This is a genomic window from Gordonia crocea (genome assembly GCF_009932435.1).
Lineage (GTDB): Bacteria > Actinomycetota > Actinomycetes > Mycobacteriales > Mycobacteriaceae > Gordonia > Gordonia crocea.
Map to the genome: position 1 here is coordinate 1 of NZ_BJOU01000017.1, position 225,560 is coordinate 225,560.

Here is a 225,560-nt window from a genome sequence, read left to right on the forward strand (position 1 = left end):
TCTCGTCGTCGTCGACACCCTCGTCAGCACCGTCGACATCCGCGGCCTCGACGTCGTCGGTGCTGTCGGTGCCGTCGGTTTCCAGGGTGTCCTCGACGTTGAGGGTCTCGTCCACCTCGTCGACGCCGTCCTGCGCGTCATCCCGATCACCCATGGAATCCTCCCGGTCCGTGTGGCTGGTTCCAAGCGGCCGGCGGCCATCCCGCGGGCCGGTGGGCGGCGGCCCGGAACTGTGTCATCTCTCGGCAATAGGTGTCGGACTCGCGGCGCATCAGCAGGATCAACGCACCACCGGCACAACCCGCGGCGATGATCTCGGGCACCTGCGTCCAGGTCCGGGATCCGGCAAACGCGAACGCCGCCCCCAGCAGCACCCAGGCACTCAAGCCGCATAGCAGCACCCGGGCCCAGGTGTATCCGGCCCGGACGAAGTACAGGGCGGTCAGCGCGATCGCGGCGCCGACCACGACGGACATGATCAGCGAGGTGACGATGAGCGCCGGGTTGGTCAGCATCTCGGCGAACTCGCGCGTCGACTCGTTGGCGTCCTTCGGCAGCTCGGCCAGCCGTTTGTCCATCGCGTCCTTGACCAACCCGTAGCTGCCCACCTGCACCACGGTCATCGCCACAATCACCACCAGCCACAACTCGGTGGCGATGGCGATCGGCGACGGCAGCGCCGGTCGCGCCGGCGGCTCGGCCACCGGGCCGGGTGCGGGGAAGGTCATGGTGTCAGGCTACTTACCGTCGGGTCAGCGCAGCCACTCGGCGACCTCGGCGGCCCAGTAGGTCAGCACGATCGACGCGCCGGCCCGTCGGATCGACGTCAGCGACTCGAGGATCGCGCCCCGACGGTCGATCCACCCGCGCTGGGCAGCGGCGCTGATCATGGAGTATTCGCCGCTCACCTGGTAGGCGGCCACCGGCACGGTCGAGTTCGCGGCGACGTCTGTCAGGACGTCGAGGTAGCCCATGGCGGGCTTGACCATCACCAGGTCGGCCCCCTCCGCGAGGTCCAGCTCCAACTCCCGCATCGCCTCGGCGCGGTTGGCCGGGTCCTGCTGGTAGGTTCGGCGGTCCCCCTCCAACGAGGAATCGACCGCGTCGCGGAACGGCCCGTAGAACGCCGACGCGTACTTGGCGGTGTAGGCCAACAGCGCGGTGTCGGGGTACCCGGCGCTATCGAGCGCGGCGCGGATGGCGGCGATCTGCCCGTCCATCATCCCGCTCGGTCCGAGGACGTGCGCCCCGGCGCGCGCTTGCGCGACGGCCATCGCCGCGTAGCGCGACAGTGTCGCGTCGTTGTCGACCCGACCCTGGTCGTCGACGACGCCGCAGTGGCCGTGGTCGGTGAACTCGTCGAGGCAGGTATCGGCCATCAGGACCGTGTCGTCGCCGAGGTCGGCGCGCACCGCGGCCAACGCGCGGTTGAGCACCCCGTCGGCGCTATCGGCACCCGACCCGATGTCGTCCTTGTCTTCGGCCCTGGGCACCCCGAACAGCATCAGCCCGCCGACGCCGGCGGCCACCGCCGCCTGTGCCGCCTGCCGCAGCGAATCCATCGTGTGCTGCACCACGCCGGGCATCGAGTCGATCGGCTTGGGCTCGGTCAGCCCGTCGGCGACGAACATCGGCAACACCAGGTGCCGCGGTTCGACGTCGGTCTGCGCGACGAGGCGCCGGATGGCCGACGTGGAGCGCAACCGACGCGGCCGCACCCAGGGGGCGGAACTGCTGTCCGGAGGAGTCACACCGTCGAGTCTAGGGTCGAACGTCGAATCGGGGGTCGTCGGTCGTCTGTTAGCGATTGTGCTCGGATTCCGAGCACAACCGCTCAGGGATCACGCCGCCCGCCGCAGGACCATCAGGATCTGCTCGACAACCATCTGAGGGCGCTCGACGATGTCGCCGTAGGTCCGGCCACCCAGCCGGACAGACCCGCCTGGCGAAAGATCCGGGCGACGATCCGCTCGGCCTCGGAGCGTGTCCCCTCGCCGAGCAGCTTCAGCCACGATCCGACTTGTCGCGCACCGTGGGGTACCGCGCATGTGCTCGCAGCAACCCGTCGACGGTGGTGAACCGGCGCAGCAGAACCGCGTCGAGCGCCTTGAGGCCGATCTCTTCGGCCGCATCGAGAGCCGTCAGGGCCGGCGAGGTCACCCGCAGGTGGCGATGGATCGAGACGTCCTCCGCGCAGAGGCGGCGGTGCCGGACGAGCGAGGTCGAGGTCCGTCGACGGTGATCACCGACCGCCGACGTGAAAACAACCTGCCTGTGCGGCTCATCGGCAACAAAACCGAGCCACCAGGCGGCAGCGGCCCCACCCAAGACCGCGGTAGGACCCACCGCGGCGACCGCCAGTCGTGCCTGTGCCCGCGCCGAACGGGGATGACCGGCCGCGAGATACACCCCGCGGGTCACACCCCGCCACCGCCCGGAGTCGACCCGGCGCGAAATGGCCGCACTGCTCATACCCAGGCCAAGAGCCTGCTGGCGGCTGATCACCCCGTCGTGCCGGATGAGGAATTCATCGAGATCCATTCCCCTTAGACGCAGCGGGCTAGGTACCGGGTTCCCCGCTATCATTCCGTTTGCTGTTGTGCTCGGATTCCGAGCACAACAGCAAACCGATGAGGCTAGGACCGCGAGCGGCGCGACTTCTTGCGCGGCGGGGGCAGCGCGCCCTCGGCCCGCAAACGGGCGGCGTGGGCGGCCAGCGCCTCGACCAGGTCGGGGATAGACGCGGTCTCCGGCCGGACGTCGACCCGCAGGCCGAACTCGATCGCCGTCTCGGCGGTCTTCGGGCCGATGCAGGCGACGATGGTCCGGGCGTGCGGCTTGCCCGCGATCCCGACGAGGTTGCGCACCGTGGAACTCGACGTGAAGCACACCGCGTCGAATCCGCCGGTCTTGATCATCTCGCGGGTCTCGGCGGGCGGCGGGGCCGCGCGCACCGTGCGGTACGCGGTGACGTCGTCGATCTCCCAACCGCGTTCGCGCAGGCCCTCGGCGAGGGTCTCGGTGGCGATGTCGGCCCGCGGCAGCAGGACCCGGTTGACCGGGTCGAACACCTCGTCGTATGGCGGGAAGTCCTCGAGCAGGCCCAGCGACGACTGCTCCCCGGAGGGGACCAACTCCGGCTCGATGCCGAATGTGCGGACCTTGTCGGCCGTGGCCTCCCCGACGCAGGCGATCTTCACGCCCGAGAACGCGCGGGCGTCCAAGCCGAACTCGGCGAACTTCTCCCACACCGCGCGCACCGAATTGGTGGAGGTGAACACCACCCACTGGTAGCGGCCATCCACCAGGCCCTTGACGGCCCGCTCCATCTGGGCGGGCGAGCGCGGCGGCTCGACGGCGATGGTCGGCACCTCCTTGGGGATGGCGCCGTGCCCGACGAGGCGCTCGCTCATGTCGGCGGCCTGCTCCTTGGTGCGCGGCACCAGGACGGTCCAGCCGTACAGCGCCCGCGACTCCCACCAGGACAGCTTGCCGCGCTGAGCGACGACCTTGCCGATGGTGAGCAGCAGCGGACCGGCGAGTTCGCCGCCCTTCTCCGCCGCGGTCTCCAGGGTGGCCTCGATGGTCCGCTGGGCGCAGGTGGTGCCGTTGATGGTGATGGCAATCGGGGTGGTGGCCGCGAGCCCGTGGGCGATCAGCGAGGCCGCCACCTGGGCGAGGTGGCTGGCCGTGCCGTGCAGGACCAGCGGCGCCGGCGCGGCGGCCAGGCCGGCCCAGTCGACGTCGCCGCGCATGTCGGCGACGGTGTAGCCCGAGCCCAGCGGCATCCCCGCGTAGCTGGGGACGACCGCGGCGGCGGGCAGGCCCGGCAAGACTTCGAACTGCACGACGGTGCGCGCGACGGCGGTCACCTCGGCCAGCACCGCATTGGAGGTCAGCGGATCGCCGGCGACGACGCGAACCACGTCGACCCCGGTCTTCGCGGTGGTCACGAGGGTCTTGGCGACGTCGGCGGGATCACCGAGCGCCGGGTGCACGTCGACCGGGTCCTCGACCGCCTCGTCGACGGTCTCCGCCTCGACGGCTTCGGACTCCGCGGCCTTCGCGCGGCGCGGCGTCGGCGCGGCCTCGGCCCGGTGCACGGCCCCGATCAGCGACACCACCCCGGACGGCACGTCGGGATCGATGAATGCGACTGTCGCATTGGTCAACACGCTGCGCGCTCGGATAGTCAACAGGTCGGGGTCACCGGGACCGGCGCCCACGAAAAGGATCCGACCCGGGGTGGCCTTCTTCGTCCGGCTCATCACTCGCACTCTCCTACCCCCGCAGGGGTGGTAGTCAGTCAGCTAGGCCAGAAGCGATGCGGCTCCCGACTCCAGCATTTCCGCGGCAAGTGCGCGCCCCACCTGCGCCGCCTGCTCGATCGGTCCGACCGCCGAACTGCGGATCACATCGGATCCGTCGACAGCCGCAACCGCCGCGCGAAGCGACAGCTCGAGGAAGATCCGACCGTCGTCGTCGAGTGACTCGACGACCTCCGCGTAGGCCCCTACCGGCGCGGTGCAACCGGCCTCCAAGGCCGCCAGCACTGCGCGCTCGGCATCGACCGCCGCACGAGAGGACGGATCGTCCAAAGTGGCGAGCGTACTCACCAGCTGGGCATCGTCGGCGCGGCATTCGACGGCCAGGGCACCCTGGGCCGGTGCCGGTAGCAGCACCACCGGGTCGAACGCTTCGGCAATGACCTCGGTCCTGCCGATGCGGGCCAACCCGGCCCGGGCGACCACGACTGCGTCGAGTTCACCGTTGGCGACTTTGCCCAACCGAGAATCAAGGTTGCCTCTTAGGGGGCGAATTTCCAAACCGAGACCCAATGCTCTAAGCTGCGCGACCCGACGGGGAGCCGACGTACCCACCGTGGCACCGACGGGAAGGGCGCCGAGAACCCGGTTTCCGTTGCTGACCAGGGCATCTCTGGCATCCTCGCGCGGCGGAACGGCCGCGATCACCAGGTCCGGTTCGGGCGCGGTCGGCAAATCCTTGTAGGAGTGGACCGCGACGTCGATTTCGTCGTTGCGCAACGCGACGCGCAGTTCGGTGGTGAACACGCCGACGCCGATCTCGGTCACCGGGGCCGCCGACTTGTCGCCCTGGGTCTTGATGATGACCAGTTCGGCGGGGTGTCCGGCGTCGGTCAGCGCCTGCGCCACGTGGCCGGCCTGCGTGGTCGCCAGCAGCGACCCGCGGGTCCCGATGCGCAGTACCGGCGGCGTCACCGGGCCCCGCCCGAGGCGTCGCGCACGACCGGGTCGGGCAGGCGCAGCGCATCGGCGTCGGGGACCGCCACCGACTCGGCCGCACCCGGGCGCAACTCGAACAGCTCGCGCAATGCCTCCGCGTACTGGTCACCGTGAGCGGTGGCGGCGAGTTGCTTGACCCGGACGGTCGGGGCGTGCAGCAGTTTGTCGACGACCCGGCGGACGGTCTTGGCGACCTCGTCGCGCTCGGCGTCGGTCATCGACGGCAGACGCGACTCCAGCCGCATGACCTCCGCCTCGACCACCTCGTTGGCGCGCTGGCGCAACGCGGTCACCGTCGGGGTCACCTCGGCGCGTCGCTGGGCGGCCAGGTAGTCGGCCAACTCGGCGGCGACGATGCCCCGCGCGCCGACCAGGTCGGCCTCGGCGGCCTGTGTCTGGGAGTCGCCGCGCAGCCCCTCGATGTCGATCAGCTCGACACCGGGCAGCCGACCCGCGGCCGGGTCGACGTTGCGCGGCAGGCCCAGGTCGCAGATCACCAGCGGTGTCGTCGCGGTGCGCGCGGCGAGCGCATGGTGGACCTCGGCGACGCTGACCACCGATCCGGTCGAGCCCGAACAGGTCATCATGACGTCGGCGTTGGCCATGGCGGTGGACAACTCGTCGAGGCCCACACCGGTGGCGGTGACGCCCGCATGGTTGGCGCTGACGTTGTCGGCCAGGCGCTGGGCCTTCTCGACGCTGCGGTTGACGATGGTGATCTGCCCGACGCCCTCACGGGCGAGGTGGGCCGCCGACAGGCCGCCCATCGCGCCGGCACCCAGGACCACGCCGTGGCGGGCCTCGGTGCCCGACGCCGCCAGGACGCTGCGCGCGCGGTGCAGGGCCACCGACACCACAGAGGCGCCGGCCCGGTCGATTCCCGTCTCGGTGTGCACCCGCTTGCCGACCCGCAGCGCCTGCTGTGCCAGCTCGTGCAGCACCCGGCCAGCCGTCCGGTGCGCGTCGGCACTGGCGTAAGCCCCACGGATCTGGCCGAGGATCTGCTGCTCGCCGACGACGAGGGAGTCCAGCCCGGCCGCGACGGTGAACAGGTGCTCGGCGGCGGCCTCGGAGTAGCGCACGTAGGCGTGCGCGGTCATCTGGTTGATGGTCATCCCGGAGTGGTCGCCGAGGACGTTGCCGACGGCCTCGAGTGCCGGGTGGAAGGCCTCGACGACGGCGTAGATCTCGATGCGGTTGCAGGTCGACACGACCATCGCCTCCGACACCGTCGGCGAGGCGAGCAACCGGTCGACGATCTTGGGCCGGTCGTGCTCAGAAATCGCCAACCGCTCCAGCACGCGCACGGGCGCGCTGCGGTGCGATACCCCGAATAGCAGGACACTCACAACGAGATCACCTTTTCCCCGCCGCCGCGAACGACAACAACTGTAATTCCAAGGCTAGGTCAATCTGGCGGATCGAGACGCCTTCTTGCGCCGTTAGGGACACCGGCGTGACATTGAGAATCTGCTGGACACCGGCCTTGGCGAAGGCGTCGCAGACGTCCTGGGCGAGATCGTCACGGGTCGCGATGACCCCGATGTCGAACGGTTCGCCGTCGTCGCCCGTCCCGCCGATCTCGTGCAGCGGGGCGATCACCGGACCGTCCGCGGACAGCCGCGCGCCGAGGAGGCCGGGGTCGTCGTCGAACAGTGCGCCGAGGCTGAACCGCGGGTCGCGACCGGTGTGTGCGAGCAGCGCCCGACCGAGCGAACCAACGCCAGCCAGGGCCACGACCTGCGCACTGTCGCTGTTCAGCGCCATGGCGACGGTCGCGATCAACTTGTGCACCTGGTACCCGACACCCCGCACGCCGTGACCGCCGACGTAGGACAGGTCCTTGCGCAGCAACAGCGGATTGACCCCCGCGGCCGCGGCCAGTTCGGCGCTGGAGATGACAGTGACGCCGGTGGCTGCGCGCTCGCGCAAGGCGGTCAGGTAGGTCGCCAAGCGGGCGACCGACGGGCCAGGAATCCTGGCCGCCGGCCTTCTCGCAGACAGCGAAGTCATTGTTCCAGGGTATCTGGCACCGGTTCGCAGACCCGAGCCAGGTACCCGGGCCCGGTCACCGGCGCAGGCGGCTACGGTGCCAGATCGGCACGCAGGCGCGGCTCGTCGACGGTCCAGTAGCTGTGCTCTTCCCCGTCGAGCAGCACCACGGGCAACCGGTCGCCGTATTCGCCCCGCAACGCCGGATCGCCGGCTGCGGCCCGTTCGTCAACGTCGACCTCGTCGAATCCCTCGCCGAGTTCCCCGCAGATCCGACCGAGATCGGTGCGGGCCGTTCCGCACGCGGCGCACCCGGCGCGGGTCAGCAACACGATTCGCATCTGGACCTCCTCCACACGCCCAGTCTGCCACCGCCCACATCAACGCGACTGCGCTCCTATTGGGCCCGCTCACTGCCGCTCCCGGCGCCCGGCCGCTAATCTTGACCTTGCCAGCCACAGCGAGCACCGGAGTGAGCCAACGTGAGTGACGAGCCCAATGGGACGCAGGGCGATTTCCCCATCCGCGACCGGGACCTGACGCCCGAGTCCGATCCTGCCTACGACCCTGACTCCGACCCCGATTTCGAGCCGGACCCCCACGCCGACGAACCGGACCCCGACGCGGTGCACACCGACCACGACGAGGACACCGGCGGGGACGCCGACGACGAGCACACCGACGGGGGCACCGCCGACGGGGACGAACCCGATGAGGCCGAAATCGACCGGCGGGTCCGCGACTGGGTGTCCACCGCCAGCGGCCGGTTCCGCCAAACCGCCGCGGAACTGCGGCAGAACCTCGCCGGCGAGGCCGCCGCCAAAGCCGCCCTCGAATCCCTCGCCGCGCGGGCCGAGACCCGGCCCGACGGCGCCGACCTGACCGCGGCCGCCTTCTTCGACGTCGACAACACCCTCGTCCAAGGCGCCTCCATCGTGCACTTCGCGCGCGGCCTGGCCGCGCACAAGTACTTCTCCTACGGCGACATCGCCACCGCCATGTGGTCGCAGATCAAGTTCCGCATCACCGGCAAGGAGAATGCCGACGACGTCGCCGAGGGCCGCGACAAGGCCCTCTCCTTCATCGCCGGCCGCCCCACCGCCGAACTGGTCGCCCTGGGCGAGGAGATCTACGACGAGTACATCGCCGACAAGATCTGGCCCGGCACCCGCGCCCTCACCCAGCGCCACCTCGACGCCGGGCAGCAGGTCTGGCTGGTGACGGCGACCCCGGTGGAACTCGCGCAGACCATCGCCACCCGACTCGGTCTGACCGGCGCCCTGGGCACCGTCGCCGAGAGCGAAGACGGGATCTTCACCGGGCGCCTCGTCGGCGACGTGTTGCACGGCCTGGGCAAGGCCCACGCGGTCCGTTCGCTGGCGATCCGGGAGGGCCTCAACCTGCAGCGGTGTACCGCGTACTCCGACTCGCACAACGACGTGCCGATGCTGTCACTGGTCGGCACCGCCGTCGCGATCAACCCCGACTCCGACCTGAAGGAGATCGCCAAGGTGCGCGGCTGGGAGAGCTACGACTTCCGGACTGCGCGCAAGGCCGCCAAATACGGGGTGCCCACGGCCATTGCCCTCGGCGCGGTGGGCGGCGGTGCCGCGGCAGCGCTGCGGCGCGGTCGCCGGCACTGAGAAACGGCGGCACTGAGAAACGGCGGCACTGGGAACCGGCGGCACTGGGAAACCGCTGGTTAATACCGACTCGGGCGCTAGCCCAGGTAGACGCCGCCACGACGACTGAGCATCCGGAACAGCGTCTGCTGGATCTCTTCGCGGACGTGGTCGGTCAGGTCGAACACCACCAGCGGGTCGTCGGCGGCGTTCTCGTCGTACGAGTCGGTGGCGATCGGCTTGCCGAAGTGGATGTGCCACTTCGACGGAAGCGGAATCGCGCCGAGCGGACCCAGCCAGGGGAACAGCGGGGTCACCGGGAAGTACGGGAGACCGAGAACCTTGGCCACCGGCTTGAGGTCGCCGAGCATCGGGTAGATCTCCTCGGAGCCGACGATCGACACCGGGATGATCGGGGCGCCGGTGCGGATCGCGGTCGTCACGAAGCCGCCGCGCCCGAAACGCTGCAGCTTGTAGCGGTCCTTGTAGAGCTTGCCGATGCCCTTGTAGCCCTCCGGCCACACCGCGGTCAGTTCGCCGGCGCGCAGCAGGTACTCCGCGTCGCTCGAGCAGGCCAGGGTTGCACCGATGCGACGGGCCACCTCGCCCAGGACCGGCGAGTCGAAGGCCATGTCGGCGGCCAGCAGCCGCAGGTAGCGCCCCGACGGGTGGTTGTCGTGGACCGCGATCGACGTCATCAGGGCATCGATGGGAATGGTGCCGGCGTGGTTGGCGACCAGCAGTGCGCCGCCCGTCTCGGGCAGGTTCTCCGCGCCGGTGACCTCGACGCGGAACCACTTGTCGTAAACCGGGCGGATGGCCGGGAACCAGACGTTCTCGGTGAAGTGCCGGTCGAACCCGAAATCGTCGACCTCGTACTCGCCGGCCAACCGCTCGCGGAGGTACCCGGCGGTGCCGGTGAGGGCGTCGGCGACGCCCTCGCGCAGACCGTTCAACGAGAGCAGCGGACTGGGCCGCGACGGGCCCACATGCTCAACCCCCAGCGCCTCGTTGTGGATCCGGGCGTCATCGCTGATCGGGGTGACCGCCGCGGGCCGTCGGCCAAAGCCGTCGGTGTTCGGGTGGCCCTCGGCCGGTTGCGGGCGGCGGGCGGTGCCACTCGAGGCGGAGTCCCCGCCGAGCGACGAGTAGAGCTGGATCACCTTCGCCGTGCGCGGATCTGGTGAGCGACGTCCGGACATGGAATCACCCCCAGGTGCGTGATAGGTCGAGATAGGCGGGCGGCGTCCTTGCCCCGCTACAAGCTTACGGGTTGGCGCCGCGACATGCGCATGGTGTTGGTCACCGCCGTCGGCCGCAGCGATGCGTCAGAGGAGTTGGTGGGCCGCAGAGACGACCCGCTGCTCCAGCTCTCGCCAGCGCTGCGGGCTGATCACCATGTCGGAGGCCCCGCGCTCGATGAAGTCGTCAAGGGTTTGACTCGTGGTGAACCGCGGCTCGAATCCCAGCGCGGTGTGCATCCGGGTGTTGTCCAACACGCGTCCATAGGTCAGGAAATCCATTTGGCTCGACCGCAGCCGGGCCGAGCGCACGTCGGAGAAGACACCGCTGATCGGGGTGACCAAACCGCCCGGCACCGGAAGCTCGATACGGCCCGCCCGGCGGATCGCCTGGGTCAGGGTGAGCACCCCGTCGGCGGCGATGTTGAACGTGCCCGGCCGCGGCGTGAGCGTCAGGTGCTCGAGTGCGCCCAGCGCGTCTTCCTCGTGAAGGAACTGCATCCGCGGCTGGAAGCCGATCACCGTCGGCACCACCGGTGCCGACAGGTAGGCGCCCATCCGGGTCTGGATCCGTGGGCCCAGTATCGCCTGATAGCGCGCGATGGTGACGTCGATGTCGGGGCGCCGCCGCGACAATCCCCGGGCGTAACCCTCGATGTCGAGCAGATCGCGGCCGTAGCCGCTGCGCGGTTCGCTGCGGGCCCGGTCGCCTTCGCGGAAGTACGCGGGGTCCTTGCTGCTCGCACCGTAGACCATCGCCGTCGAGCGCAGGACGAGCCGTTTGACCGAGGGGCTGCGCTGGCATGCGGCGCACACCTGCATTGCGCCGACAACGTTGAACTCCTTGATCGCCGCCGAATGCGGCGAGAGGTCCATCACCGACGTCGCCGCATGGACGACCGTGTCCACCTCGTAGGCGGCGATCGTCTTGGCGATCGTCGGCCGGCGGATGTCGAGACGAAGGAATTCCGCGCGCCCCATGCGGCGCAACAGGACCTTGCTCGGGACGCGCGAGTCGACCGCCAGGACCTTCTCGATGTCCGGGTTGGCGGCCAGCCGGGCCACCAGGTATCCGCCGAGGAATGTCGACGCGCCCGTGACGAGCACGACGCGCGGCGGGACCGCCTCGGCACTCGAATCCTGCACCATGGCGATTCCCCTTACTCAGACGGTCCCGGTGACCGGAAGACTACTTGCCGAGTTTGCGACGCTGCACCCGAGTGCGGCGCAGCAGCTTGCGGTGCTTCTTCTTCGACATGCGCTTACGGCGCTTCTTGATGACAGAACCCATGAGGGATTTTTCCTAACGTTGCTCGTTGCACCGGGCCGAGTGACGACCACAGCGGGAACGAGGTCACTTTACCGGTCGGGTCGCTACCGCCGGAAATCGCGTTCCCCGCGGTGGCCTCGATCTCATGACAAAGCCCCGGCCGAACCAGCCGGCCGGGGATCTGACCCACGGTGGGACCAGGCGTCAACCGCCTAGCCGACGTCGAAGTACGACGTCTCCAGGTAGTCGTGCACAGCCTTGGCGTGGACGCGGAACGAACGGCCGACGCGCACGGCCGGGAGCTCGCCGTTGTGGACCAGGCGGTAAACGGTCATCTTGGAAACGCGCATCAGCGCGGCCACTTCGGCCACGGTGAGGAATTGCGAACCGGCCGCATTTCCACCGTTGCGGTCACCAGAGGTGTCTGCAGGTGCCATTGATACTCATACCTCTCACAGCACGAGCCGTGGCCGTTGGCTTCCCCTCCGACGGACATCTGACACGCACGTGCTGATGGCAGCTTAGCGTGGCTGATGTGAAAATAGCGACGGGAGTTGCTCACAAGTACTGAAATGTTGCCGTAGCGTGCCCTCACACGGCGAGTCACCTGGGCATTCGCCCAGCTGGCTGCTATAAGGTCAGCCCCGGCCGTCGCCACCGTTACCCGGCGAACCCTCAAGCTCTGATCGACGGCTGAGCTGGCTGCTGCGCGCCGCGGCGGCCGCGGTCGCGGCATACATCGCCGGACGGATCCCGGCCCGCTCCAATTCGATGATCGCCGCGGCGGTGGTGCCCCCCGGGGACGTCACCGCGGCCCGCAGGTCGGTGGAGGTCATCCCGGATTCGGTGAGCATCGCGCCCGCACCGCGGATCGTCTGCCGGGCCAACGCGGCGGCCTGCGCCCGCGTCAGACCGAGGGAGACGCCCGCATCGATCATGGACTCGGCCAGCAGGAACACATACGCCGGCCCAGAACCGGAGATCGCCGTGACGGCATCCATCAGGTTCTCCGGGACCACCATGACCTTGCCGACCGCGCCCAAGAGTGCGCTGACCGTCTGGACCTGTTCCTCGGTGGCATAACGGCCGGCCGACATCGCACTCATCGCCTCGTTGACCAACAGCGGCGTATTCGACATCACGCGGATGACCGGCGACCCGGCCGGCAGCGCGTTCTCATACTTCGCCGCGGGCAACCCGGCGACCAGGGTGACGGTCACGCGCTCGACGTCGTTGTTGTCGTCGACCTTGCCCAATTCGGCCAGGACGCCGTCGACCGCATCCGGTTTCACCGCGATGACGACGATCTGAGCGTTCTCGACGGCGGTGGCGATGTCGGTGACGAGAACCTTGTACTCCTGCGCGATCTCCTCGGCCCGTTCCGACGAGGCCTCCACGACGACCAGGTCGCGCGCGGGCTTCCCGGACGACAGCAGCCCGGCAACCAGGGCCTCACCGATCTTGCCCCCACCGATGATCGCTACCCGCTCCGACATTGGTTCTCCGTTTCTCCGACTGCTCTGGGACGCCGGGGTCACCCGGCGGCTGGACCGTTGACCGGCTTGGCCGGGATCAGCGCCAGCTGCCGCGACTGTCCGACGACGACGCCGGTCGAGTCAACCACAGTGTGGTCGGACTCGAACATCCCCCGCCCCACCTCGATGCTGGAATTGGCGAACCGCAACCAGGCACCCGGGTCCCCGGACGGTATCCGCCGCAGGTAGGTCGACAGCGTCACCGTCGGCGCCCACCCGAAAATGCCCAGGTTCATCACCACCGGCGGCGAGATGTCGCACACCAGCGTGACGAACGGCAGGTCGGCCACCCCGGATTTGGGACGTACCCAACCGCGGATGACCGGCTCCCCCTGCTCACCGCGGGAGGCGGGGAAGGAGGCCGGGTCGAGCGCGAGGTCGAGGACCGGGGACATGTGGATGATCTCGGTCATCGGGGAACCGTCGAGGAAGAACGCGTCGGCCGGCGGCTCCGGCGGCAGGTCGCGCGCCTCGGTCGGCCGGGACCGGTGCGGCTCACCGTGGTCGAGTATCCCGAACACGACGGTCGAGGTGATCACCGTCCGCGCGTCCTGGACGACGTCGACGTCGACCACCGAGACGGTGCGGCCGCGCTTGACCAGACGGGCGCGCAGCTCGATCGCACCGGGGTTGGGGGCGTTGAGGTAGGTGCTGGTGATCGCGACCGGCACCGGGCTCTGGCCGTCGGCGCGCACCAGCGCCGGCGCCTCCGAGCCGGTCCACTCCAGGAAGGCCGCGTGCGCCGCGTTCACCGCGAGCATCTGCGCGCTGCCGCCGTGCACCTTCGGGCCGATGGTGTAGATCGGGTCGATCTGAGCGGTGTAGACGATCTGGTCGTCGTCGCGGTCGATCACCGCCAGGGCGAGGATCTCGTGGAGCCCCTTCACGGCCGGATCCCCCTTCCGGCCCAGGGGCCGTCGTCGGCCGGCTCGGGCCGGCGCAAATGGGTACGGGCGAAGTCGAGCGCGCGGGCGAGCATCGTGGCGCGCTCGGTCTTGTCCCGGGCGCTGCTGGTCGTGATCTCGAGGACGACCGCCCCGTCGAAGTCACTCGCGGCAATCCGCCGGCAGATCTCGCCGCACGGCTGGCTGCCGTCGCCGGGGATCAGGTGCTCGTCGTGGGCCGCCCCGTCCCCGTCGGTGAGGTGCAGGTGGCGCATCCCCGACGCCATCCGCTCGAACAGCGCCACGGCGTCCATCCCGGCGGTGGCGGTGTGCGACAGGTCCAGCGTGTAGTTGGCGTACCCGTCGTCGGTCGGGTCGATCGACTTGCCGAAGGCCGACGCGGCCAACCCGGCCCCGCCGCCGCGGGCCCGCAGTCGTTTCACCGACCGCTCCCCCGCCCCGAACAGGCGGTCCGCGCGCAGCGGGAACATGTTCTCCACCGCGACGGCGATCCCGCTGTCGGATTCGAGTTCGCCGACCAGGTCGTCGAAGGCCGCCACGTAGGCGCGCTGCCAGCGGAACGGCGGATGCACGACCACCGTCGGCGCACCCAGCGCCTCGGCCGCCTCGACCGACCGGGCCAGCTTCACCACCGGATCACGGCCCCAGACACGCTGCGAGATGACCAGGCACGGGGCGTGGATCGACAACACCGGCATTTGGTAGGCGTGCGACAGCGCTTCGATGCGGCCGATGTCCTGACTGACCGGGTCGCCCCACACCATCACCTCGACGCCGTCGTAACCGAGATCGGCGGCATAGGCGAAGGCGGCCTCGATGTTCTGCGGGTAGACCGATGCGGTCGAGAGCCCGACCGGGACCTCCTCCAGGATCACGAGGTGGCCAGCAGGATCAACGGTCCGATGGTGATGAGCAGGCCAACCCCCAGCGCGAGCAACGTGGTCGGCAGGTCGTGCCGACGGCGCACGAGGTGGACCAGGGTCACGATGCCGAAGATCACGACCGCCGACAGGATCAGCGCGAAGACGGGGTTCCAGCGCCACAACTCCACAAAGCCCCAGAAACCGGCGGCACCCACCACCAGTCCGACGATGACCTGCCCGATGATGATCAGCCACTGCGTGGTCGGCGAGTGCTTGGCGGCCAACGGCGCCTCGTCGACGATCGCGGTGTCGGAGGCCTCGACCGCGCGCCGGGCACGCCGGCCCCGGGTCGGGGACGCCTCGGCCGCGCGGCGTTCGGCCCGACGGGTGGCCGACGGCACGATCGCCGGGCCGTCCTCCTCCGGGGCCGTCCGGCGCGTGCGCGCAGTATCTCCCTGCGGCGCGGCGAACCGTCCGGTGAGCGGGTCGACGAGCGGCTTGCCGACCACCGGGATCTCGACCTCGTAGAGGTCGTCGGGTTCCACCGGCGCCAACGTCGTGGTCTCCTCCAGCGACCCCTGGCCGGCAGCCGAATCGACGGCGAAGGCCGCCGTCTCGTCGACGGCGGCAGGTTCGGGACCGGTGGGTTCGGGACCGGTGGGCGCGGGAACGACGGGTTGGGGGGCGGGCGGCGCCGGCGCGACCGGCGGGATGGTCGTCGTCTCGATGACCGTTTCGGCTGCGGCCTCGGCGGCCCCGGCCGGCTCGGCGTCCGAGGGTCCGGCCGGACGGGTCGCCCGGCGCGCGGAGTTCGCCCGGGTCCGCGCACCCTTGTCGTCGGCGCCCTTGCGGCGGCCGAAGAGTCCGCGCTTGCGCTTCTTGGGCTCCTCGTCGGCGCCGATGACGTCGTCGAAGTTGCGGTACGACTCGAAGTCGACGTCGTCGTCGCTGCGGAGGAAGGAGCCGGTGGTCGGGGCGTCGGGGTCGGCGGCCGGTTCGGCATCGACGGCCGGTTCCTCGACGACCGGCTCTGCCGCCGGGGTGTCGGTCACCGGCGGGATGATCCCGGTGACGCGATTGGCCTCTTCGTCGGTGGGCTCGGCCGGACGGTAGGACGGCATGCCGCTGGCGGTGCGGGACCCGGCGAACGGGTCCCGGGTCACCCGGCTGGCCACCGGGTTGGCCGACCGCGGAAACGAGACGCGGGGGATCTCGCCGGTCTCGGCGGCGGCCGCAGCGTCCTTGCGCTGGCGCGCCAACAGCTCCGACACCGGGATCGGCCGGGACTCCGGTTCATCCTTCGCCATGGGCTATGTCCTCACTGTTTGTCGTCTTCGGGCCGTTGCTCCGAGTCCCCGGTATCCAGGCTCGGGAGCTGCCCGTCGAACTCGTCGGCGTCCAGGCGGCGCAGAATCACTCCCTCCCGCAGCGCCCACGGACAGATATCCAGTGTATCGAGATTGAGCGCGCGCATCGCCGCCTCGGCAACCAGGGCGCCCGCCACCAGCTGGCCCGCCCGCTCCGAGTTAACCCCTTCCAGGTCTGCCCGGTCGGCCCGGGTCATCCGCGAGATGAACGCGATCAGCTGCCGCAACCCGCTCGCCGTGAGCTGCCGTTTGACCCGCAGACCCGCACCCGACGGGGCCGCGCCGGTGAGCCGCGCCAGGCTGCGGAACGTCTTCGACGAACCCACCGCCAGATCCGGCTTGCCGGGCGCGCACAATTCGGCGGCCACGGGTTTGAGTTCCGCGTCGAGCCAATCGCGGAGCACGTTGATCCGACGTCGGTCCGGCGGGTCCCCGGGCAGCCAGTCGCGCGTGAGCCGGCCGGCGCCCAGCGGTACCGACAACGCCACGTCGGGCTCCTCGTCGACGCCGTTGGACATCTCCAACGAGCCGCCGCCGATGTCGAGGGCCATGATCCGCCCGGCGCTCCAGCCGTACCACCGGCGCACCGCCAGCGAGGTCAACCGGGCCTCGTCACGGCCGGACAGCACGCCGATCTGCACCCCGGTCTTGGACAGCACCGCGTCGAGTACCTCGTCGGTGTTGGTGGCGTCGCGCACCGCCGACGTCGCAAACGCCATGACCTGCTCGCAGCCGGAGGTCCGGGCGATCCGGGTGAACTCGTCGATCGACTCCACCAATGCGCTCGCCGCGTCGTCGGCGAGCCGGCCGTCGGGTTCGATCCGTTCAGCCAGGCGCAGCACCGACTTGGTCGAGCTCATCGGGGCGGGGTGGCCGCCGCGGTGGGCATCGACCACCAACAGGTGCACCGTATTGCTCCCGATATCCAAGACTCCCAATCGCACGTTTACCCACGCTAGCGGGTTGACGCGGTGCGCACCGACTCGCCACGCCCACCGCGACCGTGCGGGCGGGACTAGGTTGGAGCCGTGCAGCCCGAAGTCAGCCTCGATTTTCCGCGCGAATGGTACGAATTCGCCGACCCCGCCGACCCCGCCCACTGGGTCCGGGCGGACTTGACGTGGCTGTGCTCGCACTGGACCTGCGTATTCGGCACGCCGGCCTGCCCGGGGATCGTCGAGGGCCGACCCGACGACGGGTGCTGCACCCACGGCGCCTACCTCTCCGACGCCGACGACCGGCAGCGGTTGGCCACCGGGGTGTCCCTGTTGGGGCCCGGCGACTGGCAGTTCGCCGACATCGGCGGCGGCGCGGACCCGTTGGGGCCGGACGGGTACCTCGTCGAAGTCGACGAGGACGACACGGACGAGGGGGACACCGACGATGAGGGCGACGGCGCACCGTCGCTGAAGACGCGGGTGCACGAGGGCGCCTGCGTGTTCCTCAACCGTCCGGGGTTCCCCGGCGGCGCCGGCTGCGCCCTGCACGGAATGGCATTGCGCAGGGGAATCGAACCGCTCGAGGTCAAACCCGACGTGTGTTGGCAGCTGCCGGTCCGGCGCACCCAGGAGTGGGAGGAGCGCCCGGACGGCACCGAGATCCTCGTCGACACCATCACCGAATTCGACCGTCGGAGTTGGGGCGAGGGCGGGCACGATCTGCAGTGGTACTGCTCCGGATCGCCCGACGCCCACGTCGGCGCCAAACAGGTGTGGGAGTCCTACGGCCCCGAGTTGACCGAGTTGATCGGCGCCGCCGCCTACGCCGAGCTGGCCGCGGTGTGCCGACGGCGGGCCGGCCTGGGCCTGATCGCCGTCCACCCGGCCACCGCTGCCGCGGGATCCCGCCGCGACACCGACGTCAAGTACGAGATCCTGTAGTTCCCGCTCCCCCGCCGCGGTCCCGCGCCTCCGGCCGGGGGCGCGCGATCAGGATGCGGGAGCGGGAGTCCGGCCAGACTTCGCGGCCACGGCCGACCCCTGGCCCGCGGCACAGGTCGTAACCGTGCCATCGGGTGCGATCTCGTCGACGGTCACCGTCGCGACCGCCCGGCGCCCGGCGTGGGCGGTGACTTCCGCGGTCGCCCGCAGCACCCCGGCCCGGGCCGCCGCGAGATAGGTCACCGTCAACCCGCCGGTGAGGATGTCGGTGCCCAGTACCGACCCGCAGGCAAAGGTCAGCGTGTTGTCGACCAGATAGGCCAGCACCCCACCGTGGACGAGGCCGACCTGTTGGCGGTGGCGGTCGCCGATCTCCACCTCCAGGACTGCCACCCCTGCGTCGAACCGGGTGATCGCGGCACCGATCAGGTCGTTGAACGCCTGCGCCGCCAACACCTCCTCGGCGACCGCAACCGAAAACGCCGGCGCACCCCGGGAGTTGATCATCCGCGCCTCCAGACTTTTAGAGTATTTACTCTAAATCTAGTAGAGCATAAACTCCACTTCGTGGGAAGACCCGCCAAACACAGCACCGACGACTTTCTCGATGCCGCCGTCGCGATCTATTCGCACCTGGGGGCCCGTGCGGTCACCCTCGGTGCGGTCGCGAAATCTGTTGGTGCCGCTAACGGTTCGATCTATCACCGCTTCCCCGACCGGCCCGCACTGTTGCGGGCGATGTGGGAGCGCACGGCAGCGCGATTCCAGTCGGGCTACCGCGAGAATTTGGGCGAACCCACGATCACCGCCGCAATCGAGTCGGCGACATGGGTCGTGCACTGGTGTCGCGACCATCTCGACGAGGCACGGGTACTCCTCGCCGGCGCCCGCACGTTCGGCGCCGATGGGGCCACCTCGGGCGCGACGGGCGGCTCGGATTCACGCCTGCACGCCGACATCCGCCAGATCGTCGACACCCTGGCGCCGATGACCGCCGCGGGCCCCGACCAGATCGCCTTCGCGCTGTTCGACCTACCGATCGCCGTCGTGATCCGCCCGCTGCACGAGGGGCGGGCCCCCGGCGCCCGGGAGGCCGAGCTCGTGCGCGATCTCGTCACCGTGATCCTCCGGCCACGGCCCTGAGGCGCCGGCGGTTCAGGCCTCGAGTTTGTAGCCCAGGCCGCGGACGGTCAGCAGATGGGTCGGCGACGAAGGGTCGGGCTCGATCTTCGAGCGCAGGCGCTTCACGTGGACGTCGAGCGTCTTGGTGTCGCCGACGTAGTCCGCGCCCCACACCCGGTCGATCAACTGGCCGCGGGTCAGCACGCGACCGGCGTTGCGCAACAGGAACTCGAGCAGGTCGAATTCTTTGAGCGGCAACGTGATCTCCGTGCCGTTGACCGTCACGGTGTGGCGGTCGACGTCCATCCGGACCGGACCCGCCTCGAGCAGGCCGTCGACGAACTCGTCGTCGAGCGCGGCGTCCGCGCCGCGGCGCAGGACCGCGCGGATCCGCGCGATGAGCTCACGGGCCGAGTACGGCTTGGTGACGTAATCGTCGGCGCCGAGCTCGAGCCCGACCACCTTGTCGATCTCGCTGTCGCGGGCGGTCACCATGATCACCGGCACCGACGAGCGGGCCCGCAGAGCCTTGCACACCTCGGTGCCCGACATCCCGGGCAACATCAGGTCGAGCAGCACGATGTCCGGACCGACTTGGTCGAAGGCGGTCAGCGCCGCGGCGCCGTCGTTGATGACGCTCGCCTCGAAGCCTTCCTTGCGCAGCAGGAACGCGAGCGGGTCGGCCAGCGATTCTTCGTCTTCAACGATGAGAACGTGGGTCACGAGATTTCCTCTTCCGTCCGATCGGACTGGGCGTGTTGGGGCTGTGGATCGAGGTCGGCGAATACCTGGGGAATCGACAGGGTGAACGTGGAACCGGTACCCGGCCGACTCCACAGCGCGATGGAACCGGAGTGGTTCGCCGCGATGTGCTTGACGATCGCCAGGCCCAGGCCCGTGCCACCGGTCAACCGGGACCGGGCCTTGTCGACGCGGAAGAACCGTTCGAAGACCCGCTCTTGGTCGGCGGGGGCGATGCCGATTCCGCGGTCGGTGACCCCGATCGACACCATCGGGACGCCCCCCTCGTCATCGGGCTCGACGACCCGTCGGCTCACCGACGCGGTGGTCCCCGCCGGGGAGTAGGCGATCGCATTCGACAGCAGATTGGTCAGCGCGGTCAGCAGCAGCGGACGGTCGCCGTAGACGAACAGACCACACCGCTCGTCGCCGACCAGGGTGATCCCCGCGGCCTCCGCGGGGACCGCCACCGCGGCGAGCGCCTCGTCGATCAAGCCGTCGACGTCCACCGGCTCGAACTCCGCGGTTTCCCCACCCTGCAACCGCGACAGGGCGATCAACTCGGTGACGAGATTGCCCATCCGCTTGCTCTCCGAGGCCACCCGGGAACCGAAGTGCCGCACCGAATCGGGGTCGCCGACCGATTCGAGAAGCGCTTCGGCCAGCAAGGCGATCGCCCCGACCGGTGTCTTGAGCTCATGACTGACGTTGGCCACGAAATCCCGGCGCGTCGCCTCGACACGGACGTTCTCGGTGTCGTCGTCGCCGTAGATCAAGATGAAGCGCAACCCGTTGAGTTCGACGTAGCGCGCCAGGCAGCGCACCGACAGCGTCGGATAAGCCGCACTGGTGCGAGCCGTGGCGAGGAAACCCGCGGTGGTCGGCGGCGGCACGAATTCGAACCGGTCATCCTCCCGGGTGCGCAGCACGTCGGCGACGTGTTCGGCGACCGACGGGTTGAGGACGTGCTCGGTCACCAGGCCCAACCGGACGGCGGCCTCGTTGTAGAGCGCCAGGTCGCCGCTCTCCTCGACGACGACGAAGCCGTGCTCGGATTGGCGGACCACCATCCGCAGGATGTCGCTGCGGTCCTGCGCGGTGAGCGAATCGGCGGGCGCGGGTGCGGCCGTCAGGACCGACAGCGGGGTGATGGGCTCGTCGAATCGGAAGACCGGCTGACCGAAGACGAGTCGACCGAGGACAAAGCCGCAGACGAGCGCAGAGGCGATCGCCGCGACGATCAAAGCAACGGTCACACCACAACCCTACGACGCCCGGGTAAGGAAAACCCAGCCAGACGGCCGAAATTTCACGACCGTTCACCGGCCGTTAAGGGGGTCGCTAACGCTGTTCGCGGACCAAATCGGCGTACTCGGGGTGCTTGCCCAAGTAGCTCTGGATGTAGCTGCACACGGGGACGATCTTGTTGCCGTTGGCCCGCGCGTCGTCCAGCACGGCCTTGGCCAGTTGCCCGGCGAAGCCGCGCCCGCTGAACTGCTCGCTGACCACGGTGTGGGTCAGCACCAGGGCACCCGGTTCGGTCACGTAGTCGATGTAGCCGACCGACTTTTCCACCCCGTCTTCCTCGATCAGCGCCTCATAGCGCTCGCGGGCGGGCTGGTGGTCGACGCGAAGCTCAGCCATGCCGCCCAGCCTAGCGTGCTGGCGGCACGGCCCGCCACGTTACTTCTGGCCCTGGGCGGCAACCGCCGCGGCGCCGGCGGCAGCGGCCTCCGGATCCAGGTAAACGCCCTTACCGGTCACGTTCCCGTCCGCGTCGAAGTCGTAGCGCAGCGGGTTGCCGGTGGGGATGTTCAGCTCGGCGATATCAGCGTCGGAGATTCCCTCGAGGTGCTTCACCAGCGCCCGCAGCGAGTTGCCGTGCGCGGCGATGAGCAGGGTCTTTCCCGCCCGCAGATCGGCGGCAATGGTCTCCTCGTAGTACGGGATGAGGCGGACGACGACATCCTTGAGGCACTCGGTCAGCGGCACCTGCGGCAGGTCGGCATAACGCGGGTCGCCGGTCTGGCTGTATTCGGAAGCCGGGTCGATCGGGGGCGGCGGGGTGTCGTAGCTGCGCCGCCAGGCCATGAACTGCTCGTCGCCGTACTTTTCCTTGGTCTGGGCCTTATTCAGGCCCTGCAGCGCGCCGTAGTGACGCTCGTTGAGCCGCCAGTCGCGCACGACCGGGATCCAGTGGCGGTCGGCGGTGTCCAAGGCGATCTGCGCGGTGGTGATCGCGCGGCGCAGCAGGGAGGTGTAGAGCACGTCGGGGAGCAGGTCGTGCTCGACGAGCAGTTCGCCGGCGCGGACTGCCTCGGCGCGGCCCTTGTCGGTGAGATCGACGTCGACCCAGCCGGTGAACTGGTTGGAAGCGTTCCACTGGCTCTCGCCGTGGCGCATCAGGATCAGGGTGCCGTTGCTCATGGCAGCAAGTTTGTCATAACGCCCCGGGTTCTCACACCGTGATCGGCGGCCCGGGGGATGAGGTCCCCGCGTCGCGCGCGGGGCCTCAGCCTTCCGGTTCTGCGGGGGCTGCGGGCTCGGCGTGGACCGGCCGGGCGGGACGGTACTGCTCGGGCAGCGGCTCCCCCGGCTCCGGCAGCGACTCCTTGTCGATGAGGTGCTCGAACGCCATCAGATTGTGCAGCGGTTCCCGGCGGGACACCCGCCACGCCCACTCGCGCCGGATGGAGGTGGCAAAGCCGAGCTCGAGCAGGACGTTGAAGTCGCCGTCGGCGGCCTCCAAGATCTGCCCGAGCACCCGGTCGAGCTCGTCGGCGGTCAAGGCGTCGGAGCTGATCCGCCCGACCAGGTAGATGTCGCCGATGTTGTCGACGGTGTAGGCCACGCCGTACAGCCGCCGGTTGCGCTGCAGCAGGTATTTGAAGACGCCCGCCAGATTCTCGTCGGGGTGGCGGCACACGAAGGCCTCCACCCGGGCGCCATGGCTGGTCGCGGTCAGCAGCACCGTCGTCTTGAGCTTCTTCTCGCCGGGGAGTTCGAGGATGACGTGTTCGCCGTCGGGGCCGCCCGACGACTTTCGGGTGTAGTCGACCTCGCGCTCGTCGAGGGCCTGGGTCAGCAACCCGAGGTTTTGCTCCGCACTCACAACCAGGCCTCCTGCCGGGATCGACGACGCCACCGCAGCCGACCGGTCCGCGCGTGCCGGTCGGACCGCTTGGCCTCGATCGCCGCCGAGTAGGACGCGAGCAACCCGTCGGCGGCCCGGTCCCAGGAGAACCGTTCCGCATGGCGGCGGGCGGCGGCCCCCATCGCGTCGAGGCGCTGCGGGTCGGCGAGCATCTTCTCCAGCGCGTTGCCCCAGTCGCTGATCCGGTGCCCGTCGACGAGGACACCGGTGAGCCCGTCGGCGACGGCGACGCCGAGACCGCCCACGTCGGCGGCCAAGACCGGCGTTCCGCAGGCCTGCGCTTCGACGGCGACGAGGCCGAAGCTCTCCGAGTAGCTCGGCACCCCGACGACGTCGGCGGCGCGGTAGACCTGCGCCAGCCGTTCGGCCGGCTGCGGCGGCAGGAAGGTGACACGATCGGCGACCCCCAACTCGACCGCCAGGTCGGCCAGGGCCGTCGGGTGTTCGCGCCCGGTGCCCGACGGGCCGCCGACGACGAGCAGGCGCAACGGGCGGCGGCCCTCGGCGCGCGCGGCATCGATGAGTGGTGCGGCGGCCCGCAGGAGGACGTCGGGCGCCTTGAGCGGTTGGATCCGCCCGACGAAGGCGACGACGGTCTCGTCGGCGTCGAGGCCGAGATCGGCGCGCGCGGCGGCGGCGTCGCCGGGGGTGAAACAGTCCAGGTCGGCCCCGGGCGCGACCACGTCGATGATCGAGGGATCGGCGTGGTACATCGACACCAGTTCGGCGGCCTCGGTCCCGGTGTTGGCCACCAGGCGGTCGGCCACGTCGACGACTTGCTGCTCACCGACGATGCGCAGGCGCGGCTCCTCGGTGTCACCGGTGGCCAGCGAGGCGTTCTTCACCGCGGCGAGGGTGTGTGCGGTGTGGACCAGCGGGACGCCCCACCGGTTCGCCGCCAGCCACCCGACCTGCCCGGAGAGCCAATAGTGGGAGTGGACGATGTCGTAGTAGCCGCTGGCATGGGCCGCCTCGGCACCCAGTACCCCGGCGGAGAAGCCGCACAGCTGGGCGGGCAGGTCGGTCTTGTCGAGGCCTTCGAACGGCCCCGCCTGCACGTGGCGGACCAGCACGCCGGGCGCGGCGCGCACCACCGGCTCGTCCGACGAGGAGGTGGCCCGGGTGAAGATCTCGACCTCGACGCCGCGCCGGGCCAGCCGCACGGCCGTCTGCCAGACGTACACGTTCATCCCGCCGGCATCACCGATTCCCGGTTGCGCCAGCGGCGAGGTGTGCACCGAGATCACCGCGATGCGGCGGGGCAGCACAGAAGGCATGCCCCCACCTTAGTCCCGCAGCGATTCGGCCTCGGCGCTCGTCGCGCGCCGGGTCCAGTAGAAGGCGGCGGCCACCGCGCTCGCAAAGACCAAGAGGTAGGCCGCGGACCCGGCCACGGCGCGCACCGCCTCCCACCCGTGGGCGTCCGGTGACCAGAAGACGCGGAACGTCCCGGCTCGCCACACCAGCCGACCCTCAAGGAAGACCTGGACCCGCCACGCCCCCGCGGCGACCGCGAAGGCTGCCGGGACCAACCACCACAACCAGGTGATCGGCCGGTCCCGGCGCACGGCGTCGGCGACGCGGACCACGGTGATCAGCAGCAACGGGAGGATCCAGACCCAGTGGTGGCCCCAGCTGAACGGCGACACCGCGCACGCGGTCAGGCCGGCCATCGTGATGGCGGCCATCTGTGCGCCGGCCCGATACAGCCGGGCCACGGCCATCAGGCCCACGACGGCCACACCGATCCCCAACGGCAGCCACAGCCAGCCGGGCGGATGCCAGAGCCCCAGCGCATCCATCCGGGCGAGGAGTCCGTGGATGGACTGGTTCGACGGTGCGTCCTCCTCCCCGATGTGGGCGGTGTTCCCGGCACCCGTCCAGTACCGCCAGGCCTGCCCGCGCAGGACCAGCAGGCCGATCAGGATGGTCGCGGCGAACACCGTCACCGCGGTGAGTGCGGCCCGAAACTGGCGGGTCACCACCAGATAGGCGACGAAGAAGATCGGGGTCAGCTTGATCCCAGCCGCGATTCCCACCCCGATGCCCCGCCACTTCCCCGTGGGCAGCGTCAGACAGCCGACGACGAACACCGCCAACACCAGGTTGATCTGACCGTTCCAGATCGTGGTGTGCACCGGCTCCAACAGCAGGCCGGCGAGCGACGCGGCGACGGCGGTCAGCCAGAAGCGCCGGTCGCGCTGAAATCCCATGGCGCGCAGGGTCAGGACGACCAGGAGGAACAGGCAGACGATGTTGACCGCCTGCACCAACCGGATGGCGTGGAGCGGACTGATCAGGGCGAGGGGCGCCATGACCACGGCGGCAAACGGCGGGTAGGTGAACCACCAATAGCGGTAGACAGGCCGGTCATAGAGCGGTAGCCCGTGGATCACGGCATTCGCGCCGCCCCGGTACACCTTCGTGTCGACGCCGTTGGTGAACAGGCCGTAGTGCCCGGCGACGGGGACCACCCACAGGTGCCAGACGAGGGCGCCGACGGCCGCGGCGCAGAACACGACGACCACGGACTTCGCGATAGTCGGCGCAGCGCTGCGCTGCAGGTCAAGCCCGGTCACGCGACGAGACTACGCCCAGTCGCGCGCAGAGCGGCTCATTCCACGCCAAGTGCGGCGCGGCGGGCGGAGGCGGCCTCGCGCCGCGCAAATCCGCGTTTCAAGTCGAAGTCCGACGAGCGCAAGCGGCGCTACGCCGAGCAGGTCATACGCCGAGCAGGTCAAACGTCAGGGCGAGCAGGCGCCCGCCGGCTGACCGTCCACCTCGACGGTCGCGCTCCATGAAGTACCCAACGCACTCGCATCGCCCGAGGGCACGAATACCGAGATCCTGTCGCCGTCGCGCACCGGCGGCGCGTCGATGTTGTTCTGCCGGCCGGTGTCGGTTCGGAACACATAGTTGGCGATCTGCTCGCCGCCGTCGAACTTGACGGCCCGCTGCACCTTGCCACTGGTCCACGAGAACACCACAGTTCCCGTCGTCGGGATCGAGCCTTTGTACGACCAGGCGACCGACTTGGCACCCGCACCACCTTGGGCGAAGTCACCCACCTCGACGCCGGTCAGCCCGAACGCCCCCGGCGCGATCGCGGTTTTCATGCCGCTGAGCGTAGATTACGCCGACCTGTTTTCTTGTTCCCGATTTCCACCACTCGAGGAGGTGCTCGCATGGTCACCGCACGCACTACCCGCTCCTTGACACTTTGCCTAATGTGTCTTATTTTCCCTACATGAGTCGCCTATTGTCTCGGGACGCCGGTTTTCGGCTGCGGTCGGGAGAGGACTGGCGCGACCCGTTCACGATGTACCGGGCGCTGCGCGACGACGATCCCGTGCACCGCGTCGACACCGGACCGGCCGGCGGCCGCGACCCCGGCGAGTATTGGGTACTCACCCGCCACGCCGACGTCTGGTCGGCGGCCAACGACGCCACCACCTTCTCCTCCGGCCAGGGGCTGACGGTCACCTACGGCGAGCTGGAGGCCATCGGCATGGCCGACAACCCGCCGCTGGTCATGCAGGACCCGCCGGTGCACACCCGATTCCGCAAGCTCGTGGCGCGCGGCTTCACCCCCAAACAGGTGGTCGACGTGGAGCCGCGCGTGCGCCGGTTCGTCGTCGAACGGCTCGACGAGATCGCCGACGCGCGCGACACCCCCACCGACATCGTCGCGGCACTGTTCAAACCGCTGCCGTCGATGGTGGTGGCCCACTACCTCGGCGTACCGGAATCGGACTGGCCGCGATTCGACGGGTGGACCCAGGCCATCGTCGGGGCGACCACCGGAAACACCGACGGCGCCGCCGATGCGGGAACCGCCACGGCAGAGATGCTCGGATACTTCGGCGAGCTGATCGACTACCGCCGCGACCACCCGGGCGACGACACCGTCTCGGCCCTGGTCGGCGCCGGCCTGGCCGACGATCCGCCCGGCCTCATGTCGATCCTCGCGTTCACGTTCACCATGGTCGCCGGCGGCAACGACACCACCACCGGCATGTTGGGCGGCAGCGTCGAACTGCTCGCGGCCCACCCCGACCAACGACGCCTCCTCGTCGAGGAACCTGGACGGATCCCCGCCGCAACCGAGGAACTCCTGCGGCTCACCTCGCCGGTCCAGGGCCTGGCGCGCACGACCACGACCGAGGTCGTCTACCCCGACACCCCGCGGGGCACCGTCGCCATCCCGGCCGGCCGGAAGGTACTCCTCTGCTACGGCTCGGCCAACCGCGATCCGCGCCGCTTCGGGCCCGACGCCGAAGAACTCGACGTCACCCGCGAGCCGCGCACCATCCTGACCTTCAGCCACGGCAACCACCATTGCCTGGGCGCGGCCGCGGCCCGGATGCAGGCCCGCGTCGCACTGACCGAGCTCCTCGGCCGGTTCCCCGCATTCACGGTTGACGCGGACGGCATCCGCTGGGCGGAGGGCAACTACGTCCGGCGCCCCGATGCCGTCCCCTTCCTTCCCGGCCCCGCCATCAGGACCACACCGTCATGACCGCACCGTCATGACCGTGCAGTGGCAGGAACAGCGGGCCGACGCGGTGGCGCAGCGGATCCTCGACGTGGCCGAAGACCTCTACGCCGCCCACGGGGTCGACGCGGTCACGATGCGGGCCCTCGCCGCGAAGGCGGGTTGCTCGCGCGCCACGCTGTACCGCTACTTCGCCAGCCGCGAGGCCGTCCAGGCCGCATTCGTCGACCGCTCGGCCGCCCGCATCGCCCGGGCGGTCGCGCGCGGCGTCACCGCCACCGAGCCGGCCGAGCAACTGGTGAGCGGTATCCGTTGCGCCCTCGCCCTGGTCCGCGACAACCCCGCATTCGCCAACTGGTTCCGCGCCGACGGCGTGGCCACCGCCGCCCAACTCGCCGTCGTCTCCCCCGTCGTCGAATCGCTGGCCCGGGGTTTCGTGGCGGAACTGGGCGAATCCGCGACCACATCGGCCGACGAGCGGGCGCGCTGGCTCGTCCGCGTGATGCTCTCGTTGCTGTCCTCCCCCGGTTCTTCCCCCGACGAGGAGTCGCGCATGCTGCACAGTTTCGTCGTACCGGTGATCGTCGGATAGGCACCTCCGGTTGCGCCGGACACCCGGTGTCGCGCTATGCTTTCGGAAACCGTTTTCATTAGCGGTTGTCGCCCTCAGCCCGCACCGAGTGAAACCGAGGCATCCGTGCGCCATCGCCTGATCATCGCCGCCGTCGCCGTGCTGACCGTTGTCGGCGCCACCAGCGCGTGCTCGACCGGCTCGGACACGACCACCCGACCCCTGGTCGTCACCTCCACCAACGTGTGGGGCTCGGTCGCCGAGGCGGTCGTCGGCGACCACGGCACCGTCAAGGCCCTCTACACCTCGGCCGATGGCGATCCGCACGACTTCACCCCGACGGCGGCCGACTCCGCGGCGGTGGGCGATGCCGACATCGTCCTGATCAACGGCGGCCACTACGACGAGTACCTCGCCGACGCCAAGAAGTCGTCCACCGCAACGGTGATCGACGTGGCCTCCCTGATCGGCATGCACGACGATGAGCACGAGCACGGGGACCACGGGGACCACCGCGGCCACAGGCACAGCGCCGACAGCGCCAACGAGCACGTCTTCTACGACCTCACCGCCGTCGGCAAGGCCGCCGCCGCCCTCGCCGACGCGCTGTCGCGCCAGGCACCCGAGCACGCTGCCGACTACCGTCGCAACGCCGCCGCCTTCGCCACGCAGCTCGACGGGTTGAAGGCCAAGGTCGGCGAGATCGCCGCGCGACACCGCGGCACCAAGGTGGCCCAGACCGAACCGCTGGCCGGCTACCTGATCTCGGCCGCCGGGCTCGTCGACGCCTCCCCGCCGGCATTCACCGCCGCGGTCGCCAACGGACAGACCCCGTCGGCCGCCGACCGCGCCAAGCTCGACGACCTGCTGACCTCGCGCACCGCCAAGGCCTTGCTTTACAACACCCAGGCCGCCGATTCGGTCACTCTCGCGGTGCGCGCCACGGCCGAGAAGTCCGGCGTGCCGGTGGTGACGCTGACCGAATCGCTGAGCGTCGGGGTCACCTCCTACATCCAGTGGCAGGGCGCGCAGATCGACGCACTGGCCCGGGCCCTCGAGAAGTGAGCGATACCCCCGGCGTCGTCGCCGAACTGACCGATGTCGAGCTCACCCTCGGCAATCGCCCACTGTGGCGCGGCCTGACGCTGTCCATCGAGCGCGGGGAGTTCATCGCGGTCCTGGGGCCCAACGGGTCGGGCAAGACCTCGCTGTTGCGCATGCTGCTCGGCCAACTCCCGGCGACCACCGGCTCGGTCGAAGTGGCCGGCAACGTCGGGTACGTGCCGCAGCAGCACGCCGACGACGCCGACCCCCTCGCTATTCGGGGCCGCGACCTCGTCGGCTTCGGCGTGGACGGCGCCTCGTGGGGCGTCGGGTGGCGCCATCACCGCACCCGGCGCGCCCTCGTCGACGCGGCCTTGGCGCAGGTCGACGCATCCGGGTTCGCCGACCGGCCCTTCGGCCTGCTGTCCGGCGGCGAACAGCAGCGCCTGCGCATCGCCCAGGCCCTCACCCGCGACCCCGACCTCCTGCTGTGCGACGAACCGCTGTCGAGCCTCGACCCCGGCAGCAGCCAGCGGATCCTGGAGCTACTCGACCAGCGCCGCCGCCTGGCCGGCACCGCCCTGGTCTTCGTCACCCACGAGATCAACCCGGTACTGCCGTACGTGGACCGGGTCCTCTACCTGGCGGGCGGTCGGTTCGTCGTCGGCACCCCCGCCGACGTGATGACCTCGGAGGTCCTCACCGCGCTGTACGGTTCGCGCGTCGACGTCGCACGCATCGGCGACCGGTTGGTGGTCCTCGGAACCGAAGACGGCCACCACTGCGCAGACGAGTCGGTGCTCGGTGGGTAGTTTCTTCGACCTGGCGACGACCGGGGACCTCCTCGGCCGCGACTTCGTCCAACAGGCGATCGTCGCTTTGGCCCTGCTCGGCCTGCTCGGCGGTCTGCTGTCCCCGCTCATCGTGACCCGTCAGATGTCGTTCGCCGTCCACGGCGTGAGCGAGCTGTCGGTCACCGGCGCCGCCGCCGCGCTGCTCGCCGGCATCAGCGTGAATGTCGGCGGCGTGATCGGCGCGGTCGTCGCGGCGCTGACCTTCGGAATCCTGGGCAACCGTGCGCGGGAACGGGATTCGGTGATCGGCGTGGTGATGGCCTTCGGCCTGGGCCTGGCGGTGCTGTTCCTGGCCCTCTACGGCAACGCGTCGAAGGGCTTCGCCATGCTCACCGGCCAGGTCGTGAGCGTCGGCCTGAGCGGACTGACCGCCATTGCGATCACCACCGTCGCGGTCATCGCGGTCCTCGCCGTCATCTACCGGCCGCTGCTGTTCGCCTCCGTCGACCCCCGGGTGGCGTTGGCCAACGGGGTGCCGACGAAGGCGTTGTCCATCGTCTTCGCGGTGCTGATGGGTCTCGCGTGCGCACAGGGCGTCCAGATCATCGGCGCCCTGCTGGTCATGTCCCTGCTCATCACCCCCGGCGCTGCCGCGATGCGGCTGTCGTCGAATCCGACGACGGTGACCCTGCTGGCCATCGCCTTCGCCGAACTCGCCGCCGTCGGCGGATTGATCCTCTCCCTCGCCCCCGGGCTGCCGGTGTCGGTCTTCGTCACGACCATCTCGTTTGTGATCTACCTGGTGTGCCGGTTCATCGGGCGCAGCCGCGAACGCACCCGGGCCTGAACCCGGACGGCGCAGCGGCCGCTAGGGCGTCCAGCCCGGATCCCGTCCGGTGAAGGCGATCAGCGCTTGCGTCGGGGTGGCATCCGGCGGTGTCGGCACTGCCGGACCGAAGACGCCGGGACGGCGCGACACCTCGTCCGGCACGTGCTCGAACATCCCGTTGATGAAGGCCACCGCCGCCGGCGGAATCGTCACCGCGGTGCCGGTCGCCGTCGCGAGGTCCCAGCCGTGCAGGTAGAGGTCGGCGGCCGGGAAGGACAGGCCGTCGCGGACGGTGCGCCGACCGACCGGGCTGTCCACCTCGCGGTCGAGGTCGATCCCGCCGGCCAGCGCCTCCCCCGCCTGTCCGGCGACCTGCACCCACCAGAAGGCGGGATCGCCGTCCACCGCGGCCGACGGCGGGCTGGACCGGTTCGGGTCCACCGGCTGGCCGGTCAGAATCTTCACCCCGATCGCCGTCGTCTCGCCGACGTGGCCGAGCACGTCGAGTGCGGTCCAGTCCGCACACGGCGACGGCCGCTGCCACGCGCCGTCGGGCACGGCCTGCACGATCGTCCCGAAGAAGTCGAGTCCGTCTCGATAGACGTTCACCACCGAATCGGTCATGGCACTACTTCCTTTCGTCGTCGGCGGCCAGCGGCCGCATGTGATCGAGAACCTGCGGCCACGTCTGCAAGCCCTCGGTACCGAAGTGGATGTGGATGCCGCCGAACGCGTCGACACCGCGGGCCGTGCGGTCGTCGATGATGTAGTCCCCGGCGAGCAGGTTCTTGTGGTGGCTCAAGATGAGCCGCTTGTAGGCGGGTGCACCCGGTCCGGCGCCGAGATGGCGCTGGACCCAGACCAGCTTGTCGGTCCACGCACTCGGGTTGCCCCACGGCGCGGTGGACAGGATGTAGGTGTCGAAGGACGCCGCCAACTCGGCGAACGCCGCCACGGCCCCGGGCATCGGATCCATCAGCGCGAAGATCCCGGGTACCTCGTCGAGGCGCCCCTCGTAGGCGGCGACGACCTCGTCGTCGAGGCGGGCGATACCGGAGGCGAAATCCACCAAGACGTTGTCCAGGTCGACGTAACAGATCTTCACGCGCCCAAGTATGGATCGACGGTCTGACATCGGGATCGGCTTCGCCGGACGGTTATTCCTCCGGTGCCCCCGGGTTACACCGGGCGGCGATCATTTGATCCTCGGAGACCACCGGCCGACCCGGCTCGAGATTCCACGACGGTTTGTCCGGCTGTACCGCGCGCGCCCACACCCAGTGGCAGTCGAACTGGGCCCGCATCCCCGGCGAGGTCGCCGAGTAGCGGCCATACCGCGCCGAGAGGGCCACCACCTCCCGCCACGCCTTGCCCTGCGCCGCGGGATCGGTCACGCGACGGCCCGCGACGGTCGGGTACACCTGCAGGCTCGGGCCGACAGCGGTCTGCGCCCACACCGTTCGGGCGATGTAGGGCGGGGGCAGGTAGACGACGGGTTCACTCGGCGACGGTTCACCGGTGCTCCCGTCGACGACGGCGGGGGCCGACGAGGCGGCGGGAGCGGGTGGGGACGCCTCCCCTCCGCAACCGGCGACGGCGAGCAGGGCGAGGGTCGCCCCCGCGAGCACCGCCCCGCGCAGCATCAGGCCGAGACCTGCCCGTCGGCGGCCCCGTGCGCAGCCATCCACGCCTCGCGTCGCTGCGGATACGGGTCGTTCACCATCCGGGAATGGACGTCGAAGACGAGGGTGTCGCGGTGGGCGGCGGAGTACGGCGTCCACTGCAGTTCGGGCCGCCCGGTACGCGCGAACGTGGTCCAGTGGCCCTGCATCACCCGGGTGATCTTGCCGGTGCTGCGCCAGTCGCCGAGCGCCAGACCCGCCCCGATCGCGGTTCGGTACGCCCCGAACACCGCGAACAACTCGGTCGCGTGGGTGGCCCGCATACCGCTGGCGCGCAGCACCAGGGTGTCGAAGTCGTAGCGGTAGACGTAGGTGGGGTTGCCCGCCGACGCATGTCCCTCGATGAACGGGATCGCCGCACCCCAGAACACCGAGTCGCCCAGCATGTGCACGCGGTCCCCGCCGCGCGGACCGGTCTGATACGCCTTCACCAGGGCGGCCCGGTGCGCGGGATCGTCGATGCCGACGAAGACCTCGTCGTCCTCGGGGAACGGGATCCCGTCCACGTCGACGCCGTCGGTCTCGGTGAAGAAGCCGCTCTTGGTGAACAGGTTGGCCTCGTCGCGGTTGGTCCCGATGATCAGCGGCACCTTGTGCGTCTTGCCGTCGAGGGCGGCCTGATTCGGGTCCTGCGGCAGGTAGTCGGTGCCGAAGGTCGGCCCGAAGGGCAGGAACTCGCCCAAGCCCGACCGCGCCGCGTACACGGTCAGCTTGCGACCGGCACGGTGCAGTTCCGCCGAACTCGCGTTGAGGAGGAGTTCGCGGGCGCGATCCGGCGGAATCGAGGGTCCGCCGCTTCCCGCGCGGTAGGCGTGGTTGTCGACCATCTTCACGAACTCGTCGGCGAAGTGCTCGGCGGCATCCTTGGCGATGTTGAGCCCGTTGGCCGGACTCTGTGCGATCGCCCGGTGGAACAGCCCCTCGGCTGCCGGGGTAGCCAGCAGTGCCGCCACCGCCGACCCGCCGGCACTCTCGCCGAAGACGGTGACGTTGTCCGGGTCGCCGCCGAATGCGGCGATGTTGCGCTGGACCCATTGCAGCCCGGCGACCATGTCGCGCAGCCCGAGGTTGTCGTCGAACCGACGGCCCTCGTGGGAATACTTCGAGAAGTCCATCAGGCCGAACGGCCCGAACCGGTACTGCAGGGTGACGACCACGACGTCGCCGGCCTTGGCCAGCAGGGACCCGTCGTAGAGCGGCGTGGCGGACGTACCCAACAGGTAGGCGCCGCCGTGGATGAACACCATCACCGGGCGCGGACGCGCGGAGATCCGGTCGGGTGAGAACACGTTGAGGGTCAGGCAGTCCTCGCTCATCGGCTGGAACCGGCCCGGTCCGACGGCGGTGTAGAGCTTGTCCTGGATCTCGGCGTACCCGTAGGCGCGGGCGGCACGCTTGCCCTGCCACGGGGTCACCGGCTCCGGGGCGAGGAACCTGCGCGGACCGATCGGCGGGGCGGCGAAGGGGATGCCCTTCCAGCTGATCGTCCCGGCCCGCGTGCGCTTCCCGCGCGACCCGGCCACCAAGCCCTCGGTGGTGGCGATCACGTCACTCATCGATGTCATAGTTGCCAGCGTAAACCTCCTATCATCGGAACCGTGCCCCAGACCATCGATCTGAACGCCGATCTCGGCGAAGGCGTCGGCGACGATGATGCGATGCTGACCATCGTGACCAGCGCGAACATCGCCTGCGGCTTCCACGCCGGGTCGCCCACCCTGCTCGCGCGCACGTGTGCGCAAGCCCACCGTCGCGGCGTCGCGATCGGGGCCCAGGTGTCCTACCCCGACCGGGAGGGATTCGGCCGCCGCTACATGGCGATGGACCCCGAAGACCTGCGCGCCGACATCGTCTACCAGATCGGCGCGCTGACCGCTCTGGCCTCGGCGACCGGCGCCCGGGTCACCTACGTCAAACCACACGGCGCGCTCTACAACACGGTCGTCGCCGACGAGGAACAAGCCGCCGCCGTCGTGGCCGCGGTCCGCTCCGTCGACCCCGGGCTCGCGGTCATGGGGCTGCCCCGGTCACTGGTGTTGGACCTGGCCCGCGACGCCGGCCTGCCGGTCATCACCGAAGCCTTTGCCGACCGCGGCTACCGCCCGGACGGAACCCTGGTGCCGCGCACCGAGGCCGGGGCGCTGCTCACCGATTCGGCTCAGATCGCGCGCCGCGTCGTCGACCTGGTCACCACCGGCACCCTCACCGCCGTCGACGGTTCGACGATCACCGTCGACGCGGAGTCGGTCTGCCTGCACGGCGACACCCCCGGAGCGGTCGAGCACGCGATGGCCACCCGGGCAGCGCTGCTCGGCGCCGGTGTCGACCTCTCTGCGATCGCACGCGGCTGACCCGTTCCCGCGGAGCGATTCTGGTCCTGCTCCCTCGGCCGAGGGAGCGGGACCAGAATGCGGGAGCGGGACCTAAGTCAGCCGATCAACCGCACTAGGTCTGACGGCGCTGGCGGGCGAAGTCTGCCAGGACCACGCCCGCTGCGACCGAGGCGTTGAGGCTCTCCACGTCCCCGGCCATCGGGATGGCGAGCACCGAGTCGCAGGTCTCGCGGACCAGGCGCGACAACCCCTTGCCCTCGGAGCCGACGACGATGACGGTCGGGCCGGTGCCGTCGTAGTCGTCGAGGCTGACCGCCCCCTCGGTGTCGAGGCCGACGATCTGCGCCCCGGTCTTCGCCCAGTCCTTGAGCGTGCGGGTGAGGTTCGGCGCCTGCGCGACGGGCAGCCGCGCCGCGGCACCGGCGCTCGTGCGCCACGCCACCGCGGTGACGCTCGCGCTGCGGCGCTGCGGGATCAGCACGCCGTGTCCGCCGAAGGCCGCCACCGACCGGATGACCGCGCCCAGGTTGCGCGGGTCGGTGATGTTGTCCAGCGCCACCAGCAGCGGCGGGTGGCCGGAGGCCTCGGCGTCGGCCATGAGGTCGTCGGGGTGGGCGTACTCGTAGGGCGGGACCTGCAGGGCGACGCCCTGGTGCAGGCCGTTGGCCGACATCCGGTCCAGCTCGTTCTTGGTCACCTCCAGGATGGAGATCCCGGCGGCGCCGGCCAGTCCGACCGCCTCGGTCACCCGCTCGTCGGCCTCGGGCCCGCGCAGCTTGACCCCGCTCGCCCCGGCCCCGGTACCCGTGACCAGATACAGCGCGGTGGCCGGCACCCCGGCGCGCAGACACTCGACGACGGGATTGCGGCCGAGCACATACTCCGCGGTGTCCTCGTCCCTGCGGCGCCGGGTGTTGGTCGACTTCTTCTCGGCGGCCTTGGCCCGCTTGTGCGCGGCGTGGTAGACCCGATCCTCGGCCTTGGGGGTGGCACCGCGCGCTTCCAGGCCGCGCCGGCGCTGTCCGCCGGACCCGACGACCTGCCCCTTCTTGGTGCCCGACTTGCGGACCGCGCCGCGGCGCTTGGAGTTGCCGGCCATCACGAACCTGCTTCCGATTGGGTTGGCTGCGCGGGCTGCGCTTCCCGAAGAGACCACTGTGCGCCGTCGGGGGTGTCGGTGACCTCGATGCCGGCCCGGGCGAGCCGGTCGCGCACCTCGTCGGCCACGGCCCAGTCCTTGTCCGCCCGGGCCTGCGCGCGCCGGTCGAGGTCGGCGCGCACCAGCACGTCCAGCGCGGTCATCGCCGTCGAGTCATCGCCGGCGTCGGCCCAATTCGGCGCCATCGGATCCACCCCGAGCACATCCATCATGGCGCGCACCGACTCCGCCACCGCGACGGAGGCATCGCCGTCGCCGTTCTCCAGCGCGGTGTTTCCCGACCGCACCGCGTTGTGGATGACCGCCAAGGCGGCCGGCACGCCCAGATCGTCGTCGAGGGCGGCGGCGAACTCGGCGTCGACCCGGCCCACCGCCACCGGCGCGACCCGCGAATCCACCCGGCGGACAAAGGATTCGATGCGGCGGTAGGCGGTGGCCGCCTCGTGCAGCGCACCGTCGGAGTACTCGAGCATCGATCGGTAGTGGGCGCTGCCGAGGTAGTAGCGCAACTCGACCGGCCGGACCTTGCTCAGCATCGCCGGGATCGCCACCACGTTGCCCAGCGATTTGCTCATCTTCTCGCCGCTCATGGTCACCCAGCCGTTGTGCAGCCAGTACCGGGCGAACCCGTCACCGGCACCATGGCTCTGGGCGATCTCGTTCTCGTGGTGCGGGAAGACCAAATCCATACCGCCGCAATGGATGTCGAACTCCGGGCCGAGCAGGCTCGTCGCCATCGCCGAGCACTCGAGGTGCCACCCGGGCCGGCCCGGTCCCCACGGGGTGTCCCAGGAGGGCTCGCCGGGTTTGGCCGCCTTCCACAGGGTGAAATCGCGGGCGTCGCGCTTGCCGGTGCCGGCGCTCTCGCCCTGGTGCACGTCGTCGAGCTTGTGCCCGGACAGGGCGCCGTACGACGGCAGGCTCAGCACGTCGAAGTAGACGTTCCCGTCTGCGACATAGGCGTGACCGCGGTCGATGAGCCGCTGCATGTAGCCGATCATCTGCAGTACGAAGCCGGTCGCCCGCGGCTCCGCCGACGGCGGCAGCACCCCGAGGGCGCGGTAGGCGTCGTCGAAGGCGCGCTCATGCGTGGCCGCCCATTCCCACCAGGGCCGGCCGGCCTCGTCGGCCTTGCGCAGGATCTTGTCGTCGATGTCGGTGACATTGCGGACGAAGAGCACGTCGTTGCCGGTGTAGGACAGCCACCGCCGCAACACGTCGAAGGCGATGCCGCTGCGGACATGGCCGATGTGGGGAACACCCTGGACCGTCGCGCCACACAGATAGATCGTCACCCGACCGTCGACGAGGGGGGCGAACTCGCGCACCTCGCGGGCGGCGGTGTCAAAGAGGCGGAGGGTCACGACGTGCCATCCTACCGGCCGGGGTGATCCCCGCGCGGCGCCTCGTCCACCAGCGCGGTGGCGACGGCGGCGATTCCCTCACCGCGACCGGTCAACCCGAGACCGTCGGTGGTCGTCGCCGACACCGACACCGGGGCGCGCAGCGCCCCCGACAGCACCTCGGACGCCTCGGCGCGCCGAGGCCCGATCCGCGGCCGGTTGCCCACCACCTGCACCGCCCCGTTGACGACGACGAGCCCGGCCTGGGCCACCAACTCGGCGACGTGCTCGAGCATCTGCACCCCCGAGACCCCGTCCCACTCGGGCCGGCCGGTGCCGAACACGCTGCCCAGGTCGCCGAGTCCGGCGGCCGAGAGCACCGCATCGCACAGGGCGTGGGCGCCGACGTCGCCGTCGGAGTGCCCTTCGCACCCGTCTTCGTCGGGGAAATGCAGCCCGACCATCCAGCACGGGGTGCCCGCAGCGATCCGGTGCACGTCGGTGCCGATTCCCACCCGCATGTCAGGCCCTTCCCTTGGCGAAGTCGCGTGCCAGCCGCAGATCCCACGGCGTCGTGATCTTGAAGGCGTCGGGGTCCCCGTCGACGACGAGGACCGGCAGGCCGGCCCGCTCGGCGAGGCCGGCATCGTCGGTGGCCGTGCCGGGCCCGTCCGAGTCCGGCGCGTAGGCGGCCACCAATGCATCGGCGTGAAACCCCTGCGGGGTCTGGATGGCGCGCAGCACCGCGCGGTCGACGGTTTCGTCGACCCGGTCCTGCGCGTCGACGCGTTTGAGGGTGTCGACGACGGGGAGGCCGGGAACCACGACCGGGTTACCGGCGCGCAGGGCGGCGACGACGCGGCGGAACACCGGGACGGGGGTGAATGGGCGGGCGGCGTCGTGGACCAGGACGAACTCCCCGGTCACGTGCTGCAATCCGGCCCGAACCGAGTCGGAGCGCTCCGCGCCGCCGGCCACCACCACGACCTCGCAGCCGACTCCGGCCAGCTCCTCACGGACCGGCCCGATCATCTCCGCGGGCACGACGACGACGATCCGGTCGAGTTCGAGGTCGTCAACCGCAAGGATCGACGCGACGGTGCGGGCCAGGATGCTGGCTCCCCCGACGTCGACGAAGGCCTTCGGCCGGTTCTCCCCGAGGCGGACCCCCGACCCGGCGGCCGGGATGATGACCGATGTCGTCAAGTGTGCAGCGGTGCTTCGTCAGGAAGCGGCGGCCAGCACCTCGTCGAGAATGCTTGCGGCCTTCTCGTCGTCGGTGTTCTGGGCCAGCGACAGCTCGTCGACCAGCACGCGGCGGGCGCGGGTGAGCATGCGCTTCTCGCCGGCCGACAGCCCGCGGTCCTGCTCGCGGCGCCACAGGTCGCGCACGATCTCGGCGACCTTGATGATGTCGCCGGAGATGAGCTTCTCCTGGTTGGCCTTGAAACGGCGGGCCCAGTTGGTGGGCTCCTCGGTGTGGGGTGCGCGCAACACCTGGAAGACCTGGTCGAGGCCCTCCTCGCCCACCACATCGCGGACTCCGACGTACTCCAACTTCGAAGAGGGGATCTGGACGGTCATATCACCGTCGGTGACCTTCAAAACGAGGTATTCGACCTGTTCACCCTTGATGGTGCGGGTAACGATGTCCTCGACCCTCGCGGCACCATGGTGGGGGTAGACAACGGTGTCGCCAACTTTGAAATTCATGAACTTAGCGCCCCTTTCAACTGAGGCAAGTCTAACACGGGCGGCTGACAGCCTTCTCACAACGGTGCAGGTCAAACGGGTGATTATCACCCTTTGTGCTGGCAGGGCGACTATTCGGCGACTACTACGCAGTGTGGTACGGCACACGCCGAGACCCGAATGTGGCCGACGCGCCCGCTGCGCCCGACCACGAATTTTCGGCCAATCTCCCCACCCCCGCGTACGGGATGCCACGGTGCCCACTACGCTGCGTAGTGAGGGTTCCCGGCCGCAACCGGCGAACACCATGAAGACCACAGCTGGAGGATTACGGTGTCACAGCTATCCCAGTCCGCGTTCGCCAAGTCCGCGCTCGCTGCCGCCATCGGCATCGGCGTCGTCGTCTCCGCAGCCGCATGCGGCTCGGGACAGGTCTCCCAGACCGCCACCCAGGCGCCCGCGATCAACGGGGCGACCGTCCGCGACGGCGCGTTGACCTTGAACGACGTCACGATCATCTTCCCGACCTCGACCGACGCCACGACGGCGTTCACCCAGGGCGGCCCCTTCCAGATCGGCTTCGTCGCCTCCAGCGAGGACACGGTCCACGACACGGAGCTGGTCTCCATCACCACCCCGCACGGCACCGTCACCCTCAAGGGCGACACCACAATCCCCGCGGGCCTGACGCTGCGCGCCGGGAAGCCGGCCGGAATGACCCCGGCCCAGGGTCAGAAGGTCCTCGAGGCCACCTTGACCGACACGCTCAAGGGCACCGAGCGCACCGTGTCGCCGGGCCTGACGGTCCCGCTGACCTTCACGTTCTCCACCGACGGCAAGATCAGCAAGGTCCTCGTCGACACCCCCGTCGACGCCGGCGCCCTGATGGAGCGCAAGGATCCCGATCCCGCCGACTCGGCCGAGGAAGGCCACCACTAAACCCGTATTCCCAGCCGCCCTCCGCGGTTCTCCGGCGGACATCGCCGAAGGCTGCCGGAGGGCGGTTCTCGCTACCCGACCGGGCAATCCGCCCGCGTCGACTTGATTCTGAAACAGAACTGTTTCACACTACCGTGACGCCGGTCTCGCCCCGGGCCTCGCGTCAGCCGTTCCACTCGAAAGCAGAGCCATGACTGAAAGCGGACCCTCCATGACCGCTATGCCCGTATTGTCCGACCCCAAGGCGCGTTTGCAGCACTCCCGGGTCGCCCGGTTGATCGTTGCGATCCTCGTGATGGTCCCCCTGGTGGTCTCCGCTATCTACATGTGGGTCCTGTGGGACCCGACGAAGACCGTCAAAGACATGCCGGTCGCGATCGTCAACCAGGACACCGGGTTCACCGACGACAGCGGCACCACCGAGGCCGGCGCAAAGGTCACCGACAACCTCGTGAAGTCCGGCGCGCTGAACTTCCAGCGGGTGGACAAGGCCAATGCCTACGAGGGGCTGCGCTCGGGCCGCTACTACTTCGTGCTCGACATCCCCGCGGACTTCAGCGAGAACCTGAAGACGATCACCAACCCGGGCACCGCCGCCTCGCTGATCACGGTGACCTTCAACGACAACAACACGTTGAAGGCCTCCCAGATCGGCGGCTCGGCGATGGAGAAGATCTACCAGAGCGTCCTCAAGGGCATCGCCGCGACGACCGTCGGCGGCCTCGTGGACGGCGTCCAGAAGCTGGGCGACGGCCTGCGCTCCGCCGCGGACGGCTCAGGCCAACTCGGTGACGGCACCGCGACGCTGAGCAACGGTGTCAGCAACGACCTCGCGCCGGGCGTGAAGAAGGCTCGTGAGGGCGCGGCCAAGCTCGACGAGGGCGCCGGCACCCTGGCGGCCGGCCTGGTCTCGCTGCAGCAGGGCACCGACAAGCTGGGTGACGGCGCCACGCAGGTGGCCGACGGTATCGAGCGCCTGACGACGATGGCCCAGGTGAACAACCTGCAGGCCGCCATCAAGCAGGCCCAGGCCCTCTCCCCGAACAACCCGCAGCTGGCCAAGGTGGCCGAACTCATCGACGGCCTCGCCCGTCTGAAGGCCGGTAGCCGCGAGATCGCCACCCAGCTGACCAGCCCGACCGCGCAGTACCGCAGCGGTGTCAACAAGCTCGTCGACGGCAGCGGTCGACTGCAGACCGGGGCCGCGCAGCTCAGCGCCGGCATGGTCGCGATCGACGAGGGCGTCGGCAAGGTCGCCGACGGTGCCCAGCGCCTCAACGACGGCGCCAACCGCCTCAACCAGGGCCTGTCCGACGGCGCGAAGAAGGCGCCCGATTTCGGCGACGAGCAGGCCCGCGCAACCCTCGCGCAGCTCATGGCCACCCCGGTGACCAAGGAGACCAAGCACCTCGCCCGCGCACAGTTCAGCGGTCCCGGCGGCGCGCCGACGATCCTGTTGATCGCGTCGATGCTGGTGCCGATCATGATTCTGCTGACCTTCCGCGGCCACCGTTTCGTCACCGACGACAAGACCCCGCGCTCCCTGCGCGCAACCGGCCGCCGCGCCGTCGCGGTCAGTGCCATCAGCCTCGGCGTGATGGTGCTCGTCGGAGTCCTCGCGTTCATCACCCGCGACCCGATGCCCGAACCGGCCAGCCTCACCAAGGTCATCGTCATCACCGCCGCCGCAACCTTGATGAACGCCGCGCTCGTATCGGTGTTGTACACATTGTTCGGCTACGTGGTGGGGACCCTGTCCTCGCTGGCCTGGCTCATGCTCCAGCTGTTCTCCTACGGCGGCATCTGGATGGTGGAAACCGTGCCGGCACCCTTCCAATGGCTGCATTGGATCTCTCCGCTGACCTATGTCCGCAACGGCTACATCGCCGCGTTCAACGGGGTGCCCGGATTCTGGTCCTCGCTGGTCACGCTGATCGTGATCGGGCTGGCCGGGCTCGCCCTGATCTTCGGCGCCGTCAAGTTCCAGCGCACCCGGTACGAGCGCATCGTCGGCCACGAACCGACGGCGCTGCCGGCCACCTGATCGCTGTCGAGTTCCGTCGGACGACCCGCCGCCCCACGCGGGGCCGGGTTGTCCGACGGCCGGTTTAGGCTGGCGTCGTGGCAGTCAAAACACGCGCCGTCTTCCGGTGCAGCGCCTGCGGGCACCAGCCGGCGAAGTGGGTGGGCCGCTGCCCCGAGTGCGGCGAGTGGGGCACGGTCGACGAGGCCGCGGCGTCGTCGGCACGAGCGCGCGGCACCGTCGGCGTCGCACCGACGAGCCCGGCCCAGCGCCTGACCGAGGTCGGTTCGGAGGCCGCCCGCGCCATTCCCAGCGGCATCGGGGAGTTCGACCGCGTGCTGGGCAGCGGAGTCGTCCCCGGATCGGTCATCCTGTTGGCCGGCGAACCCGGCGTCGGCAAGTCGACGCTGCTCCTCGAGGCCGCCAAGCACTGGGCCCGGGCCGGGCGCCGCGTCCTATACGTCACCGGCGAGGAATCGGCCGGACAGGTGCGGCTGCGCGCCGAACGGACCGACGCGGTCGACGAGAACGTCTTCCTCGCCGCGGAATCCGATCTGTCGACCGTGCTCGGCCACGTCGCCGAGGTCGACCCCACCCTGCTGATCGTCGACTCGGTGCAGACGATGGTCGCGGGCGACTCCGACGGCGTCCACGGCGGGGTGACGCAGATCCGCGCGGTCACCACCGCTTTGGTGTCGTTGGCCAAGAACAGCGGTGTGGCCGTGATCCTCGTCGGGCACGTCACCAAGGACGGGGCGGTCGCCGGTCCCCGGTCGCTGGAGCACCTCGTCGACGTCGTGCTGAGCTTCGAGGGGGACCGCCACTCGCCGCTGCGCATGATCCGCGGGGTCAAGAACCGCTTCGGCGCCGCCGACGAGGTGGGGTGTTTCGAACAGCGCGACAACGGGATCCACCAGGTCACCGACCCGTCGGGAATCTTCTGGCACGAGCGCCAGGGCGATGTCACCGGCTCGGCCGTGCTGGTCACGATGGACGGCAAACGAGCCCTCGTCGGCGAGGTGCAGGCCCTCGCCAACAGCAGTGAGATGGCCAACCCGCGCCGCGCCGTGTCCGGCCTGGACAGCGCCCGGGTGGCCATGGTGCTCGCGGTCTTGCAGGCGCGGTTGGGCATCACCTCGATCAGCAAGGCCGAGGTCTATACGTCGACGGTCGGTGGCATGAAGGTCACCGAACCGGCCGCCGACCTGGCCATCGCCATGGCGGTGGCCTCGGTGGTGAAGCGCAGACCGATCCCGTTCACCACCGTCGCCGTCGGCGAGGTGGGACTGGCCGGCGAAGTCCGCCCGGTCAGCGCGCTGACGCGCCGGGTCGCCGAGGCCAAACGCCTCGGCTTCCGCCACGCCGTGATCCCCGCCTCCGGCGCCGACCGCGAGGACCTCCCGGCCGGTATCCGCATCACGCGCGTCGCGAACCTCGCCGAAGCCCTGGACGCCTGCATGCCCGAGCGGGTGCCGTCGGACGAGTTCTAACGCGTCAGGGGCTGGAGTACGTCGCCCAGCGCTGGTGCTCGTCGGGGCGCTGCGAGTTCGCGACGTGTTGCGAGAAGTGCTGGCGCGGATCGATTCCGATGAACAGCGAATGACTGACCGCGACCGGTTCGTCGACGGCCGTGCCCGTTTCATCGACGATGTGGGCAACCGACCGCAGATACACCTTGCGGCGCTGGCGGCCGAGGACCTCGGCGGTGAACCGCAGCGTCGATCCAATCGGAATCGGCTTGGCGAAGTCGATCTCGAGGTGACCGGTCACCACCGGCAACCCGATCAACAACGACGTCGTACCCATGACCTCGTCGAAAGCGGCCGAGAGGATCCCGCCGTGGATCAGGCCGGGGCCGCCTTCCATCCACGGCACCACGGCCATGGTGGCCGTCGAGTCGACGCCCTCACCCGCGACGACCCGGACGTGCAGGCCGTTGGGCGCATCGTCGCCACAGCCGTAGCAAAGCGCGTGGTGGTAGCGCATCGGTTCGCCGGGAGCCGCGATGTCGGGATGGCGGCTCACCGCCTCCAGGTCGTCGGGTACTGCAAAACTGCTTCTCACAGCCCGATAGTCTAATTCCGACACCGTCTTCCACCTGCCGGAGCACCCCATGACCGCGTCCACCCCCCTCTCCGAGTTGACCCGCACCACGTTGGCCCGGGTCGCACCCGGCACCGGGCTGCGCGACGGCTTGGAACGGATCCTGCGCGGGCGCACCGGCGCACTCATCGTGCTGGGCCACGACGCCGACGTGGAGCGGATCTGCGACGGCGGGTTCCATCTCGACGTCGAGTTCGCGCCGACACGGCTGCGGGAACTGTCGAAGATGGACGGAGCGGTGGTCCTGTCCACCGATGGCACCCGGATCCTGCGGGCCAACGTCCAGCTGATGCCCGATCCCACCATCCCCACCGTCGAATCGGGCACCCGCCACCGCGCCGCGGAACGCACGGCGATCCAAACCGGCCACCCGGTCATTTCGGTGAGCGCCTCGATGTCGATCGTCAGCGCCTACGTCGACGGCAGCCGGCGGGTGGTCGAGAACCCCGACGCGATCCTCTCCCGCGCCAACGTCGCACTGGCCACGCTGGAGCGTTACCGGACGCGCCTGGACGAAGTCCTCGCCGCGCTGTCCCGCTCGGAGATCGAGGACGACGTGACGCTGCGCGAGGTGGCGAGTGCGGCCCAGCGCATGGAGATGGTGCGCCGCGTCGCCGACGAGATCGACCTCTACATCCTCGAACTGGGCACCAACGGCCGACAGGTGCGCCTGCAGCGCGAGGAACTGCTCAGCGACAACGATGCGGTGCGCGAACTGTTGGTCCGCGACTACTACGCGTCGCCCGAACCACCGACGGCCGCCGACCTGGAGTCGGCGTTGGCCTCGATCGCCAAACTCTCCGACGCGGACCTGCTCGACTTGTCGCTCATCGGCCGCGCCTTGGGCTACCCGACCACCGTCGAAGCCCTGGATATGGCGATGACGCCCCGCGGATACCGCATGCTCTCGCGGATCTCGCGGCTCCAGTTCGCCCATATCGAGCGCCTGGTGGCCAGTTTCGGCTCACTGCAGTCGCTGCTGGCGACCAGCGCCGCGGATCTGCAGGGCGTCGAGGGAATCGGCAGCATCTGGGCCCGCCACATCCGGGAGGGGCTGTCCCGACTGGCCGAGACGAGCCTCGACCGGTTCTAGCGCCCGACCGATTGTCTGCGGTTGGATTTCGCGGCTAGGGCTGCTGCGCCGGCGCGACGACGTTGAAGGTGATCGGCGCGGACTCGCGCTCGCCGATCTTGCCGATCGCGCGGTAGGCGCCGGGAGCCATCGGCTCGCGCGGCGTCTTGCACCCCGGGGTGCTGGTGGTACCCGACCAGGTGATCGTGTCCTTCTCCTGCTGACCGGGCACGAAGTTGACGTTGCGCACGGTCCGCAGCGGCGAGCAGTCGCGGGCCGACCACAGCGTACGGGTGCCGTCGAGCGAGCGCACGACGACGTTCTGCGCCGACTTGCCGATGTCGCGGGTGCACTCGGCCAAGCCGCCGTTGGTCACCGCGAGGGTGAACACGGGCTGGTCGCCGACCTTGTAGGTCGACTTGTCGGTGTAGAGCACCACCGACAGGCTCTGGTCGGTGCAGAGGTTCTGTGCGGGTACCGAGGTGGGCGCGGCTGCGTCGGTCGGCGCCACCGGTGCGGCCTGCTGGTTGTTCTGGTCGCCCTGCGGCGCCGGGCCGCCCTGGTTCTGCTGTCCCTGGTCGGGCTGGGCCTGGTTCTGCTGACCACCCTGGTTGCCCTGGTCGGCCGGGGGCTGCGGCTTCTTGGGCGGCGGCGCGGGGGTCGCCGAACTGGTGGCGGCCACCTTCTGACCGTCGTCGCTCTTGGAGGGCAGGGCCGAAATGATCAACATCAAGACCAGCCCGACGAACGCCACGGCACCGACGCCGGCAACAATGCGGCGGCGCCAGTAGATCTCTGGCGGCAATGGGCCCTGTGGTTCGATCACGCCTTCACGCTAACCGCCAGCGCCAATCGGACCGATGAGGCTACTCGGCGTGTCGCGATCCGGCAACGCAGGTCACATCCGTCGGCGTGTCACACTTCGACGGGTTCCCCGGGCTCATCGCCGACGTCGCCGATGACGCTGCGCAGCGCGACGCGCCCCTCCGCGAGGTGGTAGGTCAGGCCCACGATCGCCACCTCGCCGGCGTCGACCCGCCCCTTGATCAGGAGGCTGCGCTGCATCAGGAGACGCCCGGTTTCGACGACGTGCTCGGCCTCGAACTCGTCGAGCCGCGACTTGCCCTTCGACCGTGCGGACAGGATGCTCGGGCCCACCCGCTCGACGATGTCGCGGACGTAGCCGCCGGGGATGGTGAGGTCGTTGAGCGAGGCCACCGTCGAACCGACCGCACCGCACGAGTCGTGTCCGAGGATGGCGATCAGTGGCACGTTCAGCAGTTCGGTGGCGAATTCGAGCGACCCGAGGACCGAGGAGTCGATGATGTGGCCGGCGGTGCGCACGACGAACATGTCGCCGAGCCCCTGGTCGAAGATCATCTCCGCGGCCACCCGGGAGTCCGAACAGCCGAACAATACGGTCGCGGGCGCCTGCCCCTCGGCCAGGACGGCCCGACGGTCGATACCCTGGTTGGGATGATCCGGCTCCCCCGCAACGAAACGTATGTTTCCCGCTTTGAGCTCCGCCCAGGCTTGTGCGGGTGTGACTCGTTGTGAGGCTGTAGTCATGTTTGCGAGTATGCCACCGCACGCGGTGCTGTCCTGGTTCGACCGCCATGAGCGCGATTTACCCTGGCGCCGACCCGAGGCGAGCGCGTGGCATGTGCTGGTCAGCGAGTTCATGCTGCAGCAGACCCCGGTGGCCCGGGTTCTGACCCCGTGGACCGAGTGGGTGCGGCGCTGGCCGACACCGGCCGACATGGCCGCCGCGAGCGGTGCCGACGTGCTGCGCGCCTGGGGCAAACTGGGCTATCCGCGTCGGGCGCAGCGGCTGCACACCTGCGCGAAAACCATTGCCGCACAACATGACAACGTCGTGCCCGACAACGTCGAGACGCTGCTCGCGCTGCCCGGCGTCGGCGAGTACACCGCACGCGCGGTGGCCTGCTTCGCCTACGGCCGGGCGGTCCCCGTCGTCGACACCAACGTCCGCCGCGTCATCGCCCGGGCCTGCCATGGATTGGCCGACGCACCCGGACCGCGCCGCTCCGATCTCGACGACGCCCTGGCGATCGCGCCCCGGACCCCCGACGGCGGACTGGCACCCTCGGCACCCCGGTTCTCCGCGGCCGTCATGGAGCTCGGCGCGCTCGTCTGTACGGCCCGCAATCCGCGGTGCGACCACTGCCCGATCGCCGGCGACTGCGCCTGGAACGCCGCCGGCCGTCCCGCAGCTCCCGCGGTGGTCAAACGCACCCAGCGTTACGAGGGCACCGACCGGCAGGCGCGCGGGCGGCTGCTCGACGTCCTGCGCGAGCATCCTGATCCGGTGGACCGCAGCCGACTCGACGCGGCGTGGACCCGCGACCCCGGGCAGCGGTCCCGGGCGCTGGACTCGCTACTCGTCGACGGTCTCGTCGAGATCACCGACGACGGACTGTTCCGCCTCGGGGGCTGAGCGTTCGCCCAGGAACTCCTCGACCGCGTCGCGGAAGAAGGCGGGTGCGTCGTCGTGGATGAGGTGACCGGCACCCGGGGCGACGACGTGGCGGGCGTGGGGGTTGCGCCGCGCCATTTCGGCCATCTGACCGGGTGGGGTGACGGTGAACTCGGCCTCCAGCAGCAGCGTGGGCACGGCGACCGCCTCCCACTGCGCCCAATAGTCGCGGCGGCCCCATTCGTCGGCGATGACGGTGAAGACGTCGAGATCGCCGTGGAGCCGCCCGTCGTCGAAGGCCTCGTAGAAGTACCGACCGGCCACGTCGCCGAACATGCTTTGGGCGTGGGTGACCGAGGTGAAGCGGTCTGGCCACGTTTGGAACCACGGCGTCCAGTTTCGGGTGGTCTGGCCCCGGAAGTCCGGCGCCATGTCCTCGACGACGAGAGCGGAAACCAGGTCGGGCCGCGCCGCCGCGGTGCACCACGCGTGCAGACCGCCCATCGAGTGTCCGATCAGCACCGCGGGCCCGTCGCCGATCCGCTCGAGCACGTCGACGGTGTCGGCGACAAAACGTTCGGTCGCGGTGTCCGCCGGGCCGATCGTCGTGCCCGGCGCGATGGGCCCGGTATGCCACGCGGCGTCGACGGTGAAGACGTGCCCGCGCTCGCGCAGCCACGGGATCTGCCGCACCCAGGTGCGACCGCGTCCCATCAGCCCGTGCAGCAGCAGGATCGGCGGCCCGTCGCCGCCGTGATCGATGAGCGAGTCCGATCCGGTCACGCGTGTGACTGTATCCGGCACCGGGAGTATCGATCTGGGAGATTGGTCCCATGTCCCTGGCGGCCGCCAGTCGATAGGGTGGCCTCATGGCAGTAGTGAAGATCAACGCGATCAGCATCCCCGAAGGCGCCGGCCCCGAGCTGGAGAAGCGCTTCGCCAACCGGGCACACGCCGTCGACGGGTCGCCGGGGTTCCTCGGCTTCCAGTTGCTGCGCCCGACCAACGGCGAGGACCGCTACTTCGTCTACACCCAGTGGGAGACCGAAGAGGCCTACCAGAACTGGGCCAACAGCGATGCGCGCACGGCACACGCCGCCGAGCGCAAGGGCAACACGGTTGCCTCCGGCGCCAACCTCCTCGAGTTCGAGGTCGTCATCGACGCCAAGCCGACGTCGGGCGCCTGACGCACCGCCGGTCGTTGCAGCCGGTCCGCGACGCCTATGCGCTGCGGGCGGCCGAGTACACGCGGGTCTGCGGAACCCTCGCCGCCACCGATGCGCGCGACCGCGAGGTCATCGCACGGTGGGCCGATGAGATCGACGGTCCCATCGTCGACGTCGGATGCGGGCCCGGCCAGTGGACCGCGTTCCTCCATGACCGCGGGGCGAACGTCGTCGGCGTCGATCCGGTGCCCGAGTTCATCGCCCAGGCGCGCCGGGACTACCCGAGGGCGCGGTACGCGGTCGGCCACGCCGGGGCGCTCGACCTCTCGGCCGGCTCGGCGGCCGGAATCCTCGCCTGGTTCTCGCTGATCCACACCGAGCCCGACGCGCTCGCCGTCCAGTTGGACGATCTGGCCCGAGCGTTGCGGCCGGGTGGCCGCTTGTTGCTGGGTTACTTCTCCGGTCCCGCACTCATCCGGTTCGAGCACAAGGTCCACCCCGCCTGGTACTGGCCGACGGCCGATCTCTCCCGGTTGCTGAACGCCTCCGGGTTTTCCGTGTCGGCGGTTGCGACGCGGACCGATGCCGCCACCACTCGCACGGTCGGCACGCTGCACGCCGTGCGATCCGGCGACGAGCCCGCAGCCTGATCGCCACCGACCCTGGTCGCGAAGTAGAACGTGTTCTAGTATCAAGGGTGAACCAGATCACCCAACCCTGGAGCACTCATGACCGAGACCACGACCGCCCCTGACACGCTCATCGGCGGTGGGGATCAGCCCAACCTGTACATTGGCGGGAAGTGGGTCGCACCCCATTCCACCGCGCGCATCGACGTGATCTCCCCGGCCACCGGGGAGAAGGTCGGGTCCGCACCGGACGGCGACGCGACCGACGTCGACACCGCGGTCCGGGCCGCGCGCGCGGCCTTCGACTCCGGCGTGTGGCGCTCGAAGGCGCCCGCGGAACGCGCCGCCGTGCTGCGCCGTGCCGCCGAGCTCATCAACGAGCGCACGGCCGACATCACCGGCCTGGTCTCCGCCGAAATGGGTGCCTCCGTCACCGACATCGCGACGCTGCAACAACTCCCCGGCACCGGTGTGCTCAACGGCTACGCCGACGCGGCAGACGCCTACGAGTGGGAAGAGAAGCGCACCGGACTGTTCGGTGAGACCCTCGTCGTGCGCGAGCCGGTCGGCGTGGTCGGTGCGATCATCGCGTGGAACGTCCCGCTGTTCCTGATCTGCAACAAGCTCGGGCCCGCGCTCGCAGCCGGTTGTTCGGTGGTGCTCAAGCCGGCACCGGAGACCCCGCTCGACGCCAACCTGATGGCCGAGATCTTCACCGAGGCCGGCGTCCCGGAGGGCGTGTTGTCGGTGGTCACCGGTGGCCTCGAGGCCGGCCAGGCCCTCGTCGAACACCCCGACGTCGACAAGATCACCTTCACCGGATCCACCGCAGCCGGCCGCAAGATCGCCGCGCGCTGCGGCGAGCTGCTCAAGCGCTGCTCGCTGGAGTTGGGCGGGAAGTCCGCGGCCATCGTCCTCGACGACGTCGACCTTCCGTCGGCCGTCCACATGCTCGTCTTCTCCGGGCTGCTCAACAACGGCCAGGCCTGTGTCGCCCAGTCGCGGGTCCTGGTGCCCCGGTCCCGCCACGACGAGATCGTCGCGGCCATGGTCGAGACCGCCAAGACTTTCAATCCGGGCGTCCCGGGCAACCCGGAGGCGAACCTCGGGCCGATCATCACCGAGAACCAGCGCGCCAAGGTCGAGGGCTACATCGAGAAGGGCAAGGCCGAGGGTGCCACCGCGGTGCTCGACGGCGGCCGCCCCGAGGGACTGGACTCCGGCCACTTCGTAGCCCCGACGATCTTCACCGGCGTCACCAACGACATGACCATCGCCCGCGAAGAGATCTTCGGCCCGGTCCTGTCGGTGATCGCCTATGACACCGTCGACGAGGCCATCGCCATCGCGAATGACTCTGATTACGGCCTGGCCGGCTCGGTCTGGACGTCGGATATCGACCGCGGCGTCGAGATTGCCAAGCAGGTGCGCACCGGTACCTACGGGATCAACTGGTACGCCATCGACCCGGCGTCCCCGTTCGGCGGCTACAAGAACTCCGGCATCGGCCGCGAGAACGGCCGCGAGGGGCTCGAGTCCTACCTCGAGCACAAGTCCATCCTGATGCCGATGGGCTACTCGTCGCAGAGCTGACCGATCCGGGTGGGCCCAGTCGATGAATTCCTGGGCCCACTCGACAGGATTGAGGGCCCACTCGACGGGATTGAGGGCCCACTCGACAGGATCGAGGGCCCACTCGACGGAAAACAGGGCCCAGTCGGCGAATAGGGGTCAGTTGGGGGTCGGAGCGGGAGCCGGTGCAGGAGCCGGAGCCGGCGCGGGCTGATTGGCCTGCTTCTCGACGATCTTGCGCAACGAGTCATCGGTGAAGATCCCGATCGAGTTGATCTTCCACTCCCCGCCCTTGCGGACCATGGTGAACTGCACCCGGCTCGGATCGATCCGGACCTTCGGTTCGGACGCGCTGGTCACCGACTGGTTGAGGAACAGCAGCACCGTCGACGTCGAGCGGGTGTTGGTGACCACCCCGGCATCGGCGACGGTGAGCTTGGAGATGATGCGGTTGCTCTTGACGTTGTGCGACATCTTGAGCTCGGTGATCTGCTGGTCGAACTCCTTGGCCGCGCCCTCGATGACGAAGCCGCGCGCCCGCGCGATCTTCGCGTCGACCGTGGCCGGTTCGTAGCTGAACATGGTCTGGGCGTAATCCTTCGCCGCGGCCAGCGACGAGTCGCGTGCCGACTCGACCGAGGCCAGGCGGAAGTAGCGGAAGCCCAGGAACCCGGTCAACACGAGCAGTGCCGCCAGGATCGCGGCGAGCACCATCATCGCCGGAGTCAGCCGGCGGCCGTCGGACTTGTCAGTCGAATTCACTCAGTACACCCAATCGAACTTCGTCAGTTTGAGCACGCCGTTGATCCGGCGCATCTCCACCCGCCAGCGGAACACCTGCGACTCCACGTCGTTGGCGTTGTTACCGATGCGCTGGGTCCACCCCAGCACCATCAGCACCGTGCCGTGATCGGGCTCGGCCAGGGTCACGGCGCTGGAGAGCACCCGGCCCTGTGTCTGGATGCCGTGCTGCTCGATCTGCGTGATGATCTGCTGGGTGACCATCTGCAGGTTCTCGTAGGCGGTGCCGCTGGTCTTGTCCAGCAGTGTCTTGCGGATGTCGTCGACGTTGGTCTTGTTCAACGACGTGAGGTTCACCGTCACCTGCTCGGCGAAGGCCTGGTATTCCGCGCGCAGATCGTTGCGCCGCTCCACCCGGGCGCCGGCCACCGCGAACAACGCCGATGCGGCGATCAGGACCACGGCCAACAACGTCGCGGCCAACCACATCAGGGTGGTCCTCGGGTCGACCCGGTCGACGGTCACAAAGTCCGAGCGATTCTCGGGTCGCTTCGCGCCCGTGTCGTCGCGCTCAGGCTTCTGCGACCCGTCCGCCGAGTCTTCTGATGACCCAACAGCCGAGTCCCCCGTCGAGTCCCCGGACGGGGCGAACCGGGTCTTGGCCCGACGGCGCAGCGGAGCCACCCGAACGGGTTGCGCGGCGCGGCGCGTCGGAGTCCGGTCCGCGGTCGGCTGCTCGGCGAGGGACGTTGATTCCTCGCTCACCGAACCGTCGGATTCATCATCTGTTGCCATGTCGTCGCTTTTCCACGCGAATCCCTGCCGAGACCCGCGTTGTAGATCTTCCCGTCCGGACCGACGTAGTCGCCGGTCTTCGGGTCGTATGTCGTCGAATAGACCGCGGGCTGCTTCTCGTCCTTGCGGTACTGGGTCGGCCCCGCAGGAACCACGTTACCGGTGCGCCCGGGCGAGGTGTTGCTCGCCGGCGCCACCCCCGGGCCCCGGCCCGGACCCTGCCATTTGAGGCCGAACGGGAGTCCGTTGGGGAACGGCACGTTCTGCTTGGCCAGCGGCTTGTAGCCGGTGCGGCACTCCTCCGGCGTCGGCGCCCGCCGGCCCGGGAACTCCACACACGGGAAGTTACGGCTACCGCGCACCGCGAGGTTCTGGTCCTGGGGGACACGGCACAGCAGTCCCGGCGGCAGTTCGCGCGCGGTGGTCGCCGAACCCGGCCGCCACTGATCGAACGGCAGGAACCCGACGGTGCAGGTCCCCGGATCCTGGAACCCGAGGGCGAAGTCGGCATTGGCGCCGTAGCGCTCGACGTCGCCGGTGTTGACCGCGGTGATCAAGACGTCGAGCAGGCGCGGGTAAAGCACCAGGATCTGGCGCATGTTGGGGTGGTAGACGGCCATCGTCTTCGCGGTCGTGCCGATATTGGAGACGAACAGCGGCAACGACATCCGCATCGAATCGAAGAACTGCCCGGCATCGGAGGTCACCCCCGGCCCCTTGGCCAACACCCCGGTGATCTCCGGCTTGTTGGCCCGCAACTGATCGGTCACCCGGGTCAGGTTCGACGTCCACGCGCGGACCGAATCAGCGGTGGCGCTCTGCGTCGACAGAACGTCGTCGGCCTGGCGGACCAGCGCGATCATCGCGTCGGAGTTCTTGTAGGTGTCGTCGGCCAGCAGCGTCATCGAGTCCAGGAGCCGCTGCAGGTCCTCACCGGTGCCGTTGAACGCCTTGAACGCCTCGTCCATCACCGAGCGCAGTTTGGAATCGCCGATGTTGACCAGCAACCGGTCGGCCTGGTCGAGCATGGTCGAGATCTCGACCGGCACATCGGTACTCGCCACCGTGGCGTTGTTGCCGAGCTTGCTCGACGACGGGTTCTCCGGCGGGATGAATTCGACGAACTGCTCACCCACCGCCGACACCGACCGGATCGACGCCGCGGAATTGGCCGGGATCTTCGTCGACGAGTCGATGGTGAGTCGGGCCCGGACACCGTTGTCGGTCAGGGTCACCGAATCCACCTTGCCGACGTTCACGCCGCGGAAGCTGACGTTGGCATTCTGGTAGAGACCACCGGTCGAGGGCAGATCGAGGTTCACCCGGTACACGCCGAAGCCGAGCATCGCCGGCACCCGGATGTACAGCGCCGCCATGGCCACCATGGCGATGGTCGTCACCACGGCGAAGATGATCAGCTGGGTGCGGACGAAGTTGGTGATCTTCATCGCGGCCTCCGGGCGTGACTCGGCTTGCGGGGCTTCGGTTTCGGCGACGTCCCGTGCTGCATCGGCGATTGGAAGGGGTTGAGCCCGCGTCGGGCCGCGCCGGCCGGGCGTCCGGCCAACGCCTCCGGACCGAGGATCCGGCTGCCGAGCACCGACGGGAACAGCCCCTGGCCGAGGCGGGCGAAGGTGAGATCGAGGTTCAGGTCGGTGTTCACGTAGTCGCCGCGCACCACGTTGCTGATCGCCGACTCCGGGAACGGGAAGGTGAGCAACACGCCCAGTGACTTCACCAGCGAGGGGCCGGTGGACTGCAACTGGTCCAGCGTCGGGACGAGTGCCCGCACGGCCAGGCGAATGTCGTCGCTGTTGGCCCTGAGGATGTCGTCGGCGGTCGACGACAGGCGACCGATCGCACCGAGCGCGTCGACGAGCTGCTGCCGCTGACCGACGAGCATGTCGAGGATCTTCGGACTGTCGGCAAGGGCCTTCTCGATGGTCGGCGCCTGGGCGTTCATCGTGGCGGTCAGCCGGTCGAGCCCGTCGATCGCCGCGATGATGCTGCCGCGTTGCGAGTTGAGCGTTCCGACAAGCTGGTTGAGCCGCGGCACCAGCTTCGCGATGGTGTCCTGGCGGCCTTTGAAGGTCTTGTTGACCTCGCTGACGATGTCACCGAACTGGGAGAGCCCGCCGCCGTTGAGCACCACCGAGAGCGAACTGAGGACCTGCTCGGTCGTCGGGAAGGTGCAGGCCGAGAGTTGTTGGGCGACACTGACATCGGGGATCTCCTGGCCCGCCGTCGCCGTCGGCCGCAGGTTCTCCTGCTCCGGGCACTTGGCCAGCGGGATGGTGTCGCCGGCCTTCATCATCGTGTCGGTGGGTTTGTCGGGCTGCAGGACCTGCAGGTGCGACGAACCCAGGACGCTGGTCATCCCGACCATGACGTGGGAGCCGGCCGGGATCCGGGTGCCCTTGTCCAGGCGCATCTCGATCCGGGCGTTCCAGTCGTCGACGGTGATCGAACCGATCGACCCGACGGTCGCGTCGTCGAGCATGATCGGCGCGTTGGTCACCAAGCCGGCCGCGGTCGGCACGATCGCGCTGATCCGGTAGGCGCCGGAACCGGTGCCCGGCGCCCCCGGCACCGGCAGGGTGTTGGCCCCGCCGAAGCCGCACCCGACGAGCCCGGTGGCGACCACGGTCCCCACCGCCATCGCCGCCACCGCGCGGCGGCACGACGTGCCGGTCACCGTGTTATCCGCCGATCTGCGCATCGTCTCGCCCCTCGTCACCGTTCGGCCCCGTACGGCACCAGCATCGCGCCCAGCGGATTGGGCAGGTTGTTGGCCCGCCGCGTGTTCTCGTCGAGGTCGCGGATGCCCTGCTGGGCACGTTGCTTCACCGACTGGTTCTGGTACTTGATCTGGTGGGGCAGTGCGTTCTGCCCCTGCACCGGGTTGATCAGGAACGGCGGGTAGTTCATCACCAGCGACTTGAGCACCGGCGCCAGTACGTCGACGCACTTGTCGACCTCGGCCTGGCTCTGCCCGGGCCGGTTGTTGGCCTCCATCGTCCCGCACAGCAGGGTGATGAGGTTCGCCCCCATGCCGAGCCCGAAGATGCCGCCGAGCGAACCGGTCATCGGGTTGTAGATGTTGTAGAAGTTCGACAGCTGGGTCGGCGCCGAGTGCAGCAGGCCGCGCAGCTGGGAATCCTTCTCCCGCACCAGATTCGTGGCCTCGGCGACCTTGGCGAGCGATGAGTTGATCGCCGCACCGTTGGTGTCGAGGAACTTCTTGATGTCGACCATCGCCGAATCCAGCCCGTGCAGCGCGTCGTTGAGCGCAGCGGTATCCGACAGCACCGCCGAGACCGTCGCGATCCGCCCGTTGAACTGCATCAACTGCTCGTGGCTGGCCGAGAGCACCTCGGTCAGCTGCTGCAGGCTGCGGATCGTCGAGAACAGGTCGCCGCGACCGGCCGAGAGCGTCCCCATCACCTTCGACATCTGGCGGATCGAGCGGTTGATCGCGTCGCCGTTGCCGTCGAGGTTCTGTTCGGCGACCCCGATGACCCGGGTGGCCGAACTGCTGCCGGTGCTGTCCGGGCCGACCGCCTCGGTGAACCGGGTCAGCTGCTTCTTCAGGTCGTCCCACTCCATCGGCACCGCGGTCCGGTCCATCGGGATGTCGGCGCCGCCGACCAGCTTGGGACCGCCGGAGTACACCGGCGCCAGCTGCACGAACCGGCCGGAGACCAACGACTGCGCGACGATGAGGGCCTTGGCGTCGGCCGGCACCTCGGCCGAGCGGTCCAGCCGCAGCCGGACCTTGACCGAATCCGATTGCGGATCGATGCCGACGACCCGGCCGACGTTGACGCCGAGCACCCGCACCGGGTCGCCGACGAAGAGGCCGGTCACCGAGCGGAAGTAGGCGGTCACGGTATTGGTGGTGGCCTTCTGGAACCCGAAGTAGCCGACCACGACGACCAACAGCACGGCGAGGATCGCCAGCGCCGACAGCCACACACGTTTCGCGTAGGTCATCGGGTCACCTCCCCCGCCGCGAGGACGGATATCTGATCTTGGGCGCCGGGGACTTCGGCTTGTTCGGGTTGTATTCCGGCGCGATGCTGTAGCGGGTCGGGTCGAAGTTGCCGCCGGTGTACCAGAAGGCCTGGAAGATCTCCGGGTACTTGCGCTGCAGCGCCTTCATGAAGACCGCGGTGTAGTCGCCGAAGGTCGGGACGCCGACCAGCGACGAGAAGTACGGGCCCGAGGCCACCGCCTCGCCGAGGAGGTTCGCGTACGGGCCGAGCCGGTCGATCGCCTTGACCAGGTCGGCCTTCTTGTCGACGAGGATCTGCATGACCCGGTCGAGCTTGCCCAGCACGGGCGCGAGCTGGGCGTTGTTCTCGGCGATGAAACCTCGGATCTGGGTGGTGACGTCGCGGGCGCCGGTGATGATCTGCTCCAGCGCATTGGCCCGGTTCTGCAACTCGCCGAGCAGCGCGTTGGCGGAGAGCAACAGTCGGTTCACCTGGTCGCTGCGGTCGCCGACCACCGCGCTGACGCGGTTGGCCCGGCCCAGCAGCTCGCGCAGCGACTTGTCCCGATCGGCGATCGCGGTGGACAGCCGGGAGATCCCGTCGACGGCGGCGCGCACCGAGGCCGGCGTCGCGGAGAAGGTGCGCGACAACGTGTCCATCGCTGTGCGCAGCGCTGCCGTGTCGGTCTCTTCGATGGTGCCGGTCGCGTTGTCGAGGGCATCGGTCAGCGAGTAGGGCGCGACGGTGTTCTCGTTGGCGATCTCGCCACCGGGCTTGATCCGCCCCGGGCCGTGCGGGATGAGAGTGAGGTTGCGCCGGCCGAGCACCGTCTCGGTCTTGATCGCGGCCTGCGTGTCGACGCCGAGTTTGATCGAGTCAGCGAGCCGGAACCGGACCGCCGCCTTCGTGCCGTCGGCGGTGCGGGCCAGCCTGATGTTCTCGACACTGCCGACGTTGACGCCCGCCACCGACACCACGTCGCCGGGTACCAACCCGCCGGCGTCGTCGAAGAATGCGTCGTAGGTGCTCACCGGGGAGAGGAACGGCAGGCTGTTCATCTGCAGGGCGGTCAGCACCACCAACGCGGTCACCACGAAGCCGATGACGCCGGTCGCGGCGCGGCTGCGCTGCCCGCGGGCCGCGTCGCGCTCGACGTCGGCGGCGTTCGACCCGGCCCGGTGGGTATCGATGGGTTCGCTCACGGCTGGCACCTCCCGCCGGCCTTCTGGGTGTTGCCGAGCATGTCGATCGTCGGGATCACCAGCTGCGGGGTGCCCGGCGCACCGAAGATCAACCGCTGGCGGCAGATCCAGATCTGCAACCAGGCGCCGTAGCTGCCGAGGTTGGACAGTTTCTTGAAGTCCCCGGGCAGGCGCGACAGCAGCGGGCGGATGTAGGACTCGCCGCGCAGGATCTCCTCGGTGGTGCGGCCGAGGTTGCGGACCAGGTTCTGCAGTCCGGGCCGGGTATCGCCGAGCAGGCGGGCCATGTTGGTGGCGACCGAGGCCGTCGAGGTCAGCGACGACCCGATGATCTCCTTCTGGCCGGCCAACCCGCTCATTAGGATCTCGAGCCGGTCGATGCTGGTGATCAGTCCGGTCCGGTCGGCATCGAGCGTGCCCACCATCGAATTGAGGTTGTCGATCACCGAGCCGATCAGCCGGTCACGGTCGGCCAGGGCGTCGGTCAGCTGCGCCGTCATGGTCAGCAGGTGGTTCAGCGACGGACCCATCTGCTCGTCCTGGAACACGTGGATGAGGCTGGTGGACAACTCGTTGACCTGTCGGCCGTCGAGGGTGCGGAAGAGCGGTTTGAAGCCGCCGAGCAGCTTGTCCAGATCCAGCGCAGGCTCGGTCTGGGTGGTCGGCAACGTCGTCCCGGGCGACAGCGTCTGGCCGGGATCACCGGCCCCGCGCCGCAGTTCCAGGAAGCGGTCGCCGGTCAGGTTCTCGTACCGGATGATCGCCTGCACCGACTTGGGCAGCGGGTACTTGCGGTCGACGGTGAAACTCAGCTTCGCGACGTTGTCGTCGGTCAGGCCGATGTCGCGCACGGCGCCGACGTCGACCCCGGCGATCTTGACCTTCGCGCCCGACTTGATCGCCGAGGCACTGGTGAACAGGGCGGAGTAGGTGTTGGTCCGGTTGCCCTGGAACTTGCTGAACACCGCGACCAGGCCGATGAAGACCAACAGCATGGCGGTGGTGAAGGCCCCCAGTTTGATGGCGGTGGCGCGGAATTGACGTGCGCGATTATCCACGGGGCGGCGCTCCGAACAGCAGTTGGAAGACCTTGGTCGTGTTCAGTTTCGGCTGGGTGCGCGGCTGGTACGGCCGCGGCGCGTTGTCGATCACGAGGAAGTTCGCCTTGGTCTTGGTACGGGGGTTGGACAGACCGTTCTCACAGGTGGGCGGTGCCGCACCGCGGACCCACGGAAGGTCTTCGGGGTACTCGTACTGGTCCTTGCCGGGGAGCAACCCGGCGTTGAGCTTGAGCAACCCGTCGTTCAGGCCGAAGATCGGCGCGCCCATCTCGAGGCCGACCGCCGCGGTGCGGATGAAGCAGGCGATGCCGGGTGCGTTGTAGCCGAGCAGCGCCATCGACGGGTTCGAGTCGTTGAGCATCGCGATGATCTTGGCCTTCTGCGGCCCGATGATGCTCTGCCCGGTGTTGGCCATCCCGGTCGCGCTGACCAACAACGCGTCGAGATTCGTGCGGTTGTCCAGCAGCGTGTTGCCCAAGAAGACCGCATTGTCAACGGTGCGCATCATGTTCGGCATCGCACCGGCGTAGAGGTTCATCGTCGTGGCCGTCTCGCGCAGCAGCGAGGTGAGTTCGTCCAGGTGCGGATTCGTCTTGCCGAGCACCTTCGACAGGCTGTCGATCCCGCGGCCGATGGCGTCGCCGTTGTCGTCGAACGCGGTGCTGATCGCACCGATCGCGGCGTTGAGCTTGTCCGGCTGCAGCTGGGCCAGGACGTCCACCAGCCGCTGGTAGACGGTGTTCAGTTCGACGGTGACGTGGTCGGCGCCGATCGTGGCACCGGCCTTGAGGACGCCGGAGGCACCGTCGTCGGGAACGACGAGGGTCACCGCCTTGGCGCCGAAGATGGTGTTGGACTTGATATCCGCGCGAACGTTGCCGGGGATGTCGTGCAGCTTGTCGCCCGCGATCGCCAGGTCGAGGACCGCGTGGCCGTCCTTCGCGGTGATCGACCGCACGCGGCCGACCTCCACCCCGCGCAGCTTCACCTTGGCGTCGGGGTTCATGACCAGCCCGGCGCGCGGGGCGACGACCGTGACCGGCACGGTCGATTTGAACCAGCCGAGGAACTGTCCGGCCGCGCCGGCGACCACCAGTGTCAGCGCCCCGACCATGATGACCGCCGCGGTCCGGCGGACCGCAGTGCTGCGCTCTTCCCGTCGAATCATCGTCTATCCCGCCAGGTTGAACTTGCCGTCGGCGCCGTAGATGGCGAGCGAGGTGAGCAGGGTGATCACGACGACGACGACCAACGAGGTCCGGACCGCGTTGCCGACCGCGACGCCCACCCCGACCGGACCGCCCGAGGCGGTGTAGCCGTAGTAGGTGTGGATCATCATCACGGCGATGGCCATGCAGATCGCCTGCGCGAAGGACCAGAGGATGTCCGACGGGATCAGGAACGTGTTGAAGTAGTGGTCGTAGACGCCCGGTGACTGCCCATAGAGGAAGACCGTCGCCATCCGGCTGGCCAAGAAGGAGGCCAGCGACGCCAGCGCGTACAGCGGGATGATCGCGACCAGCCCGGCGATGATCCGCGTGGAGACCAGGTAGGGCACCGAGTGGATGGCCATCGTCTCGAGGGCGTCGATCTCCTCGCTGACCCGCATCGCGCCGAGTTGCGCGGTCGCACCCGCGCCGATCGTTGCGGCCAGGGCGATACCCGCGATGACCGGCACCGCGATGCGGACGTTGATGAAGGCCGAGAAGAAGCCGGTCAGCGCCTCGACGCCGATGTTGGACAGCGAGCTGTACCCCTGCACGGCGATGGTGCCGCCGGTGAACAGGGTGAGGAAGCCGACGACGACCACGGTGCCGCCGATCATCGCCAGCGCGCCGGTCCCCATGGAGATCTCGGCGATCAGGCGCAGCGTCTCCTTCTTGTAGTGGCGCAGCGCACGCGGGATCGACACGATGGCATCCCAGTAGAACAGCGCCTGGTCCCCGATGCGGGCCCACCCGTCGCCCGAGCGCTTGAGCGCGGCGCGGGTCCGGCGGAACTGGGTTGCGGGCTGTAGGGCCACGTCATCCTCCCGTCGCGGTGAGACCGACCGCCGTGACGACGATGTTGACGACGAACAGGGCCATGAACGAATAGACCACCGTCTCGTTGACCGCGTCGCCGACGCCCTTGGCGCCGCCGGAGACGTTCAGGCCCTGGTAGCAGGCGACGAGACCGGCGAACAGGCCGAAGAGGGCTGCCTTGACCATCGAGATCATCAGCTCGCCGAGACCGGTGAGCAGGGTCAGGTTGGCGAGAAAGGCACCCGGGTTGACGTCCTGCAGGTAAACCGAGAAGACGAACCCGCCACCGATGCCGATGGTGCAGACGAGGCTGTTCAGCAGCAGCGCGACCCCGGTCGAGGCGATCACGCGCGGCACCACGAGGCGGTGGATCGGGTTGATGCCGAGCACCTTCATCGCGTCGATCTCTTCGCGGATCGTGCGGGCGCCGAGGTCGGCGCAGATGGCCGTGGCGCCCGCGCCGGCGACGATCAGCACGGTGACGATCGGGCCGATCTGAGTGATGGTGCCCAGTGCCGCCCCGGCCCCCGACAGGTCCTGCGCGCCGATCTCGCGCAGCAGAATATTGAGGGTGAAGCTCACCAGGACGGTGAACGGGATGGCGACGAGCAGCGTCGGGACCATGGAGACGCGCGCAATCGCCCAGGAGCATTCCACGGTCTCGCGCCACTGAAACGGTCGGCGGAAGAGTTCACGGGAGGCCTCGGTCGTGAGCGCGAAGAAGTCACCGAACGCGGCGAATGGCGACGCGAGCTTTGTGAGCACCGTCACTCCTCCCCGTTGGCTTTCGCGAACTTATCATGCGTTGGAATTGATAGATGGTCAGTTGACCAAGGCGTTACTGGAAAAGCCGATCCCGGAGTCGCGCGCCGCGAAGTAGCTGGTCAACGCAGAATCAAGCTCCTCGTCACCCCATCCATCACCGTCGGCCCGGAATACCTGGGCGATCTCCGGTGCGGCCATCAGGGTGACCTGGGGGCCGTAGACGACGAAGAGTTGACCGTTCACCGAGGACGCCGACGGACCGGCCAGATAGGTCACCAGCTCGACGACGTGCTCCGGCGACAGCGGGTCGACGCCGTCGGTCGGAGCGTCACCGAACACGTCGGCGGTCATCGCCGTGCGGGCCCTCGGGCAGATCGCGTTGGCCGTCACACCATAGCGCCCCAGGGCGCGGGAGGCGGAGAGGGTCAGGGCGGTGATGCCGGCCTTGGCGGCGGCGTAGTTGGCCTGTCCGGGCGGACCCAGCAGTCCCGCCTCGGAGGAGGTGTTGATCAGACGGCCGTAGGTCGTGCCGTCGCCCGCCTTGGCCTCGGCCCGCCAGTGGGCGGCGGCATTGCGGTTGAGCAAGAAGTGACCGCGCAGGTGCACGCGCTGCACCAGGTCCCATTCCTCGTCAGTCATGTTGAACAGCATGGTGTCTCGGACGACACCGGCGTTGTTCACGACGATGTGCAGGCCGCCGAGATCCTCGGTGGCGGTGCGCATGATCTCGGTTGCCGTCGCCGACTCCGAGATGTCGCCCGCCACCGAGACGCCGCGGGAACCCGCGGCCGCGATCTCGTCGAGCACATCGCTGTCAGACAGGGCGGAGGCGAGGTCGTTGACGATGACCGTCGCACCGGCCCGGGCCAATCCGATGGCCTCGGCCCGGCCCAATCCGGCACCGGCACCGGTCACCACCGCGACGCGGCCGCGCAACGAATCACTCACACTTGTCCCCTTCGCCATGTCTGATTGCGGTCCAGCAGATCCGGACCAAAACTAGAACCTGTTTCAGGCACCATACAGGTTCGCCTCGGGGTGTGGGCTGACACCCCGGAAAAAGATCACCCCGTTTATTCGTGCAGGCTCAGCGCCGACTTGGGGCAGCTGGCCACGACCTGGCGCATCTCCTCGGCGCGGTCCTCGGGAACATCTTCTTGCAGGATGACCAGGTAATCGTCATCGTCGAGCTCGAAGACATCCGGTGCCATCCCCACGCAGATCGCGTTGGATTCACACAGGTCGAAGTCGCAGGTGACTTTCATCGACCAACTCCTCTCCTCGGGGGCCGCCTCGGTTGACGAACCCGCTTCGTACAGGTTAGAACGTGTTACAGAATCAAGCGAGCAAACCCCTCAAGGAAAGCTGGACCGCCATGCGCATCGCCTATTCCGAATCGCAGGAGGCGCTCCGCCGAGAACTGCGCGCCTACTTCGACAAATTGATGACCCCGGAGCGCCGCGCAGCGCTCAGCTCGTCGTCGGGCGAACTGGGCGAGGGGGATGCCTACCGCGACGTCGTCCGCCAGATGGGGGCCGACGGGTGGCTCGCGCTCGGATGGCCGGAGGCCTACGGCGGCGCCAACCGGTCGATGATGGACCAGCTGATCTTCACCGACGAGGCCGCGATCGCCGGGGCTCCCGTCCCGTTTCTGACCATCAACTCGGTCGCCCCGACGATCATGGCCTTCGGCACCGACGAGCAGAAGCAGTTCTTCCTGCCCAAGATCGCCTCGGGCGAGCTGCACTTCTCGATCGGCTACTCCGAACCCGGCGCCGGCACCGACCTCGCATCGCTGCGCACGACCGCCGTCGAGGACGGCGACGAGTTCGTCATCAACGGCCAGAAGATGTGGACCAGCCTCATCCCCTACGCCGACTACGTGTGGCTGGCCTGCCGCACCGACCCGACGGCCTCGAAGCACAAGGGCATCTCGATGCTGATCGTGCCGACCACCGCCGAGGGCTTCTCCTATACGACAGTGCACACGATGGCCGGGGTGGACACCTCGGCCACCTACTACCAAGACGTCCGCGTGCCGACCTCGTCGCTGGTCGGCGAGCGCGGCGGGGGCTGGCCGCTGGTGACCAACCAGCTCAACAACGAGCGGGTGGCGCTGTGCAGCGCCGCCCCCATCCAGAACGCGCTGCGCGAGACCACCCGCTGGGCCCAGGAGACCAAGACGCCCACCGGCGACCGCGTCATCGACGCCCCGTGGGTGCGCGCCAACCTGGCCCGGGTGCACGCCGGGGTCGAGTTCCTCAAACTCATCAACTGGAAGATCGCCTCGCAGGCCGGTTCCGGCGAGGCGCCCAGCCCCGCCGACGCGTCCGCCACCAAGGTCTACGGCACCGAGTTCGCCACCGACGCCTACCGCCTGCTCATGCAGGTCGTCGGCCCGGCGGCCACCCTGCGCCAGGGCTCGACCGGGGCACACCTGTTGGGCCGCCTGGAACGGTTCCAGCGCTCGTCGCTGATCCTCACCTTCGGCGGCGGCACCAACGAGATCCAGCGCGACATCATCGCCATGCTCGCCCTCGGCCAGCCGCACCAGCGGCGATAGGAGACCATCGTGGACTTCACCACCGACGAGACGACCGGCGAACTCCTCGCCCTCGTCCGCGACATCACCGCCAAGCTCTCCACCACGGAACGCGTCGCCGAACTCGAGGCGCAGGGCGCCCCGCTCGACGCCGCGCTCTGGCGGGAGTTGGGCAATGCCGGGCTGATCGGCCTCGAACTGCCCGAGGGCCTCGCCGACGTGGGCGGCGGCCGCACCACCGTCGACACGGTGACCGTCGCGACCCAACTCGGCCGCGCCCTGGGCGTCGTGCCCTACGCCAGCACCGCCATCGCCGTGCTGCCCACGTTGGCACAGTGGTCGGCGCCGGCCCGCGACGGCTGGGTGGCCCGCGTGGCCGCCGGCGAGGCGGTCATCGCCGTCGCCGTCGACGAGGACGCCGTATACGACCCCTACTCCCCCGCGCTGCGACTCGGCGCCGGCGAGCCGGCCACATCGACACCGGCCGACGGGGTGCTGAATGGGACGAAGGTGAACGTGGCCTTCGCCACCGCCGCCGACGCCCTGCTGGTGACCGCCGACGGGTCCGGCGGCCCGGTCGCGGCCCTGGTCGCCGCCGATGCGCCCGGGCTGAGCGTCATCCCGACCCCGTCGACCGGCCTGCTCCCCACCGCGCAGGTGGACTTCACCGACGTCGCCGTACCCGCCGAGAACATCGTCGCGGCCGGGACCGGCGCGGTCGCGGCCCTGGTCGACCGGCTCACCCTGGCGGCCTGCGCCGAACAGTGCGGGATCCTCGACGAGGCGTTGCGCCTCACCGCCGCCTACGCCGCCGACCGCGAGCAGTTCGACCGCAAGATCGGGTCCTTCCAAGCGGTGGCCCAGCGCCTCGCCGACGGCTACATCGACGTCCAGGGACTGGTGCTGACCACCACCCAGGCGGCGTGGCAGCTGGCCGAGGGCCTCGACGCCGCCTCCGCCATCGACACCGCCAAGTTCTGGGCCGGACAGGCCGGGCACCGCGTCGCCCACACCGCGGTCCACGTGCACGGCGGCGTCGGCCTGGACACCTCGCACCCGACGCACCGGTACTTCTTGCGCGCCAAGCACAACGAGTTCGCCCTCGCGGCGGAACCGGCCGTGCTGGCCCGCCTCGGCGACCGCCTCGCCGGCGAACCCGCCTGAGCACCACCGCGATTCGTCCGATGTCCACGGTCACCGATGCGCGCTCGCTGTCCGAGCTGTTGGCACCGCTGACCGCGGTGACCGACCGGGGGTTGCGCTGTGGCGACGCGCAGGTGAGCTGGCGCGACCACCTGCGCCGGGCGGCGCGGCTGGCCGCGGCGATCGACGAGCAGCTCGACCCGGCCCGCCCGCCGCACGTCGGGGTGGCCGCCGCCAACTCGATCTCCTACTGCGAGGCGCTCGCGGCCGCGGCCCTCGGCGGATTCGTCGTCGTCGGGTTGAACACGACGCGCCGCGGCGAGGCCCTGCGCCGCGACGCGGAGAAGGCCGACTGCCAGTTCGTCCTCGTCGACGGCAGCACCGCGGGGTTGATCGCCGACGCCGGGCTCGCCGTGGCGACCTACGACCTCGACGGCCGCGAATGGGCCGAGCGCCTCGCGCGCCATCGGCTGCCCGCCGAAGCCGTCGTCGTGCCGCGCAGCCCCGACCAACAGCTCATGCTGATCTTCACCTCGGGTACCACCGGCGAACCGAAAGCGGTGCGGTGCAGCCACCGCAAGTTCGCGGCCCCGGCGGTGATGTTGGCGCAACGTTTCGGGTTGGGCCCCACCGACGTCGTCTATCTGTCGATGCCGCTGTTCCACTCCAACGCGACGATCGCCGGCTGGGCGGTCGCCCTGGCGGCCGGCGCCTCGATCGCGCTGCGCCCGTCGTTCTCCGCGCGCGGGTTCATCGACGACCTGCACCGCTACCGGGTGACCTACGCGAACTATGTCGGCACCCCGCTGCACTACGTACTGGCGGTCCCGCCGGATCCGCGCGACGCCCAGGTGGCGCTGCGGATCATGTACGGCAACGAGGCGACTGCGGCCGACCGCGCCGCATTCGCCGAGCGGTTCGGCGCCACCGTGGTCGACGGGTTCGGCTCCACCGAGGGGGGAGTCTCCATCTCCCGGACGCCGGACACCCCTGCCGACGCACTGGGTCCGTTGATTGCGCCGGTCGCCGTCGTCGACCCGAAGTCGTTGGCGCCCATGCCAGTCGGCGAGGTCGGCGAGATCGTGAACACGTCCGGCCCCGGCTTGTTCGACGGCTACTACCACGACGACGAGGCCACGGTGCAGCGGATCCGCGGTGGGATGTACCGCACCGGCGATCTCGGTTGGGTGGGCGAGGACGGCTATGTGCGATTCGCCGGCCGCCTGGGCGACTGGGCCCGCGTCGACGGGGAGAACATCGGCACGGCGCCGATCGAGGCCATCTTGCTGCGCCACCCGGCGATCCGCCGGGCGGCGGTCTACGGGGTGCCGGTGGAGATCGGCGACGAACTGTGGGCGGCCCTCGTGGCCCCCGGCCTGACGGCGCAGGAGTTCTCCGATTTCCTTGCCGCACAACCAGACCTGGGCCCCAAGCAGTGGCCGTCACAGGTCCGGATCGTCGACGCGTTGCCGCAGACGGCCACGTTCAAGACGGTGCGCGCGGCGCTGCGCGACGCCGGTTTCGGGCCCGACTGGTCCCGGTGCGCCGATGACGGCCGCTACCGCCCCTCTCCGCCGACTGGGCCCTAATCCCCGCCGACTGGGCCCTAATCCCCGCCGACTGGGCCCTACTTCCCGTCGACTGGGCCCTACTTCCCGTCGACTGGGCCCTCGCCGGTGCGCCACCGGGCAATCCGCGCCTCATGCTCGGGGTCGAGATGGGCCAGCGGTTGCATCGCCGCGGCCATACCGAGCACCGACTCCAGCGAACCCGCCTGCGACTCCTGCAGCAACCGCTTGGCCATCCGCAGCGCCTCCCCGGGGTTCTTCGCGATCCGCTCGGCGAGCCGGTCGGCCTCGGCGAGCAGCGTCTCATGCCCCACGACCTTGCTGACCAACCCCCAGGACAGTGCGGTTGCGGCATCGATCCGGTCGCCGGTGAACGTCATCTCCGCGGCGCGTTCCCAACCGATCGCCCGCGGCAGGAACCAGGTGCCGCCATCCCCCGGGATCAGGCCCAACGAGACGAAACTCTCCGCGAAAGTCGCCCTCTCCGAAGCGATTCGGATATATCGCACATCATCGCCAGATCGAGCCCGGCGCCGATCGCGGCTCCGTTCACCGCCGCGATGATCGGCACCTCGAGGCGTCGCAGGGCCCGTGGGATGCGCTGGATTCCGGCGACGTAGGCGCGCCGCTTGGCCCGCTCGTCGACGCCGAACATGCCCTGCCGGTCGGCCATCTCCTTGACGTTGCCGCCGGCGGAGAAGATCTTGCCCTCACCGGTGAGGATCACCGCCCGCACGCGCGTGTCCGCGTTGGCCTCGTCGACCGCGCGCTCGAGTGCCTCGATGACGTCGAGCCCGGTGATCGCATTCCCCACGTCCGGACGGTTGATCGTCCAGATCTGGATGTGATCGGCCGTCGCAATCTTCAGCGGGGTGGTCATGGCGCCTACTCGGCCGCCAGATCCACCGGCCGGGGCAGCGTGTAGGTCACCCCGGTCATCACCTCGGACTGCTCCCAGAGGCGACGCCACAAACCCTGGTCCTGCGACAGCTTCGACGACGGCGCCGAGCGCACCGGTCCGCGCGACTGGCCGATCCCGCCCGTCGGACCCCAGTACTTGTGCGGATCGGCGTCGGGTTCGGTCGCCCCGAAGAGGATCGACTCGACGGCCCGGCTCGGCTTGTGGCCCCACACCGACGCGAAGGTCTTGCCGACGAGGTCGACCGGCGTCTCGGTCTTGGTGAACAGATCGGTGCCCGACACCCCGGGATGCACGGCATAGGAGCGCAGCGGCGAGCCGACCTCGTCGAGGCGGCGCTGCAACTCCCGCGCGAACATGAGGTTGGCCAGCTTCGCCTGCGCGTAGGCCAGGTTGCGCTGGTACCGGCGGTGCTCGTAATTGAGGTCGTCGATCCACAGCTTCGGGGTCTGCCGGTGCGCGATGCTCGCGACGGTGACCACCCGGTCGCCGATCTTGTCCAGCAGGAGCCCGGTCAACGCGAAGTGGCCGAGGTGGTTGACGCCGAACTGCATCTCAAAACCGTCGGCGGTCCGCTTCAGCGGCAGGTTCATCAGCCCCGCGTTGTTGATCAACACGTCGAGTTCGCCCACCCGCGCGGCGAAGTCCCGCACCGACGCGAGATTGGCCAGGTCGAGCGGCTTGACCCGCACGTCACCGGAAATGCCTTCGGCGATCAACTCGGCCTTCGCGGTGTCGCGACAGGCCATCACGACGGTGGCGCCGCGCTCGGCGAGGACACGGGTGGCCATCTCCCCCAAACCACCGTTCGCCCCGGTAATCACGACGGTCCGTCCCGTCTGATCCCCGATCTGTTCAATCGACCAAGCCATGGTCATCCCCTTTCGTAGTGCGCCGGCGGAGGTTTCCGCGGCGACCCATAGGGGTTCATTCGACCACAAAGACGAGGCCGACGGGGCTATTGCTGACCGGGCGTTACAGCGTGGCGTTCATCCGCGCGACAGCGGCTTCGTACCCCTCCACCAGGTCGGCGACCAGCTCGGCGACCGGCGTGATGGCGTTCATCCGCCCGACGATCTGACCGGCCGGCATCGCGATGACCTCGGGGTCGTCGGACGACGAGATGCGCGCGTGCGCCTCACCGACGAGCAGGTTCTGCAACGGCATCGGCAGCGGCTCCGGCGCATTGGGGGCATCCCAGGCGTCGGTCCACTTGGTCTTGAGCAGCCGGGCGGGCTTGCCGGAGTAGATGCGCCGGCGCACGGTGTCCCGCGAGGTCGCCTTGAGCAGCGCCTCCTGCACCGTCGACGGACCGTCTCCCGACGCGCCGAGCTTGTATTCCGCCGCGGTCAACCAGTAGGTGCCCATCCAGACACCTTGGGCGCCAAGGGCGATCGCGGCCGCGATCTGGCGACCGTCGCCGACGCCGCCGGCGGCGAGTACCGGCGCGGTGTCGCCCATCGCATCGACGATCTCGGGCCACAGCACCATGGAGGTCACCTCGCCGGTGTGCCCACCGCCCTCGTATCCCTGCGCAATGACGATGTCGACGCCGGCCTGCACGTGGTGCTGGGCATGTTCTTTGGCCCCGGCCAGGGCCGCGACGGCCACACCGTTGCGGTGGGCAAGGTCGATCACGTCGTCGGGCGGGGAGCCCAGCGCGTTGGCGATCAGTTTGATCTGTCCGTACTTGCGGGCGTGCTCCATGGCCACGTCGACGTGGCTGCGGGCGACCGAATGCAGCCAACCGAGCACCCCGGTGTTGACGCGGCTGCCGTCGGGCAGCGGCGGGACGCCGAGGTCGTCGAGGACACGCTCGACGAAGGCCCGGTGCTCCGGCGGGATCATCGCGTCGAGGTCGACCTTGGATCCCTCGGTCGGGATCTTGGCGGGCATCACGACGTCGACGCCGAAGGGCTTGCCCTCGGTGAGCTCGTGCATGCGCTCGAGCACGGCGTCGAGTTCCTCGGCCTCGTTGAAGCGCACACAGCCGAGGACGCCGAGACCGCCGGCGCGACTGATGGCGGCGGCGACATCCTCACTCGGGGTGAACCCGAAGATCGGGTACTCGATGCCGAACCGCTCGCTGAGCTGGGTTTTCATACTGTTTCCTGACGTCGTGGAAGATCGGGGGCTATTCGGTCTCGTCGGCGGGCGCGGCCTCGGTGACCGACACCGCCCACCGGTAGTCGGGCTTGCCGGCGGGGGAACGCTTGAGTTCGTCGACGAACCACACCGCACGGGGCACCTTGTACCCGGCCAGCTCGGCCCGGGCGGCGGCGCCGAGCTCGGCCAACGGCGGTCGGGCTCCGTCGCGGGCCTGCACGACGGCGGCCACCCGCTGGCCGAACCGCTCGTCGGGGATGCCGACGACGGAGACGTCGAAGACGTCCGGATGGGCCTTGAGCGCGGCCTCGACCTCTTCGGGGAAAACCTTCTCGCCGCCGGTGTTGATCGACACCGAGCCGCGGCCGAGCATGGTGATCGTGCCGTCGGCCTCCAACGTGGCGAAGTCGCCGGGCAGCGAGTAACGCACACCGCCGTAGGTGACGAAGGTCTTCGCCGACTTCTCCGGATCGTTGTGATAGCGCAGCGGTACGTGTCCCGAGCGGGCCAGCACGCCCACTTCCCCGCTGCCCGCAGTGACCGGCGTCCCATCCTCGCGCAGCACGTGGGTCTCGGGATCGGCCTTGACCTGGGGCGCGCCGACATGGCTCTCGCCCTTCACCGCGACGCTCATCCCGCCGAAACCGGTCTCTGACGAGCCGATGGCGTCGACGACGACGGTGTTGGGGAAGGCCGCGACGTACCGGTCTTTGATCGTCGGGGAGAACAAGGCCGCCGACGAGGCCACCGAAACGAGGGTGGACGTGTCGAATTCGCCGTTCTCGTAGGCCTCGATCATCGGCCGCCCCATCGCATCACCGGTGATGAAGACGACGTTGACGCCGTGGCGCTCGACGATCCGCCAGGCCTCCTGCGCATCGAAGTCGGGGTACACGACGGCCTTGCCGCCGGCGAACAGCGACTGGAAGATGGCCCATTGCGACCCGCCGTGGATGAAGGGCGGGATCGGGAAGCGGACGAGCTGACCGCCTTCGGCACCCAGCTTGGCCAGTTGCCACTCGTCGGAGACGGGTTCGCCGGAGTACCAGTCGATGCCGCCGCCGAGGACGCGCCACACGTCTTCCTGCCGCCACACGACGCCCTTGGGCTTCCCGGTGGTGCCGCCGGTGTAGAGCATGTAGAGGTCGTCGTCGGTGCGCAGCGAGAAGTCCCGCTCCGGCGACGCCTGCTGCAGGGCCGCCTCGTAGTCGAGGACTGCCACACCGTCCACCTGGGCGGGGGCGTCCCCGCCGTCCCCGCCATCCCCGGCGTCGCCGACGACGATCCGGTGGGTGATCGCGGTGTCCCAATTCTGCAACGTGTTGCACACCCGGTCGTCGTAGCGGCCCTCATGGATGAGCACCTTCATCCCGGAGTCGGTGAAGATGTGGGAGAGCTCGGCCTCGACGTAGCGGTAGTTCACGTTGGCCATCACCGCCCGCGCCTTGAAGATGGCGAGCATCGACTCGACCGCTTCGATCGTGTTTCTGCTGTACAAACCAACCGAGTCGCCGGGCTCGACACCGGCGTCGATGAGTGCGTGCGCGAGCCGGTTAGCCCGCTCCTCGAGCTCGGCGTACGTCCGCGAACGCCCTCCGGATTCGAGGGCAACGCGTTCGGGAACGAGGTCGACGGCATGCTCGAAGAGATCGGCAATGGTAAAGGCCATGCCTAGAAACTAGAACGTGTTACCGTTTTCGGCAAGCACTTGCTCAGACCGCCTGCTGGAGGAACCATGACCACCGCCGAATACCGTGAACCGGAGTGCCTCGTCGAGAAGCGCGGCCACGTCCTGATCGTGACCATGAACCGGCCGCAGGCGCGCAACGCCCTGTCCACCGAGATGATGGCCATCATGGAACAGGCCTGGAACACCGTTGACGATGACCCGGAGATCCGCGTCGCGATCCTAACCGGAGCCGGCGGGTACTTCTGCGCCGGCGCCGACCTCAAGGCGATGAACAAACAGGCCCCGGGCGACCGGTTCTCCAACGAGAGCGGCTGGGACCTCACCAAGATGCCCGCGCTACTCAAGGGGCGCCGACTGACCAAGCCGCTCATCGCCGCGGTCGAGGGTCCGGCGATCGCCGGCGGTACCGAGATCCTGCAGGGCACCGATATCCGCGTCGCCGCCGAGAGCGCCAAGTTCGGGGTGTCCGAGGCGAAGTGGGGACTGTTCCCGCTCGGCGGCAGCGCGGTGCGCTTGGTCCGCCAGATCCCCTACACCGTCGCCTGCGACATCCTGCTGACCGGACGCCACATCAGCGCCGCGGAGGCCAAGGAGTACGGCTTGGTCGGCCACGTCGTTCCGGACGGCACCGCCCTGGACAAGGCGCTCGAACTCGCCGAGCAGATCGCCGCCAACGGCCCGCTGGCCGTCCAGGCGATCCTGAAGACCATCCGCGATTCCGAGGGGCTGCACGAGGAGGAGGCGTTCAAGATCGACGCTGTGCTCGGCAAGTCCGTCTTCCAGTCCGCCGACGCCAAGATCGGCCCCCGGGCCTTTGCCAACAAGGAGAGGCCGGTCTTCACCGGCGAGTAGGGTCTCAGACAACGGTCGGCGACGCCGCCCATCCGTCCGACCCTCCCGACGATGTCTTCGTAGCGCGCCGCGGGTACCCGAGCGTGCCAGACTGATGCTGCCCGCCAGGCGGCACCCGCCCCCGACGAGGTCACGATCGAGTTGGACCATTGACTTAGAACCTGTTCCGCCCGATCAACGCGGTTGATGAACTGTGCCTTGCCAATTAAACTTAGAACGTGTTCTAGTAGATGTTGTGAGTACACGTCCGACTACTGATCCCGTCGCGGAGGTACCCGCGCCCGCCACGGAGATCCTGTCCGCACCGCTGACAAACACCTTCGCCTACACCCGGTCGCTGGGCCCGGTGCTCTCCCCCTTCGCCCTCGCCCTGCGCGAGGGACGGATCCTCGGGTCGGCGAGCAGCGACGGGCGGGTCTTCGTCCCACCGGTCGAGTTCGACCCGGCCACCGGCAAGGCCACCACCGACCTGGTCGACGTGGCCACCGTCGGCACCGTGACGTCCTGGACGTGGCAGCCCGAGCCGGCCGCACCCCAGCCACTGGACCGGCCCTTCGCCTGGGCGCTGATCCGGCTCGACGGGGCCGACACCGCCCTGCTGCACGCCGTGGCCGTCGAGGACGCCGCCACGATGAGCACCGGGATGCGGGTGCATGCCGTGTGGCGGGCCGCCCGCACCGGGTTGATCACCGACATCAGCCACTTCGAACCGGGCGATGCCGCCGCGACGGCCCCGGCCAACACCGCCGAGTTGCCGACCGAGTCCAACGGTCGCGTCGTCGTGGCCACCCCGATAAGCACCCGGATCGAACACAGCGCCACCGAGGCCGAGTCGGTGTTCCTCGAGGGCATCGCCGGCGGCAAACTCATCGGCAACCGCATGGCCTCCGGCGTTGACGCGGGCCGGGTCTACTTCCCGCCGCGCGACGTGAGCCCCGCCGACGGCGCACCGCCCGCCGAGTTCGTCGACCTCCCCGACACCGGCATCGTGACGACCTTCTGCATCGTCAACGTTCCGTTCCAGGGACAGAAGATCAAGCCGCCCTATGTGGCCGCCTATGTACTCCTCGACGGCACCGACATCCCGTTCCTGCACCTGATCCTCGACTGCCCGGCCGACGAGGTCCGCATGGGGATGCGCGTGCAGGCGGTGTGGTTGCCGCGAGAGGAATGGCAGCACTCGATGGGCAACATCAGCCACTTCCGCCCGACCGGCGAGCCCGACGCGGACTACGCCAGCTACCAGGAGTACGTGTGATGACCCTGCCCAAGATCGCGATCGTCGGGTTCGCACACAGCCCGAACGTCGCCGCCACCCACGGCACCACCAACGGTGTCGAGATGCTGATCCCGTGCTTCGAGAAGCTCTACGCACAGTTGGGGATCACCCGCTCCGACATCGGCTTCTGGTGCAGCGGATCGTCGGATTACCTTGCCGGACGGGCCTTCTCGTTTATCTCGGCGATCGACGCGATCGGCGCGATGCCGCCGATCAACGAGTCGCACCTCGAGATGGACGCGGCGTGGGCCCTGTACGAGGCGTACGCGAAGATCGCCACCGGGGAGGTCGACACCGCACTCGCCTACGGCTTCGGCAAGGCCAGCGCCTCCGACGTCGACCTGACCCTGTCGATGCAGACCGACCCGTACACCGTCGCCCCGCTGTGGCCGCACGCGCGCTCACTCGGCGCCCTGCAGGCACGCGCCGGCCTGGATGCGGGGACGTGGACCGAGGCCGACATGGCCGCGGTCGCCGCCCGCACCAGCGGCGGATCGGTCGACGACCTGCTGGGCGCCGACTACGTCGCCGACCCGCTGCGAGCCCACGACATCGCCCCGTACACCGACGGGGCGGCGGCCGTTATCCTCGCCACCGAGGAGCGGGCCCGCGAACTCGTCGCCAACCCGGCCTTCATCACCGGGTGGGACCACCGGATCGATTCGCCGAACTTCGGCGCGCGTGACCTGACCGTCTCCCCGTCGACGAAGCTGGCCGGCGACACCGCCTTCGGCGACCGGGACCGGGCCGTCGACGTGGCCGAGATCCACGCCGTGTTCACGCATGAAGAGCTGATCGTCCGCCAGGCCCTGGGCCTGCCGGAATCGGTGCGGATCAACCCGTCCGGCGGGGCGATGGCCGGCAACTCGCTGTTCTCGGCCGGGCTGCAGCGCATCGGCTACGCCGCGCACGCGATCCTGGCCGGCGAGGCGTCCACCGCGCTCGCCCACGCCGCCGGCGGGCCGCTGCTGCAGCAGAACATGGTCGTCACGCTTTCCTCGGAGGGACAACACTGATGGCACACCGCAATCGCGCCGCCGTGCTCGGCACCGGCCAGACCAACTACGTCAGCAAACGACTCGACGTGACCATGGCCGGCATGTGCCGCGAGGCGATCGACGCGGCGCTGGCCGACGCGAACGTCACGATGGACGAGATCGACGCCATCATCATCGGCAAGGCGCCGGACCTGTTCGAGGGGACGATGATCCCCGAGTTCGCCATGGCCGAATCCCTTGGCGCCGTCGGCAAGCAGCTCCTGCGCGTGCACACCGCGGGCTCGGTCGGCGGTTCCACCGCCAACGTCGCCGCCTCGATGGTGTTCGGCGGCCTGCACAAGCGGGTCCTCGCCGTCGCGTGGGAGAAGCAGTCGGAGTCCAACGCCATGTGGGCGCTGTCGATCCCAGTGCCGTTCACCAAGCCGGTCGGCGCCGGCGCGGGCGGATTCTTCGCCCCGCACGTGCGCTCCTACATCCGCCGCTCCGGCGCCCCGTCACACATCGGCGCCATCGTCGCGGCGAAGGACCGGCGCAACGGTGCGCTCAACCCGTTGGCCCATCTGCACCAGCCCGACATGACCGTCGAGAAGATCATGGAGTCCCAGATGCTCTGGGACCCAATCCGATTCGACGAGACCTGCCCGTCGTCCGACGGCGCCTGCGCCGTGGTGATCGGCGCCGAGGAGGTCGCGGATTCGGCAGTGGCACAAGGCAATCCGGTTGCCTGGATCCACGCGACCGCGATGCGCACCGAACCGCTGAGCTTCGCCCACCGCAACGTGGTCAGCCCGCAGGCGGGCCGGGATGCCTCCGCGGCGCTGTGGCGCGCCGGAGGGATCACCAACCCGATCGAGGAGATCGACGCCGCCGAGATCTACGTGCCGTTCTCCTGGTTCGAGCCGATGTGGCTGGAGAACCTGGGGTTCGCCGCGGAGAACGAGGGCTGGAAACTGACCGAGGCCGGCGAGACCGAGATCGACGGCAAGATCCCGTTCAACGCCTCCGGCGGCGTGCTCTCGTCCAACCCGATCGGCGCGTCGGGCATGATCCGCTTCGCCGAGGCCGCAATCCAGGTGATGGGCAAGGGCGGTGCGCACCAGGTCAAGGATGCGCGCAAAGCCGTCGGCCACGCCTACGGCGGCGGCTCGCAGTACTTCTCGATGTGGCTCGTCGGCGCCGACAAGCCGGAGCACTAGCGCCGTTCCGGCAGGGCACAGGTCGCACCGTCGGACATGCCGGTGGGACGCACGCCCAGCGCCTGGTTCAACCGGGCGCGCTGGTTCTCCCAGGCGATCTCGGCGGCCAGTTCGGCGATTTGGCCCTTGGAGAAGTGGACGAGAAGCTGCTCGCGAATCTCGGTCAGGTCCTCCCCCACCGCCGGGGTGGCCGTGATGGCCTCGGCAAAGGAGAGCACCAGCTTCTCCAACCCCGTGTAGGCGTCGCTGTCGGCATACACGGGCAGGTCGCGGATCTGTTGCTCGGTGATGCCGCCGTGGCGGGCCAGCGCCGAACCGATGTCGAGGCAGAACTCGCAGCTGACCATGCCCGCCGCCTTCAACAGGGCCAGCTCTTTGTAGCGCGGGTCGATGCGGTTGGAGAACATCAGCGACACCTCGTAACCGCCGGTCGCCGCCAGGACCAGCGGTCGGCGGATCAGCCAGGCGTAGAGGTCGGCCCGGTTCCGCTTCGACTGCGAGAAGGCTCGCAGGTACCCCCACAGGCGGTGTAGTGCTCGCATGATCATCTCTCCCGGTTCGCTTGGCGTGGACACTTGGACTTCGACGGATTCCGACGAACTGTAACGGTGAACCGGCTCACAGTGCGGCCGCCATCTGGCGGTATCCCTCGTGCACACTCGGATAGGCCGGCGCCCATCCGGTCGCGCTGCGGAAGGCCGCGTTGCTGACCCGCAGCGAGCGGGTCAACGACGTCGTCCGATCCCCCAAGAGCCCCGCCAGCCGTCCCGGACCGCTCACCCAGGTCCGCGCGCCGATCGACGACTGGTAGGCGTCGCCCCGCCCGGACCGGAAGCCGAGATGGCGGCGGGCCAGCGCGAGGATCTCCTCGCTGTGGGCGGCCCCGACCCCGTAGAACAACCCGAATCGGAGCACGACGGCCTCGCCGCCCGACGCGGCGAAGCGACGGGCACTCGCCTCCGCGGCGTGGTTGCCACGGGCAATCGGATAGTGGTCGAGGGCGGCCGATTCGTCGATCCACTCCGCACCTCGATCGGCATAGATCATGGCGACCGACTCCTGGACCACCCGCGGTACCCCGGCGGCAAGGGCCGCGTCGACGACGGCCGCCGACCCCGCGGACCGGACCCGGTAACACTCGTCCCACGCCGAGGCGAAGACGAACCGCGCCGTCGGAGGCAGCGCCGACGCCAGGTTCACCACCGCATCCGCCCGGTCGACGGCCCGGGTCAGCGTTTCGGCGTCGAACAGCGACACCCGCACCGGCACGGCACCCGCCGCGGTCAGCGCGGCCGCCGATTCCTCGCTGCGCGCCAGGGCCCGGACCCGGTGCCCGGCCCCGACCAGTGCCGGTACCGCATGGCCGCCGATGGCCCCGGTCCCGCCGGTGACGAACACGTCCACCGCTAGTTCCTCACCGCTGCACCGCGGGGGCGGTTGGCCCACGCCACGGCGACCGGCACGGCCAGTGCGACGCCCAGCACCACGACGTTCACCACGTTCTCGGCTCCGCTGAGGAGTTCGGCCGGATTGAGCAGGTGGTAGCAGAAGTGCGGCAGGGCGAACGCCGACAACGACAGCCCGGCGACGAAGACGAGCGGACGCAGCCCCCACCCGGCGGCCACCGCGGCGAACACCCCGGTCGCCACGAATCCGGTACCGGTGTCGGAGGTGAGGTGGGCGTTGAACGGGGGCTCGGCCGCCACGAGCAGCGGCCCGAACCCCGGGAAATGGTCGAAGAAGTGCCTCGGCGCGAGTACCGCCCACAGCCCGACGACCAGTTGTGGCACCGCGACCAGTCCGAGTGCGACGCGCGCCCAGTCGGGCGCCCGCGCCGACATCCGCGCGGCCCTGTCATCCAGTGAAGTGTCCATACCCCTTCTTCGCGACGACACCGCCAACTGTCACGCCGAGGATCGGTTGCGCTTGCGCCCGCGCCGCCACACGACGAGGAAGGACACCAACAGCACCACCGCGGCCAGCCCCTCGGTCAGGTGCAGGGCCGCACCCCAGGCCCACACGTTCACCTCACGGGCACCGTGGACGCCGAGCGTGATACCGAGCGGTACCCCGGCCGCGACGGCCAGCACCACCCATTGGCGGTCGAGGGAGGCGATCAGCGCGACGAAGCCGACGGCGATCAAGGCGAAGGCGCCTTCGGTCGCGGCGTGCGGCACGAAGGGCTCGCCGATGTTCTCGGCGATGTACTCCCCGGCCACCAGCGCGCTCAACCCCTGGAGCATCAGCAGGACACCGAGGACGGCGGCGGCCACCCGCGGCCACCGCCAAGCCCGGGCCGGGTCCACCCGAGCAGGGCCGGTACGCATCCGGCGGCGCCGCGATGGCGCAGCGGAAACCCCGGCCGCATCGCCGGCCACCCGATCGGCGATCCGCTCGGTGACCGCTGCCGACGGCGCATCGGCGAAGGCGGTACTCAGCCAGGCCAGCGCCGGGTCGGTCCGGTCACCGGCCAGCGCATCGTCGATGGCCACGTCCAATGCATCGGCGGCCGCCTGTTCGGATACGGCGAAGTCCTCGTCCATCACGTCACCACCTCTCGCAGTTTCCCCACCGCCCGATACACCAGCATCCGAGCCGCTGGCGCGGAGATTCCCAGGGCCGCACCGATTTCCGGCGACGACAGCCGCGCACCGAACCGCAACGCCACCGCGTCGCGCTCCCGGTCGGTCAACACCGCCAGGTGGCGTCGCAGGTCGTCGGCCGCGAGAACCCGCAGCGCGGCAGTCTCCGGGCCGTCAGCGGTATCGGGTTCATCGGCGACACTCTCCACCGGCACCGTCTTGCCGTTGCGCCGCCACCAGTCCGCGACCCGGTGGCGGGCGATACCCGTCAACCAGGCACCCACCGATCCCGACGACGGGTCGTAGCGCTCCCACGACCGCATTGCCGCCACGAACACCTCGCTGACCACGTCCTCGGCGTCGGCGTCGGCGGGTACGCGAACACGCACGTAGCGCCACACCGGCGCCACGTGCTCGCGATAGATACCGTCGAAGCCACCGTCCATCCATCACCCCTTCGCGCCGGACGGCGAAACTGTAACGCGATTACCGCACCAACGATTGCGCGAACGCCCGGACACCTCAAGATCAGCCTCGTCGGGACGGCCCCGATGACGGTGTGTCAACGACCACCGCGATTCGCCATCGTTACCGGGACGCGGACGGCACCAGCAGTGACCCGGTCACCACGACTCCGTGTGCGGTCCGGCCGGCCACGATGCCCCAAGCCGCCAGCAGACCCAGGTACGCGACGACCGCGGCGCCGGTGAAAGCCAGGGCGCCGGTATGGGTGGCCAGCGCAGACAGGCCGGTCACGCAGGTCCCGACCGGGAAGGTGAACGACCACCAGGTCAACCCGAAGGGAAGCCGTCGGCGAGCGGCGCCCACCGTGAGTGTGGCGGCGATCGAGGCCCACAGCAGGGCGAAGCCGGCCACCGGCACACCGTAGAGAACGCCACCGACCGCCAGGGCGCGCGCATAGGCGGGGTCGACGGCACCGGCCACGCCGCCCAACTGGTTGGCTGCGGTAATCGATTGCCCGAGCGGGCCGAGGACGATCCAGAGGGTCGGCACCATCACCGCCGCCCCGACTCCCCGGTGCGCAAGCCGACCCCAGATGAGCGGGATGATGACCAGCGACGCGATCAGGCTCAAACCGAACATCGCGTAACACCCCCACAGCAGCGTCATCTGCCACTGCCCCGACGGCAGGTGTGGCACCAACAGGGCACCCGTGGCCGCGGACACCATTGGCGGCACCACCGGCATCAACCAGCCGCCGAACGCGGCATCGTCGTCGACCTCGATGCGGGTGAACAGCAGCACCGGTACCGCCACCGCCGTGCTCAAGCCGAGTACGGTCCCGACCGTCCAGAAAACGGCATTGACGGCCAGCGACGCGCGCTGTCCGATGATGTCGACCCCCACCAGCTGTGCGCCGGCTCCGACGGTGAGGAAGGCCATCGCCGGCGCGCCGTAGAAGTGCGTCATCACCGGATGACGGTGGTGGCTGCGCGCGACGGCGCGGTGCCGGACCCAATGGGCCCCGGTCGCCGCGGTGACCACCAGCAGGATTGCCGTCGCCAGGGCCCAGAAGCCCAGCGCCAGCACCCGTTGGCCGGGAAAGTGGACCGGGAGCATGACCGAGGCGACCGCCACGACACCGGTGCCCATGACCGAGGCGAACCAGTTGGGGGTGATGAATGCGACGGCCTGGGAGGCCGAGGCGACCTGGTGTGCCGGGAATCGGGTGCGGGGGCGGGTTTGCAACATGCTTCTACCGTGCGTGACCCGCCATGTCCCCGGTAGAGGTGATTGTTTGGCAACATACAAGGAGAACTTGTGACCCGTGGGAGGGTGACCGATGCCCCTGAGCGATCTGCCCGATCTGCGCGCGCTCTACGCGTTGCGCACGGTGGCCGAGGCCGGAAGCCTCAATGCAGCCGGTGAACAACTCGGTATCACCCAGCAGGCGGTGTCGTTGCGGATCCGCAGCCTCGAGACCTCAATCGGTGCCCGACTTCTCATCCGCTCGCCTCGCGGATGCTCCCTGACGCCGGCCGGGCAATTGGTCATCGGCTGGGCCGGGCAACTCCTCGGCGACGCCGAGCGATTCGCCGAATCGGTGGCCGCGCTGCGCAGCGGCCGCGATCGCGAGGTGCGGGTCGCCGCCAGCCTCACCATCGCCGAGCACCTGCTGCCGCAGGCGGTCGCCCACTGGCGGGCCGCTCAGGGCGACGCCGCTCCCGCCGTCACGCTGGTGGCGGCCAACAGCAGCGTCGTCGCCGATGAGGTCCGGCTGGGTCAGGCGGACCTCGGATTCGTCGAAGCACCCGCCGTACCCACAGACCTGGCCTCGCGGATGATCGCTCGCGACGAGATCGTCGTGGTCGTTCCACCGACACACCCGTGGGCCCGACGCGGCACGGTGACTCCCGCCGAACTCGCCGACACTCCCCTGGTCCTGCGCGAGGCGGGCAGCGGCACCCGACAGGCCTTCGACGACGCGCTCGCGGCGGCCGGCTTCACCGCCGCCGAACCCGCCCAGGTCCTGTCCACGACGCTCGGCATCCGCACCACCATCGCGGCGGGCTCGGCCCCCGGAGTGTTGAGCGCCCTGGCGGTACACGACGACCTGGTGGCCGGACGGCTCGTCCGCGTCGCCGTCGACGGTCTGCACCTCGTCCGGCCGCTGACCGCGGTCTGGGTCGGCGCGGAGCCGCCGCGAACCGCCCGTGGCCTACTCGACGCGGTGATCGCCGCAACCCGCCCCTGAGGACGCGATCAGACGTCGTCCTCGCCGACCGGACCGCCCTCGTCCTCCCAGGAGTCGATCATCTGCACGGCGGTCCGACTGAACTTGCGGCGCACGCCGACGCCGCCACGACGGTCCTCGGGGACGAACCGGGCCCCGTAGTGGACCAACGCGTCGGTCAGCGCCTGGATCTGCTTGGGCGAGAGGTTCTCCCCGCCCTTCTCGTACTTGCGGAGCGCCTTCTGGTCCAGACCAGCCTTTTTGGCAACGGTGCGCACCGACACCCGACAAAGGTGCCGGGCCGCACGCGCCAGGGCACCGTCCATCACGAACTTGATTGCAGCCATGCCCTCATCGTCGCACGATCAGGCGGGCCGGAGCGTCTGCATGGTCTTCTCGACCTCCCAGAACGCCCGCAAGGCGGCCAGCTTCCCGTCGGCGTCGGCACGGTAGGTGAAGACCCCGTGCGCCTCGGAGACGTGTCCGGCGATGTGGGTGACGATCTTGCCGATGTAGGCCACCTCGTTGCCGCAGATGACCTCCTCGTCGAAGACGAAGTCGATCTTCTCGGTGGTGCCGATCGTCTTGTCCCAGAACTCCGAGAGGGCCTGCTTCCCGCGGTGCCCCACGCCCTGCTCGTCGAACATCGACGGGCCGACCGGATCCTCGACGATCCCGTCGTCGGCGAAGTTGTCCAGCCACGCCTGCTTGTCGCGTGCCGTGACCGCCTCGCGGGACTTGCGCCCGACCACGACGCCGGGGGCGTTCTCCCGGTCGATGTTGAGGTAGGCGGGAGTGGAGTCCGACGCCGGCGCGCTCACTTGGCCGCCGTGCCGTAGTCGACCTGGAGCTCCTTGATGCCGTTGATCCACCCGTGGCGCAGGCGGCGCGGCGCGTCGAGCTTGGTGATGTCGGGAACGATGTCGGCCAGCGCGTTGAACATCAGGTTGATCTCCATGCGCGCCAGGTTGGCGCCGACGCAGAAGTGGGCACCGTTACCGCCGAAGCCGACGTGGGGGTTCGGGTCGCGCAGCACGTTGAAGGTGAACGGATCGTCGAAGACGTCCTCGTCGTAGTTGGCCGAGCCGTAGAACATGCCGACCCGGTCGCCCTCGGCGATCTTCACCCCGCGGATCTCGGTGTCGCGCACCGCGGTCCGCTGGAAGCTGTTGACCGGCGTGGCCCAACGGACGATCTCGTCGACGGCGGTGGCCGGGCGGTCCCGCTTGAAGATCTCCCACTGCTCGGGGTTGTCCAGGAAGGCGTTCATCCCGTGGCTGATCGCGTTACGGGTGGTCTCGTTACCCGCGACGGTCAGCAGGATGAAGAAGTAGCCGAACTCAATCTCGTCGAGCGAGTGCCCGTCGATATCGGCGTTGACCAGCGTGGAGACGATGTCCTCGGCCGGACACTTCCGGCGGGCGTCGGCCATGTTGTAGCCGTAGCCGAGGATCTCCGCTGACGCGACGTCGGGCGGGGTGGTGAACTCCGGGTCGTCGGCGTTCATCATCGAGTTCGACCAGTCGAACAGCTTCATCCGGTCTTCCTGCGGGACACCGAGGAGGTCGGCGATCGCCATCAGCGGCAGGTCGACCGCGACCTGGTGGACGAAGTCGCCATTGCCGGAGTCGGCCGCCTCCTGCACGATCTTGCGCGCCGCCGCGTCGAGCTTCTCCTCCAACCCGTGCACCGCGCGCGGGGTGAAGGCCTTCGACACGACCTTGCGCAGGCGGGTGTGCTCGGGCGGGTCGTGGTTGATCAGCAACGCCTTGGTGACTTCCAGGGCTTCCGCCGGCATGTCGTCCTCGAACCGCATGATGACGCCGTTGCGGTTGGTCGACCAGTCTTCGGAGTTCTTCGAGATGTCGCGGATGTCGGCGTGCTTGGACACCACCCAGTAGCCGGCGTCGTGGAAGCCGCCGCCCTTCCCGGGCTCCTGGGCGTTGAACCACACCGGCGCGGTCTTGCGCAGGCAGGCGAACTCCTCCAGCGGAATTCCCTCGACGAGAAGGTCGGGGTTGGTGAAGTCCCACCCCTTCTGATTCATGAACGGACACTGCGCCGCAGTGTCACCACCCTGGGAGACGGTGGCCTCATTCGCCTGGGTCACGTCAGTACCTCAATCCAGCCCTGTTCCCGGCCGGGCTGTGACCGACAGGAACGTGTTTCAATTCGGATAGCTCACACTCTGCCACACCGCATAGACAGCTAACAAGAACTTGTTCTAGTTTTGAGGGTGGAGATCACCGAACGGAAGTGAGAGCAACATGGGTGTGCCGGTAATCGTCGAAGCGGCGCGGACGCCGATCGGCAAGCGCAACGGCTGGTTGTCGGGTTTGCACGCCGCCGAGATCCTCGGCGCGGCGCAGCGCGGCGTGATCGAGCGCGCGGGAATCGACCCCGAGCTCGTCGAGCAGGTGATCGGCGGCTGCGTCATGCAGGTCGGCGAACAGGGCAACAACGTCACCCGCACCGCGTGGCTGCACGCCGGACTGCCGTGGCAGACCGGCGCGACCACCGTCGACTGCCAGTGCGGCTCGGCGCAGCAGGCCAATCACCTGATCGCCGGGCTGATCGCCACCGACACCATCGACGTCGGCGTGGCGTGCGGGATCGAGGCGATGAGCCATGTTCCACTCGGCGCCAACGTCGGCGAGAACGCCGGTCCGCGCCGACCCGAGTCGTGGGACATCGACATGCCCAACCAGTTCGACGCCGCCGAACGCATCGCCGACCGGCGCGGGATCACCCGCGCCGACCTCGACGCCTTCGGTCTCCGCAGCCAACAGCTCGCCAAGCAGGCCTGGGAAGAGGGGCGCTTCGACCGCGAGATCCTCACCGTGATCGCCCCCGAACGCACCAGGGAGGGCGAGTTCACCGGCGAGAAGCTCACCGTGAACCGCGACCAGGGTCTGCGCGAGACCACCGCCGAATCGCTGGCCGGCCTCAAGCCGGTCATCGAGGGCGGCCGCCACACGGCCGGCACGTCGTCGCAGATCTCCGACGGCGCCGCGGCGGTCCTGTTGATGGACGAGGCCAAGGCCAAGGCGCTCGGCCTCAAGCCGCGCGCCCGGCTGCGCGCCCAGGCACTGGTCGGCGCCGAGCCGTACTACCACCTCGACGGTCCGGTCCAGGCCACCGAGCGCGTCCTGGCCAAGGCCGGGATGAGCATCAACGACCTCGACCTGGTCGAGATCAACGAGGCCTTCGCCTCGGTGGTCTTGAGCTGGGCCAGCGTCCACAAGCCGGACATGGACAAGGTGAATGTCAACGGCGGCGCCATCGCCCTGGGCCACCCCGTCGGGTCGACCGGGTCGCGACTGATCACCACCGCCCTGCACGAGCTGGAACGTCGCGACGGGGAGACCGCGCTGGTCACCATGTGCGCCGGCGGGGCGCTGTCGACCGGCACCATCATCGAGCGGATCTGAGGCGGTCGCGGTGGACGCCGACAAGCGCCCGGCCCAGCTCGACTCGCCGGTGGTCGCCGCGATCATCAAACTCGGCTCCCGGCTGAACACCCGGCTGTACCGGGCCACCGGGGGCCGACTCGGCGGCACGTGGCGGGTGGGCGCGGCACTGCGCCGCCCCGCCCCGGTCGGCCTGTTGACGACGACCGGGCGGAAGACGGGACAACCGCGCACCGCGCCGCTGATCTACCTGCGCGACGAGGAGCGGTTCATCGTCGTCGCCTCACAGGGCGGGCTGCCCAAGCATCCGGCGTGGTATCTGAACCTGCAGGCCGATCCCGACGTCACCATTCAGATAGGCAGGCATACCCACGAGCTGCGGGCCCGCACCGCCGCACCGGACGAGCGCGCCCGGCTGTGGCCGCGGCTGGTGGACCTTTACGCCGATTTCGACACCTACGACGCCTGGACCGAGCGCGAGATCCCCGTAGTCATCTGCGAGCCGCGCGACTAACGCGAATCCGGGGGCTCGACGGCCATTCCGCGGATCGCCGCCCCGACCCACCGGTCGAGGAAGGCCGCGAGATCGGCGGCGTCGCGACCCCCGTCGTCGAGGACGAGTGACTGCAGTGTGCGCAGCGTGATGTCGGCGATGTCGGCGAGCTGCGCCTCGGCCAACCCCCAGGCATCCCAATCCACCGCCATCCGCGCCATCATCGACCGCGCGAACCCGCGGCCGACGTCCGAGGTGAATCCGCCGACGAGCGGCAGGCTCAACTGGTCGCCGCGCAGGACCAGGCCGACATAGGCGTCGTCGGCCAGCGCGGACATGACCGCCACCAGTCCGTGCACCACCGCGTCGTCGGGCCGGGTGTAGGGCGTCAGCACGACGGCCATCCGGTCGAGCAGCCCGCCGACCGCGCCCATCGCCGTTGCGGCCAGCAGGTCGCCGGTACTCGGGAAATAGCGGTAGACGGTTTGGCGGGTCACCCCGAGCTGACGGGCGACGTCGGCGAGATTGGTCGCCGCCCCCTTCTCGTCGATCACCCCGCGCGCCGCGGCCAGGATGCGCGCGACGGCTTCGTCGTCGTCGAGCGGGGGGTTCCCGCCCCAACCGTGTGTGCGCATGGCTGCACAGCCTACCGACCCGATGCCGGGACGTCGGTCCCGACAACAAAGCCGACGACCATACATCTATGCAATTGGTGTATGGTGTAGTGATCGCAGCCACATTTTGACCATGCGTGGAAGGACACCCATGACCGCAGCCGCAGAGACCTGTCCGATTGGCCGGGGCTTCGACTTCGCCGACCCGGACCTGCTCGAGAAACACGGGATGCCCGTCGCCGAGTTCGCGCAGCTCCGCAAGACCGCACCCGTGTGGTGGAACGACCAGCCGGCCCTGGCGCCGATCTTCGGCGACGAGGGATTCTGGGTGATCTCGAAGCACCGCGACATCCGCGACATCTCCAAGGACAGCGGGCTCTGGTCGACCAACGCCAAGGGCGCGATCATCCGCCTGCCCGAGTACATGGAGCCCGACCAGCTCGAGTTCACCAAGGCGCTGCTGATCAACCACGATCCGCCCGAGCACACCCGGCTGCGCAAGATCGTCTCGCGCATGTTCACCCCCAAGGCCGTGCACAACCTCGAGGACCAGCTCGCCGCGACCGCGCGATCGGTCGTCGAGGAGGCCGTCACGAAGGGGTCGGGCAACTTCGTCGACGACGTCGCAATCCACCTGCCGCTGCGCGCCATCATGGACCTGCTCGGTGTTCCCGAGCCCGACCGCGGCCGCATCCACCAGCTCGTCGACTCGATCATCAACAGCGACGATCCAGACCAGCCATTCGACCCGATCAGCGCCAACGCCGAACTGATGGCCTACGCCTACCAGATGGCCGAGGAGCGCCGGAAGAACCCGACCGACGACATCGTCACCACCCTGGTCCAGGCCGGCGAGGACGGCGAGGCGATGACCGAGATCGAATTCGGCTTCTTCGTCATCCTCCTCATCACCGCGGGCAACGAGACGACGCGCAACGCCACCAGCCACGGGATGAACGCCTTCTTCGACAATCCCGACCAGTGGGAGCTGTTCAAGGCGGAGCGGCCCACGACCACCGTCGACGAGGTGCTGCGGTGGGCCACCCCGGTCCACGCCTTCCAGCGCACCGCCACGGCGGACACCCAGCTCGGCGGCGTCGACATCGCCCAGGGCCAGCGGGTCGGCCTGTTCTACAGCTCGGCCAACTACGACGAAGAGGTCTTCGACGACCCGTTCTCGTTCACCATCACCCGAGACCCCAACCCGCACTTGGCCTTCGGCGGCAACGGCGCCCATTTCTGCATCGGCGCCAACCTGGCACGCATGGAGCTGAACCTCATCTTCAACGCCATCGCCGACGTCATGCCCGACATCAGCCGGGTCAGCGAGATCAAGCGCGTGCGGTCGGGGTGGCTCAACGGCGTGAAGGGGCTCGGCGTCGACTACGGCTGCCCGGTGGCCAAGGCCTGATCGGCGCTGGTGGTCCCGGCGGCCGGCCCGGCCCCGGGACTACCCTGGCCATCATGGGCGAACAACGGGAACGGATGCTGACCGGGCAGTTGTACCGGGACAGCGACCCCGAACTGGTCGCCGACCGCATCCGCGCCCAACGGCTGTGCGATGAGTTCAACCGAACCGGCCCCGACGAGACCGCGCGTCGTACCGCGCTGCTCGGCGATCTGCTCGGCCGGATCGGCGAGGGATCGTGGATCATGCCGCGCGTCCAGTTGCTCACCGCGCAGCACCCGATCGAGGACCACGAGGCCCGTCGCCAGCGGTGGGAATCCGCCGCGCCGATCCGCATCGGCGACAATGCGTGGTTCGGCGGCGGGGTGATCGTGTGCCCGGGTGTCACGATCGGCAGCAACACCGTCGTCGGCGCCGGCAGCGTCGTCACCCGCGACCTACCCGACCGCGTGCTCGCCGCGGGAAACCCGGCCCGGGTGATCCGCACCCTGTAGTCCCGCGGGTAGTCCCGCCGGCATCCACTGAATCGAGGGCCCATGACCGACCTCGCCGACCGCAGCGCCGTCGCGGCACTCCTCGACGACTTCTACCGACGCGCCTTTGCCGACGAACTACTCGGCCCGGTCTTCGTCGACATCGCGCACATGGACCTGGCCGAGCACATCCCCGCCATCACCGACTTCTGGTGCAAGACCGTCCTGCGCGAGGGCACCTATCGCCGCAACGTCCTCGTCCCCCACCGGGAACTGCAGGAACGCGCGCAGATGGGCGCCGCACACTTCCAGCGTTGGCTGCAGATCTGGCAGCAGACCGTCGACGACCGGCATTCCGGCCCCAACGCCGATCTGGCGAAACTCCAGGCGGCGCGGATCGCCTTCTCGATGTGCCGGACGGTGACGGGCGAGACGCCGACGGCGATCGGCCGACAACTCGCCGAGGCCGGGCACCCGCTGGGCACCCACCACCCGGGTTAGTCGACCCCGGGTTAGCCGACGCTGCGCGCGCTGCCCTCCCAGAACCGGGCCCGCAGCGCCTTCTTGTCCGGCTTGCCGAGTGCGGTCAGCGGCAGACTGTCGACGAACAGGACCTGCTTGGGCGACTGCACCGCCCCCTTGCGGTCCTTCACCGACTGCTTGATCTCAGCGGCGATCAGCTCGCGCGCCTCGTCGGTCTCCCCCTCGCCGGCCCGCAGGACGACGACGGCGGTGACGGCTTCGCCCCACTTGTCGTCGGGGGTTCCGACGACACCGACCTGGGCAACCGACTTGTGCTCGGCGACAACATCTTCCACCTCGCGCGGGAAGACGTTGAAGCCGCCGGAGACGATCATGTCCTTGGTGCGGTCGACGATGAACCAGAAGCCGTCGTCGTCCTCGCGCGCGACGTCGCCGGTGCGCAGCCAGCCGTCGGGGGTGAAGGTCTGCTCGGTCTGCTCGGGCAGCCCCAAGTATCCGCCGGACAGCAGCGGACCGGAGACGCAGATCTCGCCCGGCTCACCGCGAGGCACCTCGTTGCCCTCGGCGTCGAGCAGCGCGGTGCGCAGGAAGGCCGACGGCCGGCCGCAGCTGCCCAGGCGGGCCGCGTCGTGCTCGTCGCGGCGCAGGTAGCTGATCACCATCGGCGCCTCGGACTGGCCGTAGTACTGCGCGAAGATCGGCCCGAAGCGCTCGATGGCCTCGGCCAGGCGCACCGGGTTGATCGGTGAGGCGCCGTAGTAGACGGTCTGCAACGAGGAGAGGTCGCGGGTGTGGGAGTCGGGGTGGTCCATCAGCGCGTAGAGCATCGACGGCACCAGCATCGTCGCGGTGATCCGCTGCTCCTCGATCGTCTTGAGCACCAGCGCCGGATCGAAGGTGGGCAGCACGATCATCGTGCCGCCCTTGACCAGCGTCGGGGTGAAGAAGGCGGCTCCGGCGTGGGAGAGCGGGGTACACATCAGGAAGCGCGGCCGATCGGGCCACTCCCATTCGGCGAGCTGGATCTGGGTCATGGTCGACATGGCGCGCGCGGTACCGATGACGCCCTTCGGCTTGCCGGTGGTCCCGCCCGTGTAAGTGATCGACACGATGTGGTCGGGGGCGAGCCGCGCGGCGCGCAGCGGCTGCGGCGAGAAGCCGGCCGCGGTGGCGATGAGGTCGGTGCCCACCTCGGCGAGCTCGGGCGGAACCGGCCCCAGCGTCAGCACCCGGGTCAGTCCGGGCACCTTGTCCAGAAGCTCCACGGCGCGGTCGACGAACTTGGGCACCGGGTCGATGATGAGCGTCGAGACCCCGGCGTCGGTGAGCACGAAGGCGTGGTCGTCGGCCGATCCGAGCGGGTGCAGGGCGGTGCGGCGGTAACCTTGCGTCTGTCCGGCGCCGATGACGAGCAGGACCTCGGGTCGGTTGAGCGCGAGCAGACCCACGGCCGTGCCGGGGGCCGCTCCGAGCGCTTCGAAGGCCTGGACATAGGTACTGATCGCCCCGGCCATCTCGGCGCCGGTGAGCTCGACGTCGCCGAGTTGGAGGACCGGCCGGCCGGCATGGCGGTGCAGGGCGGCGACGAGGAAGTCGCCGAGATGGGTGTCGCCGCGGAGAAGATCGATATCCGTCATGCCCCAAGATTAGGACGTGTTCTAGTTCTTGGGAAGCCGGGCCCGTTAACAAGCACTTCACAAAGGATTTTTGGAGCGAACTAACGATGAAGAACGTGTTACATTCTTTGGCCTGGAAAACTACTCCTCAGTAGACCCACCAGTAACAAGTTTGCGGCGTTACCATCGGCGACATGACTGATCTGGACCAAACCACCGCCCGCCGTGACATCACCGACGCCCTGCTCACCGCCCTGGAACGGCGCCACGAAGTGCTCGACGCCATCGTCGACGCGGACAACCGCGCGGCAGCCGTGGAAGCAGTCGCCACCTTGCTCGGCAAGTCCCAGTTGGGCGCCGAGGCGGTTCTCGGCATGTCGCTGCAACAGCTCACCAAAGATCAGCGCCGGCGCAACCAGGCCGAACTCGACAACCTCAACTCGGCGTTGACGTTCACCCTCGCCGAGCGCCCCGCCTCGAGCGGGGACACCGTGGACCTGCGCCCGTTCTCCGCCGACGACGATGCCGACCTGTTCAAGATCCGCACCGACGAGCAGGGCAGCGCCGGAGACGGATCGGGCGCACCGGCGGGCGATATCGACTCCGAGATCGCCGCCGCGGCCCACCGCGTCGATGACGAAGAGGCGGTCTGGTTGGTCGCCACCGAACACGACGCCAAGATCGGCCTGGTCATGGGCGAGTTGCACGACGGCGAGGTCGACGTCCGGATCTGGATCCACCCCGACCGGCGCAAGCAGGGCTTCGGCATGGCCGCGCTGCGCAAGTCCCGCTCGGAGATGGCCGCGTACTTCCCCGGCGTTCCGATGGTCGTACGCGCCCCCGGCGCCTGACCTCGTTCCTCCCGCACAAATACGCACTTCCCGACGTGATTGCGTCGGGAAGTGCGTATTTGTGCGGGAGGAGGGTTTGGCTCAGCGGGCCCCGTAGGCCTTCACCGGCTCGGGCGAGTCGGCGATCAGTGCGGCGACCGCGGGCCCGACTTCGGCGGGCTCCCACCGCGACCCCTTGTCCTTCGACGCGGCGCGCTGCCAACCGTCGAGCACGGTGATCGTCCCGCCTTCGACCTCGAAGACCCGGCCGCTGACGTCGCACGCGGCCGAGCCCAGCCAGACCACGAGCGGGGAGATGTTGGCCGGATCCATCGCGTCGAAGGAACCGTCGGTCGGCGCGGCCATCTGCGCGGCCATCGCGTCGCCGGCGCCGAGGGTCATCGCGGTGCGCGCGGCCGGGGCGATCGCGTTGACCGCGATCCCATACCCGCCGAGTTCCGCGGCCGCCTGGATGGTCAGCTCGGCGATCCCGGCCTTCGCCGCGGCATAGTTGCCCTGCCCGACCGAACCGAAGATGCCCGCCCCCGACGAGGTGTTGATGACCCGCGCGGCCCGCTGCGCGCCGGCCTTCGACTGGGCCCGCCAGTACTCCGCCGCGTGGCGCAAGATGACGAAGTGTCCCTTGAGGTGCACGCGGACCACCGAGTCCCACTCGTCCTCGGAGAGCGACACCAACATGCGGTCGCGCACGAAGCCGGCGTTGTTGACCACCGTGTCGAGTCCGCCGAATTCGTCGACGGCCGTCTTCACCAGGTCGGCCCCGGCCGCCCAGTCGGCGACATCGGCACCGTTGGCGACGGCCTTGCCGCCGGCGGCGACGATCTCGTCGGCGACGGCCTGCGCGGCGTCGCGGGCGTAGTCGTTCACGACGACGCTGGCGCCGTCGGCGGCGAAGGCCAACGCGTGGGCGCGGCCGATCCCCTGTCCGGCTCCGGTGACGATGACGACGCGGTCGGTGCTCAACTGTTCAGACATGGTGCTCCTCAGTTTCGGGGATAAGCGGTTCAGAGATAGGACGATCGGTGATGACTAGACGCGGTTCTCGGCGTTGCCGGCGTCGAGGAAGGCCGGCTTCTCGCCGCCGCCGTGCACGGTCAGGGTCGAGCCGGTGATGTAGGCGGCCAGGGGAGAGAGCAGGAAGGCGACGGCGTTGCCGACGTCGACCGGGGCCGCCAGCCGCCCCATCGGGATGGTCTTGCCGACCGCGGCCACCCCGTCGGCATCGCCGTAGTGCAGGTGCGAGAGTTCGGTCTCGACCGGGCCGCAGACCACCGAGTTGAGCCGGACCGCCGGCGCCCATTCGACGGCGAGGCTGGCCGTGAGGTTGTCCAGCCCGGCTTTGGCCGCGCCATAGGCCGACGTGCCCGGCGAGGGTCGGTGTCCGCTCACGCTGGACACGTTGACGATCGCGCCGCCGCCGGGTTGGCCGGCCATCACCGCGTGTGCGGCCCGCGCGACGATCAGCGGCGCCATCAGGTTCAGTTCGACGATCTTGCGGGCGAAGTTGTCCGACGCGTCGGCGGCAAGGGCGAACGGCGAGCCGCCGGCGTTGTTGACCGCGCCGTCGAGCCGCCCGTGCCGTTCAACGATGGCCGCCATCATCGAGGCGACGGCATCGGAGTCCCGCACGTCGCAGGAGTGGAAGTCGAAGCCGTCGCCGTCGGTGGGCTCGGTGCGCCCGCAGATGACGGGCACCGCGCCGAGGGAGTCGAGGACCCGGACGATCCCGGCTCCGACTCCCCGCGCGCCGCCGGTCACCAGGACGACGCGGCCCCCGAGGCCGATATCGGCCGACGCGGGCTCGGACTGACGGTTTTCAGGCATGGGTGCTACCCTACCAAACAACCAAGCATTTGCTTGGTTCACTTTCTGCGACCACCCGCCGCAACGACGAGGAGCTTCTCGTGCCCATCACGACCACCCGCGGTGAACCGGGGACCGGCGACGCCGGCATCGTCACCGTCACCGTCGACTTCCCGCCGGTCAACGCACTGCCGAGCGCCGCCTGGTTCGAGCTGGCCGACACCATCCTTGCCGCGGGGGCCGACGAATCGACCCACGCGGTGATCCTGCGGGCCGAGGGGCGCGGCTTCAATGCGGGCGTCGACATCAAGGAGATGCAGGCCACCACCGGCTTCGACGCGCTGATCGCGGCGAACCAGGGTTGCGCGGCCGCCTTCTCCGCCGTCTACGACTGCGCCGTCCCGGTCATCGTGGCGGTGAACGGCTTCTGCGTCGGCGGGGGCATCGGCCTGGTCGGCAACGCCGACGTCATCGTGGCCTCCGACGACGCGGTCTTCGGCCTGCCCGAGGTGGACCGCGGCGCGCTCGGCGCCGCCACCCATCTTGCCCGCCTCATGCCCCAGCACATGATGCGGACGCTGTACTACACCGCGCAGAACGCGACCGCCCAACAGTTGCACCAGTTCGGCTCGGTGTACCGGGTGGTGCCGCGCGAGGAACTGCTCGACGCGGCGCTCGACGTCGCCCGCATGATCGCCACCAAGGACACCCGCGTCATCCGTCGCGCCAAGGCCGCGATCAACGGCATCGACCCGGTCGACGTGAAGAACAGCTACCTGCTCGAGCAGCGCTACACCTATGAACTGAACCTCGCCGGCGTCGCCGACGAACACCGCGACGCCTTCGTCGCCGAGGGCCAGAAGGGAACGAAGTAATGGCGACCGACAAGACGTCGACACTCGACGAGGTGATCGCCGAACTGTCCGACGGGATGACCATCGGCATCGGCGGCTGGGGATCGCGGCGCAAGCCGATGGCCCTGGTGCGGGCGCTGGCGCGCTCGTCGGTGACGGACCTGACCGTGGTCACCTACGGCGGCGCCGACCTCGGCCTGCTGTGCGAGGCCGGGAAGGTCACCAAGGCCTACTACGGGTTCGTGTCGCTGGACTCGGCCCCGTTCTACGACCCCTGGTTCGCCAAGGCGCGCACCACCGGCACGATCACCGCGCGCGAGATGGACGAGGGCATGGTCAAGTGCGGCCTCGAGGCCGCCGCGGCCCGGCTGCCGTTCCTGCCGATCCGCGCCGGCCTGGGCTCCGACGTCCCGGCCTTCTGGGAGGGCGAGCTCAAAACCGTCGTCTCCCCCTACCCCGAGGATTGGACCCGCTCGCACAGTTCCCGGCGTCCGGACCCCGACGGGCGCACCCAAACGCTGATCGCGATGCCCGCGCTGCGCCTCGACGCCGCCTTCGTGCACCTCGACCGGGCCGATGTCCACGGCAACGCGGCGTACACCGGGGTCGACCCGTACTTCGACGACCTCTACCTCGCCGCCGCCGACCGACGCTACCTCGAGACCGACGAGCTGGTCACCACCGAGGAACTCGTCGGCTCCGTGGAGCGCGAACGGCTGGTGGTCAACCGGATGAACGTCGACCGGGTCGTCCACACCCCCAACGGCGCGCACTTCACCTTCAGCGGCTCGTACGGGCGCGACGAGGCCTTCCAGCGGTTCTACGTCGAATCCGCCGGCGACGAGGCGACGTGGGCGGCCTTCAAGGCCCGCTTCCTCGACGTCGACGAACAGACCTACCAGGACGAGGTCGCCAAGTGGCAGGCCGAGCAGGAGGACAACCAATGAGCACCAACGACGCCGGGAACACCGTGAGCGGGTCGAATCAAACCGACGCCGGGAACACCGTGAGCGGGTCGAATCAAACCGACATCACCCGCGCCGAGTACTGCGTGACGTCCTGCGCGGACATCTTCACCGGGGCCGGCGAGATCATGGCCTCCCCGATGGCGCCGACGCCGCTGATCGGCGCCCGGTTGGCGCGCCTGACCACCGAACCCGACCTGCTCATCACCGACGGCGAGGCACTCATCCTCGCCGACACCCCGGCGATCGGGAAGACCGGGCCGATCGAGGGGTGGATGCCGTTCCGCAAGGTCTTCGACGTCGTCGCGTCGGGCCGTCGCCACGTCGTGATGGGCGCCAACCAGATCGACCGGTTCGGCAACCAGAACCTGTCCGCGTTCGGGCCGCTGCAGCACCCGACCCGTCAGATGTTCGGGGTGCGCGGCGCGCCGGGCAACACGATCAACCACCCGACGAGCTATTGGGTGGCCCGCCATTCGTCGCGGGTGTTCGTCGACCAGGTCGACATCGTGTCCGGCATCGGGTTCGACAAGATCGACCCGCAGAATCCGGCGTATGACCACCTGAACATCCACCGCATCGTCACCAACCTCGGCGTCTTCGACTTCGGCGGACCCGACCACACCATGCGCGCCCTGTCGCTGCACCCGGGGGTCGGCGCCGACGAGGTCGCCGAGAACACCTCCTTCGAGGTCGCCGGTCTAGCCGACGCCCCGACCACCGCGACCCCGACCGACGAACAGCTGCGGATCATCCGAGAGGTGCTGGACCCCAAGGGGGTTCGCAACCGCGAGGTGAAGTCGTGACCGCCCCCGCGCTGTCCACCCGGTTCACCGACCTGGTCGGGGTGAAGTACCCGATCGTGCAGACCGGGATGGGCTGGGTGTCTGGGCCGGCGCTGACGTCGTCGACCGCCAACGCCGGCGGACTGGGCATCCTCGCCTCGGCGACGATGACCTTTGCCGAGCTCGAGACGGCCATCGCCAGGACCAAAACACTCACCGACAAGCCGTTCGGCGTGAATTTGCGCGCCGACGCCACCGATGCCCCGGAGCGGATCGACCTGCTGATCCGCGAGGGCGTCAAGGTCGCCTCGTTCGCGCTGGCACCCAAGCCCGAGCTGATCGCCAAGCTCAAGGACCACGGCATCGTCGTGATCCCGTCGATCGGCGCGGCCAAGCATGCGGTGAAGGTCGCCTCGTGGGGTGCCGACGCGGTGATCGTCCAGGGCGGCGAGGGTGGCGGCCACACCGGCCCGGTCGCGACGACGCTGCTGCTGCCCTCGGTGATCGACGCGCTCTCCGGCGCCGGAAGCGCCGGCGAGCGGGCCGAATCATCACCGCCGGGCGGGCCGCCGTCGATCCCCGTCGTCGCGGCGGGCGGCTTCTTCGACGGCCGCGGCCTGGTGGCTGCCCTGGCCTACGGCGCCGAGGGCGTCGCGATGGGCACCCGGTTCCTACTGACCTCGGATTCCGCGGTGCCCGACTCGGTGAAACAGGAGTACCTGCAGCGCGGCCTGGGCGACACGGTGGTGTCGACGAAGGTCGACGGCATGCCGCACCGGGTGCTGCGCACACAGCTCGTCGAGGCGTTGGAGAGCGGCTCGGGAATCCGGGCGCTGGCCGCCGCGGCGCGCAACGCCAACGAGTTCAAGCAGATGACCGGGATGCGCTGGACGACGATGCTGCGCGACGGGCGCACCATGCGCAAGTCGGGCGAGCGGACCTGGCAGCAGGTGATCATGGCCGGCAACACCCCGATGCTGCTCAAGGCCGGTCTGGTCGAGGGCCGTACCGATGCCGGCGTCCTGGCCTCGGGACAGGTCGTCGGGATGATCGACGACCTGCCCTCGTGCGACGAGCTGATCCAATCGATCATGGTCCAGGCCCACGCGCGGATCGACGCCCTGAAGAATTTCAGTTAATCACTAGTAACTGAAGGGTGTGGCGGGGCATAATCGTCGCATGTCGAGCACGCCTGTCCAGCCGTTGTGGGTTCCCGACGCCGAGCGGATCGCCGCGGCCCGGATCACCGATTTCGCCCAGCTGGTCGGCCACGGTGCCGACGACTACCAGGCCCTGTGGGAATGGTCGGTGACCGACCTGCCCGGGTTCTACGGCGCACTCTGGGACTACTTCGGGCTCGACGGCGTGAGCGGGTACGACGAGGTGCTCGCCGACGCGTCGATGCCCGGCGCCCAGTGGTTCACCGGTGCCACCGTCAACTTCGGCGAATACCTGGTGAGCCGGGGCGAGCCCGACGACATCGCGGTGATAGCCACCGACGAGACCGGCGAAGCGCGGACCTGGACGCGTCAACGACTGCGCGACGAGGCCGGCGCGCTCGCCGCCACCCTGAAGGCCGCCGGGGTGGGCCGCGGCGACGTCGTCGTCGGGTACCTGCCGCACGTCCCGGAGACGATCGCCGCCTTCGCCGCCACCGCCTCGCTCGGCGCGATCTGGTCGTGTGTCGGCCAGGACTACGTGGCCGGCGCGGCGATCGACCGCTTCGCCCAGCTGTCACCGAAGGTGCTGCTCACCTCCACCGGCTACTACTTCAACGGGCGCAAGCACGACCGCCGCGAGGACATCGCCCGGCTGCGTGACGGCTTGCCCACGGTCACGACCACCGTCGTGCTGTCGCGCGCGGGGTTCGACGGCGACGGACTCGGGATGGCGTGGGCCGACGCGGTGGCGGCCCCGGCCGCCCTCGATCCGGTGCGCGTCCCGTTCGACCACCCGCTGTGGGTGCTGTTCTCCTCGGGCACCACCGGGGTGCCCAAGGGGCTGGTGCACGGGCACGGCGGGATCCTCGTCGAAATGCTGAAACAACTCGGGCTGCACTGGGACCTCGGTGCGCGGGACCGGCTGTTCTGGTACACCTCGCCGAGCTGGATGATGTGGAACGCCCAGATCGCCGCCCTCGCCGTCGGGGCCTCGGTGATCTGCTACGACGGGTCGCCGTCGTTTCCCGACCCGGCCGCGATGTGGGACCTCGTCGACCGGCACCAGGCGACCTTCTTCGGCACCAGTCCCGGCTACCTGCTGGCGAGTCAGACCGCCGGCGTCGTCCCGGTCAGCGGCAGCCGCACCCTGGCCCGACTGCGGTCGATGGGCTCGACCGGCTCACCCCTGTCCCCCGACGTCCACCGCTGGCAGGCGCAGCAGCTGCCCGACGTGCCGCTGTGGTCGCTGTCGGGCGGCACCGACGTCTGCTCGGCCTTCATCGCCGGCTCCCCGACGGTGCCGGTGTGGCCCGGCGAGTTGTCGGTGCGCTGCCTGGGGGCGGCGATCGAGGCGTGGGACCCCGACGGCACCTCGGTCCCCACCGGTCAGGTCGGCGAGCTGGTCATGACCGAGCCGCTGCCGAGCATGCCGGTGAAACTGTGGAACGACCCCGACGGGCAGCGCTACCACGACGCCTACTTCGAGATGTACGGCTCGGCATGGCGCCAGGGCGACTGGATCACGCTCACCGAGCGCGGCAGCGTGGTCATCCACGGCCGGTCCGATTCCACGCTCAACCGCCACGGCATCCGGATGGGCAGCGCCGACGTCTACGCGGCGGTCGACGCCGTCGACGGGATCGCCGAGTCTTTGGTGATCGGTGCCGAGCAGCCAGACGGCTCCTATTGGATGCCGCTGTTCGTCGTCGTGGAACACGGCGTGGAACTCGACGACGAGCTGGTCGCGCGCATCAAGTCGAGCATCCGCGAACGCGCCTCTGCCCGCCACGTCCCCGACGAGGTGATCGCGGTCCCCGGAATCCCGCACACCAAGACCGGAAAGAAGCTCGAGGTGCCGGTCAAACGGATCCTGCAGGGCGCCGACGCGGGATCGGTCGCCAACCCGGCGTCGGTGGACAACCCCGATCTCCTGGCCGTCTTCGCCGAACTCGCCGCGCTGCGACAGGGCTCGGGATCCTGACCATCGGCACTAGTCCTCGACAGCCTCATCCGGTTGGGCGGTGATCCCGGAGGTCGTCGACGCCAGAGCACTTTCATGCAGACAGGCCCCGAACCATCGGTAGAGCCATTCCTGGGCCATCTTCCGGTTTTCGCAGAACACGATCGGCACCGACGGGAAGCGGGCCTGCGCCTCGGCGACCGAATCCGCGACGCTGCTCGCGTTGACGTGCTCGAGCTTGAACAGCGCCGAATAACCGGAGTCCACGATGACCGCACCCCGCGGTTGGTTCGCGAGGTCGGCCATCAGGTAGGTCAGCTTGCCCGAGAGCAGGCTCGACGCCAGGTCCTCGACGCTCTTGCGCTCGGCCGCCGCCACCAGCTCGTCGTCGGCGAAAACGGCATAATCCCCGACGGGCAGCGCTCGTTTCACCGTCGTCGCCTGCTGCTCGGAGAACTTGTACGCATACCGTTCGCGGGTGTCGACGACGATGTCGGGGACCAGACCGTGAGCCCGCGCCTTCGGTACGGCGACGTTCGGGCGCGCTTGCTTGGCGACCTTGCGCGACTGCCAGAACACCATTTCCCGCCCGCGCGCCCGGGTGAGGACGAACTGCGAGCGGTTCTCCTTGCCGCGCTCCAGCACCAAGTCGATGGCGGCGCCCCGCTTACTCACCGACCGAATCGGCAAGGCCTCGACGATCTCGGCATCCTCGGGCCACTCGACGACCCGGTGGCAGTAGACCTTGGCCGTGCGCGGCCACGTCTCGCGCACCTTCAGCACCACGACCTCACCGCCGACCGGCAGGCGCAACAAGTACGGGAGGCTGGTCCCCTCCTCCGGGTTGCGCGCGATCAGAAACTCTTCGGCCACCTCGTCAGGGTAGCGGTGTTGCCGCCCGATTCGCGCCGGTCGCCACTTCCGGCAAGCCCGCCAAGGCGAACAATCCCCGATCGAAGAACGCGCCCACGTGCGCGACCTTGCCGGCGACGATCGACAACACATCGAGTTGGAACGGCAGCCAGACATCGGCGCCGTCCGCCCCGGCCGACCGCATGTACATCCCGGCGGCCGGCAGTCCGTTGCAGGTGGTCGGGATCATCACGATGTCGCCGGCGCACTGTGCCGGGCACTGCATCCGGGTGAGGTCGCCGATCTGTTCGGCCCCGACGTACCAGCCCGGGAACGGCGGCATCTCCCACACGGCCTCGTCGGCCAGCAGCGCGACCACCCCGTCGATGTCGTGCCGTTCGAAGGCCGAGCAGAAGTCCTCCCACACGCGCTGCTCGTCGGCGGAGAGCTCGGCGGCCCGCCGCCCCTCCGGAATCGCACCGTCGCCCAGCGTCTTGCGCGCCCGGGACAACGCGCTGTTGGCCGCCGGGACGGTCATGTCGAGCAGGTCGGCCGTCTCGGCGGCGGAGAAGGCGAGGATATCGCGCAAGATCAGGGCGGCGCGCTGCCGCGGCGGCAACTCCTGCATGGCGGCCACCATTGCGAGGCTCACGCTTTCGCGGCGCTCGGCGACGACGGCCGGGTCGCCGAGCCGAGCATGCGGTAGCAATGCGCGAGCAGCTCGGCCCGCATCGCCGCGGTCGCCGATTCGAAAACCTGCTCGTCGTCCGTCACCTCACGCCCCTTGCTGCTGCTTCATGAACTCCTCGGGCCCGACTTCGACAGCCGCCGGGTCCATCCACATGATGCCCCACGCGTGGCCGTCGAGGTCCTCGAAATCCCGGCCGTACATGAATCGGTGGTCGTCGGTCCGACCGTCCTTCGCCCCCAGGGCGACCGCCTTGTCGACGATGGCGTCGACCTCGTCACGACTACCGGCGCTGAGGTTGATGAGGACTTCGCTGGCGGTCGTGGCGTCGACGATGGTCTAGTCGGTGAAGGTCGAGTAGAACTCCTTCTGCATGAGCATCGAGACGATGGTGTCGCCGAGGACGAGGGCGGCGGCGTTGCCGTCGCTGAAGCGGTCGTCGAAGTGGTAGCCCAGTGCGGTGAAGAAGTCGCGCGAGCGCTGCAGATCGGCGACGGGCAGGTTCACAAAGATCATGTCGTGCATCGGTCTTCCTTTCGGTTGCGGCGCCGCGTGTCGATGCCGTCATAGAGGTAGACCACCGGGGTCGCCGAAACTGATCGGTCCGCAACCAACGAGCATCGAGATCCCCTGTTGTGGCGTGGCTCACATTGACCTGGTAGACTGAACACCAGTTCGACTGATAGTCGATTCCGGCAGTTCAGGGGAGGTGGATCCGATGACCGACACGACCCCGGTGTTACCGGATTCGCCGGTGGAGTTGCTCGCGTTGATCGAGGCCGCCCAACACCGACTGACCACCGCGGTCTGGGCCGCCGAAACCGAGGACGACCTGCTGGCCGCGGCCCGCACCCTCGAACGCAGCCGCTGCCGCAGCGAAGCCATCGACGCCCAACTGTTCACCGAAATCAACGACCGCTGCGCCTACGCCCGCGACGGATTCACCCGCCCCCTGATGTGGCTGGCCAAAGGACTGCGCCTGGGCCGCACCGAAGCCAAGAAACGCTACCGCCGCGCCGAAACCATCAGCCGGCTGACCGCCATCACCGGCGAAACCCTGCCCCCGAAATACCCCACCACCGCCGGCCACCTCGCCGACGGACACATCAGCGGCGCCCACGTCGACGAAATCCGCGACGTCATGACCCGCCTGCCCTGGAAACTGTCCCCCGAACTGGTCGAGCGCGCCGAAACCGAACTCGCCGACCTCGCCCGCACCCTGACCCCCTGGGAGCTCCGCCGAGCCGGCATCACCCTGCTGGAATACCTCGACCCCGACGGCACCCTGGCCGACGACCGCGACCGCCGCAACCAACGCCGCCTGTCCCTGAGCCCACAAAACCGCATCCATATGTCAGCCCTGACCGCCGATCTCACCCCCAGCGCCCGTGCCAAACTCGACCTCATCCTGGCCAGCTGGGCCGCCCCCGGCATGAACAACCCCGACGACACCGACCACGACCGCCTCACCGGCGCAGTCACCACCATCGATCCCAGCGACCCCACCCAAGCCGACCGCCTCACCGCCGCCCGCCACCGCGACCACCGCACCCCCACCCAACGCAACCACGACGCCCTCGAAGCCATGTGCGACTTCATCGCCGGCCACCACGGCCTGGGCACCCCCAACAGAATCCCCGGCCAACTCGTCATCACCGCCACCATCGCCGACCTCAAAGCCGGCTGCGGACAAGCCCTCACCACCACCGGCACCCTCATCCCCGTCGCCGACCTCGTCGACCTCGCCGCCCGCCTCGACCCCTCCCTCATCGTTTTCGCCGACCACACCCGCGAAATCCTCTACCACGGCCGTGCCAAGCGATCAGCCACCTTCAACCATCGCCTCGCCCTCTTCGCCCGTGACCGCGGCGACACCCACCCCGACTCCGACACCCCCTTTATCCACACCCAGGCCCACCACCTGCCCGACTGGGCCGACGGCGGCCAAACCGACATCGACAAACTCACCGCCACCAGCGGACCCAACAACCGCGCCGTCGGCACCAAACCCCGCCAATGGGAAACCACCTACCAAACCAGCGACCCCCACCCCGGACGCGTCGCCTGGCGACTGCGCAACCACAACGGACCACCCGGGCGACCCCGCATCAACCACACCCACCACCCCGACGACCTCGCCCGCACCATCATCCGCAACATCCGCGCCATCGGCGGCAAAGGCTCCAAACACGCCGACCCACCCCACCCACCCGCCTCACGAATCGAGAACCGACTCTGCAACCGGCTGGGCTACACCGAGTTGTAGCCAGGTACCGAAGTAGGCTCGGACCCGTGGATCTGCGCCGCTACCCCGACGTCGAAGGCCCCGGCCTGGTCGCGGTCGACGCGGCCGACCGGCTGATACTCGACGAGACCGCCGTGCTCATCGACGACCTTGCTGTTCGCCGCGACGAGGTGGTGGTGATCGACGACTCCTACGGCGCCCTCACCCTGGGTCTGCTCGACCCGGTCCCCGGCACCGCCACGATTCGCGTCCACCAGGACCTCGTCACCGGCGAGCAGGCGTTGGCGGCCAATGCCGACCGCCTCGGGTTCGCCGGATTCGAATCCGTGTCGCTCTCGCCCGAGCTGGTCACCGGCGCGCGGCTGGTCGTCATGCGGCTGCCGCGCTCGCTGGACCGACTCGCCGAAGTCGCCGCGATGATCGCCGCCCATGCCGCACCCGACGCCGTGGTGGTGGGCGGTGGCCGGATCAAGCACATGACCCCGCGGATGAACGACGTGTTGCGCGAGGTATTCGACCGCGTCGACGTCAGCCACGCCCGACAGAAGTCACGCGTCCTGTTCGCCCGGGGACCGCAACGCGACGCCGCTGCCGGACGTGTCCGGTCGTGGCCGCGGACCGAGCAGCACCCCGACGTCGGGCTCGATGTCATCGCCCACGGCGGCGTCTTTGCCGGGACCGGGGTGGACATTGGAACGCGGTTGCTGTTGGCGCACCTTACCGAGGCCGGCGCCGACGCCACCCTGCGCACCGCCGTGGACCTCGGCTGCGGCAACGGCACCATCGCCGCGTGGTTGGCCCGGGCCCACCCGGACGCGCGCGTCCTCGCCACCGATCGGTCTGCCGCGGCCGTCGCCTCCGCGCAGGCCACCGCCGCGGCGAACGGGGTGGCCGACCGTGTCACGGTACGGCGGGTCGACGGTGCGGACGGCATCGCCGACGGGGCGGTGGACGTGGTGGTTTTGAACCCGCCGTTCCATTCCGACGCGGCGTTGGCGACCGGCATCGCCGAGCACCTCTTCGCCGAATCCGCCCGGGTCCTGCGCCCCGGTGGCGAGTTGTGGTGCGTGTGGAATTCGCACCTGCGCTATCGCGGCGCGTTGACCCGGATCGTCGGACCCACCCGCCAGATCGCACGCAATCCGAAGTTCACCGTCACCGCGTCGGTTCGCGCGTGAGCGCCCCGCGCATCACTGCCTCGGCCTGCGGGGGCGCGATCTCGACGGGCAGCAAGACCGCACCGCGCGGGCGCAGTTTGACGGCGAGGAAACCGTTGTCCAGCCGGTCCACCGACGCCACCCGGGAATAGCCGAGGACGACTTGGGCGCCGCCGTCGATGACCCGGAACGAGTCGGCAGCAAAGCCGGAGGCCCACTCGACGCCGGGAGCCGCGACGAGACGGTGGCGCCGCGCCGCCTGCCAATAGTTCAGCCCGACGATGATGACGACCAGTGCGGGAAAGGCCAGGAGCAGCCACCAACTCGCGGTCAGTGCCGCCGCGGCCACGATGACGGCCGCCTCCGCCACGAGGAAGATCCAGAATCCCCGGTTGCTGGTCAGCCAGTGCGATATCACCGCGCGGGTGAACCGGGCGGCGTCGCCGGGTTGGCAAACATACGAATACTGGATCGCCGGAACATCGGCGGGCACGGTCGTCACCGCACCAGCCTAGATCCGCTCAGGGAATCGACCCGTGTCCGGACGGGTTGTGGTTGTCGATGGATACCTCCCGCGATGAACTGCTGCCACTCCTCGCCGATCGCGTCAGCGCGTCGTCGTTCGACCCGGACCACGTCCTCGACCCGTCATCGCTGGATCTGCTGCTCCAAGCCGCGGGCACCGCGCCGTCGGCGGGCAACTCGCAACCGTGGTCGTTCATCGTCGGGCACCGGGGTGACTGGGTCCACGACCGGCTCGTCGACAGCCTCGCCGGGAGCACCCGCGCGTGGGCTCCGGCCGCGAGTGTCTTGATCGCCAACCTGGCGCAGGTCCACGTCGAGGACAGCGACCTCGAGTATTCGGAGTTCAGCCGCTACGACCTCGGCCAGGCCGTCGCCCATCTCACGGTCCAGGCCGCCGCCCTCGGATTGTCGGTGCACCAGTTCCGCGGATTCGACCGCTCCGCGGTGGCCGACGCTTTCGACGTCGCCCCACACTGGGAGGTCACCAGCATGGCCGCGGTCGGCGTCGCCTTCGGTGCCACGCCCCGCGTCGCACCCACCGGTCACGCGTCGTCGACGCCGGAGCGACGGAGCCTCACCGCAATCACCTGGGCGAGAGCAGCACCGGGATCGGCGGGGGCGTCGGGCGCGCCCGGCAGAACTCGACGAGCCGCCCCGACTCGGGGCCGGCCAACCGCATGAGTGCGGACAGGACGTGGAGCAGCCCCTCGGTCACCAGCTCCGGGTCCCCACTCGTCCGAACGATTTCGGCTGCCTCGGACTTGTCCCCATCGGCCAGCGCGGCCACCACCGCCACCGACTCCGACCATGCACCGTCCCTGGTCAAACGCATCGCTACCTCTTTCCCCGGCAGTGACCTGCCGATTGCATTTCCAGCGATGCTATTGACCTTGCGGCGCCGACGAATCGTCCAATGGTCACCGTCGAGAAGGGACCTTTGGGTACCCTAAGTCCCGATCTCCCGGGGCGTCAGCGCGGCAGAATACCGTCGAGGACGACGCTCAAGTACTGGTCGGCAATATCGTCGACCGACTTCGCGCCCCCGGGGCGGTACCAGCGCACGGCGACCCAGACGGTGTCGCGCAGGAAGCGGTAGACCAGTTCGACGTCGAGGTCGGACCGGAAGTCACCCTCGGCGACTCCGCGCCGCAGCACCGACTCCCAGAGTTCGCGGAACTCGGTGTTGCGTTCGTTGATGTAGCCGAACCGGTCCTGCCCGGCGAGGTGGCGGGCCTCGTTCTGATAGATCGCGACGGCGGTGTGGCGCGCGTCGATCGCCTCGAACGACGCGATCACCAACTGGCGCAGCGTGTCGGTCGCCGAGAGGCCGGCCGCGGCGATCTCCCGGTACCGCGCGAAAAGCGCGTCCAAGAAGCCGCGCAACAGCTCGTCGACCATCGTCTCTTTGGAATCGAAGTGGTGGTAGAGGCTGCCGGAGAGGATTCCCGCCGCGTCGGCGATGTCGCGCACCGTCGTCGAACGCAGGCCTCGATCGGCAAAGAGCTGCCCGGCGATGCCCAGCAACTCCTCGCGCCGCGTCGCGCCCGCTGTTGTGGACTTGGTTGCCACACACGTCTCCTCACATCTCGATCGCCTTTCACCCTAGCAATTGCTTGGTTGTTACGATCCGAAGAGAAATCACTTTACGAGGGGGAAATCACCGTGAACACCGTCAAGCGTCTGTTTGCCATCCTGGCCCTGTCCGCCGGCGTCGCCACCTTGCTGGTGGCCGCGCCGACCCCGGCCGCCGAAGCAGCCGGCCCGCCGTCGGCGCGCGTGTGCGCCCGGCTCGGTGGCGGTCCCTACGTCGGACCAATGACCATCACCAACCGCAACTTCTGGGACTTCGGTGCCAAGCGCACGCTGAACTCCTCGCCGCGCGGGTGCATGGTCTTCAAAGGCCTGCAGCCCCGCCGCGCCTACCGCGTCGTCGTCGACCGCGTGTTCTCCAGCTGCAACACGGGCACCCGCCCCGACGGCACCACCTACCGCTGGGGCAGCGAGGGCCACGAGGTCGGCGCGAGCCGGTGGCTCGTCACCAAGCGCACCGGCGTGACCGACCTCGGCACGTTCCGGGTGCGCCGCACCTGGATCGCCTGCTGACGATCCGCTAGCTCGCGACGGGAAGCGGCGGCAGGCTCGGCACCCGGGCCTGCCCGCGTCCCGCCGCACGGGTGACCATCGGCACCAGCCACAGGAAGACGCCCAAGTCGGCGACCACGGTCGAGGCCAGCCGGTTGTGGACGAACCCGACCGAGATGCCCGTGGTCTGGTCGGCCCATCCGAAGCATCCGCTATACCCGACGTGGCCGAAGCCCTTGGCGACCGGGATCGGCGCCCGGTGGAACCCGTGGTTCCACGACATCGGCAGGCCCAGCGCCCGGTCGAACCGCCGTCGACGGGGCCCCTCAAAGGAGGCCACGGTCGCCTCGGAGAGGAACTGCTGCCCGTCGAGGGTTCCGTCGGTCGCCAGCGGCGCGTAGATGCGGGCCATCGCCCGCGCCGAGGCGATGCCGTTCGCGGCGGGCATCTGCGCGTCGAAGATCTCCGGGTTCTGGGCCTTGAACAGCGTCGCACTGCCCGGCCCGACGTTGACCCCGCCCGCCAGGGCCCGCACCGGGTCCGGCAGACGGCCGATACCGGTGAGGACCGAATCGCGCAGCCCGGAACCGCCGACACGGAACGGGTCGACCAGTTCCGCCGGGGTCAGCCGGCTGTCTGCCGACGGGGCGCCCAGCGACAACTCGTCGATCCCGAGTGGGGCGGCCAACTCCGACTCCCACAACTCGCGCATCGACTTACCGGTCACCGCCCCGGCCAAGCCGCCGAGCAGCCAACCGAAGGTCAACGCGTGGTAGGCCGGCCGACCGAAGTAACGGTCGGGGTCGGCCGCCGCGAGGCGCGCCTGCATGAGGTCGTGGTCGAGCAACTCGTCGACGCCGTCGGCGATCCCGCGCAGTTGCGACAATCCGCCGCGGTGCAGCATCAGTTTGCGCACGGTGATGTCGCTGCCGCGGAACTCCGGCCAGTAGGTCGCGACCGGCTCGTCGTAGTCGATGAGGCCGCGGTCGGCCAAGCGGTGCACGACGATCGCCGACAGCCCCTTCGACGCCGAGTAGAGCAGCGACCCGGTCGACGGGGTCCACGGCCGTTTGCCGTCGCGGTCCTTGGTGCCGCCCCAGATGTCGACGACCGGCGTCCCGTTGTGGTAGACGCACAGGGCGCCACCACCGTTGAACCGGCTGTCGAGCAGCCGCCCGAACGCGGTCCGGACCCGGTCGAACCGCGGGTCGGAACTCCCGTACACGGCCATGCCGTTACCGCTTGGCGTTCTTGCGGATCGAGCCCTTCAGGAAGCGGCGGAACATCGACATCTGACTGTCGGTCAGCTTCACGTCGCGCGGGGTGAACGGCGCGCTCATCAGCTCGGCAAAGCTGATCGGCATCGTCGACACGGTCACCGCACGGGCGTGGCTGAAGGTCTCGAAGCCGAAGTGGCCGTGGTAGTTGCCCATGCCCGAGCGGCCGACGCCGCCGAACGGCAGGCCGTGTGAGAGTAGGTGCAGCGCGAAGTCGTTGCCACTGATGGACCCGCTGCGCGTGTTGTCGGCGACGCGGGCGAGGTTGGCGTTGTCCTTGCCGTACCAGTACAGCGTCAGCGGGTGTCCGGCCGAGTTGATCTTGTCGATCGCCTCCCCGAGATCCCGGTACGGGTAGACGGTCAGGACCGGGCCGAAGACCTCGTCCTCTTCGATCTTCATACCCGCCTTGACCCCCGTGAGCAGCGTCGGCGGGATCTTGCGCGCCTCGGCGTCGGGGAGTTGTTCACCCGCCGGCACGACCTGGCGCTTGGTGGCGCCGAGCTCGACGGCATCGTCGATCAGCCCGACGATGCGCTCGTAGTTCTTCTCGTTGATCGTCGAGGTGTACTGGCGGTTGGGCAGAATCGTCGGGAAGTTCTCGGTCCACCGCTCGATCACCTTGTCGGTGAACTCGCCGACCTTCGACTCGGGCACGAACACGTAGTCGGGGCACAGACACACCTGGCCGCCGTTGACCATGCGGGCGTCGGCGAGGAACTTCGCCGCGTCGGCGACGCTGGCGTCCGGATCGACGATCGCCGGGTTCTTACCGCCCAACTCGAGGGTGACCGGCACCAGGTTCTTGCCGGCTTCCGCGGCCACCGAGGCACCCACCTCGGGCGAGCCGGTGAAGAACATGTGGTCGACCTTGAGCTTGGCGAAGTCCGAGCCGCCGCCGTGCTTGGGCGTGATGATCGCCAGCTCTTCGATGGAGAAGTAGTCCGGCGCGTGCTTGGCGATGACCTCGGTGGTGCGCGCGGTGACCGACGACGGGCGCATCAGCACCCGGTTGCCGGCGGCGAAGGCCGAACCGGCGGGCACGACGGTCAGCTGCAGCGGGAAGTTCCAGGGCCCCATGATGCCGACGACGCCGAGCGGATCGTGGCGCAGCCGCTGCTTGTAACCGAGCAGCCCCTGCAGCTTGGCGACGTTGGTCTCCTTCATCCACTTCTCGACGCTGCGGCGCTGGTGGGTGAGGTCGATCATGCAGCCGGCCACGTCGGCGGCGATGGACAATTCGCGCGGGCGCGTGCCGAAGTCGGCGTCCAGGGCCTCACAGATCTCGTCGGAGTTGTCCAACAGCAGCGCCTGCAGCCGGTTGATGCGGTCGATGCGCGTCTTCGCATCGGGGATCCCGTCACGCACGAACGCGGCGCGCTGGATCTCCAGCAGCTCCTCCATGGTGTGGGTTTCGGAGGACACCTTGTCACCGGTGCGCACACCGGCTTCGGCAGGCTTGGTCATATGGAACTCCCTTTGGTGAGACAAATTAGGGGAACTATTCCAAAATCCTACCCTGTGCGTGGCGCCGATCACAGCCCCGGGGCGCTCGGCAACCCGGGGCCGCGGCGGGTCAGAGGCGTTCGATGATGGTGACGTTGGCCGTGCCGCCGCCCTCGCACATCGTCTGCAGGCCGTAGCGGCCACCGGTGCGCTCAAGCTCGTTGAGCAACGTCGCGAACAGCTTGGCCCCGGTCGCGCCGAGCGGGTGGCCCAGCGCGATGCCGCCGCCGTTGCGGTTGACCCGTTCCGGATCCGCCCCGGTCTCCTTGAGCCACGCCAGCACGACGGGGGCGAAAGCCTCGTTGATCTCGACGACGTCGATGTCGTCGATGCCCATCCCGGCTTTGCCCAGCGCATACTCGGTCGCCGGGATCGGCGCCGACAGCATCATCACCGGGTCATCGCCGCGCACCGACATGTGGTGGATGCGCGCCCGCGGGGTGAGGCCGTACTCGGCGAGGGCCTTCTCGGAGACGACGAGGGTGGCCGAGGCGCCGTCGCAGATCTGCGACGCCACCGCGGCGGTCAGCTCCGACCCCGGGGCCAGCACGTCCAGCGACGCCATCTTCTCCAGGGACGTCTCGCGCGGGCACTCGTCGACGATGCAGTCGCCCAGGGGGACGGTCTCGTTGTCGAACCGGCCGGCGGCGATCGCGGCACGGGCACGCTCATGCGATTGCAGCGCCCACTCCTCCATGTCGCGACGGCTGATGTCCCACTTCTTGGCCATCATGTCCGCGCCGACGAACTGGCTGATCTCGGTGTCGCCGAAGCGGTGGCGCCAGCCCTGCGATTCCGCGGTCGGGGTGGTGAAGCCGAATTCCTGCCCGGCGATCATCGCCTGGCTGATCGGGATGGCGCTCATGTTCTGCACGCCCCCGGCGAGCACCACGTCCTGGGTACCGCTCATGACCGCCTGCGCGGCGAAGTGGATGGCCTGCTGGCTCGACCCACACTGGCGGTCGACGGTGGTCCCGGGCACGGCCAGCGGCATGCCGGCGGTCAGCCAAGCGGTGCGCGCGATGTTCCCGGCCTGCGGGCCGATGGTGTCCACACAGCCGAAGACCACGTCGTCGACGACGTCGGGGTCAATACCCGTCCGCTCGACGATCGCCGAGATCACGTGGGCGCCGAGGTCGGCGGGATGGACCTTGGCCAGCGACCCGTTGCGTTTCCCGACGGGGGTGCGGATCGCGTCGACGATGTAGGCCTGCGGTGTGCTCATGGGGTGCTCCTCGGTTGGCGGTGAGGTGGGGTTCGGGTCAGGCGCGCTGGCTGGAGATCGAGACGATCTCTCCGGTCAGATAGGTGGTGTAGTCGCTGGCGAGCATCGCGATGGTGGCGGCGATCTCCCAGACCTCGGCGGCGCGGCCGAAGGCCTCGCGGGAGGCCAGTTCGTCGAGCAACTCGTCGCTGGTGACTTTCGCCAGGAACGGGTGGCGCGCGATCGACGGGGCGACGGCGTTGATGCGCACGCCGTAGTCGGCCGCCTCGACCGCCGAGCACCGGGTCAGGGCCATGACCCCGGCCTTGGCCGCGGCGTAGTGGGCCTGTCCGCGCTGGGCGCGCCACCCCAACACCGACGCGTTGTTGACGATGACGCCGGCGCCGGGGGTGTCGCGAAAGTAGCGCAACGCCGCACGGGTGGCCCGGAAACAGCTGTTCAGGGTGATGTCGAGGACTCGGTCCCACTGGTCGTCGGTCATGTCGGCGACCGGGGTCTCCCCACCCAAGCCGGCGTTGTTGACCAGCACGTCGATATGTCCGAGCTGCTGTGCCGCCGAGGCGATGAGGGCGTCGACCTGCTCGGTACTGGACACGTCGCAGACGAAGGAGGCGACGCGGCGGTCGGGGAACTCGCCGGACAGCGCGGTCACGGTTTCGCCGAGGCGGCGCTCGTGGAAGTCGGAGACCAACACGTCGGCGCCCTCGAGGAGGGCCCGACGGGCGGTGGCGAACCCGATCCCGGTGCCGGCCGCCGCGGTCACGACGACCTGCTTGCCGGCGAGCAGGTTGTGGCCGGGGACCTCGTCGGGCGGGGTGGCCAGCGGGGAGGTGGGACGGTCGGTCATGCGCGGGCCTCTCGGGGTAGGCCGAGCACGCGCTCGGCGATGATGTTGCGCTGCACCTCGTTCGAGCCGCCATAGATAGTGTCGGCGCGGGTGAAGAGGAAGAGTCGTTGCCACTCGTCAAGTTCGACGTGTTCGGGGTCGGCCACGTCGTTGGGCACCCCCTCCGACGTGCTGGCCGGCCCGACGAGGGATGGCGCCCCGACCACCTGCATGGCCAGTTCGCCGAGTCGGCGGTGCCAGTTGGCCCACAGCAGCTTGGCGACCGAGGCGTCGCCGGCGGTGGTGTCGAACCCGTGGGTGGTGCGCACCGCAGCGGTGCCCGACAGCGTGGCACCGAGGGTGCGCGCGGCGTGGGCGCGCATCACGGTCAGTTCGATCCGGGCCCGCTTGAGCGCGGCCGCGGTCTCCGGGTTGTCGATCGCGCCGTTGGCCTTGGCGACGGCGATCAGGTTGTCCAGTTCACGGGCGAATCCGACCTGCTGGCCGAGGGTGGACACCCCACGCTCGAACTGCAGCAGCCCCATCGCCACCGACCAGCCCTGGCCGGGTTCCCCGACGATGAGATCGGCGTCGGTGACGGCGTCGTCGAAGAACACCTCGTTGAATTCCGAGGTGCCGGTGAGCTGTTGGATCGGCCGGACCGTGATGCCCGGCTGGTCCAGCGGGACCAAGAGGAACGAGAGCCCGGCATGGCGCTGCGAGCCCGGCTCGGAGCGGGCGAGGACGAACACCCACTGCGAGTGGTGGGCCAGCGAGGTCCAGATCTTCTGGCCGTTGATCGTCCACCGGTCGCCGGCGAGGCGCGCCGAGGTCGACACCCCGGCCAGGTCGGAACCGGCCCCGGGCTCGGAGTAGCCCTGCGCCCACAGCTCGGTGACGTTGACGATGCCCGGCAGGAAGCGGTCCTTCTGCTCCGGTGTGCCGAATTCGATCAGCGTGGGTCCGAGGAGTTCCTCGCCGAGGTGGTTGACCCGAGCCGGGGCGTTGGCGCGGGCGTACTCGCGATGGAAGATGATGCGCTGGCTCATCGTCGCGCCGCGGCCCCCGTACCGCGACGGCCAGCCCAGGCAGGTCCAGCCCGCCGCGGCGAGGTGGCGGTCCCACTCCAGGCGCTGGGTGAAGAATTCGTGCTCGCTACCAGGGCCGCCGCGCCCGCGCAGCTGCGCAAACCGGCCCACCAGGTTCTCGTCGAGCCACGAGCGCACGGCGCGGGCGAAGACCTCGTCGGCGTCGGGGGTCGCGGCCGCCCATTCGCCGAGGTCGACGGCACGGTCGGCCAGGTTGATCGACGTCATGACCCCTAGCTTAACCTACCAAGCATTTGCTAGGTTTCTATGTATGACGGCGCCCGCAACAACCAGCCCGCAAGCCCTGCGTCAAGCCGCGGCAGCCTGGCCCGACCGGACCGCGATCGTCGACGAGCAGTGGACCGAACTCCTCGACCACGACGAGCCCATCACCCTGACCTGGAAGCAGTTGCTCGGCCAGGTGCGGGTCTTCGCCGCAGCTCTCGTCGAATCCGGCGTTGCCGCCGGTGACCGCGTGGCGGTGTGGGCGCCCAACAGCTACCACTGGCCGATCGCCGCCCTTGGCACGCATTACGCCGGCGCCGTGCTGGTCCCGCTCAACACCCGCTACACGATCAGCGAAGCCGCACAGATCATCGAGCGGGCCGACGCCGCCGTCGTCGTCACCGTCGAAGAGTTTGTCGGCACCAACCGACTCGCCGACCTCCTCGGCCACCCGGTGAGCCGGGGGCGCACCGTCGTCGGCATCGACCTCAACGGCTCGGGCGCCCTGCCGTCCCCGGCGGTGTCATGGACAGAGTTCCTGACCCGCGGCACCGACCTGGGACCCGCGGATGCGCGGGCCGACGCGGTCGCCGACTCCGACCTGTCCGACATCTTGTTCACCTCGGGAACCACCGGCGCCCCCAAGGGCGTGCTGGCCGAGCACCGCCACTCGTTGGCCGGCGCCCATGCCTGGGGTTCGAACGGCGGCCTCGGGCCCGACGACCGCTACCTGCAGGCCAACCCGTACTTCCACACCTTCGGCTACAAGGCCGGGATCCTGCCCAGCGTGCTGTTCGGGACCACCATGGTGCCGCTGGCCGTGTTCACCCCCGAGTCCGCGATGCGGATGATCGCCGAGCATCGGATCACCGCCTTCCCCGGCGCGCCGACGGTCTTCCAGACCATCCTCGACAGTCCGCAGCGCTCCGGCTACGACCTGTCGTCGCTGCGGCTCGTCGTCACCGGGGCCACGGTCGTGCCGGTCGTCCTGATCGAGCGACTGCAGTCCGACCTCGGCGTCGAGACGGTGTTGACCGCCTACGGGCAGACCGAGACTAGCGGGTTCATCACCACCTGCACCGCCGACGACGACGCGGTCACCATTGCGACGACCTGCGGGCGGCCGTATCCCGGTATGGCGATCCGACTCGACAACCCCGATGCGAACGGCGCCGGGGAGATCCTCACCCGCGGCGCGATGGTGATGCGCGGCTACCTCGACGACCCGGCCGCCACCGCCAAGGCCATCGACGACGACGGCTGGCTGCACACCGGGGACGTCGGCACCATCGACGACGACGGCAATCTGCAGATCACCGACCGGCTCAAGGACATGTACATCTGCGGCGGGTTCAACGTCTACCCCGCCGAGGTCGAGCAGGTCCTCGCCCGCGTCGACGGGGTTGCCGAGGCCGCGGTCATCGGGGTGCCCGACGAACGGCTCGGCGAGGTCGGCCGTGCGTTCGTCACCGCCCGGCCCGGCGCACAGCTCGACCCCGACGCCCTCATCGCCCAAGCGCGCGAAAGCCTGGCCAACTTCAAAGTGCCTCGCTCGGTCGTCGTGCTCGACGAGTTCCCGCGCAACGCCTCGGGCAAGATCCTCAAGCGCGAACTGTCCTAGCCCACGCCCGTCCCCGATTCGGCGGCGCCAGCGTTGAACGGAGACGCCCTCAGGCGCCGCACACCCCGGCCCGGCCGGCGTCGGGCCGGCACCAGTAGATGCCCGGCAGCCCCGGGTTGAACTCGAGGACGGTGTACCCCTGCACGGTGACCAGGCGGCCGAGCCAATGCTTGCCCGGCGCGACTCCGAAACCGGCCGTGTCGCCGTGCTGGGCCGTGCGTTTGACGAAGGAGAGGTCGACGCGCCCCTCGGCCGGACCCCACTTCGCGGTCCACTTCTCGACATTCGCGGCGCCCGACGCAAGCGAGACCGTGGCCGATCCGTTCTTGGCGAGGACGACTTGTCGGCCGTGACCGTCCCAGGATCCGAGGAATGCCGACGGGGGTGCCGCATCGGCCGTCCCCGCCCCGACGGCCGCCACCCCGACCGCGACGGCCGCCGCCATCAGCGCCGCACCCGCCCGGTACCCGTTGTGCTTCGCCACCGTTTCTCCCGTCACCATCGTTTTCCCTTCGCCACGGCGAGGGCTCCCCCTCACGTGCTCACGCCCGCGGGTCACTATATCCGCCGTCGGCCAACCCGGCCTCGACCTCGAACCGGTTCGGCCGGCCCGTCGCCGCGGCGACCATCTCGGCGCGCAGATATGCCACGGGGAACCGCGTCGGCCCCATCCGGGCCCACTGTCGGGCATGGATCTCCTCGTGGCACAGCAGCCGGTCCAACGGCAGAACGCCGGGACGGACGCGGGTCCCGTACTCGTAGACCGCGACGCCACCGCGGATGGCCAGCCGCAGCACCGCCGCGGGGTCGGCCCGGCGCCCGGCATTGAGCAGGAAGACATCGCCCCACGTCGTGCCGCCGCGGTGGCTGCCGAGCCGTGCCGCAGCGTTGCCCCCGGCCGCGATCAGCATTCCGTTGGGCGTGGTCGCCATCCGTACTCCGTTGGCCTCGGCGAGCCGGCGGAACCGGCCGTAGGACCACCGGTTGGCCTCCTGCCGGGCGGCGATGCGCCGCTCGTCGTCGGCATCCGGCCCAGCGTTGACCACGCGGGTCGCCCGGACCGCGCGCCGCACATCGTCGTCGCCCATTCCGCGGGGGACGAGATAGTACGACCGGCCGTCGGGGTCGAGGAACCTCGACAGGCCGCCGAGGGGGTCAGGCGCGTCCGTGGCGGCGCTCGTAGTCGAGGTGCTCGGCGGCATACTTCTTGCGCACGGCCTCGTCGGCCAGCGCTTCGTCGAAGCCGTGGCGTCGCAGGGTGGCCCGGCGGTAGTACTTGTCGAAGACGAACGTGAAGTACAGCGCGCCCAGCAGGATCGGCAGCGTGACGCTGACGGCCGTACCCCAGCCGACGCTGTTGTGGGTCAGCAGAAACGGCGAGAGGATCAGCACGACGGGGAACATGTAGCGCAGGACCACGCGGCGCGTCGCACCCGGGCCGGCGTTGTCCTCGCGGACCCAGTTCCGGTACTTCTCCGGCAACGGGCGCTTGCCATAGGTCCGACGCCCGTAGGCGTAAGGGATGAACTCCCAGAAGCTCGGCCGCGGTCGTTCCTTGTTGCTCACGGCATCCAGTCTAGGCTCACCCCATGGCACCCGATGCGCGCGACCCAGTCGTGCACGACCCAATTGCCCTGTTGGCCGAGACGGGCGCCACCGGAGCCGATGCGACAACCATCGTCACCCACGGCGCGGTGATCGTCCTCGACGGCGACCGGGCCTGGAAACTGAAGCGGCCGGTGGCCTACCGGTACATGGATTTCTCCACCGCCGATCGGCGCCGCCACGCCCTGCAGGAAGAGTTGCGCCTCAACCGCCGCACCGCGCCGCACCTGTACCGGGCCGTGCACGCGATCACCCGCGGCGCGGATGGCACCGCGATCCTGGACGGCCCCGGCGAGCCGGTGGATTGGGTTTTGGAGATGACCCGCTTCCCCGACGACGCCTTGCTGGCCCGCCACGCCGACCGCGGTCGGCTCGACGACTCGCTGATGACCGCACTGGCCGGACAAATAGTGTCGCTGCACCACGACGCCGAGGTGTCGGCCGACACCGCCGGCGCGGCCCGACTGCTCGACGTCGTGGTCGGGAACCGGGAGAGCATGGCCCGCTATCCCGAGATCCTCGACCCGGCCCGTGCCGACGAACTCACCGACCGGTTGACCACGCTCATCGAGGCCCGGTCGGCGCTGCTCGACGAGCGGGCGGCTGCCGGTCGCGTCCGCCACGGCCACGGCGACCTGCATCTGAACAACATCGCGTTGCTCGACGGGGTGCCGGTCCCGTTCGACTGCCTGGAGTTCGACCCGGAGTACGCGATTGCCGACGTCCTCTACGACCTCGCGTTCACCCTGATGGACCTGTGGGGACGCGGGATGCGCCACGAGGCCAACGTCCTGGCGAACGCCTACCTGGACGACTCCCCCGACGACGAGTCGGGCTTCGGGCTGCTACCGCTGATGGTGGCCGTGCGCGCGACGGTCCGGGCCCACGTGCTCGCGGCCGCCGGCGATGCCGGCGCGGCCCGCCGGTACCTGGAATTGGCCCTCACCGTCGTCGAACCGGCGCCGCCGCTGCTCGTCGCGATCGGCGGGGGGTCGGGGACCGGGAAGTCGACGCTCGCACGCAAACTCGGCGGGGATTGTGGCGCCGCCCCCGGCGCCCGGATCCTGCGTTCGGACGTCTTGCGCAAACGCCTCGCCGGGGTGTCGACGCTGACGCGGCTGCCGACAACGGCCTACTCGTCGTCCATGAGCGCCCTGGTCTACCGAGAATTGGAGCGGCTGGCCGGCCGCGATCTGGCCGACGGGATGAGCGTCATCGCCGACGCAGTGTTCGGCACGGCCGACGAGCAGGCCGCCATCCGTGCGCAGGCCCTCGCGGTCGGTGCGCAGTGGCGCGGGATCTGGCTGGCACTGCCGCTCGATCAGCGCATCGCCCGCATCGCCGGGCGGGGCCCCGACGCCTCCGACGCGACCGCCGATGTCGCCCGGGCCCAGGACCTGTCGATCGCGCCACCCGCAGACGGGTGGACGCACCTCGTCGCCGATGACGATGCCGTACGCGCGGCCACCGCACTGATTTGAGGGCCGACGTGGGACTACTGCATGAAGGTCCTCGCGCCCTACCTGGGCTGAGCACCGGCTGCGCTAATCGACGCGCGGCTTGACCAACGGGAACAGCACCGTCTCACGGATGCCGAGACCGGTCAGCGCCATCAGCAGGCGGTCGATGCCCATCCCCGTGCCGGCCGTCGGGGGCATGGCGTATTCCATGGCGGCGAGGAACTCCTCGTCCAGGACCATGGCCTCGTCGTCACCGGCCGCGGCGAGGCGGGCCTGGTCGACGAAGCGCTCCCGCTGGATGACCGGATCGACGAGCTCGGAATAGCCGGTGGCCAGTTCGAAACCGCGGACGTACAGATCCCACTTCTCCACGACGCCGGGAATGCTGCGGTGCGCCCGGACCAGCGGCGAGGTTTCCACCGGGAAGTCGCGGACGAACACCGGCTGGTCCAGCGTGGACCCGACGAGGTGCTCCCACAGTTCCTCGACGAGCTTCCCGTGGCCGTACCCCTTGTCCTTGGGGACCTCGAGGCCGACCTCATCGGCGATCGCCAGCAGTTCCTCGACGGTGGTCCCCTGCCCCGGCGCCTGGGGCACGATCTCCCGACCCAGGGCCTCCGAGAGCGACGGATACATCGACAGCGACGTCCACTCGCCGGACAGGTCGTAGGTGCTGCCGTCGGGCATCGTCGGGGTGAGGGTTCCCAGGGCGCGTTCGGCGACGGTCTGGACGAGGCTGCGGATCAGTTCGGCGGCGTCGTCGTAGGTGCCGTAAGCCTGGTAGGTCTCCAGCATCGCGAATTCGGGGCTGTGGGTGGAGTCGGCGCCCTCGTTGCGGAAGTTGCGGTTGACCTCGAAGACCCGGTCGATACCGCCGACGACGCAGCGCTTGAGGAACAGTTCCGGCGCGATGCGCAGGAAGAGGTCCATGTCGAAGGCGTTGGAGTGGGTGACGAACGGGCGAGCCGCGGCGCCGCCGTGCAACGTCTGCAGCATCGGGGTCTCGACTTCGAGGAAATCTCGGTCGCCCAGGAAGGCGCGCAGCTCGGCCATCACCTTGATGCGGGTGCGGGCGATCTCCCGGGCCTCGGGGCGGACGATGAGGTCGACGTAGCGCTGCCGGACGCGGGTCTCCTCGTTGAGGTCCTTGTGCGCGACGGGCAGCGGGCGCAGCGACTTGGAGGCGAGGCCCCAGTCGTCGGCCATCACCGAAAGCTCACCGGTGCGCGAAGAGATGATCTGGCCGTGCACGAAGACGATGTCGCCGAGGTCGACGTCGGCCTTCCAGCGGGCCAGCGATTCCTCGCCGACGCCGTTGAAGCTGACCATGACCTGCAGCTGGGTGCCGTCACCTTCCTGCAGCGTGGCGAAGCAGAGCTTGCCCTTGTTGCGCAGGAAGATCACCCGGCCGGCGACTCCGGCGTCGACGCCGGTCTCGGCCCCCGCCTCGAGGTCGGCGTACTCGTCGCGGATCTGCGCGAGGCTGTGGGTACGCGCAACCTCGACCGGGTAGGCCTCCCGACCCTCCGACAGGATCCGCTCACGCTTCTCCCGACGGATACGAAGCTGCTCGGGCAGGTCGTTCCCGGCACCATCGGCGTCGGTCGCAGTCGGATTCTTGGCATCACTCACGGGTCACAACTGTATCGGCTCGACCCGTTCGACGAGATCAAGGGCCCACTCGGCGGGAATGAGGGCCCACTCGGCGGGAATGAGGGCCCAGTCGGCGATTAGCGCTGGTGATCGGAGAGCATCGCGAAATCGTCGCCGGACAACCGGCCGTTGAGCTGGTTGCGCCGCAACGCCTCGTGACCGCCGGCGAGGAAGACCGCACCGGTGACCCCGCGCGCCCGCAGGTGCCAGGCGAGCCACTCGGCGTCGTCGCCGTCGTCGGAGATGAGCAGCCAGCGCGTGTCGGCACCCGCCGCGCGCAGCGACTCGGCGGTGCCCGGCGTGAGGCGCTCCAACGCGTCGAGCGGGTCGAGGGCCAGCGCGCCGTGGAGCGCACCGGAGGCACTGCGGCTCTCCTGGGTGCGGATGTCGACCGGGCGCAGGCCGGCCTGCACCGCGGCGTGGAACTGGCGGGCCGGCACCGACAGGCGGGTACCGGCGGCGGGAGCCTCGATGGGGGTGGCCGGCAGCGTGGTGGTGCCGTCGGCAGCGGGGGTGATCGCCACGGTGGTGACGCGATCGGTGATCAGACGGATAGCGGTGGTCATGACTGACCTTTCAGGGGGGATCGCTCTAGCCCTCTCGGGCGAGCAAAGCGGATGGTCGGGAAGCGGACTCCGGGCCGGCGCCACAGCAACACTCGTTGCTGATGAGGCAGCTCAGCCCTGACAACACTTCCGACAACGCTTGATCACGGGGTCCAGTGTGCCATGCCGCCCGCGGCCGCTCAACATTTGGGCCCACCCACGCGCGAAATGCGCCCGATTTCACCAGCGGTTCACCCGACTGTACGAGCCCATGGTTAAGGTGGACGGGGCATCGTGCTCTGCACGGCTGTTAAACCGAAACTGAAGGTGGTTTTTTGATGAGTGACACTCTCAACGTGGGTGACCGTCTCGGCACTGGCCAGTCGCTGACCTCGGCCAATGGCGCTTACAAGCTGACGCTGCAGGATGACGGCAACCTCGTGCTGGACGACGGCGGGATCGCCGTGTGGTCGACCAAGACCAACGGCAAGGGCGTCGTGCGCGCCACCGTCCAGGAGGATGGCAACTTCGTCTTGTACAACGGCTCCGATGAGGGCGTCTGGTCGACCAAGACCGAGGGCGCCGGCGCGCGCCTGGTGCTGCAGGACGACCGCAACGTGGTCCTGTACGTCGGCGACGACGGCAAGTGGAGCTCCAAGACCGTCACCGATACCCCGGTCGTCGCGGCTCCGGTCGTCAACGAGAAGCCGGCCCCGGAGAAGAAGACCTACACCGTCGTGTCGGGTGACACCCTGTGGGCCATCGCCGAGAAGTTCCTGGGCGACGGCAACCGTTACCCGGAGATCGCCAAGGCCAACGGCATCGCGAACCCGGATCTGATCAACGTGGGCCAGGTTCTCACCATCCCGTGAGTCCGACCCATCCCGTGAGTCTGGTTCTGCCGACTCGTTAGACGGCGACGAACCCCGTACCGACCGGTGCGGGGTTCGTTGTTATCCGGGGCCGTTCGCGGCTCTATCCGGGTCTATTTGCGCCCGGCCTTCACGCGCTCGTGAACGCGGCGCAGGCCGTCCAGGGTCAGGTGGGAGTGGTGGTCGGTGATGGTCTCGCACTCGCCGAGCATGAGCGGGGCCGCGTAACCGGTGGCGACCACCCGCACGTCGTCGCCGTCGAAGCCGTCCACCTCGTCGCGGATGCGGTCGACCAGCCCGTCGACCTGTCCGGCGAATCCGTAGAGGATGCCCGACTGCAGCGCCTCGACGGTGTTCTTCCCGACGACGCTGCGCGGCGGGCGCAGTTCCACGCGGCGCACGGTCACGGTGTGCTCGGACAGCGCGTCGACGGCCAGGTTCACCCCGGGAGCGATGGCGCCGCCGAGGAACTCCCCCTTGGCCGAGACGGCGTCGACGACGGTGGCGGTGCCGAAGGCCACCACGATGCAGGGCACCCCGGCGTAGTTGCCGCTGGCGGCGACGGCGTTGGCCACCCGGTCGGTGCCGACCTCCTTGGGGTTGTCCACCAGCAGCGGCACGCCGGTGCGGACACCGGGTTCCAGCAAGACGTGCGGGCCGGCTCCGAAGTACTTGTCGACCATGACCCGCAGTTCGCGCAGCAGCGACGGCACGGTCGAGAGTGCCGCCACCGACACCACCTGGTCCAGATCCGGGCCGAGCAGCCCGCGGATGAGCAGCTCCAGCTCGTCGGCGGTGAAGTGCGGGTCGGTGTGGATGCGCCAGTCCCGCACCAGGGTGGCGTGGTCGCCCGTGCCGGCGAACACCCCGAGGTGGATGTTGGTGTTGCCGACGGCGGCGGTGAGCAGCATCAGGCCAACGAGCCGACGAGGCCGTCGGTCGCGTCGGCGCGGTGCCGCGGATCCTTGAGGCCCGAGCCCGCCGGGACGTCGGCCGGATCGGCGCCCTCGGTGAGGACGCGGTTCTGCTCGTCGACGAAGACGACCGCCGGCGAGTAGTCGGCGAGCTCCTCGGGGCTCATCACGCCGTAGGCGATGATGATCACCAGGTCGCCGGGGTGGACCAGGTGCGCGGCGGCGCCGTTGATGCCGATGACGCCGCTGCCGCGCTCGCCGGCGATCACATAGGTCTCCAGGCGGTTGCCGTTGTTGATATCGACGATGCAGACCTGCTCGCCCTCGAGCAGGTCGGCGGCGTCGAGCAGGTCGGCGTCGATGGTGACCGAACCGACGTAGTGCAGGTCGGCCTGGGTCACGGTGACCCGGTGGATCTTGGACTTCATCATGGTGCGGAACATGTGAGCTCCTCTGTTGGGAAGGTCGGGGGCTGGTGGTCGTGTCGGTGGCGGGCGCTAGGGGTCTTCGCGGCTGATCCCGATCGCGACGCCGACGTTGTCGATCAACCGCGTCGAACCCAGTCGGGCGGCGACGAGCAGGCGTCCGTCACCGGTGTCGGGGGGCGGGCCGAGGTCGCGGCCGCGCAGTTCGAGATAGTCGACGACGAGTTCGGGGCACCCGTCGAGGACGGCCCGGGCCGCGTCCACGACCGCCTGCGGTCCGCGGGGGCCGGCATGCGACCCGGCGGTCAGCGCGGCCGACAGCGTGGTCGCGAGCTCGCGCTGGTGCTCGTCGAGGTAGCGGTTGCGCGAGGACATCGCCAACCCGTCCGCCTCGCGGACGGTCGGTACGCCGATGATGTCGACGCCCAGGTTCAGGTCGGTGACCATCTGCTGGATCAGCACCAGCTGCTGGTAGTCCTTCTCGCCGAAGTAGGCCGCGTTCGGACCGACGATGGACAGCAGCTTGGCCACCACGGTGAGCATCCCGGCGAAGTGGGTGGGCCGGGACTGGGCCTCGAGGATCTCCCCGGCCGGGCCGGGCTGCACCGTGGTGCGGCGCCCGCCTGGGTACATCTGCGCATCGGTGGGCGCGAACACCAGCTCGACCCCGGCGGCGCGCAGCTTGGCGCAGTCCTCGTCGAAAGTCCGCGGGTAGGCGTCGAGGTCCTCGTTTGCGCCGAACTGGAGGGGATTGACGTAGATCGACACCACGACGACGGCGTTGCCGGCCTTGCGCGCCTCGCGCACCAGCGTCAGGTGTCCCTCGTGCAGCGCACCCATGGTGGGCACCAGCACGACGCGGCGCCCGGTGCCGCGCAGGGCGGCGGTGACCCGACTCATCGTCGCGGGGTCGCGGTGGACGGTCAGTTCGCCGGGGGCGAAAGCAGGATCGGTCATGACGCCTCCCGCAGCAGTCGGGCCAACGCCGTGGACGGCGCGGCATGGGCGGCCGCCCGTCGGGCCTGGGCCAGGTAGGCCTCGGCAATGGTGGCGTCGGCAGCGGGGGCGGTCGTCCCCCAGTCGCGCAGGGCCCGCAGGTGGGCGGCCACCGCGTCGGCGTCACCCCGGGCCACCGGCCCGGTGAGCGCCGCCGGGCCGAGGTCGAGGACGTTGCCCAGCGCCGCGGTCACCAACGGGGCGAGCATCTCCTGCGCCGACCGCAGCGGGGGCTGCCCCGCGTCGGCGCCGGCCCGTTCGATCACCGAGCGCAGCACGGCGACCGCGTCGTTGACCAGTGCGACGAGGTGGTTGGCCCCGTGGGCGAGGGCGGCGTGGTACAGGGTGCGGTCGGCCTCGTCGATCTGGATCGGCTGGCCGCCGATCTCGTAGACGAGTGAGGCCCCGACGGTCTGACCGATCTCGTCGTCGGCGGTGACGGCGAAGTAGGCCGAACGCATCCGCTCGGTGTCCTCGGCGCGGCCGACGAAGGTCATTGCCGGGTGGATGGCCAGTCCCAGCGCGCCCTGCGCGGTCAGCGGCGCGAGGATCGCGGTGCCGTGGGCCCCGGCGACGTGCAGCACCATCGTGCCGGGGCGCACGCGCCCGCCCGCGGCCAGGTCGGCGACCACATCGGCGAGGGTGTCGTCGGGGACGGCGAGGATGAGCAATTCAGCACGGCCGGCGACGTCGTCGAGGTTGTCGAACACCTCGGAGTCGGGCAGCCGGTCGGCGGCGCGCGCACGGGAGGATTCCGACCGCGCCACGACGGCGCCGACGACGTGGCCGGCGGATTCGAGGGCTTGGGCCAGGGCGGTACCGACTCGCCCGGCGGAGATGAGGCCCACGGCGAGCCGAGCGGGTGCGGGCAATGACCCGCCCACGCCGAGCATCGGTGATTCAGTCACCGCAGATCCTCCAGTGTCGTTCCAGTCCCACCACCAACGGCGGGTACCAGACGGTTACCCGATCGAGGATAGTGCGGCGGACACGACGGGGCTATCCGGTGTGACCGGCTTCACCCGGGGAGGTTGGTGCCGGTTCCCGACCGGCCGCCGCGCAGCTGGCTGAGCAATTCCGCAGCCGAGATGCCCGAGCTGTGCTGACCCTCGGCACGACGGCGGCCGCCACCCTCGGATTCCTCATCAGCATCGGCGGGCGCGGTCGGGGTCACCCACGAATCCGTGGGGAACTCGCCGCCGCCCTGTTCGTCGCCCTGCTGACCATCGGTCGCGGCCTCGTCGCTCTCGACGGGCGGCTGTTCGTACGTCGGCTCGGCGTATGGCCCGCCGTAGGACTGCTCCGACGACGGGGCGACATAGGGCTCGTAGGCCGGCTGCTGCTCGACACCGGTGACCGTCTCGTAGGTCTGTTCCTCCGCGGCGTAGGCCTGTCCGGACGTCGGCGGGATCGTGTAGTGGTCGGCGTCGACCGGCACCGTGTAGGTCGCCGGCTCGCGGAACGGGCTGACATAGGGCTCGGCGTCATCCTCGACGACCGGGATGATCTCGGTCAGATCGTCGCGGCCGCCCTGCGGCGGGTAGTGCCGGCCATCGGCCGCCGGTGGCGCGGTGGACGCGAAATCGGTGGCCGCGAGCAGGCTGTCATCGGCGGCATAGTTCGAGATCGCCGACGACAGCTCGCGCAGCCGCTCGTTCGGCAGGGCGACGCGGTCGTCGGGCAGTTCCCGGCCCATCAGCGCCTCGAGGCTCGCCCGCAGCGCCGCGATCTGCTCTTGCAGCTCGCGCAGGTCGTGGTTGGCCTCCGCCGCCACCTCGCGCCGGATCTGGGCTTCGACGTCGGTCTCGTACTGGTGCCGGGCGGCGATTTCGCGCTCCAACTGCAGCTCGTACACCAAGCGCATGTCGCGGCTCTTCGCTTCGGCGGTCTCGGCCTGCCGGCGGTACCGGGCGATGCCGATGGCACCGAGTACCGCGGCCCACAGCGCGGCGATGACCGCGACCGAGGCCCGGACGGTGAGTTGGTCGCTCCAGATCATCATGATGCTCGCGACCAGCGCCAACACGATCAATAGACCCAAGAGCCACTGCCCCGACGCGGATCGTGGCGTGGTGCGTTTCTCGGCCGAACGCCTCGTGGAGGTCGTCATAGTCGTGAACTTACCCGTCTCTCGTCTGTTAACAGCTCAACCTACACCGGAGCGTCACATTCCTACCCGGACTGACCGTTCAGTATATCGAAGCGAATTTCCGGTGGTCAGGCTGTATCCGGGTTGGGTGCTTGACCGTCCTCGGCCGGATCCTCCGGCGCCTTACAGCTCTGCTCGAGCCACAGCGCGGCGATCACGAGCGCCACTCCCCCCAGAATCCCGACGATGGTACCGAGTTTGCTCGCGTTCGCGCTGGCCACATCCTGCAAGTGGTAGAGGTAGGCGGCGATGGCCCCCCAGGCCCCGGTGGCGACCGCCCCCAGGATCGCCGACGCCTTGGCCAGCGCCACCAGGCGCGCCACCGTCAGGGGGTGCAACTGCTCCTTCGCCTGACCGACTTCGTTGTCCGCGACGCGTCGGCGCACCGCGAATCCGGCGACCGCCTCGAGCGCGGCCAGGACCAGCAGGACCGCGCTGGTGTACCAGCGGATCGTCGGGAAATCGCCGAAGTTGTAGGCGATGAACACCCACGCCAGGACGGCGGCCCCGACGGCGACCATCACCAGGTCGCGCAGCTTGGTGGGTCCCAGACCGTTCGGGTTGTCCGGATCGGGCCGGCGCGGCTCGAGGTCCGACGGTCGGCTCATCGCACCGGCCCCCGGGCCCACGGCACCTCGGTGTCGAGGATGTCGATCCCGGCCCGCTCGTCGGGACCGAGGGCGGCGACGAGATCGGCGACAGCGGTCGACCCGTCGGGCCGGTCGAGCACCGCGGCGGGATCGGCGGCCAGCCACGGGATCAGGACGAATCCCCGCTCGTGGGCGCGCGGGTGCGGCAGGATCAGTTCCTCGGTCGCGCTGAACAGGGGATTCCCCTCGTCATCGCGCACGGCGACGACGTCCACGTCGAGGGTCCGCGGACCCCAGCGGACCTCGCGGCGCCGGTCCGCGGCCGCCTCCAACTCGGCGCCGCGACGCAACCACGACAACCCGTCGCGGTCGCCGGCGACGATCAAGGTGATGTTGTAGAAGTCGTCCTGCGCCACCGGGCCCCACGGCGGGGTGACGTACACCGGCGAGACGGCGAGAACCCGGTCCGATCCGGCCGAGAAGCCCTCGACCACGCCGGCCAGATGGCCCAGCCGGTCGCCCAGGTTCGACCCGGCCGACAGCACCGCGGTGCTCATCCGCGCCCCCGGACGAGCATCGTCTTGCGGGAGCGTCGGGTGACCACCGCGACGTCGTCGAACGTGAGCGGGATCGGCGCGGACGGCTTGTGGACGGTCACCTCGACCGCGTGCAGGCGGTCGTCGGCCATCACCGCCTCGGCGATGTCGGAGCCCAGTTTCTCGATCAGGTTGCAGGGCTCGCCGGACACGATGTCGTGGACCAGTTGGGCCAGGGCCCCGTAGTCGAGGGTGTCGGCGAGGTCGTCGGAGTCGGCGGCCACCGAGAGGTCCAGCCACACCGAGACATCGATGATGAAGTCCTGCCCGTCGCGGCGCTCGTGGTCGAAGACGCCGTGGTGGCCGCGGACCTTCAGGCCGCGCAACTCGATCCGATCAGCCATCGACCGCTCCTTCTTCCGTTGTCCAGGCCCGCGCCACCGCGACGGCATCCCGGCTCGCCGCCGCATCGTGGACGCGCAGCCCCCACACCCCGGCCGCGGCGGCCAGCGCCGACACCGCGGCCGTGGCCACCTCGCGCCCGGCGGGCGGGCGGTCGACTCCGTCGACGGCGAGCAATGACCCGAGGAACCGCTTGCGCGACGCCCCGACCAGCACCGGGAAGCCCAGCCCGACCAGGGTCGGCAAACCGCGCAACAGCGCCCAGTTGTGTGCGGCGCTCTTGGCGAAGCCCAGGCCGGGATCGAGGATCAACCGGTCCGGATCGACTCCCGCGGTCACCGCCGCGTCGACCTGGGCGAGCAACTCGCCGCTCACCTCGCCGACCACGTCGCGGTAGGCACCCGCCTGTCCGGCGCGATGGGTGAAGTCGTCCGGACCGTAAGGCCCGTCGCCGGCGCGGTCGGTCAGCGGGCGCCAGTGCATCAGGATCCACGGCAGATCCGCTTCGGCGACCACGGCGGCCATCTGGTCGTCGGCGCGGCCGCCCGAGACGTCGTTGACGTACGCCGCGCCGGCGTCGATCGCGGCGGCGGCCACCCCCGCGCGCATGGTGTCCACCGAGACGACGATCCCCTCCGCGGCCAATTCGCGGATGATCGGGACGACGCGCTCGATCTCCACCTGCTCGTCGACGCGGTGCGCGCCGGGCCGGGTGGACTCCCCGCCGACGTCGATGACGTCGGCCCCGTCGGCGTGCAACGCCCGCGCCTGGTCGAGCGCGGCGCCGGGATCCAGGAACCGGCCGCCGTCGGAGAAGGAATCGGCGGTCACGTTGACCACGCCCAGGATCTTCACGCCGCCCCGGTCCATCCGATCACCGGACGATCAGTTGCAGGGCCTCGCTGCGCGACACCGCGTTGGACTTGAAGATCCCGCGAACCGCCGACGTCGTGGTGCTCGAGCCCGGCTTGCGGATGCCCCGCATCGCCATGCACAGGTGCTCCGCCTCGATGACGACGATGACGCCGCGGGGGTCGAGCTTGTTCATCACCGCATCGGCGATCTGGCTGGTGAGGCGTTCCTGCACCTGCGGGCGCTTGGCGTAGAGGTCCACCACCCGCGCAAGCTTGGACAGACCGGTGACCCGGCCCGACTCGCCCGGGATGTAGCCCACGTGGGCGACGCCGTGGAAGGCGACCAGGTGGTGCTCGCAGGTCGAGTAGAGCGGGATGTCCTTGACGAGGACCAGTTCCTGGTGGTTCTCGTCGAAGGTCGTCTCCAGCACCTCGTCGGGGTCGGTGTAGAGCCCGGCGAATACCTCGTGGAAGGCGTTGGCCACCCGGGTGGGCGTGCGGATCAGTCCCTCGCGGTCGGGGTCCTCCCCGACGGCGATGAGCAGTTCGCGCACGGCCGCCTCGGCGCGCGCCTGGTCGAATCGGCCGGTCCCGGCGGCCCCCGCAATGGCCTCAGCGCTCATCGGAATCGGTGTCCTGACCGGGTTGGGCGGGGTTCGCGCCATTCGGCGGCTCCGGCACCGGCGGGTGGACCGGCGCCGGTGGTTGGACCGGCGGCTGGCCGTTCACGGGCACCCCTTGCGGGCGGCCCGGGTTGTGCGGCTGCGGCGGCCACCCCGGGGCCGACCAGCCGGCCGGGGCGCCATAGTCGCCACCGGGCGTCGGGGCGTACCCCGGCGCGGGGGCACCGGGCGGCGGCGGATAGCCCGCGGGCGGGTAACCGGCCGGCGGATAACCCGCGGGCGGATAACCGGCCGGCGGATAACCGGCGGGCGGGTAGCCGGCCGGCGGATAGGCCCCCGCCTGCGGGACACCGGCGTGCTGCGGTTGCGGGGCCGGGACGGGTTCGGGCTCCGGCGGCGGCCACGGCTCGCCGCGCTCGATGGCCAGTTCGCCCGGCGTCTTCACCGGCGGTTTGTCGCTGGGGGTCCGGCCGCCGAATTCGTCGAAGTCGGTGATCCGGTCGCGCTTGGTCACCCCGTCGAAGATCGCCTCGAGGTCCTTGCGCGTCAGCGTCTCCTTCTCCAGCAGTTCGCTGGCCAGGACGTCGAGGGTGTCGCGGTGCTCGCTGAGGATGGCCCACGCCTCGTTGTGGGCCGCCTCGATGAGTCGTCGCACCTCTTCGTCGATCCGCGCGGCGACTTCGTCGGAGTACTCGGCCTGGGCGCCCATCGAGCGTCCCATGAACGGGTCGCCCTGCTCCTGGCCGTAGCGCACCGCACCCAGCTTGGCGCTCATGCCGTATTCGGTGACCATGGCGCGCGCGATCTTGGTGGCCTGGTCGATGTCGGAGGAGGCCCCCGTCGTCGGCTCGCGGAACACCAGTTCCTCCGCGGCGCGACCGCCCATCGCCATGACCAGTCGGGCGATCATCTCCGACCGCGTCAACAGGTCCTTGTCCTGCTCGGGTACGGCCAGCGCGTGTCCGCCGGTGCGACCGCGGGCCAGGATGGTGACCTTGTAGATCGGGTCGAGGTCGGGCATCGCCCACGCGGCGAGGGTGTGGCCGCCCTCGTGGTAGGCGACGACCTTCTTCTCGTGCTCGCTGATGATGCGGCTCTTGCGTCGCGGCCCGCCGATGACGCGGTCGACCGCCTCCTCCAGGGTCGCCGCGGTGATCACGGTCTGGTTTTCCCGTGCGGTGAGCAGTGCGGCCTCGTTGATGACGTTGGCCAGGTCGGCGCCGGACATCCCGGGGGTGCGCTTGGCCAGCCCGGCCAGGTCCACGTCGGCGGCCAGCGGCTTGCCCTGGGCGTGCACCTTGAGGATGGCCTCGCGGCCCCGCATGTCGGGGTTGCTGACCGGGATCTGGCGGTCGAACCGGCCGGGGCGCAGCAGCGCCGGGTCGAGGATGTCGGGGCGGTTGGTCGCCGCAATCAAGATGATTCCGGATCGGTCGCCGAAGCCGTCCATCTCGACGAGCAACTGGTTGAGGGTCTGCTCGCGCTCGTCGTGGCCGCCGCCGAAGCCGGCGCCGCGCTGGCGGCCGACGGCGTCGATCTCGTCGACGAAGATGATGCAGGGACTGTTCTGCTTGGCCTGCTCGAACAGGTCGCGCACGCGGGAGGCGCCGACGCCGACGAACATCTCGACGAAGTCCGATCCGGAGATGGTGAAGAAGGGGACGCCGGCCTCGCCGGCCACGGCGCGGGCCAGCAGGGTCTTACCGGTGCCGGGCGGGCCGTAGAGCAGCACACCCTTGGGGATCTTCGCGCCCAGCGACTCATAGCGGGCCGGATTCTGCAGGAAGTCCTTGATCTCGTAGAGCTCCTCGACCGCCTCGTCGGCGCCGGCGACGTCGGCGAAGGTGGTCTTGGGCATGTCCTTGGTGATCTGCTTGGCGCGCGACCGGCCGAAGCCCATCACCCCGCCGCGCCCGCCGCCCTGCATGCGGTTCATCACGAAGAAGAAGAGGCCGAGCAGGATCACCAGTGGCAGGAGGAGCGCCAGCATCTGCATGAACGCCGAATCCTGGCGGACATTGGTCTGGTACGGCGCACCGGTCTGGCGGACCGACTCGAAGACGAAGTCGGCACCGCGCGCCGGATACTTCGCGGTGATCTTTTCCGACGTCTCCTTCTTCTTCTTGGGGTCGCCGACCTGGATCGGTTTCTTCAGTTCGATGCGCAACTGCTGTTCGCGGTCGTCGATCTGGATCGACTTCGCGTTCTTGACGTTGAGCTGGGTCAGCGCGACCGAGGTATCCACGGCCCGGTATTCGCGCGAGTTGTCCCGCATGAGACTCCAGCCCCACAGGCCAAGGAGGATCAGGACGAAGATCGCGACGTTGCGGAAGACAGTCTTACGGTTCATGCGTGCTACGGCGGCGCCGTAATGCGCCGCCAACGTCCTTCCATCGGAGATTTCCCACCAGGTTACCCGGACGTTCGCACCGCTGCCCGCACTGCGGCCGGGACCGCTGCGGCGGCGCGATCCTCAGCCCTGATAGACCGACGGCTTGAGCCGGCCGATGAACGGGAGGTCGCGGTACCGCTCGGCGTAGTCGAGGCCGTAGCCGACGACGAAGTCATTGGGGATGTCGAACCCGACGTCGGCGACGTCCAAGTCGGCGCGCACCGCATCCGGCTTGCGCAGCAGCGTGCACACGCTCAATGAGCGCGGCGAGCGCGTCGCCAGGTTCTTGAGCAGCCAGGACAGGGTGAGTCCCGAGTCGATGATGTCCTCGACGATCAGCACGTCGCGGTCGGCAATGTCGCGGTCGAGGTCCTTGAGGATCCGCACGACCCCTGACGAGGAGGTCGACGAGCCGTAGCTCGAGACCGCCATGAATTCCATCTGCGACGGGATGGGCAACGCCCGCGCGAAGTCGGTCATGAACATGATCGCGCCCTTGAGGACCCCGATGAGCACCAAGTCGTCAGGTGCGTCGCGGTACCGGGCGGCCACCGATTCGGCGAGTTCGGCAGTGCGCGCTTTGATCTGGTCCTCGGAGATCAGGACTGCTTCGATGTCGTCACCGTAGGGCTCGCTCACCGACATAGCTTGTCACGGATTCCTCGGCGGCCACCAGTCGACCGGCGCGCCCGCTTTCCTCACGGCGCCACCACGCTGCCCAGCCAGGTCGATAACGAGGGCACGGGTTGGTTCGCCGCGAACCTGCTCCGTTAACGGGGTTGGCGCGCCAGCCGGAGGTGGTCGTCGACCCGCTCGACGACCAGCCGCGAATCCTCATCGCCGCCCACCGCGACGGGGCCCTGCCCACGCCAGCGGGTGACCAGCGCGTCGACCGCGGCGACGACGGCGTGGTTCGGCCCACCGATCTCGCCCAGCCATCGGTGCAGCACCCGGGTTCGCAGCGCCTGCGGCGCGCGGGCCAGCGGTTCGACGACGAGTGCACCGGCCCGGGCACAGGCCACCGCCAGTTCGTCGGCCAGCTCGTCGAGAAGCTCGTTGTCGGCGGCCAGCAGGTCCGCGGTGCGCGCCAAGGCCGGTGCCACTCCCCCGCCGAGGACCTCCTCCAGCAGCGGGAGTACCTCGGCGCGCACCCGCACGCGGGTGAAGCGCGGGTCGTCGTTGTGCGGGTCGCGCGCGGGCGCCAACCCCCATTGCGCGCAGGCGGCGACGGTGTCGGCCCGGCGCAACCCCAGCAGCGGTCGGCCCCACGGCTCCCGCCAGGCCCGCATGCCCGACAGCGACGCCGGGCCCGAGCCCCGCGCCAGCCCCAGCAGGACCGTCTCGGCCTGGTCGTCGAGGGTGTGGCCCACCAGCACCGGGCGCCCGCTGCGCGCCGAGTCCAATGCCGCGTACCGCGCGGATCGGGCGGCCGCCTCCACCCCCCCGTCGTCGCCGACGACGACCGACACCACGGTCGCCCGCGCCCCCAGCGACTCGGCGGCCGCGGCCGCGTCGGCGGCCACGCGCGCGGACTGCGGCTGCAACCCGTGGTCGACGATGAGCGCCTCGACGGCGAGGTCGGACCGCACCGCGGCGGCGGTCAAGGCCAGCGAATCCGGGCCGCCGGACAGGGCGACGCACACTTCGCGTCCGGTCAGGTGGCTGCCCGCGAAGGCACGGACCGCGCCGAGGAGCGCGCCGGGTCCCCTCAGAGCACTCGGGCGATCCACCGGTCCGGCTCGTCGATCTCGTCGGGGCGGGGCAGCGTGTCCGGCGCCGTCCAGATGGTGTTGAACCGTTCCATGCCGACGGCGTCGACGACGTGGTCGGTGAAGGCCTTGCCGCGGATGTATTGAGCGAGTTTGGCGTCCATCCCGATCAGCGCCCGCATGACGCGTGCGATCGGGTTGCGCGGCGCGGTGCGCCGCGCGTCGAATCCGGCCCGGATCTGGGCCACCGTCGGTACGTGCGCGGGGCCGACGGCGTCCATGACGTGGTCGGCGTGGCCCTCGAGGAGCGTGCCCAGCATCATCAGGTTGGTGAAGGCGTCGTATTGCTCGGGGGACTGCAGCAGCTGCATCACGCCGAGTACCCCCGACTCGCGCGGCTTGTCGCTGCGCACCGCGGCCACCACCCGCGACACCAGTTCGGTGGTGGTCTCCTCGCCGGCCGCGGTCAACGTGGCCAGGTTGTCGACCATGTAGTCGCGCAGCCACGGATTGGCCGAGAACTGCACCCGGTGAGTGACCTCGTGCAGGCACACCCACAGGCGGAAGTCCGAGGGCACGACCTTGAGCTTGCGCTCCACCGCGACGATGTTGGGGGCGACCAGCAGCAGCACCCCGTCGTCGCCGGTGCTCGGATCCTCGGTGAACGGGTCGTACTGGCCCAGGATCGCCCCGGACAGGAAGGCCAACAGGCCGCCGGCCTGGAAGCCGCCCGCCTTGGCCGTGAGGGTGGCCATCAACCCGCCGTCATCGGCATCGCCGCCGGCGTCGAAGCCCGGGTCCTCGTCCACATCGGCGGCCGCGGCCGCGGCGGCGCCGGTCATCGACCGCATCGACTCGGCGGCGGCGCCGACCCACTCGCCGCGGTCGATCACCCGGGCGGCCGGGACCGCCAACCCGTCGGCCAGGCCGGTCACCTCACGCACCGGCGCCTCGGCGCGGGCCGAGGCCTCGGCGAGTTCGGCGTAGACCTGGTCACGCGTGTAGCGGGTCATCGCCGGGCCGCCGCGGGCCAGGCGGCGCCCGATCCCCGCGGCCACCTCCCAGTCGATCGCCGGGCCCGGGTCGCGGGGCGCGGCGGCGTCCGCGCCGGTCACCGGCACCCGCAATCGCGGATCTTGCCGACGACGGCGTCGAGCGCCGGCCGGGCCACGTCGGGGGCGGTGCCGTTGGACATCAGCGCGAAGGACAGCACCCGGCCGTCGACGGTCTGGACGATGCCGGTCAACGAGCTCACCCCGGTGAGGGTGCCCGTCTTGGCCCGGACCCATCCGGCGCCGGAGGTCTTGCGCGGGTTGAACCGATCGGTGAGGGTGCCGGTGCCGTTGGCCACCGGCAGCCCGTCGAGGAGCACCCGCAGCTGCGGGTAACGCGGCCCGGCGACCCCGGCCATCATGGCGTCGAGCACGCGGGCCGGCACCCGGTTGGCGTAGGACAGGCCCGACGCGTCGCGCAGGGTGACCCCCGTGGTGTCGAAACCCTTGTCGGCCAAGGTTTTCAGGACCGCGTCGGCGCCGCCGGCCAGGCTGCCCGGCCCACCGGCGGCCAACGACAGCTCGACCGAGAGGGTCTCGGCCAGCACGTTGTCGGAGAACCGCATCATGTCGTTGACCCGGGTGGCCAGGGTGGCCGATTTCACCGACGCCAGTACCTTCGCCCCCTCGGGAGCGACGGCCGTGGTGACCCCGCCCTTGAGTCCGAGCGCGGCAGCGAGGGCCTTGCCCGCGGCCAGCGCGGGGTCGGGCGTGCGCGGCGAGTACTCCTCGAGCGGCTCGAGCCGCCCTCCGTCGAGCATCAGCGATTTGATCGGTGCGATGTCGCCGCCGGCGATGTCGCGGCGGTCCCAGGTGCGGTCCATCGTCGGTCCGGTAAAGAGCGAGGTGTCCACGGCGACCGAGGTGGCCTTGACCCCGGCGGCGCGGAGTTGGGCGGCGAGGTCGGCGATGCGCGGCGCGTCGGTGTAGTAGGTGGGCGCCCCGGCCGGCTGGCCGGAGAGCGTCGGGTCGCCGCCCCCGCGCAGGATGATCTGCCCGTCGGCGCCGGCCAGCACCGTCGTCGTGAGGCGGCGGTCCTGCGGCATGCCGAGCAATGCGGCGACCGCGGTGAGGATCTTCGCGTTGGACGCCGGGATGAGTGGCTTGTCCGGGTTCTTCTCCCAGAGCACCGTGCCGGTGACCGGGTCGGAGACCTGACCGGTGAGCTCGCCGAGGTCCTTGTCGTTGGACACCTTCGCCAGGGCCATGGCCAGGCCGGAGGTCGACGGGGCGGGCGCCTGCGGGTTCACCGGGTGGATGGCCGGTGTCGGCGTGATGAGCTCCGGGCGGGCCGGCGTGCCGTCGGGGACCTTGTCACCGGCCATCAACGTCCGGCCGGCGACCACCCCGCCCCCGCCGAGCAGGGCGGCGACCAGCACCGCGACGACGGTCCAGCGCACCGCTGTCCCCCGTTTGCCCGAACCGCTCACCGTCACCTCCGCGCCATTCCCGGCGTCCGTTGCAGACCCGCTCAAGCTAAACAGTATCGTTGAACCGGCTTTGAGCCGACCAACGAGAGGAACAACCGTGGCCGTCGACGTCATCATCGAGATCCCCAAGGGGAGCCGCAACAAGTACGAGGTCGACCATGAGACCGGTCGTGTCTACCTCGACCGCTACCTGTACACGTCGATGGGCTACCCCGCCGACTACGGCTTCGTCGACCACACGCTCGGCGAGGACGGCGATCCGCTCGACGCGCTGGTCCTGCTCCCCGAGTCGGTCTTCCCGGGCTGCACCGTCAAGGCCCGCGTCGTCGGGATGTACACGATGACCGACGAGGCCGGCGGCGACGACAAGCTGCTCTGCGTCCCCGCCGACGACGTGCGCTGGGACCACATCCAGGACATCGGCGACGTCAGCGACTTCGAGACCAAGGCCATCGCCCACTTCTTCGAGCACTACAAGGACCTCGAGCCGGGCAAGGAAGTCCAGCCGGGCGGATGGGTCGGCCGCGAGCAGGCCCAGAAGGTGCTCGACGAGGCCGTCGAGCGGCTCAAGACCCAGGGTCACTAGCCCCGTCTGGGCTGGGCCCGGGATCGGTGGGCTCGGCATCTGAGGGCTCAGCATCTGAGGGCTCGGCATCTTCGGGATCGGGGAACGGCAGGTTGTTCCACGGTGAGACCGGCGAGTCCAACAGGGACCGCACCGCCCGGATCGACGGCACGAATGCCCGGCCCCACGTGTCCGGGTAGGTGACGATGCGCCCGGCATCCCAGCCCAGCGCATAATCCCGCCACGACGTGTAGTCGAGCGCGGCGCGCCGCGCGACGGCCACCGCCACGTTGGCGACGGTGAACGGCGTCCCCCACCCCGATCGCACGCCCCACCGGGCCACCGACACCGCGCGGGTGTAGTCGTAGGCGTCGCAATGCGCCACCTGCTCGTCGATGTCGAGCACATGGGCGGCCCGCATGATCGTCTCGGCGCGGTTCACCTCGTCGATGGCGGCGGTGATCGGCGCGACGAAACGCTGCTGCTCGGAATCGGCGAAGATCGTTTCGATCTCGGCGACCCAGGTGGCCTCGTCGACGACGCGCAGGCCGAGGCGGCGCCGCGCCCGGGTCCGCGCCCGCACCGCCCAATACGCCTCGCCGGCACCGTACTCACCGTCGACGAGGCGGTTGATCACGGCCAACCAGTGGTCCTCGTCGGTCACCCCCCACGTGTCGGTCAGCATGAGCCGGCATTCGGCGGCGTCCATCTGACCGCAATCCCACAGCGCGTTCCACGGGGTGCGGGAATTCATCAGCGTCAACGGGGCGCCCAGCGCAAGGCCTTGGGCGACGACGCCGTAGAGCGGACCCGAGGGGTCGACCGGGAGCACCGCGTCGCGGTAGTCGGCGGCACCGGCGGCGGCGATCTCCGCCGGTGAGTCCTGATAGTCCATCGGTCTACTCCGCCACCGATCCGCTCGGGTCGCTCAGCGGGAAGGGCAGCGCCCGCCACGGACTGTGGTCGACGGCGAGCAGCGTGGCCGCCGCGGCCCGCACATCGTCCCAGTCGATGGTGTGGTGCAGCAGGGTGCCGGCCACCGCGGACACCGCGAACTCGGTCCACGACGCGAAGATGCGCGCCGCACTGTCCCGGGCGGTGAGAATCATCTGCCGGGCCTCGGCGGCTTCGGCATAGCCGGCCTGCACCCCGCACCGGGCCAGCCGCACCGCCCAGCCGAAGGTGTATCCGGCGATGGTCTCGACACAGCCGTCGGGGGCGAGGAGTCCGCAGCCGCGCAGGTACTCGTCCACGGCGGTCACCTCGGCCAACCGGTGATGCGTGCCGTCGTAGGCATCCCCGCCGTAGTCGTGGTCGATGAGCCAGCGCCGCCACAGGTCGTCGAAGTCCTCGGCACGGTAGTCGCCGCTCGCGACGGCGGGGGCCCGGGCGACGAGCATCGCCTCGGCCTCGACGAACTCTTGCAGGCCGATCATCGAGGCGACGACGGCGAACCAGTCCTGCGCGCCGTGGATACCCCACACCTGCTCGAGGTCGATACGCACCGAGTAGGCGCTGGTGCCGGTCTCGCGCACGGCATTCCACGGCGTCGCGCCACCCGCGGCACCCAGCGCCCCCAACGCCAGTCCCTGGGCCAGCTCGCCGTACAGGGGACCGTCCGGGTCGACCGGGATCGTCGCGGTCGCATGCGCGGCCAACCCCCGCCGGTCGGCCCGGCTGCCCACCGCCTCGGCCGCCGAGTACCGCACCCAGCCGAGGTCTCCCCCGGCGCTGTCGCGACCGAAGGCCGCCGCCAGGTCGGCGGCGCTGAACGCATCGTCGGGGTCCGGCTCCCCCGTGCTCACGCGGGCTCTCCGGTCGGGAATTCCAAAGCCGTCCACGGGCCGGTCGGGTCGGCGAGCAGGGTGGCGACGGCGCCGGTGGCTTCGCGCCACACGTCGTCGCAGGGATAGCTGCCGTGCAGGCTGGACCGGGCGGCGGCGTAGCTCGCCCCGAACTGGGCCCAGTCGGCGAAGACGGCGCCCGCGTTGGCACGGGCGGCGTCGAGGATCTGCCCGACCATCGCACCGTCGGCGAAGCCGAGCCGGAATCCGCTCTGCGCCAGTGAGGTCGCGGTGGCGATATCGTAGGCCAGGTAGGTCCAGACCCGCGTGCCGGCGGGCAGCAGTCCGTCGTCGGTGAGCTGGCGCTCGATGTGGAAGGCCTTCACCGCGGCCCGGCACACCGCATCGATGTCGAGGTCCGGCCACTGATTGTCGGCCCCGGTGGCGGCAATGGCGGTGAGCCAGTCGTCGATGTCGAGGTACACGTCGGGACGCTCGTCGAGGACGTCCTCGCGCAGGTCGAGGGCCCTCTCCCCCGGGGTGGCATTGATGTGCCGGCCGCGCAGGTGGGCGTCGACCGCGTCGAGCCAGGTCTGCCGGGACAGGGGTTTCCCGGCCAGGATGAGGCGCAGCCGCTCGCGCTCGCCCGGGCCGAGGGTGAGCGGGCCGTCGTGTCCGGGTAGCTGCGGCGCATTCCAGTAGGTCCCGTGCCGCAGCGCCTCGGCCGCCCCGAGTGCCTGGGCCTGCGCCTGCGGCCCCGTCGTCGCCGCCCAGGCAGCGGTCGCGACCGTCGACGGCACCGCCGGTTGCCCTGACGTTGGTTCCTCCACCCCGGCGACGATACTTGGCGCCGGCGACGGGTATGTCGGTCAGATCACCGTGCCCGGGTATCGCGCCGTGGCGGGCGTCCCGGCTACGGTTGGACGCCGTGGGTCTGAAGAAGCCAACGTTCGTTTTGTCCGGTCGTCGTGGATCGGTGTCCGCCGTCGGGCAAGCCCGCGCCTATCCCAATCCGCGCGAAGCGGCGCAGGCGCTGCGCACCGGTGAGTGCTCCGGCGTCGTCGGTGCGCTGCCGTTCGACCTCGACGCCCCCGCCGCGCTGTGGGAGCCGGTGGACATGACGGTGTCCACCGAGCAGATCGACCCGATTCACCCGCAGCGGCGCGGGGTCACCGTCGTGGCCCGCGAACCCGAACCGGCCGAGCACATGCGCCGGGTTGCCTCGCTGGTCGAGCGCATCCGGGCCGGCGAGGCCGGAAAGGTCGTCTTGGCGCGCGCCCTGACGTTGGGCACCGACGAGGCGGTCGACCCGATCGCCCTGGCCGGCGCCTTCGCCAGTGGCAACGCGACGCGCAACGCCTTCGCCGTCGCCCTCGACGCCGCCGGCGAGCGGTACGCCGGGCAGTGGATCGTCGGCGCGAGCCCCGAGCTGCTGGTCACCCGCCGCGGGCGCGAGGTGTTCTGCCGCCCCTACGCCGGGACGGTGCCGCGGTCGGCCGATCCCGTCGTCGACGAGCAGCGCGCCGCCTCGCTGCGCGATTCGGCGAAGGACCTCGCCGAACACGCCTTCGTCGTGGAGTTCCTCCGCGAACGGCTGGCACCGTTCTGCGCCGACATCGACGTGCCCGACCAGCCCGCCCTCCTCTCCACCGGGGAGCTCTGGCATCTGGCGACACCGATCACCGCGACGCTGGCCGACCCGGCCACCACGGCGCTCGACCTGGCCCTGGCCATGTCGCCGACCCCGGCGCTCGGCGGAACCCCCAGCGACGTCGCGGCCGGGCTGATCGCGCACTACGAGGGCGACCGCGGTTTCTACGGCGGAGCCGTGGGCTGGTGCGACGACGAGGGCGACGGCGACTGGGTGGTCACCATCCGCTGCGTCGGCGTGGCCGCCGATCGCCACCGCCTCACCACGTGGGCCGGCGGCGGCATCGTCGCCGAATCCGACCCCGCCGTCGAACTGGCCGAGACCACCGCGAAGTTCGCCACCGCCTTGCGCGCCCTCGGCGCCGATCCGGCCATCGCCGCCGAATCCGACTAGCCCGCGCGCGGGGGTACTTGTCCGACCGTCGTCGTACGTTGTCCTGTTCGTCTTCTCAGACCTTTAGGAGGCAATCATGACGACACCGAATCACCCCCAGGATCCCCAGGCGCCCTACGGCCAGCAGTACGGACCGTACGGCCAGGCGCCCGGCTACCCGGCGCCCCCGCAGGCGCCCGGCTACCCCGCACCCCCGCAGGCGCCGCCGCCGCCGAAGAAGTCCTACGCCCCGCTGATCATCGGCATCGTCGTGGTGCTGATCGCGCTGTGCGGCCTCGGGGCCCTGGTCTCCGGTGGTGGCGACAAAGCCGACACGTCGGGTAACAGCGGCGCCCCGGCGGCCAAGCAGAACGGCGCGAAGGACACGGCCAAGGACGAGAAATCCGACGACACGGCCGGGATGAACCAGCCGGTCCGCGACGGCAAGTTCGAGTTCGCGGTGACCAACGTCGAGACGGGCCTGGCCTCGGTCGGCGAGAACCAGTTCCTCACCCAGAAGGCGCAGGGCGAGTTCGCCGTCGTGACGCTCACGGTGAAGAACATCGGGGACAAGGCGCAGGGTTTCAGTCCCAGCAACCAGAAGCTCGTCGACCAGCAGGGCCGTCAGCACGAGTCCGACGCCACCGCGCAGATCGCGCTGGGCGGGTCGGACATCCCGGTGTGGGACAACATCAACCCCGGCAACACCGTGACGGTCAAGCTGGTCTTCGACATCCCCAAGGGAGCCGTCCCGACCACGCTGGAGCTGCACGACTCGATGTTCTCCGGTGGCGTGAAGGTCGCGCTGACGACGTAGCGCGGCGCTAGGGGCTAGCCGAGGGCCTGGTCGAGATCGTTGATCAGGTCCTCGGTGTTCTCCAGGCCGATGGAGATGCGGACCACCGAGTCGGTGATCCCGACCGCCGCACGGCCCTCCGGGCCCATCGCCCGGTGGGTGGTCGTCGCCGGATGGGTGGTGAGCGTCTTCGCATCACCGAGGTTGTTGGAGATCTTCGCGATGCGCAGCTTGTTGAGCACCTCGAAGACGCGTTCCTTGCCGCGGACCCCGTCGCGGTCGCCGATCTCGAAGGTCACCACGGTGCCCCCGCCGGCCATCTGCTTGCGCGCCAGGTCGTACTGCGGATGCGACGGCAGGAAGGGATACTTCGTCCAGGAGATGCGCGAATCGGCGTCGAGGAACTCCGCCACCGTCAGCGCCGAGGCCACCGAGGCGTCCATCCGCAGCCGCATGGTCTCCAGGCCCTTGAGCAGCGTCCAGGCGTTGAACGGGCTCATCGCCGGGCCGGTGTGGCGCATCAGGGTCTGGACCGGGCCGGAGATGTACTCCGCGTCGCCCAGGATGGCGCCGCCCATCACGCGGCCCTGCCCGTCCATGTGCTTGGTGGCCGAGTAGACGACGACGTCGGCGCCCAGGTCGAAGCCGCGCTGCAGCAGCGGGGTGGCGAACACGTTGTCCAGCACGACCTTGGCCCCGGCCGCGTGCGCGAGGTCGCAGACCGCCGCCACGTCGACGAGGGTCTGCATCGGGTTGGCCGGCGTCTCGAAGAAGACGGCGTCGGTCGGGACCGACAGCGCCTCCTCCCACTGCGCCAGGTCCTCACCGTCGACGAAGACGGTTTCGACGCCCCAGCGCGGCAGGACCTCGTTGCAGATGACGAAGCAGGAGCCGAAGAGGCTGCGCGCCGCGACCAGGCGGTCACCCGCCTTGAGCAGGGACCCGAGGGCCACGAACACCGCGGCCATGCCACTGGCGGTCGCGAAGCAGGCCTCTGCCCCGTCGAGCAGGCGCAGCCGCTCCTGGAACATCGCCACGGTGGGGTTGCCGAACCGCGAGTAGACGAAGCGCGGCTCCTCCCCGTTGAAGGCCTTCTCGGCGGCCTCGGCCGAGTCGTACACGTAGCCGCTGGTCAGGTACAGCGCCTCGGAGGTCTCCTGGAACCCCGACCGGGCCACGCCGCCGTGGACCGCGATCGTGTCCGGCCCGACACCGGGGGGCAACTCCCCGAAAATCTCATTCACTCAGATACTCCTCATTGCACGACTCCCCGACGGGTATCAGGACTGGCGCCAGGGAAGGTTGGCCGCACGCCACCCGGTCCCGCCGCGGTGGTCGTTCTCGTCGAGGCCGCCCTCGAAACCGTCGCGGACGTTGTACGACTGGCTGATCCCCGCCGCCGTCGCCGCCTCGGCCGCGCCGATCGACCGGTGCCCGGAACGGCAGATGAACAACACCCGGCTGTCGTCGGCGATGCCGGCCTCGCGCAGCTGCTCGACGAACTGCCCGTTGGGCGTTCCCGACGGAAAGGTCGTCCACTCGATGAAGATCGTGCGCTTGCCGAGGACCTCGAGGTCGGGGACCCCGACGAAGTTCCACTCGGCGGTGGTCCGACAGTCGACGAGGACGGTGTTCTCGTCGTTCTCCAACAGCTCCCAGGCTTCGGTGGGGCTCACATCTCCGGCGTAGCTCATCAGCACACCTTCCATTTGTCGTCCTGGCGGATCAGGGTCGTGGGCGTCTTCTGGTTCTCGGTGGCACGCTTCTCGTAGTGCCAGGTGACCGTCGCACTGGCCTTGTCACCGGTGATGGTGACGTCGGCGATCTGGCCCTGCGGGATGACGATCCTCCCGTTGGCCTCGCGAGAGCGGGTATTGGTCGACTCGAACTCGGCGCGCGGGGGAACCTTGGCCGCGCAGGTCGCGGCCCGGAAGGAGTCGTAATTGACCGCGTTGCGCGCGGTGTAGTGGTCGTTCACGGCGATGCGCACGGTGTCCTCGTCGCTGATGCGATCGGAAAACGGGCGTACCCACTGGACAATTAGAATCACACCGATTAAAACCACGACAACCGCCAGTGCGGCAAGGAAGGGTCCCTTGGTCGGGGCATCGCGCTTGTTCAGCTCGTCTGCCAATCGACCCAAGTCATCGTCGCGGGATTCAGCCACAACGCCCCAGTATATGGCCGTCCGCAGGTCAGCCGCGAAGTGAGGCCAACCTCACTTCGGGCCCTGGGCCCCATTTTGGCCGACGCCCTCCACCACTTACCGTAGAGGTATGAGCAAGGAGAACCGCGCACTGCGCGTCGCCATCGTCGGCGCCGGACCCGCCGGCATCTACGCCGCCGATGCCCTGATGAAGCATGACGACCTGAAGGAACGCGGCGTCAGCATCGACCTGTACGAGCGCATGCCGGCCCCCTTCGGCCTGATCCGCTACGGCGTGGCCCCCGACCACCCGCGCATCAAGGGCATCATCAACGCCCTGCACAAGGTTCTCGACAAGCCGCAGGTCCGCCTGCTCGGCAACATCGACTACGGCACCGACATCACGTTGACCGATCTCCAGGCGCACTACGACGCGGTGATCTTCTCCACCGGCGCGACCGACGACCGCGGCCTGAACATCCCCGGCGTCGACCTCGAGCGCAGCTACGGCGCCGGCCAGTTCGTGGCCTGGTACGACGGCCACCCGGACTTCCCGCGCACCTGGCCCCTCGACGAGGAGAAGGTCGCGGTCATCGGCGTCGGCAACGTCGCCCTCGACGTGGCACGCGTCCTCGCCAAGACCGGCGACGAGCTGCTGCCCACCGAGATCCCGGCCAACGTCTACGAGGGCCTCAAGGCCAACAAGGCGATTGAGGTGCACGTCTTCGGCCGCCGCGGACCGGCGCAGGCCAAGTTCACCCCGCTCGAGCTCAAGGAGCTCGACCACTCGCCCAACATCGAGGTCATCGTCAACCCCGAGGACATCGAGTACGACGAGGGGTCCGCGGTGGCGCGGCGCAGCAGCAAGATCACCGACCAGGTCGCGACGATCATCGAGAACTACGCGATCCGCGAGCCGAAGCAGGGGGCGATCCACAAGCTGTTCCTGCACTTCTTCGAGAACCCGGTCGAGATCCTCGGCGAGGACGGCAAGGTCGTCGGCCTGCGCACCGAGCGCACCGAGCTCGACGGCACCGGCAACGTCCAGCCCACCGGCAAGACCACCGACTGGGATGTCACGGCCATCTATCGGGCCGTCGGCTACCTTTCGGACAACCTGCCGGAAATCCCGTTCGACCACGCCGCCGGCGTGATCCCGAACGAGGCCGGCCGCGTTTTCGACGAGGGTGCGCACCTGAGCGGCCTGTACACGACCGGCTGGGTCAAGCGCGGCCCCGTCGGCCTGATCGGCCACACCAAGGGCGATGCCAACGAGACCGTCGAGTGCATCGTCGAAGACCTGCACAACGACGCCCTCGGTTCGCCGGAGTCGCCGGCCGAGGAGGCGATCGTCGCCCTGCTGGAGAGCCGGGGAATCCCGTTCACCACGTGGGACGGCTGGTACCGCCTCGACGAGCACGAGCGCTCGCTGGGCGCCGCGGAGGGCCGCGAACGCATCAAGGTCGTCGAGCGGGACGAGATGCTCGCCGCCTCCGAGCCGGACAAGGTCCGCAAGGCCTGAGACCGATCAGCGACCGGGGCGTGCCGGCCGGTCGATATTGGTGCTCCAGTAGCCGAAGTTGTTCCCGAGGTTCTCGATGGTGTCACCCCAGGTGTAGCCACTGATCGACGTCGGGATGCACCCGGGCCAGCGGGTCTCGATGGGCCGCTTCCAACGCTTGGCGCGGTTGTCCCAGTGCGACATCGACTGGCCGGGCTTGATCTCGCGCGCGAAGGCGCTTCCGCCGTTGATCTCCTGCAGCGTGACGTTGCGCATCGTCGAGCCGCCGACGTTGACGACGGTCATCCAACGGACCTGGTACCAGATGTTGTCCCAGGTCGACCCCTTTTGGCCGAAGTGGCATTCGATCCCGCCGCGGATCTCCAGTTCACCGGGAGCAGCTGCCTGGGCAGGGCCGGCGGCGGTGAGTGCGGCGACGGCCAGGGTGGCGGAGGCCGCTGCCGCAACCAGTCCGCGGCGCATCGTGGCTGCGTTTCGCTTCGTGTTTCGCATCGTTTTTCCCCATCTGTTCCGAATCACTTCTCGACCACACGGTGCGGTCGATCTACTCAGTTTTTCGGCGGACGGTCGCCGATGGTTAGCCGATTCAGGGCATGATCAGCGACCTCACAGAGGTTGCTCAGGCCGCCGGTACGCTGGTCACCATGACCAATCGGGGGCGTAATCGCTGGCTGCGGCCAATGTTGGTGCTGGCGGCAGCGGTGGTGCTGGTCGGCGGCGGCGTGGGGTGGGCGGCCTCGCGGTCGGGCGACGACGGCGGGTGGTCCTCAGTGTTTCCCCAGCCGCGCGCCGCCTTCCCCGAGGTCGACACCGCCGTGCTCTCGCCCCAGCGGCGCGCGATTGTGGCGGTGCTGCGGGCCGAGTACGACCACCCCCATCCGGGCCAGTATTACGCGCAGGGCGCCACCGAGCCGTGGTGTGCGGATTTCGTCAGTTGGACCATGCACCAGGCCGGGGTAACGCTGGTCAATCCGAACAGCGGCTCGTGGCGCATCCCGGGCGTGGCGACGCTGACCGACTACTTCCAGTCGGCACACCGCTTCCGGGGGCCCGACTACGCCCCGCAACCGGGCGACGTGGTGCTCTACGCGGCACCCAACCGGTTCCGGCAGCACACCAACGTCGTCGTCGCGGTCGACGGGACGCGGGTGACCACCGTCGGCGGCAACGAACCGCCGACCGAGATCAGCGTGAACCATTTCGACCGGTCGACCGTCGAAGGGATCGTCGGGTACGGGCGACCCCGATAGGTGGGTCCACGGCACATGTGATTTGTGATCGTGATATGACTATTCGCTATACCGATCATCGGTATCACGATTCCCTGCCATCGGAGGCCCCGCATGTCCCTGACCCGACGTCTTGCCCTCACCGCCGCCACCGTGGGCGTCACCGCCGGCACCTTGCTGTCCGCCGGTACGGCCGGCGCCGCACCCCTCATCCACTGCAAGGGCGCGCTGTGCACCAACCGCGGCGACTCCGTCGGAATCGGCCATGGGATGTACGCCTGCCCCAACGGACTTCAATACCCGTCGATCGCCATCGTCCCGCCGCATTCCTCGGCCTGGGTGTTCCCGGCCAACTGCGGTCAACCGCGGCTCTACTGACCCGTCCGGACCGGCTCGGGCCCCGACCGGATCAGAAGGCGAACGCGCCCACCAGCCAGATCGCCGCCGCGGTCAGGGCCCCGGCCAGTTCCACCAGCATGCTCGCACCGGCGGCCTTGGTGGCCGCCCAGGCGCCGCGCCAGGCCTGCTCGACGCTCCACCCGCGCACCAGTTCGCTGACCATCGCACCGACGATGAAGCCGAGGATCAGGCCGACGAACGGGACGACGAAGAACCCGACGATCCCCACGATCCCGCCGACGAGGACCGTGACGTTGGGGACCCCCGCGGCTTTCAGCGTGCGCCCGGCGACGTAGTACTTCACCACCTCGGCGACCGCGATGATCAGCGCCGCACCGGCGAAAAAGGCCCAGGCCCATCCGCCGACCACGAACGCCCAGACGCCGATCGCGAGGCCGACCAGGATCCCGCCGGGGAGCACCGGGAAGACGATCCCGAACAGGCCGATGACGATGACCAGCCCGACCAGGGCCTCACCCCAGAACGGCACGGGCGGCTACTTCGACGCCGGCTGCCGCGCCGGTTGCGCCAGGTTGTGCGTCGGCGCCTGCGCGTCGTTCGACTCGCCCGGCACGCCGATCACCGTGGTCGGCGCCTCGCCCGGCGACACGATCCGGATCCGCGACGCCGCCTCCGACGCGCGGGCCCGCGCACTCACCGTGTCGTCGGCGGTCGCGGTGACCACACCCAGACGGCGGCGCGTGGTGGACTCGGGCTTTCCGAACAGCCGGATGCTGGTCTCCGGAACCGCCAGGGCCTGCGCGACGTTGGCAAAGCCGACGGCTTCCTCGTCGCGGTCGCCGTAGATGACCGCCGACGCACCCGGCGAGGCCAAGGTGACCTCGACCGGTAGCCCCAGGATCGCGCGGGCGTGCATCTCGAACTCCGAGATCCGCTGGCTGGCCATGGTCACCAGACCGGTGTCGTGCGGCCGGGGGCTGACTTCGGAGAAGTAGACGTCGTCGCCCTTGACGAACAGTTCCACGCCGAAGACGCCCCGCCCGCCGAGTTCCTGGCCGTCGGCCATCGCGCCGGTGATCCGGGCCGCGATCGACGTCGCCGAGGCCATCGCGAAGGGCGCCATCTGCTGCGGCTGCCAGCTCTCGACGTAGTCGCCGTCGACTTGGCGGTGGCCGATCGGTGCGCAGAACTGGGTGAGGATGCCGCCGGTGCGCGGGTCGATCGAGCGGACCGTGAGAAGGGTGACCTCGTAGTCGAAGTCGATGAACCCCTCGACGATGACCCGGGTGTTCTGCACGCGCGCCTTCGTCGTCGCCGTCTCCCACGCCGCGTCGACGTCGTCGGGGCCGTCCAGGATGGTCTGTCCCTTGCCCGACGAGGACATGATCGGCTTCACCACGCAGGGGAAGCCGACCCGGGCCGCAGCGGCGCGCAGTTCCTCGCGGGAATCGGCAAAAAGGTACGGCGGCACCGGAATACCCAGGTCCTCATCGGCCAGCCGCCGGACCCGCTCCCGGTTCATCGTCGCCGCAACGCCGAACGCCGACGGGACGACCTGGGCGATGCCCCGTGCCTCGATGTCGCCGAGCGCCTCGGTGGCGATCGCCTCGATTTCGGGGACGACGAAGTCGGGCCGGTACTTCTCGATGACGGCGGTCACCGCCGCCGGATCGGTCATGTCGATGACCTCGCTGTGGTGGGCGACCTGGTGCCCGGGGGCGTGGGGATAGCGGTCCACCGCAATCACCTCGACGCCGAAGCGCTGGAAGGCGATCACCACCTCTTTGCCGAGTTCGCCGGCACCCAGCAGCAAGACCCGGACGGCCGAGTCGGTCAGCGGGGTGCCGAGCACGGCCGGAATCCCGGATGCGGGGTTGGAAGTCATGCTGTGCATCCTACTGGTCCCGCGACGATGACCGGCGGCCGATCAGACGATGGCCGCACACACCACGGTCGGCTCCGACCGCCCGCGCAGCATCTCCGAATCGAGCACCTCCCAGTGCCGGGCCTCGTCGGTCCCGGCGGCGTCCACCGCCACCTTGGACGCCAGCGGGCGCGCGCTGTCGCGTTTGGCCAACTCGGAGAGCCGGGCGCTTTCGTTGACCGGGTCGCCGATCACGGTGAACTCGAACCGCTCGATCGCCCCGACGTTGCCCGCCACCGCGGCCCCGTAGCCGACGCCGATACCGGCGGTCAGCTCGGGAACCCGCGACGGCAGTGCGGCGGCGATCTGGCGCGCGGTCACCAGGGCGGCACCGGCGGGATCCGGCAGCGGCATCGGCGCCCCGAAGATCGCCAGCACCGCGTCACCCTCGAACTTGTTGACCAATCCCTGGTTGGTCTCCACGGCCTCGACGATCACCGCGAAGAACCGGTTGAGGATCGCGACGGTCTCGGTCGGGGTGCGGCTGGCGGCCAACGCCGTCGATCCGATGACGTCGATGAACATGGTGGCCACCACCTGTTCGCTGCCGCCCAGCTCAGGATCGTTGCGCAGCGCCGCGTCGGCGACCTCCTCGCCCACGTGCCGGCCGAACAGGTCGCGGATCCGCTCGCGCTCGCGCAGCCCGCGGACCATGGTGTTGAACCCCACCTGCAGGTCGCCGAGCTCGGAACCGTCGTAGACGACGAGGTCGACGTCGTTGTCCCCGGCCCGCACCCGGCGCATCCCCTCCTGCACCGACCGCACCGGGCCGACGACGCTGGAGTTGGACAGCACGGTCAGCAGGAGGCCGGTGAACAGGGCGACCCCGCCGATCACCCAGACCGCCACCACCATGTCGCGCTTGTCCATGTTGTCGAAGAGCACGGTGAACAGGCCCACCAGCAGGATCCCGACGATCGGGATACCCGACCCGACCAGCCACGCCGAGATGGCGCGGCCGCGCAGTCGGCGCCGCCGCCCCCCGGTGAACCCGGCGGCGATCAGTTCGGCCTCGGTCGGCCGCAGGATGAATTCGGTCAACAACGCGGCGATACCGACGACCACCGTGCCGGCGAAGCCGAGCACGAACAGGATCTTGGGGATGAGCTGGGGATCGACGATCCCGTAGGCGATGGTGAAGCCGATCGTCGCGGCCAGCCACAACAGCCCCTGGATCGCCTCCAACCGCGCCGGGACCCGGCGCGCGGCCTTGGCGTCGGCGGCCGTCGGCTTCTCGCCGCGGATGGCCCACCGCAGCGCACGGACCGTCGAATAGGTACCCCACACCACGCCGATCAGCAGCGCGGCCACGATCACGATCGGCACGGCCACGAAGTTGACCCACACCAATTCGCGGCGGAACACCGAGGGTTCCGGGATTCCGACGGTGATCAGCACGATCACGATGCCGATACCGATGACGTGCGAGATGACGATCGAGATCGTCAGATAGAACTGCGTGCGGACCCGTTTGAGGCGCTGGCTGTCACCGGTCGAGCCGAGCAACACCGAGCCGTAGTCGCGAGCCTTCGACAACTGCGGCATCCCCCGCTCCTCCTTCGCCGTTGCTCAGCTGGTCTCCGACGGCAATTGTCTCAGGCGATCTCGCGGCGGACGATCGTTTCGTCACGCCCGGGCCCCACGCCGATGCACGAGATGTGCGCGCCGGAGAGTTCCTCCAGGCGCAGCACGTAGTTCTGTGCGTTCACCGGCAGCTCGTCGAAGGTCCGGGCCGCCGAGATGTCCTCCCACCAGCCGGGCATCGTCTCGTAGACCGGCGTGGCCTTGTGGAAGTCCGACTGCGTCATCGGCATCTCGTCGAAGCGCTTCCCGCCGACCTCGTAGGCTACGCAGATCGGCACCTCGTCGAGCCCGGACAGGACGTCGAGCTTGGTGAGGAAGTAGTCGGTGATGCCGTTGACCCGGGTGGCGTAGCGCCCGATGACGGCGTCGAACCAGCCGCAGCGCCGGGCCCGGCCGGTGGTGACCCCGACCTCGCCGCCCGCCTTCGCCAGGTACTCGCCGTGCTCGTCGAAGAGCTCGGTCGGGAACGGGCCGGAGCCGACTCGGGTGGTGTAGGCCTTGAGGATTCCCAGCACCGTCGTGATGCGGCCCGGACCGATGCCGGAGCCCACCGCTGCGCCGCCGGCAGTCGGGTTGGACGAGGTGACATACGGGTAGGTGCCGTGGTCGACGTCGAGCAGGGTGCCCTGCGACCCCTCGAGCAGGATGGTCTCGTCGCGCTCCAGCGCCTGGTTGAGCAGCAGACGGGTGTCGGCGATCCGATGCTTGAAACCTTCGGCCAGGCCGAGGACCTCGTCGGTCACCGCCGCCGGCTCGAGTGCCTTGCGGTTGTAGATCTTGGTGAGGATCTGGTTCTTGATCTCCAAGGCGGCCTCGACCTTTTCGGCGAGCAACTGCTCGTCGAGCACGTCGGCCGCGCGCACGCCGACGCGGGCGATCTTGTCCTGGTAGCACGGACCGATACCGCGGCCGGTCGTGCCGATCTTGGCATTGCCCAGGAAGCGCTCGGTCACCTTGTCGATCGCCACGTGGTACGGCATGAGCAGGTGCGCGTCGGCGGAGATGAACAGGTTGGCGGTGTCGACCTCTCGCTCCTCCAAACCGGCCAGCTCGGCGAGCAGCACACCGGGGTCGACGACGACACCGTTGCCGATGACGTTCTTGACCCCCGGGGTCAAGATCCCCGACGGGATGAGGTGCAGGGCGAAGGTGTCGCCGTTCGGCAAGACCACCGTGTGACCGGCGTTGTTGCCGCCCTGGTAGCGAACCACCCACTGGAGCTTGCCGCCCAGCAAGTCGGTCGCTTTTCCTTTGCCCTCGTCGCCCCACTGGGCGCCGATCAGGACGATCGCAGGCATTCGTCAGACTCCCTTACTCGCCAGACAATCCGGCACAACCCTACTTGGTCACCGGCCCGACTACGCTATTCGCCGTGACTGCGACCGTTCTGACACCGCCCTCGAGCACCGCATGGGACCTGCTCTCGCTGCGTTCGGCCGTCGGCCCGATCGTGTCCGACGCGGTGGGCGAGTCGGCCACCGATCGCCTCGTCGTCGACGCCGGCGACTGCCCGCACCCCGATGCGTTCCTCGCCGCGGTGGTGGCCCGGTTGATGGTTCTCGAACGCCTCGACGTCGCCGTCGCATACGTGGTCGGGTCACCCACCCGGGCCACCCGCGTGTATCGGTTGCCGGTCGGCGCCGCCGCCCGCGACCTCGCCCACAACGGCACCCCGGCACCGTTCCCGCTGATCCGCGACGACGCGGCGTCGGTCCTGGTGGGCCGGGCCCGGCACGTCGGCGCCGACGGTGGTCCGCTGCTCGGCGAGGGCTACGTGGACGACACCCGGCTCTTCGACGGCGAGGTCGCCGCGGTGGAGATCGAACCGCTCGGCGCCGACGGGGATCTGCGCGGCCGCGTGGCGCGCCGCGGCTGGGCGCTGCCCCACCGGTGGCGGTCCGGTCGGGCGGTGCAGACCGGCGGCCCGGCGGTGTTCGTCGAGCGCGAGGGGGTCTTGACCCCGCGCGCGACCGGCCGGTCGACCTTCTACCCGCACCACGTTCCGTGGCGGTTGGTCGCGCTCACCAGCTGAGTTCGGATTCGTGGCAGGCGCCCGTCCCGCCCTCCACCTGGACCGTCGCGTGCTCGAGGCCGTGGGCGGCGAGGACTTCCTGGGCCCGGGCGAGGACGTCGCCGCCGGGTGCCGAGCTGGCGATGTGGACGGTCGCGACGTCCATCCCGGTGGTCAGCGTCCACACGTGCAGGTCGTGGATGTCCTCGACGCCGGGGATCTGGGCCAGTTCCGCACCGAGGGCCTCGACGTCGACGTGCTTGGGGGCCTGCTGGTTGAGGATCCGCAGGGCGTCGGCGGCGAGCCGGATCGCCCGCGGCACCACCCACAGCGCGATCAGCACGGCGACGACGATGTCGGCATAGCCCGAGCCGGTGATGATGGCGAAGATGCCGGCGACGAGAACACCGACGCTGCCCACCGCGTCGGCGAGGACCTCGAGGTAGGCGCCGCGCACCGCGATCGACTCCTGCGCATCGGCCCGCAGCAGCAGCATCACGACGACGTTGACCGCCAGCCCGATCAGGGCGACGACGATCAGCGTGAGTCCGGGCACCTCCGGCGCGGTGCCGATGCGCTCGATCGCCTCGTAGAGCACGTAGCCGCCGACGCCGATCAACAGGACGGCGTTGACCACGGCGCTGAATACCTCGGCGCGGTGCCAGCCGAAGGACCGTCGAGCGGTCACCGAGCCGTGGCGGGCCAACAACAGCGCCGCCAGCCCCATCACCAGTGCGACGACATCGGTGGCCATGTGTCCGGCGTCGGCGATCAGCGCCAGCGAATTCGCCATGATGCCGACGGTCAACTCGACGACGAAGAAGCCGCCGATGAGGAACACCGCCACCACCATCGGCCACAGCCGTCGTTCCCCGGTGGTCGGCGCGCTCAGGTGCGCGTGGTCGTGTGAATGCCCCATACCCCCAAACGTATGCGTAACTACGCATATATACAAGCCTTGATTCTCCCGGCCGGCCGTCCCGGCGGTTACCGCGCCGAACGCAATTGGGCCACCGCGGAGGTCCGGGTCAATCCCGCGACCATCAGCATGTCGACCAGCTGCGCCCGGATCTGGGCCAGGGTCGACACCCCGACGACGTCCTCGTCGGCCACCACCTCCGGCCGGACCTGCCGCACGATGCCACGCAACACCCGGGCCGCGTCGGCCGCGTCGGGCTGCCCGTCGGGCGGGGCCAGCATGAAGGCGCGCAACGCCTCATAACCGTCGGCGAGCTGGCCGATCAGATCGACCACCCCGTCGGGCACCGCCTCCCCGCGACTGACCATCCCCTCGACGCGCCGGGTGAGCACCAGCAGGTTGCGGACCGCACCGGAGATCGGTTCTGCGGTGGCCGCGATTCGCGCGACCCGGGCCCGCGAGCTCCAGTACAGCGGCGAGATGACGCTGACCTCGCGGCCGCCGCGCATGTCCGCGCGCATGGTGTCCAAGGCGCCGCGCAGACCATTGACCTCGTCGTACACCTCCCCGATCGCCGCGCTGTCACCGCTGCGAACCCCGTCGACGAGGCGGTTGCACGCATCGCGCAGCACCGCGAGGATCCGTGCGGCGTCCAGCCGCGCGCGGTGCGCCGGATTGGTCGGCAGCACCGCCACGACCACGACTCCGAGGACGCCGCCGATGAGCGCGTCGACCGCCCGGGTGAATCCGGCCCCGGTCATCGGGACGGCGACCACCAGGACCGCCGACGACGCCGACTGCATCGGGATGATCGGGCCGGTGTCGACGAAGACCGCCAGGGTCATGGCGATGAGTACCGCAGCGGTGATCTGCCACGCCCCGGAGCCGAAGTAGCGCACCAACAGATCGCCGATCAGCACGCCGATCGCGACCCCGCCGACCAACTCGACCGACCGCCGCCACCGCTTGCTCAACGACAGGCCCAACGAGATGATCGCGGCGATCGGCGCGAAGAACGGGTCGATGTGGCCGAAGACCGCCGTCGCGATCCACCACGACACCCCGGCGGCGAGGGCACATTGCAGGATCGGGACCACCGAGTTCATCAGCCGCCGCACCCGACTGCGCATCCCCTGCGGCAGTCGGCGCAGCAACGGACTGCCCGACTCGCGGGCCCGCATCCACTGCTCCCCCACCGCCAGCGCGGGTCGTTTCGGCCTCACCGTTGCCGATGATAGCGACGCGGCCCCACGGGGACTGACAAGATGGTCGCGTGAACCACATCGGCGACGCGATCATCCGCATCGGACCCGCGCTCGTCATCGTGATGGTGGTTCTCGCCGCCATCGCCGTCACCGTCAACGTCACCGCCTCGAGCGGTCACGGACGCGACACCGTCGTCGCCGTCATCCGTGCGGTGGTCCAATTGGCGGCGCTGGCCGCGATTCTCGCCGTGGTGATCGGAACCCTGTGGGCCTCATCGCTGTTCGTCGGCGTGATGGCGCTGGCCGCCGCCTGGACCTCGGCGGGCCGCATCACCCGCGACACCGGCCCGGGCGCCAGCGGGCGCCGGTGGCCGCCGCTGCGGTCGTGCGCGTTGTGCCTGCTCCCGGTGGCGGTGCCGACCATCGTGGTCGTGCTCGCCATCGTCGCCGTCGGCGTGCTGCCCGCGACCGGGATCGCGATCATCCCGACGGCCGGGATCATGTTCGGCGGCGCGATGAACACGGCATCGTTGGCCGGACGCCACGCCCACGACGAACTCCGGTCCCGCTACGGCGAGGTCGAGGCGGCCCTGTCCCTCGGGTTCGGCCTCCGCGACGCCCGCCTCGAAGTCGTGCGCCCCGCGGCGGCGACCGCCCTGATCCCGGGCCTGGACCAGACCCGTTCGGTGGGCCTGGTCACCATCCCCGGGGCCTTCGTCGGCATGGTCCTCGGCGGGGCATCGACGACCGCCGCCGCAATCATGCAGCTCTTCGTCCTGGTCGCCCTGCTGGCCGTCAGCGCGATCGCGGTGCTGACCACGACCGAGCTCGTCAGCCGGGGATACCTCGACACCGTGTGACGGACACCCCCAAACCGGCTACGGTCCGATCCGGCTACGGTGCCGTGACCCCGACCTGCTCGGCGGCGCGCGGGTCACAGTCGTTGAGCAGATCCAGGCAGCGCAGGTATTCGTCTTCCTCGCCGATGAACCGGGCAGCCCGGGCCAGGGCGCCGACACAACGCAGGAATCCCTGGTTCTGCTGGTGCTCCCACGGAACCGGGCCATAGCCCTTCCAACCGTGGCGGCGGAGCTGGTCGAGCCCGCGGTGGTACCCCGTCCGCGCGTAGGCGTACGCCGCCACCACGGCGGGCGGCACCTCGCCGCTTTGCGCGGCGGCTTCGTCGATGCTGTCGAGTTCGGCCTCGGCAAGGTAGGCCCACGCGATCGACGCCGTCGGCGAGCCGGCGGCCACGGTGGCCGGTGCGGCACCGTTGAGCAACTCGGACTCGGCTTCATCGTCGCCGGTGAGTAACGTGGGCGGGGGGCCGAGCAGGTCTCCAAAAGAAGTCACCACCCAATTCAACCACTTCTTCCGTGGTGGCAGCAGGGTCCTCGGCAGGCATCCCGAGTGTGTCTGACCGGCCAGGTTTCGCTAGTCTGTGAGCCGCTAGCGAACTATTGACGAAGGCAGGCGTGCTCAATGGCGCAGTCAGACGAAACCCCGACCACGGGCAACGACGGCGGAGCGGACTCCGCGGCGACCGAGGTCGACTCGTTGCGCACCCGCCGCGGTGACAGCCAGCCCGAACAGCCCACTCCGGCCGACGATGCCCCGCAGCCCCTCGGCGGCGGCGGGATCGACTCCGCCACCCGCGTGATCAGCCGCGATGACCTCCCCAACACCGACGACCTCCCCGATCTCGAGGATGTCGACGCCGTGGGCGGCACGGGCGAGGCGTCGGCTGCCGCCGCGGACGACGGCGACGAGTCGGCCGACGAGGTCGCCGACGAAGCCGATCAGGCCGAGGACGGTACCGACACCGACAACGCCGACGAGGCTGAGGCCGACGAGGCTGAAGCTGCCGACGAGGTTGAGGCCGCTGCCGACGCCGAGGCCGTCGAGACCGAGGAAGCCAGCGGCGCGGGAGCCGCTGCCGGCGCGGTTGCCGCTGCGGCTGCGGCCGCGGTGGCCGCCAAGCTGGCTGCCGAGAACAAGACCGACGAGGCATCCGAAGCCGATGAGGTCGAGGCTGCGTCCGACGCTGAGGGATCAGCCGCCGAGGGATCCGACGCCGAGGGCACGGATGCTGACAGCACGGACGCCGAAGACGCGGACGCCGAGTCCGAGGAGAGCTCCGAAGAGGCTGCTGCGGACGAGGATTCGGCCGACAGCGACGACTCCACCAGCGACGATTCCACCAGTGACGAGTCCGACGAGGACGCCGAGGCCGACGCCGACGCCGACGCCGACGCCGAGGCCGAGGATGCGGCTGCCGACGCGGATGCGGCTGCCGACGCGGATGACGCCGAATCGGATGACACCGACGAGGCGGCCGGCCCCAAGGTCAGCCCGAGCCGACCGGAGATCAAGAAGCTCGACGACAAGCCCGCCGACGAGGCCGAGGCAACCGATGAGGCCGTCGAGGCCGATGAGGTCGTCGAGCCCGACGAAGCGGAAACGACGAAGATCGAGTCCGCCAAGGCCGCCCCTGCGGCTCCGGCGACCGCAACGGCCGCCGGGGAGTGGAAGACCGGCGACGACATCGCCGCGCCGGCGACCATTCCGCAGACCACTGCCCCCGCGAAGAAGCCGCGCAGCCTGCGCAAGCCGCTCGCCCTCGCCGCCGCCGCGGTGGTCCTGATCGCCGCTGCCGGTGCGGCCCTGTGGTTCCTGCGCAAGCCGGCCCCGGCCGACCAGGCCGCCGAGGCCGCCGTCTCCTTCGTCACCGCGATGAACAGCGGGGACATCGCCACCCTGCGGTCGGTGACCTGCGGTGACACCAACACCTTCTACGCCAAGATCAGCGACGCCGACTACGCCAAGCTGTTCGCCGAGCAGAAGGCCCGCAACGAGCTGGTCAACATCAGCGGGGTGCGCGCGGCCAAGGTCGTCGGCGACAACCAGGCCGTCGTCGAGGTGAACTCTTTCCGCACCGACGCCCCGAACACCGTCGTCCCGACCTCGATCAACCTGCAGAAGGTCGACGGCAACTGGAAGGTCTGCGCGCCGAAGTAGCCGGCCATCGACACAATCACCCCGCCCGGTCGCAACCGGGCGGGGTGATTTGTCTGTGCTGGTCAGCTCACCGGGTTCAGGAGGCGCTGATCGACTTGCCGGCCGACTTCAGGTCGTTGCAGGCTTCCACGACGCGCTCGGCCATCGAGGTCTCGGCCTTCTTCAGGTAGCTGCGCGGATCGTAGGTCTTCTTGTTCCCGACCTCGCCGTCGACCTTCAGCACACCGTCGTAGTTGCTGAACATGTGGCCGGCGACCGGTCGGGTGAACGCGTACTGGGTGTCGGTGTCGACGTTCATCTTCACCACGCCGTAGCTCAGCGCCTCGTCGATCTCGCTCTTGAGCGACCCCGATCCGCCGTGGAAGACGAAGTCGAAGGGCTTCGTGTCGGCGCCGAGGCCGAGCTTGGCGATCGCAGCCTTCTGGCCCTCGTCGAGAACCGACGGCTTGAGCTTGACGTTGCCCGGCTTGTACACACCGTGGACGTTGCCGAAGGTGGCGGCGAGCAGGTACTTGCCCTTCTCTCCGACGCCCAGCGCGTCGACGGTCTTCTCGAAGTCCTCGACCGAGGTGTAGAGCTTGTCGTTGATGGCGTTCTCGACGCCGTCCTCTTCGCCGCCCACGACGCCGATCTCGACCTCGAGGATGATGTTGGCGGCCGAGGTGGCGGCCAACAGCTCCTGGGCGATCTCCAGGTTCTCGTCGATCGGGATCGCCGAGCCGTCCCACATGTGCGACTGGAACAGCGGGTTCTCCCCGCGGTCGACGCGCTCCTTGGAGATCGCGATCAACGGCCGGACGAAACCGTCGAGCTTGTCCTTCGGGCAGTGGTCGGTGTGCAGCGCGATGGTGACGTCGTACTTGGCGGCGACCACGTGGGCGAACTCGGCCAGGGCCACCGCGCCGGTGACCATGTCCTTGACGCCCAGGCCGGAACCGAACTCGGCACCACCGGTGGAGAACTGGATGATCCCGTCGGAACCGGCGTCGGCGAAGCCCTTGATGGCGGCGTTAATCGTCTCCGACGACGTGCAGTTGATGGCGGGGAAGGCGTATCCGCCGTCCTTGGCCTTCTGCAGCATCTCGGCGTAGGTCTGCGGAGTGGCAATGGGCATGGAAACGGTCCTCCAACCGGTCTTCGGCTCAGACTCGCGCACGGCGAGCGTCAAATGCCCCACCAGTATGGCAAGTCGCGTTCGCACACTTGGCGCCACCGTCGAATCGGACACACTCAGTGGGCTCTCAGTCCGTCGCCGGTACCCTGATGGCCTGTGAACTACTTGTCGCTGGCGCAGACCACCACCGATGTCATGGCCCTCCCCGGGATCCTCGACCCCTTCAACGTCATCGGCTGGTTCGGCACCGCGGCGTTGTTCGGGCTGCTCCTGGTGATCTTCATCGAGTCGGGGGTCCTGTTCCCGGTCCTGCCCGGCGACTCCCTGCTGTTCGTCGCCGGTCTCATCGCGGCCGGCAGCGCATCGGCCGAGCATGCACAAAAAGTCGCCGACGCGAACTTCAACATCTGGATCCTGGTCATCACGATTCCCATCGCCGCGATCCTGGGCGGGCAGGTCGGATACTGGATCGGCCGCTTCATCGGCGTCGAGATGTTCAAACCCGACGCCCGGTTCCTCAAGCAGCGCTATCTCGACGAAGCGCACGAGTTCTTCGAGAAGCACGGCCCCATCATGATCTTCCTGGCCCGCTTCGTGCCGATCGTGCGCACCCTGGCGCCGATCGTGGCCGGCTCGGCCCGGATGCGCTTCTCGGTGTTCACCGTCTACAACGTGATCGGTGCGATCGTCTGGGGCGCCGGCATCACCCTGCTCGGCTACTGGCTCGGCCAGTTCGAGATCGTCCAGAAGCTGATCGAGCCGATCTTCATCCTGATCGTCCTCCTGTCGATCCTGCCGATGGTGTTCGAGTGGTACCGGCGGCGCCGTGCCGGCACCGCGCTCGACGACGCCGGCGCCTGACCCCCGATCGGCTAGCGGGACCGCGATGACCGAATGCAGCGGCCAGTCAGCGCAAACCCAACAACTGCTGCTGGACACGGCCGAAGAACTCTTCGCCCGTCACGGCTTCGCCGCCGTGTCCAACCGGCAGATTTGCGAGGCCGCCGGACAGGGCAACAATTATGCGATCGGCTACCACTTCGGGTCCCGCGACGGCCTGTTGACGGCACTGCTGAAGGTGCGCAACGAGCCGATCGAGCGGGCGCGCCGCAAGATGGTCGACGAGTTGGGCGAGGATGCCGGGCCGCGCGATTGGCTGCGCTGCCTGGTCCGGCCTCAGCTGGAGTTCATGGGTACCACCCCCGGGCATACCCCCTACGGGGTCTTCTGCATGCAAATGGCGGCAGACCCGACGACCAACGGGTTGCTCTACGACCAGGCCGCCCAGTGGCCGGCGCTGCTCGACGTCATCGAGGGCACCTACCGGGCGATCCCGGATCTGCCGGCCAAGGCCGTCGAAGTCCGCACCCTCATCATGCGCAACGTCCTCATCACCACGTTTGCCGATTTCGAACGCGTCCGCAATCAGGACGATCCACCCGACACCGAGTCCTGGCGCACCTTCGTCGACGCGATGGTCGACGGATTGTTCGGCCTGTGGACGGCCCCCGCCACCTGACCGGGAACCGGCGCCGGCGACCGGGTACGAGAGCCTCCTCGACGATCGGTTTTCAGTCACTTGACTGACGGGCATCACACGTGCCAGGGTGTTGTGACTCGCATCACCGGCCTGGGGGGTTTCACGGTGTCCACTCGCCGATTCGTCATGACGACTGCGTCGGCGCGCGCCGCGCGCGTGCTGCGCGGCCCGCTCGCCGGCCTCGTCGTCGTCACCGCGGCCGCCGCGATGGGTGCGGCCCCGATGGCCCACGCCGCCCCTCGGCTGCCGGTGTCCCTCGCCGACTGCGGCCCGGGATCGCTGCCGGAGACGGGGTTGCAGGGCGACGTCCCCGCCGCGGACCGGGACTCCGGCCGCAGCACCAAGGGGTACCGCTGCAACATCAAGCTGCTGGGCGGCTACACCGGCCACGGCGGCGGCATCACCTCGACGAGCCACGACGACTGCGCCTACATGGGCAGCCTGTTCCCCGGCTCGATGGTTGGGCCCGACACCGGCGTCGCCGTCGTCGACGCCGCCAACCCGACCCACCTGCGCCGGTCGGCGACGCTGCGCGCACCGGCGCTGCAAGCCGGGACGTGGGAGAGCCTCAAGGTCAACGAGAAGCGCAAGCTCCTCGTCGGGACCGCGGTGCCGCTGCTCTTCGGCGCCGGCCTGCTCGCCGTCTACGACGTCAGCGATTGCCGCCGACCGCGGCTGCTCAACGGCAACGGTCCGGGCTCACTCAACTCGCCGCTGCCCATCACCGCGCACGAGGGCGGCTTCTCCCCGGACGGCCGCACCTACTGGACGTCGAGCGTGGGTCCGGGGCTGCTCAGCGCGGTCGACCTGACCCACCCGTCGCGGCCCCGGGTCATCGCCCAGGCGCTCACCGGTTTGGAATCCCACGGCATCGGCGTCAGCCCCGACGGCAAGACGCTCTACCTCTCGCACAACTTCGGCGGCTTGAGCATCTACGACATCAGCGATGTGCAGCGCCGCCGCCCCAACCCCCAGATCCGCAAACTGGCCAAGATCGACTGGACCAACGGTTGGGCCACCCAGCACAGCGTCCCGGTGTCCTACGGGCGCAAGCAGTACCTGTTCACCGTCCTCGAGGGCGGTTCGGGCGGCGTGAAGGTCATCAACGTGACCAACCGGCACCGCCCGCGCGAGGTCAACAACCTCAAGCTCCAGGTGAACCTGCCCCGCAACCAGGACCGGGGGCTGGCCTCCAGCGTCGGCGGCGGTGTCTTCGCCTATGAGTCGCACTACTGCGCGGCCGACCGACAGGTCGACCCCACCGCCCTCGCGTGCGGGTGGACCTCGTCGGGTATCCGGGTCTTCGACGTCCGAGATCCGTTGCGGGTCAAGGAAATCGCGTACTACAACCCGCCGGCCCGGACGAACCGGCACGCCGAGCTGTGGAACTCCCCGCACGCCCTCGCATCCGTCCTGGGTGTCCCGATCCTGTCTGCCCCGGCGATTCTGCAGTCCCTCGCCCAAGGGCAGTTCGATCCCCGCCAGGCGCTCAGTTCGCGCTCGGGCCGGGTGATCGGCGACCTGTCGACCGACTGGTGCTTCTCCCCGCCGGAGTGGCGCGGCAACCGTCTCTACGTCACGTGTTCGGACAACGGGTTCCAGGTCCTGGAGCTGACCAACGGCGTCTACTCGGCCCCGCCGAACCAGCGCTCCACGGTCGGTTCGTGAGTGCCCGATCACCCCGGTTGACGCGGCTCGTCGTTGGCGGCGTCACCCTGGCGGCCATCGCCGCCGCCTTCCTTGCCGGGGCGCTGGCGGGTCCGGCCTTCGATCGCCGCACCCCGGCGCCGGTATTGCTCAACACGGTGGAAGAGGGCTTCCTCCAGGACATGTCGGCCCACCACCAGCAGGCGGTCTCGATGGCGCAGCTGGTGGACCGGCCCGGCGTCGAGGACTCCATCCGGACGCTGGCCCGCGACATCCGCATCGGCCAGGGCGGGGAACTCGGCACGATGACCGGCTGGCTCCAGATGGCCGACCGGCCGCTGCAGAACCCGCAGCCGATGGCCTGGATGACCCGCTACAACGCCTCGCCCGCCGACCACCACGACCACGCGCACGGCGCCATGCCGGGCATGGCGACCGACGACGAGGTGGCCCAGCTCGGCTCACTGCCACCCGCGCAAGCCGGGATCCGGTTCCTGCGGCTCATGCAGCGCCACCACTTCGGCGGTATCGCGATGGCCCAGGATTTCGTCGGCCGGGTCCCCGACGGGCTGGTCGCCCGCCTCGCCCAGTCGATGATCAGCACCCAGAGCAAGGAAACCGGTTTGATCGGGACGATGCTCACCCAGCGCGGCGCCTAAATCCCGACTCGATTCGCATTTCCCGACGAAATCCCATCGGGAAGTGCGAAAAGGTGCGGGCGAAGGGCTACCAGGCCTCGTCGAGGTCGGCGTGCCGCGCTATCCAGGCATGCATCGCGATCCCCGCGGCGACCCCGGCGTTGATCGACCGGGTGGAGCCGAACTGGGCGATCGAGACCGTCAGGTCGGCACCGGACTGGGCGTCGTCGCTGACGCCGGGCCCCTCCTGGCCGAAGAGCAGCACGCAGTCGCGCGGCAGCTCGGCGCGCTCGATCCGCTCAGCGCCCGGGGTGTTGTCGACCGCGACGACGGCCAGCCCGCGTTCGCGTGCCCAGGCGATCAGATCGGCGACCGTGTCGTGGTGTTCCAGGTGCTGGTAGCGGTCGGTGACCATCGCCCCGCGCCGATTCCACCGCCGCCGCCCGACGATGTGCACCGCGGCCGCGGCAAAGGCGTTCGCCGTGCGCACCACGGTGCCGATGTTCGCGTCGTGGGAGAAGTTCTCGATCGCCACGTGGAACGGGTGGCGGCGCCGGTCAATGTCGGCGACGATCGCCTCGCGCGACCAGTACCGGTAGGCGTCGACGACGTTGCGCGTATCCCCCTCGGCCAACAGCTGCGGGTCGTACCGCGGATCGTCAGGCCACTCGCCGGGCCAGGGCCCGACCCCCACCGGCGGAGTCCCGCCGGCCTGCCACTCCGTCGGACCGGGCCCGTCGGGATCAGCCAAGACCCAGGTCGGCCAGGCCCAGCAGCGAGCGGTAACCGACGCCGAGCCGGCCGATGACCTCGTCGGCACCGGTGGCCCGGTCGACGACCGTCGCGACGCCGACCACCGTCGCCCCCGCCTCCCGTGCAGCCTCGACCGCGGCGCTGGGCGACGCACCCGTCGTCGAGGTGTCCTCCACGATCAACACGCGGCGCCCGGCGATGTCGGGCCCCTCGATCCGGCGCTGCATCCCGTGCGTCTTGGCCGCCTTGCGGACCACGAACGCGTCGATCGGGCGGCCGTCGGCGTACATCACCGACAACGCCACCGGATCGGCCCCCAGCGTGAGACCGCCGACGGCCTGGTAGTCCCAGTCTCCGGTGAGTTCGCGCATGAGCGTCCCGATGAGCGGACCGGCCTCGTGGTGCAGGGTCGCGCGGCGCAAGTCGACGTAGTAGTCGGCTTCCTTGCCCGACGACAGTGTCACCCGCCCGTGTACGACGGCGAGCTCGGTCACGAGCGCGGCGAGGCGCTCCCGATCGGCGGTGCTCACGACTCGTCTTCGGGGTAGTGCTGCGACGGCGGCGGCCCGGGTCGGCGCCATCCCTGCCCAGACGGTTCCTGGCCCGACAGCGGAAGGTTCTGACCGGCTTGCTGGGGTGCCGGCGGGCGTGGCGCGGGTTGCGGGCCGCGGACCGGTGGGCCCTGCGGATCACGGGCGAACGGGTTGAAACCCGATTCGGCCGACGGCAGGGGCGCGGCGACCGTCGCCGCCTCGCCGGCCTGTTCGGCGGCCTCGCGACGGCGCTTGTCGCGCATGTTCTCGGTCTTCTCGTCGGCCAGTTCGGCATTCGTCGGGCCGTGCGGGTCGCGCGGGTCCGGCGCATCCTGCGGATCGACCGACGGCGGCAGGACGCGCAGCAGATCGGCGAACCGGCGCACGACGTCGAGCGCGGCGTCGAGGCGGGCCGAGTCGTTGGTGAGCGGCATCGAGCCCAGCACCCACTTGCCCTCGGTCCACATGATCTCGACGTAGCGCGGCGCGGAGTTGGCCAGCGCGATCATCCGGCGGTCACACACCCGACGGGCGACCTCGAGGTTGTTGGAGAACATCACCCGCGGTCCCATGGCGCCGAGCAGGTCGACGTCGGTTTCGGCCGGGGCGAGGACGTCCTCGTGCCGCAGGTCGACGATCACCTGCGAGGCCGCCTTGCGTCGCACGGCGACGATGGTCGCCGTCTCGGTGAGGTCGAAGACCACCGCCTGCGCCCCGTCGTATTCGCCGAAGGCGACGTCGAGGACCTCGACGTGGTCGGGGACGTCCATCGCCGCGCGGCGGAAGACCCGACGCAGCTTGGTGTCCGACTCGCGGTAGTCGAAGCCCTGGGCCTGCGCCCACACCTCGCGGTTGGCCCGCAGGACCGACCGTCTCTGGTGGTCGAGCCACAGCAGGACCCCGGCGCCGGCGAGGGCGACCAGGGCGATGAGGAAGTACACGGTGCTGGTCATCGACTGCCACCTTACTATCGGTGGGCATGCGTCCCGCAGTTCTGACCGTCAAATCGACAAGGAGATGGTGATGGCCCTCTCGTTGACGGACGAGGAACAATCCCTGCTCGACCGCCTGGCCGCCGAGGCCATCGTCGCCCTGACGACCGCGTTGATCGCCGAACCCAGCGAGAACCCGGGCGGTACCGAGGCCTCGACCGTGGCGGTGCTCGCCGACGCCTGCCGGGCGGCTGGCCTGCGCGTCGAGCTCACCGAGGCCGCCCCCGGGCGGCCGAACCTGGTCGCCACCCTCGATGGTGGCGGGCACGGCCCGACCCTGCTGTTCCTCGGCCACTCCGACGTGGTGCCGGCCGGGACGGGCTGGTCCGGCGACCCGTTTGCCGCCCGCCTCGTCGACGGTCGGCTCATCGGCCGCGGCGCGGTCGACATGAAGGGCGGCCTGGCCGCCATCGTCGCGGCGATGGGCGCACTGGCACAGTCGCCGTTTCATGGCCGAATCGAGTTCGTCTGCACCGCCGACGAGGAGGCCGGCGGTCTCGGCGCCCGCGCCTATGTGACGGAGCGGGCCGCCGCCGACGACGTGCTCGGTTGCCTGGTCGCCGAACCCACCCGATTGCGTGCGGTGCACGCCGGTCGCGGCACCGCCAATCTCGACATCGCGGTGACGGGCAAGGCCGCGCACTCCGGCCGACCACAGGACGGCTGCAGCGCGATCACCGCGGCCGGGCGCGTCCTGGGTGCCATTGCCGACGACGGCGAGCGCCTCGCCCGCGCACCGCACCCCGAGCTCGGCCCGGCGACCTGGAACGTCGGCACCATCGTCGGCGGCCAGGGCGTCAACGTCGTGGCCGCGGACTGCCGCCTCGGCGTCGATCGGCGGCTACTGCCCGACGAGGACATCGCCGAGGTCGCCGCGGGCCTGCGCGAGCGGATCGCCGAGCTTGGGTTGCCGACGCAGGCGACGGTGACGGTCACCGTCGACTCGGAGACCCCGGCCTTCGCGACCGCCCTCGACGCCCCGTTCACCCTCGCGGTCGGCGGGGCCTTGACCGCACTGGGCCTCGACCCGGTCCCCCGGGTGTGGAGTGCCGCCTGCGATGCCGGTTTCCTGCACCGCGACTTGGGGATCGACTCGATCGTCCTCGGTCCCGGTGACATCAACTCCCAGGCCCACCAGGTCGACGAGTCGGTCGCCGTGGACGACCTGCTGACGGCGGCGAAGCTCTACGCCCTCATCGCGCACCGCTTGCTCCGCTGAGGATCGCGCTAGGCGTCGGGCGCGTCGGCGACGAAGCGGTAGCCCATGCCGGATTCGGTGACGAGCATGCGCGGCCGCGGCGGATCGACCTCGAGCTTTCGTCGCAGGGTGGCGAGGTAGACCCGCAGATAGTTGGTCTGCTCCACGTAGCTCGGACCCCACACCGCACTGAGGATTTCCCGTTGCGAGACCAGATTGCCCTGGTTGCGGACCAGCAGGTCCAATATCCCCCACTCGGTGGGCGTCAAACGGATCGACTCGCCATCCCTGGTCACCCGCTTGCCCGCGAGATCGATCTGGACCGCACCCACCCGGACGACCGGATCATCCAGCGTCGGTGCCGCTGCCGCGCCACGACGAATCGCGGCCCGCAGCCGGGCGACGAGTTCCTCCATCCCGAACGGTTTGGTGACGTAGTCGTCGGCTCCGGCATCGAGCGCGGACACCTTGTCCGACGAATCGGTGCGCGACGAAAGGACGATCACCGGCACATTCGTCCACCCGCGCAGACCGGCGAGGACCTCCAGGCCGCCGATGTCGGGCAGACCGAGGTCGAGCACGACGACGTCGGGAATCGACTTCGCGACGGCCGCGAGAGCCGCAGTCCCGGTCGCAGCGGTCACCACCTCGAATCCGCGTGCCTTCAGATTGATCCGCAACGCGCGCAGCAACTGCGGCTCGTCGTCGACGACGAGCACCCGTCCTCGGTCGACCGCGCTAGCCATCGCCGGTCTCCGACGTCGAGCCGTCGCGCGTCAACGGCAGGTCGACGACCATGGTCGTTCCGCCGCCCGGTGTATCCCCGGCCGTCAGTCGCCCGCCCATCGCGGCAACGAAGCCGTGCGCGACAGACAGACCGAGACCCACCCCGGAGCCGGCGCGGCCGTGGTCGCCGTACTGCTGGAACGGACGGAAAGCGCGCTCGCGCTCCTCGGGCGGGATCCCCGCACCGTGGTCCACCACGCGCACCAGACAACGCTCCTCGCCCGCGTCCGACACGTCGACGGCCGTCTCGACCCCGACCGTGCCGCCGCCGTGCAGCAGCGCGTTGTCGATCAGGTTGGCCAGCGCCCGCTCCAGCAGACCCGCGTCGGCGTACGCCCAGGAGCATCCCACTCGGACCTCCGCGGAACGGTTACCGGAGGCGAGCACCCGATGGATCACCTCCGGCAGATAGATGCGGTTCACCACGGGAGAAACGACCCCGGCGGCGAGCCTCGAGGAGTCGAGCAGGTTGCCCACCAGCGCCGTCAGCTGGTCCAGCGACTCCTCGATGGTGGCCAGCAGTTCGGCCGTGTCCTCGTCGTCCAGCGTCCAGTTCGGGCTGCGCAGGCTGGACACCGCTGCCTTGGCCGCGGCGAGCGGCGTCCGCAGGTCGTGGCTGACCGCGGCGAGCAGGGCGCGCCGGAGTTCGTCGGTCCGCGCGATCTCGTCCGCCTCGGCCGCCTGCCCGGCCAGCCGGTCCCGTTCGACCGCTGCCGCGACCTGGTCGGCGACGGCGGAGAGCACGCGGCGATCGCGCACGTCGACCTCCGGGCCGCGCAAGAGCAGCGCGTACTGCCCGCCCGACGCCTCGCACACCGTGGACGCGGCATCGGCCGTGACGGGCAGATCCGATCCGACGAACGCCCGCACATCGGTCTCCCGGTCGCCGCGCCGAATGAGCGCGACCGCGTCCTGCTGATAGGTCTCCTGCACACGCCCCAGCAGATCGGGCACCGCCGCGTCGTTGAGCACAGCGCTGGAGAACGCCGAGAGCAGTTCGGCGTCACGACTGGCCTGCCTCGCCTCCCGGCGGCGCCTGTTCGCCGAATCCACCAGTGCGGCAACGGCTATCGCGGTGATCAGCATGACCGCGATGGTGATGATGCTGTCCGGCTCGCTGATCGTGAAGGTGCGTCGCGGGTGGGCGAACAGAAAGTTGAGCAGCAGGCCCGACACCAGTGCCGACAGCACAGCGGCCCCGACACCGCCGAGCAGGGCGACGGCGAGGATGCCGATGGTGAACACCGCGGACTCGCTGGCCAGTCCGAGATGCTCGTCGAGCGGGACCAGGACGGCCCCGACGAACACCGGAATCACGACGGCCAGGACCCAGGTCAACGGGCGGTGGAAGCGGGTCGCCCGGATGTCGAGCGGGTTGCGCCGCGCCGACGCCTGATCGTGGGTGACCATGTGCACGTCGATCTTGCCGCTGTCGCGGACGACCGCCGCACCCACCCCCTCGTCGAACAGCCTGCGCCAACGCGGCCGGCGCGAGGTTCCCAGGACCAACTGCGTCGCATTGACGCCGCGGGCGTACTCGAGGAGGGTTTCGGGCACGTCGTCTCCGACAATGGTGCTGATCGACGCACCGAATCCGGCCGCGAGCGACCGCAGTGCCTCCATGTCGACGGCGGTGTTGACGAGCCCGTCGCCGCGCACGACACGGACGACCAAGAGTTCGGCGCTCGACCGCGATGCGATGCGGCGGGCCCGGCGGATCAACGCCGCCGATTCCAGCCCGCCGGTGATGGCGACGACCACCCGCTCGCGCGCCTCCCAGGTGTCGGTAATCGCATTCGCGGCGCGGTAGTCGGCCAGCTTCTCGTCGACGCGGTCGGCGAGCCAGAGCAGGGCGAGTTCACGGAGCGCGGTGAGATTCCCCTGACGGAAGAAGCTCGCCAGCGCTCCCTCCGCTCGTTCCGGGCCGTACACCTTTCCGTCGGCCAGCCTGCGACGCAGTGCCTGCGGCTCGATGTCGACCAGCTCGATCTGATCGGCGCGACGCACCGCGTCATCCGGAACGGTCTCGCGCTGGATGACGCCGGTGATCCCGGCGACGACGTCGTTCAGGCTCTCCAGGTGCTGGATGTTCACCGTCGAGAGGACATCGATGCCGGCGTCGAGGATGTCGTCGATGTCGTTCCAGCGCTTGGGATGCCGCGATCCGGGCGCGTTGCTGTGCGCGAGCTCGTCGACCAGCACGACCCTTGGCTTGCGCGCCAGCACCGCGTCGAGACCCATCTCCTCCAGCACCGTTCCGCGATACTCGACGCGTCGGCGCGGCACGACTTCGAGGCCCTCCGCCATCGCGGCGGTGGCAGCGCGTCCGTGTGTCTCGACGAACCCGATCACGACGTCGACGCCGTCGGCCCGCAGGTGCTGGGCACGATCGAGCATCTCGAAGGTCTTGCCGACGCCCGGCGCACACCCCAGGAACACCTCGAGTTGTCCCCTCGCCGCGGCGGCCGAGTTCATAACCGAATCCTAGACACCCGACCGGCGGCTACCGCCGCGGCTGATCTCCGGCGTGCCGGCATGTACCGACCGTGTGACCGAGGGCGAGGTTGACCCGCAGCACGTTGACGCGGGGCTCGCCGAGGAAGCCCCACTGCCTGCCCTGCGTGTGTCGGGCGATGACTCCGCGGACCCGCGCCTGACTCGACCCGGTCGCGCGGGCAATGCGCGGCACCTGGATCGCGGCATATTCCGGCGAGATGTGCGGATCCAGGCCCGACGCCGATCCGGTCACCGCATCGTCGGGAACCTGTGCGGGCGGCACGCCCTCCCGCGCCGCGATATGCGCGCGGCGGGCCGCGATCAAGCGGTGCAACTCGGGGTTGTTGGGGCCGAGGTTCGACGAAGCAGAGGCACCGGGATCGCCCGATGCGAGCGGATCGTCGCCGGTCCCGGCGACCCGTGAGTGCAGATACGGGTCGGGAGCCCCGGGCGGCACTTTCAGATCCACTCCGACTAGCTCGGAGCCGGAGGGGCAACCGCGCGCATCGGTGAGCACCGATCCGTCGGCCTTCGACGCGCCGAGGCGGGAGATCCCCCACGTGACGGTCGGGTAGACCAGTCCGAGCAGCACCGTCGCGGCGGCGAGCACGACCGCGCCGACCACGAGCTGGCGCAGCATTCCGGCCAGGAGTTTCTTCACAGGTCTCACCCCATTCCGGGTAGCAGGCGGACGACGAGGTCGATCAGCGCGATGCCGACGAACGGCGTGATCACACCGCCGAGCCCGTAGATGAGTAGATTGCGGCCGAGCAGCCGGGAAGCGGAGTCGGCCCGGTACTTCACGCCGCGCAGCGACAGCGGGATCAGCGCGACGATGATCAGCGCGTTGAACACGACGGCCGAGACGATCGCCGACTGAGCCGAGTGCAGCCGCATGATGTTCAGCGACTCCAGCTGCGGGTAGGTCGAGATGAACAGGGCGGGCAGGATCGCGAAGTACTTCGCGAGGTCGTTCGCCAACGAGAAGGTCGTCAGCGCGCCGCGGGTGATCAGCAACTGTTTGCCGATCGCGACCACCTCGATGAGCTTCGTCGGATCGGAGTCGAGGTCGACCATGTTCCCGGCCTCTTTGGCCGCCGCGGTCCCGGTGTTCATCGCGACGCCCACGTCGGCCTGGGCGAGGGCGGGAGCGTCGTTCGTCCCGTCACCGGTCATGGCGACCAGTCGCCCGTCGGCCTGTTCGTGCCGGATCAGGGCGAGCTTGTCTTCCGGCGTCGCCTCGGCGATGAAGTCGTCGACGCCCGCCTCGTCGGCGATCGCCCGCGCTGTGAGCGGGTTGTCGCCGGTCACCATCACGGTCCGGATGCCCATCGCCCGCAACTGGGCGAAGCGGTCCCGCATGCCCTGCTTGACGACGTCGGACAGTTCGACGACCCCGAGGACGCGTGCCGGCCCGTCATCCTCCGTCGCGACGACCAACGGTGTCCCGCCGTTGCGGGCGATCTCGTCGACCGTCGTCCTGACGTCGGCGGCCACCGACCCGCCGGTCGACTCCACCCAGCCGGTGACCGCATCGGCCGCGCCTTTGCGAAGGCGATGGCGCCCAGTCGCGTCGTCGAGATCCATCCCGCTCATCCGGGTGTTAGCGGTGAACGCGACCACTTCGAACCGCGGATCGCTGCCGCTACGCGCCAACGCGAGTTCCGGTTCCGGCAGCGGCGCCACGCCGAATTCGCCGACGCACAGGTCGATGATGCTGCGTCCCTCCGGAGTGTCGTCGCCGAGGCTGCACCGGTAGACCGCCGAGGCGAGGTCGTCGCGGGTGACCCCGGGAGCCGCGTGCAGTGCGGTGGCCCGACGGTTGCCGTAGGTGATCGTGCCGGTCTTGTCCATCAGCAGGGTGTCGACGTCACCGGCGGCCTCGACGGCCCGGCCGCTCATGGCGAGGACGTTGCGCTGCACCAGCCGGTCCATCCCGGCGATGCCGATCGACGACAGGAGTGCGCCGATGGTGGTCGGGATCAGGCAGACGAGCAGCGCGATCAGCTTGACCGGGTCGGGCACGTCGCCGATGTAGTGCTGGAACGCCCCGGTGGAGAGCACCACCATCAGGAAGATCAGGGTGAGCGCGGTGAGCAGGATGTTCAGCGCGACCTCGTTCGGCGTCTTCTTCCGCGACGATCCTTCCACCAGGGCGATCATGCGGTCGACGAAGGTCTGACCCGGCTCGGTCGTAATCCGCACGACGATCCGGTCCGAGAGCACCACGGTGCCGCCCGTCACGGCGCTGCGATCGCCGCCGGATTCGCGCACCACCGGGGCGGACTCGCCGGTGATCGCGGATTCGTCGACGGTGGCGATCCCCTCGACGATCTCGCCGTCGCCCGCGATGACTTCACCCGCTTCGACGACGATCAGGTCGCCGACGGCCAATCGGGCGCCGGGCACCTCGGTGAGCCGATCGTCATCGTCGAGGCGGCGCGCGATCGTGTCCCGCTTCACCTTTCGCAAGCTGTCCGCCTGGGCGCGGCCGCGGCCTTCGGCGACGGCCTCGGCCAGGTTGGCGAACAGCACGGTGAACCACAGCCAGGCGACGACTGCCCACGCGAACATCGACGGGCGCCAGACGGCGAGAGCGGTGCAGATCACGGCGCCGACGTAGACGACGAACATCACCGGGTTGCGGGCCTGATCCTTCGGATTCAGCTTGGCCAGCGCTTGCGGGACCGCGTCGGCCAGCTGGCGGGCGTCGAAGGCGCCGCGCCCGACGAACGCGTCGTGCTCGGGATGGGGACTCATGACAGGGCCTCCGCGATCGGTCCCAGCGCCATCGCCGGGAGGAAGGTCAGGCCGGCGACCAGGACGACCGTGCCGACGAGCAGGACGCCGAACAGCACGCCGTGGGTGGGAAGCAGTCCGCTGTCGGGCACGGCGGCCGACAGCCGTGCGGCGTCGGGGGTCGCGTCGGGCGTGGCATCGGCGGACACCGCCGCCCGGGGAATCTGCTCGGCGAGCAGACCGGCGAGGGCGAGGACGAGCAGTATCGGGACGAGCCGGCCGAAGAACATCGCGAGGCCCAGGGAGATCTGGAACCAGTCGGTGGTGACGGTGAACCCGCCGAAGGCGCTGCCGTTGTTGTTCGCCGCCGAGGCATATGCGTAGAGGACCTCGCTGAACCCGTGGGCGGCACCGGCGCTGCCGTGCGGCCCGGAGTTCAGCAGGAAGTCGGGCGTGGACCGGCCGACCAGCGTGATCGCGGCGCCGCTCAGAACGATCGCCGGCATCGTCAGGAGGTAGAGCGCGACCAGGGTCATTTCGCGCCGGCCAATCTTCTTCCCCCCGAACTCCGGGGTGCGCCCGACCATGAGACCGCCGACGAAGACGGTCGTGATCGCCAGGACGAGGATTCCGTACAGGCCCGAACCGACTCCGCCGGGAGCGATCTCGCCCAGCAGCATGTTCCACAGCAGCACCCCGCCCGACCCCGGGGACAGACTGTCGTGTGCGGCGTTCACCGCTCCCGTCGACGTCCCCGTCGTCGACACCCCGAACAGGATGCTGCCCGGCACGCCGAACCGCGTCTCGATGCCCTCCAGCCCGGACTGGCGCGTCTGCAGATACCAGGCCAGCGCGAGCATCCCCGACCAGAGCGCGGCCATGACGGCGAGCAGGGTGAGGCCTTGGCGCCGGTCGCCGACGAGAGTTCCGTAGGTGCGGGTGAGGCACACCGGGATCACCAGGATCGCGAGCACCTGGACCACATTGGTGAGCGGAGTCGGGTTGGCGAACGGGTGCGCCGAGTTCGCCGCCAGCGTTCCACCGCCGTTGGTCCCGAGTAGTTTGATCGCCTCTTGCGACGCGAACGGCCCGATCGGGCTGCGGGCGTGCCGGCCGTCGAGCAGCGTGTAGTCGACCCCGGTCCGCCACGACTGAACGGCGCCCGCGGCGAGAAAGACGACGGCGACGATCAGCGCGATCGGCAGCAGGATGCGCACCGTGCCGCGAACCAGGTCGACCCAGAAGTTCCCCAGATCGCCGGTGCCGGCACGGCTGGCGATCCCGCGGACGAGCGCGATCGCCACGGCCATGCCGACCGCCGCGGAGACGAAGTTCTGCACGGCGAGCCCGAGCATCTGCACGAGATTGCTCATGACGAGTTCCGGCGAATACGACTGCCAGTTGGTGTTCGTCACGAAGGAGATCGCCGTGTTGAACGCCATTGCCGGCGAGACGCCGAGCTTCCCATCCGCCCAGGGGAGAAGCCCCTGGAACCGCTGTAGGGCGTATACGACGAGGATCGAGACAACAGAGAAGCTCAGCACGCTGATCGCATAGGCGCGCCAGCTCTGCCCGGCACCCGAGTCGACGCGCGCCACCCGGTAGACGAGTCGTTCCACGGCGAGGGCGCGCGCGCCGCGGTAGACCGACGCCATGTAGTCCCCGAGGGGGACGTACAGGGCGGCCAGGGCGACCACGATCGCCGCGACCTGCAGCAGCCCGCTTGCCGTGTCGGACACGCTCAGAACCTCTCGGGGTCGACGAGAGCGAGCAGCAGGTAGCCGGCGACAGCTGCCGCGACGACGAGCAGCGCGACGATCACCACGCCGTCGCCACTCATCGCCGGGCCGATCGGTCGAGCGCGTGGACCGCCCACGCGCACAGCAGCACCGCGCCAACGACGATGCCCACCATCACCAGATCCGCCATCAGGCCTCCGCTCGTCTCCGCACGCACTCGGTGCGCTACATCGACGATCGGCCCGGCGGTCAGGCGACAGCCAGCGCCTTAACGCGATTCATACGGACGGGCCCGCAGTCTTGATGCGGCCTAGACAACGAGGCTCAGACGACCTCGGCGTCGACGGCGGCCTCCACCGTCAGCGACTCGCCGTCACCGGCCACGTCGACGACGACGGTGTCGCCGTCGCGGATGTCACCGGCCAGCAGCGCCTTGGCAAGCCGGTCGCCGATGGCCTGCTGCACCAGGCGGCGCAGCGGCCGGGCGCCGTAGAGCGGGTCGAAACCGCGCTCGGCCAGCCATTCCTTGGCCTTGGGCGTGACGTCGAGCGTCAGGCGCCGCGCCTGCAGGCGCTTGCCCAGCCCCTGCAGCGCGATGTCGACGATCGTCACCAACTCCTCCGGGCTCAGGGCGTCGAAGATCAGCACCGCGTCGAGGCGGTTGATGAACTCCGGCTTGAACGCCGACCGCACCGCCGCCATCACCTGGTCCTTGTCACCGCCGGCGCCGAGGTTCGACGTCAGGATGAGGATGGTGTTGCGGAAGTCGACCGTGCGCCCCTGACCGTCGGTCAGGCGGCCCTCGTCGAGGACCTGCAGCAGCACGTCGAAGACGTCGGGGTGGGCCTTCTCCACCTCGTCGAAGAGGATGACGGAGTAGGGCCGACGGCGGACCGCCTCGGTGAGCTGGCCGCCGGACTCGTATCCGACGTAGCCGGGAGGCGCACCGACGAGCCGTGCGACGCTGTGCTTCTCGCCGTACTCGCTCATGTCGATGCGGACCATCGCCCGCTCGTCGTCGAAGAGGAACTCGGCCAATGCCTTGGCGAGCTCGGTCTTGCCGACGCCGGTCGGGCCGAGGAACAGGAAGGATCCCAGCGGCCGGTTCGGGTCGGCGACACCGGCCCGGGCGCGGCGCACCGCGTCGGAGACGGCCTGCACCGGTTCCTTCTGGCCGACGACCCGCTTGCCGAGTTCGTCCTCCATGCGCAGCAGCTTGGCGGTCTCCCCCTCGAGCATGCGCCCGGCCGGGACGCCGGTCCACGCCGAGACGACCTCCGCGACATCGTTGGGACCGACCTCCTCCTGGAGCATCACGTCCTCTTGCGCGTCGGTGCCGGTCTTCTCGATCGCGGCCTCGAGCTCCTTCTCCAACGCCGGGATCTGGCCGTAGCGCAGCTCGGCGGCACGGCCCAGGTCGCCGTCGCGCTCGGCCCGGTCGGCCTCGCCGCGCAACTGCTCGAGCTTCTCCTTCGAATCGCGGACGGCGTCGATCGCCGACTTCTCGCTCTGCCACCGGGCGGACAGCTCGTTGAGCTTCTCCTTCTGGTCGGCCAGTTCGGCGCGCAGCTTGTCCAGCCGCTCCTTCGACGCGGCGTCGGTCTCCTTCCCCAGGGCGACCTCCTCCACCTCGAGCCGGCGGACGGTCCGCTCCACCTCGTCGATTTCGACTGGGCGCGAGTCGATCTCCATGCGCAGGCGCGACGCGGCCTCGTCGACGAGGTCGATCGCCTTGTCCGGCAGGAACCGCTGCGTGATGTAGCGGTCGCTGAGGGTGGCCGCGGCGACCAGGGCCGAGTCGGTGATCCGGACGCCGTGGTGCACCTCGTAGCGCTCCTTGAGCCCGCGCAGGATGCCGATGGTGTCCTCCACCGACGGCTCCCCGACGTAAACCTGCTGGAAGCGCCGCTCCAGGGCGGCATCCTTCTCGATGTACTGGCGGTACTCCTCGAGCGTGGTCGCGCCGACGAGGCGCAGTTCGCCGCGGGCCAGCATCGGCTTGATCATGTTGCCGGCGTCCATCGCCGAATCACCGGTGGCGCCGGCGCCGACGATGGTGTGCAGCTCGTCGATGAAGGTGATGATCTGACCGGCCGACGCCTTGATCTCGTCGAGGACGGCCTTGAGCCGCTCTTCGAACTCGCCGCGGTACTTCGCCCCGGCCACCATCGCGCCGAGGTCGAGGCTGACCAGGGTCTTGTCGCGCAGCGACTCGGGCACGTCGCCGGCGACGATGCGCTGGGCCAGGCCCTCGACGACGGCGGTCTTGCCGACGCCGGGCTCGCCGATCAGCACCGGGTTGTTCTTGGTGCGCCGGCTCAGCACCTGCACGACGCGGCGGATCTCCGAGTCACGGCCGATCACCGGGTCGAGCTTGCCCTCGCGGGCCGCGGCGGTGAGATCGGTGGAGTACTTCTCCAACGCCTGGTAGGTCGATTCCGGGTCCGGGCTGGTCACCCGGGCGGTACCGCGGACGTTGACGAAGGCATCGCGCAGCGCCTCCGGGGTGGCGCCGTTGTTGACCAGGAGCTTGGCGGCATCGCTGTCGCCGTCGGCCAGGCCCACCATCAGGTGCTCGGTGGAGACGTACTCGTCGCCGAGCTCGGTGGCGAGCTTTTGCGCAGCGGAGATCGCCGCGACCGACTCGCGGGAGAGCTGCGGGGGCGCGCTGGCACTGCCCACCGTCGGGGCGCGGTCGACCAGGTCCTGGGCCTGGCGCCGGATATGCGACGGGTCCGTGCCGACCGCCTTGAGCAGCGGCGACGCGATTCCGTCGGTTTGGTCTAACAGGGCCACCAAGATGTGGGCCGGACGCACATCGGGGTTCCCCGCGGCCGCCGCGTTCTGCACGGCGGCCTGCAGTGCTGCCTGGGCCTTGGTGGTCGGGTTGAAGCTGTCCACTTCGGTACTACCTCTCGTCTGGCCTGCGGGAATGTCACCGCAGGAAAGTTTAGTCTCCCGGACTCAATGTTGTCCGTCGACTAGTCCAACTTCGAGATAGTTGAGTCTATTCCGCTCAGGTTTAAGTGGCAGATTCCAGCGCCAACCCCTAGCGCACGGTGATGACCGTCGAGCAGTTCGGGGCCGGGATGGACCACAGCGCGTTGCTGTTGACCGCGTTGAGCGTCAGCCGGACCGGGCCGCGGCCGAGGTGCGACGTGCGGATCGCGATCTGGTGGGTGCCGACGTAGGGCGGCGACACATTCCGGTTGGAGAACCGGACCCCACGCTGACCGGTGCGCAGGTTGTGGAAGTCCAGCCGCATGCGCGAGTTGTAACCCGCCCCCACCCACACACTGCTGAACTCGGTGATGAGGTAGGTGGTGCCCGCATACTCCGACACGATCACGCGTGTCGGGTTGTACGGCAGGTCGACGACGTTGGGGCTGATCTGGGTACAACCGCCCAACGGGTAGACCCGGGACGCCTGCGCCGCACCGGCCCCGGTGGCCACGGCAACGCCGGCCGCGGCGACAACCGCCACGGCGGCCGCGGCCACCCGGGTGCGAACGCTATGGGCAATCGGTTTCGTGTTCATCAGTCCTCCAGGTTCCGACGACTTCAGTCATTTCGGACCCTACGACGAGCACACCGCCCTGAGAACCCCTCCCAAGGACCCTCACAGGGGGCTACCAGCCCCTGTCGAGCAGGGGACCGCGGTCCATTTGAACAATCATTGATTTCTTGGGAAGTTCCCAGGTGAAACGCCTATCGGTGGTTGGAGATGCCGGTTACCGTCAAGCCATGGCACGTGTCCGAATCGGTCTTCTCCCTCTCGGTGCCGCCACCCTGGCCGCCACCTCGACCCTGCTGGTGAGCACGACGGCCGCCGCGGCTCCCCCCGAGGTCGGACAACCGTGTGCCGGCGCAGAGATCGGCCGCAAGGTCACCGACAGCAAGGGTCGGACGATCATGTGCAACAACTACCGCTGGCAGATCTATCAGGGTCAGCGCCCGAGCCACCCCTGGGCCGACAACCAGCGCTAACCGCCGACTGGGCCCTCATTTCCGCCGACTGGGCCCTCATTTCCGCCGACTGGGCCCTCATTTCCGTCGACTGGGCCCTAGGTCCGGACGAAGTGGGTCGCCCACTCGTCGACGATCCGCCCGTCGGCGTCGACGACCGCCACCACCGGCCAGCGGTCAAACGCCCCACAGGGGTGCGAGATCCCCAGGTCCACCAGATCCCCGACGGCCAGTTCCCCTCCGCCAGGCGCACCACCGCGTGGTGGTCGTAGAGTGCCGCGACCGTGCCCCGGCACCGTTTGCGCTGTGTCGCGCGCGCATCGAAGGCCCCCAGGACGGTCGGCAGGTCCGCGTCATGCGGCACATCGCGCTTGCCCGCCCCGACGACCACCACCCCCGACTCGGGCGTCGACAGCACCTCCGCGCGGACCGTCACCGCCGGCACCAACCCCGCGATCGGCGAAACCCGTTGGTAGAGGCCGTGATCGTGCACGATGTAGCAGCCCGACCGCAGGGTCACCACCGCGCCCGGCACCGCGCGCACCGGCGCCGCCGCGGCCACCACCCGATCGGGGAAGGTTGATCCGCCCGCGGTGAACACCGGGCGCTCGGTTTCGAACATGGTGACCAGCTCGACGAAGACGTCGGCGGCACGGCGCAGATGGTCGTCGACGACGGCCAGCGCCGACGCCTCGCGCGACGTCGCTTCCGGGCCCACCGCCTCGTAGGCCGACACCCCGACCAGCCTCAGCGCGCGCGACGCCCGGATCCGCTGAGCCAGCGTCGACGCGGCCCGCCCGTCGCGGACACCGGTCCGTCCGCCCCTCCGGCCGATATCGATCAACACGTCGGTGATCACCCCCGCCTCGCGGGCCGCGGATTCCGCCAGCACCACCCCGCGTTCAGAGTCGACGAGAATCATCACCTCCGCGTCGAGTCGCCAGATCCGTTGCAGGGCAATGGGATTGACCATCTGGTTGGCGACGAGGATCCGGCGGCACCCCCACGAGGCAGCGACCGCAGCCTGGTCGGCGGTGGCCACGGTGACCGCCGCCGCACCGGCCGCGAGCTGCCTCTCGACGATCGGCCGGCACATCGTCGTCTTGATATGCGGCCACAGCTCGACGCCGTTGGCGCTGCACCACTTCGCCATCGTCGCAACGTTCGACGCCAACTGCGGCAGCGCAATCCTCATCTGCGGAAAGGTCACCGAGTCAGTGTGTCACCCGCCACCGAGACAAACCTATGCGTGAGTCCTTATATGTGCGATGCTGGTCATGTCCGAGTTGTCCGACGAAGTACGACCCGACCCTGCAAGGAACCCACCATGAGCACACATACCGAGCACACCGGCCACGACCACGTCCACGGCGAGGGCTGCGGCCACGTCGCCATCCCCCACGGCGACCACGTCGACTACGTCCACGACGGCCACATCCACCGGGCCCACAACGGCCACTTCGACGAGTGCGAGGCCGCCGACCACGTCGAGCACTCCGGCCACGACCACGTCCACGGCGAGGGCTGCGGCCACGTCGCCATCCCCCACGGCGACCACGTCGACTACCTGCACGACGGGCATCGCCACGCCGCCCACGCCGGGCACTACGACGAGCACTGATCGAAACCACACCCCCCAACAACGGCCGTGTTTGTGCTCCAAGCACAAGCACGGCCGATAAATTCATCGAGGCAGACCGTAGACCAGGGCATTGTGCCGCAATAGTGTCGTGCATCACAGACCTATTAGGAAGTGATGCACACCATGCCCGACATCGAGTACTTCGCCTGGAACCTCACCGACCGCGGTGACGCCCCCTGCGTACGCGACGATGCCGCCTCGCTGACCTACCGCCAGTTCGCCGCCCGCGCCGACGCCGTTGCCGCCCAGTTCGCCGCCCTCGGGCTGACCCGCGGACAGGTGGTGGCGATCTGGCTGCCCAACCGCGTCGAACTCCTCGTCGCGATGACCGCGGCCTGGCGCCTGGGTGCGATCGCCACCCCGGTCAACCCGCAGTTCCTCGCCCGGGAGGCCAAGCGCCAGATCGACGACTGCGACGCCGCCATTGTCGTCGCCGAACGGGAGACCCCCGAACTCGGCCGCACCACGCTCCTCGTCGACGATCTGGCCCTCGAAGCCGACCCGGCATGGCAGCCGCCCGCGCAACCCGCCCCCGACGACACCGCGCTGCTGATCTACACCTCCGGCTCCACCGGCGTCCCCAAGGGCGTCCGACTCGCCCACCAGAACCTGCAGTACATGGGCGAGGCGATCGGGAAGAACTCCGACCTGTCGGCCACCGACCACGCGCTGCTCATCCTCCCGCTGTTCCACGTCAATGCGATCGCCGTCAGTTTCCTGGCGCCCATCATCGCCGGCGGGCAACTCTCGATCACCGGCCAGTTCTCGGTGTCGCGCTTCTTCGACGACGTGGCCCGGCTGCGCCCCACCTATTTCTCCGCGGTCCCCACCATCTACGCGCTGCTGGTGTCGAACATGCCCGCCGACGCCGACCTGTCGTCGCTGCGGTTCGCGATCTGCGGCGCGGCCCCGATCTCCCGCGAACTGCTCGCCCACGCCGAAAAGACGCTCGGCGTACCGATTCTCGAGGGTTACGGCCTGACCGAGGGAACGTGCGCGTCCGCCTGCAACCCGCTGCACGGCGAGCGCAAGCCCGGCACCGTCGGCCCCGCCCTGCCCGGACAAACCATCGCCATTGCCGGCCCGGACGGTGACCACCTCCCCGCCGGCGAACCCGGCGAGGTGATCATCACCGGGCCGAGCGTGATGCAGGGCTACCTCAACCTGCCCACCGCGACCGCCGCGACGATCCGCGACGGCTGGCTGCGCACCGGTGACATCGGCGTCCTCGACGAGGACGGTTACCTCACCCTGGTGGACCGGGTCAAAGACATGATCATCCGCGGCGGCGAGAACATCTATCCCAAAGAGATCGAGAACGCGCTCGCCGAACACCCCGCCGTCCTCGAGGCCGCCGTCGTCGGGCGCCCCCACGACCTGTACGGCGAAGTACCCATCGCCTACGTGGTCAACTACCCCGACGCCGAGGTCACCGGCGAAGAACTCCTCGACCACCTGTCGAGCCGATTGACCCGGACCAAGCTCCCGGTGTCGGTCACCGTTGTCGACGAACTGCCCCGTAACCCGGTGGGCAAGATCGACAAACCCACCCTGCGCGACCAAGCCCGCGCACCCATCTGACGGCGCACGACCGCCAACCCGCCCACGACAGGGGACGTGCATCCGGCACGCACCCCTGGGCAACCCATCCCGAAAGAGGAGTAACCGCCATGGGATTCAAAGAAGGCGTCTTGCCCGACGTCGATCCGGCCACCTTCATGGACCGGCCATACCTGGAGCGCATCAAGATCACGTCGCGTTTCTGGGCCGAGAACGGGTTCGGCACACCCAAGATGCTGCCGGTGATCTACATCGTCAAGGTGCTGGTGCTGTTCGTCGGCGCGGGTGTCGCCATCGCGACGCTGACCAGCGGATTCGGCATGTTCGACATCGGCACCTGGTGGAACCAGCCGATCGTCTACCAGAAGCTGGTCATGTGGCTGGTCCTCCTGGAGGCCCTCGGCCTGGCCGGGTCGTGGGGTCCGCTCGCCGGCCACTTCGCACCGATGACGAGCGGCTTCAAATGCTGGTTGCGCCCGGAGACGATCCGGCTCCCACCATGGCCGGACAAGGTCCCGTTCACCAAGGGTGACCGGCGCACCCTGTTCGACGTGGCCGTCTACGCCGCCGTCATCGTCCTCACCTTGGTCACGCTGTTCGCCCCGCGGGTGACCGGCACCGACGTCCACGCCAGCTTCGCCGGCTACGACCTGGTCAACCCGGTCCTGTTCTGGCCCGTGCTGATCGCCCTGGCGATCCTCGGCCTGCGCGACAAGGTCGCCTTCATCGCCACCCGGCCCGAGCAGTACATGCCCGCCATGGTCATCTTCGGTCTGGCCGGCTACCTGGGCCTGGTCGACATGATCATCGCCCTGAAGATGCTCATCGTCGTCGTCTGGATCGGCGCCGGCGTCTCCAAGATCGGCCGCCATTTCGGCAAGGTCATCCCGCCGATGATCTCCAACACGCCGTGGATCCCGGGCAAGGCGCTCAAGCGCGTGAGCTACCGGAACTTCCCGGAAGACCTGCGTCCGTCCGGCTTCGCCCACTTCATGGGCCACGGTCTGGGCACGCTCGTGGAGATCGCGACGCCGCTGGTGCTGCTGTTCACGACGAACAAAACGGTCGCACTCCTGGCGGTCATCCTGATGGTCGGCTTCCACATGTTCATCCTGTCGACGTTCCCGCTGGCCGTGCCGTTGGAGTGGAACGCCCTGTTCGCCTTCGCCGCGGTGTTCCTGTTCCTCGGCTTCCCGAACGCCGACGGCTACTGGATCCTGGGCGACGTCACGCACGTCGGAGCGATCATCGCGATCGCCGCCGCGCTGCTGTTCTTCCCGATCCTGGGCAACCTGCGACCCGACCTGGTCTCGTTCCTGCCCTCGATGCGGCAGTACGCGGGCAACTGGGCCTCGGCCCAGTGGGCGATCACCCCGGCCGCCGAGGCGAAGCTGGAGGAGCACGTGGTCCGGCCGTCGCCGAACATCATCACCCAGCTGCAGAAGGCCGGCTACCCGGCCGACGTCGCCGAGGTCGTGCTGTCGTTGACCACCGGCTGGCGGTCGATGCACAGCCAGGGCCCCGGCCTGGTCTCGGTGCTGCTCAACGAGATCGGCGACCGGGAGCACGACTACCGGTTCCGCGAGGCGGAGTTCGCCTGCAACTCGCTCGTGGCGTTCAACTTCGGCGACGGTCACTTCCACAACGAGGACCTGATCCGGGCGCTGCAGAGCCGGTGCCAGTTCAAGCCGGGTGAGTTCCTGGTGGCGTGGGTAGAATCCCAACCAATCCACCGGGACTACCAGGAGTACAAGTTGATCGATGCAGCCCTCGGCGTCATCGAGCGCGGCACCTGGAAAGTGGCCGACTCGGCGAACTCCCAACCGTGGCTGCCCGACGGGCCGGTGCCGCGGACGGTCACCTGGCGCAGCGGCGACGTTCCCAGCCGGGTGACGGGGTAACAACGGTGACCACCGCAACCGTGGTCGGCGGCGGGCCCAACGGGCTCGCCGCCGCCCTGCACCTGGCCCGCAACGGCGTCTCGGTCACGGTCCTGGAGGCCAAGCCCACCGTCGGCGGCGGTGCCCGCTCCGGCGAGGCCGGATACCCGGGCCTGATCAACGACTACTGTTCGGCGGTCCACCCGTTGGGCATCGGCTCGCCGTTCTGGAAGGCGGTCGACCTCGAACGGTTCGGCCTGCGCTGGTGTTGGCCGGAGATCGACTGCGCGCACCCGCTCGACGACGGGCGCGCCGGTGTCCTCTACCAGTCGGTCGAGCAGACCGCGGCCGGCATGGGCGTCGACGGGAAGCGGTGGCGGCGGCTGGTCGGTGACCTCGCCGCACATTTCGACGACCTCGCCCAGGATCTGCTGGGCCCGGTCATCGGCATCCCCAGCCACCCGTTCCGGCTGGCGTCGTTCGGACCGCGCGCCGTCCTGCCTGCCGCCGTGGTCGGCCGCTACCTGCGCACCGACACCGCCCGCGCGCTGTACGGCGGTGCGGCCGCGCACGCGTTCACCCGATTCGACCGCCCGCTGACCGCATCGTTGGGCCTGATGGTGTTGGCCGGCGGACACCGCTACGGGTGGGTCGTCGCGCAGGGCGGGTCCGGCTCGATCACCGATGCCCTCGTCGACGCGCTGGGCGACTACGACGTCACCATCGCGACGGATGCCATTGTTCGCAGCCGCGCCGACATCCCCGACTCCGACACCGTCTTGCTCGACTTGAGCCCGGCCCAGGTACTCGACCTCTACGGTGACGACCTGCCCGGCCGGGTGGCCCGCGCCTACCGCAAGTTCCGGGTGGGGTCGAGCGCCTTCAAGGTCGACTTCGCCATCGACGGCGACGTGCCGTGGACCAACCCCGACTGCCGACGGGCCGGCACCGTCCACCTCGGCGGCACCTTCGACGAGATCGCCGCCACCGAACGCGAGCGGATCGCCGGCAACCTCGTCGAGCGCCCGTTCGTCCTTGTCGGCCAGCAATACCTGGCCGATCCGTCCCGGTCGAACGGCGGCATCAACCCCCTGTGGTCCTACGCCCACGTCCCCCGGGGATTCGACGGGGATGCCACCGAGTTGGTGATCGGGCAAATCGAACGGTTCGCGCCGGGCTTCCGCGACATCATCGTCCACGCGCAGTCCGCCAACGCCTCGGAGCTACAGGCCTACAACCCGAACTACGCCTACGGCGACATCATCGGCGGCGCCAACGACGGGCTGCAGATGGTGTTGCGCCCGCGGTTCGGCCTCGACCCGTACGCCACCGGGATCGATGGGGTGTACCTGTGTTCCCAGTCGACGCCCCCCGGCGCCGGCATCCACGGCATGTGCGGCTTCAACGCCGCGCAACGGGCACTCAAGCACCTCGGCCTCCCCCAGCAGGTCTGACCGGATGCCGTCGAGCCCACGACAACCGCCGCCGGCGCCGCCCGAGGTCGTCGCCGTCGTCGCGCAGTTGGGCGAGAAGCTGCAGGCCCGCGAGGACGAGATCGTCGACGCGATGTCCGCGACGATGGCTCGCGAAATCGCCGACCTGTTGTCGACCGACCCGGTGCTGCGCGAAATGCTGTGGGAGAGCGTCGATTCCAACGTCTCGACAATTCTCTACGGCCTGGCCAGCTCGGTACCGATGAGTCACCTGCAACCGCCGACGGCGGCGGTGGAGTACGCACGTCGACTGGCTCAGCGCGGGATACCGCCCAACGCGCTGGTCCGGGCCTACCACATGGGCGAACACGAAGTGCACCTGTTGTTCTACAGCTTGGTCGAGGAGATGAACCTCTCCCAATCGCTGTCGATCGCGGTGCTGCGACACGCCTCTTCCCTGGTCTACGAGTACATCGACTGGATCACCCAGTACGTCTTCGACGTCTACGAGCGCGAGCGCAACGTCTGGTTGGGCACCGCGGGCAACATCAACTCGGCCCTGATCCACGGACTCTTGCGCGACCCGCGGTCAGGTACCGCGACCTTCGAGGCACAGACCGGCTACCGGCTCGACCAGTTCCACCTCGGCGCGGTGTTGTGGACCGACAGCGACAACCCGGTGACCCCGGCCGCGCTGGCCGCGGTGACCACCGACCTCGCCCGTGCGGTGGCCGCCCCCGCCCCGCCGATCTCCACCGCGGTCGACCAGGAGACCCTGTGGGCCTGGGTGCCGCTGGGGCCCCGGCCGCCGCATCACGACCTCGAGTCGGTGCGTACCGCCCTCGCCCTGCCGGCCGACCTGCGGATCGGACTGGGGCTGCCGTCGGCGGGGGCCCACGGGTTCGTCCGAACCCACGAGCAGGCGCTGGCCGCCTTCGACGTGGCGACCATGCAGCACTCGCCGACGTCGAACGTCACCGGGTTCGGCGACCGGGGAATAGCGTTGACCTCGCTGCTGGCGACCAACCTCGACTCGACCCGGGCGTGGGTCGGCGAGGTGCTCGGCTCGTTGGCCGACGACACCGACTCCGCCGCGGTCCTGCGCACCACGCTGCGCACCTTCTTCGCCACCGGCGAAAGCCACCTGCGCACCGCGGAGCGACTCAACCTGCACCGCAACACCGTCAAATACCGCGTGGACAAGGCGCTGGCCGGCCGGCGCAACCACGACCGCCTCGACATCGCCCTGGCCCTGCAGGTCTGCGAGTTCCTCGGCCCCGCCGTCCTGCGCAGCTGAGATTCACGCGTGTGAACCCGGTGTTCACCAGGATCCGGCGACTTCCGGCGTAAAATCTGACAGTCAGCCCCGCACGATGGAGAGGAGCCTCCGTGGTCGACGACACCCCCGGCGCGTTGACCCGGCTGCGCGATCTCGTGCGGGCCGATCCGGGCCGCTTCACCAACTCCTTCTTCACCCGTTTGTTCGCCCTCGACCCGACGGCGCGGGAGCTGTTCCCCGCCTCGCTGGGCCATGTGCGCCACGGCTTCTACCGGGTGATCGACCTGGTGTTGGAGGTGACGCCCACCTCGTCGGGCCACGCCGAACTCATCGACCTGTTGGCCCAGCTCGGACGCGATCACCGCAAGTACGGCGTCACCGGCCACCACTACGATCTGGCGCGCACCGCACTCGTCGCGGAGTTTGCCTCGCTGCTGGGCCCCGCGTGGACCCGGCCGGTCGCGACGGCGGTGGACCAAACCGTCGCGCTGATCACCGGGGTCATGAGCCAGGCCGCCGACCGTGACACCGGACCCGCCGTGACGCGGGCCCGGGTCACCGAGAAGTTCCAGATCGGCCGCGAGCACGCAGTCATCCGGCTGCTCGCCGAGCGGCCGCTGACCTACCTGCCGGGACAGTTCGTGGAGGTGCAGATCCCGCAGTGGCCGCGCGAGTGGCGGATGCTCTCCCCGTCGATTCCGGCCAACCCGGCCGGCGAGGTCGAGTTCCATGTCCGCGCCATCGAGGGCGGCACCGTGAGCAAGTCCATCGTCGTGGAAACCCACGTCGACGACGAGTGGGCGATCGCCCAGCACCACGGCACGATGCGCGTCGAGCCCACCACCCCCACGACCATGGTCGCCGGTGGGACCGGGATCGCCCCGTTGCGGTCCATCCTGTTGGACATGTGTACCCAGGTGACCAACCCGCCGGTCCACCTCTACTACGGGGCACGCCACCCCGGTGAGCTCTATGAACTGCCGAATCTCCAGCGGATGGCATCGATGAATCCCTGGCTGCAGATCACCGCGGTGACCGAGAAGCGCGACGACCCGTGGTGGCTGCCGTCGATCGCGCCGCCCACCGAACTCGGTTTCCCGCACATGATCGGCACGCTGGCCGATGCGGTGATCCACGACGCCCGGTCGGTGCCCGACCACTGGGAGGACCGCGACGTCCTCGTCGCCGGATCACCGCAGATGATCGAGGTGACCAGGCGCAAACTCCTCATCGTCGGCGCCCGGGCAAGCCGGATCCAGCACGACGAGGTCTGAGGAGGGTCAGTACTCCTCGTCCTCGGTCCCCGGTTCGGCCTGCTCGGTGACCGTGGTGGTCTGGGTGACCGTGCTGGGCGGACGGGTGGTGGTGCGGGTGACGGTCCGCGTCGGCGGCGTCACCGTCCGCGTGCGCACCGTCTCGTTGTTCTGCGTCTCGGTCTCGGTATGGGTGACGGTCCGCGTCTGGGTGGTGACCGAAATGGTCGTCACGCCGACGACCCGCTGCGCGGTGCCGGTGGAGAACAACACGGCCGCGATCGCCCCGCCCAGGATGAGGAAGCCCGCGGCGGCCGTGCCGCCGATCAGCCACCACCGGCGCCGGTTGCGCGGGTCGACCGCTGCGGCACCGGTCGGTGCCACCCCAGCGGTGGACGCGCTCGTCTCGGTCGCCGCCAACCCGACCACCTGGGTGGGCCGGTCGTCGTAGGCATAGGCGGGGGTCGCGGGCTGGGATCGTGCGACGTTGCCGGTCCACGCGCGCGGACCACCGGTGCCGGCCAGCTCGGCCGCCGCCCCGGCGATGGCGAACTTGGGTTGGGCGGCCACCACGACGGGTCGGCCCAAAGCCGTTTCAAAGGCGGAGTGTACGCCCGGCACGTCGGCACCGGTCCCGGTGAACACCACGCGGGTGATGGCCTCGCTGCCGGGGATCGCCGAAATCGCGTCGGCAACGTTGGCCGCCCCGCTCGGATCGAGCACGGCACTCGGCTCGTCGTACCCGGGCTGCCAGGACGAGCGGCCGGTGATGACGCCCGAACGCGGGTCGACGGTGATGATCGGGATACCCGCGGTGGGCGCGGTGTACTCGTCGAGGTTGACCACCGCCACCGACCCGGTATCGGCCCGGTCGGCCGACAAGGCCGGATCGGTGCGCGCCAACTGGACCATCGCCGAGTCGAGCGCGTCGACGGTGACCGTGGCGAACCAGTCCGGTCGGCCCGGCGCCGGCGCGAATGCCGCGCGCAGCCCCTCGACCGTCTCGGGGTCGCCGGCCACCAGACCGATTCGCGTCGCCTCGAAAGGCGCCGACGAAACCAGGTCGACGATGGTGCCGGCAATCGCGCCCGGCGCCACGTCGGACAGAACGACCGAATTGGTGGCGACCACCGCATCCGCGTCGTCGCGGACGACCGAGGCGATCTGCCCGTCGACAACGGCGATGCCCATGACATGTCCCACGGCAGGTTCTCCTCGTAGCTCAGCCCCTGAGGGACATTATCAGGACGAGCGACGACCCCGACGAGGTTGCCAGACCACCAGGGCGGTGGTTGCCGGCGCCGGGACGACTTCGCCGCCGCGTCGGCCCGCGGCATCGAGCTTGGCCCGCAGTTCATCGACCTCGCGGCTCAACTCGATGATCCGCTTGATCCCCGCGAGATTGACGCCCTCCTCCTGGGACAAGCGCTGGATCTCGCGAAGTAATTCGACGTCGCCCGACGTGTAGCGACGCCCCCCACCACTGGTGCGTGCGGGTGTGACCAGACCCAGCCGGTCATAGGTGCGCAGGGTTTGGGCGTGCATGCCGGAGAGTTCGGCGGCCACCGAAATCACATAGGTGGCGCGCTCGTCGCCCCGCCCCCGGTCTGACGATCCGGGGTCGGGGCTCCTGCGTGCGGCAGCCATGACTCACTTGCCCCATCCGGCGCGCGGGTCGTAGCCGGCGGCCTTCTCCGCCTCGGCATAGGCCTTCAACGCCTCGGTCGCCTTGTCGTCGAGCGACTTCGGGACCGCCACCTTCACGGTGACGAGCAGGTCGCCGGCCCCACCGGCCCGTTTCGGCACCCCCCGACCGCGCACGCGCAGCGTGCGGCCGTCGGCGGTGTTCGCCGGGATCTTGACCCCGACCGATCCGTCGAGGGTCGGCACCGACACGGTCGCGCCGAGCACCAGTTCCGAGAAGCTCACCGGCAGTTCGACCTTGAGGTCGTTGCCGCTGCGGGTGAACAACTTGTCCCCGGTGACGTGCACGGTCACGTACAGGTCGCCCGACGGGGCGCCGCGCATACCGGCTTCGCCCTGGCCGGCCAACCGGATCCGTTGACCGTCTTCGACACCCACCGGGATCCGCACGTTGATGTTGCGCGGCCGTACCTGCACGCCGTTGCCCGAGCAATCCGGGCACGGGCTCTCGATGATCGACCCGGTGCCCTGGCAGTCGCGGCACGGCTCGCTGAATCCGAACGCGCCCTGGTTGCGGCTGACGAAGCCCGACCCGTTGCAGCGACCGCACACGCGCGGGCTGGTGCCCGGCTTGGCTCCACTGCCGTGGCAGGTCGTGCACGGCGACGGGCTGGTGACCCGCATGCTGACCGTCGTGCCCTGCGCGGCGTCGCGGAACGTCAGCGTCGTCTCGGTTTCCAGGTCCTGTCCGCGGCGTGGCCGGGTGGTCGTCCCGCGGCCCGAGGAGCGGGTCCCCCCGCCGCCACCGCCGCCGCCGAACATCCCGCCGAGGATGTCACCCAGACCACCGCCGGCGTCGCCGCCGAACAAATCGTCGAGGTTGAAATCCCCGCCGGTGGTGTAGGTCGTGCCACCGCCACCGCTACCGCCGCCGAAGCCGCCCGGGAACCCGTTGCCGCCGCGGAAGCGGCCACCGGCGAACATCGCCCGGGTCTCGTCGTACTCCTTCTTCTTCTCCGGATCGGAGAGCACGCTGTTCGCCTCGGAGACGCGCTTGAAGCGCTCCTCGGCTGCCGTGTCCCCGGGGTTCTTGTCCGGGTGAAGCTCGTTGGCCAACTTGCGATACGCCTTGCGGATATCGTTGGCCGACGCATCGGAGGAGACGCCGAGCTCTTTGTAGAAATCCTTTTCCAGCCATTCACGCTGTGGGGCCATCCGACGTCACCTCCTTGTCGTTTCGTTCATCTGGCCGGTAATGGTGCGTTCCGCCTTTACTCCCCGGCGTCGGGCGCACCGGCCCCGGCGCCATCGGTCACGGTGACCATGGCATGCCGGACGACGCGGTCGCCGACGCGGTAGCCGACGCGGTAGACCGCACCGAGGACCGGGTTGTCCCCGGAGCCGTCGTTCTGCACGGCCTCGTGGAGTTCCGGGTCGAACGGATCGCCGGGCGCGCCAAAACCGGCGAGCCCCTGCGCGGTGAGGGTGGCGATCAGTTTGTCCGCCAGCGCGCGAAGCGGCCCGGACTCCAGATCGCCGTGCTCGCGCGCCCGGTCGAGATCGTCGAGGATCGGCAGTAGCTGCTCGATGACGAGCTGCTTGCCCAGCGACACCTTCGACGCCATCTCCTCGTCGGAGCGGCGCTTGTAGTTGGTGAACTGGGCCCGTTCCCGCTGCAGGGCCGCGGTGAGTTCGGCGACCTGGTCGTTCTGGTCGCCGCCCGCCGCGGAACCGCCGGCGGGAGCCTGGTCACCGCCCGCGGCGGGGGCCTGTGCCCCCGCCGCGGCGGCGCCGGTCGCCTCGTCCGGTTCCGTGCCGCCGGCGGCGGCATCGAAGGGCTCGGTCACTTGTTCTCGCCCTCGCCCTCGTCCACGACCTCGGCGTCGACGACATCGTCGTCACCGGCGTCGGCCGGGGCATCCCCGGCACCGGCGGACTCGGCCGCGCTGGCCGCGTAGATCGCCTGGCCGAGTTCCTGCGACACCGACGAGAGGTTCTCGATGGCCGTCTTGATGGTCGCGGTGTCGTTGCCGTCGAGAGCCTTCTTGGCCTCGTCGATCGCACCTTCAACCTTGCTCTTGACGTCGGCCGGAACCTTGTCGTCGTTCTCGGCGAGGAACTTCTGCGTCTGGTTGACCAGCGACTCCGCCTGGTTGCGGGTCTCGGCCTCTTCGCGGCGCTTGCGGTCCTCCTCGGCGTGGGCCTCGGCATCCTTGACCATCCGGTCGATCTCCTCCTTGGAGAGTCCCGAACCGTCCTGGATGCGGATGCTGTTCTCCTTGCCGGTGCCCTTGTCCTTCGCGGTGACGTGCACGATGCCGTTGGCGTCGATGTCGAAGGTCACCTCGATCTGCGGGACACCCTGCGGTGCCGGCGCGATGCCGCCCAGTTCGAAGCTGCCGAGCAGCTTGTTGTGCGACGCGATCTCGCGCTCACCCTGGTAGACCTGGATCTGCACCGACGGCTGGTTGTCCTCGGCGGTCGTGTAGGTCTCGCTCCGCTTGGTGGGGATCGTGGTGTTGCGCTCGATCAGCTTGTGCATGACGCCGCCCTTGGTCTCGATGCCGAGGCTCAGCGGGGTCACGTCCAGCAGCAGCACGTCCTTGACCTCGCCGCGCAGCACACCGGCCTGCAGCGCCGCGCCGACCGCGACGACCTCGTCGGGGTTGACGCCCTTGTTGGGCTCCTGGCCGCCGGTCAGCTCCTTGACGAGCTCGGTGACCGCGGGCATGCGGGTCGAGCCGCCGACGAGCACGACGTGATCGATGTCGCCGACCGAGATCCCGGCGTCTTTGATGACCGCCTGGAACGGGGTGCGGGTGCGCTCCAGCAGATCGTTGGTGATCTTCTGGAATTCGCTGCGGGAGAGCTGCTCGTCGAGGAACAGCGGGTTCTTCTCGGCGTCGACGGTGATGTAGGGCAGGTTGATCGACGTGCTCTGCGACGCGGAGAGTTCGATCTTCGCCTTCTCGGCCGCCTCACGCAGGCGCTGCATGGCCATCTTGTCCTTGGTCAGGTCGATGCCGTGCTGCGCCTTGAACTTGTCGACGAGCCAGTCGACGATGCGCTGATCCCAGTCGTCACCACCGAGGTTGTTGTCGCCGGACGTGGCGCGGACCTCGACGACGCCGTCGCCGATTTCCAGCAGCGAGACGTCGAAGGTACCGCCACCGAGGTCGAAGACCAGGATAGTCTGTTCCTTCTCGCCCTTGTCCAAGCCGTAGGCCAGGGCCGCGGCGGTCGGCTCGTTGACGATGCGCAGCACGTTGAGGCCGGCGATCTGGCCGGCTTCCTTGGTGGCCTGGCGCTGGGCGTCGTTGAAGTAGGCCGGCACCGTGATGACGGCGTCGCTGACGTCCTCACCGAGGTAGGCCTCGGCGTCGCGCTTGAGCTTCATCAGCGTGCGCGCGCTGATCTCCTGCGGGGTGTAGTCCTTGTCGTCGATCTTCACCGACCAGTCGCCCTCGCCCATGTGGCGCTTGACCGAGCGGATGGTGCGGTCGACGTTGGTGACCGCCTGGTTCTTGGCCGGCTGGCCGACGAGAACCTCGCCGTTGCGCGCGAACGCGACGACCGACGGCGTGGTGCGCGAACCTTCGGCGTTCGCGATGACGACGGGCTCGCCGCCTTCCAATACGGAGACCACCGAGTTGGTGGTTCCGAGGTCGATTCCGACAGCACGAGACATATGTGCGTTCCTCCTGTTGATGTGGTGGACGGCCGTCGGCCACCCACCGGGTCTAAGTCTTGGGTTCTGACAAACCTCAGCGCTTCCGACTCAAGTTCTAGTCGCCGACGCCCTGTCGGTCAAGACTAGTTGAGCCTTCTTCACTCAAGTTTCGATTGGTTCAACGGCGGGATCCGCGGTTCCATTCCCCGATTCCGAAAAAAGTTGAGCGGGTCCCGCGCAGCCCCTACAGCTCCCGCTCGACGAACTCCGGCACGGTCCGCGCGATCCCCGCCTTGCGGGCGATCGCCGAGTTCTTCCCGCGCAGCAGGCGGACCTGCAGCGCCTGCTCGACCGGGAACGACAGTCGCGAGCCGTTGTACCAAGTGTTTTCAAACAGCGCCTTGGACGCCGCAACGGCGTCGGGCGACCGGGTCTTGATCGCGTCGATCAGCTCGGTCGCGGCCGCCATCGGGTCGTCGCCGACCGAACTGACCAACCCCCAGGCCAGCCCCTGATCGGCGCCGAACACCTCACCGGTCATCGTCAGCCGCTTGGCGACGTCGATGCCGGTCAGCTGCGCGATGCTCGCCGACAGCGACATATCCGGGATCAACCCCCACTTCGCCTCGAGGATGGACAGGTCGGCGTCGGGGGCGGCGAACCGGAAGTCGGCACCGAGCGCGATCTGCAGCCCGGCGCCGTAGCAGTGGCCGTGGACCACGGCGATCACCGGGACGGGCACGGTGCGCCACGCCCAGGCGCAGGCCTGGAAGGTGTTGGCCGCCGACGACCGCTTGGGCAGCAGGGCGCGCATGATGCGCCCGCGCTGCGGGCCGACCGAGGCGAAGTCGAGCCCGGAGCAGAAGGACGGCCCCTCGCCGGAGAGGACGACCGCCCGCAGGGAGCGGTCTTCGGCGGCCCGGTCGGCCGCGCGGGCCAGATCCTCGATCATGTCGAGGGTCAGCCCGTTGTGCTTGTCGGGACGGTTCAGCCGAACGTGGGCGACGTCGTCGTGGACCGCGTAGTCGATGTTGCTCATGGCGCCACGCTATCCCGCCGATTTCATCGGCGGCACCGCACCGCCTGCGACGACGGGTAGGTTGAGACACCATGACCGACGTCGAGCGCCAGTTGTTCAACCCGCACACTTACGACCCCCAGCATTTCGACGAACCGACGCGGCGCCTGCTGCGCGCCACCATCGACTGGTTCGAGGGCCAGGGCAAGCGCAAGATCGTCGCCGCGGAAGTCGCCTCGGACTGGCCGGCCGAGTTCGTCGAGTTCGTGAAGCGGGAGAAGCTGTTCGCCTCCTTCCTCACGCCGGCCGCCTATGGCGGCGGGGACCCGGCGAAACGCTGGGACGGTGCCCGCAACCACGCCCTCTCGGAGATCCTCGGCTTCTACGGCATGGCGTACTGGTACACCGAACAGGTCACCATCCTGGGCCTGGGGCCGATCTGGCAGAGCGCGAACGAGAAGGCGAAGTTGCGCGCCGCCGCCGATCTCGACGACGGCGAGCTGATGGCTTTCGGCTTGTCCGAGCGCGAGCACGGCGCCGACGTCTACCAGACCGACATGGTGCTCACCCCGGCCGACGAGGCCGACCGCGCTGACGGCATCGCCTACCGCGCGAACGGCGAGAAGTACTACATCGGCAACGGCAACGTCGCCAGCATGGTCTCGGTCTTCGGCCGGTTCGCCGAGCAGCCCGGCGAGGACGCCGGCAGCGCGTACACCTTCTTCGTGGCCGACAGCCGCCGACCGGAGTACGAACTCATCGACAACGTCGTCCACATGCAGTCCTACGTCTCCACCTTCCGCCTGCACGACTACCCGGTGCGCGAAGAAGACATCCTGCACACCGGCGTGGAGGCGTTCGCCGCGGCGCTCAACACCGTCAACGTCGGCAAGTTCAACCTGTGCAGCGGCGCGATCGGCATGTCCGAGCACGCCTTCTACGAGGCGATCACCCACGCCGACAACCGGATCCTCTACGGCAACCGGGTCACCGACTTCTCCCACGTGCGCGCCAACTTCGTCGAGGCCTACGCCCGCATCATCGCGATGAAGCTGTTCAGCCAGCGCAGCGTCGACTACTTCCGCAGCGCCAGCCTCGACGACCGGCGCTACCTGCTGTTCAACCCGCTGACCAAGGCCAAGGTCACGATGGAGGGCGAGACGGTGGTGCGGCTACTGCACGACGTGATCGCCGCCAAGGGGTATGAGAAGGACACGATGTTCCGGCACTTCTCCATCATCATCGGCGCCTACCCGCGCTTGGAGGGTACGGTGCACGTGAACGTCGGCCTCGTCCTCAAGTTCATGCCGAACTACATCTTCAACCCGACGGACTACCCGGAGATCGGGACCAGGCTCGACGCCGCGGACGACGAATTCTTCTTCCACCAGGGCCCCACCCGCGGCGCCGGCAAGGTGCAGTTCGCCGATTGGAAGCCGGTGTACGAGAAGCACTCTCGCATCGCCAACGTCGAAACCTTCTACGGCCAGGCACTCAAGTTCGCCGAGTTCCTCACCACCGCGGCGCCCGACGCCGAGCAGCAGGAGGACCTGGACTTCCTCCTGACCGTCGGCCAGCTCTTCTCCCTCATCGTCTACGGCCAGCTCATCCTGGAACAGGCCGAGCTCACCGGGCACGACGACGACACCGTCGCGCAGGTCTTCGACACGATCATCCGCGACTTCTCGTCGTATGCCGTCGACCTGCTCGGCAAGCCGTCGGCGACGCCGGCCCAACAGGACTGGGCGCGCAGCGCCATTGCGGCGCCGACCCCCGATCCGGCGCGGTTCGACCGCGTCTGGCGCCAGGTCCAGGCCTACAACGGCGCCTACGAGATGAACGCCTAGCGGTGCCCGCGAGGGGTTCACACCGCAACCGGCGGCACGGACCCTGGATCGCCGATACGCTCGAGCCATGAGCGATGAGTCCGACGTCGACGGCGACTACACCGGCGACCAGTTGCAGCCCGACGACATGCTGGCCGACGAGGAGTTGGACGACGTCCTCGACCGGGGCTACTCGCCGCCGGACCATCCGCCGCACGACTACGAGAAGGGCGACTTCGAGCACGAGTCGCTCGACGAGCGGTTGGCCGAGGAGGAACCCGAGGACACCGCGGATCCGGACAACGATCTGGATTCCGACGCGGACTTCCCGTCGTCGGACGAGGTCGGCGGTACCCGGGCCGGGCGCCTGGTCGGCCCGGAGGACGACATCCTGTCCGACGACTACGAGCAGATGTTGGCCACCGACGTCGGCGTCGACGGGGCGGGCGCGTCGGCCGAAGAGGCGGCCGTGCACATCATCGAGGACGAGTAATCGCCAGACCGCAACTGGTCTGACCACTTGACAGGAAGACCATCTGGGCGCATTCTTGCGCCGTGACCTTCCAACCCGTCGTCCGACGCTCGGTCTCCGAGGACGTGTACGACCAGATCGCCGCCCGGGTGGTCAGCGGCTCGCTGCCCGCCGGCGACCCGCTGCCCAGCGAACGCGACCTGGCCGCCGCACTCGGGGTCTCCCGCCCCGCGGTGCGTGAGGCACTGCAGCGGCTCGACGCCTCGGGGCTCGTCCACATCCGCCAGGGCGGCGCGACGACGGTCCGCGACATCCGCCGCGACGGCGGCCTCGACGTGCTCCCGCTGCTGTTGGTCGCCGACGGCGGTCTCGACCTGGGCGTGGCGCGGTCGGTGGTGGAAGCCCGCGCGGACATCGCGCCCATCGTGGCCGGACTCGCCGCGGCACGGATGACCGGCGCGGCCCTCGACGCGGTGGCCGACCAGGTCGGGCGGATCGCCGCCGAGCGCGACCCGCTGAACCTGCAACGACTGGCGCTGCAGTTCTGGGACCTTGTCGTCGACGGGGCCGACTCCCTCGCCTACCGCCTGATGTTCAACAGTCTGCGCGCCGCCTACGAGCCCGCCCTGCCCGCGCTGTCGGCGGTGATGGCCGGCGAAGTCGGCCAGGTTGACGCCTACCGGACGCTGCTCGCGGCGCTGCGCGACCACGACCCGACTGCCGCCCGGCGCGCCGCCGACGATCTGCTCGCGCCGAGCACCTCAGCCCTGCTGGCCGTGTTTACCGCGGCCCAGTCCCCCAGCTCTGGAGGAACCGATGTCCACTGATCACGCCACCGCCCCCGCCAAAACCCGTCGGAAGCGGCCCACAATCACCACGCTGCGCGCCGCGTTCATCGAATTCTGGCGCCACCCGTCGCCGTGGATGATCGCGGTGCCGTTGGTCGGCGCCGCGGCCACGCGGCTCGCGCTGGGCGACTGGCAGTGGACCGACGCCCTCGTCGTGGCGGTCCTGCTGGCGGTGTCGCCGCTGGTCGAATGGCTCATCCACGTCGGCATCCTGCATTGGCGGCCGCGCCAGCTCGGCGGCATCACCATCGACTGGGTCCTCCCCCGCGACCACCGTCGCCACCACCGCGACCCCCGCGACATCCCGCTCATCTTCATCCCCTGGCCGGTGCTCGTCGGGCTGTTGCCCGTCCTGACCGTCCTCGGCCTGTTCGCCTTCCCGCGGCTGGCACTGGGCATGACCTTCCTGCTGACCGTGACGGCCTTCCTGATGTTCTACGAGTGGACGCACTACCTGATCCACACCGATTACAAGCCCCGTCACCGCCCCTACCGCGCGGTGTACCGCAACCATCGGTTCCACCACTTCAAGAACGAGCACTACTGGTACACGGTGACGAGTTCGGGCACCGCCGACCGTCTGCTCGGCACCTACCCCGACCCGACACAGGTGACGACCTCGAAAACGGCCAAGAATCTCCACGGGTCCACCTGAGTCCGCTACGGCGCGCCGCAGACCTTCCAGGCGCCGCCCTCCTTGCGCAGACCGAGGTTCCGCGTCGCGCCCGACCCGGTGAACCGCAAGGTGGCGCTGGCGGTATCGCCGTCGACCCGGACGTCGGCCACCTCGAAGCGCCGTCGCGGAGCTGCCGTGTCGGCACTGCCCGGCTTCGTCGGACCCGCCGCGTCCCGAAATGCCGTCGCCCGTTCCGTGCACATCATCCCCGCGGCCGCACTCACGTCGTCGCGCTCGATCGCGTCGGCGAACGCGTAGGTCGCCGTGGTGATCTCGTCACGGTCGGACGTGTGGAACACGAGGAACAATCCGACGGCGACCGACGCCACGACCACGAGCAGTACCACCGGCAAACCCACCACCAACCACATCCGGCGCTTCCGCGTCGCCACTGGCGGGATGGCCCCCGGTTGCGGCGGGTAGAAACCCGGAGCCTGCTGCGGTGGCCCGAACTGGGGCGGACCAAACGAGGGCGGACCAAACGAAGGCGGCCCGAACTGGGGCGTCGACATCATTCCACCTCGAATCGGACCATTAGGTTGTGGTCGAGTAACTCCGCGAACGGTTTCGGTTCGTCTGGTTCGTCGTACCGGTAGACCGCCACGCCCGTGGCGGTGGGCAGATCCGGCGAAATGCAGAGGCGGACACCGCTATAGGTCTCGGTGATCACGAGCAAACGGTCGGCCGGCGGTGCCCCCTCCCAGTCACCCTCGTCGGCGTCGTACTCCAGCGCCGCCGCGAGCGTGCCCAGTCCAGCGACGGCCGGAAGGCCGAACGACCGCTCGTCGGGTGCGGTGAAGGCACCGTGTACACCGCGGTAGAAGTCGATGACCGCTGCCGGCGCGGCCGACCACAGCTCCGGCTCGGCCGGCTGCAGTTCGGGGGTTGGCGGCGCGCCGACCCACACGGCCGGGACGCGCACCCCCGGGTCATCGGCATCGAGTCCGGCGCGATCGACGTACTCCACCGCGTAGACCAGAACCGGCTCGCCGGCCCGTTCGCCGACCCAGACATCGGTCAGCGATTCCTGCAGGACCGCCCAGAAGCCGGGCATCACCTCGGCCACACCGGTCTGCCACAAGGCCAGTGCCGCGGCGACCCGCTCGCCGGGAGTCGAGCCCACGGCGACGGTGCGCCAGCGCGCCGGGACCGACGGCGACTCGGCCGCCACCCGTGTCACCGGTCGCCCACGGCTGAACTGCGCCTCTAACTCGACGTCGGAAATACTCATATCTCGATCCCCAAACTCTCCAGAATCTGTTTAATGATCTCGGTCAATTGGGCCACCACGCGCAGTTCGAGTTCTTGCTGCTCCTGCACCCAGTTCGGATCCGCCCCGGTGACGACCGCCGCCTCCCCGGCCTGCTTGGACCGGTTGGCCTTCGGGGACAACCATTGCAGGTTCATCGGCGAATGGGCCACCTGGTACATGTAGCGCGGCGGCAGCTTGACAAAGCCTGGAATGTAGAACAGCCGGGCCAGCGGAACGATGTGATCGGCCTCCACCTTGGGAGTGCCGTCGTCATTGGTCCCGATGGTCCGACCATCCTCGGGCGGATACGCCGGATCGGGCGACTCCGCCTCCGGCCAGTTCTTTGATTGCAGTGCGATATTGCCGAGCTGCTTCTGATCCGGCGCGGTGTCACGCAGCGCCTCGTACAGCGGGCGGCCCGGTTCCCACACCTTCGTCTTCGCGTTGCCCTTGATGGCCGGATACGACGGGGGCGCCTGCCCGTTGAGCGCCGCCTGTCCTCGTTTGAGCCGATCCTCGGTTTGCGGCTTTGGTTTCATCAGCTTCCCGCCAGCCGACAACCGATTTGTGGCGGCCGCACAGGAGCCGAGATTGGCCATCGCCGCATTCTTCTTGGCGTTCAGCGCGGCCGCCTCCTGGTCATAGGCGGTGGCGGCGGCCTGCTGTTGGGGAACGATGAAGTGGTGGGGTTTGGCGTTGTGGACCTTGATCTCGACTGCAACGCCCTGCACTGTCGAGACCTGCACCGGGCAGGACTCGACCAAAGCCGGCGGCGGGGCGGCCGCACCCGGATCCGCCCGGACCTCGGCCGCGCCGAACGGGCCGCCGGCAATGGTGATCGCGGCGAGGGCGACCACCATCCCCCTCGACCACCGTGCCCGCCAGCGCCGACCCGGTTCCGTTGACGGGGTGGTTCGAACGGCCGGTTCGGTTCGCACGTCGATCTCCTCGGTTCAGGTCGCGAGCGGCGCCCGCGGGGTGAGCCCGGCAAACGCTACGCCCGATCCCGCCGCGGCATCGCCGCCGTTAAGTCGGATAGCCGACGCCGCCGCGACGGCAGAACCTGTTGTCCACAGATGGTTTGCCGACCACCGGAGACGTCGGAAACCAGTCGGACCGCCGTTAGCCGACATATGGCACACCCCGCGAGTGCTGCTTAGGTCCGTTAAGGGTCACCGGCTACCCTGACACGTTGTGACTGTGAGCTCGACGACGACGGCCGCCGGCGGTCCCTCCGGGGAACCCGGCTCGAAACCGTCGGGCGGCAAGCCCATCGCCTACCGCCACGACCTGGATGGATTGCGCGGATTGGCGATTGCGTTGGTCGCGATCTTCCACGTCTGGTTCGGCCGCGTCTCCGGCGGCGTCGACGTCTTCCTCACCCTGTCCGGGTACTTCTTCGTCGCCTCGCTGCTCAAGCACGTCACCGCCACCAACCCGAGCACGGCGACCTGGCGCGAGGCGCTCAACCCGTGGCCGCGGTTGTCGCGCCTGCTGCGCCGCCTGCTCCCGGCGCTCTACCTGGTGCTGGCCGGCGTCGTCCTGCTCTGCTGGCAACTGATGCCCAGCACCCGCCTCGGCCCGCTCGGCCAAGAGGTGATCGCCTCGGCGCTGTACTACCAGAACTACCTCCTGGCCCTGAACTCGCAGAACTACGGCGCCGCCACGTCGGCCGCCAGCCCGATGCAGCACCTGTGGTCGATGTCGATGCAGGGCCAATTCTTCTTCGCCACCCTGTTCGCCGCACTCGCCCTCGGCGGTTTGCTCAAGTTCGCCGCCCGCTTCGACCGCCGGTTCGGCGATCCGAAGACGATCCGCGTGATCTTCGGCGTCTGCCTGTTGGCCGTGGCGCTGCTGTCCTTCGCGTGGGCGAACTATCGCCACGCGGTCAACCAGCCGGTCAACTACTACGACACCCTGGCCCGACTGTGGGAACCGCTGGCCGGAGCCCTCCTGGCGATCTGGATGCCGAAGCTGGTGATGAGCCGCGCCGTGCGCAACACCCTCACCATCGTCGCCCTCCTGCTGATCATCACATCGGGGTGGTGGATCCAGGGCGTCCAGGAGTACCCCGGCGCCCTGGCCCTGGTCCCCGCCGGTTCCACCCTGCTGATCATCTGGACCGGCTCGGCGGCCACCCGCCCGGCCACCGCCCCCGCCATCGACGTCCACGACAACCGTGACGTCAACGGCCTCATGGCGCAGCCGTCAATGATGTGGCTGGGCAACATCGCCTACTCGCTCTACCTCATCCACTGGCCGCTGCTGATCTTCTTCCTCACCTGGCGCATCAAGGACAAGGCGACCTTCGCCGAGGGCACCGCCATCCTGGCCGTGTCGGTGTTGCTGGCCTGGCTGGTCACCCGCTACGTGGAGACGCCGCTGCGGGCCGGACGCGGACTCGACTTCTCCAAGCAGTATCGGCGCATCCTCGTCGTCGGCCTGGTCATCGTCACCATCGTCGCGGGCACCACGTCGGCGGTCTGGGTCCAACGCCAAAAGAACCTGCACGTGGACACGATGAACCTCGACCCGCGGTTGTACCCGGGCGGGCTGGCGTTCCTGTGGGGCGTGCCGGCGCCGCACGTCCCGCCGCAACCCGAGCTCGGCGCGGCCTACATGGACCGCGGCCCGACGTGGGACAACCCGCCGAACCAGAAGATCACCAGTTGGAACGACGACACCGTGAGGGTGGGCGTCTTCGGCGACACGACGGCGACGCGCACGATCGCGGTCGCCGGCGGATCGCACGCCGACATGTGGATCCCCGCCCTCGACGTCCTGGGCCGCAAGCACCACTTCCGGGTGACCACCTACGTCAAGGTCGGCTGCGCGCTGGTCAAGACGCACGTGTTCAAGTGGTACGGAAAGGAACGCCCCGACTGCAACCGGTGGGCCGCCAAGGTCATGAAGCAGTTGGCGCAGGACAAACCCGACGTGGTCTTCACCAACAGCACACGCCCCACCGAGGAAGAGGACCACCGTCCGGGCGACTACGTGCCGCACGACTACGTCGAGATCTTCGACGACTTCACGGCCCGCGGCCAGAAGGTGATCGCCATGCGCGATACCCCGTGGACCCATCTGGAGAACGACTGGAACCCGCCGGAATGCCTCGCCACCGGCCGCAAGCCGCAGGTCTGCGGGGTCAAACAATCCGTTGCGCTCGCGCCGACCGACCCGGCGAAGACCATTGCCGCCCAGTTCCCCGGCATCACCTTCCTCGACTACACGAAGGCGGTGTGCCAGGACGGGTACTGCCCGGCCATCGTCGGCAACATCCTGGTCTACCGCGACACCCACCACTTCACCGCCACGTTCGCCCGCAGCCTGGCGCCCGCACTCGAGAAGGATCTGCGCAAGAGCCTGCACTGGTGGTGATCGACATCGCCGCGCAAAACACTTCGTCAACCTAAACAGTTCAGGTGGCTCCCAGGTTCACCCGTTAAGGTGAACAGATGTCTTTTTCGCGGCCATGCGCCGCGGGCGACGCCGGATCACCGGGCGTTGCCACGCAATCTCTGAGGGGTTCAGCGATGACCAGCACGACGGCCACGCGGGTTTCCGCGCGCGACGACGCCGTGTCCGACGCTGCGCCGAAACCGAAGGCGAAGCGCTCTTACCTGCACCATCTGGATTTGATCCGGGCGACCACCTTCGCCTTGGTGATCTTCATCCACGTCCTCACCCAGACGACCGACGAGGTCAACAGCGTCGGGGTGTCCACCACCGGGCTGTTCCTGCACTTCACGCGGAACATGTTCTTCGCGCTGACCGGCTTTGTGCTGACCTACCAGTACTTCGGTCGGCAGGACTTCTCCACCTGGTCGTTCTGGCGGCGGCGCATCAAGCTCGTCCTGTACCCCTACGTCATCTTCACGACGATCTATTTCGCGGTGAAGATCCTGCTTCCCCAGGGACGTCTCTCCGGCGACACGAAGGCGCTCGGCGGCTACCTGTGGGGCGGGCTGACCGGCTCCTCGTCGTTCCGCGACTTCCCGGCCGGCATCACCGGCACCCTCAAGGAGCTGGGTTGGAACCTGGGCTGGGGCCTGGGCGGCGGCGGGTTCCACATGTACTTCCTGTTCGTGATGGTCCAGGTGTACCTGCTCTTCCCACTGGTGCTCTGGCTGCTGCAGGTCACCAAGGGCTATCACGCCGCGCTGCTGGGCGCCGCCTTCGTCACGCAGATCTTTATCACCGTCACCATCACCCACTGGCTTCCGACGACCAGCCCGTGGTGGCACCACTACGCGACCTTCATCCCGTATCAGTTCTTCCTGTTCTACGGGGCGGTGGCCGCGGTCCATCGCGATGCGATTACCCGGGCGATCACCGGGCCGAACGCGCGCTATGTGGGCGCCGGCCTCGTCGTCGCCCTGATCGGCACCGCGACCTACGCTTTGCTCGCGTTCCGCGAGCGGTTGGCGAACTCGGACCTCCCCCCGAATGCTTCGGCGGGCGCCTTCGAACCGACCCTGCTGCCGTTCCTCGTCACCGCCATCGCCTGCCTATTCACGGTGGCCCTGCTCTGGGGCGAACGCTGGCGCGAGCACACGCCGCGCTTCGCGCGTTTCGTCTCCTTCGCGTCCAACCGCAGTTTCGGCGTCTTCCTCGTCCACGTCCTGGTGCTCTACTTCGTCCTCGGAATGCTGCCGCACGGGGAGAACGCCTGGCTCATCCGCACGCTGCCGCAGCCGCTGGGCACCGCCGTGGCCTACCTGTTGACGCTCGTCGGTTCGATCCTGCTCGTCGAGCTGCTGCGCCGCCTGCCCGGCTCGCTGTACCTCACCGGGCGCGAGCGGCTCCCACTGCCGGCGCTGCGCCTCCCCAAGCGCAAGCCCGCGGCACCCGCGGAGTCCCAGGCGTCAGCGGTCACTTCGGGGTCCCGGGCGTCAGAACCGACAACAGCGCCCTCGGCCTAGCCAACAGCGTCTCGCGCACGTGGTTGCGCACGATGGTCCACCCGGCACAGTCCGGACAGGCCGCCGCGACGCCGGTCGGGTCCGGCCCGTACGCCCGACACAGCGCGATCGCCCGGTCCAGGTGGAAGTCCTGGGTCACCACCACCACCCGCGACAACCCGAACTCGGTTCGCGCCCGGACACAGCTGCGCGCCGTGTCGTATCCGGCCGGGTCGTCGCGAATCGCCGACGACGGGATCCCGGCCGCCTCCAGATACGCGCGCATGACCGCCGTCTCGCTGCCCAGCCGCGCCGCACCGTTGCCGGAATTGAGGATCTGCGACACCCGCCCGGAGCGGTACAGGGCCACCGCGGTATCCAGCCGGGCGCGCACGTAATCACCGGGTTCGCCGTCGCTGACCTTCGCGCCGAGGACCAGGGCGGTCGACCCGGGCGGGACCGCATCCGCGTCGACCACCCGTCCGCGCGCGGCGACGTAGACCCATGTCGCCGAGGCCGCCACCACCGCCTCGGCGAGGATCGCCACGACGAGGATCAGGCGCGCCACCGGCCCCATCCGCGCATTGTCCACCCGCCCACCGTACGGTGATGCGCGGCACTCGGTAACGCCCACGCCGCGACGGCCGATGTAGTTAGTCTGAGCCGACACCCGCCTCACGAAGGGAAATCTCCGATGCAGTACATGCCGGTCACCTCGTCGATGTTTCTGATCGCGGAGACGCGCGAACAACCGATGCATGTGGGCGGTTTACAGCTGTTCATCCCGCGCGACGGACAGACTGCCGACGAACTCGCCGACGAGGTCATCGAGGCTTTCCACCGGGATATCGCGATCAGCGAACTCTTCCGCCGACGCCCGGCGCAACCGTTCAGCGTGGTCGGGTCGCTGGCCTGGAGCGTGGACGACGACATCGACCTGCACTACCACGTGCGGCGCATCGCCCTGCCCAAGCCCGGACGCATCCGCGAGCTGTTCCACTACGTCTCGCTGCACCACTCGACGCTGCTGGACCGGTCCCGGCCGATGTGGGAGGCCCACGTCATCGAAGGCCTGGCCGATGGCCGACTCGCGCTCTACACCAAGGTGCACCACTCCCTCGTCGACGGCGTCACGGCGCTACGGCTGCTCGAGCGGGCCCTGTCCGCGGACCCCGACGACCGCACCGGCACCGCCCCGTGGGACGCCGCGTTGAAGAAGCGGAAGACCGCGGCGAGCGCCGAACTCGATGCGTTGCCGCCGGCCCCGGTGGCCGACCCGCCGCCGGGGGGCGGCTTGCTCGACGGGTTGCGCAAGGGGATCGGTGCCGCCGCCGATGTCGCCGGCCAAGTCGCCGGAATGGTCCCGGCGGCCGGGCAGGTGGCGTGGAAGGCGTTGCGCGACGACGACTTCGTCTCCCCCGGCTACTTCGCACCCCGGTCCATCCTCGACGTCCCGATCGGCAGCGCCCGACGCTTCGCCGCCGACCAGTGGTCGATCACGCGGCTGCGGGCCGTCGCCGACGTCCTGGACGTCACCCTCAACGACATCGTCCTGGCCATGTGCAGTTCAGCCCTGCGCTCCTACCTCGTCGAGCAGAACGCCCTTCCGCCGGACCCACTGATCGCCATGGTGCCGGTGTCGATGCACGTCGGCGCCAACCACGACGGCAACGCGGTGAGCGCGGTGATGGCCAACCTGGCGACCAACGATCCCGACCCGGAGTCGCGACTGAAGACCCTGGTCGCCTCGATGCAGGCCAGCAAGAACGTGATCCGCGGTCTGCGCCCGCTCCAGGCGCTGGCGCTCGGCGCCGCGACGATCGCCCCGTTGGCGTTCATGAGCATCCCCGGGTTCGTCAGCTACACCCCGCCGCAGTTCAACCTGATCATCTCGAACGTCCCCGGCCCCAAGCAGGACATGTATTGGAACGGCGCGCGGCTCGACGGGGTGTACCCGGTGTCGATCGTCACCTCCGGCAATGCGCTGAACATCACCATTACCTCCGCCGCCGACCACATCGGATTCGGCCTCATCGGCGCCCGCGCCCAGCTGCCGAGTCTGCAGCGCCTGCTGGACTACCTGGAGGACGGATTGGTCGAGCTGGAAGGTGTTGCGCAGGTCACCGACCAGCGAAGTTAGGTAAGCCTGGGAGGCGCAACACCGGGTCGAGGAACTACCGTATTCACGACAGTATGTAGTACCCGCCACGCGGCGCGCGTCCGCTTCTGCCAGTCCCTGGGCGCGACGCCCCGCAGGGTGGGTTACGCACCTACGAAAGGCGAGGTGACATCGTTGAACGCAACGACGATCACTTTGGGGCTCATCGGCATCGCCATCAGCCTTCTCTGCTGGGCGAATTTCGGTCGCGGCGTTACGCGCATCGTGCGCACGGTGGCACAGGGCCAGCCCGCTCCGGGTCGATTCCTCCCGTTCTTCCCGCGTCTGTTCACGATGCTCAAGGAGTTCATCGGCCACACCCGGATGGTGAAGTTCCGCACCGTCGGCTGGGCGCACTGGTTGGTGATGATCGGCTTCCTGGGCGGCTTCCCCCTCTTCTTCGAGGCCTACGGCCAGTCGGTCAACCCGGAGTTCCACTGGCCGGTCTTCGGTGACACCTTCGGTTGGCACCTCTGGGACGAGATCCTCGGCATCGGCACCGTCGTCGGCATCGTCACGCTGATCATCATCCGCCAGCTGAACCACCCGCGCGTGCCGGCGCGGCTGTCCCGGTTCTCCGGTTCGCGGTTCATCCCGGCGTACACGATCGAGGCCATCGTCCTCGTCGAGGGCCTGGGCATGATCCTGGTGAAAGCCTCGAAGATCGCGACCTACCACCACAGCAACCCGGGCTCAGACTTCTTCACCATGCAGGTGGCCAAGCTGCTGCCCGCCAGCCCCACCCTGGTGGCCGTCTTCGCACTCATCAAGCTGCTGTCGGGCAGCCTGTTCCTGCTCCTGGTGGGTAACAACGTCAACTGGGGTGTCGCCTGGCACCGCTTCTCGTCGTTCCCCAACATCTTCTTCAAGCGCGAGGCCGACGGCGGCGTCGCGCTGGGTGCGCTGAAGCCGATGATGTCGGGCGGACGTGCGCTGACGATGGAGACCGCCGACCCCGACACCGACTCGTTCGGCGCCGGAAACATCGAGGATTTCAGCTGGAAGGGCTGGCTGGACTTCACCACCTGCACCGAGTGCGGCCGTTGCCAAAGCCAGTGCCCGGCGTGGAACACCGGCAAGCCGCTGAGCCCCAAGCTGCTCATCATGTCGCTGCGCGACCACGGTTATGCCAAGGCGCCCTACCTGTTGGCCGGTGGCCGCAAGGACATGGGCGGCGAGGAGGTCGGCCTGGTCGACGCCGACGGCAACGAGCTGACCGCCAAGCTCGACGCGATCCCGGCCGCGGCGCGCGCGGAGGCCGAGCGGCCCCTCGTCGGCGAGGCCGACGGCGACGGTGCGGGCGCGGTCATCGACACCGAGACGCTGTGGAGCTGTACCAACTGCGGCGCATGTGTCGAGCAGTGTCCGGTCGACATCGAGCACGTCGACCACATCGTCGACATGCGCCGCTACCAGGTCCTCATCGAGTCGGACTTCCCCACCGAATTGGCCGGGTTGTTCAAGAACCTGGAGAACAAGGGCAACCCGTGGGGCCAGAGCCCGTCGGCGCGTACCGCGTGGATCGACGAGATGGACATCCACATCCCGGTCTACGGCAAGGACGTCGACAGCTTCGCCGGCTACGAATACCTGTTCTGGGTTGGTTGCGCCGGCGCCTACGAGGACCGCGCCAAGAAGACCACCAAGGCCGTCGCCGAGCTCCTCGACGTCGCCGCGGTCAACTTCCTCGTCCTCGGCGAGGGCGAGACCTGTACCGGCGACTCGGCCCGCCGCGCCGGCAACGAGTTCCTGTTCCAGATGCTGGCGCAGCAGAACATCGAGCAGTTCGACGAGCTGTTCGCCACCGCCCCGACGCAGCGCAAGAAGATCGTCGTCACCTGTGCACACTGCTTCAACGCCCTGGGCAACGAGTACCCGCAGGTCGACGGGGAGCGCGGCCGATTCGAGGTCGTGCACCACACGCAGTTGCTCAACCGCCTGGTCCGCGAGAAGCGCCTGATCCCGGTGGCCCCGCCCGAGGGCGAGTCGGTCACCTACCACGACCCCTGCTTCTTGGGCCGCCACAACCAGGTCTACGACGCGCCGCGCGAGCTCGTCGAGGCGTCGGGTTCGACACTGACCGAGATGCCGCGTCACGGCGAGCGGTCCATGTGCTGTGGCGCCGGCGGCGCACGGATGTGGATGGAAGAGCAGATCGGCAAGCGGATCAACATCGACCGCGTCGACGAAGCCCTCGACACCCTCGAAAGCGGACCAGTGCTTACCGGCGAGAAGCAGAAGATCGCCACCGGCTGCCCGTTCTGCCGCGTGATGCTCACCGACGGCCTGACCGCTCAGACGTCGGGAACCGAGAAGGAAGACCAGATCGAGGTCGTCGACGTGGCGCAGCTCCTGCTGGAGGGCGTCCGCCGGGGTATCGAGCTCGAGGTGGTCCGCGAGGGCAAGGTTCGCGGCCCCGGCGACGTGGAGCAGCCGGTCGCACCGGTGGCCCTGGTCGAGGAACCGGCTCCCGCGCCGAAGCCGGTGGCCAAGCCCGCCGCCGCCGCACCCGCTGCGGCACCGGCGGCACCCGCCGCCGAGGCGAAGCCCGCCGCGAAGGGCTTCGGCATGAAGGGTGGCTTGAAGAAGGCCGCCGCGCCGGCAGCCGCTGCCCCCGCTGCCGAGACGCCCGCAACCGAGGCACCTGCCGCCGAGCCGAAGGCACCGGCCGCCAAGGGCTTCGGCATGAAGGGCGGCATGAAGGGTGGCATGAAGAAGCCCGGCTCGCCGTCAGCCGCCGCACCCGCAGTCGCCACACCGGCCGCAACAGCGCCCGCCGCCGACGCAGCCCCCGCCGAACCGAAGGCGCCCGCCGCCAAGGGTTTCGGCATGAAGGGCGGCATGAAGAAGCCCGGCCAGGCAACCGCCGCACCGGCCGCCGCCGCACCCGCAGCTGCTGCACCGGAACCCGAGGCACCGACCGCCGAAGCGCCGGCAGCCGAGGAGACCCCGGCCGCCGAGCCGAAGGCACCGGCCGCCAAGGGCTTCGGAATGAAGGGTGGGATCCGCAAGCCCGGCCAGGCCAAGGCCGCACCGGCTGCCGCCCCTGCGGCCGCTCCCGAGCCTGCGGCGGCGGAGTCGGCGCCCGAGCCCGCCGTGTCGGAGGCATCGGCACAGCCTGAGGCGCCTGCGGACCCGCAGCCCGAGGCCGTCGCTCCCGCCGAGAGCACGCCGGCCCCCGCCCCCAAGGCGAAGGGCTTCGGAATGGCACCGGGCAAGAAGGGTCCCGGCGGCGGGTAGTCCCGCCACGCAGATCCACCACCCGCGCAACAAGGTCCAACGCGAGAACGCGTTGGACCTTGTTGCATCGTGGTGGACGCGCGCTCTGCGGGTTCGTGAAATCCGTTTGCACGCGGCTGTCACAATTGAGTGGTGAGTAGACCCCACGTTTCGCACCTCAACCAGAACCTCAAGCCGCTCGAGCAGTCCGACAAGCTGAAGAACGTCTGCTACGAGATCCGCGGTCCGGTGGTCGCCCACGCGGCACGGTTGGAGGCCGAGGGGCACCGGATCCTCAAGCTCAACATCGGCAATCCGGCGCTGTTCGGCTTCGAGGCCCCCGACGTGATCATGCGCGACATGATCCACGCGCTTCCCTATTCGCAGGGCTACTCCGAGTCCGTCGGCGTGCTTTCGGCGCGACGGGCGATCGTCACCCGCTACGAAGTCATCGAGGAGTTCCCCTACTTCGACGTCAACGACGTGCTGCTGGGCAACGGGGTCTCCGAGCTCATCACGATGACCATGCAGGCGCTGCTCAACGACGGCGACGAGGTGTTGATCCCCTCGCCGGACTACCCGCTGTGGACGGCCATGACGACGTTGTCCGGCGGGAAGCCGGTGTACTACCGCTGCGACGAGTCCAACGGCTGGCAGCCAGACATCGCCGACCTCGAATCGAAGATCACCGATCGAACCAAGGCGCTGCTGATCATCAATCCGAACAACCCGACCGGCGCGGTCTACTCACGCGAGGTCCTCGAGCAGATCGCCGACGTGGCTCGCCGCCACTCGCTGCTCCTGCTCGCCGACGAGATCTACGACAAGATCCTCTACGACGACGCCGAGCACACGTCGATCGCGTCGCTCGCGCCGGATCTGCTGTGCCTGACGTTCAACGGCCTGTCCAAGGCCTACCGGGTGTGCGGTTACCGGGCCGGGTGGGTGGTCATCACCGGCCCCAAGGACCATGCCCAGGGCTTTATCGAGGGGCTGCACGTGCTCTCCTCGACGCGCCTGTGTTCCAACGTCCCCGGACAGCACGCGATCCAGGTCGCGCTGGGCGGCTACCAGTCGATCGACGCGCTCTGCGCACCCGGAGGACGCCTCCACGAGCAGCGCAACGTCACCTGGGAGAAGCTGAACGAGATTCCCGGCGTCTCCTGCGTGAAGCCCCGCGGCGCCCTCTACGCGTTCCCCCGGCTGGACCCCGAGGTCCACGAGATCCACAACGACGAGCAGTTCGTCCAGGACCTACTGCTGCAGGAGAAGATCCTCGTCGTGCAGGGCAGCGGCTTCAACCTCGACGACAACAACCACTTCCGCATCGTCACGCTGCCGTGGGCCCAGGACCTGTCCGAGGCGATCGAACGGATCGGGAACTTCCTGTCCTCCTACCGGCAGTAGCCACCCCCCTGCGAACCACCCGCACGAAAAAGCAGGTGGTCGACTACGCGTTCCGCCGCGTCCGTCGCAGGGCACCGTCGGGAGGTGCGGAAAATCCGCGCACCTGCCCCCGACCCAGGAGGAATCCATGTCCACGACAACCACCCATCCCCGTATCCGCGCCGTTGCGGCGGCAGTCGCCCTCACCGGCGCGGGACTCGCCGCGACAGTAGTCGCCGCCCCGTCGAACGCTTCGGTCAACAATGTCAGCGTGTCCCCGGCAATGGGCGGCCGCTACGGCACGACCTGCAGCTACGAGGTGACCGCCGCGGTCACCACCAAGAACCGGATGGTCCGGTTCTACGAAGGCGCCACGTACCTCGGCTCCGTCACCCCGCATCAGGAGGGGGCGACCTACAAGGCCACCATCACGTGGACGCCGTCGAGCACCGGTTCCAAGGTGATCAAGGCACGTCAACTGGTCATCCCGCCGAGCTTCTACTCGACGAGGACCACGACGGTGACAGTGGGCAATGGCCTGAACCTCGGGAGCGTCTGCCTGGTGTCATGACCGCCGACACCACCGGGCCGATACCGGGCGTCTACGCCGCGGATCGGCCCGGTTCTCCCAACCGTGACAATGACCGATGGTACGCTTCTCGATGTCAACGGCGACTCGCGCCGTTTCACCTGTCACGGGGAGCGAACCATGGCGCAGTGGCGCAAGCGGATAGTCCGCAACGGCGATATCGAGCTTGCCGCCTTCGAACTCGGCGGTCCGGGTAACCCGCCCGTCGTCCTGGTCCACGGCTGGCCCGACACCCACCACCTGTGGACGCACGTCGCACAGGACCTCGCCGCCGACCACTTCGTCGTCGCCTACGACACCCGCGGCTACGGGGAGAGCTCGGCCCCCGCCGGCAACGACCCCTACCGGCTCGACGAGCTGGCGCAGGACCTGTTCGCTGTCGTCGACGCCGCCGCCGGCGACCGCAAGGCGCACCTGATCGCCCACGACTGGGGTTCACTGCAAGCCTGGGAAGCGGTCACCACTCCGGGAGCCGAGGACAAGATCGCCTCGTACACCTCGATCTCCGGCCCCAACCTGGACTACCTGTCGCAGTGGGCCCGCAAGGTGTTGAGCCGCCCCACGCCGGGCAACCTGCGCGACGGGATCTCCCAGATCCTCTCGTCGTCCTACATCGGCTTCTTCCATCTGCCGGTGGTGTCCAACCTGTTCTTCGGGGCGGTCGGCCGACCCGCGGTGTGGCGCTGGTTCCTCTCCACCGTCGAAGGCACCGACAAATCCGACGTCGTCCTCGGTGATTCCTTCACCGCCGACACGATCAGCGGCCTGCGCTACTACCGGGCCAACGTCCGCCAGAAGCTGGCCAAGCCCGACCCCCGCGACACCGCGGTACCGATCCTGGAGATCGTCAACGAGCGCGACATCGCGCTGCGGCCGGCGATCTTCTCCGACACCGCCCAGCACGCACCGCGCCTGTGGCGCCGGACCAGCCAGACCGGCCACTGGCTCCCCTTCACCAATCCGGGCTACCTCGCCGAGACCGCCCGCGAGTTCATCGCCGCCATCGAGGGCAGCGACACCGCCGCGCGCACGCTCGACCGTGCCCGCGTCGATGGCGCCGGCCCGCGTCCCCCGCTGGCCGGGAAGCTCGCGGTGATCACCGGCGGCGGCAGCGGCATCGGCCGCGAGACCGCCTACGCGCTGGCCGACCGGGGAGCCGAGATCGTGATCGCCGACCTCGACATCGACGGGGCCACCGAGACCGCCACCGAGCTGAAGGCACGCGGCGCAACCGCCCACGTCTACCCTCTCGACGTGGCCGACACCGCCGCCTTCGCCGCGTTCGCCGACACGGTCCGCACCGCCCACGGGGTCGCCGACATCGTGGTGAACAACGCGGGGATCGCCATCGGCGGCAGCGCGTTGGACGCCACCGACGAGCAGGTCGACAAGGTCGTCGACGTGAACCTGCGCGGCGTGATGACGGGCTCCCGCGAGTTCGGCCGCCAGCTCGTGCACCGCGGCACCGGCGGCCACATCGTCAACATCGCGTCGGCGGCGGCCTTCACCCCGCAGCGCAGCCTCGGCGTCTACGCCGCCACCAAGGCCGGGGTGCTCTTGTTCAGCGAATCGCTGCGGGCCGAGCTGGCCGAGCACCGCATCGGCGTCACCGCCATCTGCCCGGGCATCGTGGACACCAACATCGTTTCGCGCACGCCGCTGGCCGGCTTCGCCGACGAAGCGGCCGAGGCGGCCCAGCGGGACCGTCTGGTCAAGGCGTACCAGCGCCGCGGCTACACCCCGGATCGGGTGGCCGCCCAGATCGTCGCCGCCATCGAGGCGAACAAGGCCGTCGTCCCGGTCACCCCGGAGGCGGCCATCGGGTACCGCGTGTACCGCTTCTTCCCCGCACTCTCGCGCCTCGGCGCCCGTGGAAACATTTTCCGGTAGGAGGAACCCATGTCCAGTGAGAAGATCGTCGCCGTCGATCCCGGGCCGGTGGAGCTGCGCGCCCGCAACGTCGAGTTCGAATGGTCCCGATCGCCGCTGCACTGGCTGCCCGGGCACCCGTACGCGTCGCACACCGTGACCGCACTGAACCTGCTGCTGCCCGAGGGCGAGCGGTGGTTCGTGCGGACCTTCAACGAAGCACTCCCCCACGTCGACGACGAGAAGCTGGCCGAGGCCATGCGCGGCTTCATCGGCCAGGAGGCCGTCCACGCCGAGTCCCACGACAAGGTCCTTTGGGAGTACCTCGTCGGCCATGGCATCGATCCCCGGCCGTTCCAGAAGCAGATGGAATGGGTGTTCCGGAAACTGCTGGGCCCCAAGGAATCCGGATCTCCGGAGGCGGTGCGCAAGCACCTCGTGGAACGCCTGTGGCTGATCGCGGCGATCGAGCACTACACCGCCGAGCTCGGCGACTTCGCGCTCAACAGCCGCTGGGCGCAGGCCGGCGGCGACCCCGAGATCGTCGACCTGTTCTGCTGGCACACTGCCGAAGAGGTGGAGCACCGCGCGGTCGCCTATGACGTCGCCAACTACTTCGGCGACAGCTACCTGCGGCGGGCGCGCACCATGGGCCTGGTCCTCCCCGCCCTGATCTGGCTGATCTTCCGCGGCGTCAAGGACGTCACCCGGCAGGATCCGGCCACCGCCGGTTTCGGCTTCCTGCGCCGCCGACTCGAATACCAGCGGGGCGTGCGCGCCGGCCTGCTGCCGTCGCTGGTGGGCCTGACCTTCTCCACCGCCAAGTACTTCCGCCCCGGGTTCCACCCCGACGAGGTCGGCAGTACCGCCCAGGCCGTCGCCTACCTGGCGTCGTCGCCGGCCGCACGGAGGGCGGGGTGACCGCTATCAGCGAGCCCGAGCCCTTGAATCGCACCCCGCCGAGTCTGACCGGACGGTTCCGCCGGGACCCGCTCCTGTTGTTGGCCACCGGCATCGCGAAGGCCTGGTGGCCGGTGTGGGGCACAGTCACCCGGCTGCCGGCGACCTCGGCGGACAGCGGCGTGTTTCCCGTGCGCGTTGTCGGGCGCGAACAGGTCGCACTCGACGAGAACGTCATCGCCCTGACCTTCGCCGCCGAAGATGGCGGGTTGCTGCCGCGCTGGTACGCGGGGGCCCACCTGGACCTGCTGTTGCCGTCGGGGCGGATCCGCCAGTACTCGTTGTGCGGCGACCCGGCCGACCAGTCGGCCTACCGCATTGCCGTGCGCCGCATCCCCGACGGCGGGGGCGGGTCGGTCGAGGTGCACGACGAGATCTCCGTCGGCGACACCCTGTCGGTGATGGGCCCGCGCAACGCGTTCCCCCTGGCACTGCCCGGGGTGGCCGACGGAACCGACCCTGCGGCTGCGCATCTGCGGTTCATCGCCGGCGGTATCGGCATCACGCCGATCCTTCCGATGCTCTCGCACGCGCAACGCCTCGGTTACGACTGGTCGATGATCTACACCGGGCGCAGCCGCGAATCGATTCCGTTCCTCGACGAGCTGACCCGCTATGGCGACCGGATCACCATCCGCACCGACGACGAGCACGGATTGCCCGGTGTCGACGACCTCGTCGGCCCCCTCGACGGCGATCGCCCGATCGCGCTCTACTGCTGCGGTCCGGTCCCGATGATCGATCTGTTACGCGCCCACCTCGACGGCCGCCGCGACCTCGAACTGCACTACGAGCGGTTCTCGCCGCCGCCCGTCGTCGGCGGGTCGGAGTTCACCGTGAACCTGGCCCGCAGCGGGACCTCGACCACCGTGGCCGCCGACGAGAGCCTCCTCGCCGCACTGCGCCGCGTGTATCCGGGAGTCCCGTACTCCTGCCAGCAGGGGTTCTGCGGCACGTGTCGGCTGCAGGTCCTCGACGGCGAGCCCGAGCACCGCGACAGCCTCCTCTCGGATGCCGAGCGAGCCGGCGGAGACATCCTGACCTGCGTGTCCCGTTGTGCGGGAGATCACCTAACGCTCGATCTCTGACCGCCGCGCACGGCCCGGGTGAGAGAATCTCGCCATGACCGAGTACCGCATCGACGACTTGGCCCGGGAAGCCGGGACGACGACGCGCAACGTTCGCGGCTACCAAGACCGCGGTCTGCTCCCGCGTCCGATCCGCCGCGGCCGGATCGCCATCTACAGCGATGTCCACCTCGAGCGGCTGCGCGTGATCAACAACCTGCTCCGCCGCGGCTTCACCACCCGCCATATCGCCGAATTCTTCACCGGGATGCAGCGTGGCGACGGTCTGGCCGACGTCTTGGGCCTGGAGGATGCCGTTTCGGTCCCCTGGTCGTCGACCCACACGTCGACGATGACCGCGATCGAGCTGAAAGAACTCCTCCACACGGCCAATCCGCGCCATCTTGCGCGGCTGGCCGAGTTCGGCCTGATCGCCGAGGACACCGACACTTCCGGTGCCTCGCGCAAGCCTCGCCGCTACCGGGTACTCGACACCGACACCATCGAGTCCTACAGCCGACTCGTGAAGCTGGGCATCTCCCTGGACAACATCCTCGACGCCCATGCCCGTCTGGCCGACGAGCTGTCCGGGGTGGCCGGCACCCTGATCACCGCCGGGCGGCGCGTCATCACCGACCAGCACCATGACGGCTGGATTCCCAGCACCGACGACGAGTCGGTCTGGGCCGCCGAACTCATCACCGAGCTCCGCAAGGCGGGCATGGTGACGGTCCACAACATCCTCAACCGCGAGCTGGACCGCAGCATGTCCAACCAACTCGCCGACTACCTCGGGGATGCGGCGACCGGCGACGACTGATCGGTGCGCGGGGGGCCGTTTTCGCTATGAAGTTCTCAAGGTACGTGCGCAGTCCCTTCGGGGGCTGCTCTCATCGGGCCGCAATTAGGCGGCGGCGTGGTCGGCGAGGGTGAGGCTGCGTCGGTTGTGGCAGCGGATCGGTTCACCTCCTTCCGGCGGCTGGAACCACGGGTGGCCGTCGAACCCGATGCGGACCTTCCAGCCCTTGCCGTGGATATAGGTGTGGTGATGCAGCGAACAGAGCAGGACGGTGTTTTTGAGGTTTGTCTCGCCGCCGTCGGCCCAGTGCTGAATATGGTGGCCTTCACAGCAGGCTGGTGGTCTGCCGCAGCCGGGGAATTGGCAGCCACCGTCGCGGGCTTCGAGTGCTTTGCGCAGGGTGCCGGTGACGAAGCGTTGGGTGCGTTTGGCGTCCAGCGGCACCGAGTCCGCGGTGATCAACGCGGTGACTTCAGCACTGCCGCAGGCGATCTCACGTGCGGTCTCGGCTGAGACCGAGCCGGTGAATCCCAGCCGTGCGACTCGCGAATCTCCTTCACCACCGCTACCGACCAGGACAGGCAAGGGCACGGTCATGGTGATGTGCGGGACGACCCCGCCGACGGTCGGACGATTCCGTGATGCCAGGTATGCGGTGATCACGCTGACCAGGGCATCGGCGGTGCGTTGGGCCCTGGGACGCGGATCCGGGGAGCCATCAGGCGCTGGGATCGGCTTCGCGAGCGCATCCAGCGCGGTGTGGAGTTTCTCCCCGGACAGCTGATCCAGATCGGCCTCCAGGGTCACACGCCCCTCGTCGGTCCGGGTGATCGATGCCTGGTTCAACGACGGATTGTCCGCCGGCGGAGTGGATGGCGGATCCAGCGGCACCAACTCGTGGCCGAGTTCGCGGGCCTTCTCCATGACTTGGGCGGGTTGATCGATCCGGGCGTGCGCCAACAATGTGGTCGCGGTCTTGTCCCGCACGTCGTCGAAACCATCGGCCCCCATGCGGGTGGCGATGTGGTCGAGACCGCGGATGACCGCATCGGCATGGTCAACGGTGAGGTCGCCGTCGCGGACCTCGCGGACCAGGTTCGGCAGATCATCCAAGTGCTGGGCCAACCGGGCCACCCGGTTGACGGCGGCCGGCGCCAACGGCAGCTCCCGCAACAAGTCCCGCCCGTTCTTCAACCGGTGCCGAACCGGGATACCGACGGCTTCAGCCCGCGCCGTCGCAGCAGCCAACAGATAGGAGGCGATGTTGCCCATCCGCACCGCGGTGACCATCACCCCCAACAGAGCCTTGTCGTCGGCGATCGCTTCCGCGGAGGCCAACAACGCACCCAAACCGGTGCCAGATTCGACCGCCGTCGGCGCCAAATCATCGGCCAGGTCGGTGACGAATGTGGCGAGTTCGTCGTGGTTCATGTGACCCCCAAGGTCCGGGTTCGCATCATATTGTGCGGACTCGGATTAGAAACTCTGTGCTGTTCCGCTTCTATCTATACACCCAATCTACAACGGAGGTCTGACAACCGTCAGATAGCCCGTTGACCTGGGTTGATTCGCCACAGAGCGCCACCCATTGACCATCGGCATCGCCGATGTACAGGGGAAAAAGGCTCAGGGTAGGGGGATCGGCGGGAGGCCGGGAATCGGATTGGGCAGGAACCGCCCCCGTTGCTTCGGCTGCGGCGCACTGCGGTTGTTGGCCGGTTGCGGTGCGGCGGTGTTCTTAGGCGTCACGTACAACTCGACCGGCTTGGCGATGTCCTTCAGCGCGGCCCGGTCGATCGCGGGCACATTCGTCGTCACCGGCACCACGCTCGTCGGAGGCGCCGACGCCTGCGGCGCCGGAGTGCTGTTGCGGTCGACGACCACCACGCCGAGCAAACCGCCGACGATGAGAACCCCCGCCGCCGCGGCGCCGATGGCGACCACCCGGCGGCGGTTGGGCGTGGGATGCGCAGCGGGGCCGGGCTCGTCGTCGACGACGTCCTCGACCGCCGCATACTCCTCGGTGGGGTCGTCGACGAGAGGCTCCACCTGCTCGGAGACGGCCACCGGATCGGCCTCGGTGTACACCGCCAACAGCTCGGAAGAATGCTGCTGAGCAGGGCTGATGTTGACCGCCGGGAGGGTCCAGGCGTCGGTGCGGTCCGATATCGGGCGGACCGCGGGTCGCTCGCCGCGCGGTTTGCGGTGCTTGGGCACCGCGTTTTCCTCGGCGAGGACCTGATCCGGCGCGATGGCCGCGAGATCGTCACGGGTGACCAGGAAGAGCGCGACGTGATTCTCACCCATCAGGAACACCGACGACGTGAACCGCAGCCGACGCTGAGCCGTGGCCATCAGCGCCAAGAGTTCGGCCTCCCAGGCCGGCGACTCGGGCAACGAGACGCGACCGTCGGCGATCAGGCGCCCCGCGAGGGCCCGGTCAACGCCGGGGGCCGGGGCGGCTGAACGCCGCACCGCGGGACCGGTCGTCGTCTGCACCGACACAAAATAGCACGTCAGACCAAGAAATCACTGGTCTGGGGGGCGTCGACCAGCTCCGCCGTCGCCGTCGGAGTCGCGACTGCCGACGAGCCAAGGGCGCGGTATTCCCACCCGGCGGCGCGCCAGGCGTCACCGTCGAGGCAGCGGCGGGCGTCCACGATCAGCCGGCGGGAGACGACGGTCGACAGCTCCGCGGGCGACATGTGGACGAACTCGGCCCACTCGGTGGCAACGATCACCGCGTCGGCGCCGCGCGCCGCGTCGCGGGCCGATTCGGCGTAGCGCAACGTCGGGAACACGCGTGCCGCGTTGCCCATCGCCTTGGGGTCGAACACCGACACCCGGGCCCCGCGCAGTGACAGCTGAGCGGCCACCGCCAACGCCGGCGAGTCGCGCACGTCGTCGCTCTCCGGTTTGAACGCCGCACCGAGCACGGCGACGTTACGTCCGAGAACCGAACCGTCGCAGGCCTTCTCGACAAGACCCACCAGGGCGGCACGGCGGCGCATGTTCACCTCGTCGACCTCGCGCAGGAAGGCCAGGGCGTCGCCGACGCCGAGTTCCTGTGCCCGCGCGGCGAACGCACGGATGTCCTTCGGTAGGCAGCCGCCGCCAAAGCCGAGTCCGGCGTTGAGGAACCGGCGTCCGATCCGCGCGTCGTGGCCGATCGCGTCAGCCAGGGCGGTGACGTCGCCGCCAGCGACCTCGCAGATCTCACTGATCGCGTTGATGAAGGAGATCTTGGTGGCGAGGAAGGCGTTGGCCGACACCTTCACCAGCTCGGCGGTGGCCCAATCCATGGTCAAGTAGGGGGTGCCGTCCTCGAGGATGGCCCGGTAGACCTGGGCGATCCGGTCGGCGGCGTCGGAGTCGGGGTGCCGGGGGTCGGTGCCGACGACGATCCGGTCGGGACGCAGCGTGTCGTCGACGGCGAAGCCCTCCCGAAGGAATTCTGGGTTCCAGGCCAACTCGATGGTGGCACTGCGGCTCAGCGCGGCGATCTCGTCGGCCAGTTCGGCGCAGGTGCCCACCGGCACCGTGGACTTGCCGACGATGAGGTGGCGCCCGCGCAGGTGGCCAATGAGTTCGCGGACCGCGGTGCGCAACGCGGTGAGGTCGGCTGCGCCCGACGTCGGCTGCTGCGGGGTGCCGACGCCCAGGAAGTGCACGCGCGCGAAGCTGGCCGCCTCGGCGAGGTCGGTGGTGAACCGCAGGCGCCCGGCGGCGATGTTGCGCTTGAGCACGTCGTCGAGGTTCGGCTCGAAGAAGGGCACGGTCCCCGCCGCGAGCGAGTCGATCTTGGCGGCGTCGACGTCGACGCCGAGAACCTCGTGGCCGAGTTCGGCCATGCAGGCGGCGTGGGTGGCACCGAGGTAGCCGCAGCCGATCACTGTCATCTTCATGCCCCCATGGCTACCGGCGCCGAGCGGCATCCCGGTGGCGACCGGCCCACCGTCGGGCTACGGGCGGGTGAACTATCGGCGCGTGTCCGCGGCGGCGTTCACCTCGTCGAGGGCCAGCCCGGTGGTGCGCGGACCGAATCCGCCGACGGCGATGGCGACGGCGGTCATCGCCGCGGCGACCACCGCGAACAGCGCCGTCTGACCACGGTGTTCCAGGATCGGCAGCAGGATGAACGGCATCAGTGCGCTGGACAGCCGCGACAACGAGTACGCCCAGCTGGCCGCCGTGCCGCGCACGCGCGTGGGGAACACCTCGGCCTGATAGACGTGATAGGCGTTGGAGAAGACGTTGCTGACCGCGGTGTAGGCGAAGCCGACAGCCATGATCTGGGCGGGACTGTCGGCGTAGCCGAAGGCGATGCCGAATCCGGCCATGAATACCACCGAGACCACGATCAGGTGCTTGCGTTCGACCCGGTCGATGACCGGCAGCGACAGCAGCGATCCGATCGGGTAGCCGAGGTAGGTGACGCCGAGGAAGGCCAGGCTCGTCACGATGTCGTAGCCCTTGGCCGCGAGGACGATTGGCACCAGGGTGCCGAACCCGTAGTAGCCCCAGCTCTGGAAGAACTGGAGCACGACCATCATCCCGGTGCGCCGCCGCAGTCCGGGCCCGAAGAGCTCCCGCACGCGGCCCTTGCCGTCGGCTTCGCGGGCAGCCGCCGTCGGGGTCTCCGGGTCGGGCAGCGGCAACCCGCGTCGGCGCGCCTGCTCCTCCATCGTCGTGACGATGGCGTCGGCCTCGTCGTGCCGCCCGACCGTGGCCAGCCAACGCGGCGACTCGGGCAGGCGGCGGCGCAGGAAGAACATGATGACGGCGCCCATCGCGCCGAGCAGGAACAGCCACCGCCAGCCGTCGAATCCCAGCGGTTCCCGGCCGACGAGCCAGTGGCCGCCGAAGCCGGCGGCGGGTACGCCGAGGAAGGCGGCGGTGTAGGCCCACGCGGTGTAGCGGCCGCGGTACCGGGCGGGCAGCATGTCCCCGAGGTAGGCGTCGCTGACCGGGGGCTCGGCACCGATCCCGACGCCGGCCAGGAAGCGACTGGCCACCAGCGCGCCCGCGCCGGGGCTGAAGGCGGCGGCCAGGGTGAACACCGAGTAGACCGACATGCTGAGCAGGAAGGCCGGGCGCCGGCCGATGCGGTCGGAGATGCGGCCGATGAGGATGGCGCCGAGGAACATGCCCAGGAACACCGACGACAAGAGCAGGGTCAGCCCGGTACCGCTCAACCGGAACTGCTGCTTCAACACGACGGCCAGCGTCCCGGCCAAGAAGACCTCGTAGAGGTCGAAGAACAGGCCCAGGCCGATGATCGCCGTGACCCGGCGGTGCATCGGCGTGATCGGCAGCCGGTCGAGCCGGGCGCCGATGCTCGCCGCGTCGGGTGGGCCGAGCCGGGCGGCCGGCGTCACTTCTGGAAGTTCAGATACGCCTTCGACGGCGTCGGGCCGCGCTGGCCCTGGTATTTGGAGCCGACGGCCGCACTGCCGTACGGGTGCTCGGCGGGGCTGGACAGTTTGATCAGGCACAGCTGGCCGATCTTCATCCCCGGCCACAGCGTGATCGGCAGGTTCGCCACGTTGGACAGCTCCAGGGTGATGTGCCCGGAGAAGCCGGGGTCGATGAACCCGGCTGTCGAATGCGTCAACAGGCCCAGGCGGCCGAGCGACGACTTCCCCTCCAGCCGGCCGGCCAGGTCGTCGGGCAGCGAGCACACTTCCAGCGTGGAGCCGAGGACGAATTCACCCGGGTGCAGGACGAACGGCTCGCCCTCGGCGGGCTCGACGAGGGTGGTCAGCTCATCCTGCCGTTGCGCCGGGTCGATGTGGGTGTAGCGGGTGTTGTTGAACACCCGGAACAGGCCGTCGAGGCGCACGTCGACGCTCGACGGTTGGACCAGGTCCGGCTCGAACGGCTCGATCTGCAGGCGCCCGGTGTCGAGTTGGGCGCGGATATCGCGGTCGGAGAGGAGCACGGTTCATCAGGCTATCGGATCGACGGCCCGCGCGATCAGATCAGGCCGAGGTCGGCAACCGCGGCGCGCTCCTCTTGCAGTTCGGCCACCGAGGCGTCGATCCGGGCGCGGGAGAACTCATCGATCTCCAGTCCCTGCACGATTTCCCAATTCCCGTCGACGGGGCGCACCGGGAAGGAGGAGACCAGGCCTTCGGGGACCCCGTACGAGCCGTCGGAGACCAGTGCCGTCGACGTCCAGTCCGCCGGGTCGGGCAGGCCGAAGCGCCGGTCGCGCACATGGTCGATGATCGCGGTGGCCGTCGACGCCACCGACGACCCGCCGCGGGCCTCGATGATCGCCGCACCGCGCTGGGCGACAGTGTCGATGAACACGCCCTCGGCCCATTCGGCGCCAACCATCTCCAAGGCGGGGCGCCCGGCGACGGTCGCGTGCCGCACGTCGGGGTACTGGGTGCGCGAATGGTTGCCCCAGATGGTGACGCGGCGGATCTCGCGGACGTTGACGCTGGTGCGCGCGGCGAGCTGGGCGACCGCGCGGTTGTGGTCGAGCCGGGTGAGGGCGGTGAACCGGTCGCGCGGGATGTCCGGTGCGTGCGCGGCGGCGATCATCGCGTTGGTGTTGGCGGGGTTGCCGATGACGAGGATGCGCACATCGTCGGCGGCGACGTCGTTGATGGCGCGCCCCTGCGGGCCGAAGATCGCCCCGTTGCTCTCCAGCAGATCTGAGCGCTCCATGCCCGCCGTGCGGGGCCGGGCGCCGACGAGGATCGCGTGGTTGGCGCCTTCGAACGCAACGCGGGGATCGGCGGTCACCTCGATGCCGGCCACCAGCGGGGAGGCCGCGTCCTGCAGTTCCATCGCGACACCGGCCGCGGCACGGACGGCCTGCGGGGCCTCCAACATCCGCAGGCGGACCGGGGTGTTGGGGCCGAAGATCTCCCCGGCCGCGACGCGGAACAACAGGGAGTAGCCGATCTGTCCGGCGGCGCCGGAGAGGGTGAGGGTGGCGGGCTTGGTGAGCGTCGTTGCTTCCATGCCCCCAACTCTGCCAGCAGCCGCCGAATCCGGTTTGCTAATGTTGGCTGCAGCATCCCCTCCGGGGGCTCATGCGCCGATGTAGTTTAGTGGTAGAACATCAGCTTCCCAAGCTGAGAGTGCGGGTTCGATTCCCGTCATCGGCTCCAATAATCGCTGGTCAGAGCGCCAAATGTGCGATAATCGGTCCGTGGCAACACTCCGAGGCAACACGCGCCGGGTAATAATGCAGGTCGATCTGCACGCCCCCTACCCGCCAGGCGGCAACTGATGGCATCCATACAGTGCTCACGTCACTCACTCTGACGGGTTGTCAAGAAGTCCTCACACGCGGACGGGGCCAATCTTGTCCCTGCGCGATAGTGACCAACGCCACGGAGCCAAACCGGACAATCCGCACTACTCTTCCCCTCGCCGCTATTGATTAGGTAAGGCTAAGGAAAGTCTAGGGTTTGATGAGGGTCTTGAGTTCACTTCTGGCAGCGCTTGCCGCGCTCGTCGCGACACTGCTGGTGGTGCCGGTGGGAACCGCGGGGGCAACCCCCGCCACCGGAATCCAGAACAACGCCGGTCGCGTTTCGCTGACCCCGAACGGCAAGTCCATCGTGGCGACGCTGACCAACGGGACCTTCCGTCCCGCCGGTGATGTGCTCGCCGTCGTCGACAAGTCCGGCCGCGTCATCGACCGCGTGCCGCTGACGGCCACCGTCGAAGGCACCCTGGTGCGCGTCGCCCCGGTCCTGGCCGCCAACCGCACCTCGGTCACGCTGACGCCGGTCGCGGTCGCGAAGAAGCAGAAGCCGCAGTCCAAGGGAACCAACCCGCGCGGCAACCAGAAGGCCGCCCCCACGGGCGGAAAGCCCAAGAGCGCCCACCCGAAGGACAAGAAGGGCAAGAAGGGCAAGTCCAAGCGCATGACCAAGGGTCAGGCGTGGGATGCGATGTGGGACCAGCTCAAGGCCGACTGGCCGTGCGCCTCGGGCTACATCGGCGGCGGCGCGCTGCTCGGCGCGGTCATCGGCGCCGTCCTGGGCTTGGTGATCTTCTCGCTGGTCTTCGCCGCCTACGGCGCATACATCGGCGCCTACATCGGCACCATCGTCGGTTACACCGAATGCAACAAGGGTGCGGGCCGCAAGGCCTACGAGAAGTGGATGGCCACTCCGTAGTCCACAGGGTTCGAGTCGCGGGCCGGGTGTCGCAGCAGCGGCACCCGGCCCGTTGCCGTCCGGCGTTGCCCATCCCCATCCAACGTTTGGCCCGTCCGGGACGTCCGTCGCGTCAGGAGAGCTCGTCGGCCCGGTACCGGATCATCCGCTCGATGAGGTCCCACGGCATATCGCGATCCAGCGGGAACTGCACCGACCCCGTGCCCTGCTTGTACCCGGCCAACTCGTCGGCGAACGGTTCCTGCCCGCTCGGGGTCGCATACAGCCCGATGTGTTTGGCGTAGCCGGCGTAGTAGACGAGGGGCTTGCCGTTGAGTTTGTAGGCGGGCATGTCGTAGGCGATCGATTCCGCCGCATCCGGCGCGATCCGGGTCACGGTCGCGCGCAGGCGCTCCAGGCGGGCCCGGGTGTCCCCGTCGAAGCGGGTCAGGTACTCGTCGACGTCGGCGGCTTTGTCCATCGCCCTATCGTGGCACGACATCGCGGCGGTCGATGTACTCCACATAGCCGCGGCCGGCGATCTCGCGCCCCCGCCAGGTCGAGGTGTGGCGGAAGCCGCTGACGAAGCCGGTGCCCAACCCGTAGGTGAACGGGGTGTCCATCTCGGCGCGCAGGTCCAGCCACACGTCGCCGCCCCGGTCGCGGACCACAAACCGGGTCGTGGCCGGGACCGCCATGTCGATGCCGTACGGCGTCGGTGCGGGCTCGTCGCGCAGCGAGGTCACCTCGAAGGACACGTCGTCGAACCGGGTGCCGTAGACGGTGCGCGAGCAGTACAGCGCCGTCGACATCAGCGGTTGACCGCCAATCCCGTACTGGCTCAACAGGATCTGGTTGTTCTCGTCGAGGTTGACGATGTGGTAGACGAAGTAGTCCAGCGGAGCTTTCACCGACGGCGGCAGCGGTGTCTTGCGCGCCACGTACGGACTCGGGCAGGCGCCGTACTCGAAGGCGCAGATCCCTTCGGCCGGCGTGGCCACCCCCTCGTGGGTGAACGTCCCCCGGTAGTCGGTGAGCAGGCTCAGGTGCCGGTAGACCGGCGTGCGGAAGAACCAGTTCACCTTGTCGTGGCACGTCAGCTGCAGATCCACGTCGACTCCGCCGAGCCGCCCGGGGACCGTGTACTCGGGGTACCCGCCGGCGATCGTCAGGTCGTCGCCGAAGCGGACCAGCGAACCGTCGGGGTTCGACGTGAACGTCTCGCCGATCGCGTAGTTGCCGAAGTGGTCCGGGTACGACGCGGCGGTCCCGGCGACCACCGCGGCGTTGCGCCGGGGCGGCGCTACCAGCGCCGCATCGTTGTCGAAGGCGACCGATCCGGTCGCACCGACGAGGGACATCACCGAGAAGAACCGGTGCGGTTCGGGCAGGTCCGGAATCATGATGCCGTAATGGGTCCAGCCAAACCGCCGCGAATCGGTATGTGGCACAAGGAGATCGGCGTCGGTGAACGGTTGACCGTCGGAAGCCTGGGCCCGGTCGACGGTGCGGATGAGCGATCCCAGGCCGACGCGCAGGCCACTGCTGACGAGATGATGCACGCCTCCACTCTGGCAGAGCCCCGGCCAAGACTTCACGAGACTGCCGCAGTCGCGACCATACTGAGCACTGTGACCCACACCCTCGCCGACGTGTTGCCGTCGGTGGCCGCCGCGCTGCACGACGATGGCGACAACCCCTTGGCCGTCGCCCCGGCCCGAGACATCGTCGTGCTCCTCGTCGACGGCCTGGGCGCGCGGCTGTTGGAACGCCACCGCGCCACCGCCCCCACCCTCGCCGGCGCCGCCCGCGCCACGCTGCGCGCCGGATTCCCGGCGACCACCGCGACCAGCATCACCAGCCTGGCGGTGGGTGCGCCCTGCGCGGTGCACGGGATCATCGGCTACAGCTTCGGGCTCCCCGCCGACGACGGCCGCGAATCCTTCAACGCATTGCGCTGGCGGACCGGCGGCGCCGAGGGGCCCGACGCGCGGCAAACCCATCCGCCCGAGCAATTCCAACCGGTGACCAGCGCGGTCCAGCACCTGGCCGCCGACGGGGTCGGCATCCACTACGTGGTGCCCGGCTACCAGATGACCTCCGGGTTGACCCGCGCCGCCTTCCGGGCCGAGGGCGCCCTGCACGCCGCCGACGACCTCGCCGCGGTCCGCGCCGGAATCCTCGAGGTCGTCGCTCACGACGGCACCGACCGCCGATTCGCCTACGCCTATCACCCAGCCCTGGACATGAACGGCCACCTATTCGGTGCCGAGTCACCCGAATGGCTGGCCGAGTTGGCCCGCGTCGAGGCGGTGGTGGCCGACCTGATGACCGACCTGCCCACCGACGCGACGCTGTTGGTCACCGGCGACCACGGGATGGTCAACGCCGGCACCGTCGTCGACCTCGACGGCGAGGCGGCTTTTCGCCGCGACGTCGAGTTGATCGCCGGCGAGGCCCGCGTGCGACACGTCTACGCGGCGGCCGGGGCGGTGTCCGACGTCGCCGATCGGTGGCGCGGGCTCCTCGGGTCGCGCGCCCGGGTCGCCACGCGGGAACAGGCCCTCGACGAGGGCTGGTTCGGCCAGTCACCGGTGGGCGCGGTGGCCCGCGATCGGATCGGCGACCTCGTCGTCGCCGCGCAGGCCGACACCGTGATGGTCTGCCCGGCCGACGAGCCGCTGGAACCGGCGATGGCCGGGCACCACGGCTCGTGGACCGACGACGAGCAGCTCGTCCCGCTGATCGCTAGCCGGTAGTCGGGTTGCGGCGGGACCCGGTCCGCCAGCGCAGTTCCCCGATGGCCTCGTAGCCCCACATCGTCAGGTAGGCCAGCGCGAGGAATGCGGCCACGGCGATGCCCACGCCGGTGGATTGGACCGAGGAGAACGGGGTGCTCACCCAGTCGTAGGTTGCGGAGACGACGTCGCCGGGCCGGTGGATCAGGTCCCACGAGTTCCACCGTTGGAAGCGGCCGATGACCACCCCGACGGCGCACAGGGCCACCGTCGCCGCCATCGCCAGCCACCCGGCGACCGAACCGAACTCGACGGTGAGGCGGCGGTGCACCAACCGCATGGACACCACGCCGAGCATGAGGCCGGTCCACGCGGCGAAGCCGTATTGCAGCACGTGTCGCCACAGCTCGTAACCCTCGCGCAGATGCACCAGATCGGTGACCAGGTAGGGCGCATTCGGCAGGAACGCCAACCACGCGATCCCGATCGGCACCAACCAGATGCGACGGCGCACCGCGGCGAACCCGACCGCCAGCACCAGCGGGATCCACGCGAGGAACAGATTCCAGATCAGGAAGCGGCTCGGATAGGACAGCGGCGCTTCGGGATCGGTCACCCCGAGAACGACGGTGAGCACCGTCGTACCCGCGAGGGCGGCGACCATCACGAGTGCACGCAGGTACGGCAGCGCAGTCGATCGCGACGGGCCGACGGCCGACAGGTCAACGGGAGCGGTCATGGCGACCACCGTAGCCAAACCGGGCCGGATGAGTAGTTCTGCGGTGTCGGCTGTTCGCACGGGCTGCGACGGTGGATCTATGACCGAGACCCCTGACCTTCAGCGCGCTGCGCACATCGGCGCCGAGCTGCGCACGATCGCCGAACGCCTCGCCGCCGTCACTGCGGAGTTCGCCGCCTTCTCGACTTCGCTGGCGCCGGCACCGCCGGCTGCGGCGGGTGCGCCCATGCCGCCGCCGCAGGCGCAGCCCTACCCGACCCTCCCCGCCGGGTACGGGCCGGCGGCCCCGGGATACCGCGTCGCCCCTCCCCCGCCCTACCCGATGGCCCCGCAACCCGTTCCCCACTCACCCCTGCCTCAACCGCCCCTTCCCCAACCGCCGCTGCCCCGCCCGCCGAGTACGCCGCTGTCGGAACGGCTCGCGCAAGCCGCCGAACGCGGTGTCATCGGCAAGGTGCTCGCCGCTATCGGCGTCGGGATCACCCTGATCGGCGTCGTGCTGCTCTTGGTCCTGGCCGCCCAGGCGGGCCTGCTGCGCCCGGAGATCCGACTGGCCGGCGGCATCCTGCTCGCCGCCACCCTGGTCGGCACCGGGGCGTTCATCGGCCGACGGGCCGACAAGCGCAGCGGTGCGGTCGCGCTGGTGGCCACCGGCATCGCCACCGGCCTGTTCGTCGTCCTCGCCGCCGCCGCCATCTACGACTGGCTGCCGACGATCCCGGCACTGGTCGTCGGCGGTCTGGTCGCCGGCGGCGGCCTGTGGTTCGCGCACCGGTGGAACAGTCTGGCCCTGGGCTTGATGGTGTCGATCCCGGTGCTGGTCTTCGCCCCCATCGTCACCAACGGTGTCAACGAGATCCTGATCGCCTTCCTTCTGGTCTACGCGGCCGCGACCCTGTGGCTGCAGGTCGGCCGCGACTGGTCGTCGCTGTACGCCGTGAACACCGCTGCGACGACGATCCCCGTGGTGGCTGCGGCGACGACCCTGGTCTCGATGCCGACGTGGTTCGTCGCGCTGGCCCTGGTCCTCAATGTCGTGGTGGCCGTCGGCTCGGCCCTGCTCCTGCTGCCCGGCAGTTCGACGAAGGATTGGCTGGGCCTGGTCTCGACGGCGTCCGCCCTGCCGCTGCTGGCCGCCCCGCTCGCGCTCACCGCCCCCCTGGAGTGGATCGTGCCGGCCGTGGGTGCCGCCGTCCTCGCCGCCGCCGCACTGGTCACGACGGGCCGAGCGAGCATCGGCTACGGGCCCCGGGCCACCTGGATCGTCGCAGCCGCCATCTTGTCGGCGTTCACCGCGCTCATCGCCGTCGACATCGCGTTCGCCGTGCCGACCGCCCTGGTCGCCGCGATCGTGATCGGCACCGCCGCCCTCGCCGCCGGAGATCTCCGCCGCGTGCTCCTCACCGTCGCGTCACTGTGCGCCCTCGGCGGCCTGCAGGCCCTGCTGGCCGACCACGGACTCGAGCAGCTCGTCGCCCCGTCCGATCTGGGTACCGCGGTCCGCGTGTCGATCCTGCTCGGCGTGATCGCCGGGATCATTGCAACCACCGTGCTCACCTGGGCCTGGGCACGCGAGTTCCCCCGGCGCGACGACTGGCTCTGGATCACCGGAAGCCTGGTGAACCTGTGGCTGGTCACCCAACTCTGCGTGGCGGTGGCCGCCCTGGTGACCGACGGTTCCGTGCACGGCTTCCGCACCGGGCACACGGTGGCCACGCTGATCTGGTTCGCCTGCGCCGCCGCGGCCCTGCTGTGGTCCCGACGTCTCGACGGGCCGACGCGGTCGGTCTCGCTGGCCGCCGGACTCGCCCTCATCACCGGCGCGGTGGCGAAACTGTTCCTCTTCGACCTGGCCGCTCTCGACGGGGTGTTCCGGGTGATCGCCTTCCTCGTCGCCGGGATTCTGCTGCTGGGCCTCGGCGTCGCCTACGCACA

General features: G+C 69.4%; 224 protein-coding genes, 1 tRNA gene and 2 pseudogenes (1 of these 227 running past the window's edge). 82 read left to right on the forward strand and 145 right to left on the reverse strand.

Going from position 1 to position 225,560, the window contains the following annotated elements; translation table 11 throughout:
- Positions 1 to 146: 146 nt before the first annotated feature.
- From nbrcactino_RS15170 to nbrcactino_RS15205, 8 genes are all read right to left on the reverse strand, one after another.
- Entirely contained in the window at positions 147 to 728 is a 582-nt protein-coding gene (locus nbrcactino_RS15170; protein ID WP_161928328.1) for a hypothetical protein, read from the reverse strand.
- A gap of 24 nt (positions 729 to 752) precedes the next feature.
- The gene (gene hemB, locus nbrcactino_RS15175) at positions 753 to 1,751 is read right to left on the reverse strand and encodes a porphobilinogen synthase (protein WP_161928329.1); all 999 of its coding nucleotides are present in this window, start codon (positions 1,749 to 1,751) and stop codon (positions 753 to 755) included.
- Positions 1,752 to 2,004: 253 nt separating this feature from the next.
- Complete coding sequence (locus nbrcactino_RS15180) at positions 2,005 to 2,541, reverse strand: type IV toxin-antitoxin system AbiEi family antitoxin domain-containing protein (RefSeq protein WP_228460941.1); 537 nt, start codon at positions 2,539 to 2,541, stop codon at positions 2,005 to 2,007.
- A gap of 95 nt (positions 2,542 to 2,636) precedes the next feature.
- Positions 2,637 to 4,268, reverse strand: a complete 1,632-nt coding sequence (locus nbrcactino_RS15185; RefSeq protein WP_161928303.1) for a bifunctional uroporphyrinogen-III C-methyltransferase/uroporphyrinogen-III synthase — start codon at positions 4,266 to 4,268, stop codon at positions 2,637 to 2,639.
- Positions 4,269 to 4,310: 42 nt separating this feature from the next.
- Positions 4,311 to 5,240, reverse strand: a complete 930-nt coding sequence (gene hemC / locus nbrcactino_RS15190; protein ID WP_161928302.1) for a hydroxymethylbilane synthase — start codon at positions 5,238 to 5,240, stop codon at positions 4,311 to 4,313.
- A complete protein-coding gene (locus nbrcactino_RS15195) occupies positions 5,237 to 6,613 on the reverse strand; it encodes a glutamyl-tRNA reductase (protein WP_161928301.1) in 1,377 nt (458 codons plus the stop codon). The genes hemC and nbrcactino_RS15195 overlap by 4 nt, the downstream gene beginning before the upstream one ends.
- A 7-nt stretch (positions 6,614 to 6,620) precedes the next feature.
- The gene (locus nbrcactino_RS15200; RefSeq protein WP_161928300.1) at positions 6,621 to 7,277 is read right to left on the reverse strand and encodes a redox-sensing transcriptional repressor Rex; all 657 of its coding nucleotides are present in this window, start codon (positions 7,275 to 7,277) and stop codon (positions 6,621 to 6,623) included.
- 71 nt (positions 7,278 to 7,348) lie between these two features.
- Entirely contained in the window at positions 7,349 to 7,597 is a 249-nt protein-coding gene (locus nbrcactino_RS15205; RefSeq protein ID WP_161928299.1) for a glutaredoxin family protein, read from the reverse strand.
- Positions 7,598 to 7,738: 141 nt separating this feature from the next.
- On the opposite strand from nbrcactino_RS15205, the gene nbrcactino_RS15210 reads away from it, so the two are divergent.
- Positions 7,739 to 8,899, forward strand: a complete 1,161-nt coding sequence (locus nbrcactino_RS15210; RefSeq protein WP_228460953.1) for an HAD family hydrolase — start codon at positions 7,739 to 7,741, stop codon at positions 8,897 to 8,899.
- A gap of 77 nt (positions 8,900 to 8,976) precedes the next feature.
- Here nbrcactino_RS15210 and nbrcactino_RS15215 read toward each other — a convergent pair whose 3' ends face one another.
- The 9 genes from nbrcactino_RS15215 to nbrcactino_RS15255 all read right to left on the reverse strand — a co-directional run bounded on the left by nbrcactino_RS15215 (position 8,977) and on the right by nbrcactino_RS15255 (position 17,003).
- The gene (locus nbrcactino_RS15215; protein WP_161928330.1) at positions 8,977 to 10,080 is read right to left on the reverse strand and encodes a lysophospholipid acyltransferase family protein; all 1,104 of its coding nucleotides are present in this window, start codon (positions 10,078 to 10,080) and stop codon (positions 8,977 to 8,979) included.
- A gap of 126 nt (positions 10,081 to 10,206) precedes the next feature.
- The gene (locus nbrcactino_RS15220; RefSeq protein ID WP_161928331.1) at positions 10,207 to 11,268 is read right to left on the reverse strand and encodes an NAD-dependent epimerase/dehydratase family protein; all 1,062 of its coding nucleotides are present in this window, start codon (positions 11,266 to 11,268) and stop codon (positions 10,207 to 10,209) included.
- 40 nt (positions 11,269 to 11,308) lie between these two features.
- Entirely contained in the window at positions 11,309 to 11,410 is a 102-nt protein-coding gene (locus nbrcactino_RS15225; protein ID WP_003402602.1) for a 30S ribosomal protein bS22, read from the reverse strand.
- A 191-nt stretch (positions 11,411 to 11,601) separates the two neighbouring features.
- Entirely contained in the window at positions 11,602 to 11,826 is a 225-nt protein-coding gene (locus tag nbrcactino_RS15230) for a helix-turn-helix domain-containing protein (protein WP_161928332.1), read from the reverse strand.
- A gap of 201 nt (positions 11,827 to 12,027) precedes the next feature.
- Complete coding sequence (gene proC / locus nbrcactino_RS15235; RefSeq protein WP_161928333.1) at positions 12,028 to 12,885, reverse strand: pyrroline-5-carboxylate reductase; 858 nt, start codon at positions 12,883 to 12,885, stop codon at positions 12,028 to 12,030.
- Between the two features lie 38 nt (positions 12,886 to 12,923).
- The gene (locus nbrcactino_RS15240; protein ID WP_161928334.1) at positions 12,924 to 13,811 is read right to left on the reverse strand and encodes a thioesterase family protein; all 888 of its coding nucleotides are present in this window, start codon (positions 13,809 to 13,811) and stop codon (positions 12,924 to 12,926) included.
- Complete coding sequence (locus nbrcactino_RS15245) at positions 13,808 to 14,704, reverse strand: sugar phosphate isomerase/epimerase family protein (RefSeq protein WP_161928335.1); 897 nt, start codon at positions 14,702 to 14,704, stop codon at positions 13,808 to 13,810. Before nbrcactino_RS15245 ends, nbrcactino_RS15240 begins: the two co-directional genes overlap by 4 nt.
- Positions 14,701 to 15,999: an Rv0497 family membrane protein gene (locus tag nbrcactino_RS15250; RefSeq protein WP_161928336.1), complete on the reverse strand. Its 1,299-nt coding sequence runs from the start codon at positions 15,997 to 15,999 to the stop codon at positions 14,701 to 14,703. The genes nbrcactino_RS15245 and nbrcactino_RS15250 overlap by 4 nt, the downstream gene beginning before the upstream one ends.
- An 11-nt stretch (positions 16,000 to 16,010) precedes the next feature.
- Entirely contained in the window at positions 16,011 to 17,003 is a 993-nt protein-coding gene (locus nbrcactino_RS15255) for a Ppx/GppA family phosphatase (RefSeq protein WP_186343404.1), read from the reverse strand.
- An 84-nt stretch (positions 17,004 to 17,087) separates the two neighbouring features.
- Between nbrcactino_RS15255 and nbrcactino_RS15260 the strand changes: the two genes are divergently transcribed.
- A complete protein-coding gene (locus nbrcactino_RS15260; RefSeq protein ID WP_161928337.1) occupies positions 17,088 to 17,939 on the forward strand; it encodes a DUF3109 family protein in 852 nt (283 codons plus the stop codon).
- Positions 17,940 to 17,987: 48 nt separating this feature from the next.
- On the opposite strand, the gene nbrcactino_RS15265 is transcribed toward nbrcactino_RS15260, so the two are convergent.
- On the reverse strand, positions 17,988 to 18,446 hold the full coding sequence (locus nbrcactino_RS15265) for a PaaI family thioesterase (protein WP_161928338.1): 459 nt from the start codon (positions 18,444 to 18,446) through the stop codon (positions 17,988 to 17,990).
- 60 nt (positions 18,447 to 18,506) lie between these two features.
- Here nbrcactino_RS15265 and nbrcactino_RS15270 point away from each other — a divergent pair, with 60 nt between their 5' ends.
- A complete protein-coding gene (locus nbrcactino_RS15270) occupies positions 18,507 to 19,082 on the forward strand; it encodes a TetR/AcrR family transcriptional regulator (RefSeq protein WP_161928339.1) in 576 nt (191 codons plus the stop codon).
- 12 nt (positions 19,083 to 19,094) lie between these two features.
- Here the strand turns inward: nbrcactino_RS15270 and nbrcactino_RS15275 are convergent, their stop codons facing one another.
- The 8 genes from nbrcactino_RS15275 to nbrcactino_RS15310 form a co-directional block, all read right to left on the reverse strand.
- Positions 19,095 to 19,784 carry a winged helix-turn-helix domain-containing protein gene (locus nbrcactino_RS15275; protein WP_161928340.1) on the reverse strand — a complete coding sequence of 230 codons (690 nt, stop codon included), beginning with the start codon at positions 19,782 to 19,784 and terminating at the stop codon, positions 19,095 to 19,097.
- Positions 19,781 to 21,058 carry a sensor histidine kinase gene (locus nbrcactino_RS15280; protein WP_161928341.1) on the reverse strand — a complete coding sequence of 426 codons (1,278 nt, stop codon included), beginning with the start codon at positions 21,056 to 21,058 and terminating at the stop codon, positions 19,781 to 19,783. Before nbrcactino_RS15280 ends, nbrcactino_RS15275 begins: the two co-directional genes overlap by 4 nt.
- Positions 21,059 to 21,143: 85 nt before the next feature.
- Positions 21,144 to 21,455 (reverse strand): GNAT family N-acetyltransferase, encoded by a 312-nt coding sequence (locus nbrcactino_RS15285; protein ID WP_371864601.1) that lies wholly within the window; start codon positions 21,453 to 21,455, stop codon positions 21,144 to 21,146.
- Between the two features lie 30 nt (positions 21,456 to 21,485).
- Entirely contained in the window at positions 21,486 to 22,229 is a 744-nt protein-coding gene (locus nbrcactino_RS15290; protein ID WP_161928343.1) for a phosphoglyceromutase, read from the reverse strand.
- Positions 22,230 to 22,314: 85 nt separating this feature from the next.
- Positions 22,315 to 22,914 carry a type III secretion system chaperone family protein gene (locus nbrcactino_RS15295; protein WP_161928344.1) on the reverse strand — a complete coding sequence of 200 codons (600 nt, stop codon included), beginning with the start codon at positions 22,912 to 22,914 and terminating at the stop codon, positions 22,315 to 22,317.
- Positions 22,911 to 24,233 (reverse strand): D-inositol-3-phosphate glycosyltransferase, encoded by a 1,323-nt coding sequence (mshA, locus tag nbrcactino_RS15300; protein WP_161928345.1) that lies wholly within the window; start codon positions 24,231 to 24,233, stop codon positions 22,911 to 22,913. Before mshA ends, nbrcactino_RS15295 begins: the two co-directional genes overlap by 4 nt.
- Positions 24,234 to 24,242: 9 nt before the next feature.
- Positions 24,243 to 25,535 carry a glycosyltransferase 87 family protein gene (locus nbrcactino_RS15305; RefSeq protein WP_228460955.1) on the reverse strand — a complete coding sequence of 431 codons (1,293 nt, stop codon included), beginning with the start codon at positions 25,533 to 25,535 and terminating at the stop codon, positions 24,243 to 24,245.
- A gap of 165 nt (positions 25,536 to 25,700) precedes the next feature.
- Complete coding sequence (locus nbrcactino_RS15310; protein WP_161928346.1) at positions 25,701 to 26,072, reverse strand: hypothetical protein; 372 nt, start codon at positions 26,070 to 26,072, stop codon at positions 25,701 to 25,703.
- Between the two features lie 131 nt (positions 26,073 to 26,203).
- Between nbrcactino_RS15310 and nbrcactino_RS15315 the strand changes: the two genes are divergently transcribed.
- The 5 genes from nbrcactino_RS15315 to nbrcactino_RS15335 all read left to right on the forward strand — a co-directional run bounded on the left by nbrcactino_RS15315 (position 26,204) and on the right by nbrcactino_RS15335 (position 30,707).
- Complete coding sequence (locus nbrcactino_RS15315) at positions 26,204 to 27,475, forward strand: cytochrome P450 (RefSeq protein ID WP_161928347.1); 1,272 nt, start codon at positions 26,204 to 26,206, stop codon at positions 27,473 to 27,475.
- 10 nt (positions 27,476 to 27,485) lie between these two features.
- Entirely contained in the window at positions 27,486 to 28,043 is a 558-nt protein-coding gene (locus nbrcactino_RS15320; RefSeq protein WP_161928348.1) for a TetR/AcrR family transcriptional regulator, read from the forward strand.
- A gap of 105 nt (positions 28,044 to 28,148) precedes the next feature.
- The gene (locus nbrcactino_RS15325) at positions 28,149 to 29,087 is read left to right on the forward strand and encodes a metal ABC transporter solute-binding protein, Zn/Mn family (RefSeq protein WP_161928349.1); all 939 of its coding nucleotides are present in this window, start codon (positions 28,149 to 28,151) and stop codon (positions 29,085 to 29,087) included.
- Positions 29,084 to 29,878: a metal ABC transporter ATP-binding protein gene (locus tag nbrcactino_RS15330; RefSeq protein WP_161928350.1), complete on the forward strand. Its 795-nt coding sequence runs from the start codon at positions 29,084 to 29,086 to the stop codon at positions 29,876 to 29,878. Before nbrcactino_RS15325 ends, nbrcactino_RS15330 begins: the two co-directional genes overlap by 4 nt.
- On the forward strand, positions 29,871 to 30,707 hold the full coding sequence (locus nbrcactino_RS15335) for a metal ABC transporter permease (protein ID WP_161928351.1): 837 nt from the start codon (positions 29,871 to 29,873) through the stop codon (positions 30,705 to 30,707). The genes nbrcactino_RS15330 and nbrcactino_RS15335 overlap by 8 nt, the downstream gene beginning before the upstream one ends.
- A 21-nt stretch (positions 30,708 to 30,728) precedes the next feature.
- Here nbrcactino_RS15335 and nbrcactino_RS15340 read toward each other — a convergent pair whose 3' ends face one another.
- The 4 genes from nbrcactino_RS15340 to nbrcactino_RS15355 are packed head-to-tail and all read right to left on the reverse strand — an operon-like array spanning position 30,729 to position 33,936.
- Positions 30,729 to 31,313, reverse strand: coding sequence for a TIGR03086 family metal-binding protein (locus nbrcactino_RS15340; RefSeq protein ID WP_161928352.1), 585 nt, complete (start codon positions 31,311 to 31,313; stop codon positions 30,729 to 30,731).
- Positions 31,314 to 31,317: 4 nt separating this feature from the next.
- Positions 31,318 to 31,824 carry a 5' nucleotidase, NT5C type gene (locus tag nbrcactino_RS15345; RefSeq protein ID WP_161928353.1) on the reverse strand — a complete coding sequence of 169 codons (507 nt, stop codon included), beginning with the start codon at positions 31,822 to 31,824 and terminating at the stop codon, positions 31,318 to 31,320.
- 22 nt (positions 31,825 to 31,846) lie between these two features.
- Complete coding sequence (locus nbrcactino_RS15350) at positions 31,847 to 32,332, reverse strand: DUF2599 domain-containing protein (RefSeq protein WP_161928354.1); 486 nt, start codon at positions 32,330 to 32,332, stop codon at positions 31,847 to 31,849.
- Positions 32,332 to 33,936, reverse strand: a complete 1,605-nt coding sequence (locus nbrcactino_RS15355; protein ID WP_228460956.1) for a carboxylesterase/lipase family protein — start codon at positions 33,934 to 33,936, stop codon at positions 32,332 to 32,334. Before nbrcactino_RS15355 ends, nbrcactino_RS15350 begins: the two co-directional genes overlap by 1 nt.
- 33 nt (positions 33,937 to 33,969) lie before the next feature.
- Here nbrcactino_RS15355 and nbrcactino_RS15360 point away from each other — a divergent pair, with 33 nt between their 5' ends.
- Positions 33,970 to 34,722 carry a LamB/YcsF family protein gene (locus nbrcactino_RS15360; RefSeq protein WP_161928355.1) on the forward strand — a complete coding sequence of 251 codons (753 nt, stop codon included), beginning with the start codon at positions 33,970 to 33,972 and terminating at the stop codon, positions 34,720 to 34,722.
- Between the two features lie 94 nt (positions 34,723 to 34,816).
- Here nbrcactino_RS15360 and rlmB read toward each other — a convergent pair whose 3' ends face one another.
- Genes rlmB through nbrcactino_RS15385 form a run of 5 tightly spaced genes read right to left on the reverse strand, consistent with a single transcriptional unit; the run spans position 34,817 to position 38,919 of the window.
- Entirely contained in the window at positions 34,817 to 35,803 is a 987-nt protein-coding gene (gene rlmB, locus nbrcactino_RS15365) for a 23S rRNA (guanosine(2251)-2'-O)-methyltransferase RlmB (protein WP_161928356.1), read from the reverse strand.
- Entirely contained in the window at positions 35,803 to 37,227 is a 1,425-nt protein-coding gene (cysS, locus tag nbrcactino_RS15370; RefSeq protein WP_161928357.1) for a cysteine--tRNA ligase, read from the reverse strand. The genes rlmB and cysS overlap by 1 nt, the downstream gene beginning before the upstream one ends.
- An 11-nt stretch (positions 37,228 to 37,238) precedes the next feature.
- On the reverse strand, positions 37,239 to 37,727 hold the full coding sequence (gene ispF / locus nbrcactino_RS15375) for a 2-C-methyl-D-erythritol 2,4-cyclodiphosphate synthase (protein WP_161928358.1): 489 nt from the start codon (positions 37,725 to 37,727) through the stop codon (positions 37,239 to 37,241).
- A 1-nt stretch (position 37,728) separates the two neighbouring features.
- A complete protein-coding gene (gene ispD / locus nbrcactino_RS15380; RefSeq protein WP_161928359.1) occupies positions 37,729 to 38,412 on the reverse strand; it encodes a 2-C-methyl-D-erythritol 4-phosphate cytidylyltransferase in 684 nt (227 codons plus the stop codon).
- A gap of 18 nt (positions 38,413 to 38,430) precedes the next feature.
- Positions 38,431 to 38,919, reverse strand: coding sequence for a CarD family transcriptional regulator (locus tag nbrcactino_RS15385; protein WP_161928360.1), 489 nt, complete (start codon positions 38,917 to 38,919; stop codon positions 38,431 to 38,433).
- A 312-nt stretch (positions 38,920 to 39,231) separates the two neighbouring features.
- On the opposite strand from nbrcactino_RS15385, the gene nbrcactino_RS15390 reads away from it, so the two are divergent.
- The 3 genes from nbrcactino_RS15390 (at position 39,232) to radA (ending at position 43,350) form a co-directional block, all read left to right on the forward strand.
- Positions 39,232 to 39,837: a copper chaperone PCu(A)C domain-containing protein gene (locus nbrcactino_RS15390; RefSeq protein WP_161928361.1), complete on the forward strand. Its 606-nt coding sequence runs from the start codon at positions 39,232 to 39,234 to the stop codon at positions 39,835 to 39,837.
- 220 nt (positions 39,838 to 40,057) lie between these two features.
- Entirely contained in the window at positions 40,058 to 41,881 is a 1,824-nt protein-coding gene (locus nbrcactino_RS15395; protein ID WP_161928362.1) for a YhgE/Pip family protein, read from the forward strand.
- Between the two features lie 77 nt (positions 41,882 to 41,958).
- Positions 41,959 to 43,350 (forward strand): DNA repair protein RadA, encoded by a 1,392-nt coding sequence (gene radA, locus nbrcactino_RS15400; protein ID WP_161928363.1) that lies wholly within the window; start codon positions 41,959 to 41,961, stop codon positions 43,348 to 43,350.
- A gap of 4 nt (positions 43,351 to 43,354) precedes the next feature.
- Here radA and nbrcactino_RS15405 read toward each other — a convergent pair whose 3' ends face one another.
- A complete protein-coding gene (locus nbrcactino_RS15405) occupies positions 43,355 to 43,924 on the reverse strand; it encodes a PaaI family thioesterase (protein ID WP_228460958.1) in 570 nt (189 codons plus the stop codon).
- 49 nt (positions 43,925 to 43,973) lie between these two features.
- Here nbrcactino_RS15405 and disA point away from each other — a divergent pair, with 49 nt between their 5' ends.
- Positions 43,974 to 45,056, forward strand: coding sequence for a DNA integrity scanning diadenylate cyclase DisA (gene disA, locus nbrcactino_RS15410; RefSeq protein ID WP_161928364.1), 1,083 nt, complete (start codon positions 43,974 to 43,976; stop codon positions 45,054 to 45,056).
- A 34-nt stretch (positions 45,057 to 45,090) separates the two neighbouring features.
- On the opposite strand, the gene nbrcactino_RS15415 is transcribed toward disA, so the two are convergent.
- Both nbrcactino_RS15415 and nbrcactino_RS15420 read right to left on the reverse strand, forming a co-directional pair.
- Entirely contained in the window at positions 45,091 to 45,861 is a 771-nt protein-coding gene (locus tag nbrcactino_RS15415) for a hypothetical protein (RefSeq protein ID WP_161928365.1), read from the reverse strand.
- An 89-nt stretch (positions 45,862 to 45,950) separates the two neighbouring features.
- Entirely contained in the window at positions 45,951 to 46,604 is a 654-nt protein-coding gene (locus tag nbrcactino_RS15420) for a carbonic anhydrase (RefSeq protein WP_161928366.1), read from the reverse strand.
- On the opposite strand from nbrcactino_RS15420, the gene nbrcactino_RS15425 reads away from it, so the two are divergent.
- Positions 46,603 to 47,493: an iron-sulfur binding domain-containing protein gene (locus nbrcactino_RS15425; RefSeq protein ID WP_161928367.1), complete on the forward strand. Its 891-nt coding sequence runs from the start codon at positions 46,603 to 46,605 to the stop codon at positions 47,491 to 47,493. The genes nbrcactino_RS15420 and nbrcactino_RS15425 overlap by 2 nt on opposite strands.
- On the opposite strand, the gene nbrcactino_RS15430 is transcribed toward nbrcactino_RS15425, so the two are convergent.
- Complete coding sequence (locus tag nbrcactino_RS15430; RefSeq protein ID WP_161928368.1) at positions 47,434 to 48,255, reverse strand: alpha/beta fold hydrolase; 822 nt, start codon at positions 48,253 to 48,255, stop codon at positions 47,434 to 47,436. The genes nbrcactino_RS15425 and nbrcactino_RS15430 overlap by 60 nt on opposite strands.
- A gap of 86 nt (positions 48,256 to 48,341) precedes the next feature.
- Between nbrcactino_RS15430 and nbrcactino_RS15435 the strand changes: the two genes are divergently transcribed.
- The 3 genes from nbrcactino_RS15435 (at position 48,342) to nbrcactino_RS15445 (ending at position 50,860) form a co-directional block, all read left to right on the forward strand.
- Complete coding sequence (locus nbrcactino_RS15435) at positions 48,342 to 48,659, forward strand: antibiotic biosynthesis monooxygenase family protein (RefSeq protein ID WP_161928369.1); 318 nt, start codon at positions 48,342 to 48,344, stop codon at positions 48,657 to 48,659.
- A gap of 14 nt (positions 48,660 to 48,673) precedes the next feature.
- Positions 48,674 to 49,288, forward strand: coding sequence for a class I SAM-dependent methyltransferase (locus nbrcactino_RS15440; protein WP_161928370.1), 615 nt, complete (start codon positions 48,674 to 48,676; stop codon positions 49,286 to 49,288).
- A gap of 78 nt (positions 49,289 to 49,366) precedes the next feature.
- The gene (locus nbrcactino_RS15445; protein WP_161928371.1) at positions 49,367 to 50,860 is read left to right on the forward strand and encodes an aldehyde dehydrogenase; all 1,494 of its coding nucleotides are present in this window, start codon (positions 49,367 to 49,369) and stop codon (positions 50,858 to 50,860) included.
- A 138-nt stretch (positions 50,861 to 50,998) separates the two neighbouring features.
- Here nbrcactino_RS15445 and nbrcactino_RS15450 read toward each other — a convergent pair whose 3' ends face one another.
- The 12 genes from nbrcactino_RS15450 to nbrcactino_RS15505 all read right to left on the reverse strand — a co-directional run bounded on the left by nbrcactino_RS15450 (position 50,999) and on the right by nbrcactino_RS15505 (position 62,687).
- Entirely contained in the window at positions 50,999 to 51,601 is a 603-nt protein-coding gene (locus nbrcactino_RS15450; protein ID WP_161928372.1) for a hypothetical protein, read from the reverse strand.
- On the reverse strand, positions 51,602 to 52,375 hold the full coding sequence (locus tag nbrcactino_RS15455) for an Rv1363c family protein (protein ID WP_161928373.1): 774 nt from the start codon (positions 52,373 to 52,375) through the stop codon (positions 51,602 to 51,604).
- On the reverse strand, positions 52,342 to 53,823 hold the full coding sequence (locus tag nbrcactino_RS15460; protein WP_161928374.1) for an MCE family protein: 1,482 nt from the start codon (positions 53,821 to 53,823) through the stop codon (positions 52,342 to 52,344). The genes nbrcactino_RS15455 and nbrcactino_RS15460 overlap by 34 nt, the downstream gene beginning before the upstream one ends.
- The gene (locus tag nbrcactino_RS15465) at positions 53,820 to 55,094 is read right to left on the reverse strand and encodes an MCE family protein (protein WP_161928375.1); all 1,275 of its coding nucleotides are present in this window, start codon (positions 55,092 to 55,094) and stop codon (positions 53,820 to 53,822) included. The genes nbrcactino_RS15460 and nbrcactino_RS15465 overlap by 4 nt, the downstream gene beginning before the upstream one ends.
- A 14-nt stretch (positions 55,095 to 55,108) precedes the next feature.
- Positions 55,109 to 56,368 carry an MCE family protein gene (locus nbrcactino_RS15470; RefSeq protein ID WP_161928376.1) on the reverse strand — a complete coding sequence of 420 codons (1,260 nt, stop codon included), beginning with the start codon at positions 56,366 to 56,368 and terminating at the stop codon, positions 55,109 to 55,111.
- A gap of 4 nt (positions 56,369 to 56,372) precedes the next feature.
- The gene (locus nbrcactino_RS15475; protein ID WP_228460960.1) at positions 56,373 to 57,572 is read right to left on the reverse strand and encodes an MCE family protein; all 1,200 of its coding nucleotides are present in this window, start codon (positions 57,570 to 57,572) and stop codon (positions 56,373 to 56,375) included.
- Entirely contained in the window at positions 57,569 to 58,630 is a 1,062-nt protein-coding gene (locus tag nbrcactino_RS15480; RefSeq protein ID WP_161928378.1) for an MCE family protein, read from the reverse strand. The genes nbrcactino_RS15475 and nbrcactino_RS15480 overlap by 4 nt, the downstream gene beginning before the upstream one ends.
- Complete coding sequence (locus nbrcactino_RS15485; RefSeq protein WP_161928379.1) at positions 58,623 to 59,801, reverse strand: MCE family protein; 1,179 nt, start codon at positions 59,799 to 59,801, stop codon at positions 58,623 to 58,625. Before nbrcactino_RS15485 ends, nbrcactino_RS15480 begins: the two co-directional genes overlap by 8 nt.
- Positions 59,802 to 59,804: 3 nt before the next feature.
- Positions 59,805 to 60,656 carry an MlaE family ABC transporter permease gene (locus nbrcactino_RS15490; RefSeq protein WP_161928380.1) on the reverse strand — a complete coding sequence of 284 codons (852 nt, stop codon included), beginning with the start codon at positions 60,654 to 60,656 and terminating at the stop codon, positions 59,805 to 59,807.
- Between the two features lies 1 nt (position 60,657).
- On the reverse strand, positions 60,658 to 61,422 hold the full coding sequence (locus nbrcactino_RS15495; RefSeq protein WP_161928381.1) for an MlaE family ABC transporter permease: 765 nt from the start codon (positions 61,420 to 61,422) through the stop codon (positions 60,658 to 60,660).
- Between the two features lie 57 nt (positions 61,423 to 61,479).
- A complete protein-coding gene (locus tag nbrcactino_RS15500; RefSeq protein WP_161928382.1) occupies positions 61,480 to 62,370 on the reverse strand; it encodes a 3-oxoacyl-ACP reductase in 891 nt (296 codons plus the stop codon).
- A gap of 125 nt (positions 62,371 to 62,495) precedes the next feature.
- A complete protein-coding gene (locus nbrcactino_RS15505; protein ID WP_161928383.1) occupies positions 62,496 to 62,687 on the reverse strand; it encodes a ferredoxin in 192 nt (63 codons plus the stop codon).
- A 110-nt stretch (positions 62,688 to 62,797) separates the two neighbouring features.
- Between nbrcactino_RS15505 and nbrcactino_RS15510 the strand changes: the two genes are divergently transcribed.
- From nbrcactino_RS15510 to nbrcactino_RS15520, 3 genes are read left to right on the forward strand one after another with little or no spacing between them, the layout of a single operon-like run.
- Complete coding sequence (locus nbrcactino_RS15510; protein ID WP_161928384.1) at positions 62,798 to 63,985, forward strand: acyl-CoA dehydrogenase family protein; 1,188 nt, start codon at positions 62,798 to 62,800, stop codon at positions 63,983 to 63,985.
- Positions 63,986 to 63,994: 9 nt separating this feature from the next.
- Complete coding sequence (locus nbrcactino_RS15515) at positions 63,995 to 65,128, forward strand: acyl-CoA dehydrogenase family protein (protein WP_161928385.1); 1,134 nt, start codon at positions 63,995 to 63,997, stop codon at positions 65,126 to 65,128.
- 20 nt (positions 65,129 to 65,148) lie between these two features.
- The gene (locus tag nbrcactino_RS15520) at positions 65,149 to 66,696 is read left to right on the forward strand and encodes an AMP-binding protein (protein ID WP_161928386.1); all 1,548 of its coding nucleotides are present in this window, start codon (positions 65,149 to 65,151) and stop codon (positions 66,694 to 66,696) included.
- 59 nt (positions 66,697 to 66,755) lie between these two features.
- On the opposite strand, the pseudogene nbrcactino_RS15525 reads toward nbrcactino_RS15520, so the two are convergent.
- The 4 genes and pseudogenes from nbrcactino_RS15525 to nbrcactino_RS15540 form a co-directional block, all read right to left on the reverse strand.
- A pseudogene (locus nbrcactino_RS15525) lies at positions 66,756 to 67,555 on the reverse strand (crotonase/enoyl-CoA hydratase family protein).
- Positions 67,556 to 67,560: 5 nt separating this feature from the next.
- The gene (locus nbrcactino_RS15530; RefSeq protein ID WP_161928387.1) at positions 67,561 to 68,466 is read right to left on the reverse strand and encodes an oxidoreductase; all 906 of its coding nucleotides are present in this window, start codon (positions 68,464 to 68,466) and stop codon (positions 67,561 to 67,563) included.
- A gap of 103 nt (positions 68,467 to 68,569) precedes the next feature.
- Positions 68,570 to 69,697 carry an NAD(P)H-dependent flavin oxidoreductase gene (locus nbrcactino_RS15535; protein WP_161928388.1) on the reverse strand — a complete coding sequence of 376 codons (1,128 nt, stop codon included), beginning with the start codon at positions 69,695 to 69,697 and terminating at the stop codon, positions 68,570 to 68,572.
- A 31-nt stretch (positions 69,698 to 69,728) separates the two neighbouring features.
- Positions 69,729 to 71,369, reverse strand: a complete 1,641-nt coding sequence (locus nbrcactino_RS15540) for an acyl-CoA synthetase (RefSeq protein WP_161928389.1) — start codon at positions 71,367 to 71,369, stop codon at positions 69,729 to 69,731.
- 66 nt (positions 71,370 to 71,435) lie between these two features.
- Between nbrcactino_RS15540 and nbrcactino_RS15545 the strand changes: the two genes are divergently transcribed.
- From nbrcactino_RS15545 to nbrcactino_RS15560, 4 genes are all read left to right on the forward strand, one after another.
- A complete protein-coding gene (locus nbrcactino_RS15545) occupies positions 71,436 to 72,242 on the forward strand; it encodes a crotonase/enoyl-CoA hydratase family protein (protein WP_161928390.1) in 807 nt (268 codons plus the stop codon).
- A 235-nt stretch (positions 72,243 to 72,477) separates the two neighbouring features.
- The gene (locus nbrcactino_RS15550) at positions 72,478 to 73,500 is read left to right on the forward strand and encodes a Zn-ribbon domain-containing OB-fold protein (RefSeq protein ID WP_161928391.1); all 1,023 of its coding nucleotides are present in this window, start codon (positions 72,478 to 72,480) and stop codon (positions 73,498 to 73,500) included.
- Positions 73,500 to 74,537 carry a thiolase family protein gene (locus nbrcactino_RS15555; RefSeq protein WP_161928392.1) on the forward strand — a complete coding sequence of 346 codons (1,038 nt, stop codon included), beginning with the start codon at positions 73,500 to 73,502 and terminating at the stop codon, positions 74,535 to 74,537. The genes nbrcactino_RS15550 and nbrcactino_RS15555 overlap by 1 nt, the downstream gene beginning before the upstream one ends.
- Positions 74,537 to 75,715: a thiolase family protein gene (locus nbrcactino_RS15560; protein ID WP_161928393.1), complete on the forward strand. Its 1,179-nt coding sequence runs from the start codon at positions 74,537 to 74,539 to the stop codon at positions 75,713 to 75,715. The genes nbrcactino_RS15555 and nbrcactino_RS15560 overlap by 1 nt, the downstream gene beginning before the upstream one ends.
- On the opposite strand, the gene nbrcactino_RS15565 is transcribed toward nbrcactino_RS15560, so the two are convergent.
- The 6 genes from nbrcactino_RS15565 to nbrcactino_RS15590 form a co-directional block, all read right to left on the reverse strand.
- On the reverse strand, positions 75,712 to 76,257 hold the full coding sequence (locus tag nbrcactino_RS15565) for a carboxymuconolactone decarboxylase family protein (protein ID WP_161928394.1): 546 nt from the start codon (positions 76,255 to 76,257) through the stop codon (positions 75,712 to 75,714). The two genes, nbrcactino_RS15560 and nbrcactino_RS15565, sit on opposite strands and share 4 nt — an antisense overlap.
- A gap of 76 nt (positions 76,258 to 76,333) precedes the next feature.
- Entirely contained in the window at positions 76,334 to 77,119 is a 786-nt protein-coding gene (locus tag nbrcactino_RS15570) for an NAD-dependent epimerase/dehydratase family protein (RefSeq protein ID WP_161928395.1), read from the reverse strand.
- A 2-nt stretch (positions 77,120 to 77,121) separates the two neighbouring features.
- Positions 77,122 to 77,589 carry a hypothetical protein gene (locus tag nbrcactino_RS15575; protein WP_161928396.1) on the reverse strand — a complete coding sequence of 156 codons (468 nt, stop codon included), beginning with the start codon at positions 77,587 to 77,589 and terminating at the stop codon, positions 77,122 to 77,124.
- A gap of 30 nt (positions 77,590 to 77,619) precedes the next feature.
- Positions 77,620 to 78,258 carry a hypothetical protein gene (locus nbrcactino_RS15580; RefSeq protein ID WP_161928397.1) on the reverse strand — a complete coding sequence of 213 codons (639 nt, stop codon included), beginning with the start codon at positions 78,256 to 78,258 and terminating at the stop codon, positions 77,620 to 77,622.
- Positions 78,258 to 78,743: an RNA polymerase sigma factor gene (locus tag nbrcactino_RS15585; RefSeq protein ID WP_161928398.1), complete on the reverse strand. Its 486-nt coding sequence runs from the start codon at positions 78,741 to 78,743 to the stop codon at positions 78,258 to 78,260. Before nbrcactino_RS15585 ends, nbrcactino_RS15580 begins: the two co-directional genes overlap by 1 nt.
- Before the next feature lie 142 nt (positions 78,744 to 78,885).
- Complete coding sequence (locus nbrcactino_RS15590) at positions 78,886 to 80,010, reverse strand: TDT family transporter (protein ID WP_161928399.1); 1,125 nt, start codon at positions 80,008 to 80,010, stop codon at positions 78,886 to 78,888.
- 91 nt (positions 80,011 to 80,101) lie between these two features.
- Here nbrcactino_RS15590 and nbrcactino_RS15595 point away from each other — a divergent pair, with 91 nt between their 5' ends.
- Positions 80,102 to 81,013, forward strand: coding sequence for a LysR family transcriptional regulator (locus nbrcactino_RS15595; protein ID WP_161928400.1), 912 nt, complete (start codon positions 80,102 to 80,104; stop codon positions 81,011 to 81,013).
- 8 nt (positions 81,014 to 81,021) lie between these two features.
- Here nbrcactino_RS15595 and nbrcactino_RS15600 read toward each other — a convergent pair whose 3' ends face one another.
- From nbrcactino_RS15600 to nbrcactino_RS15610, 3 genes are read right to left on the reverse strand one after another with little or no spacing between them, the layout of a single operon-like run.
- Positions 81,022 to 81,339, reverse strand: a complete 318-nt coding sequence (locus nbrcactino_RS15600; protein ID WP_161928401.1) for a helix-turn-helix domain-containing protein — start codon at positions 81,337 to 81,339, stop codon at positions 81,022 to 81,024.
- Positions 81,340 to 81,357: 18 nt separating this feature from the next.
- Entirely contained in the window at positions 81,358 to 81,813 is a 456-nt protein-coding gene (locus nbrcactino_RS15605) for a nuclear transport factor 2 family protein (protein ID WP_161928402.1), read from the reverse strand.
- The gene (locus tag nbrcactino_RS15610; RefSeq protein ID WP_186343410.1) at positions 81,810 to 83,039 is read right to left on the reverse strand and encodes a cytochrome P450; all 1,230 of its coding nucleotides are present in this window, start codon (positions 83,037 to 83,039) and stop codon (positions 81,810 to 81,812) included. Before nbrcactino_RS15610 ends, nbrcactino_RS15605 begins: the two co-directional genes overlap by 4 nt.
- A 220-nt stretch (positions 83,040 to 83,259) precedes the next feature.
- Between nbrcactino_RS15610 and nbrcactino_RS15615 the strand changes: the two genes are divergently transcribed.
- Positions 83,260 to 84,423 carry a steroid 3-ketoacyl-CoA thiolase gene (locus nbrcactino_RS15615; RefSeq protein ID WP_161928404.1) on the forward strand — a complete coding sequence of 388 codons (1,164 nt, stop codon included), beginning with the start codon at positions 83,260 to 83,262 and terminating at the stop codon, positions 84,421 to 84,423.
- Between the two features lie 10 nt (positions 84,424 to 84,433).
- On the forward strand, positions 84,434 to 84,916 hold the full coding sequence (locus nbrcactino_RS15620) for a nitroreductase family deazaflavin-dependent oxidoreductase (protein WP_161928405.1): 483 nt from the start codon (positions 84,434 to 84,436) through the stop codon (positions 84,914 to 84,916).
- On the opposite strand, the gene nbrcactino_RS15625 is transcribed toward nbrcactino_RS15620, so the two are convergent.
- The gene (locus tag nbrcactino_RS15625) at positions 84,913 to 85,530 is read right to left on the reverse strand and encodes a TetR/AcrR family transcriptional regulator (RefSeq protein WP_161928406.1); all 618 of its coding nucleotides are present in this window, start codon (positions 85,528 to 85,530) and stop codon (positions 84,913 to 84,915) included. The genes nbrcactino_RS15620 and nbrcactino_RS15625 overlap by 4 nt on opposite strands.
- Before the next feature lie 130 nt (positions 85,531 to 85,660).
- On the opposite strand from nbrcactino_RS15625, the gene nbrcactino_RS15630 reads away from it, so the two are divergent.
- Genes nbrcactino_RS15630 through nbrcactino_RS15640 form a run of 3 tightly spaced genes read left to right on the forward strand, consistent with a single transcriptional unit; the run spans position 85,661 to position 87,891 of the window.
- The gene (locus tag nbrcactino_RS15630; RefSeq protein ID WP_161928407.1) at positions 85,661 to 86,920 is read left to right on the forward strand and encodes a cytochrome P450; all 1,260 of its coding nucleotides are present in this window, start codon (positions 85,661 to 85,663) and stop codon (positions 86,918 to 86,920) included.
- 53 nt (positions 86,921 to 86,973) lie between these two features.
- A complete protein-coding gene (locus tag nbrcactino_RS15635) occupies positions 86,974 to 87,411 on the forward strand; it encodes a sugar O-acetyltransferase (RefSeq protein ID WP_161928408.1) in 438 nt (145 codons plus the stop codon).
- Between the two features lie 42 nt (positions 87,412 to 87,453).
- A complete protein-coding gene (locus nbrcactino_RS15640) occupies positions 87,454 to 87,891 on the forward strand; it encodes a group III truncated hemoglobin (RefSeq protein WP_186343405.1) in 438 nt (145 codons plus the stop codon).
- An 11-nt stretch (positions 87,892 to 87,902) separates the two neighbouring features.
- Here nbrcactino_RS15640 and fadD8 read toward each other — a convergent pair whose 3' ends face one another.
- Complete coding sequence (fadD8, locus tag nbrcactino_RS15645) at positions 87,903 to 89,510, reverse strand: fatty-acid--CoA ligase FadD8 (RefSeq protein ID WP_161928409.1); 1,608 nt, start codon at positions 89,508 to 89,510, stop codon at positions 87,903 to 87,905.
- Positions 89,511 to 89,683: 173 nt separating this feature from the next.
- On the opposite strand from fadD8, the gene nbrcactino_RS15650 reads away from it, so the two are divergent.
- On the forward strand, positions 89,684 to 90,340 hold the full coding sequence (locus tag nbrcactino_RS15650) for a GNAT family N-acetyltransferase (protein ID WP_161928410.1): 657 nt from the start codon (positions 89,684 to 89,686) through the stop codon (positions 90,338 to 90,340).
- 81 nt (positions 90,341 to 90,421) lie between these two features.
- Here nbrcactino_RS15650 and nbrcactino_RS15655 read toward each other — a convergent pair whose 3' ends face one another.
- Positions 90,422 to 91,315 carry an SDR family oxidoreductase gene (locus tag nbrcactino_RS15655; RefSeq protein ID WP_161928411.1) on the reverse strand — a complete coding sequence of 298 codons (894 nt, stop codon included), beginning with the start codon at positions 91,313 to 91,315 and terminating at the stop codon, positions 90,422 to 90,424.
- Positions 91,316 to 91,369: 54 nt separating this feature from the next.
- Positions 91,370 to 92,164, reverse strand: coding sequence for an SDR family oxidoreductase (locus nbrcactino_RS15660; protein ID WP_161928412.1), 795 nt, complete (start codon positions 92,162 to 92,164; stop codon positions 91,370 to 91,372).
- A gap of 80 nt (positions 92,165 to 92,244) precedes the next feature.
- Here nbrcactino_RS15660 and nbrcactino_RS15665 point away from each other — a divergent pair, with 80 nt between their 5' ends.
- From nbrcactino_RS15665 to nbrcactino_RS15685, 5 genes are read left to right on the forward strand one after another with little or no spacing between them, the layout of a single operon-like run.
- On the forward strand, positions 92,245 to 93,018 hold the full coding sequence (locus nbrcactino_RS15665) for an enoyl-CoA hydratase family protein (RefSeq protein ID WP_161928413.1): 774 nt from the start codon (positions 92,245 to 92,247) through the stop codon (positions 93,016 to 93,018).
- Positions 93,018 to 93,944: a CoA transferase subunit A gene (locus nbrcactino_RS15670; RefSeq protein WP_161928414.1), complete on the forward strand. Its 927-nt coding sequence runs from the start codon at positions 93,018 to 93,020 to the stop codon at positions 93,942 to 93,944. The genes nbrcactino_RS15665 and nbrcactino_RS15670 overlap by 1 nt, the downstream gene beginning before the upstream one ends.
- Entirely contained in the window at positions 93,941 to 94,768 is an 828-nt protein-coding gene (locus tag nbrcactino_RS15675; protein ID WP_228460962.1) for a CoA-transferase subunit beta, read from the forward strand. Before nbrcactino_RS15670 ends, nbrcactino_RS15675 begins: the two co-directional genes overlap by 4 nt.
- Positions 94,765 to 95,886, forward strand: coding sequence for an NAD(P)H-dependent flavin oxidoreductase (locus nbrcactino_RS15680; RefSeq protein ID WP_161928415.1), 1,122 nt, complete (start codon positions 94,765 to 94,767; stop codon positions 95,884 to 95,886). The genes nbrcactino_RS15675 and nbrcactino_RS15680 overlap by 4 nt, the downstream gene beginning before the upstream one ends.
- Positions 95,887 to 95,926: 40 nt before the next feature.
- Positions 95,927 to 97,888, forward strand: a complete 1,962-nt coding sequence (locus tag nbrcactino_RS15685) for an acetoacetate--CoA ligase (protein ID WP_161928416.1) — start codon at positions 95,927 to 95,929, stop codon at positions 97,886 to 97,888.
- A gap of 9 nt (positions 97,889 to 97,897) precedes the next feature.
- Here the strand turns inward: nbrcactino_RS15685 and nbrcactino_RS15690 are convergent, their stop codons facing one another.
- The 4 genes from nbrcactino_RS15690 to nbrcactino_RS18440 all read right to left on the reverse strand — a co-directional run bounded on the left by nbrcactino_RS15690 (position 97,898) and on the right by nbrcactino_RS18440 (position 99,932).
- Positions 97,898 to 98,740: an ERCC4 domain-containing protein gene (locus nbrcactino_RS15690; RefSeq protein ID WP_161928417.1), complete on the reverse strand. Its 843-nt coding sequence runs from the start codon at positions 98,738 to 98,740 to the stop codon at positions 97,898 to 97,900.
- Between the two features lie 4 nt (positions 98,741 to 98,744).
- Positions 98,745 to 99,371 (reverse strand): sigma factor-like helix-turn-helix DNA-binding protein, encoded by a 627-nt coding sequence (locus nbrcactino_RS15695; protein ID WP_228460964.1) that lies wholly within the window; start codon positions 99,369 to 99,371, stop codon positions 98,745 to 98,747.
- Entirely contained in the window at positions 99,368 to 99,493 is a 126-nt protein-coding gene (locus nbrcactino_RS18395; protein ID WP_267130411.1) for a hypothetical protein, read from the reverse strand. Before nbrcactino_RS18395 ends, nbrcactino_RS15695 begins: the two co-directional genes overlap by 4 nt.
- 253 nt (positions 99,494 to 99,746) lie before the next feature.
- On the reverse strand, positions 99,747 to 99,932 hold the full coding sequence (locus tag nbrcactino_RS18440; RefSeq protein WP_308470347.1) for a VOC family protein: 186 nt from the start codon (positions 99,930 to 99,932) through the stop codon (positions 99,747 to 99,749).
- Between the two features lie 193 nt (positions 99,933 to 100,125).
- On the opposite strand from nbrcactino_RS18440, the gene nbrcactino_RS15705 reads away from it, so the two are divergent.
- Both nbrcactino_RS15705 and nbrcactino_RS15710 read left to right on the forward strand, forming a co-directional pair.
- Positions 100,126 to 101,673 (forward strand): HNH endonuclease signature motif containing protein, encoded by a 1,548-nt coding sequence (locus nbrcactino_RS15705; protein WP_161928418.1) that lies wholly within the window; start codon positions 100,126 to 100,128, stop codon positions 101,671 to 101,673.
- A 26-nt stretch (positions 101,674 to 101,699) separates the two neighbouring features.
- Positions 101,700 to 102,830, forward strand: coding sequence for a class I SAM-dependent methyltransferase (locus nbrcactino_RS15710; RefSeq protein ID WP_161928419.1), 1,131 nt, complete (start codon positions 101,700 to 101,702; stop codon positions 102,828 to 102,830).
- Here the strand turns inward: nbrcactino_RS15710 and nbrcactino_RS15715 are convergent.
- Positions 102,808 to 103,311, reverse strand: coding sequence for a hypothetical protein (locus nbrcactino_RS15715; protein WP_161928420.1), 504 nt, complete (start codon positions 103,309 to 103,311; stop codon positions 102,808 to 102,810). The genes nbrcactino_RS15710 and nbrcactino_RS15715 overlap by 23 nt on opposite strands.
- Before the next feature lie 59 nt (positions 103,312 to 103,370).
- On the opposite strand from nbrcactino_RS15715, the gene nbrcactino_RS15720 reads away from it, so the two are divergent.
- Positions 103,371 to 104,015, forward strand: a complete 645-nt coding sequence (locus nbrcactino_RS15720; protein ID WP_161928421.1) for a nitroreductase family protein — start codon at positions 103,371 to 103,373, stop codon at positions 104,013 to 104,015.
- 288 nt (positions 104,016 to 104,303) lie between these two features.
- Here the strand turns inward: nbrcactino_RS15720 and nbrcactino_RS15725 are convergent, their stop codons facing one another.
- Positions 104,304 to 104,903 carry a TetR-type transcription factor C-terminal domain-containing protein gene (locus nbrcactino_RS15725; protein ID WP_161928422.1) on the reverse strand — a complete coding sequence of 200 codons (600 nt, stop codon included), beginning with the start codon at positions 104,901 to 104,903 and terminating at the stop codon, positions 104,304 to 104,306.
- A 93-nt stretch (positions 104,904 to 104,996) separates the two neighbouring features.
- On the opposite strand from nbrcactino_RS15725, the gene nbrcactino_RS15730 reads away from it, so the two are divergent.
- On the forward strand, positions 104,997 to 105,437 hold the full coding sequence (locus tag nbrcactino_RS15730; protein ID WP_161928423.1) for a hypothetical protein: 441 nt from the start codon (positions 104,997 to 104,999) through the stop codon (positions 105,435 to 105,437).
- A 7-nt stretch (positions 105,438 to 105,444) separates the two neighbouring features.
- On the opposite strand, the gene nbrcactino_RS15735 is transcribed toward nbrcactino_RS15730, so the two are convergent.
- From nbrcactino_RS15735 to nbrcactino_RS15755, 5 genes are all read right to left on the reverse strand, one after another.
- Positions 105,445 to 106,647: a serine hydrolase domain-containing protein gene (locus nbrcactino_RS15735; protein WP_161928424.1), complete on the reverse strand. Its 1,203-nt coding sequence runs from the start codon at positions 106,645 to 106,647 to the stop codon at positions 105,445 to 105,447.
- A gap of 4 nt (positions 106,648 to 106,651) precedes the next feature.
- The gene (locus nbrcactino_RS15740) at positions 106,652 to 108,160 is read right to left on the reverse strand and encodes an aldehyde dehydrogenase family protein (RefSeq protein WP_161928425.1); all 1,509 of its coding nucleotides are present in this window, start codon (positions 108,158 to 108,160) and stop codon (positions 106,652 to 106,654) included.
- 109 nt (positions 108,161 to 108,269) lie between these two features.
- Positions 108,270 to 109,424, reverse strand: coding sequence for an acetyl-CoA C-acetyltransferase (locus nbrcactino_RS15745; RefSeq protein WP_161928426.1), 1,155 nt, complete (start codon positions 109,422 to 109,424; stop codon positions 108,270 to 108,272).
- Between the two features lie 37 nt (positions 109,425 to 109,461).
- The gene (locus nbrcactino_RS15750) at positions 109,462 to 110,271 is read right to left on the reverse strand and encodes an SDR family oxidoreductase (RefSeq protein ID WP_161928427.1); all 810 of its coding nucleotides are present in this window, start codon (positions 110,269 to 110,271) and stop codon (positions 109,462 to 109,464) included.
- Entirely contained in the window at positions 110,268 to 111,566 is a 1,299-nt protein-coding gene (locus nbrcactino_RS15755; RefSeq protein ID WP_161928428.1) for an acyl-CoA dehydrogenase family protein, read from the reverse strand. Before nbrcactino_RS15755 ends, nbrcactino_RS15750 begins: the two co-directional genes overlap by 4 nt.
- A 43-nt stretch (positions 111,567 to 111,609) precedes the next feature.
- Between nbrcactino_RS15755 and nbrcactino_RS15760 the strand changes: the two genes are divergently transcribed.
- Positions 111,610 to 113,184 carry a FadD3 family acyl-CoA ligase gene (locus tag nbrcactino_RS15760; RefSeq protein ID WP_161928429.1) on the forward strand — a complete coding sequence of 525 codons (1,575 nt, stop codon included), beginning with the start codon at positions 111,610 to 111,612 and terminating at the stop codon, positions 113,182 to 113,184.
- A gap of 49 nt (positions 113,185 to 113,233) precedes the next feature.
- Here nbrcactino_RS15760 and nbrcactino_RS15765 read toward each other — a convergent pair whose 3' ends face one another.
- The 3 genes from nbrcactino_RS15765 to nbrcactino_RS15775 form a co-directional block, all read right to left on the reverse strand.
- On the reverse strand, positions 113,234 to 113,686 hold the full coding sequence (locus tag nbrcactino_RS15765; protein WP_161928430.1) for a hypothetical protein: 453 nt from the start codon (positions 113,684 to 113,686) through the stop codon (positions 113,234 to 113,236).
- A 40-nt stretch (positions 113,687 to 113,726) separates the two neighbouring features.
- On the reverse strand, positions 113,727 to 114,272 hold the full coding sequence (locus nbrcactino_RS15770) for a hypothetical protein (RefSeq protein WP_161928431.1): 546 nt from the start codon (positions 114,270 to 114,272) through the stop codon (positions 113,727 to 113,729).
- Between the two features lie 67 nt (positions 114,273 to 114,339).
- A complete protein-coding gene (locus nbrcactino_RS15775) occupies positions 114,340 to 114,750 on the reverse strand; it encodes a DUF5313 family protein (protein WP_161928432.1) in 411 nt (136 codons plus the stop codon).
- A 23-nt stretch (positions 114,751 to 114,773) separates the two neighbouring features.
- On the opposite strand from nbrcactino_RS15775, the gene nbrcactino_RS15780 reads away from it, so the two are divergent.
- Positions 114,774 to 116,270: a bifunctional aminoglycoside phosphotransferase/ATP-binding protein gene (locus nbrcactino_RS15780; RefSeq protein ID WP_161928433.1), complete on the forward strand. Its 1,497-nt coding sequence runs from the start codon at positions 114,774 to 114,776 to the stop codon at positions 116,268 to 116,270.
- A gap of 63 nt (positions 116,271 to 116,333) precedes the next feature.
- Here the strand turns inward: nbrcactino_RS15780 and lysS are convergent, their stop codons facing one another.
- Together lysS and nbrcactino_RS15790 are read right to left on the reverse strand one after the other, a co-directional pair.
- Positions 116,334 to 117,881 (reverse strand): lysine--tRNA ligase, encoded by a 1,548-nt coding sequence (lysS, locus tag nbrcactino_RS15785; RefSeq protein ID WP_161928434.1) that lies wholly within the window; start codon positions 117,879 to 117,881, stop codon positions 116,334 to 116,336.
- A gap of 98 nt (positions 117,882 to 117,979) precedes the next feature.
- Positions 117,980 to 118,468 (reverse strand): rhodanese-like domain-containing protein, encoded by a 489-nt coding sequence (locus nbrcactino_RS15790; protein ID WP_228460966.1) that lies wholly within the window; start codon positions 118,466 to 118,468, stop codon positions 117,980 to 117,982.
- A gap of 317 nt (positions 118,469 to 118,785) precedes the next feature.
- Here nbrcactino_RS15790 and nbrcactino_RS15795 point away from each other — a divergent pair, with 317 nt between their 5' ends.
- Positions 118,786 to 119,319 (forward strand): LysM peptidoglycan-binding domain-containing protein, encoded by a 534-nt coding sequence (locus nbrcactino_RS15795; RefSeq protein WP_161928435.1) that lies wholly within the window; start codon positions 118,786 to 118,788, stop codon positions 119,317 to 119,319.
- Positions 119,320 to 119,432: 113 nt separating this feature from the next.
- Here nbrcactino_RS15795 and nbrcactino_RS15800 read toward each other — a convergent pair whose 3' ends face one another.
- From nbrcactino_RS15800 to dacB, 15 genes are all read right to left on the reverse strand, one after another.
- Positions 119,433 to 120,230, reverse strand: coding sequence for a type III pantothenate kinase (locus tag nbrcactino_RS15800; RefSeq protein WP_161928436.1), 798 nt, complete (start codon positions 120,228 to 120,230; stop codon positions 119,433 to 119,435).
- Complete coding sequence (gene panD / locus nbrcactino_RS15805; RefSeq protein WP_161928437.1) at positions 120,230 to 120,676, reverse strand: aspartate 1-decarboxylase; 447 nt, start codon at positions 120,674 to 120,676, stop codon at positions 120,230 to 120,232. The genes nbrcactino_RS15800 and panD overlap by 1 nt, the downstream gene beginning before the upstream one ends.
- A 54-nt stretch (positions 120,677 to 120,730) precedes the next feature.
- Positions 120,731 to 121,615 (reverse strand): pantoate--beta-alanine ligase, encoded by an 885-nt coding sequence (gene panC / locus nbrcactino_RS15810; RefSeq protein WP_161928438.1) that lies wholly within the window; start codon positions 121,613 to 121,615, stop codon positions 120,731 to 120,733.
- A complete protein-coding gene (locus nbrcactino_RS15815; protein ID WP_371864597.1) occupies positions 121,612 to 122,562 on the reverse strand; it encodes a Rossmann-like and DUF2520 domain-containing protein in 951 nt (316 codons plus the stop codon). The genes panC and nbrcactino_RS15815 overlap by 4 nt, the downstream gene beginning before the upstream one ends.
- A gap of 110 nt (positions 122,563 to 122,672) precedes the next feature.
- Complete coding sequence (locus nbrcactino_RS15820; RefSeq protein WP_161928439.1) at positions 122,673 to 123,764, reverse strand: DUF6779 domain-containing protein; 1,092 nt, start codon at positions 123,762 to 123,764, stop codon at positions 122,673 to 122,675.
- A gap of 107 nt (positions 123,765 to 123,871) precedes the next feature.
- Positions 123,872 to 124,411 (reverse strand): DUF3180 domain-containing protein, encoded by a 540-nt coding sequence (locus tag nbrcactino_RS15825; RefSeq protein WP_161928440.1) that lies wholly within the window; start codon positions 124,409 to 124,411, stop codon positions 123,872 to 123,874.
- Positions 124,408 to 124,950, reverse strand: coding sequence for a 2-amino-4-hydroxy-6-hydroxymethyldihydropteridine diphosphokinase (gene folK, locus nbrcactino_RS15830; RefSeq protein WP_161928441.1), 543 nt, complete (start codon positions 124,948 to 124,950; stop codon positions 124,408 to 124,410). Before folK ends, nbrcactino_RS15825 begins: the two co-directional genes overlap by 4 nt.
- Complete coding sequence (folB, locus tag nbrcactino_RS15835; RefSeq protein WP_161928442.1) at positions 124,947 to 125,333, reverse strand: dihydroneopterin aldolase; 387 nt, start codon at positions 125,331 to 125,333, stop codon at positions 124,947 to 124,949. Before folB ends, folK begins: the two co-directional genes overlap by 4 nt.
- The gene (folP, locus tag nbrcactino_RS15840) at positions 125,326 to 126,201 is read right to left on the reverse strand and encodes a dihydropteroate synthase (RefSeq protein ID WP_161928443.1); all 876 of its coding nucleotides are present in this window, start codon (positions 126,199 to 126,201) and stop codon (positions 125,326 to 125,328) included. Before folP ends, folB begins: the two co-directional genes overlap by 8 nt.
- Before the next feature lie 4 nt (positions 126,202 to 126,205).
- A complete protein-coding gene (gene folE, locus nbrcactino_RS15845; RefSeq protein WP_161928444.1) occupies positions 126,206 to 126,808 on the reverse strand; it encodes a GTP cyclohydrolase I FolE in 603 nt (200 codons plus the stop codon).
- A complete protein-coding gene (ftsH, locus tag nbrcactino_RS15850; protein ID WP_161928445.1) occupies positions 126,798 to 129,158 on the reverse strand; it encodes an ATP-dependent zinc metalloprotease FtsH in 2,361 nt (786 codons plus the stop codon). The genes folE and ftsH overlap by 11 nt, the downstream gene beginning before the upstream one ends.
- Before the next feature lie 123 nt (positions 129,159 to 129,281).
- Positions 129,282 to 129,845 (reverse strand): hypoxanthine phosphoribosyltransferase, encoded by a 564-nt coding sequence (gene hpt, locus nbrcactino_RS15855; RefSeq protein ID WP_161928446.1) that lies wholly within the window; start codon positions 129,843 to 129,845, stop codon positions 129,282 to 129,284.
- 125 nt (positions 129,846 to 129,970) lie between these two features.
- Positions 129,971 to 130,912: a tRNA lysidine(34) synthetase TilS gene (gene tilS, locus nbrcactino_RS15860; protein WP_161928577.1), complete on the reverse strand. Its 942-nt coding sequence runs from the start codon at positions 130,910 to 130,912 to the stop codon at positions 129,971 to 129,973.
- Positions 130,909 to 132,024, reverse strand: coding sequence for an Rv3626c family coenzyme F420 biosynthesis-associated protein (locus nbrcactino_RS15865; RefSeq protein WP_228460970.1), 1,116 nt, complete (start codon positions 132,022 to 132,024; stop codon positions 130,909 to 130,911). The genes tilS and nbrcactino_RS15865 overlap by 4 nt, the downstream gene beginning before the upstream one ends.
- The gene (gene dacB / locus nbrcactino_RS15870; protein ID WP_371864602.1) at positions 132,021 to 133,397 is read right to left on the reverse strand and encodes a D-alanyl-D-alanine carboxypeptidase/D-alanyl-D-alanine endopeptidase; all 1,377 of its coding nucleotides are present in this window, start codon (positions 133,395 to 133,397) and stop codon (positions 132,021 to 132,023) included. Before dacB ends, nbrcactino_RS15865 begins: the two co-directional genes overlap by 4 nt.
- Positions 133,398 to 133,488: 91 nt before the next feature.
- Here dacB and nbrcactino_RS15875 point away from each other — a divergent pair, with 91 nt between their 5' ends.
- On the forward strand, positions 133,489 to 133,977 hold the full coding sequence (locus tag nbrcactino_RS15875) for an inorganic diphosphatase (RefSeq protein WP_161928449.1): 489 nt from the start codon (positions 133,489 to 133,491) through the stop codon (positions 133,975 to 133,977).
- Here nbrcactino_RS15875 and nbrcactino_RS15880 read toward each other — a convergent pair.
- From nbrcactino_RS15880 to nbrcactino_RS15890, 3 genes are read right to left on the reverse strand one after another with little or no spacing between them, the layout of a single operon-like run.
- Positions 133,958 to 134,851 carry a DUF1266 domain-containing protein gene (locus nbrcactino_RS15880; RefSeq protein ID WP_161928450.1) on the reverse strand — a complete coding sequence of 298 codons (894 nt, stop codon included), beginning with the start codon at positions 134,849 to 134,851 and terminating at the stop codon, positions 133,958 to 133,960. The two genes, nbrcactino_RS15875 and nbrcactino_RS15880, sit on opposite strands and share 20 nt — an antisense overlap.
- 4 nt (positions 134,852 to 134,855) lie before the next feature.
- Positions 134,856 to 135,761 carry a DUF1266 domain-containing protein gene (locus nbrcactino_RS15885; RefSeq protein WP_161928451.1) on the reverse strand — a complete coding sequence of 302 codons (906 nt, stop codon included), beginning with the start codon at positions 135,759 to 135,761 and terminating at the stop codon, positions 134,856 to 134,858.
- Entirely contained in the window at positions 135,758 to 136,570 is an 813-nt protein-coding gene (locus tag nbrcactino_RS15890) for a DUF1266 domain-containing protein (RefSeq protein WP_161928452.1), read from the reverse strand. Before nbrcactino_RS15890 ends, nbrcactino_RS15885 begins: the two co-directional genes overlap by 4 nt.
- 98 nt (positions 136,571 to 136,668) lie before the next feature.
- On the opposite strand from nbrcactino_RS15890, the gene nbrcactino_RS15895 reads away from it, so the two are divergent.
- The gene (locus nbrcactino_RS15895) at positions 136,669 to 137,784 is read left to right on the forward strand and encodes an isochorismate synthase (RefSeq protein ID WP_228460974.1); all 1,116 of its coding nucleotides are present in this window, start codon (positions 136,669 to 136,671) and stop codon (positions 137,782 to 137,784) included.
- Positions 137,785 to 137,860: 76 nt separating this feature from the next.
- Positions 137,861 to 138,580, forward strand: coding sequence for a DUF4352 domain-containing protein (locus nbrcactino_RS15900; RefSeq protein WP_161928454.1), 720 nt, complete (start codon positions 137,861 to 137,863; stop codon positions 138,578 to 138,580).
- 14 nt (positions 138,581 to 138,594) lie between these two features.
- On the opposite strand, the gene nbrcactino_RS15905 is transcribed toward nbrcactino_RS15900, so the two are convergent.
- The 3 genes from nbrcactino_RS15905 to nbrcactino_RS15915 are packed head-to-tail and all read right to left on the reverse strand — an operon-like array spanning position 138,595 to position 140,726.
- On the reverse strand, positions 138,595 to 139,794 hold the full coding sequence (locus nbrcactino_RS15905) for an O-succinylhomoserine sulfhydrylase (protein WP_161928578.1): 1,200 nt from the start codon (positions 139,792 to 139,794) through the stop codon (positions 138,595 to 138,597).
- Between the two features lie 45 nt (positions 139,795 to 139,839).
- Positions 139,840 to 140,253 (reverse strand): rhodanese-like domain-containing protein, encoded by a 414-nt coding sequence (locus nbrcactino_RS15910; RefSeq protein WP_161928455.1) that lies wholly within the window; start codon positions 140,251 to 140,253, stop codon positions 139,840 to 139,842.
- The gene (locus nbrcactino_RS15915) at positions 140,253 to 140,726 is read right to left on the reverse strand and encodes an Rv0361 family membrane protein (protein ID WP_161928456.1); all 474 of its coding nucleotides are present in this window, start codon (positions 140,724 to 140,726) and stop codon (positions 140,253 to 140,255) included. Before nbrcactino_RS15915 ends, nbrcactino_RS15910 begins: the two co-directional genes overlap by 1 nt.
- Positions 140,727 to 140,835: 109 nt before the next feature.
- Between nbrcactino_RS15915 and nbrcactino_RS15920 the strand changes: the two genes are divergently transcribed.
- The gene (locus nbrcactino_RS15920) at positions 140,836 to 142,227 is read left to right on the forward strand and encodes an FAD-dependent oxidoreductase (RefSeq protein ID WP_161928457.1); all 1,392 of its coding nucleotides are present in this window, start codon (positions 140,836 to 140,838) and stop codon (positions 142,225 to 142,227) included.
- Positions 142,228 to 142,233: 6 nt separating this feature from the next.
- Here the strand turns inward: nbrcactino_RS15920 and nbrcactino_RS15925 are convergent, their stop codons facing one another.
- Positions 142,234 to 142,719, reverse strand: a complete 486-nt coding sequence (locus nbrcactino_RS15925; protein ID WP_228460976.1) for a hypothetical protein — start codon at positions 142,717 to 142,719, stop codon at positions 142,234 to 142,236.
- A gap of 152 nt (positions 142,720 to 142,871) precedes the next feature.
- Between nbrcactino_RS15925 and nbrcactino_RS15930 the strand changes: the two genes are divergently transcribed.
- Both nbrcactino_RS15930 and nbrcactino_RS15935 read left to right on the forward strand, forming a co-directional pair.
- A complete protein-coding gene (locus tag nbrcactino_RS15930; RefSeq protein WP_228460978.1) occupies positions 142,872 to 143,477 on the forward strand; it encodes a CHAP domain-containing protein in 606 nt (201 codons plus the stop codon).
- A gap of 93 nt (positions 143,478 to 143,570) precedes the next feature.
- Entirely contained in the window at positions 143,571 to 143,834 is a 264-nt protein-coding gene (locus tag nbrcactino_RS15935) for a hypothetical protein (RefSeq protein ID WP_161928458.1), read from the forward strand.
- Between the two features lie 31 nt (positions 143,835 to 143,865).
- Here the strand turns inward: nbrcactino_RS15935 and nbrcactino_RS15940 are convergent, their stop codons facing one another.
- The 4 genes and pseudogenes from nbrcactino_RS15940 to nbrcactino_RS15955 all read right to left on the reverse strand — a co-directional run bounded on the left by nbrcactino_RS15940 (position 143,866) and on the right by nbrcactino_RS15955 (position 148,622).
- Positions 143,866 to 144,345 (reverse strand): DUF456 domain-containing protein, encoded by a 480-nt coding sequence (locus nbrcactino_RS15940; protein WP_161928459.1) that lies wholly within the window; start codon positions 144,343 to 144,345, stop codon positions 143,866 to 143,868.
- 18 nt (positions 144,346 to 144,363) lie between these two features.
- Positions 144,364 to 145,710, reverse strand: a pseudogene (purT, locus tag nbrcactino_RS15945) (formate-dependent phosphoribosylglycinamide formyltransferase); the annotation flags it as partial.
- 33 nt (positions 145,711 to 145,743) lie between these two features.
- A complete protein-coding gene (locus nbrcactino_RS15950) occupies positions 145,744 to 147,285 on the reverse strand; it encodes an adenylate/guanylate cyclase domain-containing protein (protein ID WP_161928461.1) in 1,542 nt (513 codons plus the stop codon).
- Between the two features lie 50 nt (positions 147,286 to 147,335).
- A complete protein-coding gene (locus nbrcactino_RS15955; RefSeq protein ID WP_161928462.1) occupies positions 147,336 to 148,622 on the reverse strand; it encodes an adenylosuccinate synthase in 1,287 nt (428 codons plus the stop codon).
- 74 nt (positions 148,623 to 148,696) lie between these two features.
- Between nbrcactino_RS15955 and nbrcactino_RS15960 the strand changes: the two genes are divergently transcribed.
- Positions 148,697 to 149,356 carry a hypothetical protein gene (locus tag nbrcactino_RS15960; protein WP_161928463.1) on the forward strand — a complete coding sequence of 220 codons (660 nt, stop codon included), beginning with the start codon at positions 148,697 to 148,699 and terminating at the stop codon, positions 149,354 to 149,356.
- On the opposite strand, the gene nbrcactino_RS15965 is transcribed toward nbrcactino_RS15960, so the two are convergent.
- Entirely contained in the window at positions 149,346 to 150,254 is a 909-nt protein-coding gene (locus tag nbrcactino_RS15965) for a cation diffusion facilitator family transporter (RefSeq protein WP_161928464.1), read from the reverse strand. The two genes, nbrcactino_RS15960 and nbrcactino_RS15965, sit on opposite strands and share 11 nt — an antisense overlap.
- Before the next feature lie 68 nt (positions 150,255 to 150,322).
- Positions 150,323 to 151,435, reverse strand: coding sequence for an FUSC family protein (locus tag nbrcactino_RS15970; RefSeq protein WP_161928581.1), 1,113 nt, complete (start codon positions 151,433 to 151,435; stop codon positions 150,323 to 150,325).
- 92 nt (positions 151,436 to 151,527) lie between these two features.
- Here nbrcactino_RS15970 and nbrcactino_RS15975 point away from each other — a divergent pair, with 92 nt between their 5' ends.
- Positions 151,528 to 152,319 carry an ABC transporter permease gene (locus nbrcactino_RS15975; protein WP_186343406.1) on the forward strand — a complete coding sequence of 264 codons (792 nt, stop codon included), beginning with the start codon at positions 151,528 to 151,530 and terminating at the stop codon, positions 152,317 to 152,319.
- Positions 152,320 to 152,353: 34 nt separating this feature from the next.
- Here the strand turns inward: nbrcactino_RS15975 and nbrcactino_RS15980 are convergent, their stop codons facing one another.
- A complete protein-coding gene (locus tag nbrcactino_RS15980; RefSeq protein WP_161928465.1) occupies positions 152,354 to 152,812 on the reverse strand; it encodes a DUF3151 domain-containing protein in 459 nt (152 codons plus the stop codon).
- A 129-nt stretch (positions 152,813 to 152,941) separates the two neighbouring features.
- Here nbrcactino_RS15980 and nbrcactino_RS15985 point away from each other — a divergent pair, with 129 nt between their 5' ends.
- Positions 152,942 to 154,477 (forward strand): Rv0361 family membrane protein, encoded by a 1,536-nt coding sequence (locus tag nbrcactino_RS15985; RefSeq protein WP_161928466.1) that lies wholly within the window; start codon positions 152,942 to 152,944, stop codon positions 154,475 to 154,477.
- Positions 154,478 to 154,553: 76 nt separating this feature from the next.
- Here the strand turns inward: nbrcactino_RS15985 and fbaA are convergent, their stop codons facing one another.
- On the reverse strand, positions 154,554 to 155,591 hold the full coding sequence (gene fbaA / locus nbrcactino_RS15990) for a class II fructose-bisphosphate aldolase (protein ID WP_161928467.1): 1,038 nt from the start codon (positions 155,589 to 155,591) through the stop codon (positions 154,554 to 154,556).
- A gap of 195 nt (positions 155,592 to 155,786) precedes the next feature.
- On the opposite strand from fbaA, the gene nbrcactino_RS15995 reads away from it, so the two are divergent.
- The 4 genes from nbrcactino_RS15995 (at position 155,787) to nbrcactino_RS16010 (ending at position 159,437) form a co-directional block, all read left to right on the forward strand.
- On the forward strand, positions 155,787 to 156,452 hold the full coding sequence (locus tag nbrcactino_RS15995; protein ID WP_371864603.1) for a VTT domain-containing protein: 666 nt from the start codon (positions 155,787 to 155,789) through the stop codon (positions 156,450 to 156,452).
- A gap of 25 nt (positions 156,453 to 156,477) precedes the next feature.
- The gene (locus nbrcactino_RS16000) at positions 156,478 to 157,110 is read left to right on the forward strand and encodes a TetR/AcrR family transcriptional regulator (protein ID WP_161928469.1); all 633 of its coding nucleotides are present in this window, start codon (positions 156,478 to 156,480) and stop codon (positions 157,108 to 157,110) included.
- A 147-nt stretch (positions 157,111 to 157,257) separates the two neighbouring features.
- On the forward strand, positions 157,258 to 158,799 hold the full coding sequence (locus nbrcactino_RS16005) for an LVIVD repeat-containing protein (RefSeq protein ID WP_161928470.1): 1,542 nt from the start codon (positions 157,258 to 157,260) through the stop codon (positions 158,797 to 158,799).
- Positions 158,796 to 159,437 (forward strand): DUF305 domain-containing protein, encoded by a 642-nt coding sequence (locus nbrcactino_RS16010; protein WP_161928471.1) that lies wholly within the window; start codon positions 158,796 to 158,798, stop codon positions 159,435 to 159,437. The genes nbrcactino_RS16005 and nbrcactino_RS16010 overlap by 4 nt, the downstream gene beginning before the upstream one ends.
- Positions 159,438 to 159,504: 67 nt before the next feature.
- On the opposite strand, the gene nbrcactino_RS16015 is transcribed toward nbrcactino_RS16010, so the two are convergent.
- The 3 genes from nbrcactino_RS16015 to nbrcactino_RS16025 are packed head-to-tail and all read right to left on the reverse strand — an operon-like array spanning position 159,505 to position 161,655.
- The gene (locus nbrcactino_RS16015; protein WP_161928472.1) at positions 159,505 to 160,167 is read right to left on the reverse strand and encodes a TrmH family RNA methyltransferase; all 663 of its coding nucleotides are present in this window, start codon (positions 160,165 to 160,167) and stop codon (positions 159,505 to 159,507) included.
- Positions 160,160 to 160,699, reverse strand: a complete 540-nt coding sequence (locus nbrcactino_RS16020; protein WP_371864599.1) for an orotate phosphoribosyltransferase — start codon at positions 160,697 to 160,699, stop codon at positions 160,160 to 160,162. Before nbrcactino_RS16020 ends, nbrcactino_RS16015 begins: the two co-directional genes overlap by 8 nt.
- On the reverse strand, positions 160,696 to 161,655 hold the full coding sequence (locus nbrcactino_RS16025; RefSeq protein ID WP_228460980.1) for a TtfA family protein: 960 nt from the start codon (positions 161,653 to 161,655) through the stop codon (positions 160,696 to 160,698). Before nbrcactino_RS16025 ends, nbrcactino_RS16020 begins: the two co-directional genes overlap by 4 nt.
- A gap of 70 nt (positions 161,656 to 161,725) precedes the next feature.
- Here nbrcactino_RS16025 and nbrcactino_RS16030 point away from each other — a divergent pair, with 70 nt between their 5' ends.
- Entirely contained in the window at positions 161,726 to 162,913 is a 1,188-nt protein-coding gene (locus tag nbrcactino_RS16030) for a M20 family metallopeptidase (RefSeq protein ID WP_161928474.1), read from the forward strand.
- A gap of 8 nt (positions 162,914 to 162,921) precedes the next feature.
- Here the strand turns inward: nbrcactino_RS16030 and nbrcactino_RS16035 are convergent, their stop codons facing one another.
- The 8 genes from nbrcactino_RS16035 to nbrcactino_RS16070 all read right to left on the reverse strand — a co-directional run bounded on the left by nbrcactino_RS16035 (position 162,922) and on the right by nbrcactino_RS16070 (position 174,190).
- Positions 162,922 to 163,638 carry a response regulator gene (locus nbrcactino_RS16035; protein WP_161928475.1) on the reverse strand — a complete coding sequence of 239 codons (717 nt, stop codon included), beginning with the start codon at positions 163,636 to 163,638 and terminating at the stop codon, positions 162,922 to 162,924.
- On the reverse strand, positions 163,631 to 166,153 hold the full coding sequence (locus tag nbrcactino_RS16040) for a DUF4118 domain-containing protein (protein WP_161928476.1): 2,523 nt from the start codon (positions 166,151 to 166,153) through the stop codon (positions 163,631 to 163,633). Before nbrcactino_RS16040 ends, nbrcactino_RS16035 begins: the two co-directional genes overlap by 8 nt.
- A 28-nt stretch (positions 166,154 to 166,181) precedes the next feature.
- A complete protein-coding gene (locus nbrcactino_RS16045; RefSeq protein WP_161928583.1) occupies positions 166,182 to 166,814 on the reverse strand; it encodes a potassium-transporting ATPase subunit C in 633 nt (210 codons plus the stop codon).
- Between the two features lie 26 nt (positions 166,815 to 166,840).
- On the reverse strand, positions 166,841 to 168,934 hold the full coding sequence (gene kdpB / locus nbrcactino_RS16050) for a potassium-transporting ATPase subunit KdpB (RefSeq protein WP_161928477.1): 2,094 nt from the start codon (positions 168,932 to 168,934) through the stop codon (positions 166,841 to 166,843).
- On the reverse strand, positions 168,931 to 170,652 hold the full coding sequence (gene kdpA / locus nbrcactino_RS16055; RefSeq protein WP_161928478.1) for a potassium-transporting ATPase subunit KdpA: 1,722 nt from the start codon (positions 170,650 to 170,652) through the stop codon (positions 168,931 to 168,933). Before kdpA ends, kdpB begins: the two co-directional genes overlap by 4 nt.
- 2 nt (positions 170,653 to 170,654) lie before the next feature.
- A complete protein-coding gene (locus tag nbrcactino_RS16060) occupies positions 170,655 to 170,753 on the reverse strand; it encodes a potassium-transporting ATPase subunit F (protein WP_083834818.1) in 99 nt (32 codons plus the stop codon).
- 223 nt (positions 170,754 to 170,976) lie between these two features.
- The gene (clpB, locus tag nbrcactino_RS16065; RefSeq protein ID WP_161928479.1) at positions 170,977 to 173,553 is read right to left on the reverse strand and encodes an ATP-dependent chaperone ClpB; all 2,577 of its coding nucleotides are present in this window, start codon (positions 173,551 to 173,553) and stop codon (positions 170,977 to 170,979) included.
- Positions 173,554 to 173,701: 148 nt separating this feature from the next.
- Complete coding sequence (locus nbrcactino_RS16070) at positions 173,702 to 174,190, reverse strand: hypothetical protein (protein WP_161928480.1); 489 nt, start codon at positions 174,188 to 174,190, stop codon at positions 173,702 to 173,704.
- A 206-nt stretch (positions 174,191 to 174,396) separates the two neighbouring features.
- Between nbrcactino_RS16070 and nbrcactino_RS16075 the strand changes: the two genes are divergently transcribed.
- The gene (locus tag nbrcactino_RS16075; protein WP_161928481.1) at positions 174,397 to 174,639 is read left to right on the forward strand and encodes a hypothetical protein; all 243 of its coding nucleotides are present in this window, start codon (positions 174,397 to 174,399) and stop codon (positions 174,637 to 174,639) included.
- On the opposite strand, the gene nbrcactino_RS16080 is transcribed toward nbrcactino_RS16075, so the two are convergent.
- Positions 174,563 to 175,828 (reverse strand): alanine racemase, encoded by a 1,266-nt coding sequence (locus nbrcactino_RS16080; protein ID WP_161928482.1) that lies wholly within the window; start codon positions 175,826 to 175,828, stop codon positions 174,563 to 174,565. The two genes, nbrcactino_RS16075 and nbrcactino_RS16080, sit on opposite strands and share 77 nt — an antisense overlap.
- 117 nt (positions 175,829 to 175,945) lie before the next feature.
- Between nbrcactino_RS16080 and nbrcactino_RS16085 the strand changes: the two genes are divergently transcribed.
- The 6 genes from nbrcactino_RS16085 (at position 175,946) to nbrcactino_RS16110 (ending at position 183,686) form a co-directional block, all read left to right on the forward strand.
- On the forward strand, positions 175,946 to 176,239 hold the full coding sequence (locus nbrcactino_RS16085) for a hypothetical protein (RefSeq protein ID WP_161928483.1): 294 nt from the start codon (positions 175,946 to 175,948) through the stop codon (positions 176,237 to 176,239).
- A gap of 144 nt (positions 176,240 to 176,383) precedes the next feature.
- Entirely contained in the window at positions 176,384 to 177,841 is a 1,458-nt protein-coding gene (locus nbrcactino_RS16090) for a class I adenylate-forming enzyme family protein (RefSeq protein ID WP_161928584.1), read from the forward strand.
- Between the two features lie 89 nt (positions 177,842 to 177,930).
- Positions 177,931 to 179,721 carry a DUF3556 domain-containing protein gene (locus tag nbrcactino_RS16095; RefSeq protein WP_161928484.1) on the forward strand — a complete coding sequence of 597 codons (1,791 nt, stop codon included), beginning with the start codon at positions 177,931 to 177,933 and terminating at the stop codon, positions 179,719 to 179,721.
- A 5-nt stretch (positions 179,722 to 179,726) separates the two neighbouring features.
- Positions 179,727 to 181,154 (forward strand): phytoene desaturase family protein, encoded by a 1,428-nt coding sequence (locus nbrcactino_RS16100; RefSeq protein WP_161928485.1) that lies wholly within the window; start codon positions 179,727 to 179,729, stop codon positions 181,152 to 181,154.
- A 4-nt stretch (positions 181,155 to 181,158) separates the two neighbouring features.
- On the forward strand, positions 181,159 to 182,430 hold the full coding sequence (locus nbrcactino_RS16105) for a PucR family transcriptional regulator (RefSeq protein WP_161928486.1): 1,272 nt from the start codon (positions 181,159 to 181,161) through the stop codon (positions 182,428 to 182,430).
- Positions 182,431 to 182,522: 92 nt separating this feature from the next.
- Positions 182,523 to 183,686 (forward strand): globin domain-containing protein, encoded by a 1,164-nt coding sequence (locus nbrcactino_RS16110; protein ID WP_161928487.1) that lies wholly within the window; start codon positions 182,523 to 182,525, stop codon positions 183,684 to 183,686.
- Between the two features lie 6 nt (positions 183,687 to 183,692).
- Here nbrcactino_RS16110 and nbrcactino_RS16115 read toward each other — a convergent pair whose 3' ends face one another.
- From nbrcactino_RS16115 to nbrcactino_RS16140, 6 genes are all read right to left on the reverse strand, one after another.
- Positions 183,693 to 184,868 (reverse strand): hypothetical protein, encoded by a 1,176-nt coding sequence (locus tag nbrcactino_RS16115; protein ID WP_161928488.1) that lies wholly within the window; start codon positions 184,866 to 184,868, stop codon positions 183,693 to 183,695.
- Between the two features lie 39 nt (positions 184,869 to 184,907).
- The gene (locus nbrcactino_RS16120; RefSeq protein WP_161928489.1) at positions 184,908 to 185,312 is read right to left on the reverse strand and encodes a heat shock protein transcriptional repressor HspR; all 405 of its coding nucleotides are present in this window, start codon (positions 185,310 to 185,312) and stop codon (positions 184,908 to 184,910) included.
- Between the two features lie 3 nt (positions 185,313 to 185,315).
- Positions 185,316 to 186,524 carry a molecular chaperone DnaJ gene (gene dnaJ, locus nbrcactino_RS16125; RefSeq protein WP_161928490.1) on the reverse strand — a complete coding sequence of 403 codons (1,209 nt, stop codon included), beginning with the start codon at positions 186,522 to 186,524 and terminating at the stop codon, positions 185,316 to 185,318.
- A gap of 56 nt (positions 186,525 to 186,580) precedes the next feature.
- Positions 186,581 to 187,156, reverse strand: coding sequence for a nucleotide exchange factor GrpE (gene grpE, locus nbrcactino_RS16130; protein ID WP_161928491.1), 576 nt, complete (start codon positions 187,154 to 187,156; stop codon positions 186,581 to 186,583).
- Positions 187,153 to 188,997, reverse strand: a complete 1,845-nt coding sequence (dnaK, locus tag nbrcactino_RS16135) for a molecular chaperone DnaK (RefSeq protein WP_161928492.1) — start codon at positions 188,995 to 188,997, stop codon at positions 187,153 to 187,155. Before dnaK ends, grpE begins: the two co-directional genes overlap by 4 nt.
- Before the next feature lie 226 nt (positions 188,998 to 189,223).
- Entirely contained in the window at positions 189,224 to 190,018 is a 795-nt protein-coding gene (locus tag nbrcactino_RS16140) for a crotonase/enoyl-CoA hydratase family protein (RefSeq protein WP_161928493.1), read from the reverse strand.
- A gap of 71 nt (positions 190,019 to 190,089) precedes the next feature.
- Between nbrcactino_RS16140 and nbrcactino_RS16145 the strand changes: the two genes are divergently transcribed.
- From nbrcactino_RS16145 to nbrcactino_RS16160, 4 genes are all read left to right on the forward strand, one after another.
- Positions 190,090 to 191,844, forward strand: coding sequence for an acyl-CoA dehydrogenase family protein (locus nbrcactino_RS16145; protein ID WP_161928494.1), 1,755 nt, complete (start codon positions 190,090 to 190,092; stop codon positions 191,842 to 191,844).
- Between the two features lie 67 nt (positions 191,845 to 191,911).
- On the forward strand, positions 191,912 to 192,316 hold the full coding sequence (locus nbrcactino_RS16150; RefSeq protein WP_161928495.1) for a DUF5709 domain-containing protein: 405 nt from the start codon (positions 191,912 to 191,914) through the stop codon (positions 192,314 to 192,316).
- A gap of 62 nt (positions 192,317 to 192,378) precedes the next feature.
- Complete coding sequence (locus tag nbrcactino_RS16155; RefSeq protein ID WP_161928496.1) at positions 192,379 to 193,122, forward strand: FadR/GntR family transcriptional regulator; 744 nt, start codon at positions 192,379 to 192,381, stop codon at positions 193,120 to 193,122.
- Entirely contained in the window at positions 193,112 to 193,798 is a 687-nt protein-coding gene (locus tag nbrcactino_RS16160; protein ID WP_161928497.1) for a sterol desaturase family protein, read from the forward strand. Before nbrcactino_RS16155 ends, nbrcactino_RS16160 begins: the two co-directional genes overlap by 11 nt.
- 5 nt (positions 193,799 to 193,803) lie before the next feature.
- Here the strand turns inward: nbrcactino_RS16160 and nbrcactino_RS16165 are convergent, their stop codons facing one another.
- From nbrcactino_RS16165 to nbrcactino_RS16175, 3 genes are all read right to left on the reverse strand, one after another.
- Positions 193,804 to 194,211 carry an Rv0361 family membrane protein gene (locus tag nbrcactino_RS16165; RefSeq protein WP_161928498.1) on the reverse strand — a complete coding sequence of 136 codons (408 nt, stop codon included), beginning with the start codon at positions 194,209 to 194,211 and terminating at the stop codon, positions 193,804 to 193,806.
- A 119-nt stretch (positions 194,212 to 194,330) separates the two neighbouring features.
- Entirely contained in the window at positions 194,331 to 195,050 is a 720-nt protein-coding gene (locus nbrcactino_RS16170; RefSeq protein ID WP_161928499.1) for a hypothetical protein, read from the reverse strand.
- Positions 195,047 to 196,009 (reverse strand): hypothetical protein, encoded by a 963-nt coding sequence (locus nbrcactino_RS16175; protein ID WP_161928500.1) that lies wholly within the window; start codon positions 196,007 to 196,009, stop codon positions 195,047 to 195,049. Before nbrcactino_RS16175 ends, nbrcactino_RS16170 begins: the two co-directional genes overlap by 4 nt.
- A 262-nt stretch (positions 196,010 to 196,271) precedes the next feature.
- Between nbrcactino_RS16175 and nbrcactino_RS16180 the strand changes: the two genes are divergently transcribed.
- The gene (locus nbrcactino_RS16180; RefSeq protein ID WP_161928585.1) at positions 196,272 to 198,452 is read left to right on the forward strand and encodes an acyltransferase family protein; all 2,181 of its coding nucleotides are present in this window, start codon (positions 196,272 to 196,274) and stop codon (positions 198,450 to 198,452) included.
- A gap of 155 nt (positions 198,453 to 198,607) precedes the next feature.
- Positions 198,608 to 199,996 (forward strand): acyltransferase, encoded by a 1,389-nt coding sequence (locus nbrcactino_RS16185; protein ID WP_161928501.1) that lies wholly within the window; start codon positions 198,608 to 198,610, stop codon positions 199,994 to 199,996.
- Here the strand turns inward: nbrcactino_RS16185 and nbrcactino_RS16190 are convergent.
- Positions 199,947 to 200,567, reverse strand: coding sequence for a SanA/YdcF family protein (locus nbrcactino_RS16190; RefSeq protein WP_308470348.1), 621 nt, complete (start codon positions 200,565 to 200,567; stop codon positions 199,947 to 199,949). The genes nbrcactino_RS16185 and nbrcactino_RS16190 overlap by 50 nt on opposite strands.
- Before the next feature lie 102 nt (positions 200,568 to 200,669).
- On the opposite strand from nbrcactino_RS16190, the gene nbrcactino_RS16195 reads away from it, so the two are divergent.
- From nbrcactino_RS16195 to nbrcactino_RS16230, 8 genes are all read left to right on the forward strand, one after another.
- Positions 200,670 to 202,115: a WS/DGAT/MGAT family O-acyltransferase gene (locus nbrcactino_RS16195; protein ID WP_161928502.1), complete on the forward strand. Its 1,446-nt coding sequence runs from the start codon at positions 200,670 to 200,672 to the stop codon at positions 202,113 to 202,115.
- Positions 202,116 to 202,268: 153 nt separating this feature from the next.
- Positions 202,269 to 205,373, forward strand: a complete 3,105-nt coding sequence (locus nbrcactino_RS16200; protein ID WP_161928587.1) for a (Fe-S)-binding protein — start codon at positions 202,269 to 202,271, stop codon at positions 205,371 to 205,373.
- Positions 205,374 to 205,505: 132 nt separating this feature from the next.
- Positions 205,506 to 206,759, forward strand: a complete 1,254-nt coding sequence (locus tag nbrcactino_RS16205) for a pyridoxal phosphate-dependent aminotransferase (protein ID WP_161928503.1) — start codon at positions 205,506 to 205,508, stop codon at positions 206,757 to 206,759.
- Between the two features lie 127 nt (positions 206,760 to 206,886).
- The gene (locus nbrcactino_RS16210) at positions 206,887 to 207,309 is read left to right on the forward strand and encodes a hypothetical protein (RefSeq protein WP_161928504.1); all 423 of its coding nucleotides are present in this window, start codon (positions 206,887 to 206,889) and stop codon (positions 207,307 to 207,309) included.
- A gap of 138 nt (positions 207,310 to 207,447) precedes the next feature.
- Complete coding sequence (locus nbrcactino_RS16215) at positions 207,448 to 209,217, forward strand: SDR family oxidoreductase (protein WP_161928505.1); 1,770 nt, start codon at positions 207,448 to 207,450, stop codon at positions 209,215 to 209,217.
- A 9-nt stretch (positions 209,218 to 209,226) separates the two neighbouring features.
- Entirely contained in the window at positions 209,227 to 210,117 is an 891-nt protein-coding gene (locus nbrcactino_RS16220) for a metal-dependent hydrolase (RefSeq protein ID WP_161928506.1), read from the forward strand.
- The gene (locus nbrcactino_RS16225; RefSeq protein WP_161928507.1) at positions 210,114 to 211,244 is read left to right on the forward strand and encodes a PDR/VanB family oxidoreductase; all 1,131 of its coding nucleotides are present in this window, start codon (positions 210,114 to 210,116) and stop codon (positions 211,242 to 211,244) included. The genes nbrcactino_RS16220 and nbrcactino_RS16225 overlap by 4 nt, the downstream gene beginning before the upstream one ends.
- A gap of 34 nt (positions 211,245 to 211,278) precedes the next feature.
- The gene (locus tag nbrcactino_RS16230; RefSeq protein ID WP_161928508.1) at positions 211,279 to 212,043 is read left to right on the forward strand and encodes a MerR family transcriptional regulator; all 765 of its coding nucleotides are present in this window, start codon (positions 211,279 to 211,281) and stop codon (positions 212,041 to 212,043) included.
- An 84-nt stretch (positions 212,044 to 212,127) separates the two neighbouring features.
- Here the strand turns inward: nbrcactino_RS16230 and nbrcactino_RS16235 are convergent, their stop codons facing one another.
- From nbrcactino_RS16235 to nbrcactino_RS16260, 6 genes are all read right to left on the reverse strand, one after another.
- The gene (locus nbrcactino_RS16235) at positions 212,128 to 213,453 is read right to left on the reverse strand and encodes an HNH endonuclease signature motif containing protein (protein ID WP_161928509.1); all 1,326 of its coding nucleotides are present in this window, start codon (positions 213,451 to 213,453) and stop codon (positions 212,128 to 212,130) included.
- A gap of 195 nt (positions 213,454 to 213,648) precedes the next feature.
- Positions 213,649 to 214,521, reverse strand: a complete 873-nt coding sequence (locus tag nbrcactino_RS16240) for a hypothetical protein (RefSeq protein WP_161928510.1) — start codon at positions 214,519 to 214,521, stop codon at positions 213,649 to 213,651.
- 17 nt (positions 214,522 to 214,538) lie between these two features.
- Positions 214,539 to 215,927: a UDP-glucose dehydrogenase family protein gene (locus nbrcactino_RS16245; RefSeq protein WP_161928511.1), complete on the reverse strand. Its 1,389-nt coding sequence runs from the start codon at positions 215,925 to 215,927 to the stop codon at positions 214,539 to 214,541.
- A 72-nt stretch (positions 215,928 to 215,999) separates the two neighbouring features.
- Positions 216,000 to 217,400 (reverse strand): MFS transporter, encoded by a 1,401-nt coding sequence (locus nbrcactino_RS16250; protein WP_228460982.1) that lies wholly within the window; start codon positions 217,398 to 217,400, stop codon positions 216,000 to 216,002.
- Positions 217,397 to 217,963 carry a dCTP deaminase gene (gene dcd, locus nbrcactino_RS16255; RefSeq protein ID WP_161928512.1) on the reverse strand — a complete coding sequence of 189 codons (567 nt, stop codon included), beginning with the start codon at positions 217,961 to 217,963 and terminating at the stop codon, positions 217,397 to 217,399. Before dcd ends, nbrcactino_RS16250 begins: the two co-directional genes overlap by 4 nt.
- Positions 217,964 to 217,998: 35 nt before the next feature.
- A complete protein-coding gene (locus nbrcactino_RS16260) occupies positions 217,999 to 219,000 on the reverse strand; it encodes a malate dehydrogenase (RefSeq protein ID WP_161928513.1) in 1,002 nt (333 codons plus the stop codon).
- A 75-nt stretch (positions 219,001 to 219,075) separates the two neighbouring features.
- Here nbrcactino_RS16260 and nbrcactino_RS16265 point away from each other — a divergent pair.
- Together nbrcactino_RS16265 and nbrcactino_RS16270 are read left to right on the forward strand one after the other, a co-directional pair.
- Positions 219,076 to 219,149: transfer RNA gene (locus nbrcactino_RS16265), tRNA-Gly, on the forward strand.
- A 315-nt stretch (positions 219,150 to 219,464) separates the two neighbouring features.
- Complete coding sequence (locus tag nbrcactino_RS16270) at positions 219,465 to 220,169, forward strand: DUF8020 domain-containing protein (RefSeq protein ID WP_161928514.1); 705 nt, start codon at positions 219,465 to 219,467, stop codon at positions 220,167 to 220,169.
- A gap of 112 nt (positions 220,170 to 220,281) precedes the next feature.
- On the opposite strand, the gene nbrcactino_RS16275 is transcribed toward nbrcactino_RS16270, so the two are convergent.
- Positions 220,282 to 220,629, reverse strand: a complete 348-nt coding sequence (locus tag nbrcactino_RS16275; protein ID WP_161928515.1) for an iron chaperone — start codon at positions 220,627 to 220,629, stop codon at positions 220,282 to 220,284.
- Between the two features lie 4 nt (positions 220,630 to 220,633).
- Positions 220,634 to 221,710, reverse strand: coding sequence for a DUF6670 family protein (locus nbrcactino_RS16280; RefSeq protein ID WP_161928516.1), 1,077 nt, complete (start codon positions 221,708 to 221,710; stop codon positions 220,634 to 220,636).
- A gap of 69 nt (positions 221,711 to 221,779) precedes the next feature.
- Between nbrcactino_RS16280 and nbrcactino_RS16285 the strand changes: the two genes are divergently transcribed.
- Positions 221,780 to 222,907 carry an alkaline phosphatase family protein gene (locus nbrcactino_RS16285; RefSeq protein WP_161928517.1) on the forward strand — a complete coding sequence of 376 codons (1,128 nt, stop codon included), beginning with the start codon at positions 221,780 to 221,782 and terminating at the stop codon, positions 222,905 to 222,907.
- Here nbrcactino_RS16285 and nbrcactino_RS16290 read toward each other — a convergent pair.
- Positions 222,897 to 223,574 carry a DUF1361 domain-containing protein gene (locus nbrcactino_RS16290; RefSeq protein WP_371864604.1) on the reverse strand — a complete coding sequence of 226 codons (678 nt, stop codon included), beginning with the start codon at positions 223,572 to 223,574 and terminating at the stop codon, positions 222,897 to 222,899. The two genes, nbrcactino_RS16285 and nbrcactino_RS16290, sit on opposite strands and share 11 nt — an antisense overlap.
- Before the next feature lie 130 nt (positions 223,575 to 223,704).
- Between nbrcactino_RS16290 and nbrcactino_RS16295 the strand changes: the two genes are divergently transcribed.
- Positions 223,705 to 225,560, forward strand: partial view of a DUF2339 domain-containing protein gene (locus nbrcactino_RS16295; RefSeq protein ID WP_161928519.1) — the 5' portion only. Its footprint extends 82 nt past the window's final position; only the first 1,856 of its 1,938 coding nucleotides appear in the window; its start codon is at positions 223,705 to 223,707; its stop codon lies beyond the right edge, outside the window.

Excerpts from the sequence above, each read along its gene's own strand:
- nbrcactino_RS15170 (WP_161928328.1), bottom strand. The coding sequence starts at position 728 with ATGACCTTCCCCGCACCCGGCCCGGTGGCCGAGCCGCCGGCGCGACCG.
- nbrcactino_RS15180 (WP_228460941.1), bottom strand. The coding sequence starts at position 2,541 with ATGGATCTCGATGAATTCCTCATCCGGCACGACGGGGTGATCAGCCGC.
- nbrcactino_RS15185 (WP_161928303.1), bottom strand. The coding sequence starts at position 4,268 with ATGAGCCGGACGAAGAAGGCCACCCCGGGTCGGATCCTTTTCGTGGGC.
- nbrcactino_RS15200 (WP_161928300.1), bottom strand. The coding sequence starts at position 7,277 with ATGACTTCGCTGTCTGCGAGAAGGCCGGCGGCCAGGATTCCTGGCCCG.
- nbrcactino_RS15205 (WP_161928299.1), bottom strand. The coding sequence starts at position 7,597 with ATGCGAATCGTGTTGCTGACCCGCGCCGGGTGCGCCGCGTGCGGAACG.
- nbrcactino_RS15215 (WP_161928330.1), bottom strand. The coding sequence starts at position 10,080 with ATGTCCGGACGTCGCTCACCAGATCCGCGCACGGCGAAGGTGATCCAG.
- nbrcactino_RS15220 (WP_161928331.1), bottom strand. The coding sequence starts at position 11,268 with ATGGTGCAGGATTCGAGTGCCGAGGCGGTCCCGCCGCGCGTCGTGCTC.
- nbrcactino_RS15225 (WP_003402602.1), bottom strand. The coding sequence starts at position 11,410 with ATGGGTTCTGTCATCAAGAAGCGCCGTAAGCGCATGTCGAAGAAGAAG.
- nbrcactino_RS15230 (WP_161928332.1), bottom strand. The coding sequence starts at position 11,826 with ATGGCACCTGCAGACACCTCTGGTGACCGCAACGGTGGAAATGCGGCC.
- proC (WP_161928333.1), bottom strand. The coding sequence starts at position 12,885 with ATGTCGGAGCGGGTAGCGATCATCGGTGGGGGCAAGATCGGTGAGGCC.
- nbrcactino_RS15250 (WP_161928336.1), bottom strand. The coding sequence starts at position 15,999 with ATGGCGAAGGATGAACCGGAGTCCCGGCCGATCCCGGTGTCGGAGCTG.
- nbrcactino_RS15265 (WP_161928338.1), bottom strand. The coding sequence starts at position 18,446 with ATGATCAACTCCCGGGGTGCGCCGGCGTTTTCGGTTGCGGTCGCCGAG.
- nbrcactino_RS15290 (WP_161928343.1), bottom strand. The coding sequence starts at position 22,229 with ATGAGCAACGGCACCCTGATCCTGATGCGCCACGGCGAGAGCCAGTGG.
- mshA (WP_161928345.1), bottom strand. The coding sequence starts at position 24,233 with ATGCCTTCTGTGCTGCCCCGCCGCATCGCGGTGATCTCGGTGCACACC.
- nbrcactino_RS15310 (WP_161928346.1), bottom strand. The coding sequence starts at position 26,072 with ATGAAAACCGCGATCGCGCCGGGGGCGTTCGGGCTGACCGGCGTCGAG.
- nbrcactino_RS15315 (WP_161928347.1), top strand. The coding sequence starts at position 26,204 with ATGAGTCGCCTATTGTCTCGGGACGCCGGTTTTCGGCTGCGGTCGGGA.
- nbrcactino_RS15320 (WP_161928348.1), top strand. The coding sequence starts at position 27,486 with ATGACCGTGCAGTGGCAGGAACAGCGGGCCGACGCGGTGGCGCAGCGG.
- nbrcactino_RS15340 (WP_161928352.1), bottom strand. The coding sequence starts at position 31,313 with ATGACCGATTCGGTGGTGAACGTCTATCGAGACGGACTCGACTTCTTC.
- nbrcactino_RS15345 (WP_161928353.1), bottom strand. The coding sequence starts at position 31,824 with ATGTCAGACCGTCGATCCATACTTGGGCGCGTGAAGATCTGTTACGTC.
- nbrcactino_RS15350 (WP_161928354.1), bottom strand. The coding sequence starts at position 32,332 with ATGCTGCGCGGGGCGGTGCTCGCGGGGGCGACCCTCGCCCTGCTCGCC.
- nbrcactino_RS15355 (WP_228460956.1), bottom strand. The coding sequence starts at position 33,936 with ATGACATCGATGAGTGACGTGATCGCCACCACCGAGGGCTTGGTGGCC.
- rlmB (WP_161928356.1), bottom strand. The coding sequence starts at position 35,803 with ATGGCCGGCAACTCCAAGCGCCGCGGCGCGGTCCGCAAGTCGGGCACC.
- ispF (WP_161928358.1), bottom strand. The coding sequence starts at position 37,727 with ATGCGGGTGGGAATCGGCACCGACGTGCACCGGATCGCTGCGGGCACC.
- nbrcactino_RS15385 (WP_161928360.1), bottom strand. The coding sequence starts at position 38,919 with ATGAATTTCAAAGTTGGCGACACCGTTGTCTACCCCCACCATGGTGCC.
- nbrcactino_RS15395 (WP_161928362.1), top strand. The coding sequence starts at position 40,058 with ATGCCCGTATTGTCCGACCCCAAGGCGCGTTTGCAGCACTCCCGGGTC.
- disA (WP_161928364.1), top strand. The coding sequence starts at position 43,974 with ATGACCGCGTCCACCCCCCTCTCCGAGTTGACCCGCACCACGTTGGCC.
- nbrcactino_RS15425 (WP_161928367.1), top strand. The coding sequence starts at position 46,603 with ATGTTTGCGAGTATGCCACCGCACGCGGTGCTGTCCTGGTTCGACCGC.
- nbrcactino_RS15420 (WP_161928366.1), bottom strand. The coding sequence starts at position 46,604 with ATGACTACAGCCTCACAACGAGTCACACCCGCACAAGCCTGGGCGGAG.
- nbrcactino_RS15435 (WP_161928369.1), top strand. The coding sequence starts at position 48,342 with ATGGCAGTAGTGAAGATCAACGCGATCAGCATCCCCGAAGGCGCCGGC.
- nbrcactino_RS15445 (WP_161928371.1), top strand. The coding sequence starts at position 49,367 with ATGACCGAGACCACGACCGCCCCTGACACGCTCATCGGCGGTGGGGAT.
- nbrcactino_RS15455 (WP_161928373.1), bottom strand. The coding sequence starts at position 52,375 with ATGGCAACAGATGATGAATCCGACGGTTCGGTGAGCGAGGAATCAACG.
- nbrcactino_RS15460 (WP_161928374.1), bottom strand. The coding sequence starts at position 53,823 with ATGAAGATCACCAACTTCGTCCGCACCCAGCTGATCATCTTCGCCGTG.
- nbrcactino_RS15465 (WP_161928375.1), bottom strand. The coding sequence starts at position 55,094 with ATGCGCAGATCGGCGGATAACACGGTGACCGGCACGTCGTGCCGCCGC.
- nbrcactino_RS15470 (WP_161928376.1), bottom strand. The coding sequence starts at position 56,368 with ATGACCTACGCGAAACGTGTGTGGCTGTCGGCGCTGGCGATCCTCGCC.
- nbrcactino_RS15485 (WP_161928379.1), bottom strand. The coding sequence starts at position 59,801 with ATGATTCGACGGGAAGAGCGCAGCACTGCGGTCCGCCGGACCGCGGCG.
- nbrcactino_RS15505 (WP_161928383.1), bottom strand. The coding sequence starts at position 62,687 with ATGAAAGTCACCTGCGACTTCGACCTGTGTGAATCCAACGCGATCTGC.
- nbrcactino_RS15510 (WP_161928384.1), top strand. The coding sequence starts at position 62,798 with ATGCGCATCGCCTATTCCGAATCGCAGGAGGCGCTCCGCCGAGAACTG.
- nbrcactino_RS15520 (WP_161928386.1), top strand. The coding sequence starts at position 65,149 with ATGTCCACGGTCACCGATGCGCGCTCGCTGTCCGAGCTGTTGGCACCG.
- nbrcactino_RS15530 (WP_161928387.1), bottom strand. The coding sequence starts at position 68,466 with ATGGCTTGGTCGATTGAACAGATCGGGGATCAGACGGGACGGACCGTC.
- nbrcactino_RS15535 (WP_161928388.1), bottom strand. The coding sequence starts at position 69,697 with ATGAAAACCCAGCTCAGCGAGCGGTTCGGCATCGAGTACCCGATCTTC.
- nbrcactino_RS15540 (WP_161928389.1), bottom strand. The coding sequence starts at position 71,369 with ATGGCCTTTACCATTGCCGATCTCTTCGAGCATGCCGTCGACCTCGTT.
- nbrcactino_RS15545 (WP_161928390.1), top strand. The coding sequence starts at position 71,436 with ATGACCACCGCCGAATACCGTGAACCGGAGTGCCTCGTCGAGAAGCGC.
- nbrcactino_RS15555 (WP_161928392.1), top strand. The coding sequence starts at position 73,500 with ATGACCCTGCCCAAGATCGCGATCGTCGGGTTCGCACACAGCCCGAAC.
- nbrcactino_RS15560 (WP_161928393.1), top strand. The coding sequence starts at position 74,537 with ATGGCACACCGCAATCGCGCCGCCGTGCTCGGCACCGGCCAGACCAAC.
- nbrcactino_RS15565 (WP_161928394.1), bottom strand. The coding sequence starts at position 76,257 with ATGCGAGCACTACACCGCCTGTGGGGGTACCTGCGAGCCTTCTCGCAG.
- nbrcactino_RS15575 (WP_161928396.1), bottom strand. The coding sequence starts at position 77,589 with ATGGACACTTCACTGGATGACAGGGCCGCGCGGATGTCGGCGCGGGCG.
- nbrcactino_RS15580 (WP_161928397.1), bottom strand. The coding sequence starts at position 78,258 with ATGGACGAGGACTTCGCCGTATCCGAACAGGCGGCCGCCGATGCATTG.
- nbrcactino_RS15585 (WP_161928398.1), bottom strand. The coding sequence starts at position 78,743 with ATGGACGGTGGCTTCGACGGTATCTATCGCGAGCACGTGGCGCCGGTG.
- nbrcactino_RS15590 (WP_161928399.1), bottom strand. The coding sequence starts at position 80,010 with ATGTTGCAAACCCGCCCCCGCACCCGATTCCCGGCACACCAGGTCGCC.
- nbrcactino_RS15595 (WP_161928400.1), top strand. The coding sequence starts at position 80,102 with ATGCCCCTGAGCGATCTGCCCGATCTGCGCGCGCTCTACGCGTTGCGC.
- nbrcactino_RS15600 (WP_161928401.1), bottom strand. The coding sequence starts at position 81,339 with ATGGCTGCAATCAAGTTCGTGATGGACGGTGCCCTGGCGCGTGCGGCC.
- nbrcactino_RS15610 (WP_186343410.1), bottom strand. The coding sequence starts at position 83,039 with ATGAATCAGAAGGGGTGGGACTTCACCAACCCCGACCTTCTCGTCGAG.
- nbrcactino_RS15615 (WP_161928404.1), top strand. The coding sequence starts at position 83,260 with ATGGGTGTGCCGGTAATCGTCGAAGCGGCGCGGACGCCGATCGGCAAG.
- nbrcactino_RS15625 (WP_161928406.1), bottom strand. The coding sequence starts at position 85,530 with ATGCGCACACACGGTTGGGGCGGGAACCCCCCGCTCGACGACGACGAA.
- nbrcactino_RS15630 (WP_161928407.1), top strand. The coding sequence starts at position 85,661 with ATGACCGCAGCCGCAGAGACCTGTCCGATTGGCCGGGGCTTCGACTTC.
- nbrcactino_RS15635 (WP_161928408.1), top strand. The coding sequence starts at position 86,974 with ATGGGCGAACAACGGGAACGGATGCTGACCGGGCAGTTGTACCGGGAC.
- nbrcactino_RS15640 (WP_186343405.1), top strand. The coding sequence starts at position 87,454 with ATGACCGACCTCGCCGACCGCAGCGCCGTCGCGGCACTCCTCGACGAC.
- fadD8 (WP_161928409.1), bottom strand. The coding sequence starts at position 89,510 with ATGACGGATATCGATCTTCTCCGCGGCGACACCCATCTCGGCGACTTC.
- nbrcactino_RS15650 (WP_161928410.1), top strand. The coding sequence starts at position 89,684 with ATGACTGATCTGGACCAAACCACCGCCCGCCGTGACATCACCGACGCC.
- nbrcactino_RS15655 (WP_161928411.1), bottom strand. The coding sequence starts at position 91,315 with ATGTCTGAACAGTTGAGCACCGACCGCGTCGTCATCGTCACCGGAGCC.
- nbrcactino_RS15660 (WP_161928412.1), bottom strand. The coding sequence starts at position 92,164 with ATGCCTGAAAACCGTCAGTCCGAGCCCGCGTCGGCCGATATCGGCCTC.
- nbrcactino_RS15670 (WP_161928414.1), top strand. The coding sequence starts at position 93,018 with ATGGCGACCGACAAGACGTCGACACTCGACGAGGTGATCGCCGAACTG.
- nbrcactino_RS15675 (WP_228460962.1), top strand. The coding sequence starts at position 93,941 with ATGAGCACCAACGACGCCGGGAACACCGTGAGCGGGTCGAATCAAACC.
- nbrcactino_RS15685 (WP_161928416.1), top strand. The coding sequence starts at position 95,927 with ATGTCGAGCACGCCTGTCCAGCCGTTGTGGGTTCCCGACGCCGAGCGG.
- nbrcactino_RS18440 (WP_308470347.1), bottom strand. The coding sequence starts at position 99,932 with ATGCACGACATGATCTTTGTGAACCTGCCCGTCGCCGATCTGCAGCGC.
- nbrcactino_RS15705 (WP_161928418.1), top strand. The coding sequence starts at position 100,126 with ATGACCGACACGACCCCGGTGTTACCGGATTCGCCGGTGGAGTTGCTC.
- nbrcactino_RS15720 (WP_161928421.1), top strand. The coding sequence starts at position 103,371 with ATGGATACCTCCCGCGATGAACTGCTGCCACTCCTCGCCGATCGCGTC.
- nbrcactino_RS15735 (WP_161928424.1), bottom strand. The coding sequence starts at position 106,647 with ATGGCCGTGTACGGGAGTTCCGACCCGCGGTTCGACCGGGTCCGGACC.
- nbrcactino_RS15740 (WP_161928425.1), bottom strand. The coding sequence starts at position 108,160 with ATGACCAAGCCTGCCGAAGCCGGTGTGCGCACCGGTGACAAGGTGTCC.
- nbrcactino_RS15745 (WP_161928426.1), bottom strand. The coding sequence starts at position 109,424 with ATGAGCACACCGCAGGCCTACATCGTCGACGCGATCCGCACCCCCGTC.
- nbrcactino_RS15750 (WP_161928427.1), bottom strand. The coding sequence starts at position 110,271 with ATGACCGACCGTCCCACCTCCCCGCTGGCCACCCCGCCCGACGAGGTC.
- nbrcactino_RS15755 (WP_161928428.1), bottom strand. The coding sequence starts at position 111,566 with ATGACGTCGATCAACCTGGCCGACCGTGCCGTCGACCTCGGCGAATGG.
- nbrcactino_RS15760 (WP_161928429.1), top strand. The coding sequence starts at position 111,610 with ATGACGGCGCCCGCAACAACCAGCCCGCAAGCCCTGCGTCAAGCCGCG.
- nbrcactino_RS15765 (WP_161928430.1), bottom strand. The coding sequence starts at position 113,686 with ATGGTGACGGGAGAAACGGTGGCGAAGCACAACGGGTACCGGGCGGGT.
- nbrcactino_RS15770 (WP_161928431.1), bottom strand. The coding sequence starts at position 114,272 with ATGGGCGACGACGATGTGCGGCGCGCGGTCCGGGCGACCCGCGTGGTC.
- nbrcactino_RS15780 (WP_161928433.1), top strand. The coding sequence starts at position 114,774 with ATGGCACCCGATGCGCGCGACCCAGTCGTGCACGACCCAATTGCCCTG.
- nbrcactino_RS15790 (WP_228460966.1), bottom strand. The coding sequence starts at position 118,468 with ATGACCACCGCTATCCGTCTGATCACCGATCGCGTCACCACCGTGGCG.
- nbrcactino_RS15795 (WP_161928435.1), top strand. The coding sequence starts at position 118,786 with ATGAGTGACACTCTCAACGTGGGTGACCGTCTCGGCACTGGCCAGTCG.
- nbrcactino_RS15800 (WP_161928436.1), bottom strand. The coding sequence starts at position 120,230 with ATGCTGCTCACCGCCGCCGTCGGCAACACCAACATCCACCTCGGGGTG.
- panD (WP_161928437.1), bottom strand. The coding sequence starts at position 120,676 with ATGTTCCGCACCATGATGAAGTCCAAGATCCACCGGGTCACCGTGACC.
- panC (WP_161928438.1), bottom strand. The coding sequence starts at position 121,615 with ATGACCGATCCTGCTTTCGCCCCCGGCGAACTGACCGTCCACCGCGAC.
- nbrcactino_RS15820 (WP_161928439.1), bottom strand. The coding sequence starts at position 123,764 with ATGACGACCTCCACGAGGCGTTCGGCCGAGAAACGCACCACGCCACGA.
- nbrcactino_RS15825 (WP_161928440.1), bottom strand. The coding sequence starts at position 124,411 with ATGAGCCGACCGTCGGACCTCGAGCCGCGCCGGCCCGATCCGGACAAC.
- folK (WP_161928441.1), bottom strand. The coding sequence starts at position 124,950 with ATGAGCACCGCGGTGCTGTCGGCCGGGTCGAACCTGGGCGACCGGCTG.
- folB (WP_161928442.1), bottom strand. The coding sequence starts at position 125,333 with ATGGCTGATCGGATCGAGTTGCGCGGCCTGAAGGTCCGCGGCCACCAC.
- folP (WP_161928443.1), bottom strand. The coding sequence starts at position 126,201 with ATGGACCGGGGCGGCGTGAAGATCCTGGGCGTGGTCAACGTGACCGCC.
- folE (WP_161928444.1), bottom strand. The coding sequence starts at position 126,808 with ATGAGCGCTGAGGCCATTGCGGGGGCCGCCGGGACCGGCCGATTCGAC.
- ftsH (WP_161928445.1), bottom strand. The coding sequence starts at position 129,158 with ATGAACCGTAAGACTGTCTTCCGCAACGTCGCGATCTTCGTCCTGATC.
- hpt (WP_161928446.1), bottom strand. The coding sequence starts at position 129,845 with ATGTCGGTGAGCGAGCCCTACGGTGACGACATCGAAGCAGTCCTGATC.
- nbrcactino_RS15880 (WP_161928450.1), bottom strand. The coding sequence starts at position 134,851 with ATGGACTATCAGGACTCACCGGCGGAGATCGCCGCCGCCGGTGCCGCC.
- nbrcactino_RS15900 (WP_161928454.1), top strand. The coding sequence starts at position 137,861 with ATGACGACACCGAATCACCCCCAGGATCCCCAGGCGCCCTACGGCCAG.
- nbrcactino_RS15910 (WP_161928455.1), bottom strand. The coding sequence starts at position 140,253 with ATGAGCTACGCCGGAGATGTGAGCCCCACCGAAGCCTGGGAGCTGTTG.
- nbrcactino_RS15920 (WP_161928457.1), top strand. The coding sequence starts at position 140,836 with ATGAGCAAGGAGAACCGCGCACTGCGCGTCGCCATCGTCGGCGCCGGA.
- nbrcactino_RS15925 (WP_228460976.1), bottom strand. The coding sequence starts at position 142,719 with ATGCGAAACACGAAGCGAAACGCAGCCACGATGCGCCGCGGACTGGTT.
- nbrcactino_RS15930 (WP_228460978.1), top strand. The coding sequence starts at position 142,872 with ATGACCAATCGGGGGCGTAATCGCTGGCTGCGGCCAATGTTGGTGCTG.
- nbrcactino_RS15935 (WP_161928458.1), top strand. The coding sequence starts at position 143,571 with ATGTCCCTGACCCGACGTCTTGCCCTCACCGCCGCCACCGTGGGCGTC.
- nbrcactino_RS15950 (WP_161928461.1), bottom strand. The coding sequence starts at position 147,285 with ATGCCGCAGTTGTCGAAGGCTCGCGACTACGGCTCGGTGTTGCTCGGC.
- nbrcactino_RS15955 (WP_161928462.1), bottom strand. The coding sequence starts at position 148,622 with ATGCCTGCGATCGTCCTGATCGGCGCCCAGTGGGGCGACGAGGGCAAA.
- nbrcactino_RS15965 (WP_161928464.1), bottom strand. The coding sequence starts at position 150,254 with ATGGGGCATTCACACGACCACGCGCACCTGAGCGCGCCGACCACCGGG.
- nbrcactino_RS15970 (WP_161928581.1), bottom strand. The coding sequence starts at position 151,435 with ATGCGGGCCCGCGAGTCGGGCAGTCCGTTGCTGCGCCGACTGCCGCAG.
- nbrcactino_RS15985 (WP_161928466.1), top strand. The coding sequence starts at position 152,942 with ATGGCGCAGTCAGACGAAACCCCGACCACGGGCAACGACGGCGGAGCG.
- fbaA (WP_161928467.1), bottom strand. The coding sequence starts at position 155,591 with ATGCCCATTGCCACTCCGCAGACCTACGCCGAGATGCTGCAGAAGGCC.
- nbrcactino_RS15995 (WP_371864603.1), top strand. The coding sequence starts at position 155,787 with ATGGCCCTCCCCGGGATCCTCGACCCCTTCAACGTCATCGGCTGGTTC.
- nbrcactino_RS16000 (WP_161928469.1), top strand. The coding sequence starts at position 156,478 with ATGACCGAATGCAGCGGCCAGTCAGCGCAAACCCAACAACTGCTGCTG.
- nbrcactino_RS16005 (WP_161928470.1), top strand. The coding sequence starts at position 157,258 with ATGACGACTGCGTCGGCGCGCGCCGCGCGCGTGCTGCGCGGCCCGCTC.
- nbrcactino_RS16025 (WP_228460980.1), bottom strand. The coding sequence starts at position 161,655 with ATGACCAGCACCGTGTACTTCCTCATCGCCCTGGTCGCCCTCGCCGGC.
- nbrcactino_RS16030 (WP_161928474.1), top strand. The coding sequence starts at position 161,726 with ATGGCCCTCTCGTTGACGGACGAGGAACAATCCCTGCTCGACCGCCTG.
- nbrcactino_RS16035 (WP_161928475.1), bottom strand. The coding sequence starts at position 163,638 with ATGGCTAGCGCGGTCGACCGAGGACGGGTGCTCGTCGTCGACGACGAG.
- nbrcactino_RS16040 (WP_161928476.1), bottom strand. The coding sequence starts at position 166,153 with ATGAACTCGGCCGCCGCGGCGAGGGGACAACTCGAGGTGTTCCTGGGG.
- nbrcactino_RS16045 (WP_161928583.1), bottom strand. The coding sequence starts at position 166,814 with ATGCTGCGCCAGCTCGTGGTCGGCGCGGTCGTGCTCGCCGCCGCGACG.
- kdpB (WP_161928477.1), bottom strand. The coding sequence starts at position 168,934 with ATGAGTCCCCATCCCGAGCACGACGCGTTCGTCGGGCGCGGCGCCTTC.
- nbrcactino_RS16060 (WP_083834818.1), bottom strand. The coding sequence starts at position 170,753 with ATGAGTGGCGACGGCGTGGTGATCGTCGCGCTGCTCGTCGTCGCGGCA.
- nbrcactino_RS16070 (WP_161928480.1), bottom strand. The coding sequence starts at position 174,190 with ATGAACACGAAACCGATTGCCCATAGCGTTCGCACCCGGGTGGCCGCG.
- nbrcactino_RS16075 (WP_161928481.1), top strand. The coding sequence starts at position 174,397 with ATGGCACGTGTCCGAATCGGTCTTCTCCCTCTCGGTGCCGCCACCCTG.
- nbrcactino_RS16085 (WP_161928483.1), top strand. The coding sequence starts at position 175,946 with ATGAGCACACATACCGAGCACACCGGCCACGACCACGTCCACGGCGAG.
- nbrcactino_RS16090 (WP_161928584.1), top strand. The coding sequence starts at position 176,384 with ATGCCCGACATCGAGTACTTCGCCTGGAACCTCACCGACCGCGGTGAC.
- nbrcactino_RS16095 (WP_161928484.1), top strand. The coding sequence starts at position 177,931 with ATGGGATTCAAAGAAGGCGTCTTGCCCGACGTCGATCCGGCCACCTTC.
- nbrcactino_RS16105 (WP_161928486.1), top strand. The coding sequence starts at position 181,159 with ATGCCGTCGAGCCCACGACAACCGCCGCCGGCGCCGCCCGAGGTCGTC.
- nbrcactino_RS16120 (WP_161928489.1), bottom strand. The coding sequence starts at position 185,312 with ATGGCTGCCGCACGCAGGAGCCCCGACCCCGGATCGTCAGACCGGGGG.
- dnaJ (WP_161928490.1), bottom strand. The coding sequence starts at position 186,524 with ATGGCCCCACAGCGTGAATGGCTGGAAAAGGATTTCTACAAAGAGCTC.
- dnaK (WP_161928492.1), bottom strand. The coding sequence starts at position 188,997 with ATGTCTCGTGCTGTCGGAATCGACCTCGGAACCACCAACTCGGTGGTC.
- nbrcactino_RS16140 (WP_161928493.1), bottom strand. The coding sequence starts at position 190,018 with ATGAGCAACATCGACTACGCGGTCCACGACGACGTCGCCCACGTTCGG.
- nbrcactino_RS16145 (WP_161928494.1), top strand. The coding sequence starts at position 190,090 with ATGACCGACGTCGAGCGCCAGTTGTTCAACCCGCACACTTACGACCCC.
- nbrcactino_RS16150 (WP_161928495.1), top strand. The coding sequence starts at position 191,912 with ATGAGCGATGAGTCCGACGTCGACGGCGACTACACCGGCGACCAGTTG.
- nbrcactino_RS16160 (WP_161928497.1), top strand. The coding sequence starts at position 193,112 with ATGTCCACTGATCACGCCACCGCCCCCGCCAAAACCCGTCGGAAGCGG.
- nbrcactino_RS16170 (WP_161928499.1), bottom strand. The coding sequence starts at position 195,050 with ATGAGTATTTCCGACGTCGAGTTAGAGGCGCAGTTCAGCCGTGGGCGA.
- nbrcactino_RS16185 (WP_161928501.1), top strand. The coding sequence starts at position 198,608 with ATGACCAGCACGACGGCCACGCGGGTTTCCGCGCGCGACGACGCCGTG.
- nbrcactino_RS16195 (WP_161928502.1), top strand. The coding sequence starts at position 200,670 with ATGCAGTACATGCCGGTCACCTCGTCGATGTTTCTGATCGCGGAGACG.
- nbrcactino_RS16210 (WP_161928504.1), top strand. The coding sequence starts at position 206,887 with ATGTCCACGACAACCACCCATCCCCGTATCCGCGCCGTTGCGGCGGCA.
- nbrcactino_RS16215 (WP_161928505.1), top strand. The coding sequence starts at position 207,448 with ATGGCGCAGTGGCGCAAGCGGATAGTCCGCAACGGCGATATCGAGCTT.
- nbrcactino_RS16220 (WP_161928506.1), top strand. The coding sequence starts at position 209,227 with ATGTCCAGTGAGAAGATCGTCGCCGTCGATCCCGGGCCGGTGGAGCTG.
- nbrcactino_RS16230 (WP_161928508.1), top strand. The coding sequence starts at position 211,279 with ATGACCGAGTACCGCATCGACGACTTGGCCCGGGAAGCCGGGACGACG.
- nbrcactino_RS16235 (WP_161928509.1), bottom strand. The coding sequence starts at position 213,453 with ATGAACCACGACGAACTCGCCACATTCGTCACCGACCTGGCCGATGAT.
- nbrcactino_RS16245 (WP_161928511.1), bottom strand. The coding sequence starts at position 215,927 with ATGAAGATGACAGTGATCGGCTGCGGCTACCTCGGTGCCACCCACGCC.
- nbrcactino_RS16260 (WP_161928513.1), bottom strand. The coding sequence starts at position 219,000 with ATGGAAGCAACGACGCTCACCAAGCCCGCCACCCTCACCCTCTCCGGC.
- nbrcactino_RS16275 (WP_161928515.1), bottom strand. The coding sequence starts at position 220,629 with ATGGACAAAGCCGCCGACGTCGACGAGTACCTGACCCGCTTCGACGGG.